A 230,686-nucleotide genomic window follows, 5' to 3' on the forward strand; every position below is an offset into this window, starting at 1 on the left:
CTCACCTTTTTTCTCAAAAATAAAAGAAATTTTAGACGAGGAAAGAATTGGAAGAATGATGTCAATTCAGCATATTGAGGAAGTAGGATATTGGCATCATGCACATAGCTTTGTGAGAGGAAATTGGAGAAATAAAGAAGAATCAAGTCCAATGATATTGCAGAAATGCTGTCATGATATGGATATTATGTTATGGTTAGCTGATAGTAAGTGTAAAAAAATCAGTTCTTTTGGAGAACTTACATATTTTACAGAAGAAAATGCACCTGTAAATGCACCGAGATATTGCATGGACGGATGTGAACATAGAGATAAATGTCCGTTTTATGCACCACGTTTTTACTTAGAACATCCGAAAGCTGTGGAAGACGGACTTGTATATGCAGTAACTGATCAGGCAGATTCAGAACATGTCCTAAAGGAGTTAAAGAAAGGACCTTATGGAAGATGCGTGTTCCATTCTGATAATACAGTTGTGGATCATCAGACAGTAGATATCGAATTTGAAAACCAAGTTACAGCTTCATTTTTGATGACAGCGTTTACAAACCAGTGCGCAAGAAGAATTCGAATTATGGGAACTAAAGGCGAATTAAAAGGTGATATGGAGGCAGGAACAATAGAAATCATAGATTTTGTAAGTGGAACAAATGATTTGATTCAACTTCATACACCTTCAAAGGGACATAGCGGAAGTGATATGAGTATGATGCGCGAGTTTGTTCGTATGGTTGGAGAAGGAAAAACAGGAAAAACAGATGCGTCAGTTTCTGTGGCAAGTCATTTGATGGCTCTTGCAGCTGAAGAAGCCAGAATTAGAAAAACTGTGATTGATTTTGAAGAATACAGCGCCTACGAGACAAAATAGAAATTGAAAACCATAAAATGATGAAGGGATTTATCCTCAGCATTTATGGGAAGGGAGTAAGTGATGAATAGAGTATCAGAAGAACAGTTGAAAGAAGCAATTAATGGATTTCAGTTTGAAGGTAATCTTATTAGTATCAAGCCCTATGGAAGTGGACATATCAATGACACTTATTTGTTGACGTATGAGATTGGAAAAATGGGATCAATAAGAGTGATTTTGCAAAGAGTGAATCAGGAGATTTTTACTAACCCAGTTGAATTAATGCAGAATATTGAAGGCGTCACAACATACTTAAAGAAAATAATAAAGAAAAATGGAGGAGATCCAGAGCGAGAAACATTAAATTTGATTCCGGCAAAAGATGAAAAATATTATTTTGTGGATTCCAAAGGAGAGTACTGGAGATCTTATAAGTATATCACAGATGCAACAAGCTATGATCTTGTAGAAAATCCGAAAGATTTTTATGAAAGCGCAGTAGCATTTGGACATTTTCAAAAATTATTGTCAAATTATCCAGCAGAAACACTGAATGAAACAATTAAGGGATTTCATGATACAGAATCTAGATTGATTGCATTTAAGGAGGCTGTTGAAAAAGATAGCTTTGGCCGTGCAGCAAAAGTACAAAAGGAGATTCGGTTTGTCCTTGAGCGTGAAGAAATATCAAGTGTTTTTGGAAAACTATTGGCAAAAGGTGAGATCCCATTACGAGTAACACATAATGATACAAAGTTAAATAATATTATGATAGATTACGCTACAGGAAAAGGACTCTGTGTAATAGATTTAGATACGATTATGCCAGGACTGGCGATGAATGATTTTGGCGATTCTATTCGCTTTGGTGCGAGTACAGCAGCAGAGGATGAAAAAGATTTAGAGAAGGTTACTTGTAGTATGGAGTTATTTGAACTTTATACGAAAGGTTTTCTTGAAGAATGTAGAGAACAATTGACAACAAAAGAAATAGAACTTTTGCCAATGGGAGCTAAGGTGATGACTTTTGAATGCGGAATACGATTCCTGACGGATTATCTGGAAGGAGATCATTATTTTAAGATTCATAGAGAAGACCATAATCTTGATAGATGTCGAACACAATTTAAGCTTGTTGCAGACATGGAAAAGAAATGGGATTTAATGCAGAAGATTGTTGCAAAATACCAATAACAAGGGAAAATATATATGAGAAATATTGTATTTCATAAAGAGACAAAGACATTTCATTTATATAATGATCAGATAAGCTATATTATGTGCGTATTAGAAAACGGACATATGGGACAAATTTATTACGGAAAGAAAATCCATGATAAGAAGAATTTTTCTTATCTGGTGGAGAAAATAGAACGTCCGATGACCTCCTATGTATATGAAGGGGACAAAAGTTTTTCATTGGAGCATATTCGACAGGAATATCCGGTATATGGGACAACGGACTATCGTCATTCTGCAATTGAAATATTACAGAAAAATGGAAGCAGAATCTCAGAATTTGAATATGACGGATATCAGATTTTACCAGGAAAGCCAAAACTTCAGGGGCTTCCGGCTACCTATGCAGAGTCTGAAGAAGAAGCGATGACGCTTAAGATCTTTTTGAAAGATTCTCTTACGGGAGTTGTAGTGGAATTGCTGTATACGATCTTTTCTGAATACAGTGCGATCGCCAGGAGTGTCTGCATAAAAAACACAGGGAAAATGCCGGTACATTTGCTTACAGCAATGAGTTTGAATCTGGATCTTCCGGATAAAGATTATGTTTGGATGCAACTGTCTGGTGCATGGGCAAGAGAGCGTCATGTGAAGATGAGGACTTTGGAACAGGGCATTACGGCAATTGATAGTATGCGTGGGAATTCCTCGCATGAACAGAATCCGTTCATGGTTCTTAAAAGAAAAAATACAGATGAATCTATGGGAGAAGCAATCGGATTTAGTTTCATCTATAGCGGCAATTTTAGAATTCAGGCAGAAGTAGATACACATGATGTGACACGAGTTACAGTAGGAATTAATCCAAATGGATTTGACTGGAAATTGGAATCAGGAGAAAGTTTTCAGACGCCAGAAGCAGTCATGCTTTATTCTGATAATGGACTTAATGAGATGAGTCAGAATTTTCATAAATTATACGCAAAACGCCTTGCACGAGGATATTGGCGTGATCGTGTCAGACCAATATTGAATAATAACTGGGAAGCAACGTATTTTGATTTTACAGAAGAACGTTTGGTGAAAATTGCAGAGAAAGCAAAGGAATGCGGCATTGAATTATTTGTTCTTGATGATGGATGGTTTGGTAAACGTAGAAATGATCGTGCTGGATTGGGAGATTGGATAGTCAATAAAGAATTGCTTCCGAATGGGATTGAAGGTCTGGCAGATCGCATAGAAAACCTTGGTATGCAATTTGGTTTATGGATTGAGCCAGAGATGGTAAATAAGGATTCAGACCTATATCGTCAACATCCGGATTGGATCTTACAAACACCGGGAAGAACAAATTCACATGGACGTAATCAATATGTATTAGATTTTTCAAGAAAAGAGATTGTTGATTACATTTATACAATGATTTCAAAGATTCTTTCAAAAGCAAAAATCTCATACATAAAATGGGATATGAACAGAAGCATTACAGAGTGTTATAGCATTGCCTATCCAGCAGAACGACAGGGAGAAATATTCCATCGTTATATACTTGGAGTGTATGATTTGTATGAAAGATTGACATCTGAATTTCCAAAAATCTTATTTGAGTCTTGCGCAAGCGGAGGAGGACGCTTTGATCCGGGAATGCTTTATTATGCACCACAAGGATGGACAAGCGATGATTCTGATGCAATTGAAAGGTTGAAAATTCAGTATGGAACATCAATGTGTTATCCGATCAGCAGTATGGGAAGTCATGTGTCTGTAATACCAAATCATCAGGTTTTTCGAAATACACCGTTACATACAAGAGCAAATGTGGCCTATTTTGGAACGTTTGGTTACGAGTTGGACTTGAATAAATTATCCGATTCTGAAATTGAAGAGGTAAAGGCACAAAGCCTATTTATGAAAAAGTATCGTCAGTTGATACAGTTTGGAACATTTTACAGATTGAAAAGTCCATTTGAGGGAAATGAAACTATTTGGATGGTAGTTAATGAAGAGAAAACAACAGCACTTGTAGGATATTATCGTGTATTAAATGGTGTAAATATGCCATACAGCAGAATAAAGCTGCAGGGACTTGATCCAGATAAACTTTATAAGAATTTATCAGCAAATACAGAGAATTATGGAGATGAGTTGATGAATTGGGGACTGATCACGACAGATGTAACAGCAGGGCAAGTTCCGGGAAATGTAACGCCATGCACTGATTTTGAATCAAGAATTTATATATTACAAGAAAAAGTTGAATAGTTAGTTTTCTTTCATCCCTTCTTTTAGAAATTGCCTCTCGGTTGAAATAGCCGGGAGGCGTTTTTTTGAAATTATACTTTTAGCGTAGAATTAATTTCACGTAGGCAGATGCGTTCCATCTATATTTTCAAAATTCCCTAATTTTTGGAATAATCTATTTGGGTATATGTTAGATGGCGTAAACATCACTTATGTTTAACAGTTATATACAGATTCGAGGGAATGGGGAGCGAAATCCCCATCAAGATTGCCAGGTAGCCTGATTTCCAAAAGGAAATTAGAGTTACTCAAGGGCGCATCTTGCCCTAAAAGTTATCGTTGTATTTTCTAATCAAAGAATTATCATAGTATCACCGTCAGATTCTTATCACCTATTTTTTTGAAACTTCAGTATCGATGGTTGTATAAGCCCCTTGAAACGTTTCTATATATGAAGGCCTTAAAATCTTGCCTTTGAGAATCAGCCATCGGTAAAACTGACAGAAAAAAATTAAAAAGGGGTGATGCAAGCTTTGGGATATGACGAAATGGATGTGAAAGAGTTATTGTCTGAAGCAATCGGTAATGGTATTATAACATTAGATGATGTGCGGAAGAAAATGGCTATGATGAGAAGAAGAGATATTTTAAAAGCGCACAAATATAAAATATGGCAAGGAAAGGATGGAAAGTGGTATACACATTTTTATGATGAGACGAAAGCAGATCATAGGCGATTAGTCAAAAGAAGTACACAAAAGGAACTGGAAAATCTGATCGTAAATACTAACTGTGAAGAGAATGCAGAGGATGAGATTACACTTACGACAGTCTATCCGATGTGGTTACAATATTTTCAGCTTCATACTTTGAAGTCGGCATCGGTAAAACGTTATTCTACAGAATGGTCGAGATTTTACGAAGGAACTAAAATTGCAACAATACCCTTGAAGAAATTCAATAAGTTGATGTTGGATGAGTGGGCTCATGGAATGATAAAAACAAATCACATGACTAAAAAACAGTATTATACAATGTCATTTATCATGAGGCATTGCATGGAGTATGCGATTGACAGAGGTTTTATCAATTCCAATCCATTTGCACAGGTCAAGATTAATGCAAAGATGTTTCGTAAGGAAAAGAAGAAATCAGATGAGACGCAAGTTTATTTGGAAAACGAACAGCTGCTAATCATAGAAGAGGCATGGAAAGAGTATGAAGAAAATCCGGATAACACAACATCGTTAGCAGTGATCCTTCAGTTTTATCTAGGGGTTCGTCCGGGAGAACTGGTTGCACTGAAAGAGAGTGACGTGAGCCGGGATCATATTCATATCCAACATATGGAAACAAGCTGCTATACAGAGGGACCGGATGGGAAATTTAGAAAAACATCTAGAGAAGTTGTGGAACATACAAAGACAGATGCCGGTGACAGGGAAATTCCTTTGATTGAAAAAGCGAAGCTGGTCATTAAACTTGCAATGGCTGCGAATGAGAGAAATGGCTGCTCAGGTTCTTATTTATTTATGAATCAGGGAAAGAGAATTACGGAAAATGCAATCGCATGTCGTTTGAGAAAATACTGTAAGTATCTTGATATTCCATACAGAAGTCCTCATAAAGTGAGAAAGACGGTGATCTCATCGATGATTGACGAAGGAATCAATATTAATACAGTCAGAAAGATCATTGGACATGAGGATGAAAGAACAACTTATAACAATTATTGTTATGACAGAAAACGTCCTGAAGAGATTGTCAGTCAGCTGGATCGTGCATTGGATAAGAATTATAACCGTAAAAATGTGATTGATTTCCCGAATGGGAGAGAAAAAATAACAGAGGTAACCAAAGAGGTAACCAGAGGTAACCAAAAATGGGCAAATTTCAGATAACAAAAAAAGACGAGAAATCCTTATAAAATAAGGCTTTCTCGTACTTTTCAACCATGCGGAAGAGGAGACTTGAACTCCCACAGGATAAAACTCCCACTAGAACCTGAATCTAGCGCGTCTGCCATTCCGCCACTTCCGCTCGACACAAACTATCTTACCATAGAGCCTGCGTTTTGTAAAGTCTAAAAATTAAATTCTATATATTGTTTGAATAATTCAGATTTATCAGAAAATTTTAATAAAGTTTTTATTGACTCCGAGATGGATTTGTATTATAGTTTCTCGTTGATCTTTTGAAGAAAAAATAACAGTGGGAGGAAGAGATATATGACATTTTATCAGGAGTTACAGCTCAGTTCAGTTGCATCTAAGCAGCTGATCAAAGCGACAGAAGACAAGAAGGAAAGGTATCGCCACATTCTTATTTATAATTTTAAAGTCTATCTTGTAATGGCATTTTGTGTGGCGGTAGTTTCTTTATACAGTCATTTCACAGGGAATAACAACAGTGTAGTAGGCGTTACAGTGCTTCTTGCGGTGCTTGTTCTTCGACAGGCAGATTTTGGAATTCGTACAACGCACGGATTGGCCTCCATCGTCGGAATCTTTGGAATATTGATTGCAGGACCGAAGCTTTCGAATATGGTGTCACCGGTTCCGGCATTCTTTATTAATATAGTATGTATTTTGCTTCTTATGATTCTGGGATGTCACAATGTAATCATGTACAATCATTCTACATTTGTTCTTGGATATCTTCTTCTTCAAGGATATGATGTGACCGGACAGGAGTATTTGTATCGCGTGGCTGGCCTTTTGGTTGGAATGGTATTGTGTATGGCAATCTTCTATAAGAATCAGAAGAACAGACCGTATAGAAGATCATTTCTTGATTTGTTCCGCGAGTTCAATATCAGCTCTGCAAGAAACAGATGGTACATTCGTCTTTCATTAGTTGTTTCCAGTGCAATGTTATTCATGTCATTGCTTGGACTTCCGAGAGCAATGTGGGCAGGGATCGCAAGCATGTTCGTTTGTCTTCCATTCCCGGATGACTGCAAAGAGCGGGCAGGTAAGAGAGCTGCATTTAATATAGTAGGTTGTCTGTTATTCGTTGTCCTGTACCTGGTACTTCCGGAGTCAATGTATCCGTACATCGGAATGATCGGAGGAATTGGAGTTGGGTATTCTGCAGGGTATGCATGGCAGACAGCATTTAATACATTTGGTGCATTGTCGATTGCATCCGGCTTGTTTGGGATGCCGTATGCGGTAGCGCTTCGTATTGGGGCAAATGTATTTGGCGCGGCATATACGATGGCATGCAATAAGATTCTGCCGAGACTGGCAGCAGTGTTTGAGCAGAGAAGAGCGCAGGTTAGCGAATAATCTAAGTTGTTTGAAATAGTAATTTATTCGAATAAAAATGGAGTGAGAACTGAGGCAATATAATTCACCTCAGTATCTCACTCCATTTTTCATACAAACGATCCAGTGACCAGGCGGCATTGGCCGGGCTGGTGGAAGGGAGTACGAGGATGTCTCTTTCGGTCAGCGGCTGCTGATATTTCTTATAAAGAGCTCCGGCTTTATTTCCATTTGCATAGATTTGTCGAATCTGACAATGATCTAAGATTTGTTTCAGATCAGTTGGTATCACATTCTTGATACTGCTGTCACTGGAGCCTTTGATGTCACAGCTTTGAATAACATCCCAGATAGCGATATGGTGGCGGAGTAACATGGCCGTTTTCTCTTCAACTGTCTGCGGAGTTTCCTCCTCACAAAGTTTCGCCAACAATTTCCAGAATCGATTTTGTTTATGTCCGTAGTAGAAATTATTTTCCCGTGATTTTACAGAAGGAAGAGTTCCAAGAATCAGAATCTCGGAGTCTTCATTATATATTGGTTCAAAGGAGTGGGTAATGTGTTCATATTCCATGGTTGTGTTCACTTTCTGATGGTTTGGAGTAAGTTTTATAACAAGTATAGTGTCTTGAGGAGATTGTGTCAATGATACTGTTTGCGTTGCTGGTCGCACACCGTGTGAACAGTAACTGCTACAAAGCGCAACGCCGCGTTTACACAAAGGTTGCTTTTACCTGCGTAATGGATTATACTAGTCTGACAGGGAATTTTGAAACGGAGGATTTTACAATGAAAATTGCAGTAACTTATGACAACGGAAATATTTTCCAGCATTTTGGAAAGACAGAGACTTTCAAAGTGTACGAAGTGGAAGATGATAAGGTGGTTTCCAGTGAAGTAATCGGTTCTAATGGGGAAGGACACGGAGCACTGGCAGGACTGCTTGCAGGACAGAACGTAGATGTTCTGATCTGTGGTGGAATCGGTGTCGGAGCTCAGACAGCACTTGCAGAGGCTGGTGTTGAATTGTGTTCAGGTGCTCAGGGAGATGCAGATCAGGCAGTAGAGGCATACCTGAAAGGTGAGCTTGTATCCAGAGGAGCTACATGTGATCATCATCATCATGAGGAAGGACATTCCTGTGGAGATCATGAAGAGGGACATTCTTGTGGAAGTAGCTGCGGTGGCGGATGCGGATCACACACTACAATGGAAGGGAAGAATGTTGGAAAGAAATGCCGTACACATTACAAAGGAACATTCAATGACGGAACTCAGTTTGATTCTTCTTATGACCGTGGAGAGCCGCTTGAGTTTGTATGCGGTGCAGGACAGATGATCAAAGGATTTGATGCAGCAGTAGCTGATATGGAAGTTGGTCAGGTAGTGGACATCCATCTGATGCCGGAAGAAGCTTATGGAATGCCGAATCCGGAAGCTATCTTCACAGTAGAAATCGCAGAGCTTCCGGGATCTGAAGACCTTGAAGTGGGACAGCAGGTTTACCTGTCCAATCAGTATGGACAGCCATTTCCGGTAAAGGTAACAGCTAAGGAAGAGACAACAATCACTTTCGATGCAAACCATGAGATGGCAGGAAAAGAACTGAACTTCAAGATTGAGCTTGTATCAGTAGAATAAAAAGTGAATAGAAGTAATTAGAAATTCTACTAAGAAATATCTAATAAGAAACATAAAGAGAGGGCAGTGCTTCAACGATTGAGAAATCGTAAAGTACTGCCCTTTCTCTTTAAGTGCGGGTAACCATTTAAATTGTTACTGATTTACACTATCACTCACAATCTTTCCATCCATAATGCGGACAACGCGGTCTACCTGATTGGCAATTTCATCATCATGTGTAATGATAATAACTGTTCTTCCAGACTTATGAAGGTCTTTCAGAATATTCATGATCTCGATAGTCGACTTACTGTCCAGGTTACCGGTCGGCTCATCGGCAAGGATGATCGGCGGCTGTGCGGCAATTGCTCTGGCTACAGCGACACGCTGCTGCTGTCCACCGGAAAGCTGGTTCGGTCTGTGATCCATACGATTTTCCAGTCCAACTTTCGACAGTGCTTCCCCGGCAATCTCTTTTCTCTGCTGCTTTCCAAGTCCGCGGTAAATCAGTGGAAGTTCTACATTTCCAAGTGCATCCAGGTTTGGGATCAGATTAAATCCCTGAAAGATGAAGCCGATCTTGTGATTGCGGATATCAGACAGTTCATTGTCTGAGAGATTGGCAACATCTTTTCCGTCCAGAAAATATTCCCCGGAATCAGGTGTGTCAAGACAGCCGAGCATATTCATAAATGTAGATTTACCAGAACCGGAATGTCCGACAATGGCAATAAATTCCCCCTGGTTGATCTCAAGAGAAACATCATCCAGAGCGCGGACTTCATTTTCTCCAGGGTTGTAAATCTTGTACATGTTTTTAACACGAATGAGTGGCTCCATAAAACTCCTCCTTAAAAAATAAAATAAATATCACAATAAGAATTCTAATTTCCAAAATAAGCATTGACTCCGGCAGTTAGACCATCAGCCAGACTATTTAGTGTGGAATCACTGTGGTCAGAGCTTGCATTTCCAAGTTCCATATCAACAGACGGAATCGTACTATAAGAAGTCTGCGTCAGGTCGATATTCATAGAACCATTTTGATAAATGGTCATTCCCTCCGTACGAAGTCCTTCTACAAGAGATGCTCCAAGTGCATCATGTTCCTGCCAGTGGGAAGCGACAGGTTCCATACTTTTCAGGCCATCCGGTACAGAAATGTAGAAACAGCCTTTGTCATATCCCAATCCATCTCCATCCCAGTGGAGTGAGATGTGACAGTCAGCTACATTGTTACAGAGTACGGTGCGGGCAACATTATCAAGCTGGACATCGTCGCTATTTCTCACCATAAGGACATCATATCCTTGAGCAAGCAGCTTATCTTTCAGAATCTGAGCCATCTGAAGTGTAACAGTGCTTTCAGCAGTTCCATCGTTAAATGTCATTCCCCCGGAAACTGCAGTCGCATAAGTTGCACCCTGAGCAGTGCTTCCGCCGGTTGTCTTTGGAGAACCATCCGGGTGACACTGTGTCTTTACAGAAGCACCACCGGAAGTTCCATGTCCGGCATTCACGCCAACGACGATATCCTTGCGGTCAGAATCTGCAAGATAAATAGTAGCTGTTCCAGAATTGATTGCAGAAAAGTTTGCGTATTGCCAGGAAGGGTCAAAGCTGATCTCCTGTCCATTGCTGTAAAGAACTGCTGCGCCGGTCAGCAGTTCCTGCTGAGTTACGGATTCAGATTCAGAAGCAGATGGGGTGGCGGCATCAGCAGAAGAAGTTTCATCTACAGTTTCATTTTCAGAATCTGATGAGATAGAAAAATCATCCGCTGTCTTGGGTGGTGCCTTAGTACCCTGCGCCTGCGCCGTGTCCGTACTGGATTTGTGCTGTATGCTACCGCATCCGGTCAGGCAACAACACAGGAGAACGGCATAAGATAATCGAAAAAAAGGGTTTTTCAATTTCAATCTCCTTTATGATAAATATTACTGTTCTCATTGTATCATAATCATTTTCCAAATAGGGAAAATTCAGATAAAATTAAGGTTTCAAAAAGGAAAATATAATGTAAAAAATTCAAGGCGATTGCATAATCATTTTGATTGCGATAGACTACAAGAGAAAGAATATCATAGTTAGGGAATTTTGCCTGTCAATAGCATATAGTGTGGCGGGAGTTCTAGTGCTACGCAATTCGCATAATCATAATATACGAGGACAATATATGGAAGAACAACAAGAAAAAACGCAAGGGAAAAAACAAGATAAAAAATTGTGGAAGATTTTCTGGTCAACCTTTTACTTAAGCGCGTTCACATTTGGTGGAGGTTATGTGATCGTCAGCCTGATGAAGAAAAAGTTCGTAGATGAATATCATTGGATCGAAGAAGAGGAGATGCTGGATCTTGTGGCGATCGCGCAGTCGGCACCGGGAGCAATCGCAGTGAACGGAGCAATCGTGATCGGATATAAACTGGCTGGAATTGCGGGGATTCTGACAGCAATTGCCGGGACAGTAATCCCACCATTTCTTATTATATCGATACTTTCTGCCGGTTATCAGGCATTTCGAAGTAACCAGATCATCAGCTTAATGCTCGAAGGAATGCAGGCCGGAGTGGGTGCCGTGATCGCATCTGTGACATATGACATGGGTGCCGGAATCGTGAAGAAGAAAGATGCTTTGTCATACGTACTTATGGTTGGGGCATTTATAGCTTCCTGCATATTTGAGGTAAATGTAGTCTATGTGATTCTGATCTGTGGAATTGTCGGAGTACTCCGCGCATTAATTGAGAAAAAGATCACGAAGAAAGGAAGTGAAGAGAAATGATTTATTTGAAATTGTTTTTAAGCTTTCTTCAGATTGGAATGTTCAGCTTTGGCGGCGGTTATGCGGCGATGCCTCTGATTCAAGAACAGGTAGTGTCGCAGCACGACTGGCTTACGATGACAGAATTCACAGATTTGATCACGATTTCCCAGATGACACCTGGGCCGATTGCGATCAATGCGGCAACATTTGTCGGCAGCAAGATTGCGGGAATTCCGGGATCTGTTGCGGCGACTTGTGGGTGCATTCTGCCGTCTTGTATTATCGTAACTTTGATCGCATGGTTTTATTTAAGATATAAGAAAATGAAAATGTTCCAGAGCGTGCTGGAATCCCTAAGACCGGCAGTTGTTGCACTGATCGCATCCGCAGGTATCGCAATTCTGCACACTGCATTTTGGACAGATGGAATTGTGCAGTTTGCGGCGACAAAATGGTCTATGGTGGTGATCTTCGGAATCTGTCTGTTACTGCTTCGTAAGACAAAACTGAATCCGGTGGTTGTGATGATGCTTGCGGGAGTGATGAACGTGGCAGTAAGATATGCAGCTGGATAAAATAGCGAATCCATGCAGGTTCCGGTAAAGAAATGTGAATAGGTGAAAAATATGAAGACTTATGTGGAAAACATTTCAAAGTTCATGGTATATTGTGAATAACTTTCATGGTATACTGTACATACGTTGTAAAAATAAGAACAGGAGAGCGAAATGAGCGAACAGAACAGTCAGAACATACAAGAATCACAGACACCGCACAAGCGTCGTGTGAGATACAAAGGAAAATACCCGAAGAAATTCGAGGAAAAATATAAAGAGTTACAGCCGGAGAAATACAAGGATACAATCGCGCATGTAATCCAGAAGGGAAATACTCCTGCCGGAATGCACATTTCTATCATGGTAAATGAGATCCTGGATTTCCTGAAAATCCAGCCGGGTGAGACTGGATTCGATGCGACACTCGGATACGGTGGACATACGAAAGCAATGCTGGAATGTTTGAAAGGTGAGGGGCACATCTATGCAACAGATGTTGACCCGGAAGAGTCTGCGAAGACAAGAAAACGTCTGGCAGATCAGGGATTCGGAGAAGACATTTTAAGTATCCGTCTGCAGAACTTCTGTACAATTGATGAGATTGCAAAAGAAGTGGGAGGATTTGATTTTATCCTTGCGGATCTTGGAGTTTCCTCCATGCAGATTGATAATCCGAAGAGAGGATTTTCCTTTAAAGTTGACGGACCGCTGGATCTGCGACTGAACCAGGAGAAAGGCATCAGCGCAGCAGAGCGCCTTGATAACATTTCCGAGGAAGAGCTCGCAGGAATGCTTTACGAAAATTCAGATGAGCCATACTGCGAAGAACTGGCGAAAGCAATTACAAATGAGATTCGCAGAGGCAATCGCATTGATACAACAACGAAGCTTAGAAATGTGATCGAGAAGACTTTGGATTTTCTTCCAAATAATAAAGAAAAGAAGGATATTATCAAGAAGACTTGCCAGAGAACATTCCAGGCACTTCGTATTGATGTCAATAATGAGTTCGAAGTGCTGTATGAATTCATGGAGAAGCTTCCGGGAGCATTGAAACCGGGCGGAAGAGTAGCAATTCTTACCTTCCATTCCGGAGAGGACAAGCTTGTAAAGAAAGCGCTCAAGGCAGGATATAAAGAAGGAATCTATTCCGAATATGCGAGAGATGTTGTGCGTCCGTCAGCGCAGGAATGTGCACAGAACGGAAGAGCAAGATCTACGAAGATGCGCTGGGCTGTGAAGGCGGAATAGTTGACTTCAATATAATGAAATGTTATAGTTAGTCAGAAATAATAGCGTTCGGTGCTGTTTGATCAGGGAATGTTTATCCACATCCCTGATCGAAACAGGTAAAAGGGAAACAGGTGCAAGACCTGTACGAACTCGTCACTGTGAGCAGAGATGCGGTCTTCTTAGAAATTAGATTTCAGAAGACCGCTCCTATACAGACAAGTGTGGAGAGTCCACACATCCACTGGGAGACCGGGAAGGTGTTCTGTATAGAAGATCTGTAAGTCAGGAAACCTGCCGGTCGCTGGTGCGGGGAATATACGAATTCCAGATCACGAGTAATTGATTGTACCGAAAAAATCATTCATTCGATTCAGGATAATTCTATCCATTTTCCGTGTTTTATAATTCACAATTTAAGAGGAGACAAAAAAGAAATGAAAAATAAGAGCAGATGGCTTGCGCTTATGCTGACCGGTTCTATGATGATTTCACCATTGTCTTATACAAGAACATATGCGGCAGAAAATGAGCAGCAGTGTGAGACAAATTTACAGGAAACTGTTGAGGTGGAAGAAGCTGATCCAGATAAGAAACAAGATGAGAGTCAGACAGAAGACGCAGGAAATGACGATTTAACAAAAGAAGATCAGACAGAGGAATCTGATAAAGTTGATAATTCTTCGGATAAATCAGATAATCAGAATTCAATCGAAGCAGAAACAAAACCAAATTTAGAGAATAACTCAGAAAATAATTCAGAAGAGAAAGATACAGAAACCACCGGGAAAAATCCAGGCACAACTGTCTCAGATCAGGTTGCGGACGAAAAAACTGATAACAAGGATACACAGATAAAAGATGAAACAGGCAAGTCAGAACCTTTTACAGATTCTAATGATTCTACGAATACTCCGGAACCGGAACTTCCGCCACTGCAGGAAGCTCCTTCTGTAACAGGAGAATCTGTGAAGGTAGTAAAAGAAAACGCCGAAGAGTTCGCAATGTTCAAGGTCAGTGAATCAACAGTTGTTGAAAAGGATGGCGAACTTGATATTACGATCAAGACAAACAACACAGGATTTGATGCGCTATATCTTGGTTCAAAAGATGACTTGTTGAAAGCATCTGTTATAGAAGGAACAAAGGATGAAGAAGGTGCATGGACATTTCATTTCAATGTGCCGAAAGAAAAAGCAGGTCAGACAATTCCGGTATCTTTGAGAAAGTCAAAAGATCAGACCTGGTATGACAAACAGTACTTATGGATGTACATTCCGAATCCGGGAGAAACCTCAACACCAGATCCGGCGCCAACTCCAACTCCGACACCGGAAGCAACAGTAGCCAACGGAATCTACAGCATGGACGTAGTTTCCAGTTCTTCTATGTTTAAAGTAGTGGATTGTATCTTGACAGCGAAAGACGGAAAAATGAGTGCCGTGCTTACATTAAGCGGAACCGGTTACGGCTATCTGTATATGGGAACAAAGGAAGAGGCTGCAAGCGCAGATCAGTCATCCTGGATTCCCTATCAGGTAAATGAAGAAGGAAAATATACTTATACTGTTCCGGTAGAAGCATTGGATAAGGAAATTGCAGTAGCAGCCTATTCCATTAAAAAAGGAATCTGGTATGACAGAACGCTAACTTTCCAGTCAGAGACAATGAAGAAGATTGCCGATCTTAATTCCACAGATTCTAATAATAAAGGCGATTCCGGAAATACAGGAAACAACGGAAACATAGGAAATTCCGGAACTACTGGTGGTTCTAACAATACAGGTAATACAGGAACAAACAATTCTGCTTTTCCAGGCGGTTCTGTACCTGGAACTAATTCAGGAAAAACAGATGGAAACGACGGAAAAGCGGATAATGTATCAAAATACGAATCCGATACAAGTGGCTCTACTTCTCATGTAGATAGTGGAACAACACTGAAAGACGGTGTATATACTCCGGACCGTTTTACCTGGTCCGGTGGAACAGGTAAGGTTCAGATTACTTGTAATAAAGTGACAATCCAGAATGGACAGGCTTATGCAACGCTTGTGTTCAGCAGTGATCATTATCAGTATGTGAAAGCGAACGGAAATAAGTATTACACAACAAAAGGCGGCGGATCAGCGACAGCTGTTATCCCGGTTGCGTTGAATCAGAACAATAAGATTATTGGAATGACGGACAAAATGTCTGTCGCACATGAGATAGAATATACGATTTTCATTTATCTTGCAGCGGCTAACGGAGGAACATCTGCAAACGGAACAGTTGCTTCAACAAATAGTAACCAGAAGTTGGACGAAAAAGCACCTGAAATCATAGGCTTGGAATATCAGTCAGAGACAAAGCTTGACTATGCAGAATATTTCAAGATTTATCATTATGATCAGGGGATTGTACTTCTTGAAATCGATATGACGAAGGACACAGCAAGAGACCCGGAAAAAGCAGAGGATAAGAAACCAGAAGCGGATGATTCGGACTCAGAAAAATCTTCTAAGAAAAAAGTGGCATCCGTCACAATTAACAGATCTGAGGATGCAAAGTCAGCAGACACAAAGAAATCTGATACCGACAGCAAGTTAGATTCTTCTGCAGAAGAATCCGCAACTCAGGATAATAACGGCACAAGCGAACAGGATCTGGCAGCAGAGCTTTACAAAGGAAATGTTGTGAAATATCTGATCGTTCCGGAGGATGTGGAAGTTCCGGTTGGCCTTGAGCAGGATATGATCATTGTGAAAAAACCGACAGATCATACTTATGCAGAGTCTGATGAGATTCTGAATATGATGAAAGATCTCGATCTTCTTGACAATGTTGCGGCAGTTGGAATGAAGAGCAAAGACTGTACAGTATCCGAGATTGCTGATAAGATGAAAGCAAAAGACGGAGAGAAGAATGCTGAAGTTGCATATGCAGGAACAGCGGACAAACTGAAGTTGAAGAACCTTGTGAAGAGTGAAGTGAATCTTGCATTGTTTACAGGAGATATCCTTCCAAGAGAAGATTCAGAAGAAAATGCAAATGCAGCGAAAGATACTGACAAGAAAGAAGATAAAGACAGCAAAGATGCGAAAGAGACTCTGACAGTAGAAGAACAGGCTGAGCAGTTTGAGAAGCTGACAGAGAAACTTGCGACACTTGGTATTCCGGTACTCGTTGATCGTTCTTCCGAGGAAAAGACGGAGCTTGGAAAACAGGAGTGGATCAAGGTTTACGGTGTTCTCTACGGATGTGAAGAGCTGACGAACGAGAAGTTTGATGCGGCAGTAGCAGCGGCAGAGAAATAGGAGAGAAAAATAGAATGAAGATAAGAAGATGCAGAATCACAGCGTTAATGCTTTCAGCTGCACTTCTGCTCGGAGGCTGCGGTTCTACCGCAGCCTCCGGTGGAAACAGCGGTAATAATTCAGCAGGTACAGATGTAACAAAGGATAAGACCAAAGATGCAGCCGACAAGACAAAAAAAGCACCGGAGATCGAAGGGCTTACCTATGAATCTACAATGGATCTGACTTACGCGACAGAATTCGATGTATACTATTATAAGGATGGATATAAGTTGATCGATGTCCATGAAGATAAGCAATATCTGATCGTTCCGGAAGGTGAAGAAGAACCGGAAAATCTGGCGGATGATATTGTTGTGATCCGGCAGCCGACAGAGAATATTTATATGGCGGCGACAGCATCCATGTCTCTGTTTGATGCAATCGGCGGAATTGACAAGGTAAAATTCTCCGGACTTGAGGCCTTTGGCTGGTATGTAGAGAGTGCAAAGGAAGCAATGGAATCCGGAGCGATGACATTTGCGGGAAAATACAGCGAACCGGATTATGAGACTCTCGTTGACGGAGACTGTGATCTGGCAATCGAATCAACGATGATCCTTCATACACCGAAGGTACAGGAAATGATCGAAGATCTTGGTATTCCGGTATTTGTAGACTACTCAAGTTATGAGTCACATCCGCTTGGAAGAACCGAGTGGATCAAGCTTTATGGGGCGCTTCTGAATAAAGAGGAAGAAGCGGATACATTTTTTGACCAGCAGGCTCATGTGATCGAGGAACTGAAAGGCTTCGAGAACACGGAAAAGACGGTTGCTTATTTCTATGTGAGTACAGATGGTTCAATCGTTGTGAGAAAATCTGACGATTATATTCCGTCAATGATTGAAATCGCAGGTGGAAGATATGCGTTCAAAGATCTGAAGAATCCGGACAGCAACGCACCATCTGTTAAACTGACGATGGAAGAATTCTATGCGACTGCTGTAGATGCAGATTATCTGATCTACAACGGGACGATCGACGGACAGATAAATAGTATCAGTGAGTTGGAAGCAAAGAATGAATTGTTCTCTGAATTCAAGGCGGTGAAAGACGGAAATGTCTGGTATACCGGAAAGAACTTATATCAGGCAACAGATACGGTCGGAGAGCTGATCAAAGATATGCATCTGATGCTGACAGACGGTGATGCATCTCAGATGACATTTCTTGAAAAAATGGAGTAGAAGAATGGAGCAGACAAGTTTTCATCAGGAAAATTTCAGACGGCGCACAAGATACACAGCGGTATTTCTGATTCTTGCAGCAGTATTTTGTGTTGTGACAGTGCTAAATATCAATACTGGAAATGTTTATATTCCGGTGCCGAAGATTCTGCGTATTCTCTTTCTGAAAGAAGGAGCAGCGACAGAGTACAATATTATATGGAAGATCCGTCTTCCGAGAATTCTGATGGCGGCACTGCTTGGTGGTGCATTGTCTCTTTCAGGCTTTTTGCTGCAGACATTTTTTTCTAATCCTATTGCTGGACCTTTCGTTCTCGGAATTTCTTCCGGAGCGAAAATGGTCGTGGCACTTACAATGATCGTGTATTTGAAATATATCGGAAGATTTTCTTCGTATACACTGATTCTTGCAGCATTTATCGGGTCGCTGATCTCGACGGGATTTATCCTTCTGATGTCGAAAAAAGTGCAGCATATGGCGTCTCTTCTTGTCGGGGGGATCATGATCGGATATATCTGTTCGGCTATCACGGATTTTGTTGTGACATTTGCGGATGATTCTGATATTGTGAATCTGCATGGATGGTCACAGGGAAGTTTTTCCGGAATGAGCTGGAGCAATATTCGTGTGGCAGCAGTGGTTGTCGGACTTGCGGTGCTGTTTACATTTTTCCTGTCCAAACCAATCAGTGCATATCAATTGGGAGAAGCATATGCGCAGAGCATGGGAGTCAACATCAAGACATTTCGCGTGATTTTGATCTTGCTTTCCAGTATTCTGTCAGCGTGTGTGACTGCGTTTGCCGGACCGATTTCCTTCGTGGGAATCGCAGTTCCGTTTCTTGCAAGGAAAGCATTTGGAACATCAAAACCGATCGTGGTCATACCGGGAACGTTCTTTATGGGAGCTGTGTTCTGTATGATCTGTGACTTGATCGCACGAATGGCACTGGCACCGGTGGAATTGAATATCAGTACGGTAACTTCTATTCTGGGTGCACCGATTGTTATCTATATGATGATACCGAAGGGAGGAAGAAAATAAGATGGCAGATTATTATTTTCAAATGAAAGACCTGTCGGTAGGTTATAATGGAAACTCCCTGATCCGTGATATTAATATCGGGATCAACAAGGGGGAGATCGTGACTTTGATCGGGCCGAATGGTTCAGGAAAGTCAACGATTTTGAAAAGTATTACAAGACAGCTGAAAGTCGTTGGAGGAAATGTATTTTTTGACGATACTTCTCTTCTGAAACTGCCGTACAAAGAGCTTGCGTCTAAGATGGCGGTCGTGTTGACGGATCGGATCAAGACAGAGTTGATGACATGTCATGATATTGTGGCGACCGGACGTTATCCTTACACAGGACGGCTTGGGATTCTGACGCAGGAAGATGAATGTCTGGTGGAAGAGGCGATGCAGGCGGTGCATGCGCAGGAGCTTGGCAACCGTGATTTTAATGCGATCAGTGACGGTCAGAAGCAACGTGTTCTGTTGGCGAGAGCGATCTGTCAGGATCCGGATGTGATCGTTTTAGATGAGCCAACTTCATTTCTGGATGTGAAATATAAGCTTGAACTGTTGTCTATTCTTGAGAGGATGGCACGTCAGAAGAAGATTACGGTGATCATGTCTCTTCATGAAATCGATCTGGCACAGAAGATTTCGGACAAGATCATCTGTGTCAAAGGCGAGACGATTTCACATTACGGAAGTCCGGAGAAAGTGTTCACAGAAGAAATCATTCGGGAATTGTATGGAATCAATAATGGATATTTTGACCCACTTTTTGGAAGTATTGAACTTCCTGCGCCGGAGGGGGAGCCGGAAGTGTTCGTGATCTCTTCCGGTGGAACTGGAATCCCGGTTTATCGTCGGCTTCAGAAGGAACACATTCCGTTTGCAGCAGGTATTTTATATGAAAATGATATGGATTACCGGCTGGCCAGATTACTTGCGGCAGAAGTGATCACGGAAGAACCGTTTGAGGAGATTCGGGAAGAAACGCTTCAGAAAGCATTTGTGACAATGGGAAAATGTAAGCGCGTGATCAATGCCGGAGTAAAGATCGGTGCGTGGAACAAAGGGATTGAGAAGCTGCTTGAAAAAGCGGAAAAAGAAGGGAAATTATAAGAAAGAGTCACGTTAATGCTTAAAATTAATGTTTTAAAGCATTAACGTGACTCTTTTTGTTGCTATTCACTGTGTCGAATGGTAGAATAGAAACAATGACGACCTGTGAAAGGAAGTTATGTATAAAGAAAACAAGAGAAACTAACAGCGGAGGCTGTTAAATGAGTGGAGGAATTCTATGAGCAACAAAGGACAATCAGGAAAGCGAGCAAGCTTCTCGGGTAAGATCGGGTATGTGCTTGCAGTTGCGGGCTCAGCAGTCGGCCTGGGAAATATCTGGAGATTCCCGTATTTGGCTGCGAAGTACGGTGGAGGAATCTTTCTTCTCGTGTATTTGATTTTGACAGTAACTTTTGGATATGTTTTGATCATGTCAGAGACAGCACTTGGACGAATGACAAGAAAAAGTCCTGTCGGAGCATATCAGACTTTCGGTAAGACGAAATCATTCAAGATCGGTGGATGGCTCAACGCAGTGATCCCGATGTTGATCGTACCTTATTATAGTTCAATTGGTGGGTGGGTTATTAAGTATCTGGTAGAGTATCTGAGAGGAAATGTGCAGACCGTTGCACAGGATGGATATTTTACAGAATTTATTTCAGATTCTTTCCAGGTAGAAGCATGGTTTATCGTATTTGCCGTTCTTGTATTCTGCGTTATCCTTGCAGGAGTTGAGAATGGAGTAGAACGTGTTTCTAAGATCATGATGCCGATTCTGGTTATCCTTGCGATAATCGTTGCAATTTATTCTGTGACAAGACCGGGTGCGATCGAAGGTGTGAAATACTTCCTGATCCCAAATCCGAAGCATTTCTCTGCAATGACAGTTGTTGCAGCGATGGGACAGATGTTCTATTCTCTGTCAATCGCAATGGGAATTTTGTATACATATGGTTCTTACATCGGTAAAGATGTTGACCTTGAGAAGACTACAACACAGGTTGAGATTTTCGATACAGCGATCGCAATGCTTGCAGGACTTATGATCATTCCGGCTGTATTTGCATTCTCCGGTGGTAATCCGGATGACCTGCAGGCAGGACCGTCTCTGATGTTCATCACACTTCCGAAAGTATTTGCAAGTATGGGAGTTGGAAGAGTGGCAGGAATCCTGTTCTTCGTATTAGTACTTCTTGCAGCAGCAACAAGTGCAATCTCACTTCTGGAGACAAGCGTATCTACCTTCCAGGATGAGCTTCATTGGAGCAGACCGAGATGTTGTATCTTGATGGCTGTTGTTATGATCGTTATTGGAACATTATCATCCATGGGTTACGGATTACTGGATTTCATTCAGTTCTTTGGTATGGCAAGTCTGGACTTCTTCGACTTCCTGACAAACTCCGTGATGATGCCGCTTGCAGCACTTGCAACATGTTTCTTGATTATTCGTACAGTTGGATTTGACAAGATCGCAAGGGAGATCGAGCAGTCATCTGCATTTAAGAGAAAGAAATTATACATGTTCTTTTTGAAATATCTGGCACCAATCTTCCTGATTATTATATTATTAAGTTCTATTGCAAATGTATTGGGAATTATTTCTATGTAACAGGAAAAATGCTTGTTAAAATAGACGTGGAATGTTGCTGTAAATGTACCTGCATGGTATAATATGACTAGACTTGTAAAGTTTAGAAACAGTTCAGCCATACAACGAAGTGGTCATAAACTGACGGTCTTACGTTGTATGGCTGAATTGCAATAATTTTACATTTTAAGAAAATAATAGGAGTGATTAAGATGTATCAGGAAGAGTATAAGCGCTGGATGACAGCAGACCTGGAAGACGCAGATCTGGTGCCGGAATTAGCAAAAATCGAAGGAAATGATGACGAGATCAAGGAGCGTTTTGCAGTTGCGCTGAAGTTTGGAACAGCCGGACTTCGTGGAGTGCTTGGAGCAGGAACAAACAGAATGAATATCTACGTTGTTCGTCAGGCTACACAGGGACTTGCCAACTGGGTGAAAACACAGGGTGGTACACAGACAGTAGCAATCAGCTACGACAGCCGTCTCAAGAGCGATGTGTTTGCGAAGACAGCAGCAGGAGTTCTTGCAGCGAACGGAATTAAAGTAAGAATTTACGATGCTCTGATGCCTGTACCGGCACTTTCCTTTGCAACACGTTATTATAACTGTAACGCAGGTGTTATGGTAACAGCATCCCACAACCCGGCGAAGTATAACGGATATAAGGCATACGGACCGGATGGATGCCAGATGACAGATGATGCAGCAGCAATCGTATACGAAGAGATCCAGAAGACAGATGTACTTACAGGTGCGAAGTATATGTCTTTCGCTCAGGGAGTTGAAGAAGGTCTGATCCGTTTCGTAGGAGATGACTGTAAGGATGCACTGTATGAGGCAATCGAGTCCCGTCAGGTTCGTCCGGGTCTGTGTAAGAGTGCAGGACTTAAGCTTGTATACAGCCCACTGAATGGATCTGGATTAGTACCGGTAACACGTGTACTTAAAGACATCGGAATCACAGATGTAACAATCGTACCGGAGCAGGAGTACCCGAATGGATATTTCACAACATGCAGCTACCCGAACCCAGAGATCTTTGCAGCACTTGAGCTGGGACTGAATCTTGCGAAAGAGACAGGCGCAGACCTCATGCTTGCAACAAACCCAGATGCAGACCGTGTCGGAATCGCTATGAAGTGCCCAGACGGATCCTATGAGCTTGTTTCAGGAAATGAAGTCGGAGTTCTTCTTCTTGACTACATCGCAGCAGGACGTATCGAGAAAGGCACAATGCCTGAGAAGCCGGTAGCAGTGAAATCTCTCGTATCTACACCACTTGCAGATGCAGTTGCAGAGCATTACGGAGTAGAACTTCGCAACGTACTGACAGGATTCAAATGGATCGGAGATCAGATTGCGAACCTCGAGGCAGCAGGAGAAGTTGACCGTTTTATCTTCGGATTTGAAGAGAGCTACGGATACCTTGCAGGACCTTATGTACGTGACAAAGATGCGATCATCGGATCTATGCTGATCTGTGAGATGGCTGCTTACTATAGAAGCATCGGAAGCTCACTGAAACAGAGACTGGAAGAGATCTACGCACAGTACGGACGTTATCTCAACAAGATCGACAGCTTTGAATTCCCGGGACTTAGCGGAATGGATAAGATGTCAGGAATCATGGAAGATCTTCGTAAGAATCCTCTGGAAGAGATCGCAGGATACAAAGTAGCCAGCGTGATCGACTACGAGAAGACAGAAGAGACAGGACTTCCGAAGGCTAACGTACTTGTTTACAAACTGGAGAACAATGAGACAGTAATCGTTCGTCCATCCGGAACAGAGCCGAAGATCAAGATCTACTACACAACACTTGGTAAAGATCTTGCAGAGGCAGAGGCTGAGAAAGAGAAGCTTGCAGAAGCACTGAAACCTATTATGGAATAATAGAAGATGGGAAAGGGGATCAGATATCTGGTCTCCTTTTTTAGGTGCGTACAGCGTTGTTGATTTCACGTAGTATGAACAATAACGAAGAGGAATGCCGAGGCATTCTTGAAAATGTTTTTCGATACCGCTATTAATGAAAATGCATCTAGTAAATATACAGCATATGTGTTAAAATCAATACATTACAGTAAAGTAATAAAGCGAATAGAGAACGAAACAGATGGAGGAATATTACGATGTATATAACATGTCTTGATGTAGAAGGAGTATTAGTACCAGAGATTTGGATTGCATTTGCAGAGGCAAGCGGAATCCCGGAGCTTAAGAAGACGACAAGAGATGAACCAGATTATGATAAGCTGATGAACTGGAGACTTGGAATTCTGAAAGAGCATGGTCTTGGACTGAAGGAGATTCAGGAGACGATCGCAAAGATCGATCCGCTTCCGGGAGCGAGAGAGTTCTTAGATGAGCTCCGTACATTCAGCCAGGTGATCCTGATCAGTGATACATTTACACAGTTTGCTACACCACTGATGGAGAAACTCGGATGGCCGACACTGTTCTGCAACAGTCTGGAAGTAGCTGAGAACGGTGAGATCACAGGATTTAAGATGCGTGTAGAGCAGTCTAAGTTAAGTACTGTGAAAGCACTGCAGTCTATCGGATTTGACACAATTGCAAGTGGAGATTCCTACAATGACCTTGGCATGATCCAGGCAAGTAAGGCAGGATTCTTATTCCGCAGTACAGAGCAGATCAAGGCAGATCATCCGGAACTTCCGGCATATGAAACTTATGGGGAATTGCTTGCAGCGATAAAAGATGCGATGAACATGTGAAATAAAAAATAAAAAGTGGATTGCTATAATCGGTGAGTCCATGTTATACTGACTTCACGGGAAGTCAGAACACCCTTAAGGCGGCCTACCCTCTTCGGAGGGGCACCACCCTCCAGACGAAAGAAAGGAGGGATGCCAATGTACGTTACATATTCGGATTTGATCCAGATAGGTATCTTCATTGTCACTCTCATAGGATTGTGTTACACAATCTTTGGGAGAAAGAAATAGCCGCCACTACTGCCAATAGTGAACGGCTGATGCTAAAAAGCATATAAGTTTTCATTGTCGGAAGGTAGGCCGTGTGTTCTAACTTCCCCATCTTTATGTTCAATATATCACATCTGACAACATGAGGCAAGTAAAATTCGATAAGTAATATCGACATTTTACTTGCCTTGTGAAGAATTAAGCCTTCTCTTTTGATTCTTTTACTGCGCGATATATTTTCGAAACGATAACGCAGACAGAGAAAACAATACCAAGATAAGAAACAAATTTCATAACGAAATTCATTAATACTCCGAAAGAGCCAAAGTTGGAGAATATAAATGCTCCAATACAGATAACTGCAACGACAACTTTATACCATTTGCTTGATTCAGGCTGGATATTTGATGCGGCAACCCAGGCCATACCTGTAGCAGTTGTGTAGGTGGCAAGAACAACAATGATTCCATAAAATGCGTAGAATACATTACCAAGTCTCTGCGCAAGCATAAGGAGAGGAATATCTGCTCCGGCTACGATGGATGCATTTAAAATAAATGCGATAAAAATGAAAACCTGAGATAATACAGTGATCGTCTGTCCAAGAACATTTCCGAATACCAGTTCTTTCTGATGGTCGGCACGGGTTGAAACATTTGCGCTGTAAGCACTCATATTTAATACAACGTATGTGAAGTTTAAAATTGCGCTGAAAATTAGGCTGCTTGACATGGTAAGCCCACTTTTTGCTTTGATTAATTCATTCCCTGCAGCAAATCCGTTTGTTCCGTGCATGTAGCTGTAGATGCAAATGACAAGAACAGAAAGAATAATGATTGGTGCGATATTTCCAAGAATATCAGTCAGTTTTTTCATTCCAAGAAGACTTGTGCCAAGAACAGCAGCAAGCATAATAATGGTTCCTACAGAAACAGGAATATTGAATGCCTGATGTAGAGAAGAGGCACCACCGGCAATCATACTTCCAACCATGAGGAAGAAGGTAAGAGTATTAAACCATTGAATTCCGGTTCCGATATATTTTCCGCAATAGTGTTTGTACATCATTTCCATGTTAACCAGTTTATATTTACGGCAATCTCTTGAGACAACCGCAATGCACAGAAGAATTAATGCAGCAGAAATAATAAGACCTAAGATGGCTGCAATTCCGTGAGCTGCCCAGAACTGTAATAGCTCAGCACCTGTGGCAAATCCGGCTCCAATTCCAAAAGATACGTAGGAACCGGCAAGAATCAGCATTGTTTTAACAGAAAATTGTGTGTTCTTTTTTTCGTCCATAGTTTTCCCTTTCTCATTTCCCAGAATCCTTACATTTGTATAGAACAGGTATAAGAAATGTTCTATAAGTAAGAACAGTTATATTGTTTAGCTGATTAATAGTTAATATGCTTAAAAAGATAATAAGTCGAATTAATCTTTTTGTCAATATGAATAATGAAAAAAGAAATAAAAATATATTTTTATAAAATTATATTGATTTTTTGAAAAGAATCATATATATTTTATTTAATTAATAGTTAATGTGCTTAATAAAAAAGGAGGAGATTTAGCGTAATGAAGCAATATAATGTAGGAGATATTTTTCCGAATCTTCTTATTAGCACGGCGTATAAAGAAGACCGATATGTTTACGATGTCCTTCAAGGTAAGACGATTTTCTGGGTTTTACGTTATATAGGATGTCCAGTGTGCAGATATGATGTGGCACAGATTGCGGCAAACTATAACGAATTTCGTGCCCGTAATGCGCAAGTATTTGTAGTAATGCAGAGTGATAAAACCCATATCAGAGAGACAATTGGAGCGGATGAGTTACCGTTTGATATTATTTGTGATAATGATATGAGATTTTATCAGACGCTGATGATTCATCCGGCAGAATCAATGGATGCACTGGCAGGAGCAAGGAAGGATAAACTGCAGAAAAAGGGTGCATTGGCAGATGAAAATGGATTCATTCACGGAGATTATGAAGGAAATGAGCTACAGCTTCCGGCTATGTTTATCGTGGATGAAGACAGGAAAATCAGTTATGCACATTATGCAAAGGAACTTGCAGACATGCCAGAAATTGATGAAGTACTAAATTCGTTATCGTAATTTATGTGATTAAAAGCGTAGGAGGTAATTTGTATGAACCCATATTTTCCACATTTATTTAGTCCTTTAAAAGTAAAGAAAACAGTATTTAAAAACAGAATTTTTGCAGGTCCTACGGGACTGAAGGAATTGACAGATCATTGGCATCTAGTAACAAAGAATATTGACTATCTGAAAAGAAGAGCCCAGGGTGGAGCTGCATCGGTATGCCTGGGAGACGTTCAGGTAGATGTGACGGGTGACATTTCATGGAATCCAAAGGTGAGAGCGTGGGATAAGGAGAATGAACCTGGGTTTTATGATATGGCAGGGGCAATCCGCTCACAGGGAGCACATGCATCTATGGAATTGGTACATGCAGGAATGCACTTTCATGAGGCGGACAGAATCAATTATGGACCAAGTGATATGATTGATGAATTTGATCAGGGAGACGGATACGGAATCCGCAGACATAAGATTATTGCAATGCCTCGGGAAATTATCGATCAGGTAGTAGATTCCTACGGAAAAGCTGCATTACGTGCAAAACATTGTGGTTTTACATCTGTTTTATTGCATGCAGGGCATGGATGGCTTCCAGCGCAGTTCTTGTCTCCAGTCTTGAATCACAGAGAGGATGAGTTTGGCGGAAGTTTGGAAAACAGAGCAAGATTTACGATGATGGTAGTAGATAAGATTCGTGAATACTGCGGTCCGAACTTTATCATTGAAGCAAGAATCTCGTGGAAAGAAGGAATGTATGACGGATATCAGTTAGAGGATAGCATCAGATTCTGTGAGATGCTGGAAGAGCACGGTGTAGATATGATACAGGTATCCTGTGGTTCTCTTCATTTTCATGATTCCACGATTCTGTCTTGTCCAAGCTGGTTTGATGTAGAAGAAGGTCATAATTTGAAAGCAGCAGAAGAGATTAAGAAACATGTGAAGATTCCAGTTGGAACAGTCGGAGCCGTTACAGATCCGGGACTGGCGGATAAGTGGATTGAAGAAGGAAAAGTAGATTACATTATAATGGCGCGTGCATTGCTGGCTGATCCAGACTTCCCGAAAAAAGCAATGCATGGAAACGTGGAAGACATTCGACCATGTTTGCGTTGTCTATCCTGTATGACAGGAGGTTATTTTAATCTGCCAATTCATTGTTCCGTTAATCCGCAGATTGGAAGAGACAGTGATTATAAGTTTGCACCACTTCCTACAGAAAAGAAACGCGTGTTGATCGCAGGCGGTGGACCGGCTGGAATGGAAGCAGCAATTACAGCATCCAGAAGAGGACATGAGGTGATTCTCTGTGAGAAAGATTCTGCATTGGGGGGATTACTTCAGGTTGTAGAAAAGGAATCCTTTAAAAAGCGAATCGGTATGTATAAAGAATATTTAGAGTATGAACTTGGAAAGAGTGCGGTGGATATCAGATTAAATACGGTTGTTACACCGGAACTTGTAAAAGAGCTTCGCCCGGATGTATTGATCGCTGCAGTAGGAGGACATCCGATTATTCCGCCAATCAAAGGCATCGAGAAGGCAGTTCAGATTGTAGATTACTATAGAGATGAGTCTGAAGTGGGTGAAAACGTATTAGTACTTGGAGGCGGATTTGCCGGAGTAGAGTGTGCAATTGGTTTAGCACTGGCTGGTAAGAAATCAACAATCATTGAAATGTCTGATGCGCTCGCATCAGGTCCGAATACGCCGTACCCTGGAACAGGAGCAATGCAGATTGATGCTCTTTGGACGAACGTAAAGAAAAATAACGTTCAGGTAATGTTAAACACAAAATGTGTTGAAATTACAGATGAGGGAATGATTTGTGAAGATAAGGATGGAAATCGCATTGAATTGAAAGCAGACAAGGTGATTGCAGCCACAGGGATTGCTCCAAATGAAGCAACGGTAGATGAACTGCGCGAAACAGTGATTGATTTCGAATGGATTGGAGATTGCAATCAGCCAGGATTGATCCGTACTGCGGTCAGAGACGGATATGATGCAGCATTAAATCTATAAGACAGTGAGGAATAGACTTTATGAAGTATGATTTTGATAAAGTGATTGATCGAAAGGGAACGCTGAGTTATAAATGGGAAACCGGTAATATCAGTTATCCGAAAAATCCGGATGCGTTACCTTTTTGGATTGCGGACATGGATTTTCCATGCCCGCAGCCTATAGTGGATGCCATTCAAAAGAGGGCTGCGCATCCGGTTTATGGTTATAGCAAAGTTGCTGACGATGCGGCAGAACTGATTGCAGCATGGGAGAAGAAAAGAAATGGCTGGGATGCAAAGCCGGAATGGGTTGAATTTACAAATGGAATCGTTCCTGCATTGAGTGTTATGGCAGAAGCTTTCACAGAGCCGGGAGATGGAATTATCATTCAGCCACCGGTTTATTATCCTTTTAGAGAGACAATTATAAATAATGGAAGAAAAGTTGTGGAGAACAAACTGGTCTATGACGGGGAATGTTGGAAAATTAACTTTGAAGAACTGGAAGAGCTGGCAAAAATGCCGGAGAATAAAGTGCTGTTTCTCTGTCATCCTCTGAATCCGGTTTCAAGAGTTTTAAGTAGAGCGGAACTGGAAAGAATCGCAGATATCTGTCTAAGAAATAATGTTCTCATCGTTGTGGATGAAATTCATTCAGATCTGATTTATAAACATTGTAAGTTTACATCGATCGCAGGGCTTAATAAAGAGGTAGAACAGATCTGCGCAGTTGCAACTTCTCCGTCGAAGACTTTTAATGTTGCCGGTTTGCAAATGTCAGCGATTTTTATACCGAATGAAGATTTGAGAAGAAAAGTCGGTGAAGTAATCGATAAACGTGTTCTCTATATTGCGCCACTTTTTGGTGCAGTAGGGTTCGAAGCAGCTTATAAGTATAAAGAATGCGAGGATTATCTGGAGCAATTGATTGATTATTTATGGGACAATTACCTGTTTCTGGATGATTATTTGAAGAAATATATGCCAAAGATAAAATGTCAGAAACCGGATGCAACCTATCTCCTTTGGTTGGATTGCAAAGAACTAGGTCTTTCTGAGCAGGAATTGGAAGAATTCTTCCTGGAAGAAGCCGGAATCGCATTAGATGTTGGGAAAGATTTTGGCGGAGAAGGGGCAGGATATATGAGAATTAATATCGGATGCCCAAGAGTAACGCTGGAAAAAGGTCTGAAACTTTTGAAGAGAGCCTATGATAAGAAAGGTTATTAAACATCATAATTAAGTATCATAATAGTTAAACTGGTTTACAAATGAAAAACAGAGATGTTATAATAAAAAGGTTCTATTGAAATCAATGTAAACTGGAGAAATGTTATGAATAAAAGAAGTGAAAGACTAGACGAATTATTGGATGTGTTTGATAAAGGCTATAGCTTATGTGCACAATATGATGAAATACCGCATCAATATGGAGAAGAGGTACTCTATCAGTCAGAAATGCATTTCCTGCAGGCGGTTGGAAATACAGGAGACATAACAATAACCACAATCTCGCAGCAGTTAGGGAAAACCACAAGCGCATGTTCTCAGATGGTACGAAAATTAAAAAAGAAAAACCTGATTGAACAACGGAGAAATGAGAAGAATAACAGAGAATATTATTTGAATTTAACGCCGAAGGGAAAAGAAATTTATCTTGCGCATGAAAAGCTGGATCACAAATGTATTCAGAGAACAAAAGAAGTGCTGGACGAATTTAATGATGAAGAACTTGAAATTTATATCAGAATACAAAAGCAATTAAATGAAACATTTCAAAAAGATGTACAGGAGAATGGAGCACTGGTAACACTGAAAGCTGTAAATTAAATTGTGAATAAAAGGAAAGCGGAACGCGATTGGCAAGATCACGTTTCGCTTTCTTTTATTTATGGACTCACAGACTAAAGTCCATAAATGATGAAAATCGAGAGTGTATTGAAAAATACATTCTCGATTTTCGTATATAGATTAATGTAGAAAATCATGATAAGATAGAAAGACAAAGAAGTATTAGCAGAATCAGCAGCATAGAAAAATGGAGGTGTTGGAAGTATGGGTAGCTATCTGAATCCAGGAAGTGATCTTTTCGAAATGGCTTTGAGATCACAGATATTTGTTGATAAAAGCGGACTGATAGAGAAAACAAATCGCTGTGTACGAACATTACAGAGATATATTTGCGTGAGCAGACCAAGAAGATATGGAAAATCTATGGGTGTTGATATGCTTGCAGCTTATTATGATAGAAGTGTAGATACAAAGAATCTATTTCAAGAACTAAAAATCAGCAGCACAGAAGAATATGAAAAACATTTAAACCAGTACGATGTTTTGAAAATAAATATGCAGGAATTTCTCAGTGCAACAGAAAATATAGATCAGATGTTTCGTATGTTGAATGAGTATCTAATATTTGATTTGAAAGAACAGTATGGTCAGGTACGATTCCGTGACGAAAGCAATCTGGTTCAGGTAATGAAAGATATTTATAGTTATACAAGACATCCTTTTGTAATATTAATTGATGAGTGGGACTGTCTGTTTCGAGAATATCAGCAAGACCAGGAAGCACAAAAGAAATATTTGGATTTTTTGAGATTCTGGCTGAAGGATAAAGAATATGTAGCGTTGGCTTATATGACGGGAATTCTTCCGATAAAAAAATACGGTTCTCATTCAGCACTCAATATGTTCACAGAATATTCTATGACCGATCCGGGAGAACTGGCAGAGTATTTTGGATTTACAGAATCAGAAGTTGAAAATTTATGTGAAGAATATGAAATGAACTTTGAAGAAGCAAGTGCGTGGTACAATGGATATCATTTGATTTCACATGAAGAGGGAGTACGAAGAGTACATTCTATGTATAGTCCGAAATCTGTAGTAGAAGCAATGCAAAAGCGAAAATTCGGAACATATTGGAATCAGACAGAGACATACGAAGCTCTCAAAGTTTACATTCAGATGAATATGGACGGGCTAAAAGATACCATTATTGAAATGCTTGCAGGAGAAAGCGCACGCATCAATACAGGAACATTCAGTAATGATATGACAACATTTGCAACAAAAGATGATGTATTGACATTGTTGGTACACTTGGGATATCTGACCTATGATAATGAGAAAGAAACCGTTGAAATTCCAAATAGAGAAGTGTCTCAGGAATACGTAAATGCAATCAGTACAATGGATTGGACAGAAGTAATTCAGTCAATAAATGCTTCTAGAAAATTGTTGGAAGCATTGTGGAATATGGATAGTGAAAAGGTTGCAAATGGAATTGAACAGGCTCATAAAGAGATTTCAATATTGGAGTACAATGATGAGAACTCATTAAGCTGTGCAGTTAATCTGGCATTTTACTTTGCAAGAGAATATTATACCATTATTAGAGAAATGCCAGGCGGTAGAGGATTTGCGGATATTTGTATGATACCAAGAAAAATTCATCTCGATAAACCAGCTGTTATGATTGAATTGAAGTGGGATAAAAGTGCAGAAGGTGCGATACAGCAGATGAAAAATAAAGAATATATAGATGCACTGAAAGACTACCAGGGAGATTTACTTTTGGTGGGTATCAATTACGATAAAAAGACAAAAAAACATAGCTGTATTATCGAAAAATGGAATCTTTAATACGGTGATTTACTAGAAAGGCGGAAAGGACAACAACCAACATGTTATACGATGAAATCATAAAGATAGTGACACTGGCAGGGGAACTGATGCTTCAGGCACAGGACGAGGAACTGACAGTTTTTGATAAAGAAGGAACTGCAAACTTTGTGACAAAGCATGACAAGGAGATTCAGTTTTATCTGATTCAGAACCTGCGTCAGCTTATACCGGAAGCGACATTCCTTGCAGAGGAAGACGGGATGCAGCAGGAACTTGGAGATGGCTATTGTTTCATCATAGATCCGATTGACGGAACAACGAACTTCATCTTTGATTACAAGCACAGTTGTATTTCAGTCGGATTGACAAAGTATGGAAGAATGCTGTTTGGATGTGTTTACAACCCTTACACAAGAGAAATGTATTCCGCTGTGAAAGGCGAAGGAGCGAAGCTGAACGGAAAAGAGATTCACTGTTCGGATAAAGGACTTGCAGACAATCTGGTTGCATTCGGAACTGCACGCTATCAGACAGAAGATACTGACAGAATCTTTGAACACGCGAAGAAACTGTATCTGAACAGTCTCGGGATTCGTGCAGGTGGTTCAGCAGCACTTGATATCTGCCGCGTGGCGTCCGGCACAAATGGAGTCTATCTTGAACTGATGCTGTATCCATGGGATTATGCGGCAGCGTCTTTGATTGTGATGGAAGCAGGAGGATTTATCTCAACGGCAGAGGGCGGAATGATCACGTTGGATCAGCCGTGTTCCATCCTGGCAGCAGGACGGCAGTGCTGGAAGGAAGCAAGTCAGCTGTTGAGTGAATGATCAGAAGAATGGAATAGAGAAAAAATAGAAGGGGACTGAATTCATATGTTTACGCATGAGATGATAAAATCTTTTAATCAGTTGGAGATGGATGTATATAATTACATTGTCAGCAATGAAGAGAAAGTAGTATATATGAAAGTACGTGAACTGGCAGAGGAGGTTCATGTTTCGACAACAACGATCCTTCGCTTTTGTAAAAAGGTAGGATGCGAGGGATATTCTGAATTCCGTTTGAAATTAAAACAGGAAGTCAACAGCAAAGAACAGAAGAAAATCAATATGGATCTTACTGCGGTTAAAGATTTCTTTGAGAGGGTGCAGACACAGGCATTTGCTGAGAATATCCAGGAAGCTGTGAAGTTGCTTACAAAGGCATCGTCAATTATATTTGTAGGTGTGGGGAATTCTTCTATTATAGGAAAGTATGGGGCAAGATATTTTAATAATGTAGGTTGGTTTTCTTTTGCAATTGATGATCCATTTACTCCGGTATTTCGCGGAAAAGGTGAGAGGACAGCTACAATCGCATTGTCTGTATCAGGAGAGACGGAACAGACACTGATGTTGGCAGAAAAGTTGAAAAGAAGAGGGAGCAGCCTGATATCTATTACAAATAAGGCAAACTGTTCTTTGGCGAAGATGAGTGACTGCAATATAAATTATTATGTTTCAGAGTATAAAAAAGACGAAAATTATGATCTGACATCCCAAATGGCAGTCGTTTTTATTTTGGAATTAATCGGAAGAGAATTGGAGGGCGTCCATAATGATACAGATGATCTGTTTCAAAATGATATGGAAGACTTATTTCATTAAGGTTGTAGAATGTAATGGTACGAATAGTAACCAGATAAGTAACAAAAAAAACAGGATACACGAAAAAGTATCATAATATACAAAAAAGGAAAATGAAAACAGTGCATTTTACACAATAAAGTAGAATGCCCTGTTTTTTTTATGTAACAAATTCCGTCTATATGGAACGGAAACCAGAAACAGGAAAAAGTACTGACAAAATGGAAAATGCCTGTTATACTAGCACCATCAAAACAAACGAGAAAAAATTAGGGAGGAAACAATCATGGTAATTCGATTATTTTGTGCAGCAGGAATGTCAACAAGTCTTCTGGTAAAGAAGATGGAAGAGGCAGCAAAGGAAAAAGGAAAAGATGCTGATATCGCAGCATATCCATTTACAGATATGGAACGCATGATTGAAGGCGTGGATGTAGCACTGCTCGGACCACAGGTAGGATATCAGCTTGCCAGAGCAAAAGAGATCTGTGATCCAAAAGGGGTTCCGGTAGATGTGATCCCAATGCAGGATTATGGAATGTGCAATGGAATGAATGTTTTGAAATTTGCATATAAGCTTGCGAAAAATAAATAAGAGAAAACAAAGATACACAATTTAAAGTAAAGGGTAGTAGCAAATGAAAGAGAAATTTAACGAAAAAGTAATCCCTGTGCTCCTTAAGTTTATTAATACAAAGGGAATACAGTCAATAAAAAATGGTATGGTGACTTCCATGTCTCCTCTGATCATCGGATCAATCTTCCTGATCCTGTCAAACTTTCCGGTAAAGGCAGTTGTCGATGTATTAGAGTCTACAGGAATCAAAGCAGTATTAGATCAGGCATGTGGTGCAACATTCTCCATCAGTGCGATGATCGCAGTTATCGGTATCAGCTATAGCTATGCGAAACTGGAAAATCAGGAACCACTCAACTGTGCAATTATTTCATTGGCATCATTCTTGATTCTGATGCCTTCGTCCAAAACAACAGAAAGTGGAGAAGTTGTTGGTGGAATCATTGATAAGACATGGACAGCAGGACAGGGAATGATTGGAGCAATCATTGTCGGATTGATCGTACCGCTTGTTTACTGTTGGTTTTTGAAGAAAAATATACGTATTAAAATGCCGGCCGGAGTTCCGGAAGGTGTAACAAATGCATTCTCAGCATTAATCCCGGCATTCGTAATCCTGACAGGGACTGCAGTAATTCACGGTATCTGTTCTATTGGATTCAACACAACAGGTATGGAAATTATTTACAAAGTTGTTCAGACACCACTTCAGAAAATGACAGACTCCCTTGGTGGAGCAGTTCTGATGTGCTTTACAGGACCATTCCTGTGGTTCTTCGGAGTTCATGGTTCAACAGTAGTTGGTGGAATCATGACAGGACTTTTACAGGCAAACAGTCTTGCAAACCAGGCTATTATTGACAGTGGTGTAGAACTTACAATAGCAAACGGAGGCCATATTGTAACACAGCAGTTTTATGATCAGTTTATCAATATAACAGGTGCAGGTATCACAATCGGACTTGTAATGTATATGTTCTTCTTTGCAAAATCAAAACAGTTGAAAGCACTTGGTAAAGTGGGAATTATTCCGGCATTATTTGGAATCAATGAGCCAGTTCTGTTTGGTGTTCCGATCGTTATGAACCCAATGCTTGCAATTCCGTTTATTGGAATGCCTGTGATCGCATGTTTAATCCAGTATTTTGCACTGTATACAGGAATCTGCCCATTATATGGAGCAACACAGATCCCATGGACTTGTCCACCGATTATCTCAGGATTCCTTTTAGCAGGATGGAAAAGTGCTTTGCTTCAGTTAGTAATCCTTTGTGTTTCATTCTTTGTTTATCTGCCATTCATTAAGAAGGTTGACAAGATGAATCTGGTTCAGGAGAAGAATCAGCCAGTAGAAGATGAGGATGAAGATTGGTAAAATCAGAATTTAAAAATAATAAAAGCAGGACAGGAGACAAAAATGGACGAAAAATTTGAATTGGCATGTTTTCAGATTATTACATATGTAGGTACAGCAAGAACACATTTTATCAATGCAATCCATTGTGCGAAAGAAGGAAAATATGATGAGGCAGCAGAGCTGATTAAACAAGGAGATGAAGCCTTTTCACTTGGGCATAACGCTCATGCAGACCTTCTGACAATGGATGCAAACGGAGAGATTTCTAATGGATACATGCTTCTGATGCATGCAGAAGATCAGCTTATGAGTGCAGAGAGTTTCCGTATTCTCGCAGATGAATTCATTGCACTGTATAAGAGAATTGATGAGAAATAATCATCAAGATGTAATTGGATATAGAAACAGAAAAGTTGGGGGCAAAAGCCCCCAACACTATTATACAAAGCAATTAAGACAACAGGAAGGAAATAACAATGGGATTTCGAAAAGATTTTCTCTGGGGCGGCGCAGTTGCTGCTCATCAGCTGGAGGGTGCCTATGATCGAGATGGAAAAGGCTTGAGCATTATGGACGTTGTAACCAGCGGAGATGTAAATACAAGAAGAAGAATAACAGGTGAAATACTAAAAGGCGAGAATTATCCGAATCATGAAGCAATCGATTTTTATGATTACTATAAAGAAGATATCCGCTTATTTGCGGAAATGGGATTCAAGTGTTTCCGTACAAGTATTGCATGGACACGTATCTTCCCAAATGGTGATGAAGAACAGCCGAATGAAGCCGGATTAAAATTCTATGATGACATGTTTGATGAATGTCTGAAATATGGGATCGAACCAGTGATCACACTGAGTCATTTTGAGATGCCTCTGCATCTCGTACAAGAGTACGGTGGATGGAGAAACAGAAAACTGATTGATTTCTTCGTGAAATTTGCAGTAACATGCTTTGAGCGATACAAAGACAAAGTAAAATACTGGATGACATTTAATGAGATTAATAATCAGGCAGATATCGGTGACGGATTCATGCTTTACGCTAATTCCGGGATTGTAGTTAAACCAGAAGAAAATGTAGAAGAATTGATGTATCAGGCATCTCACTACGAACTGGTTGCCAGTGCCGAAGCGATAAAAGCAGGACATAAGATCAATCCGGAATTTCAGATTGGCTGCATGATCGCAATGTGCCCGATTTATCCGGCTACCTGCCGTCCGGAAGATATACTGCAGGCTGAAAAAGCCATGCAGAAAAGATATTATTATACAGATGTGCATGTAAAAGGAGAATACCCTGTAAATATTTTGAAATACTGGGAAAGAAAAGACCTTAAGATTGACGTAACAGAAGAAGATCTTGCAGTGTTAAAACAGGGCTGTGTCGATTACATTGGTTTCAGTTATTATATGTCTTTCTGTACAAAAGCAGAACCAGACAATCCGGAATATGATTACCGTGGAGAAAAGGATCGTGTAAAGAACCAGTATGTAAAGGCGAGTGAATGGGGATGGCAGATTGATCCGATTGGACTGCGCTATTCATTGAACTGGTTTACAGATCGCTACAAAGTACCATTGTTTATTGTAGAAAATGGATTTGGAGCATATGATACTTTAGAAGAGGATGGAAGCATCCACGATCCATACCGTGTAGAATATCTGCAACACCACATTTCAGAAATGAAAAAGGCGGTAGAGGAAGATGGTGTAGATCTGATGGGTTATACACCATGGGGATGCATCGACCTTGTCAGTGCAGGAAGCGGTGAGATGGATAAGAGATATGGATTCATCTATGTGGATAAACATAACGATGGAACAGGAGACTTGTCCAGAAGAAAGAAAGATTCTTTCGAGTGGTATAAAGAAGTTATTTCAACAAACGGCGAAAATATCAATTAGTTAATAGAATGACTATTAAAAAAAGTGTCTATATCAAGAAACGATAAAAGGTTCTGATATAGACACTTTTTGCACGTGGATTCAAAAAAGAAGAGATTCGACATTACGGATTTGCATTTGAAGGAAAGAAAATTCTGATCGGGACGCGAGAATAATGTTACAAAACATGGTGAAAAAGTGCGGAAAAATGTTACAAGAACAGGCGGAAAACACGGAAAAAAGTATCTATAAGGTGAATCTGACGGGATTGTAAAAAGTTATCCACATTTTATAAACAAAAAAATTGAGTTATGAACAATAAACACATTGCAATTTGATATCACATCACGTATTCTAGAACTACTCCTGTTAAGGGGCGAGAGATATTGTTGCCAATAGGATATGAATTTAGATGGCGACAAGTTGGAGCAGATTTTACTTTGTTTATGACATCGCTTTAGTAGTAACAATGATAACAGAGGCTGTTTTTCAGACTTATGGGGAAGTCTGTAAGGATAGTGGATCGTTAGAAGAATACGAAAGAGAGATGATGTGAAGATGAAAAACAAATTACAACAATATTTTCCGATGATTCGCACGGAAGGTGAGGTGCTGAAAGAACTACGGAAAAATAAGCAGCTATGGGAAACATTTTGCGGATGGGAAGAAAAATATCAGAAAGAATACCTTGACATCTGTACAGGTGTAAAAGGAGTGAAATTACTGTATGATACTTACTTTAAGGCAATTATGAATCCTGATACAAGACCAGAACGGTTAAATGATTTCCTGTCGGAAATACTTGGAAAGAAAATTAAGATTTTAAAAGTTCTGCCAAATGAATCAGCAAAAATAGCAGCGGAAAGTTCACTTCTTATTATGGATATTGTTGTTCAGTTTGAGGATGGCAGTATTGCAAATGTAGAAGTTCAGAAGGTAGGATACTTGTTTTCGGGACAGAGAAGTGCCTGCTACTCTTCGGATCTGTTGCTCAGGCAGTATAAAAGAGTCCGATTAGAATTAGGAAAATCATTTACTTATAAAGAAATTAAAAAAGTATATACAATAGTTCTGTTTGAGAAAAGCAATGCAGCTTTTACTAAGTTTTCAAAAGAACAATACATCCATCGCTTTGAACAAAAAAGTGATACTGGTGTGGAGATGGATTTGTTGCAGGAATATACTTTTATTTGCCTTGACATTTTTAATAACACCATTCATAATAAAGGCAGAAAGATAGAGAGCAGACTGGAAGAGTGGCTCGTATTTTTAAGTCAGGACGATCCAGACATGATTATCAATCTGTTAAATTGCAATCCGGAATTTAAAAGGATATACGAGGAAGTCTATACCATCTGCCTGAATATGGAGAGGATGATGAGTATGTTTTCAAAAGAACTTGAGATTTTAGACCGAAACACAGTAAAATTGATGGTTGATGAGATGATAGAAGAATACACTAAAATGACGGAAGAACATGCAAAAAGGATGGAAGCGTTAGATGAAGTAGGCAGACAGATGGAAGCTAAACAGGAGAAGCTGAAAGCTGATGAAGAGAAACTGAAAGCTGACGAAGAAAAACTGAAAGCCGACGAAGAAAAACTGAAAGCCGACGAAGAAAAACTGAAAGCCAATGAAGCGAAATTAAAAGCAAGGAAAGAGAAGTTAGAAATAGATGTAGCTAAACAGAAAGAGCGTGCAGAGACAGCAGAAGCAGAGGTTGAGTATCTGCGAAAGCAATTAGCGGAGCTGCAAAAATCAGATAAATAATAACGGAGAAGAGCCAATATTCGAGTTTGTCAAGAAATACAGGAATATTGCCTCTTCTTTTTTGAACTTAGGAAGAGGTAAAATAAAGGGTGTAAGTTTTTCACCTATCCCCTATATTCCCCCGGCTGGCAGTGGTACTTCTCCTGAAATTTCTTATAGAAGAAGGTTACATTCTGATTACCGTATAGAATATTTGAAAGCACACATTTTAGCTATGATGGACGCCGTAGAGATTGACGGTGTGGAAATTATGGGTTATACTTCATGGGGATGCATTGATTTAGTTAGTGCTTCAACCGGTGAAATGAAAAAACGTTATGGCTTTATCTATGTTGACAAAGATGATAATGGAAAAGGCACGCTGAGACGTACAAAGAAGAAATCATTTGACTGGTATAAGAACGTAATTGAAACCAATGGACAATGTTTAAAAGAAAGAGGCGAGAAGTAGGTATGTTTTCATTTTTTAAGAAAAAACAGGCTCCTGTAGAAGAGAATAAGCCATTCGTTGTAAAGGCTTATCTGTCAGGAAAAGTAGTACCAATCGAGGAAGTAAAAGACGAGGTGTTCTCATCTAAAGCATTAGGTGACGGACTTGCAATCGAGCCGGAAGAGAATGTGATCGTGGCACCATGTGATGCAACAGTATCTGTACTGATGGAAGGCTCCAGACATGCAGTTGGACTTACACTTGCGAACGGAGTAGAGATTCTGATCCACGAAGGAATCGACACTGTGAACATGGAAGGTGACGGATTCGAGTACTTCGTAAAAGAAGGAGATAAGGTAAGCGCAGGAGACAAGCTGCTTTCATTTGATCCGGAGAAGATCAAAGCACACGGATATGAGAAAACATGTATTCTCGTTGTTACAAACGGAGATGATTATCCGGATATGAAGCTACACACAGGAATGGATGCAGTACAGGGCGAGACAGTGATCGCTGAATTTTAATGATTAATTACGGCTGATGATAAGCCGCCGGAGACAGAACTTTGAGAGAATCTTAAAAACTGTCTCCGACGGCTTTTTTTTGGGTTGAAAGCGAAACGTTTCGCACTAATCAAGTGCCAAAAAAGTGCAAGAAAACGGAGAGGTTCGACATATTGTTGAAAAATAACAAAGAATAGAAAATGAAGAAAAGAAAAAAAGTAAAATAACACAAAGGATATAAGCTGCTTTTGAAATAAAAAAAGAAAAGATATATTTTGTGAAAAAAAAGAACAAATTATGTAAAAAGAATGTATAAAAAATGAACAAAATTAATTGACAAGATCAGGTGTGCATACTATAATTTGTTTAATACTAAATGACATATGTCTTGGTTTTGAACGAACCGTTTTACTATAAGAATCGTAAATCAGGACAAAGGAGTCGAGGATCTAATATGAAGAACGATTTGAAGCATCTAAGAAGAAGCGAATTGATCGATCTGATCTATGAGATGAAGAAGCGGGAGATAGAGCTTCAGACCAGGCTAGATGAGGCAGAGGCAAAGCTTCAGGCCAGAGAGATCACGATGGAGAAAGCAGGAACGATCGCTGATGCGGCAGTGGAGCTAAGTGGCGTATTCCAGGCGGCACAGGAAGCTGCTGACACCTATCTTAAATCGATAAAAGCAAAGGAAAAAGAATTGGCACGCCTGACAAAGCAGGCCAAGAAGAACATGCGAGATTAGAGTAGTGAAGAAGAAGGAAAAACTTTCAGTTGATATCCCTACAATAGAAGAAATTGAGAACGAACAGAAGAGGCTGAGACACCGGGCGGTATATCAAAGAACACTCCGCGGTACGATCGCAGTGCTGCTTGTAGTTGCGGCAATTTCTGTTCTTGTGGCTACCCTGTGGATGCCGGTTCTGCAGATTTACGGTTCTTCCATGTCACCGACATTGGAAGCCGGGCAGATCGTAGTATCGGTGAAGACCAATCAGTTAAAAACCGGAGAGGTGGTTGCATTCTGGCAGGGGAATAAACTCCTTGTAAAGCGTGTGATCGCAGGTCCGGGACAGTGGGTTGATATTGATATGGACGGAAATGTGACGGTTGACGGAAAAGAACTGACAGAAGACTATTTAGATGTGAAAGCACTGGGAAATTGTGATGTAGATCTTCCACATCAGGTAGAGGAATCACGTTGGTTTCTTATGGGAGATAACCGAGACGTATCCGTAGATTCAAGAAGTGCTGCGATTGGTGATGTTTCAAAAGATCAGATTGAAGGAAAGATTGTATTTCGAATCTGGCCGTTGAATAAAATAGGAAGCATACAGTGAAATAATAGTAACTGTTCAGAGCCAACCTCCAAAATGCTACGCATTTCGGAGGTGTGGCGTATCCGCCAAATAAAATTTCAAAAACGGTCTAAAAAATGCAAGCATTTTAAACCTTTTTTGAAATTTTGCTTGGCTCTGAACAGTTACAAATAATTAGTTTAGTATATAAGGTATCGAAGGGAAGACTAACACAGGAAGGCAGCAGATACACACCAGAAAAAAGAAGGTGGATTTGTGCAGAATAAAGGAACGGATTATATCAGAAGATTATTAAAAGACAAAACCCGGTTAAAACGGTGGAGAAAGATGATTTTGTGTCTGTCCTGTGTAGTTGTTTTCTGTACGGTCTATGCGCTGATTCTCCCGGCAATCACGCTGGAGAGAAAGACAGTCTGTGGTCAGGAAGAGCATAGCCATACAGAAGAATGCTATTCAAGTGACGGACAGCTGGCTTGCGGAAAAACAGAACATACACATACCGAATCGTGTTATGCAGATGATAAGACATCGGAAGATCAATCAGGGGAAGATTCACAGCAGACACTGGGGCAGAACCAGACAGAAGGACAGGAACAGAATGAGAGTCAAAGTCAGAATCAGGTTCAGACATCGGATGATGGAAATGTAGCTCAGAATGGAGAAAATGGAGATACAGCAGGAACCACAGCGGATGAGACATCTGGGGTGACAAGTAGGTATCTGCTGAATGATCATGCGAATAATATTCAGTATGTTAAATTGACATACAAAGAGAATGGTACTGAAAAAGAAGTTCCAAGTGGAGGAACTGCTATTCGACCAGACGATTCGAGCATGATGATTAAAGTTGGTTTTGAAGGAATTCCAGTAACAGATTTGAAGAATTCCGGTGGATCATTTACTTATCAGCTTCCGGATGTTTTCCGCATTAAGAATAAAACTATAAGTGATATGAAAAATAATTCGGATAAAGTGATTGGAACTATTACTGTTTCTACAGATGGAAAAGTAGTCGTTAAATATAACGCAGAAGCTTTAGAATCTCTGGGTGAAAATCAAACGATTGATGGAGAATTTTTTGTGTCTGCTCAACTTAAATTAAGTTCAGTAAATTCAGAAACTAATCAAACAACAGTTCATACACCAAAAAGTGACATTACAGTAAAATTAGAGCCTGATTATTATGAACGTTACGGAAATGTTACAGTAGACAAGCAGTTCAGTGAAAAAGATAAGAATAGTGAATACATTAAATATACAATCACAGTTACAGCAGGTGATGATGGATGTAAGAACGTCTATGTAGTGGATCAATTTACACAGAATAAAAATCTGGTAAATTATGTTGGTATTGATAAAAATGAAACACCACTTACCACTACTGAGAATGCTCAAAACCCATATGAAACAATTACTGGTAATTCCAGTCCGGTAGCCGGAAAGATTTATTTGACGAATGCATTGACAGAGCAAGCGATTCCGGCTCCAATTACAGATTCTACTGCTATTAGTGAACCAGGCAGTTTTGTCTGGAATATTGCTAAAATGGAAGCAGGAGAGAATCGTACATTAACTTATTATGTAAAGTTAAAAGAGAATGCTACATTTAGCAATAAAGATCTTACTAATGAAGCGAAAGCATATACAAGAAAAGATACAGAATCTACAACGTATTTAAAAGGCAAAGACGAGGCTACATTTAACGTGCGTATGGGTTATGACATGCTTCCGAAAGCAATAACCGCGCAAAATAAAAAGGATGACGGAAGTTATGAGATAGAATATAAAATAAAGTTTGACGTGAAGTCGGATAGTAATTATCCTATACAAAAATTTGAATTTAGGGATTATTTAGATTATCCAGATAAATTTAATACAGATTCGAAGATGCGCCCATATATTTCTTATGATCGTACTTCTGTACAACTTCATGTGAAAAAAGCGGGTGAAGCAGAGACAGTTTATGACTACACCAAACTAACAATATCATGGGCAAATGGTAATGATGATTATCAGGAGAATTGGACGGATACAAATAGCAATCCTACACGATTCAAAGTAAGCAAACTGAGTGGAAGGCCGATCACAATCTATCCGGGAGATTCTTATTATGTAACATACAAGATAACGGTTAAACCGGAAGTGTATGCAGCAATGCAGTCGGATAAGGTGACTATTACGAATCGTTATTTAGCATATGTTGATAATGGACAAGGTGGACAAAAGATAAACCAGGTTTATAGTCAACTTGAGCTAAAGGACTATACATGGGTTCAGAAGACACAGCCTGACGTTACGAAACAATCCAAAACGATTTCAATGGAGAATCAAGAGGGTGCTTCGAATATATATGTCTATGATTCTTCAGGAACAATAAAGCTAGATTCCACAGAAACTGCATTTACAGTTCCAGAAGGCTGCTATCAGTATATGGTTAAAGTCAATCAGACTCAGGGACAGTTTGATGTAACCGGAGCTACTTTAACTGATAGTTTAGATAAAGATGCTATGAAATATGTTGGGTATGTGAAGATAACAGCATATGATACTTCAAATAATGAAGTTGGAACGAAGTGGGTTAAAATTGATGACCAAACATCATTTAGTTTAAAACTGTCTCAACTAGAATGGAAAAATAACAACTATTCGTATCAATTTGAATATTATGCAAAGCCTGTAGATTTAAGTACAATTGGTGAAACAAAGGTTACTAATACATTCAAATTAACGGATGAAGTTAAAAAAAATGGGTCAAATGAGAAATTTACATTCGACAATGTGAATTCTTCTGTAGAAGTTACATTGCAAGGAAATTATCATTTGAATGTTGCAAAAAAAGCCTGGTATTATGAAGAACCGAAAGAAAATGCAACAACGTGGAAGAATGGTAAGCTTTATTGGATTATTGAAGTAAATGGTTCTGCAATTAAAAAAGATACTAAAATAAAAGATGCAATCTCATGGGATAAGGGATTGACAGATTCTTTTATACATAAGAATGAAGCATCAATTGCTGGTATTTACAAAGGAAATTTAGGTGAGATAAAAGAATATAGCAGCTTTGAAGAATTTGAAACTCAGAATAGAGGTTCTGATAAGCAGGATATAGATTCTTTATTTGAACTAAGCTATGAACAAGATAAAGATGGTTTCAATAATGATAATTATAATAATTTGATTTTCAAGGCAAAAGAAGATATTACACTCGAAGAGGGTCAAACACTTTATATTATTGTCAGAACAGAACCTCAGAGCTTACCAGATCAATATCGTAAACCGTACACTTATAGAAATGAGATATATAAAACAGAGCCGGGAGAAAATCAAACGAAAATAGGTTCTGCTGATCAGAAGCTGTATCATGGTGGAGAGATTTTAAAAGAGTTAGGCCAGGTATTCACTTATGATGGACTGAACGTGACGACGGATTCATCAATAGATGGGGCAGATAAAGGGGATTCTGGTAAAATTTGTAGTGATTTATTGAAGGATACCGGCAGTGGAATATATGCAGCATGGGCGTTTAAAGTGAATCATGGCGGTGAACTAAATAGTAATTATCGCGTTTTGGAAGAAATCCCGGAGGGGATGGAACTTGCATATATCCGCATAAAATGGAAAGGTGCAAATGCTACCAATGTTGAATCATCAGAGATTGCAGATCTTGGAAGCGAGTGGACAAAAGTAGAGAATAAAACGACGAATGATGATAATCAACAACAGTACACAATCTATTATGTAAATAAGGATAAAAAACAGGCGCTGATTCAATTGGGAAGATTTCAAGCAGATCATATAGAAGACCAAGGATCTGTTGATGTTCAGGTTGTCTGTAGAGTGACGGATCCGAAGGTTTTACTTGGTGGTGCAGAAAAGACATTTACAAATAAAGTTGTTCTTCAAAGTGCAAATGGAGAAGATTTGGCGACAGCTACGGCAGATGCAAAGATAAAAGATACGAACCTGACGAAAGAAAATGGTTATTCAACTACATCATCAAACGAAAGCCAGAAAGTAACTTATACAATTGTTGCAAATTCAAGAGGCCAAAAGCTATTAACGGCAGAAGGAGAGAAACTAACATTAGTTGATGCGTTGGGTGAATATTTAAGTTTCGACGGTGAATCTTTGAAAGCAAAAAATATAAAAACCGGAGAGCAAGTTGAAATCCAATCGTCATATAATCCAAAAGATAAGACAATTGAAATTGTGATTCCGGATGAAACACCTGTTGAGATTACGTATTCTGTAACCGTGAATATTGCTCCGAATCAAAAAGTAGCATTACAGAATTCTGTTCATTGGAAGTCTTATAGTACAAATGGTGGAACAACTAATAAAATTGAAGAATTTTCCTATAAGTTAAGTGCAGGTGGAAGTAGCGGAACGACATCACATCCGAACTTGACAATTAAAAAGATTGATCAAGATAATACAAGCAATAAATTGGACGGAGTTGAATTTGAAGTTTCTGAATGTGAATTAAAAGATAATCAGATTCAACCTAAAAGCGAAACCAAAAAGGTGAAGGCTACAATAACAAACGGTACTTGTGAAATTACTACAAGCCAATTCCCAATGGATTTTAATACAATCTATGAGGTGAAAGAAACAAAGGCAGCAGATGGATATAAATTGGATGAGACGCCACATTATATTATGTGCGTTAAGCAAGAAGAAGGAGGATATCCAGATGAGGCAAATGCATATATTGAGTATTGTAAACAAATGAAAGATGATACGAGATATAAAGTTGCATACGAAATCAAGAATTTCTTCTTAGAAATTTACAATGAACAACAAGGTATCGTTGTAGAAAAAGCTTTTATCAATGACGCAGCCGGAAAATCTCGCAATCCGGTAAGTGGAACGTATTGGTTTGGTCTTTATGATGATGCAGAAGGAAGCGGCTCACTGCTGGATACCGTTTCTATTACTTATAATCCGGGTGACCAGGACGGAAAGAAAGCGAAGTTTAAGAATCTGGATTCGAAAAAAACATATTATGTATTCGAGTTGGATGACAACAAACAACCGATTAAAGCTTCACAAGAAGCAACAATAAACAAACAGCAGTATATAGTAACATATTCTAATAATGCTGCTAAGTGTGGTGAAACAGTAACGGTGACAAATCAAAGCCATACAAAAATGCTGCCGACAACCGGCAGTTGTGGAACTCTTCTTTACAGATTAGCAGGAATAATATTAATGCTCTTAGCAAGCCTGCGTATGCTGTTAAGATATACAAAAAAATAATAAAAGAGAGTGTCCCTGCCCTAAAAAATCAGGGGGGGGGGTAACGAAAAAACGAGGAGGAAGAAAAATGAAGGTTATTAAGAAGATTACTGCCATAATGCTCTCGATTATGATGGTATTAGGAATGTGTAGCGTGGTAGGAGCTGCGGGAGCAACTGAAACTGAAAAAGGAACGATTACAATCAATAAAGCGATTAGTGGTCAGACTTATAAGATTTATAAGATGTTAGACTTGGAGAGTTATAATAAAGATGTAAATCCTGGACTATATTCTTATAAACCGGCAAATGATCAATGGAAAGCTTTCTTTGAAACAGGCGACGGTAAGGACTATGTAACTATTAATAAGGATGGATATGTTGAGTGGAAAGCTGCAGTAGAAACAACTGAAGCAGCAGAATTAGCACAAAAAGCATTGGCATATGCTGCTAAAGCGGGTATTACAGCGACAGGTACTGAGGTTGCAAAAACAACTACAGTAACATTTGGCAATCTTGATCTTGGTTACTACTTGGTAGATTCAAGCCTCGGTGCACTTTGTGGACTTACAACAACAGATAATGAAGTGACTATTGAAGAAAAGAATGAAGCTCCTACAATTGTAAAGAATGTCTATAATGAAAATGATGAACAAGCTAAAAGCAATACGGCGTATATAGGGTCTAGAATACAATTCGAAATACTTATAAATGTAAAAAAGGGTGCTGAAAATTATGTTTTGCATGATGAGTTGGAAAATGGATTAAAACTTGATGAAACAACAACTCAGTTCCAACCAACACCAGTCTTTTTGTATGACGATATTTCAAATAACATGGAATCTGGGGTAGATTATATTTATGAAAAAACAACCAACGGTTTCAATGTTACACTTACAGAACAATATCTTAAGAAAAATAAGGATAAGGAACCATATACAGTACACGTTGGTTATTATGCGATTTTGACAGAAAATGCAACTATAGGTCCAGCGGGAAATAAAAACAAAGCATGGTTATCATATGGTACTTCTCAAGAGACAAAACCAGAAGAGACAATAACACGTACTTATGCATTTGCAGTATTAAAATTTTATCAAAATGCAGACGGTACAGAAAAGGGTCTTGCTAATGCCAAATTTAAACTGTATACAGATGCTACTTGTTCAGATGATAAAATTGTAAAATTGAAAGGAAATGGAAATAATCGTTATATAGTAGATAAAAGCAGTACAGATAATATTTTGACATCTCCGGAAAATGGTGAATTTGTGATTCAGGGATTGAAAGCTGGTACATATTATCTTAAAGAAATTGAAGCTCCAAAAGGATATAATTTATTAGCTAAGCCAATTGCAGTTAATCTTTCAATAGACACAAAGGGTAGTGGTAAGATTACTATATACCAAGACAATAAAGAAGTTAATAAAATTAAAGTAGAAAACAAATCCGGCACCATCCTCCCATCCACAGGTGGTATTGGTACAACTATATTCTACATCGCAGGCGCTTTATTAGTACTTATTTCTGGTGTTGTACTGATTGCAAAGAAGAGAACAGACTCTAAATAAAGAAGGTACAGTTACTAATCGCACGTAGTGTGAACGGTAACGGGATTAAATTTGTTGTAAGGGGAATGGGAAGCATTCCCTTTACAACAGTAAGGAGAGGGTTGTAAGAGCAAGATGAAAAAACATATATCAACGATTATTACCGTGATTGTTTTTGTTACAGGCCTGTCCTTACTGTTGTATCCAACGGTGAGTAATTATTGGAATTCATTACATCAGACGAAAGCGGTTGCGAATTATTCGGATGCGATGGAGAAGATGGATAAGCAGAAGAAGCAGGACGCAATTGATGCGGCGAAGGCATATAACGAAGCCCTGTTATCGAATGCCGGGCGTTTTACACCGACGGAAGAAGAACTGAATACTTACAAAAGTTTATTGAATGCGGATAGTACAGGAATGATGGGGTACATTGAGATTCCTGAGATTCGATGTGAGCTTGCTATTTACCATACAGTGGATGAATCCGTTTTACAGGTCGGGATAGGACATTTGGAAGGCTCAAGTTTACCGGTAGGCGGAAGTGGAACGCATTGTGTTTTATCCGGGCACAGAGGTCTTCCGAGTGCGCAGCTTTTTACAAAGCTGGATCGATTGAAGAAGGGAGACATTTTCACGCTTCATGTATATGATCAGGTACTGACATATGAGGTGGATCAGATTGCGATTGTAGAGCCGGAGGATTATGGACTTCTTCAGATTGAGGAAGGACAGGATTTATGTACTTTATTTACTTGTACGCCTTATGGTATTAATACGCATCGTTTGTTGGTACGTGGGCACAGGATCGATAATCGTGCAGGAAGTGATGTGAGAGTTACATCAGATGCGGCGAAGGTAAGTAGTGTACTGGTTGCGGTATGTATTGCCATTCCGCTTCTAATCATCAGTTTCCTTGTAGCGGATCGGTCCGCTAGTCGTTCGAAGAAAAAGAATAAGAAATAAATCAATCAGTGGGAGGGAGAACATGCATAGTCAAAAGAAAAGAATCCGCCACAGAGATAGGAATTATATGATATACGTGCTGGCGTTTCTCATTATGCTGACCGGGATGCTTGGAATCTTAAAGGGCAGTCCGGTTCTGGCAGCAGAAGAGAGTACGCAGAAGGGTAGCATCTCGCTCGTCTGCCCGGTTGAGGGGATGGAGTTGTCTCTGTACCGTGTGGCAGAGTATGAGGAGTCAGGCAGTTTTACATTGACGGAACGATTCCGGAAGTATCCGGTCTCACTGGAGCAGAAGAACCAGGAGGGCTGGCAGGGGACAGCGGATGCACTGGCGGACTATATCAGACGTGACGGAATCACAGCAGATGCAGTGCTGGCATCAGGTTCGGACAGGAAAGTATGTTTTACAGATCTTAACCGAGGTCTTTATCTTGTGCTGGGACAGACAACAGAGCTGCAGGAAGACGGTAAGACACAGATCTACGATCCTCAGACAGCATTGATCGCATTGCCGGATGATTCACAGGGAACTTCAGAAGGGACAGATCCGTATCAGGTGACAGCGGTTCTGAAGTTCGAGAAGAACGATAAACCGGGAAAGCCAGAGGAGCCGGAAGAACCAGAAGAGGAAGAAGAGATGAAGATTCATGTATTGAAAGTGTGGAAGCAGGATCAGGAGAAAGAACGCCCGGATTCTATCGTGGTAGAGCTGCTGCAGACAGATGCGGAAGGGAATACAACAGTCGCTGACCGCCAGACACTTACGAAAGAAAACCAGTGGTCCTATACATGGAAGAATCTTTCTACACTGATGTGCTGGAGTGTATCAGAGGCAGAGGTGCCGAATGGGTATACCGTTGCTGTTGCGCGTGAAGGAAATACAGTTGTCTTGACAAATACAGCAAAGAAGCCGGGAAATCCTGACGGAGAAGTGAATCCACCATCGAAGAAGCCGACGGATAAAACAACAGATAAAACAGTAAATAAAACAACAGACAAAACATCAGACAAGCTTCCACAGACAGGACAGCTCTGGTGGCCGGTACTTGTGCTTTTGTTTGCAGGTGCGATCTGTCTGCTGGTGGGAAGAGTTTTACGGGATAGAAAAGAAGAGAAGAATCGATGAGCAAGAAGAAAAAGAATTGGATAGGAAAGATATTTACAATCACAGGGTTGCTGCTTTTCGCAGCAGCCCTTGCTCTTTCTGCATACAATCTTTGGGACGGTTATCGGGCAGAGCAAAGCAGAGAAAAGCTGTTGGAAGAATATAGAGACAAGAATCAGAACATTTCTGATGAGGGAGAGCGGGCGGAGGAATCTGACGGACAGATACCGGATTATCAGCTAAACCCGGAGATGGAGATGCCGGAGGTTATATTGGAAGAGCTGGGCGGTGTGGCATGTATAGGAATTCTTGAGATTCCGGCGATCGATCTGAAGCTTCCGGTGCTGAGTGAGTGGAGCTACCCACTTCTGAAGAAGGCACCTTGTCGCTATTCGGGCAGTGCTTATCTGGATAATCTCGTGATTGCGGCACATAATTACAGAACACATTTCGGGAAGCTGAAGGAACTGGAAGTTGGAACTGAGGTGATCTTCACAGATGTAGCCGGAAACCGGTTCGAATACAAAGTGGCGGTGGTAGAGGCATTGACTCCACAAAGCGTGGAAGATATGACAAGCGGAGAGTGGGCGTTAAGTTTGTTTACATGCACACTGGATGGAAAGAACAGAGTGACGGTGCGGTGTGACTTCAATGTTTTACCATAGTGAATTTTGTTATAGAATGGCGCTTAATCAGCTATAATTTGTATAAGATTAGTCTATTCTAATCTGAAAGGAAAAATGTTATACTAAAGGAAATGAATGATATGAGGCTATCATCTTATGAAATTATTAGTAACTGGAAACATCGGATATATCACAACTGAATTTATTAAGGAAGCCTTCCCGGAGTGTCAGATTCTTTTGCTTGGAGAGACTGCATTAAAGTCAGATCGTCGCAAGGGAATATCGGTACATCCAATGCCACACGCAGAGAAGGAATTTGAAGATATCTTTAAGACTTATGAATTTGAGGGTGTGATTTATTTTTCTAATTATCTCACCTTTCATGGGAAGAAAGACGGTGAGCTTGAGACTTTACGTAAAGTATTACATTATTATAAAGGAAATACGAATTCACGACTGCTGTATATTACCGGTCCGGAGGGTTTGTATGAAGAAACGACCGGAAAGACATTGATGGTTCGTACCGTAGAGGAGTTCTGCAGGCAGTATTGCGAACTTCATCAGATTTCTGTTAAGATTCTGCGTGCGCCGTACCTTTATTCCGGCACTTACGAGGAGGATTATTTCTTTCATTTATTTTCGAATGCACTCCATCAAAAGTCGATCCTCTTTGAAGAAGCACCATCTCAGGAAATGTATTTTCTTGCTCTGAGTGATCTTGCGGACCTGTTATATAAGATTTTTGATAACTGGAATGAGGAGAGTACTTATCTTCAGATTCCGCAAGTGTTTCATTTTACCTTTGAACAGCTCGGAGAAAAGCTTAAGCAGATATTTCCATTCGCACACATTACATATCTTGCAGATGCGATGATTCAGGAGAGAATAGTCAATGACAAGATGTTGAGGAATGAGTATAGCTGGTTTCCGAAGATTTCTCTTTTGGAAGATCTCTCGGAAATATATGCACAGTATTGTCAGAAGACAAATTATAAGATCCGAAAGATAGATGCTTTGAAGAGCTTTTTCAACAGTCATGTGACAGTTGTAAGAATCATCGAGCTGTTGCTCACATTTTTTGTGTTCGAGGTACTGAACCGAGTGGCAGGGAATCAGGTGCAGTTTGAGATGATCGATCTGCGGCTGGTATATATCGTGCTGTTCAGCAGTTTATACGGTATTAATTATGGACTTGCATCAGCAGGACTGGAATCTCTTTCGCTGTTGGTGGCATATGCAAAGACTGGAATCGGATGGACAACACTTTTTTATGAACCGTCGAACTGGATTCCATTTATCTTTTATTTCGCTGTCAGCGCAATCTGTGGATATGTACGATTGAAGAATACTGAGAATGTTCGGTTTATGAAAGCGGAAAATAAGCTTATTTTGGATAAATTTTTATTTGCGCGGGAAATGTATCAGGAGACGCTTCGGGATAAGCGTCAATACAAGAAGCAGATTCTGGGAAGTCGAGACAGTTTTGGTAAGATTTTTGACATTACGAAAAAACTTGATGTCTTTCTTCCGCAGGATCTTTTTATCGAAACGCTTCATGTGATGGAATCTGTTCTTGAGAATCATACGATTGCAATCTATTCAGTGGGAAAGAAAAAGCAATTCGGACGACTTACGATCGCATCACAAGGAATGAAAGATGTGTTTGCTAATTCTATTTGTATGAAGGATTATCTGGAGGCAAATGAGGCAGTAGAGTCCGGAAATGTATGGGTAAACCGGGAGTTTCTGAAAGGATATCCAATGTGTATGAAAGGAATTCAAAAAGACGGAGAGCTCGTGATGCTGATTTTTATTCAGGATGTAAAGGGCGAGCAGCTTTCTCTTTATTATCTGAATTTGTTCCAGGTTCTCAGTGGTCTGGTGGAGACCGCTCTTTTGCGTGCGCTGGAATACCAGGAAGCGGTTAAGAGCAGGCAGTATGTGACAGGTACAAGTACATTGAAACCAGAGTATTTTGAAGAACGATTGTATTCATTTCACGCTATGAGAGAAGAACAGCTGGCATCCTATACGCTTCTAAAACTGGATTATCCGCAGATGTCACTTGCAGAGGCGGATGCAGTGCTGCAGAAGTCTGTCCGTGAAAATGATGTCTGGGGAATTTCTGAAAAAGAAGAGCTGTTTCTCATTCTTTCGCAGACGGACAGGAAAGTATTGCCGATCATTCTCGCAAGACTGGAGAAGGGCGGATTTATATGTCATGAAGTCGATGCTGTCGAGAGTGCGGATTAAGTGAGAAAAGAAAGAGAAGCGAAGAATTATTGCCGGTCGCAACAGATTGTGACCGGCATATTTGTGGGAGAGATATTATGATTCAAACAGTGCTTGGGATACTTCTGATCCTATTACATATTGTTTGTTGCGTGTTGGTCTGGATGGGGATAAAGACACATTTTCTGAAAGTGAAAAAATATCTGATCGGACTTGTAGTTTTTGTTCCTTTCTGGGGGACGATATGTGTGCTGCTTTTGCATTTGCAGAGGCTGACGAAAAGAGACAATAGAATAGAGCCGGGAGTGGAAAAGCTTCGTGTGAATGAAGAAATTTATAAAAATATTTTTCAGGCAGCTTCGGATATGGATGAGAAGATTGTTCCGCTGGAGGAAGCACTTCTGATCAATAAGCCGGGGATACGACGTGAGCTGATCATGGATGTGCTAAACGACGATCCGGAAGAATACATGGACATTCTGAAACAGGCTCGTATGAACGAAGATGTAGAGGTGGTTCATTATGCGATCACAGCTATGGTTGAGCTCTCTAAGGAGTATGACTTCCGGTTGCAGAAACTGGAAAAACTGTATGCGGCATCTCCGAATGATCCCGAAGTTCTGGATCAGTATTGTAATTTTATGGAAGAATATCTGAATCAGGGGATTCTGGAAGCACAGATGGAGAAAGAACAGCGAGTTCGTTATATCCGGCTTTTGAATCAAAAGCTGAAGATAAAAGCAACGCTCCATACATGTGTGTGCCTGTTTAAAAATCTGATGAAAAACGGAGATTATGTTCAGGCGGGAGAAATTCTGGAACTTATGGATCAGAAATGGCATCACAGAGAAGAATTCTGGACTTTGAAGATACAGTATCTGGCGGAACGTAAAATGGCATCCGAGTTGCAGAAGTGTTTAAGACAGATGCAGGAGGAACACATTTATCTGTCTTCCAAGAGTAAGGAGGCATTGGATTTTTGGTTAGATTAAAATCATTGAAAACATTTCCGTTTAAAAGCATGTTAGTAATCCTGTGCGTCTTTATGATGATGGCAGTTGTTCTTTTTGCTGAACGAAGTGGTATTCAATATACAGAAAAGAATAGAAAAGTTGCGTATCTCGATCGAGAAGAGGTAGTCACCGAACAGACGGCTGTGAAGTCATTGCCGAAGACCTGTCTGGTCCTTCGTAACAGTGCGGATGAAGCAAGTGAACAGGCCTGGACACAGTTTCAGCAAATATTTAAAGATATGAAGGTTGGGACGGATGTAGTCGATCTGAAGAGTGATTCTGTGATCCCTGACTATGATGAGTATGAAACAGTGGTTGTATTATTAAGTGATATCAGTCCATTGAAAGAGAAACTTTTGGAACTGTGTGACTGGGTTTCGGAAGGTGGAAATGCACTCTTTGCGATGACTCTTCAGAAAACGGCATATACATCGATAATAGAGCAGAAGCTTGGAATTATTTCTTCAGGTTATGAAAATACGGTTGTAGACAGTATTTATTTTGAACCGGATTTTATGCTTGGCGGCGGGCAGGCTTATGAAATCACAGATCCCTATGATTCTGCCTGGTCAGTGCAGCTGAGTGAGCAGGCGAAGGTTCATGCGCAGGTAGAGGATGAAAACGGTCAGCCGGTTATCTGGGAAAATCAATATGGAAAAGGAAAGTTTGTAGTAGATAATTTTGGATTGTATGAGAAGGCCGTCCGTGGATTTTATGCAGCGTCTTACAGTCTTCTTACGGATGTCGGTATCTATCCGGTGATCAATGGATCAGCATTTTATCTGGATGACTTCCCGTCACCGGTTCCAAATGGAGACGGTACTTATGTGAAACGTGATTATGAGATGAGCATCAGCAATTTTTATATGAACGTATGGTGGCCGGACATGCTGGAACTTGCCTCTGATCATGGCATCCATTATACAGGTGTGATGATTGAGAACTATGGGGATGCGACAGACGGGACGATCGAGAAGCAGAAAGATACCAAACGCTTCGAATATTTTGGAAATATGTTGCTCCATCAGGGCGGGGAGCTTGGATATCATGGATACAATCATCAGCCGTTAAGCCTCCCAAATACGGACTATGGCGATGTGCTTCCATATGACACCTGGAAAAATCAGTCGGCGATGAAAAAGGCTGTAAAGGAACTGGTACGATTTGGCGATAAAATATTTCCAAGCACATCGATGTCGGTTTATGTACCACCGTCCAATGTATTGTCGGCAGAAGGTAGGAGAATGCTTGCAGAGGATTTTCCGCAGATCAGGACGATCGCCAGTAACTATTTCACCGGTGAGTTTGCTTATGTGCAGGAATTTGAAGTGGCGGAGGACGGTATTGTGGAACAGCCTCGTATCATTTCAGGTGCGATCATTGATAGCTATATGAAGATGGCAGCATTGTTCTGAATTGAACATGCATTTTGTGAACAGCCATTTTATACATCCGGATGATCTTCTGGACGAAGATCGTGGTGCGGCACTTGGCTGGGAAAAATTGAAAGGGAACTTAAGTGATTATATGGACTGGCTGGATGATTCAGCACCGTCCTTGAGACAGCTTACAGGTTCGGAACTGTCCGGCGCGATCCAGCGCTACGGAGCGGTCACATTTACAAAGACAGTGACAGATCAGGAGATCAGACTGGAACTCGACAATTTTTATGATGAAGTGTATTTTATGGTGCGGATCAACGAAGGAACACCGGGAGATGTTTCGGGAGGAAAACTTACGCATTTGACCGGAAACCTCTATTTGCTCAAGGCAAAGGAGCCGACTGTAACCATCGAGAAAACAGAATAAAATACGAAGCAGTAAAATGCGGCAGATAAGGAGTTAGTTGTGAGAATCTGTCTTATATTAGAGGGATGTTATCCCTATGTGTTTGGCGGTGTATCCACATGGATGCATCAGTATATCAATGAAATGAAAGAGCATGAGTTTGTTCTGTGGGTGATCGGAGCAAATGCGAAGGATCGAGGGAAATTTGTCTACGAACTTCCTGAAAATGTCGTCGAGGTCCATGAGGTTTTCCTGGATGATGCCCTGAGACTGAAGGATTCAGGGAAAATGCTTCATGCTTTTACGAAGGAAGAAAAGAACAGCTTAAAGGAGCTGATGCTGTGCAAACGTCCGGACTGGGAGGTTTTGTTTCACCTCTATTATGACCAGAAACTGAACCCGATGTCCTTTTTGAAAAGTGAAGAGTTTTTGAATATATTGACAGAGTGCTGTATAAAAGATTATCCATATACTCCGTTTGCGGATGCATTTCACACGATGCGCTCTATGCTGCTTCCGGTTCTTTATCTGATGGGAAGTGAAGTGCCTAAGGCAGATGTTTATCACGCGATCTGTACGGGGTACGGAGGACTTCTTGCGTGTCTCGGCGGATATGTCTATAAGAAGAAAGTGCTTTTGACGGAGCATGGAATTTATACAAGAGAGCGTGAAGAAGAGATCATCCGTGCAAAATGGGTACAGCCGGCATTTAAAAAGCAGTGGATCGCCTTCTTTTATATGTTGTCGGATATTATTTATACGAGAGCCTTTTCTGTCTCAGCGTTGTTTACCAATGCTATGCTTGCACAGATTCAGATGGGATGTGACAAGGAAAAATGTCGTGTAGTTGAGAATGGAATCAATTACGAACGACTCTCTTCTATTCCGTTAAAAGAAGAAGACGGATGGGTTGATATTGGTGCGGTTGTGCGTCTGGCGCCGATCAAGGATATCAAGACAATGATTTATGCGTTTTATGAGCTGTGTACGAAAAGAGATCATGTGCGGCTCCATATTATGGGTGGCGTTGATGATGAGGAGTATGCTCAGGAATGCTATGCGCTGGTCGATCAGTTACATTTGGAAAATGTGATCTTTACAGGTCGTGTGGATATTATTTCCTATATGGAAAAGCTGGATTTTACAATTTTGACGAGTATATCAGAAGGACAGCCGTTGTCTGTCCTGGAATCATTTGCCGCAAGGCGTCCTTGTGTGACTACGGATGTGGGCTGTTGCAGGGAACTTTTGAATGGAAACGAGGAGGACTGTTATGGATCCGTAGGATATTGTGTTCCGCCAATGTATCGTGAGGGACTTGCGCAGGCAATGGATCAGATGTGTGCTTCCAGAACGCGAAGACTTCGTATGGGCGCAAATGCACAGAAACGGGTAAAGGCGTATTATCGAAAAGAAGAAATGATTGAAAAGTATCGGAAAATGTATCGGGAGGTGGAAGAAGCAGATGGCCGGAATCGGATTTGAGTTAAAGAAATTATTCCAGAAAAGTGGACTTGCATCGACTGTAAAAGCATATGGATATGCCGGAATTATCTGTACAGGTCCGATGCTGCTCGGCATTGTATTGCTGGTTGGGATTACCTTTATCTGTGATCATACCGGTGCGACAAGGCATAACCGGGAGCTTTTAAACTGTATGATTACTTATACACTTCTCGCTTCGCTGACTGTGACAAGCTTCTTTTCTATGGTTGTAACGAGATATATTGCGGATATGTTGTATGAAGAACGACATGAAACAGTGCTCCCTTCCTTCTGGGGATCGACAACGATTCTGCTTGTTGTCGGTGGAATCATGTACGGAATCTTTCTTTTGTTTTCCGGAATCAATCTGATTGACCAGTTTTTGTGTCTGGAGTTTTTCGGAGAATTAATCGTCACATGGAATGCGATGAGTTATCTGACCGCGATAAAGGATTATAAAGGGATACTTCTATCGTTTGTGTCGGCAGTGGCAGTGTCGCTTTTGATTGGAGTTCTACTAGTTTTGATTAGAATTCCACATGTAGAGGCAATGATGATTGCTGTAACGATCGGATATGGGATCATGCTTCTGTGGGATGTGACACTGCTATACCGTTATTTTCCACAGAGTGAGAGCAGTGCGTTTTTCTTTCTGCGCTGGGTGGATCAATTCCTTCCGCTTGCGTTCATAGGCTTGTTTACGAATATCGGACTCTTTGCACATTTGGTTATTATGTGGTGTAGTCCGATCCATGTACATGTACAGGGGTTGTTCTATGGTGCTCCGTATCACGATGTCCCTGCAATGATCGCATATCTGACGATTCTTATAACGACAGTTAATTTCGTTGTGTCGGTGGAAGTGAATTTCTATCCGAAATACAGGAATTACTACAGTCTGTTTAATGACAGAGGAGAAATTAAAGATATTTTACGGGCAGGAAACGAGATGAAAGAAGTTTTGAATATGGAGCTGAAGTATACGGCACTGAAGCAGCTCCTTACAACGGCGTTGGCGCTTTCTGTAGGACAGCTTCTCCTGACATATCTTCCGCTTGGATTTAATGATCTTATGGAAGGCTATTTCAGGACACTGTGTGTCGGTTATGGACTTTATGCGGTTGCTAATACAATGATGCTGATCCTACTGTATTTTACAGATTATAAAGGAGCATTATATGCAACAGGAATGTTTGCGGCGTGTACGACAGGATTTACCTGTATATCTCTATTTTTCCCGCAAGTATACTATGGCTTTGGATTTTTACTTGGAAGTGCAGTATTCTTTCTGATCTGTACGCTGCGGCTTGGATATTTTATTAAAAAACTTCCGTATTATATTTTGAGTGTACAACCAATCGTGGCGGAAGATAAAACAGGATTCTTCACACGGTTAGGATGTTTTCTGGAAGAGAAAATAGAAAGGGGAGACGAGCTTGAAAAATTATAAATCAATTGCACTGGGATGTGCCCTTTTATTAGGAATGTCCTGTTGCCTGACGGGATGTACAGCTTCGGGGAAAACAGGGAATGCATCAAAAACAAAGACAGAGCAACAAGAAACAATAGAAAAGGCCGAGACACAGGATATCAATGACGTTCATCTTCGAGATAAGGACAGCCTCTATGAAAATGATGACGAGACGAGTGTTGTGACAATGTATCTTACGGTTTCTCAAGGAAATTCTTCAGAGGGGACAAATCATACCTGGAAGGAAATCAACAGTTATTCGGCTTATGATTATGACAAAATGGGAGTAGACCGTTACCAGACAGCGGCGCTCCTCCAGGTTGGAGATGAGTCCGGTCCACAGAGTGGAGAGGTTGGTTACGGTGAAAATGTGCCGAATGCGACGGTGCAGATCAGAGGGCAGACTTCAAGCAGTAATGCACAGAAAAATTATAAGATAGAGCTGAAAAAGAATAAAGGAACCTGGCGAGGACAACGTACGATCAATCTGAATAAACACCAGACAGAGGGAATGCGTTTCCGTAATAAGCTCTCCTATGATCTTTTGAAAGGGATTCCGCAGTTGATGTCTCTCAGGACCCAGTTTGTGCATTTATACGTGAGAGATCTTACGGAAGGAAACAGCGCAGAGTTTCAGGATTATGGATTATACACACAGGTGGAACAGCTGAACAAGACAGGAATGAAGAACCATGGAATGGATTCGAAAGGACAGTTGTACAAAATTAATTCGTTTGAGTTTTTTCGCTATGAAGATGTAATAAAAAAAGAAGACGATCCGACCTATGACCAGAAAGCCTTTGAAAAGCTCCTGGAGATCAAAGGAGATTCAGATCATACGAAACTGATCCAGATGCTTACGGATCTGAATGATAATTCAAAATCGATTGGTAATATCCTGGATCAATATTTTGACAGAGAAAATCTGACGTATTGGATGGCATATCAGATCCTGACCGGAAATGTAGATACACAGAATCGTAATACATATTTATATAGTCCACAGAATTCGGACACATGGTATCTGATTGCGTGGGATAATGACGGCTCTTTCATGAGAACCGAATATAACATTCAGAATCGTTCCGATCAGGGAAGTTGGGAATGTGGAATCAGTAATTACTGGGGAAATGTTCTTTTTCAGAGATGTCTGCAGTCCGAGGAGTTTCGTGAGGAACTTGATGCGGCAATTCAGGATCTGAGATCCTATCTCAGCGTAGAGCGGATCAGCGGTATGATAGAGAAATATCGTACAGTGACGCAGAAGTATTTGTATCAGATGCCGGACCGGATGAATGCACCGCTGACCGAAGCGAAATATGACACAGTTGCATCGGCAATCCCTTCCGAGGTGGAACAAAATTATGAGCTCTATAAGGAGAGTCTGGAAAAACCAATGCCATTTTATATTGGAGTACCGGTGATCGAGGGGAATACCTTGAAGCTGAATTGGGATGCGTCCTATGATTTTGATGCAGAGACGATCACTTATACAGTTGAACTGGCAAAAGATTATAAGTTTAATGAGATCGTATTTCGTCAGGATAATATTCAAATTCCGGAAGCGGAGACTACAGTTCCGGCAGACGGCCAGTATTTTGTGCGTGTCCGTGCGACAAATGCATCAGGACAGACGCAGGATGCTTTTGATTATTATGTAACAGATGATGGAAAGAATTATGGTATGAAATGTTTCTACATTACAGGCGGACAAAATGTTGAGGAAGATATTTATGAAGAATGATTTATCAAAAGAACGCTTCCGTAATGAATGGAAATATCTGATCAGTACCAGTGAGAAAGAACTGCTGGAGCTGAGGATGAAGCATTTGTTGAAAAAAGATCCAAATGCAAAGGGAAACGGTTATATGATCCGCAGTCTTTATTTTGAAGATTATTTCAACAGCGCTTATGCGGAAAAGGAATCTGGTGTTCTGATGCGAAAAAAATATAGGATCCGTATTTATGATTGTAGTGACCGTTCAATCAAACTGGAGCGGAAGAAGAAATTCGGAAGTTATATTTATAAAGAAAGCGCTCCGCTGACAAAAGAAGAATTCTACAGGATTCTTGATGGGGATTATCAATTTTTATTAAAGAGTCCCTATCCATTGTGCAGAGAATTTTATGTGGAATGTGTCAGTAATCTTATGCGTCCGCGCACGATTGTTGACTATGATCGTGTACCGTGGATCATGGACGAGGGGACAGTCAGGATCACATTTGACAGTGATGTGCGTGCGGCGGTCGGAAGTTATGACATCTTTGATCCGTCCCTTCCGACACTTCCGGTGCTTGAACCGGGGAAACTGGTTATGGAAGTGAAATTCACAGAGATGCTTCCACAGATCGTGCGTGACTTGCTTCCACCAAATGCACAAGAATTCACAGCAGTATCAAAATATGTACTCTGTTATGAAAAATCGCAGTATTTGCATGGATTTGAATATTGGAATGAAACACAGGAGAGAAAACGATTATGAGTGTACAAGATATGATTAAAAAGTCGGTGCTGGAATCCGGCGCGTTTGACAGCTTTAATGCACCGAAGATGGCAATTTCGCTGATCATTGCATTGCTTCTTGGAGCGGTGATCTATATGGTTTACAGCAAATTTTATGTAGGGGTGATCTTTTCCAGAAGCTTTGCGGTTACTTTGGTCGGAATGACGCTTCTTACCTGTATGGTTACTCTGGCGATCAGTACGAACATCGTGATCTCACTTGGTATGGTCGGAGCGTTGTCTATCGTGCGTTTCCGTACAGCGGTGAAAGATCCGATGGATCTGCTCTATCTTTTCTGGGCGATCACTACAGGAATCACAACCGGAGCAGGAATGTATGTGCTGGCTCTGATCGCGGCAGTTGTGATGATCGCGATGATCTTTCTGTTCTATCATAAGCAGCAGAAGGGCAGGATCTATATCGCAGTGATTCATTATCAGGGAGATGAGGCGGGTGATGAAATTATCCGCAGCTTTGGAAAAATGAAATATTTCATAAAGTCAAAGACGATGCGTGGAGAGAAAACAGAGATGGCGGTTGAGGTGTTCTGCCGGCAGAATGAGCTTGATTTCACAGAGAAGATCCGGAAGATCACGAATGTGGAAGATATTACATTGATCCAGTATAATGGAGAGTATCACGGATAAAATGAATTTTGTTGGAAACTTATTGCAGTAAAAGCCATTATTTATCTGATTTATGCAACAAATTGCAGGAGACGGTTATTTTGTTGACCGTCTCTTTTTTGTGTGATATAACCTAATCATAGCAAACAACAAACGTTTGCATAGAAAGAAATGAACAATGCGCATTGTTAGGAAACATTAAAAATCATGTTATCTCATACAAGAAAAAGGAGACAATAAAAATGGCAAAAGTAAAAACATTCAAGACAATCTTCCCAGCAGTATCTGTACCACTTAACGACGACTACTCAATCAACGAGCCAGAATTCAGAGCATATTTAAGATGGATCAAAACATTCTACGGAAAAGGAATGGACGGACTTGTATGTAACGGACATACAGGAGAGATCACAGGACTTACAAGAGCAGAGAGAAAACGTGTTGTAGAGATCTGTGCAGAAGAGTGTGGAGACGTTATGACAATCATCTCCGGTGTTAACTGTGAGAACACAGCAGAGTCTATCGAGATGGCAAAAGAAGCGAAGGAAGCAGGAGCCGACGGAATCCTTCTTATGCCACCACATATGTGGCTGAGATTCGGTATGAACCCGGATGCACCGTTCGAGTATGTAAAAGACGTTGCAGAGGGAGCTGACATCGACATCATCATCCACCTGTACCCGGCAACAAGCAAAGCTTTCTACCCGGTAGAGACACTGATCAAAATGTGCAAAGAGATCGATCATGTAAAATGTATCAAGATGGGAACACGTGTTACATCTATCTACGAGCATGATGTACGTCTTCTTCGTCAGGAGTGCCCAGACATTTCTCTTATCACATGCCACGACGAGACACTGTGCGTAAGCTGGTTCCCAGGAATGGACGGAGCTCTGATCGGATTCGCAGGATGCGTACCGGAGATCATCTGCCCGGCAAGAGAAGTATTTGCTAACCCAGACAAACATACATTAAAAGAAGCTCAGGACTGGTCAGATCGTATCTACCACATTTCCCAGGCAATTTATGGAGGCGGACAGCCATCAGGTGAAGCTCATGCAAGACTGAAAGAAGCTCTGAAACAGAGAGGAATCTTCAAGTCAGCACTTATGAGAAAACCAGTTCTTCCGCTGAACGATGAAGAGAAAGCATGGGTAGCTCTCGGCCTTGAGAGAAGCCAGCTTCCGGAAGTAGACATGACACAGTTCGAAGACTAAGAAACATACTGCAATAATTCTGCCATGTTATTATAAGATAAAATATGCCTTTTAGAGGAGGCTGCCGCTTTAACAATAAAATTGCGAAGCGGCAGCTTCCTTTTTGCCTTTTCGTTAAACTTATCTTTTTAAACTAATTTTTCAGTCTTTATGCGGTTTGTTGTGCAAATACACAATAAATTGCATGAAAATGGCAGATGAATTGGATTTATGCAACAAATTGCAGGAGAGGCCTGATTCGTTGACCAGGTGTTGCATTGTGTGATATAACCTAAACATAGCAAACAACAAACGTTTGTAATATGAAAAATGAACAATGCGCAAAGTTCTGGAAATTGATAATAATGAAATTCGGAAGAAAAAGGAGACAATAAAAATGGCAAAAGTAAAAACATTCAAGACAATTTTCCCAGCAGTATCTGTACCGCTTAATGACGATTATTCTATCAACGAACCAGAATTCAGAGCATACTTAAGATGGATCAAAACATTCTATGGAAAAGGAATGGACGGACTTGTATGTAACGGACATACAGGAGAGATCACAGGACTTACAAGAGCAGAGAGAAAACGTGTTGTAGAGATCTGTGCAGAAGAGTGTGGAGACGTTATGACAATCATCTCCGGTGTTAACTGCGAGAACACAGCAGAGTCAATCGAGATGGCAAAAGAAGCGAAGGAAGCGGGAGCTGACGGAATCCTTCTTATGCCACCACATATGTGGCTGAGATTCGGTATGAACCCGGATGCACCGTTCGAGTATGTAAAAGATGTTGCAGAGGGAGCTGACATCGACATCATCATCCACCTGTACCCGGCAACAAGCAAAGCTTTCTACCCGGTAGAGACACTGATCAAGATGTGCAAAGAGATCGATCATGTTAAATGTATCAAGATGGGAACACGAGTTACATCTATCTACGAGCATGATGTACGTCTTCTTCGTCAGGAGTGCCCAGACATATCTCTTATCACATGCCATGACGAGACACTGTGCGTAAGCTGGTTCCCGGGAATGGACGGAGCTCTGATTGGATTCGCAGGATGCGTACCGGAGATCATCTGCCCGGCAAGAGAAGTATTTGCTAACCCAGACAAACATACATTAAAAGAAGCTCAGGATTGGTCAGATCGTATCTACCACATTTCCCAGGCAATCTACGGAGGCGGACAGCCATCAGGTGAAGCACATGCAAGATTGAAAGAAGCTCTGAAACAGAGAGGAATCTTCTCTTCAGCACTTATGAGAAAACCGGTTCTTCCGCTGAATCAGGAAGAAAAAGACTGGGTAGCTCTTGGACTTGAGAGAAGCCAGCTTCCGGAAGTTGATATGACTCAGTTCGAAGATAAATAAGACGAAAATTATGATATAACTATAGATGTGGTGTCTGAAATATATACGAAAAAATCATGTTTCAGACATCACTCTTAGAACGGAGGAGCCATGACAGAAAATAACAAAAATCTGGGGATAGATGGATTTGATCCATCAAAAGTCAACAAGCTTTCTGCAAAAGAAATTTTAAAACGTGTAGGTCCTGGAATTGTCCTTACCGGAGTAGTAATCGGACCTGGTAATATTACAACATCTGCAATGATTGGTGCGAATTATGGATACAGCCTGATCTGGCTGATTATACCGATCCTGATCATGGGTGTTACATTCATGCTGACATCCTACCGTATTTCTATGTTGACAGGAATGCCAATCTTACATGCGATCAGACATTATTATGGAAAAGTTGCATCTGGATTCTGTGGTGTTGCATTATTCTTATCCTGCCTGTTCTTTACACTTGGAAATATTTCCGGAACAGGTGCAGGTATGAACCTTGTATTTGGAATCAACTGGAAATTAGGAGCACTGATCATGTTGGCAGTACTTACAGTGCTTTACTTTTCAAAAGGTGTTTATTCAAAAGTAGAAAAAGGAATTTTAGTTTGTATCATTGCTATGATATTTGCTTTCTATGCAACACTGGTTGCAACCGGCGGACCTGACTGGGGTGCAATGGGACATGGATTAACACACTGGAGTGTACCGGAAGGAAGTCTTACAACAGCACTTGCTTATATCAGTACAAATGCAGCTGTGACAGCAGGAATCTATGGAACATATCTCGGTGCTGAGAAAAAGTGGAAAAAAGAGGATTTATTTAACGGAGCAATGAAATGGGATGCAATCGCACATATTGTATCAGTTATCCTGATTTCCGGAGCAATCATGCTGGTTGGAGCAATCGTTCTGAATCCACAGGGAATTCAGATTAAAGCACCGGCACAGTTGGCAGCGCTTCTTGTTCCTTTCCTTGGAAAAGCTTCTAACATTGTAATGGGAGTTGCACTTCTCGGAGCAGGATTCTCTTCACTTCTCGGTAATACGCAGAGAGGTATGGTACTTTTAAGTGCAGGATTCGACAAAGACGTTGCACTTGAGTCCAAGCTGATCCGCTGGGGATGTATGATCACACTTGCATTTGCATGTGTAGTCTGCTTCATCTACGACGGTTCTCCGACACAGCTGATCTTCATTGCTAACATCGCAACATCAATCGCAACTCCGGTTGCAGGTCTTTTCATCACATTGATGTTCTGGAAGAAAGAAGTTCAGGCTGGATTGAAGGCACCAAGAGTACTGCAGGTTCTTATGACAGTCAGTTATCTCTTTACATTAGCAATGACAGTCTCTGCACTTGCAAATTATATTCCGAAGCTGATTGCTTCATTTTCATAAAGATCAGGAAGTATGTGTCCGCTTCTACGGTCTTATAGATAAGAATGAAAAGTCTGGTGATTATCATGATGAGATGGTTGCCAGGCTTTTGTGGCATGTTATAATAGAAAGAGCGTAAATTAATTGCACGAACAGAACAGATGCACAGGAGGAAGAGATGTTATGGCTACATTAAAGGATGTTGCAAAGCTTGCGAACGTAGATGTGAGTACGGTATCCAGAGCATTGAACAACACGTCGTATGTTCATCCGGATACGAAAAAGAAAATATTTAAAGCGGTAGAGCAGTTAAGCTATCGCCCAAATCTGCTGGCGAAAGGTTTGAAACAGGGGAAGAGACGGACGCTTGGAGTAGTTGTACCATCTGTAAATCTTTCAATTTTTGGTGAGATCGTCCAGGGGATCGAGATGCAGGCAGGCAATAGAGGTTACAGTCTGATGATCTGTTTGACGAAGGATGATCCGGATATTGAAGCAGAATGTCTGAACCGTCTTCGTAATGGACTGGTAGACGGAATCCTGATCGCATCGACCGGACAGAACACAAGACTGATCCGTGATATCAAGGCAAATGGAGTGGCAGTTGTCCAACTTGTTAGAAATCAGGACAGGAAATTCAGTTCGGTAGAAGCCGACTGTTTCTCTTGCGGATATGAAGCGGCAAAGTATCTTTATAAGAAGGGGTGTACAAAGATTGGTTTTATCAATGGATCAACAGAGTTTACCCCGTATGCGGAACGTTACAGAGGATACCACAAGGCAATGAAAGAACTTGGCCTGAAGGAATATCAGGTAGAGTCCGGATTGCCGCGCGGAAATTATTTCAAAGATGGTTATAAAGGTGTGGAGCGGCTCAAAGAGGCATTTGATGAAGTAGATGGAATCATGGTTGCTGCGGATATGCAGGGAATCGGAGTACTCCGGGCACTGAAAGAGAGCGGAAAGAAAGTGCCGAAGGAAGTCAAGGTCATCAGCCTTACCGGTCATGCAATCGGAGGAATGCTTGAGACAGCGATGACTTCCATGGAGCTGCCGGGTCGTGAGATGGGACAGAGGGCAGCGGATATGATATTAGAAGATATTGAAGCGGCGGATGATGAGAAACCAAGCGTGCAGCATATGGTGTTTGGAACGAAGTTGATTGAGCGAGAGACGACATAGAAAAAGATTCCCAAATAGGAATCTTTTTTTGAGAATAAAAAAATAAACTCCGAAATGGGAATATTTTTTGAAAAAGAGCATATAGTATGCTATACTTGGAAAAAGGGAGGGACGCTGTATGGTCGAACGTAAGGAATATTTACAAAAGCTATGGTCATGGAAAGACGAGCAGGTGATCAAGGTTGTAACTGGAATCAGGCGCTGTGGAAAATCAACATTATTAAAACAATATCAGAATAAACTAAAATCAGCTGGGGTTACAGAAGAACAAATTATATCAATTAATTTTGAAGAATTAGAAAATGAGCCATTGTTGGACTACAAGTCATTATATCAATATATTAAAGAACGACTTTGCGAAGACAAGATGACTTATATTTTTCTGGATGAGATTCAGAAGGTAACATCCTTTGAAAAAGTGGTAGATAGTCTTCATGTAAAAGAAAATATTGATATTTATATTACAGGTTCTAATGCATATATGCTTTCAGGGGATTTGGCTACACTATTAACAGGAAGATATGTTGAAATTTCTATGTTACCGCTCTCCTTTAAAGAATATGTTGAAATTACAGGAATTCTAAAAGAACAGGCATTTTCAGAATATATGAAAACCGGTGGATTTCCCTACATTGCAGTGATGGACAGAACAGATGAAAAAGTGGAGATCTATCTGGAAGGTATTTATAATACGGTGATTGTAAGAGATATTGAAGATCGTCAGTCAAGAAAAGAGATGAATTGTGGCAAGCGAAAAATCACAGACATTACATTGTTGAAGACAATTGCGCGATATCTGGCAAGTGTGATCGGAAGCCCAATTTCTATAAAAAGTATTACAAATTATTTGATTTCATCAGGTAGAAAAGTATCTGCGAATACGGTGAGTGATTATGTAGATGCGTTGACAGAATCATTTATATTTTATTCAGTAGATAGATTTGATATAGTAGGAAAACAGCTGTTAAAAGTTAATAAGAAGTTGTATATGGTTGATTTGGGGCTTCGCAATCACATTTTGCCAAGAAAGCGTTATGATCTTGGATTTTCTATTGAAAATATTGTTTTTTTTGAATTATTGCGCCGTGGGAATAAGGTGAATATAGGTAAATATGGCGCTACAGAAGTAGATTTTGTTGCTCAAAAACAAGGGGTAATCGTTTATTATCAGGTGACGGCAGATATGACAGCAGAAGAAACTTTTGAAAGAGAAATGAGACCATTACAGGAGATTAAAGACAATTATGAAAAAATTGTTTTAACACTGGATCAATTTTCGCTTGGAAATTATGATGGTATAAAAGTAATTAATGTAATAGATTGGCTTTTGGAAAATTGAAGAAAAAGTCAGGTATTCTGAATTCAGGATTCAAATTCAGAGTACCTGACTTTCTTTTGTGTAAAATCATGATTTTATCAATGAATAGCAGAAAAAAGTGAATAAATTTCATAAATAGATATGAAAATAAGAGAGTTTGTGAAAATTATTTTCTATCCTTTTCTGACAGGTTGTGTATCACAGAAGAGTGCTTTAAGATGAGTGTATTCCAAAAGAGACAAGGAAAGGAGAAGAGAAGTGTTTGATCATTTATTTAAACCGATTTCTGTGAATGGAATGATTCTGAAGAACAGGATCATAGCAACACCGACAGGTGATGATTTCGAAGAAAAGGCAATGGGTGGGGCGGCACTTGTGATTGCAGGACATGCAATCGTGGAACCTGGAAGATCCAGTTTCGCAAGTCCGGAAGAGCCATACCCGTTTGCTAAATACGAAAGAGAAGAGACAAGGAAAAAAGTGCTTAAGATTCACAGAGGTGGGGCAAAGGCCTCCGTTGAAATATTTCATGCAGGTCAGGATGCCAGAACTGTGGATTATGCAAAGGGACCATCTGCACTGATCCGTCCGGATGGGGTTGAAGTAAAAGAGATGGATGAAGAAATGATGGAGGAGACGCTCCGCTGGTATGCAGAAACAGCAGCAAGTGCGAAGAAGATAGGATTTGATTCGATTTTTCTTCATTTTGGACATGGATGGCTGCCGGCACAGTTTCTTTCCCCACATTATAATCATCGCACAGATATTTATGGGGGGAGTATTGAAAACAGAAGTCGTTTCCCACTTCGGATTCTGGAGACAGTGAGAAAAGCAGTAGGGAACAATTATCCAATCGATATCAGAATCAGTGCATATGAATGGATTGAAGATTCTATAAGCTTTGAGGATGTAATGTACTTTTTAAAGAAAGCGGAACCTTATATTGATACGGTTCAGATTTCTTCTGGTATTGACAAGATTTTTGAGGCAAATGTCCATTGTATTACAACAAATCTTGAAGAAGAAATGCCGAATCTGAAATGGGCAAAACAGGCAAAGGCTGAGTTACAGATTCCGGTGTCTGTTGTCAGTGCGGTGATGACACCTGCCATGGCAGATGAAATCATTTCCAAAGGTTATGTAGATATGGTGGCTTTTGGAAGAACGCTTCTTGCGGATCCATACTGGCCGAAGAAAGCAATGGAAGGACATCCGGAAGATATTGTTCCGTGTCTCAGATGCTCGAACTGTTATCATATTTCTTCGGATCACTGGAATGTAGGCTGTTCTGTAAATCCGCGGTATCACCATCAGGAATTTGTTCCGTCTGAAATCAATCTTCCAAAGGCGGAGACAAAAAAACATGTTGTAATTCTTGGAGGTGGTCCGGCGGGAATGAAAGCTGCAATTACAGCAAGTGACCGGGGACATAAAGTAACAATCATTGAGAAACAGAAAGAATTGGGAGGAATGCTCCGGTTTATTTCAAAAGAAGCACATAAAGAGGAAGTTCAGAGACTGTTAGATTATTATCTGACACAGATTTTCAAAAGAGAAATAGAAGTCCTTCTGAATACGGAAGCAGATCCGGAACTGGTAAAAGAATTGCAGCCGGATTCACTTCTTATTGCATTTGGGGCAGTGGAGAGAATTCTTCCAATCCCAGGTGTGGAAGGTGAAAAAGTACAGCTTGCGACAAAAGCAATCGCACATCCGGAGCAGCTTGGTCAGAATATTGTAATTCTGGGCGGTGGAAGTATTGGATGTGAAATCGGACTTGAACTTGCAGAAAATGGGAAGAATGTTACAATTCTTGAATTAACAGATACGCTTGCTGCGAATGCAAATTCTCTGTACAGAGAAGCGTTGAGACAGAAATTTTTACTGCATGAAAATCTTCACAGTCTGTTAAAATGTGGATGCAGCAGGATTGAAGAGGATGTTGTCATCTATAAAAATGAATCTGGGGAAGAAAAGCAGCTTCCATATGACCAGTTGATCCTCTCAACAGGACTTGTGGCACAGAGACAGCTTGTAGAATCCTTTTATGGAATCTGCAGGGATACAGTAGCAATTGGGGACTGTGTCAGCCCGTCTAATATTATGAATGCTAATTTTGAGGGATATACAGCAGCATTAAATATTTAGAAGAAGGAAAAGAGAAAAAGAAAGGGGAACACAAATGAAAGATTATTCAGAATTAATCCAGTCAGTGATCGCCGGAGTTGGTGGGGCAGAAAACATTGAAAACTGCATCCACTGTGCAACAAGACTTCGTTTTACATTGAAAGACGGAACAAAGTTTGATCAGAAAGCATTGAAAGAAACCCAAGGGGTACTTGGAGCGCTTGTAAGTTCCGGTTATTATCAGGTTCTGATCGGACCACAGGTAAATGATGTTTACGCGCAGCTTATGGAGACACCGGAACTGAAGAACATAGCAAAAGAGACAAAGCAGGATGCAGGAAATGAATCTGAAAAGAAGGCAGGGCTGCTGGACAGATTTTCCAAAATGATGTCTGACGTTTATGCACCATATATTCCAATCCTTGCAACAGGTGGTATTGCATCCGGTCTGATCGGACTGCTTGCCAATCTTGGAGTAGTGGACAGTGCAAGTCTTACTTACCAGACATTTTATGCAATTTTTTACTCACTGATCTATTTCTTCCCGATTCTGCTTGCATTTACAGCAGGAAAGCATTTTAAATGTAATCCTTATGTAGCGGTGACACTTGGAGCATCCATCATGTACCCGGGAGTTGCAGATCTTCTTGTAACAGGTGAAAAAGCATCACTGCTTGGTATTAAGTTTACAGCATATAATTTCAGTGGATCATTTATCCCGATCCTGCTTGCAGTATTCTGCATGAGTTATTTTGAAAAATGGTTGAAAAAGATTCTGCCACAGGTGACACAGTTTATTCTTGTTCCGTTCCTGTGCCTGATCGTATTCGTTCCACTCAGCATTCTTGTGTTTGGACCGGCAGGCGGATTTATTGCAAATGGCATCAATGCTGTTTATGGTGTCATAAGTGCAAATAGAATTCTTGTAGGCATTGTGTTTGGTGGCTTATTCTCACTGGTAATTCTTCTTGGTATGCACTGGGCAGTAACACCAATCCTTCTTGGAGTTATGGCAGAGCAGGGATTTGAACCGGCACTGGCAGCAGGTGGACTGGGCGGTTACGCTGCACTTGGAATCTGCCTTGCAGTTGCAGTATTTGCCAAGAACAGTGGAGATAAAGCAACAGCAGGATCTGCTGCATTTACAAATGCTCTTTGTGGTATTACAGAGCCGGGACTTTATGGAATTATTCTGCGAAGTAAATGGCTTCTTGGAACAATGGTCTTTTCTGGTGCAGCAGCGGGACTCGTGTTTGGAATCGGTGGTGTGGCAGCAACGAACTTTGCCTTTACCGGAATTCTGGCATTCAGTGGCTGGCTTGGATGTGTCAACTTCCCGATGTATTGTGTGGGAATTGTTGTAGCAATCGCACTTGGATTTGGAATCACAGCGTTCCTCTTAAAGAGCGGTAAAGTAAAAGAATATAATTAGTTAGTATGGCAATGCATCTCCCCTTTTTTTCTGAGATCTTCTTTGTTAAAATAAATGTAGGTTTTATTTTCGGAAGAAATCAGGAGAAGGGGAGTTATTATGATTATAGAAAAACTGATGAAACAGACAGACTTCACAAAGGTTGAGAAGAGCATAGCAGATTATCTGATGAAGAACGGATTTGATGTAAAGAACATGTCAATTCAGACATTAGCACATGAGACATTTACTTCGCCGTCAACAATCACCAGATTCTGTAAGAAACTTGGATTAGACGGATATAAAAAGTTTCAGATTCTGTTTTATTCAGAGTATGAGGTATATGCAAGTCAGGGGGCAGTAGATGCGAATTACCCATTCTCAGGAAGCGATTCTTTTGAGCAGATTGCAAGAAAGCTCGCGAAGCTGAATCATGACACGATCAATAAAGCAATGTCGGGATTTGATTATAATCAGTTTCAGAGAATTGTCCGTCGGATGAGCCGTGCAGATATGATCAATATTTTCAGTGTTGGAACATCTGCTACGGTGGCGATGGAATTTCAGCAGAAAATGTTACGTTTTGGAAAAATCGTAAATCTGACAATGAGTTCCTGTTTTCTTCCGGGATATGCACTGGCAGGGTCAGAACATACTGTAAATCTGATAATTTCGCAATCTGGCGAGAACAGGGATGTGGTAGAAAGTCTGAAGCTTCTGAAAAAGAAGAAGAGGTATTGCGTTGGTATTACAGTGACACCGGAAAGTACAGTGGCGAGGATGTGTCAGGAAGTGATTCTGGTGGATGTCCAGGAACAGGGATCTTATGAAGAGAAGATTGATACCTTTGCGGTATACAGCGCATTTCACTTTATTCTGGATTGTATGTTCTCATTTCTATATCAGCTTGATTTTGAAAGTAATAAAAAAGAGACACAAGAAAAAGCATATTCAATTAAAGAAAGTAAAAAGCAAGAATAAATAAGGAGCAGATATGGCATTTAGAAAAGATTTTTTGTGGGGAGGAGCATGTGCAGCAAACCAGTTTGAAGGAGCTTGGAACGTGGATGGAAAGGGAATATCAGTTCCGGATCTGTGTACGAATGGAACAAAGCGGAATCCAAAATGTATTACGACAGAGATAAGAGAAAACAGATTTTATCCAAGTCATGAGGCAATTGATTTTTATCATCATTACAAAGAGGATATTGCCCTTTTTGCGGAGATGGGATTCAGAGTTTTCAGAACATCGATCAACTGGACGCGGATTTATCCAACAGGAATGGAAGAAGAGCCGAACGAAAAGGGGCTTGTCTTCTATGAAAATGTTTTTAAAGAATGTAAGAAATACGGGATTGAACCACTGGTAACTTTGAGCCATTATGAGATGCCATATGCACTGGTAGAGAAATATAACGGATGGGCTGACCGGAATGTCATTGCGTTGTTTGAAAAATATTGTTATACAGTTTTTGACCGCTATCAGAATCTGGTGAAATACTGGCTTACCTTTAATGAGATCAATGGAGGTGTAACTCCTCTTGGTACAACCCTGTCTCTTAGTACGGTGAGAGGATATGAAGGACCGGTTGCAGACGCACCGGTAAGTCCACAGGTTCGGTTTGAGGCACTGCATCACCAGTTATTGGCTTCCGCAAAGGTAGTTGCATATGCACATGAGCATTATCCGCAATTTCAAATGGGGGATATGAATGTATTTCTGACGGCGTATCCGCTGACTTGTGATCCGGAAGATGTGCTGGCTGCGCAGAAACACAATCATGTGATTAACTGGTTCTGTTCAGATGTGCAGATCCGGGGAGAGTATCCGTCTTATATGAAACGTTATTTTAAAGAGCAGGGAATCTGTCTGGAAATCAGTGAAGAAGAGAAAGAAATATTAAAAAGAGGAACTGTGGATTTTTATACTTGCTCTTATTATATGTCTTCCTGTATTACAACGCATGAGGGAGAAGCAACAGTGGAAGGCAATCTGGCAGGTGGAGCGAAGAATCCGTATCTGCAGGCCTCCGACTGGGGCTGGCAGATTGATCCGGATGGACTAAGGTATTCTTTGAATGAGATTTATGAACGTTATAGAATACCAATCATGGTTGTGGAAAATGGACTTGGTGCAAGAGATGAAAAGGCAGAGGATGGACAGATTCATGACAGTTACCGAATTGACTATCTGAGAAGACATATTGAAGCTATGTATGAGGCAACAGAAGATGGGGTGGATCTGATGGGTTATACGCCGTGGGGATGCATTGATCTGGTCTCTGCATCAACCGGCGAAATGGCAAAAAGATATGGATTTATCTACGTCAATAAATTTGATGATGGAACCGGGGACCTCTCAAGAGAAAAGAAAGATTCCTTCGATTGGTATAAGAACGTAATCGCAACGAATGGACAATGTTTATGAAAAAGAAAGGTAGAAAGTAAGTATGTTTTCATTTTTTAAGAAGAAAGAAGCACCGGTAGAAGAGAATAAGACACCAGTTCTGACAGCTTATCTGTCAGGAAAGGTAATCCCAATCGATGAAGTAAAGGATGAGGTATTCTCTTCCAAGGCGTTAGGTGACGGACTTGGAATCGAGCCGGAAGGCAATGTGATCGTAGCTCCATGTGCAGGAACAGTTTCAGCACTGATGGAAGGATCCAAACACGCAGTAGGTCTTACACTTTCCAACGGAGCAGAGATTCTGATCCACGAGGGAATCGACACGGTAAATATGGAAGGAGAAGGCTTCAAGTACTTCGTAAAAGAAGGACAGAAGGTCAATGCAGGAGATAAGCTCCTTCAGTTCGATTCGGAGAAGATCAAAGCACACGGATATGAGACAACCTGTATTTTTGTTGTCACAAACGGAGATGAATATCCGGATATGAAGTTACATACAGGAATGGATGCAGTACAGGGTGAGACTGTGATTGCGGAGTTCTAGGAATAAAATCCGACAGAAGATATAAGGATTAGAAGAAAAGACCGATGGGTTCGTCTGAGAGGGCGGGGCATCGGTCTTTTTAACACATTTACGCATACAGGACACCTCTCTTTTCGGGGCAGTGAAAATGAAACAGTATATGTTATTAGTAGCGGATTTTTTTTGCATTTTTTGATCATTTACATCTCCGATCGATATTGTATAATAAAAAATGAAGAAAAATATAAAAACATAGTTGACAGATGGGTTTTATAAGTATATAATACAAACCATCAAAAACACACCAACTAAGTAGGTTAATAAAGAAAGTGAGGATATAGACTATGGCGGCAATTTATAAAGGCACACTTGGACTGATTGGAAACACACCACTTGTTGAACCTGTGAATCTGGAAAAAGAGCTTGGACTTGAAGCAACGATTCTTGTAAAGCTTGAGTATCTTAATCCGGCAGGAAGTGTGAAAGATCGTGTTGCGAAGGCAATGATCGAAGATGCAGAAGAGAAAGGAATCCTGAAAGAAGGTTCTGTTATCATCGAACCTACTTCCGGAAACACAGGAATCGGACTTGCATCAATCGCAGCAGCAAAGGGGTACAGAGCAATTCTTACCATGCCAGAGACCATGAGTGTTGAGCGAAGAAATATCCTCAAAGCATATGGAGCAGAGATCGTACTTACAGAAGGTACAAAGGGAATGAAGGGAGCAATTGCAAAAGCTGAAGAGCTTGCAAAGGAAATCCCGAACAGCTTTATCCCGGGACAGTTCGTTAATCCGGCGAACTCAAAAGCACACAGAGAGACAACAGGCCCGGAGATCTGGAAAGACACAGATGGAAATGTTGATATCTTTATCGCCGGTGTCGGTACAGGTGGAACACTGACAGGTGTTGGTGAATATCTGAAGTCCCAGAAACCGGATGTGAAGGTTGTAGCACTTGAGCCTGCAGCATCCCCGGTACTTTCAGAAGGAAAGGGCGGACCGCACAAGATTCAGGGAATCGGAGCAGGATTCGTACCGGATGTCCTTAATACAAAGATCTATGATGAGATATACAAAGCAGACAATGACGAAGGATTCGCAGCCGCGAAGCTTCTTGCAAAGACAGAAGGAATCCTGGTAGGTATTTCTTCAGGAGCAGCACTTTCCGGAGCAATTGCATATGCAAAGAAACCGGAGAACAAGGGCAAGACAATCGTAGCACTTCTTCCGGACAGCGGAGACAGATACTACTCTACACCACTCTTTACAGAGTAGGCACGAATATCAAGACAACCGCAAGGCATTAATTAAGTAAGATTTTAACTTCCAAGCAGCTCTGGCTGCGGAATAAGAATACAAAACAGGAATTAGAAAAAGGAGAATAAACCCATGGCAAAATTAGAGAGAAAAGACAGAAAATTTAAATTTGAGACATTACAGCTTCACGTAGGCCAGGAGCAGCCGGATCCGGTGACAGATGCAAGAGCAGTACCGATCTACCAGACTTCTTCTTATGTGTTCCGCAACAGCCAGCATGCAGCAGACCGTTTTGGACTGAAAGACGCAGGAAATATTTACGGACGTCTGACAAACCCGACAGAGGATGTGTTTGAGAAGAGAATTGCAGCGCTTGAAGGAGGTACAGCAGCACTTGCAGTAGCATCCGGAGCAGCAGCAATCACATATACAATTGAGAATTTGGCTCAGCAGGGAGATCACATCGTATCTGCAAAGAATATTTATGGAGGATCTTTCAACCTTCTTGAGCATACACTTCCGAATTATGGAATTACAACAACATTTGTTGACATTTTCAATCTGGAAGAAGTTGAGAATGCAATCCAGGAGAATACAAAAGCTGTTTACATCGAGACACTTGGTAATCCGAACTCAGATGTAGTTGATATTGAAGCAATCGCAAATATCGCACATAAGCATAAAATCCCGCTTGTTGTAGATAATACATTTGCAACACCTTATCTCGTAAGACCAATCGAGTACGGTGCTGACATTGTTGTTCACTCTGCTACAAAGTTCATCGGTGGACATGGAACAACAATCGGTGGAGTTATCATCGAGGGCGGTAAGTTCGACTGGGAGGCTTCAGGAAAATTCCCGTCACTGACAGATCCGAACCCAAGCTATCACGGCATCAGCTTTACAAAGGCTTGCGGACCGGCTGCATTTGTTACAAAGATCAGAGCAATCCTTTTGAGAGATACAGGAGCAACAATTTCTCCGATCAGTTCCTTTATCTTCCTGCAGGGACTTGAGACACTTTCCCTTCGTGTAGAGCGTCATGTGGAAAATGCACTGAAGGTTGTTGAGTATCTGAACAATCATCCACAGGTTGAGAGAGTACATCATCCATCTGTAGATCCGGATCCGAAGCAGCAGGAACTTTATAAGAAATATTTCCCGAACGGCGGTGGTTCTATCTTCACATTTGAGATCAAAGGTGATTCTAAGAAAGCTCAGGATTTCATTGATAACCTGGAACTGTTTTCATTGCTTGCAAATGTAGCGGATGTGAAATCACTTGTTATCCACCCGGCAACAACAACACACAGCCAGTGCACGGAGGAAGAGCTTCTCGATCAGGGAATCAAGCCAAACACAATCCGTCTGTCCATCGGTACAGAGAATATTGATGATATCATCCAGGATCTGGATGAGGCATTCAAAGCAATTCAGTAAATAAGAATCAGAGAAAACAGAAAAATCTGTAAGAAGTAGGAGCAGTAAAAGCTGCTCCTATAGTGTTTAGAAGAAAGGAGTAGAAGCGTTTGAAATTATCAAAGAAAAGTAGATATGGACTGCGTGCTCTTATTGATCTGGCGGTGAATTCACGGACAGAGCTGGTCTCATTAGGAAGTATCGCACAGAGAAATGACATTTCCGCTCAGTACCTTGAACATGTATTTTCAGCCCTTCGCAAGGCTCATATTGTAAAAAGTATGAAAGGTTCCCAGGGAGGATATTTTCTGGAGAGAGATCCGAAAGAGATCACGGTTGCGCAGATTGTAGAAGCATTGGAAGGAACTTATGATCTGGAAGATGAAGTTGATCGAAACAACGTGGGACGTGGAGATCAGGAAGCAATTCAGCATCTGATCATTGATCGAATCAATGATTGTGTTCAGGAGATTCTGGAAGATGTGACGCTTAAGGATCTTGTGGATGCATACGAAGGGTATCAGGATTCTGTTGAGGGAATGTACTATATTTAATAGAGTGGAACGTAAGGAGCAGAGACAGACAGCATGGCAGAAAATTATCAATTTGAAACACGATGTATTCACGGGGACGGAGGATTTGTAGAGGAACATCCATACGGAGCAGTCTCCGTTCCCATTTTTCAGACAGCAACCTTCGCACACCCGGGAATCGGGAAAAGTACAGGATATGATTATTCTCGTGAGAGCAATCCGACACGGTATGAATTAGAAAGCGTAATGTCCTCTTTAGAAGGAGCGGATGACAGTATTGCGTGCGCGACAGGAATGGCGGCAATTGGAATCTGCCTGGAGCTTTTCGGAGAAGGCAGTCATATTTTATGTACAGAAGATCTGTACGGCGGAACTGTGCGAATGTTTGAAAGCATTGGCGAAAAGCGAGGATTAAAGTTTTCTTATGTAGATACTTCAGATATTGATCTTGTAAGAAAGAATATCAGAAAAGAGACGAAGGCACTTTATATTGAGACACCAAGCAATCCAACGATGAGAATCACAGATTTTGCAGAGATGAGAAAGCTTGCGGATGAATTCGGGTTACTGATTCTTGCGGATAATACATTCCTTTCTCCTTATTTCCAGAAACCGCTACAGTTGGGTGCTGATATTGTAGTACATAGCGGAACAAAATTTCTTGGAGGACACAATGATGTTCTCGCAGGATTTGTTTGTGTCAAAGGGAAAGAGCTGTCGGAAAAATTGCGTTATACATATAAGACGGTTGGCTGTAGTCTGTCTCCGTTTGACAGTTTCCTTGTACTTCGCGGAATCAAAACTTTATCAGTGCGTCTGGAGCGCCAGCAGGAGAATGCGAAGAAGATCGCACTTTGGCTGAAAAACAGACCGGAAGTGACAGAAGTTTATTATCCGGGTCTGGAAGATCATCCGGGTTACGAGGTGAACCGGAAGCAGGCAACAGGAGCAGGAAGTATGCTTTCTTTCCGTGTAGATACGGTGGAACGTACAAGAAAGATTCTTGAAAGTGTGAAATTGATTTCTTATGCGGAGAGCCTTGGCGGTGTAGAATCATTGATCACATATCCAATGCTTCAGACACACGGTGATGTACCGGTGGAGATAAGAGAACATCTTGGAATCACGGAAGATTTCCTTAGAATGTCTGTTGGAATTGAAAATGCTGAAGATCTGATCAAAGATCTGGAACAGGCTTTTCAATAAAAGGAGTAAAAATGAGTGAGAAGAATTTGAATTTTGACCAGCCTGTAGAGAGAAGAGGAACCCACAGTCTGAAGTATGATTTTGCAGAAGAAAGAGGGAGAAAGAAAGATATTCTTCCGTTGTGGGTCGCTGATATGGATTTTAAGACGTCATCTTTCGTCCAGGAAGCATTGATCCGTCAGGCAGAGCATGGAATTTATGGATATACAGAGTCAGATCAGGAGTATTATGATGCGGTCAGCTCCTGGATGGAACGCCGTCACGGATGGAAAATTGACAAAGAGTGGATCACAAAGACTCCGGGAATCGTCTTTGCGCTGGCAATGGCGGTGAAGGCTTATACAGAACCGGGGGATTATGTCCTGATCCAGGATCCGGTCTATTATCCATTCCGGGAAGTGATTGAAAGCAATGACCGTAAAGTGGCCGCCAATATCCTTATCCGTAAGGAAGATGGATCTTATGCGATTGATTTCGAAGATTTTGAACGCCAGATCGTGGAAAAGGGTGTGAAATTATTCTTATTCTGCAGCCCACACAACCCGGTCAGCCGGGTATGGACAAGGGAGGAAGTGGAGCGTCTGGGAGACATTTGCTTAAAGCATCAGGTGATCATTGTAAGTGATGAGATTCATGCAGACTTCGTATTTGAAGGGAAGCATCAGGTGCTTGTAGATCTTAAGGACGAGTATAAAGACATTACAGTGACATGTACTTCCCCGGGGAAGACATTCAATCTTGCTGGACTTCAGATTTCCAATATTATCATTCCAAATGCAAGCCTTCGCAAGGAATTTCAGCATCAGGTAACTGCAGCCGGGTATAGTCAGGTCGGCGCACCCGGAATCTTTGCGCTGATCGCTGCGTATACTCAGGGCGAAGAATGGTATCAGGCGATGAAACAGTATGTGAAGTCGAATATTGATTTCCTTCATACATGGATGGCAGAACATTTACCACAGATTAAGGTGACAAAGACAGAAGGGACCTATCTCGTCTGGATGGATTTCCGGGCATTAGGGCTTTCTGACAAGGAACTAAAAGAACTGATAGAAGATAAGGCAGAGGTTTGGCTGGATGGAGGAGCGATCTTCGGAGAGCCTGGAAGTGGTTTTGAGCGGATCAACGTGGCTTGCCAGAGAGCGACGCTTGTGGAAGCGTTGGATCGGATTGAAAAAGCAGTGAAAGAAAACGTTCACGGATGATTAGATAAAATAGAAACAGAAAAAGATGGATAAGCAATAAAAGCATTACTTATCCATCTTTTTCTATGTAGATCTGATTTTCCATTGTATTGAAACAACTGTTATTTCGTTCCCACTGAAATAATGCTATTTCTCAATCTTGCATGGAATGGCCGGTTCATGAAAGTCAGCAAGTGTGATACTTCCAAGATAATCCTCGATAAGGTTATCCAGTTTTTCCCAAATCGGACGTGTCGGACACTGACCCGCACGTGCACATTCCGGTGCATGATCCTCCAGACATGCTACTGCCGCAAGACTTCCTTCTGTCGCATGAAGAATGGAAGCGAGAGTGTATTCTTCCGGAGATTTTGTCAGGCGGTAGCCGCCGCCCTTTCCGCGAAGTCCAAGGATAAATCCTTGTGTGACAAGAGATTTTAAAATATTTTCCAAATACTTTTCAGAAATCTCCTGACGTGCTGCGATCTCTTTCAGCGGTGTGTAAGAGTCCGGATCCTGCTGAGACAGATCAATCATGACTCGGAGAGCATAACGCCCTCTTGTAGAGATAATCATAACCTATTTCCTCCCAAGTTACCTATAATTTTACATTGTGAATAGTGTATCATATGTTAAGAAAATAAACAAGTTGTCGAGGTAAAGTGAAACAGTGCAAAAGCATTAAAGTTTGTTGAAAACAAACGAAAACGAGTGTGTCTAAAAATGAAATAACCGTGAAATTGTATTAACTTTACTGGAATTTACAGTGCGTTTGTGATACTCTAAAGACTGTAAGTCCTGATCGGAATGCTATCTTTCTGATCAGACAGAAAAGACTGGGTTACTGTTCACTCCGTGTCAATCACTTCGCTGATTGACACGGAGTGAACAGTAACAAGACTGGAGAGAGAATATGAAAAGATTAGTAGTAGCATTACTTCTGGCAAGCACATTGTGTATGACAGGATGCGGCGATACGAAGAAAACAGAACCGGCTGCATCTACGACAGAAGAGGTGGACAAAGCAAGCAGTACGATGAAAGAACAGATGGGAGACAACGCGGTTCTTCCAAGTGATTCTGTTAAGAGAGTTATGGCAAAGCAGTGGAAGGTGATTGGAACAGATACTGTGTATGATCTGAAAGAAGATGGAACAGGAACTAAGGATGACGCCGGACTGACATTTGAGTGTGGATTTGATGAGGATAACAACATTACAATCAAGATCACAATGGACGGCGAAGAAGAAGGTAAACTGTATGCGGTTACGACAGATGATACAGGCTATGGCGTAGTGCTGGAGTCCCTGGATGGTGGTAAGGATATAAAATTACTCCAGGCGGATACAGAACTTCTGGATCTGACGGATGACCGTGCGAAGGGGCTGATCGGAAAGTGGACAGACAACAGTGGAAATGAATATAAATTAAAGAAGGATGGAAAGCTTGTGATCAAGAGTTCCTCCGGTGAAACAAAGGGAACATATTGTGTTGCAGAGAATGCAGACGGTACATTGAGGCTGAATCTGGTTATCTCTGGTGGAACACTGGAATATGTCTATACACTGTCAGATGATGGATCTACAGTGGAATTATGTAGTCCGGGAACAGATACGGTACATAAGTGGACGAAAGCCTAAAGTGTGGTGAATAAAAGAGATGCAGTTTGCGCATGAATTGATCGTTCCGGAAGTTGGATTTCCTTTTAAACTATTCTTATTTGAAGGCAGAGAAGGACATTACCATAGAGAAAAACATTGGCACAGATCGATTGAGATTTTTGCAGTGTGCGACGGAGAACTGGAATTTAAGATCGATGAGAAGACCTGGCATCTGACAGCGGGAGAATTTATGATTGTGAATTCGAATGAGGTTCATGAAGTAGATTCTCCGTTGCCAAACGAGACGATCGTTCTTCAGATTCCGTTGAAAGTTTTTGAAAAATATTATACAGGAGAGCAATTTATCTGGTTTACGCATGAACCGGGACGTAAGGACGCGCGTTTTATGGAATTGTTGGAAGAACTGTATAAGACGTATTGCGAAAAGCAGTGTGGATATGACATGAAGATGAACAGTATTTTTTATCATCTTTTATATCTCCTTGTGAAAGAATACCGTCTGACGGAAGTTGAGGATGCTTTTGTAAGGAAGAATAAGAATCTGAACAAGCTTTCAGCAATCACATCTTATATGAAAGAGAATTATGCACAGGAGCTCAGTCTGGAAGAAGTGGCAAGAATTTTTGGCTACTCACCAACGTACTTGTCGAGGATGTTTCAGAAGTATGCAGGAATCACATATAAGAGCTATCTGCAGAATATCCGTCTGGAATATGCAATGAAAGACCTGAAGGGCGGAAAATATAATATCACTGAGACAGCACTTCGCAGCGGCTTCTCCGGAAGCAAGGCGCTGGCAAGAGCATTTCGGAAAAAATACGGAATTCTTCCAAGTGAATATAGAGAAAATGCGTAGCATTTTGGAGGCTGGCTCTGAACAGTTACGAAAATGGAATATAAATAAAAAGAAAAAAATGACTAACAGTACAAAATATATTGACTGTTAGTCATTTTTATTGTATAGTTCAATAAGAGATTAAAATGACCAATGGTCATAAACGAGATATAAGGAAGGGAGCGAAAGGGATATGATGGTAAAGTTTGGAAAAAAGATAGTAAAATTCAGAGTGCCGATTCTGATCCTCAGTATTTTATTGTTGATTCCGTCTGCATTGGGGTATCTGCATACGAGAATTAATTATGATGTATTGACTTACCTGCCGGATAACATTGAGACGATGAAAGGCCAGGATATTTTGGTAAATGATTTCGGTACAGGTGCATTCTCGATGTTTATAGTCGATGGAATGGAAGACAAGGATGTATCGAAGCTAAAAGAGAAGATTGAGAAGGTAGATCATGTAAAAGAGGTTATCTGGTATGATTCTATCGCAGATATCAGTATGCCGAAGAGTATGCTGCCGACAAAAGTCTATGATGCATTTAATTCCGAGACCGGAACGATGATGGCAATCTTCTTTGATGAAGGAACCTCTTCAGACGGAACAATGGAAGCAATCTCCGAGATCCGTTCTCTGGCGGGCGAGCAGTGCTTTTTAAGTGGTATGTCAGCTGTTGTTACAGATACGAAGGAGCTGGCGGAGAAAGAGACACCGTTGTATGTATTGATCGCGGTTGTGCTGGCGATGATCGTACTTGGTCTTACAATGGAATCGTTCTTTGTACCGATCCTCTTCATGCTCAGTATTGGAATTGCAATTGTCTATAACCTGGGAAGTAACTACTTTATGGGAGAGATCTCCTATATTACAAAGGCACTGGCAGCAGTTCTGCAGCTGGGGGTAACATTGGATTACTCCATTTTCCTGATGCACAGTTATGAAGAACAGCAGATCCGTTACAATGGAGATAAACATCGTGCAATGGCACATGCGATCTCACAGACATTTTCCTCTGTAATCGGAAGCTCCGTTACAACAATCGCCGGATTTATCGCACTGTGCTTTATGTCATTTACACTTGGTATGGATATCGGAATTGTCATGGTTAAGGGTGTTATCCTTGGCGTACTTGCCTGCGTAACAATTCTTCCATCTATGATCCTGTGCTGTGACAAGATTATTGAGAAGACAAAACATAAACCATTCCTTCCGGATATCGGAAAGATTTCAGATAAGGTTACTAAGAGATATCTCATCTATGTGGCACTGTTCGTAGTTCTGCTATTCCCGGCTATTTACGGAAATAACCATACAGGCGTTTATTACAACCTGGATGAGACACTTCCAAAAGATCTTCCGAGCATCATTGCAAATGAGAAATTGAAGGAAGATTACGACATGAATACGACGCACATGATTCTTGTAGACAGCTCTACAGATTCAGCGGACGTAGGCAAGATGCTGAATGAGATGGATAAGGTGGACGGAATCAAATGGGCACTTGGACTTGACTCCCTGATTGGGCCATCCGTACCGGCAAGCATGATCCCGGATTCAGTGACAAGATCATTAAAGAATGATAAGTACCAGCTTGTACTGGCGAACTCAGAATATAAGGTAGCTACAGATGAATTGAATGACCAGATCAAAGAGTTGAATACGATTCTTCATAAATATGATGAAGGTGGAATGCTGATCGGAGAAGGTCCTCTGACAGCAGATCTGATCGACATTACAGATAAAGATTTCAAGACAGTAAGTGCAGTATCAATCGGAATTATTTTCGTAATCATCATGCTTCTGTTCAAGTCAATCTCACTGCCGATCATCCTGGTAGGCGTTATTGAGTTCGCGATTTTCGTCAATATGGGTATTCCATACTACATGGGAACTAAGTTGCCATTCGTGGCATCCATCGTAATCGGAACCATTCAGCTTGGATCTACCGTAGACTATGCAATTCTTATGACAACTCGTTATAAGAGAGAGCGTAACCATGGCGCAAATAAATACGATTCTATCACAACTGCGCACCGCGTATCCGCACAGTCTATCATGGTAAGTGCGTTGAGCTTCTTCGCAGCAACGATCGGTGTAGGACTTTACTCCAACATTGATATGATCAGTTCCCTGTGTATCCTGATGGCGAGAGGAGCACTGATCAGTATGGTAGTCGTAATCTTCGTACTGCCGTCCATGTTCATGGTATTTGATAAAGTGATCGTGAAGACAAGTAAGGGATTCCTGCCACCGAAGGAATAATGGGGCGTGGAATAGAATGAGAGAGGTATGCCGAATTAGGATGCTAAGGCATATTTCACTTTTAAAAAGAAAAGATAAGAAATGGGCATTATTTGGTTAATTATTTGGTCGATAATGCCTTTTTAAGTTGGTAAAATGACCATAGAAACAAACGAAACAGGAAACAGACTTCTTGCAGCGATGAATAAATGGCTGATCGCGTATGAGGATGCACAGATTGAAGGTGCGTTCTGTGGATTAAAAGGTGAGAACGTCGAAGTCTGATTGAAAATGGATGCCGGGGTTTCCCCGAATCAGGATCGTGTTATTCACAAGGTTTCTGCATGATGTGTGGAAAACCAAATGAAATTACAGGAAAAGTGTGGATAACGTAACATAAGAAAGATAGAAATAATAACAAGTATAAAGAAAGCGAGGATTTTATTATGAGTAATATGCCAGAATTAAAAATCGGTGTTGTAGCAGTGAGCAGAGATTGTTTCCCGGAGAGTCTTTCCGTGAACAGAAGAAAAGCATTGATCGATGCCTACACAAAGAAATACGGTGAAGGAACTGTTTATGAATGTCCGATCTGTATTGTAGAGAGTGAGATCCACATGGTACAGGCTCTGGAAGATGTAAAGAAAGCAGGATGTAACGCACTGGTTGTTTATCTTGGAAACTTCGGACCGGAGATTTCTGAGACACTGCTTGCAAAACATTTTGACGGACCGAAGATGTTTGTCGCAGCTGCAGAGGAGACACAGGATAATCTGACACAGGGACGTGGAGATGCTTATTGCGGAATGCTTAACGCAAGCTACAATCTGAAACTCAGAGGAGTAAAAGCTTACATTCCGGAGTATCCGGTAGGAACAGCAGAGGAATGTGCTGACATGATCCATGAGTTCGAACCAATCGCGAGAGCAGTTGTCGGATTAAGTGACTTAAAGATTATCAGCTTTGGACCACGTCCGCTGAATTTCCTTGCATGTAATGCACCGATCCAGCAGCTTTACAATATCGGAGTTGAGATTGAGGAAAATTCTGAACTTGACCTTTTCGAGGCTTATAACAAACATGAAGGTGATGAGAGAATTCCGGCCGTTGTAAAAGAGATGAAAGAAGAGCTCGGAGCAGGAAATAAGAAACCGGAGATCCTTCCGAAACTGGCTCAGTATGAGATTACTTTAAAAGACTGGATCGAGGAGCACAGAGGATATAGAAAATACGTTGCAATCGCAGGAAAATGCTGGCCGGCATTCCAGACACAGTTCGGATTTGTTCCATGTTATGTAAACAGCCGTCTGACAGCTCAGGGAATCCCGGTATCCTGTGAGGTTGATATTTACGGAGCACTCAGCGAGTTCATCGGAACTGCTGTCAGCCAGGATGCAGTAACACTTCTTGATATCAACAATACAGTACCGGCAGATATGTACAAAGAGAGTATCGAAGGAAAATTCCCATATACACAGAAAGATACATTTATGGGATTCCATTGTGGAAATACAGCTTCCGGTAAACTTGCTTTCTGCGAAATGAAATATCAGATGATCATGGCAAGATCTCTTCCAATCGAGGTTACACAGGGAACACTTGAGGGAGATATCAAACCTGGAGATATCACATTCTACAGACTGCAGAGTACATCTGACAATGTACTTCGTGCTTATGTTGCACAGGGAGAAGTACTTCCGGTTGCTACAAAATCCTTCGGATCTATCGGAGTGTTCGCAATTCCGGAGATGGGAAGATTCTACCGTCACGTACTGATCGAAAAGAATTATCCACATCACGGAGCAGTTGCTTTCGGACACTTTGGAAAAGCATTGTTCGAAGTATTTAAATACATTGGTGTGCCGGTTGAAGAGATCGGATACAACCAGCCGAAGGGTGTAAGATATCCAACAGAGAATCCGTGGGGTTAATTACATAGAAAGTTATAAGCATAGAAAACGGGCAGAGAGCCGTGCCGGAAACGGCAAGGCTCTCTGTTTTTATACAGGAGGAACGACATGTTATTTGTAGGAGTAGATCTTGGAACATCCGCAGTAAAACTTCTTCTGATGGATGAGAATGGAAAGATCAAGAATATCGTATCAAAAGAATATCCGTTATATTTCCCACATCCGGGATGGTCAGAGCAGAAACCGGAAGACTGGTTTGCACAGAGTATGGAAGGGCTGAAAGAGCTTCTTGAAGGCTTTGATAAGGATCAAGTAAAGGGAATCAGTTTTGGAGGTCAGATGCACGGTCTTGTTGCTCTTGATAAGGAAGACAAGGTGATTCGCCCGGCAATTCTGTGGAACGACGGACGTACTGCAAAACAGACCGATTACCTGAATCAGGTGATTGGAAAAGAGAAGCTTTCAGAGTATACAGCAAATATTGCATTTGCCGGATTTACAGCACCGAAGATTCTCTGGATGAAGGAAAATGAACCGGAGAATTTTGCAAAGATTGCGAAGATTATGCTTCCAAAGGATTACCTTGCATACCGTCTGTCAGGGTCTTTTTGCACAGAGTATTCAGATGCTTCCGGAATGCTGCTTTTGGATGTGGAGCATAAGTGCTGGTCTGCGGAAATGCTTGAGATCTGTGGTATTACAGAGGCACAGCTTCCAAAGCTGTATGAAAGCTGGGAAGTAGTTGGAACTTTGAAAGCAGAGATCGCAGCAGAACTTGGCGTATCAGAGGATGTAAAAGTAATTGCAGGAGCCGGGGACAATGCGGCGGCAGCAGTTGGAACGGCAACGGTCGGAGACGGCGGCTGCAATATTTCTCTCGGAACATCAGGAACACTCTTTATTTCCAGTAAGAAATTCGGAGTAGATAAGAACAATGCACTGCATTCCTTTGACCATGCAGACGGCAATTATCATCTGATGGGATGCATGCTCAGTGCTGCTTCCTGTAATAAATGGTGGATGGATGAAATCCTTAAGACCAAAGATTATCCGGCAGAACAGGCAGGAATCACAAGGCTCGGCGAGAACCATGTGTTCTATCTTCCATATCTGATGGGAGAGCGTTCTCCTCATAATGACCCTTCCGCAAGAGCAGCATTTATCGGAATGTCTATGGACAGCACAAGAGAGGATATGACACAGGCTGTGCTGGAAGGTGTTGCATTCGGACTGCGTGATTCCCTGGAAGTTGCAAGAAGTATTGGTGTGAATCCAGAGAGAACAAAGATCTGCGGCGGTGGAGCAAAGAGTCCGCTGTGGAGAAAGATCATTGCAAATGTGATGAATATGAAAGTAGATTTGATCGAAAGCGAGGAAGGTCCGGGATATGGAGCGGCAATCCTGGCAGCAGTTGGATGCGGCGTATTTGATTCGGTGGAAGAGGCTGCGAAGAAACTTGTGAAAGTAACAGGAACAGAAGAACCGGATTCGGAACTGGTGCAGAAGTACGAGGAAAGATATCAGGAATTTAAGAAATTGTATCCGGCATTGAAAGGAATTTATCAGGGGAAACAAGCATAATTGAACTCCAATAAAAAACTCCCAATAGAAAATCATGCTTCAGAAAGCATCTGAGCTGAAATTCTATTGGGAGTTTTTGATATTAGGAAATCTTACGCTAAAAACAACGCATACAGTATCACAAGAATACCAAGCACGATTCTGTAATATCCAAATACTTTGAAATCATGTTTCTTAATATATCCCATCAGGAATTGAATAACGATAATAGAAGAAACAAATGCTGTTACCATACCAATCAGAAGAATTATTGTTTCTGTTCCGGTAAAGTTCAGGCCAAACTTCACAAGCTTCAGAAGACTTGCACCGAACATAACCGGAATCGCAAGTACGAAAGTGAATTCAGCAGCAACGGTTCTGGATACTCCAAGGATCAAAGCACCGACAATTGTTGCACCGGATCTGGATGTTCCAGGGAAGATTGCAGCGATCAGCTGGAAAAGTCCAATCAAAAATGCAGTCTTATAAGTAAGTTCATCCATACTGTTGATCTTCGCAGGTTTGCCCTTGTGATTATTCTCAACAATGATAAAGGCGATACCGAAGACAATCAGAGCAATCGCAACGCAAGGGTAATTGTAAAACCATTTCTCAAACAGATCATTGAACGGCATTCCGATCACAATCGCAGGGATACATGCAACAAGGACTTTCAGCCAGAGGATAATGATATCCATCTTCACATAACTTAAAATTCCATTTCCGGATTTCTTTTTTCTATGTGCATGTTTTGCCTGACGGCGTCTGACCGTGTGACTTCCTTCCGGCGCACCAAACGGGAAGATCTGGTTCCAGAATAAGATGACAACGGCAAGAATCGCACCTAACTGGATCACAACTTCAAACATGCTGTAGAATTCTTCAGAAACATCTAATTTCACAAACTGATTCAAAAGAATCAGATGTCCCGTGCTGCTGATCGGCAGCCATTCTGTGATTCCTTCCACAATTCCAAAGAGGAAGGATTTTAAAAATTCAATCATTCTTAATTTATACTCCTTTTTATTGATGGATTGCAGCTATACTAAGAGATTCTAGCACTAAATGCAATCATTTTTGTGCAGCTACACTTATGTTCTAAAGTGGCTCACGGTTTCTTATTATAAAACGTTGGCAAAAGATGTGCAAGAAATAGAAAGTATTTAAATTGTTAAATCGTCGATTTAAGAAATTCCTAATATTTTTCCAATCTATCTCTTAAAAACCATCAAGTATCATGTATACTATAATTAGAACTTGATCATGTGATAATTATGTTGCTGCGCTGTTATCGGTGTCAGCAATTATCGAGGGGTATGTAAAATGTATAAAATATTAGTATGTGATGACGATAGAGAAATCGTAGAAGCAATCGAAATTTATCTTTCTCAGGAGGGATATCAGATTTTAAAAGCATATGACGGAATCGAAGCACTGGAGATTTTGGAGAAAGAGGAAGTGAATCTTCTGATCATCGATGTCATGATGCCGAGACTTGACGGAATCCGTGCAACATTGAAGATCCGCGAGAAGAACAGTCTGCCAATCATTATCTTGTCTGCGAAGTCAGAAGATACCGATAAGATTCTTGGACTCAATATCGGTGCGGATGATTATGTAACAAAGCCGTTCAATCCGCTGGAACTTGTGGCACGAGTGAAATCACAGCTGAGACGATTTAACGAGCTTGGCGGAACAGCACAGGAGCCAAAAGAGACGATTTATAAGGTAGGTGGCCTTCAGATCAATGATGATCTCAAGCAGGTAACAGTAGACGGAGAATTTGTGAAACTGACACCGATTGAATACAATATCCTTTTGCTTCTGATGAAGAATCAGGGAAAAGTATTTTCAATCAATCAGATTTATGAATCCATCTGGAATGAAGAGGCAATTGGTGCGGATAACACAGTTGCAGTTCACATTCGTCATATCAGAGAAAAAATAGAGATCAATCCGAAAGATCCACGTTACCTGAAAGTAGTCTGGGGTGTCGGATATAAAATCGAAAAAGCATAGTGCGAACAGTAACAAAAGCACATGTAAAAATGGATAGAAAAAGCATATAAGAGAACATAGAAAAATGCATAAGAAGGCATATAAGAAAGGGTTAACAATGAAGAAATGGTACAGGAAGACCGTGACAAGGACAATTGTTCTTGTTGTGGCGATTCTTAGCGGAGCATTGCTTGTGACAAATTTGCTTTCTCTCCTGACACTGGCGGGTGGAATGAGTTTGTCACAGATTCAAAAGATGAATACACAGTCTTTTGAAGAATCCGAAGAATTCAGCAAGATGGTCGAAAGTTACATGTACGATGTACAGGAGAAGCTTTATCTGCAGAATCTTTTTGAAAGTGACGGCGCCTACAATCCCAAAAAATTGGTGGATGTAATGGAACTGTCAAAGAAGGGCAAGATTTCAGAAACAAATTTGTCAGGTGTCACGTATACCATGGAAGAACTGGTGAACTGGGGCGAGACTTACAGTGGGACAGATAACGACAATCTTTACAAACAGAATGGCGTGATCGTCTGTCAGAAACCGGACGGAAATTATTATTACTATTATATGAATGATTTCTTTTCTCTTGTAAATGCAGGAAAACTTCAGTTTCAGATGGGCGAGCAGGACAGAGATCAGTTTCTGGCAGGATTGCAGGCGGGCGAATTTACGACTTCCGGTTATTATACATTTCAGATTACAGATGAAAACGGTGAGCTGCTTTATACAGACTGCTGGAACTTTGGTCAGTCAATGATTGAAAAATATGCACCGGTCGGAGCGGATAATCTACTCCAGGTTGTAAATAATAATCCGCAGTTAAATGGAAGACTGACATTGGTTTATGATAATATTGCCACAGCATTGCAGACAATCTATGAAGACTGGCAGGATTATGAAGGCGGTTGGAATTATCTGGAAGAAGGGAATACCAATTTTACCTATCTGTATGCAGATGAATCGACAAAGAAGGTTACTACAAATAAAGCAGAATATGCAAATTATGCAGATGTAAAGAAAAGCATAGAAGACATGATAGAATCAGCGTCAAAGAACCCTGTGAAATATATGGTAATCTATCCTGAATTGAAAGATTTTAAGACGAATATGAATGTTTCTTATTCGGATCAATGGCTCAATACACGTTCTTATGGTTACTATTCCGGCGGAACAAAGTGGAAAGATGTTTTTGCAGTTGCGGTTGACACAAAATATCCGATTCAGGATCAGTTCTATCAGAGCAGTATTGATTATCAGAATAATATTCCACAGATGAAAGCAGCATTGCATTTTATGATTTTCAGCGGAGTATTCTTTTTGGTCACAGTAGTATGGTTGACATTGGGGGCAGGGAGAAAACCGCAGGATGAAGAACTGCATTTGTTAAAGTTCGATTCCTGGAAGACAGAGATTGCTGCTGCAGTTGTTATTTTTGTTTGGGTGATTGGAAGTTATTTCTTTTTTGTGGCAGGAATAGATGGAATTCATATCTTATTTGATGGGATTACAGGGTTATGTGGTTCGTACGGTGCTGTGGAAAGTGATACATTTGTTCCATCATCCTATGTTCCGAATGTATATATGCAGACTTTAAGTCTCGGAGAATCAGTGGGTGCGTTTGCATATGGAGCATTTACATTTACCTGCTTTTTTGCCGGCTATCTTAGTCTGGTAAGAAGAATTAAGGCAAAGAGTCTGTGGGAGAACAGTCTGCTTCGAAGCTTCGGTATATTTATCGGGAAAATATTACGAGACATGAAGCTTACAAAGAAAACAGCAGGACTTTTGATTCTTTATTTCCTGTTTCAGCTTTTCGTGCTCTGGGGTGGAAATTTCTTCCTGGTGATTCTGCTGCTGATTGCTGATGCAGTGCTATTCTATTACATGGTTGCAAATGTGATGGAGAAGAATCGATTGAGAAAAGGAATTCAGGAGATCGCTGCCGGAAATATGAGTTATCAGATTCCAATCGACGGACTGCATGGGGAGAACAAGAAATTTGCATTGCTGATCAACGGGATCGGAACCGGACTTAACAAAGCAGTTGCCGAGGCAATGAAAAACGAACGTCTTAAGACAGATTTGATCACAAATGTTTCTCATGATATTAAGACACCACTGACTTCTATTTTGAATTATGTCGGCATCTTAAGACAAACAGATCCGGCGGATCCGAAAGTTCAGGATTATCTGAATATTCTGGAAGCGAAAGCACAGAGACTGAAGACATTGACAGAAGATGTAGTAGAAGCATCGAAAGTCAGCAGCGGGAATATTTCCCTGGAATATATGGATCTTGATCTGTCAGAAATGATCCAGCAGACGCAGGGTGAACTCGAAGAAAAATTCGAGGCGAGAAATCTGGCAATCGTCACAGATCTTCCGGCAGAACCGGCTGTTGTGCATGTCGATGGAAGAAGAATGTGGCGTGTTCTGGAAAATATTTACGGAAATGCAGCCAAGTACGCAATGCCTGGAACCAGAGTTTACGCGACTCTGAAAACAGATGATACAAAGGTAAGATTTTCATTGAAAAATGTTTCCGAGCATCAGTTGAATATTCAGGCTGACGAACTGACAGAACGTTTTATCCGCGGAGATATTTCCAGAAGTACGGAGGGAAGTGGATTAGGACTTTCTATAGCGAAGAGCCTTACAACAATGCAGGGCGGCACATTTGACTTGTATCTGGACGGAGATTTGTTCCGGGTAGATATTACATTTCCAAGAGTGAAAGTAAAAGGAAATGCTGCCGGAGTAACAGAGGAATTAGCAGAGAAATCATCAAGCGGTGTATCTTGACATTCTATTCGCGTTATGCTAACCTTTTTAAGGAATGAAAAGCAGTGATAAGCGAAACGCGATGAGGAAGAGAGTAGTCTGTAACAGATTCTACAGAAAAGTCCTGAAGGCTGTCAGGCCGGATGCTGAGAGGGATGGATGGAAGACAGATGAAGATGGCTTCTGAGCAGCGCAGATGAGCCTGAACAGAGTGATCAAGTGAGTTGTTTAAGCAGCAATCTTGAATAAAAAAATCCGGGTTAGTCTGTGAAGGGATTCGCCCTTTATAGCGAAGAGTATCAACAGTGAGAAATGCCGTAGTATTCAAAGCAGTTTTTACTAACGAAAGTGCAGATACTCATAGAGGTTTCTTTCCGCGAGGAAGGAACGAAGAGAAGTGGTAACACGAAAGTAGGATTCGTCTTCTCAGGGATGCAAGTCTCTGGGAGGGCGTTTTTTAATATATTAGGTTCTTTCCTAATATATTAAAAACGCTCCGCTAGGGATGTTACGGAAAATCCAGAAAAAATCGTATTAGTAATCACTGAAAGTTGAGAAAAAATCCCACATTGTGGGAAAAGGAGGCAGAAAAATGTCAGAAAAACCAAAATATTATATAACAACAGCGATTGCCTATACATCAGGTAAACCGCATATCGGAAACACATACGAGATCGTGCTTGCAGATGCAATTGCACGTTACAAGAGAAGCCAGGGATATGATGTATTCTTCCAGACAGGAACAGATGAGCACGGACAGAAGATCGAGCTCAAAGCCGAGGAGGCTGGAATCACACCAAAGGAATTCGTAGATAATGTATCAACAGAAATCAAAAGAATCTGGGATCTGATGGATACATCTTATGACAAATTCATCCGTACAACAGATGAAGATCATGAGAAACAGGTTAAGAAGATTTTCAAGAAACTTTACGACAAGGGAGATATTTACAAGGGACATTATGAAGGAATGTACTGTACACCATGCGAGTCTTTCTTCACAGAGTCTCAGCTTGTAGATGGAAAATGTCCTGACTGTGGACGCCCGGTTCAGCCGGCAAAGGAAGAGGCATATTTCTTCAAAATGAGCAAATATGCAGATCGTCTGATCGAGCATATCAATACACATCCGGAATTTATTCAGCCTGTAGCACGTAAGAACGAGATGATGAACAACTTCCTCCTTCCGGGACTTCAGGATCTGTGTGTATCCAGAACATCCTTCAAGTGGGGAATTCCGGTAGATTTCGATCCAAAGCACGTTGTATATGTATGGCTTGATGCTCTTACAAACTATATCACAGGAATCGGATATGACGCAGACGGAAACAGCACAGAGCAGTTCAACAAACTGTGGCCGGCAGACCTTCATCTGATCGGAAAAGATATCATCCGTTTCCATACAATTTACTGGCCAATCTTCCTTATGGCACTTGATCTTCCACTTCCGAAACAGGTGTTTGGACATCCGTGGCTGCTTCAGGGAGACGGTAAGATGAGTAAGTCTAAAGGAAATGTTCTCTATGCAGATGAACTTGTTGATTTCTTTGGTGTAGATGCAGTTCGCTACTTCGTACTTCATGAGATGCCATTCGAGAATGACGGTGTTATTTCCTGGGAGCTGATGGTAGAGCGTCTGAACTCTGATCTTGCAAATACACTTGGAAACCTTGTAAACAGAACTGTTTCTATGACAAACAAATACTTCGGCGGAACAGTAGAAGATAAGGGGGTTGTAGAAGATGTAGATGCAGAACTGAAAGCAGTTGTAGAGAATGCTTCTAAAGCAGTTGATGCTAAGATGGCAGACCTCCGCGTTGCCGATGCGATTACAGAAATCTTCAATCTGTTCAAACGCTGCAATAAATACATTGATGAGACAACTCCTTGGGTACTCGGAAAAGATGAATCCAAGAAGGATCGCCTTTCTACAGTACTTTGGAATCTGATCCAGAGCATTTCTGAAGGTGCAAGACTTCTTGAATCTTTTATGCCTTCTACAAGTAAGAAGATCCTTGAGCAGCTTGGTAACGGACATGTAACAGAGAAACCGGAGATCCTGTTCCAGCGAATGGATCTCGAAGAGGTTATGAAGAAAGTTGAAGAACTTCATCCGAAGGTAGAAGAAAAGAAAGAGGAAGAAGCTGTTATCGACATTGAGCCGAAAGATGAGATCACATTTGAGCAGTTCGGAGCAATGCAGTTCCAGGTTGGAGAGATCATTGCATGTGAGGCTGTAAAGAAATCCAAAAAGCTTCTCTGCTCTCAGGTAAAAGTTGGAAGCCAGGTAAAACAGATCGTATCCGGAATCAAAGCACATTACACACCGGAAGAAATGGTTGGTAAGAAAGTTATGGTTCTTGTAAACCTGAAACCTGCGAAGCTGGCAGGCGTACTTTCAGAGGGAATGTTGCTTTGTGCAGAAGATGCAGAAGGTAACCTTGCACTGATGACACCGGAAAAAGAAATGCCGGCTGGAGCAGAAATCTGTTAATTGAAATGTTTGAAAATTCAGACAATTATAGCCAAAACAGATAATAAATAAAAAATATAAAAAAATCAAATGAATATATTGACAAATTAGACGCCGAATGTTATTATATAACCATCAAAGAGAGAAAGAAATCTCCCAAAGATATTTAACTAAGAAGGCAAAAGTAACAGATGCCTGATTAGATTAAAAATACAAGTTCAACAGGAGGTCAGTCCCATGGACAGTATAGTTTCAGATTTTTATCAATATGTCAGTGGTATGATGAGTGAAGGTTCCTGTGAAGAAAGAGACCTTTGCCAAGCGTAAAAGTCCAGTAGAAAGAAAAGAAGATCAAAGATCGGAGAGTACGGAAACTGGAAGCAAAGAGAAAAAGATGAATCACTCATAGATGTATTGAATAAAAATACCGCATATAACATAGAATGAAAAATGTGTAAAGAAACATTGAAAGGATATGTTATAATCTTAGATTTGTTATAAAAGCAGGAATGACTTGACAGAAGATTTAATACATAAAGTATTGAATGGATATGAAAATCATTCAAGTGATAAAATAACAGACGACAAAGGTCTCACAGGAACGTAGAATCGCGAATAATCTCCGATACAAAATATAAAATTATAATAATAATACAATTAAATAACACTAAAAATGCACTTTCAAAAGGAATTGAAGGTGCATTTTTTTGACATTACAGACCTCATATGGTAGAATAATGAAAGAGTATCGGCTAGTGCCTAATGGACACATTCAGACCAAAACTAATATTTCAATGACAATGAGGTGAGTACAGTGGATAAGTATGAATATAAGTTAAAGACAGAAGAGATGCTGGAACTTATGGAAGATGGAGAATACAGAAAAGCAGCGGCAGCAGCAGATCTGATTGACTGGAAGCGTGTCCGTAACGCAGGGATGCTGATGAATGTCAGTGATATTTATGAAAAAACAAAAGAGTATCAGAAGAGCTATGATGTGATGAATCTTGCATATCGCCGTTCTGAAGGAAGCCGCAAGGTGATCTATAAGTTATGTTCTCTTGCAATTAAGACAAAGAATATAGATGAAGCAATCGACTATTATGACGAATTTATCCAGATTGCACCGAAAGATCCGAACAGGCATATCCTTAGATATCAGATCTTAAGAGCGCAGAGAGCGCCGATCGAACAGCAGATTGAGGCTCTGGAGGAATTTAAGAAGGCAGAATATATTGAAGAGTGGGCTTATGAACTGGCGAAGCTTTATCGCGAAGCAGGTATGATGACAGAATGTCTGGAAGAGTGTGATGATCTGATCCTCTGGTTCAGCGAGGGTAAGTATGTTTATAAGGCAATGGAACTGAAGATGCAGTATAAGCCATTGTCACCATCGCAGCAGCAGAAATATGATCACAGATATGAGAAGCTTTCTTCAGAGACAGAAGAAATACCGGATCTGGCTTCCTATTTAGGAGAAGACGAGGAAAAAGATTCTGCGTCAGAAGGAGCTGAAGCACTTGGAGATACAAGATCAATCGGGCTGACAGAACAGCCGGTGATGGAGAACGACAGTACTTCCGATGTGATTGACACGGATGCGGTTACTTTGGAAGCGACAGAAGAGCCGGATACCGAAGTAGAAAATCCGGAAGAAGCAGGAGTAGAAACAGCAGAAGTTATAGAAGCTTCCGAGGATGAGTCAGAAGTTCAGCCGGCAACGGTAGAGACAAGTGGAGATAAGAGAACACTTAGCAAAGATACTGCTTCCATACCGATTGTCGGTAAGAATCCGGTAAAACCAGTCAAGAAGAAACTTGGAGATACGATGCGGTTAGATGAAGCTCTGCAGCAATTACTCAATCCGAAACCGGAAGTTCAGGCAGAACCGGGAGAAGAAGTCGAACCGGATATGACAGATCTGGAAGAGGATATTGCAGCAATTGAGGATGTAGAAGATCTTGAGATCGTGAATCAACTGACAGAAGAGAAGAAAGCTGAGGAAGCCAATAAAGAACGAGTAGTTCCATCAGGGATGAAAGAACTGATACCGGAACCGGAGACAGAAGAAGAACTTATAGAACAGGCAGTGGAGAAGACTTCAGAAGATGTCCCAGAAGATGCAGTTACTATAGAAGCAGGAGAAGCAGAACCGGAAGAAGTTCTTGAAGTAGAAGAGGCAGAACCGGAAGAGGAAGAAATCCTTGAAGCAGGAGAAGCAGAACCGGAGGAGGAAGAAATCCTTGAAGCAGAAGAAGCAGAACCGGAAGAGGAAGAAATCCTTGAAGCAGGGGAAGCAGAACCGGAGGAGGAAGAAATCCTTGAAGCAGGGGAAGCAGAACCGGAAGAGGAAGAAATTCTTGAAATAGATGCAGCTGAGTCAGAAGATCTGACAGATGAATCAGAAGATTTGTCTGAGGTGGAGGAACTGATCTCAGAAACTGAAGTTGTCAATGATGAAGATGATTCAGAAGGAGCAGCAGTAAGAGAGACTATGGACAATAAAAATAATGAAGAACCAATTTTATCACCAGAGATACAGAAACTGATTGATGAGATTGAAGGTGTTATTCCGGAAGAGGAAGAAGTAGATGCAACAGTAAGTTCAGAAGAAGTTCTTGAGGTAGAAGAAGAACCACATGAAAATATGGGAGAGCTTGCGGATGATCTCAGACTCGGTGAGGATGAGTACGAAGATTATGATGCGTATGACTGGGATGATGCAGAAGAGTTTGACGAAGACGATATTTTAGATGATTATGAAGAGTCTGATGACGATTTGTTGGATGATTATGAAGACGCTGATGATGATCTGTTCGGTGAGGAAGAAGGATATGATGATCTGGATGCCTATGGTTATGAAGAAGACGATGAGGATGATGAAGTAATTAATCCAAGAGATCTTTTCACAGCAGAAGATAAGATTTCAGATGATGATCTTCTTGGTCTGAATTCTTATGAAGAAGTGCCAAATTTTGAAGATGAATTCAGCGTGAATCCAGCGCATAGTGAGGAACCGGATGACAGAGAGATTCCGGATGAAGATGATGGAATTGATATCATGTCTGCGACAACACCATTGAGCCGTAAAGAGACTGCAAAATTGATCGCAACAGGTAAGACATCACCATTACCGTTAGATGAGATTGCAGATGCAATGTCTGATACAGGATTTATCGTGCATGGTCGTTATGATCTTGAAACACAGAGCGGAATTGGTACAAGAGCAGGACTTACAGAGGAACAGAAGAAACTCTTCTCTTATTTTGTACCTGTACGTGGTATGAGTGAGCAGCTGGTAGATGTACTTGAGCAGGATAAGAACTGTACAAACCGCAAAGGAACTTCCAGAACAGGAAACCTTCTGATTATTGGAAATAAAGGAAATGGAAAGACAGTCCTTGCTGTTGATGTTGTAAAGGCAATTCAGAAGCAGCGTGACATCCGTCAGGGCAAGGTTGCGATTGTAACAGGAGAGTCACTGAATAAGAAGAGAATCGGAGACATTTTCCGTAAACTGTACGGCGGTGCACTGATCATTGAAAAAGCCGGACAGATGAACGAAAAAACACTCGCCAAGCTGAATAAAGCAATGGAGCAGGATACAGGAGAACTTTTGGTAGTTCTTGAAGAGCAGAGAAAACCACTGGACAGACTTCTTTCTTCCAACAGAGAATTCAGAAGAAAATTTACTTCCAGACTTGAAGTGCCGATCTTTATTAATGATGAGCTTGTAACATTTGGCCAGACTTATGCTCAGGAGAATGGTTACAGAATCGATGAGATGGGAATCCTTGCACTGTACAGTAAGATTGATTCTTTACAGAGAGAAGATCATGCAGTAACAGTAGCAGAAGTGAAAGAAGTGATGGATGATGCGATCGCTCATTCACAGAAAGCTTCCGCAAAGAAGCTTGTGAAGAGAGTATTTGGAAAGAATACAGATTCTTCCGACAGAATTCTGCTTTCAGAGAAAGATTTCAACATTTAATGACATATATTTGTTAAGAATTAATAGACAGTCAGTAAAACGACTGTCTATTTTTGTGCAATAATACATTTTCTCTTTCTTTTTTATACAGTATCAAGTATAATAAAACTATAGTGTTCAAGGGGAGAATGAAACTTTGTTACCAATTGAAAGATTCGGTAATGTGCCTTGATCTATAAGAAATTGTATGGTTTTTAAATCATTACAATCAGGAATATATTTGAGCAGTGAGGTGGCTTTATGGTTAAGAAAAACAGCACGAAGACGAAAGTGCAGCCTTATGAGATCGGAGAACTTGACCATTATCTTTTTGGGCAGGGAAATCATTATGAGATTTATAAAAAGATGGGTGCCCATGAGGTGACAAAGAACGGAAAAAGAGGAGTATATTTTGCGGTATGGGCTCCTCATGCAGTAAACGTTTCTGTAATCGGAGAGTTTAATGACTGGGATGAGACGAAAGATAAGATGAAGAGAGGAGAGCCTCTCGGAATATACACATGCTTCGTTCCGGAGGCGAAGAAAGGGGATTTGTATAAGTTCTGTATAGAGACACAGGCGGGTGAGAAGATCTATAAAGCAGATCCATTTGCTAATTATGCAGAGCTCCGACCGGGAACAGCATCCAGAATTACAGACATTTCTAATCTGAACTGGTCAGACAGTAAGTGGATGACAGCTCGTGAGAAGTGGGATAACAAAGAAGAACCAGTGTCTATTTATGAAGTGCATATGGGTTCCTGGATGAGACATCCTGGAAGGGAAGATGAAGGATTCTATACATATCGTGAGTTTGCAGAAGCAATTACAAAGTATGTAAAAGAGATGGGATATACTCATGTTGAGTTGATGGGAATCGCAGAGCATCCGTTTGATGGTTCCTGGGGATATCAGGTGACTGGATATTATGCACCAACTGCACGCTATGGAACACCGGAAGATTTTGCATACATGGTGAATTATCTTCATAAGAATAATATCGGTGTTATTCTTGATTGGGTACCGGCGCATTTCCCGAAAGATGCACATGGTCTGGCAGATTTTGATGGAACACCGACATTCGAATATCCAGATCCGAGAAAAGGTGAGCATCCTGATTGGGGAACGAAGGTTTTCAATTATGAAAAACCGGAAGTTTCCAACTTCCTTCTGGCGAATGCATTGTTCTGGGTTGAACATTATCATGTAGACGGACTTCGTGTAGATGCAGTGGCATCTATGCTGTATCTGGACTACGGAAGAGAAGATGGACAGTGGATTCCGAATAAATTTGGCGGAAATGAGAATCTTGAGGCAATTGCATTCTTTAAACATCTGAACTCTGTAGTTTGCGGAAGAAATAAAGGCGTTATGATGATTGCAGAAGAGTCCACAGCATGGCCGAAGGTGACAGGATCTCCTGAGGATGATGGACTTGGATTTACTTTGAAGTGGAATATGGGATGGATGCATGACTTTACAGAATATATGAAACTGGATCCTTATTTCAGAAAAAATGCACATCATATGATGACATTTTCTATGGAATATGCATATTCAGAGAACTATATTCTTGTACTTTCTCATGATGAGGTTGTTCATCTGAAATGCTCCATGTTGAATAAGATGCCGGGAGAAGGATTGGATAAGTTCCGCAACTTGAAGGTGGCATATGCATTTATGATGGGACATCCTGGAAAGAAGCTTCTCTTTATGGGACAGGAGTTCGCACAGCTTCGTGAGTGGAGTGAAGAGAGAGAACTGGATTGGTTCCTTCTTGCAGAAGAACCGCATCAGCAGATTCAGAACTGGTATAAAGATCTGCTTCATCTTTATAAGAAGAATAAGGCATTGTATGAGTTGGATAATGATCCGAAGGGATTTGACTGGATCAATAAGGATGATATCTTCCGGAGTATTTTCAGTTTCACAAGACATTCAAAGGATGGGAAGAAGAATCTGCTTTTTGTATGCAACTTTACACCGGTAGACAGACCGGATTACCGTGTTGGTGTTCCGAGAAGAAAGCAGTTTAAGCTTGTTCTTAACAGTGATGAGACAAAATACGGCGGATCGGGAGAGGAACGCCCATTGGTTTACAAACCAGAGAAGCAGGAATGTGATGGTCAGAAATATTCCTTTGCATATCCTCTTCCGGGATATGGTGTGGCAGTATTTGAGTATTAAGTTGTATAGTATAATGTTTTCCACGAATAGATGGAACAGGAATTAGACATACATTAATTTGCCCCTGCATAGATTGTAAAAAACAAACTATGCAGGGGCTTTTCTATGAGAGAATATATTGAGGAGCGTGCAGTGGAAATTGCAAATTATATTATAGAAAATAATGCGACAGTGAGACAGACAGCAAAACAGTTTCGGATTAGTAAGAGTACGGTGCATAAGGATGTTACAGAACGTCTGCTTCAGATCAATCCATCATTGGCTCATGAAACGCGTAAGGTTTTAGACACTAACAAATCAGAACGTCACATCCGGGGAGGGCTCGCTACCAGAGAAAAATATTTACACTTGCATGCTTCCAATTATTGAAGTTAATGTTACAATAAAAGAGGATATTCAATCAGAAACACGGACATTGAGAGGAGACTGTTCAAATGCGGGTGGCAATTGTTGAAAGGGATGAAAAAGTATTAGAAGAACTGAAAAAAGGTTTAAAACGCGTAGATCCGAATTACGAGTTGGCGGGGATTGCAGGGAATGGACAGTCTGCATATGAAATGATAACAGTTATGCAGCCAAATCTTGTTATCATGGACATTGGGCTTCCGCGGATGAATGGGTTAAATCTTTTGAGAAAATTACGCACGGAAGGACGTGAGTTCCGTGTGATTATTATAACAAAGGATGAAGATTTTCAACAGGCAAAGCAGGCAATCGATCTGGGTGTGGACGGATATTTAGTACAGCCGTTCCGGCCGATGGAGCTTAAGAAGGCATTAAGCCGTATTCATGAAAAAATCAGGAATGAATATTGGATGCAGGCTTCTTTTACTGTTGAAAATGTTTTGTTAAGCTGTAGATATGGAGAAATTATATCGAATCAGAAGTTAAATGAAATGACTATCCGAAAATATGGTTTTACAGTGGATGATCCGGGATATTTATTTACGGTTTCAATGGCAGACGAATACGAGGAGCAGAAGGAAAATATACGTGGATTTCTCGAAGAAATCTGTAGACGTGAGTGTGGATTTTCGGCATCTGTTATATGTTTGGATCGATGGAAACAGGTGTATCTGATCATTTACCGGGTACGTGAAGCAAGGAACTGGAAAGAATATTTTAAAAAAAATGTGGTTACTGGGTTATGTAGGAATTTTCCGGGGACAATTATTTGTGTATGGATAGAGACAAAACAGCTGACAAAGCTGGTAGATGCAATGATTCAGGCAGGAAGTCTCATGGAATGGAATCTTCTTCAGCCGCGAGGAGTTTTAATCTGTCAGCAGACAGTTGAGAAATTTGAAGCTGTTCCGGTGCGTTATCCGGTAGAATTAGAACAACGAATGCGAGAAATGATTTTCGATGAAAACAAGAAAGGAATTGCCAGACAATTTCAACTTGTTTGTGAGGAAATGAAAAGAGAAAAATATTTTCCAAAAGAAATAAAATACAGTATCATTCGTTTTTGCATGGCAGCTGGATTGAATTATAGAAATTATGGCGGGGAGATTGACGAAACAAAAATCCTGAGTCTTATGCAGCAGATTACCTATGCCATCAGCTGGAAACAGATAGAGAAAGCGATTCAAGGCTTGGAACGGATGATATCATATGAGCATAAATTTGAGCAGTACAGTACGCTTATCCAAAAAGCAATGAAAATTATAAGAAAAGAATATGACAGTGGTATTACATTGGAAGAAGCAGCGAGCCAACTTTATGTATCGGAAGAATACCTGAGTTCTCAGTTTAAGAAGGAGACAGGATATAATTTTACAGAAACTGTGAGGAAATACAGGATAGAAAAAATAAAGGAGCTTCTCAGGACAACAAAATATAAGATGAATCAGATTGCGGGGCTTGTCGGTTACTCTGATCCCAAATATATGAGTAAGGTGTTTAAAGAGGAGGAAGGAATTTTACCGACGGAATACAGACGTAACTCCAATGGGATTTCATAATCAGGAGTAATTTCATGTTGCTTATAGAAAAAAGTAGAGAATAAGAGGCATATTTAATTAAAAAAATACACTTTTATAAAAAATTTCACCCTTTTAAATATAGAAAATGTGCTATGATATATGTGAAAAGTGAAAAGGATTTCATAGCCGTTAAGGCAGAAAGAGGTGAAAAGAATGAGCACAATGAACATTACTTTCAAACACCCGGATGAGATCATTGATTTCTTGAAAACAGTATGTAAATTTGACTTTAACATGGACATGAGAAGAGGACGGGCAGTAGTAGATGCGAAGTCATTACTTGGAATCATGAATCTGGGATTGAATAACGTGATTGAACTGCAGATGTATGCAGACGATTGCACAGAACTTGAAAGACAGCTAGAAAGATTTGCAGCATAAAATGGAACATAAAAATGGGATGTCGGGCATTTGTTCGGCATCTTTTTTGATATATTATACCCATAACAGTGGATACATAGAATGCGCACTGCGGTGTACGATGTAGGTGTCGCAAGCGACCACCGCAGGCGTAAGAGGGTGCCGAGGCACATTCTTTGTTCTGGATAGATCAGAAGGGGAATAATTACCGTGTATAGTAATAGAAATTGTGGATAAGATTTTATTTTACATAAACAAATACTTGTAAATCAATGCTTCCTCTACTATAATGAAAAACAGAAAAAGATATATAAATAAAGTAAATAGTTTTGATTGGATTTTACAGGAGGAAAGATTTGAAGAAAGAATTAGTGATTGTCCTTGACTTTGGTGGACAGTATAACCAGCTGGTCGCAAGACGTGTCAGGGAGTGTAATGTATATTGTGAAATTTATTCATATAAGACGGATATTGAAAAAATCAAAGAGATGAATCCAAAAGGAATCATTCTCACAGGCGGACCGAACAGCTGTTATGAGCCGGATTCACCGACTTATTCAGAAGAACTGTTCAAGCTTGGAATTCCGGTTCTCGGACTTTGCTATGGCGCACAGCTGATGTCTCATGTACTTGGTGGAAAAGTTGAGCGTGCAGATGTAAGAGAATATGGTAAGACAGAAGTTATTATTGATAAAAAAGACTCCAAAGTATTTGAGGGTGTTTCAGAGACAACAACATGTTGGATGAGCCATTTTGATTATATTTCAAAGATTGCTCCGGGATTTGAAATTACAGCACACACTGCTGACTGTCCGGTTGCAGCAGCTGAGAACGCAGCTGAGAAACTGTATGCAATCCAGTTCCATCCAGAAGTACTTCATACAGTAGAAGGAACAAAGATGATCAACAACTTTGTAAAAAATGTATGTGAATGTGCGGGTGACTGGAAGATGGATGCTTTTGTTGAGAATACAATTGCAGAGATCCGCGAGAAGGTTGGAAACGGAAGAGTATTGCTCGCATTGTCAGGTGGGGTTGACTCTTCAGTGGCAGCAGGACTTCTTTCCAAAGCCATTGGAAAACAGCTTACTTGTGTATTCGTAGATCACGGACTTCTTCGCAAAAATGAAGGAGATGAAGTTGAGGCAATCTTCGGACCAGAAGGACAGTTTGATCTGAACTTTATCCGCGTAAATGCGCAGGAAAGATATTATAACAAACTTGCAGGCGTTACAGAGCCAGAAGCAAAACGTAAGATTATCGGTGAAGAATTCATCCGTATCTTCGAAGAAGAAGCAAAGAAGATCGGTACCGTTGAATTCCTTGCACAGGGAACAATTTATCCGGATGTGGTAGAAAGTGGTCTTGGCGGAGAATCCGCTGTGATCAAATCTCACCACAATGTAGGAGGACTTCCGGATTTTGTAGATTTCAAAGAAATCATTGAGCCGCTTCGTGATCTTTTCAAAGATGAAGTTCGTAAAGCAGGACTTGAGCTTGGACTTCCTGAAAGACTCGTATTCCGTCAGCCATTCCCAGGACCGGGACTTGGAGTACGTATCATCGGCGAAGTAACAGCTGAGAAAGTTCGTATCGTTCAGGATGCAGATGCTATTTATCGTGAAGAGATTGAAAATGCCGGACTTGATAAGACAATTGGTCAGTATTTTGCAGCACTTACGAATATGAGAAGCGTTGGTGTTATGGGTGATGAGAGAACTTATGATTATGCTGTAGCTCTTAGAGCCGTTAATACGATTGATTTCATGACTGCAGAGGCGGCGGAGATTCCGTATGAAGTTCTGAATAAAGTAATGAGCAGAGTTATAAATGAAGTTCGTGGGGTGAATAGAATATTCTATGATCTGACGAGTAAGCCACCGGGAACGATTGAGTTTGAATAGTTGACGCTGGGCTACAAAGCCCGTAACCACGGGGCTTTGCGGCTTTGGGTGTTTGAAATTGCATTATCATTGCATTTTTATATTTCTTTGTGATACATTGCAGTATGCTGATTACTGGTATAATTAGCAATACTTTGAGAAGCTGACTGGTAGCTGAGAACCCCGGTCAGCTTCTTTGCAATCTCAATATTGGTGTTTGGATACAGATGACCATAAGTTCCTAGTGTCGTCTGTATTTTTTCATGTCCAAGACGCTCTTTAATCAGCAGTGGATTTTCGCCCATGCTGATAAGCAGGGAAGCATGCGAATGTCTCAGGGCATGAATTTTGATTCTGTGAACACCAGCTAAATTTGCCAATTTCTCCAATGCTCTTGGAAGTGTTGTTTTGCTGGTGGGTGTACTGTTATAACTCAGGACGAATCCACAATTTGGTAAAACCTTTGCCTGAACCGCCTTCCATTCTTGTAATTCCTTGATGGTATCAGCATCAATATAAATGGTACGGTTGCTTGCCTGCGTCTTAGGTTCAACGAATTTGTAGTCATTCATTGTTTTATAGTACAGTGTTTTACTAATAATCAGCATACCTGTTTCAAAATCAATATCATCCCACTGTAAGGCGGCAGCCTCTCCAATACGCATTCCAGTCATAAATAAAAGCCAGAACGAGATGAAGAGATAGTGCTCGTAGTAGTCACCTTTGTACAGCAGGGATATTACCTTCTGAAACTCCTCCAAAGTCCAGAAGTCGATCTTTACTTTTTTAGATTTGATATTGCCGATCATGCGGGCAGGATTCTTCTTTGCAAGTCCGAGGATAATCGCCCGGTCAAAAGCTAAACATAACATTCCCTGAACAATGCGTACATAGTTTGGACTGAATTGTTTTGCCAACTTGAGCTGCCAGGTCTGTACATTTATCGCTTCTATTTCGGACACTTTCTTCTTGTAGAAATAGGCAAAGTGTTTTTGAATGGTCGAGTAACGATTCTTGTAGGTACTTTCTTTCACCTGAGTTTTGTACCACGGAAGATAGATTTCTTCAATAAACTTTTTGAAGGTAATGTCTTCCTTCTTATCAGCTAATTCTTCCGTTGATGCAAGAATCAATTTGGAATACTCGGCACGGGCTTCTTTTTTTGTTGAGAATCCGCTGCGGTATTTTTGAATCTGTTTTCCGGTTACAGGATGATATCCGAGATTGGCTCGAAAATAATAAGTGCCGTTTTCTGCTTTTTTAATTGGATCTTTTGCCATGATTTCACTCCTTACTAAAATGCAAAAAGCACGATCATTCTTGCTTATCGGGCAAAGTAATCCCTAATAATTCTTCAACGGCTTCTTTTGGAACCCTGTCTAATTTTCTGGATTGATAATAGGTATGCCCCTTTTCTACCATAAGTTCCTTTGCTTTTTTTATAATATCAGCAGCAAAGGAAGGACCGTAGCCTAATTCAATCAAATCCCTTTTTGTTACAGTTATCATGAATCTCCTTTCCACAGACAGGGAATCAACTTGATACCTGTCTATTATTATATCAAATTTTGAGTAAAAGTTCTCTAATAAAAGCGCTATAAGCTAAAATCCCAAAAGTCTATGTTATTCTTTCAGAAGCCAGTTCCTATGCCCGTTCCGGCCACGTAAAACGGTGTTACTTTGTAACTATTAAGCTGCAGGCGTGCGAAGATGCAAACTATCTGCAGTCACCTATATCAATCTCCCGAAAGATTTCTTTTGTTTTCAAGGTACGGCGAATGGATATATTACCCATTCAATTAAGGAATAGGGGACTTTTCTTTAAGATTGAAAAATTTTGAGAAAAAATGATAAAAATAAAAGCTGCCTTGATTTGGCAGCTACGGAAATCTATTTGCGTTTTAGAGCCAGACGATTCAGCATGGAAATGAGCGCAAGCATATCCTCGTCATCGAGTTGTTTCATCAGATCAGTTGCTTTGTCAATCAGAGGAAGATTGTGCAGCTCTGAATCGAAGAACTGTTGAGGAGTGACTTCCAGATAGTCACAGATATCCAGAAAGCTCTGCATGGTAGGCAGAGAACGTCCGGAAGTGAGGGACTGGATGTAGCTTTTATTTTTGCCAAGATCCAGACTCATCTGATATTCAGATACATTTTTCTTTAAACGCAGTTCGCTGATGCGTTCTCCAATAAAGTTTTTATCCATACATTTACACCTCTCTTCCACATTTTAAACTATTTACTTACAGCAAATTACGGAATAAAATAGAGATATATTTGAAATATAGTGATTATTCCGTAATATAACCGTAATTTACTAAAATGATACAAAAAAAGAAATTATGGATGATAGAAAATGGATTTTGGGGTATGATGATAGCAAAGGAAGTGGATGTCTGTGCGGATTATAGGAAATGAGCAGGAAATTGAATGGGCGAAGGAAGCACTGCGGAATCAATGTAACGATTGTCCCTACTTGGACTGCTGTAATGAAAAGGCGAAAGAGGAGTCAAAGCAGTGTGGAACGGTTCGGTTTGGCTGCCGGGAGTATCTGAAAGAGAAGATTGAATTCGTAGTAGAAAAATAGATGTAGTATTTTGAACAAATATAAACACCATATATAGTATAAGCCTGAATTGACATGAGGAATATCTTGTGCTAGTATACTGATATAGTTTATTTTATGCACACCCTTTTTGGGGAGTTTCGGGATTCATAAGAATCTCCAAACTTACAGGAAACAGCAGGAGCTGATTCCTGGCATAAGTAGTTTATGTTTGTAGTGAGTGTCACGGTATGCCTTTTTTGGCTGCGTGGCACTTTTGTTTTTTCAGGAAGAAACCAGACTTTTAAGAATGAACAGAGAAAAGACTCTCTTTTCATTCTTTTTTTGTGCTTACATTTAGGTTTCGGCATAGTTGCATGCCACAACCAGCTTCGGCTGTTGATGGATAAATATTATTTTAAGAAAGGTGGAATAAGAACATGAATGAAGCAAGAGTGTATGCAGATGGATTTGAGAGATCCTTTGCAGAAGTAAAAGATCTGCTGGAGTTTCTGGCAGAGAGAGGAAGAAATGCCAAATGGATCAGAAAGCCAACGAATACGTTACGGCTGGCACCACTGGAAAAGGAGGCTCAAAATCTGGATGCGGCAGATGCATCCATGGAAGAAATTTTGGAGGATACAGAGAAGAATACGCAGCTTGTACTGAAAATGAGAGGAGAATCCTATCCGGTACGTGACTGTGCCATCCGCACCATTTTAAGCCGCGCAGGTGTCAATGGAGACGGGCTTCGCAAGCTGGATAAGGCAACATATGCGAAGGTAGTCAATTACTGCCTGCGGGTTGCAAAAGGGGATGCCCTGATTAAGATTGCGGACGGAAAGGTTTCCGCAGTACATGGCGGGGATAAACATGATTATTGCATCCTTGATATGAAAGCCATGTTTGAGACAACCTGCGAATATCTGAATCTGAATTTCAAAGGCAGTGTTTACATGGAGGGCTCTGGTATCTATGACCATTCCATTGTATCTGCCATGTGGAAGCTCGGAGGAAGTCAGGAACTTCTGGATACTTACCGAAAAGCACTGGATGCACACGGAATGGATGAGAAGATCCTGTCACCGGCACTTCGTTTTACCACATCTGACGTGGCAGCGAGCGGTGCAAATCTGTATCCGATGCTTTTGACAGACGGACCAAACGGCGTTATCAGTCTGGGAAGTCCAATCAAGCTGGCTCACGATAAAGGGGCAACGATTCTGGACTTCCGGAAAAATCTGGAGCAGGTATGCGCCCGCTATGTGGATGCGATGAAGAATCTTACTCAGCTTATGGACATTGAGATCCGTAATCCGGTGAACTGCCTGAAGCTGCTGATGAAGGAACTTGGCATTAAACAGAAGATCCGGAATGAGGTGGTGGAGCTATTTGTATCCCAGAACGGGGAAGGTGCCTGTACGGCACATGATCTTTATTATGCCATGAATGAAGCCTCCTTTTTTGCAGCCTGTGAAGGAATGTCCGGACAGGGCATCCTGAAGCTGGAGGAGGATATTACGAAGGCGCTTATAAAAGACTGGAAAAAATATGACGTTTATGGAGCAGTCAAATGTTAGGAGGAATTGGAATGAATAACAAAGCAGAGTATACACCGGAAAAGGTTGTGGATATCAGTAACCTGTCAAGAGAAGACTGGTTGGAATACCGCAAAAAAGGAATCGGCGGCAGTGATGTAGCGGCAATCATGGGGATCTCTCCATTTGCCACTATCCGGGATCTGTTTTACAACAAAACAGGTGTGCAGCCGGTCATTCAGGAGGAAGAGGAAAGCAACTGGGTTGCCAAGGAAGTCGGACACCGGCTGGAAGATCTGGTGGCAGAAATCTTTTCCAAAAAGACCGGACTGGAAGTATTTCCGGTACGTGTCATGTTCCGGCATCCATTATATCCGTTCATGCTTGCAGATGTGGATTTTTTTGTTCGTATGCCGGATGGGACATTTGCGATTCTGGAATGTAAAACCTGCAATTATAATGCGAAAGATAAGTGGGCTGATGAGGGTATTCCAGCTCATTATGTGCTGCAGGTAAGGCATTATCTGTCTGTGATGAATATGCAGAAAGCCTTTATCGCATGCCTGTATGGAAATAACGAGAATGAGTTTGTGTATCGCACCATTGAGCGTGATCTGATTGAGGAAGAAGACATCATTGATCAGGAAACGTATTTCTGGCAGGAACATGTATTGAAAAATGTAGTACCGCCGCATAACGGGAATTCCGATCTGGTTCTGGCAAATATCCGTAATTATGGTGGTTTTGCAGACAAATCTATTCCGGAAATTGTGCTTTCCGGTCTGGAATCAAAAAATCTTGAGAAGTATCTTACCCTTTCGGAGGAAAAGTCACAGTTGGAAAAACGGAAAAAGGAAATCGAAGCAGAACAGCGGGCAATCAGTGTTCCTTTTGTGGAACAGCTGGGGCAGGGCTGCAAGGCAGTGCTGGAGGACGGTACGAACCGTTACCGTATTACCTATAATCCGACCAGACGTACTTCGGTTGGGAAAGACCAGATGGAGAAGCTGAAAAACCAGCATCCGGATATCTATGAGGAATATACAAAAACAACGGAGAGCCGTACTTTCCGAATTAAGAAGGAGGCGGCGTAATGAGAAAACCAAATGAACGGATGCGGATAAAAAGCTGGAGGGATATAAACAATGAGGTGCAGATTTAAACATAAGATTTTCCAGAATGAGGAGAATGGGTATACGATTGCCATATTCACCACACAGGATACGTCTGTCCCCCTGTCAGCCAGAGACAAATATCTGGCATCCCGGAATATCATCGGCTTCTCAGCGATTGGATTCGGTCTTCCGCTTACAGACGAGATTGAGCTTGAGATGGAAGGCAGATGGGAGAGCGGAGAGCATGGAACTCAGTATCAGGTGGAAAATTTCATGGAGGTTGTACCACGGACAAAGGAGGGTATCTTAGGATACCTTTCTTCCGGTGCAATCAAAGGTATCGGTCCCAAGATGGCAGATACTATTTTCCGGAAGTTTGGGCTTCAGACACTGGAAATCATGGAAAACAACCCGCAGGAACTCTTGAAGATCCGTGGAATTTCCGAGAAGAAGCTGGCTGCTATTGTGGAGTCCTATGGAAAAAACCAGGTGTTCCGGGAACTGATGACGTTTCTGGCGCCTTTTAAGGTAACACCCAAAAAAGTGAATATGATTCTGAAGAAATTCGGAAATGAATCGGTGGATATTATCCGGCACCGCCCTTACATGCTGAGTGCAGTCAAAGGCTTCGGGTTTCTGACTGTGGATGCGATCGGAAGACAGTGCTGCTGTGCACTCAATGATCCCATGCGGATATCCGGGTGCATCGGACATATCATGAATCAGGCAATGAAAGAAGGACATCTGTTTAAGCAGCGTCAGGAGGTTATCAGGGAAGCACTGGAAATGCTGAACCGGGATCTGCAGGTCATGGCAGTATCGGAGCAGGATGTCAGTCAGGTGCTTTACCGGCTGGTGCTGCAAAAAAGCATTGTTGTGGAGGAAGAACGGATCTATTCTATCCGGCAGTATGAAGAAGAAACACAGACCGCTTCCATGATAGCCAGACGGCTTTTGGAGAAGCCGGTTTTGCTGTCCATTGAACCGGAGCTGGAAAAGGCACAGAAGACACTGGGGATCACGCTGTCAGAAACACAGAAACAGGCAGTGCGGATGGTGTTTGCACATCCCATCAGTATTATTACCGGAGGTCCCGGAACCGGAAAGACAACGGTTCTCAAGGTGATTCTCTATATCCATCAGGCGTTATGCAGGTCAGAGGTACAGCTTATGGCTCCGACCGGACGTGCGGCAAGACGTATGGTGGAGAGTACCGGCTGTGAAAATGCATCCACGATGCATCTGGCCCTGGGGCTTTTGGGAGATGATACGGATTTTGAACCGGATTTTGAGTACCTGTCTGCCGGATTTCTAAATGTAGATGAGGTGTCCATGGTGGACATGCATCTTGCCTATGAATTTTTCCGGCGGGTTAGCAGACATGCCAGAGTCCTTTTAGTCGGGGATAAGAACCAGCTTCCATCCGTAGGAGCCGGGGATGTGTTCCGGCAACTGATTGCCTGCGGGCTGATTCCGGTCACGGTACTGGATCTGGTTTACCGGCAGGGCGCTTTGAGCAGCATACCTTATAATGCAAAACTGATGCAGGAGAATAAGACTAATCTGAGCTTTGGGGAGGATTTTCAGTTCATTGCCTGTAAAGGAGCAGATGAAGCGGCAGAGATTGTCCGGAGGATTTATCTGGACGAGATTGCAAAAAACGGCATGGATCAGGTACAGATCCTGACTCCGTATCGGAAACGCAGTGCTGCCGGAGTGGATGAATTGAACAAATCTCTGGAGGATTTTGTAAATCCGCCAATCGCAGGGAAGAAGGAACTGCATATCGGCAGTCAGGTGTTCCGGGTTGGCGATAAGATTTTACAGAATAAAAATACCGAGATGGCGAGTAACGGCGATCTGGGCAGGATACTGGACTGTATCACGGATGAGGATGGAAATGCCAGGGCAGTGATCGGATTCCCGGATGGGCGGCAGGTGCAATATGAAGCTGACCAGATGGAAATGATCGAACATGCTAACGCAACAACCATCCATAAGGCACAGGGTTCCGAATGTCCGGTTGTCATCATCCCTTGGGTAAAAGCCTTTTATATGATGCTGAAGCGCAATATTCTCTATACCGGAGTGACCAGAGCGAAAAGCAAGGTTTATCTGGTAGGGGAATGGGCTGCAGTCTGTCAGGCAATCCATACGGATGACAGCGGGACAAGGAACACCATTCTGAGTGAGCGGATCGTACAGTATTACGATCAGTATCAGAGTGAACAGAAACCGGAAATGGAGCAGTTAAAACTTGTTGTTTAAAAATATTTTTCAATTTTTGAAATAAGCGGACTATTACTCTTATATAGGGGAACGTCTGCTTTTCTAAATGAAAGGAGCAGAGAATGAAAGAATTATTGTATAAGAAATCAGAGGCAGTTGCCGCTTTGAACCGTGTGGATGGCTTCCATCCGATGGAACTGGCAAGAAAGATTGGAGAAGAAGGGCAGGAGGAGCAGCTTTATCTGGATGTGAAATACCGGAAGCTATGGTTTCGTCTGGTCAATCCGGCAGGAAAGATCATCAGCCGGATTATCACTTTCACAGAGAACATGGCAGTTGTGGAAGCACGTATCTATCTGGATAAATGTGATCAGGAAGACAATTATGTAGCCAATTCCTTTTCGCAGAAATTCCGGAGCGATGACCCGAAGTTTGGAGACAAATTTCTGGAAATGGCAGAAACAGCAGCCGTAGGAAGGGCATTATCGGATGCCGGATATGGTGTGCAGTTTGCGGATGTGGGAGAGGAAAATGATCCTGCACAGGTAGATGCCGGAATTCCATATCAGAATCCACAGATGCCGGATTCAGGTGCCATGGAAAATGCAGCCATGCCGGATTCGGGTGTCATGCCAAATGCCCCTATGCCAACTTATGGAGAGATGCCAGGTCAGCCGGAATATGCAGGCCAGCAGATGATGAATCAGTTCTATCAGCAGGCACAGGCGGCGGGAAGCACCATTTACCATGGCAGTGGACAAATGCCTGGCTACGGTTCCGCTCCGGCTGCCTCTACGCCGCCAAAGACCGGACAGATGCTGCAGGGAGCATTACAGAATCTGGATACGTCCCTTCCGGTAGAAGAACTGATGAAACACATGAACTATGAAATGGCAGTCGGGACTGTGATTCCGGGAAAGGGAAAATACGGCGGAAAGACCATGGGACAGGTGGCAGTTGAAAGCCCGTCAACGATCCAGTGGTTTGCCGAGCAATATTCCGGACCGAACAATCTGGTTCCGGCGGCAGCAAAGGTAATTTTACAAAAAGCAATGCCGATGGCTGGTTAAGGAAGAACCCCGCAGAGAGCTTTTTTCTGCGGGGGAAAGGAGGAAGAGACCGGGATGTATTATGATATGTCTGGGTTTGATTATGGAATACTGGATGTGGTGCAGGTGCTGCATCTCAGAAAGCGGCGGGGAAACTATTATGACTGCCCGTTTTGTGGAGAGACGCATGGAAAACTGAATATCAATGTGGAAAAGAATGTATTCCGGTGCAACCGCTGTGATGCGTCCGGGGGGATGCTGAAGCTTTATGCGGATTTGCACAATGTTACACTCTCCGAAGCAAATCAGCAGATCCGGGAAGCATTAGGAAAAGGAGAATACCGGACGGATTATATCAAAGCAACGCCGGTACAGGAAGAAAAGGCAACGGCAGAGCTTGCACCCATAGAGGAAATCCACCGGACGTATCAGAGAATGCTGTCCATGCTCACGCTTAACAGGAAGCATCAGGAGGATCTGCAAAGACGAGGATTAAAACCGGAACAGATCGAAGCACAGCGTTACCGGAGTGTCCCGCTGTTTGGAATGAAGAAGCTGGTCAAAAGGCTGGCAGAAGAAGGATATATGGTGAAAGGCGTGCCGGGATTCTACCGGGATACAGACGGAAACTGGACGATTAACTTCAAAGCAGAAAACTCAGGAATCCTGATTCCCATAGTTTCTTTGGACGGGTTCATCCAGGGTTTTCAGATCCGGGTAGATCATGTGACTGACACGAAAAAATATATCTGGCTGTCCAGTGTCAATTATGACCAGGGAGTTTCCTCCGGAAGTCCGGTACATGTGATCGGTGATCTTGCCGCAGAACGTGTCTATCTGACCGAAGGAGCCTTAAAAGGGACCATAGCCCATTATCTGTCCGGCGCTACCTTTGTGTGCGTTGCCGGAGTGAACCAGTACCGGAATCTGAAACCGGTGCTGGAGCGGATGAAAGGATATGGGATGAAACAGCTTTTGGAGGCGTATGACATGGATAAGAAGATGAAAGTAGCCTGCAATAAGCATGACAGTAAGTGTGCGGTCTGTTTTGAGCGTTCCCCTGTTATCTGCCAGCATAAGGCGGAGAAACGGAGGATTATCCAGAACGGCTGCAATAAGGTCTATGAAATCTGCCGGGAGCTTTCCCTGCCGATGAACCGGATGGTCTGGGATATGGACGAGAGCGGGGAGTGGAACGGGAAACACAAGGGGATTGATGACTATTTAGCCGCCATCAAACAGAAGGAAGGAACCGGGGCACAGACTTCGGCTCTTCCGAAAGGAGAACAATCATGAGAAAAAAAGGAAATACGGTTCTTGCAGGACTCATTATCTGCCTGTTGCTTGTTTTTCTCGCAGCGGCAGGAAAACTCTTTGGTGCTTATCTGAAGTATCAGAAAGGGGACGTAAGTTACGAGAAACTGCAGGAATATGTTCAGGAACCAGAGGAAGAAGAATCACCGGAGTCTGAGAAAGAAAAGGAGGAACCTAAGAATAGGTATCTAGAAATTGATTTTGCAGGTTTAAAAGCGGTTAATCCGGATGTCATAGCGTGGATTCAGATTCCGGCACTGGATATTAGTTATCCGGTGGTACAGGGGAAAGATAATGCATATTATCTTCATCACCTTTTTTCGGGAGAATCCAATATCAACGGGAGCATCTTTGTGGACTGCCATAATCAGCCGGACTTTACGGATCAGAATACGATCGTGTACGGGCATAATATGAAAAACGGGAGCATGTTCGGAACTCTGGATAAGTACCAAGACAAAGAGCTATTTGAACAACATCCGGAGTTTTATCTCTATTTGCCGGACAAGATCCTCAAGTATCGTATCTTTTCCTGCTATGCGGGAAGAACCGGAAGTGAGGGATATAGGTATCATTTCCCGGAAGCGGAAGATTTTCAGACGTTTCTGGATACGGTGTCTTCTTATAGGGATTATGATACCGGCACCGAGCTGTCGGCAACGGATCGGATAGTTACGCTGTCTACCTGTGTCAATTCCAGACGGAATTATCGCTATCTGGTACATGGAAAATTAAGCAGTGAGATCATCACAGAGGAATAAAAGAATCGTGCTGGTGTGAGAAGAAATTTCTTATGCCAGCTTTTATTATGGGAGGAAATGTAATGGGAACAGCATTGGTTATGGAACATGCAAACGCACTGGCACAGATGATAGTCAGTGAAAAGGACAAGTTATTTGATGAAAGAGTGGAGGCTCTTGTAAAACTTTATAGAAGGGCGGAATTTTATCTGAAGCAGGGATTTCTGGAGAGCATCGTCTGCGAGTTCCATCGGAAGAAAGTGGAAATGATTATGCAGGCGGAAACAAAAGGAGAGATTACGGAAATACTGAAGTTATCAAAACCGCATTTTGACGGGAAAAAATTTGTCTATACCTCTCCGTATGCTGTGGAAGAGGAAGAGCTTCTCCTTTGGTCTCTGACATCACTGCAAGGTCCACTCCGGGATGAAGGGTATCGAAGATATCGGGAATTATTTGAGAAGTGCCTGCCGGAATTGGTGGAAAAGCTTTCAGCATAGGACAATGACAGAACAAAAGAAAAAAGATACTAAGCATTTTTGAGAATGGTTGGTATCTTTTTTTCTTAGACAAACTGTTATTTGTTACTTAGGAACCGACCGTTAATATCCCCAAGTCATTAATTTCCACGTTCCGCCTTCGCTACGCGCCAACCACCATGACCATGTGTATTCTTCATTAGCGTTCCACGCTCCACCTCCATTTTTAGGTGACCTGAAACTACTATCAAACGAAATACATTGTGTGAAACTCTCTTTATTGTCATTTGCTTCCTCCAATTCATTCATCCAGGCAATATTATCCTCATTATTGCACGCATCATCAGATGTATAAGATAGGCTGTGCAATTCACACCCCTCAAAAGAACTAAATTGTTTCTTTATAACATCAATAGCTTCATCCATGTCATCTTTTGTGTATATAGATGATGTCCCATAATCAATAACTAAATTTTTTGTATTTCCTTTTCCACAACCAGCTAAAGATATAACAAATAAAAGACAAAGAACCATTGCTATCAATCTTTTCATAATCACTACCTCTTCAAATTCATATTTTTTTGCTCTGTCATTCATCCTGAACAACTGGAACTGTTAGTCGTTATCTTTCGTTCTGCGTTCCATTACAAACTGCTCTAAATTTATTCTGTGATTATACTTTATGGATGCATCCTTATCCTTAGAGAGTATAATATCATTCATATCAATTCCATTTAATGCAGCAATCGCAATAGTGTAGTGTACCACATCGGCTAATTCGTTACCTAATTGGGTTTGTAAATCCTCTTGACCAACAGATTTTCTACCTGCCTTTTTATTTAGTACTTCTGCCACTTCACCTATTTCTTCTACGAGTTTCATAAACAGGCTTTGGTCAATCCCACCATTTTTATAATGGTCGAATAAGTATTCTTGCAGTTCCTCTATTGTAATTTTCACAGTATCTTTTCCTCCGCAAATTCATATTTGATAATATGTTCATTATACTGTGTTTTACCAATGATATCAACGATATGGAAGTATACAGGAAGAAAAATTATGGAAATAGTTTTTAAAAAGTTGCACTTTAAGTATCTCCTACGTACAGAATAAGTATCAAGTACAAAGGAGTGAATGTAGCATGATAAAAAAATTAAGAGTAGCCGTGGATCACGGGAACCGGAACATGAAAACCTGTAATTTTGTATTTACCACTGGACTGACAGAACAGGACAAAAAGCCTGCCAGGGGAGAGAAGTATCTGAAATATCAGGGAAAGTATTATACCCTTAGTGAGAAGCGGATTCCGTACCAGAGAGACAAGACGCAGGACAGCCGGAACCGATTCTGGATTCTGACCTTATTTGCCATTGCAATGGAGCTGGAGCAGAAAAGCCAGATCCAGCCGGAGGATGTCATTCAGGTGGAACTTCCGATTGGGCTTCCGCCGAAGCATTTTGCAGAGCTTTGTGAGAGATATGAACGCTATTTCAAAGGGGACGGGAAGGTGCAGGAACTGTGCTTCAACGATAAAGTCTATCACCTCTGTATACAGAATGTAATGGCGTTTCCGCAGGATTATGCAGCCATGATGACGAGGATGATGGAAATCCGTGAGATTCCGAAAGTCGTAGGGATTGATATTGGCGGATTTACTTCTGATTATCTTCTGATGAGAAGTGGCAGACCGGATATGGATTATTGTGATTCTCTGGAAAAAGGTGTGATTACCATGTATAACGATATCATTTCCAGTATTAACAGTGAATATGACATGCTTCTGGAGGAGGCAGATATCGACAGTATCATCAAGGGAAAAACGCAGTATTATGAGGAAGCTGTTGTACAGGCAGTAGAAACCATGGTTCAGAATTTTGTTACCGATCTTCTGAACAGCATCCGAGAGCGGGGCATTGATACAAAATCTACTTATACGGTGTTTATCGGCGGCGGAGCAGTGCTTCTGGAACGATTTCTGGAGCAGGCAGACCGGTTGGGAAAACATACCTTTATCCGGGATATGAAAGCAAATGCCGATGGATATGATCTTTTGTATCGCATGACACAGGCTGGAGTGTGATTTTATGGGAAAGAAAAATCCGTTTGTATTCACTATTGGTTTTGATAAGTCGGATCCAGATCACGTGTATGTGACAGAACTTCTGAATACGACAGAGAAAAAAGCAAAACTGATCGTTGCGGCAATTCTGGCATATACGGGAAGAACGGATGAGACAGGTAATGGCAGTATAAGCATGGAACCGGATATGCTCCGGCCAATGATGCAGCAAATCATCCGGGAAGAAGTAAGAAAGGTATTGGAAGGGCAGGACGTTTCTAAGATAAATAGAGAAATGCCCACAGAAGTTGATTTGATGGAAGAAGAACCGCTGCGGATGGATCAGACTATGAGACAGAATGTAGTGGATGCTATCAGTGCATTTCGCAGGGCATAAAAAAGCAGGAGAGATACACATGCTTATGGCAGTGTACTCTCCTGTTCTTTGTATCAGAATGGGAATAGACAGAAAACTCACAGACTATTCACAGATTGTCTTTGTATAATGTGTAGATGATGAAGGATACGGGAGAGCCTTAACTTAGGTTCTTGAATCCATCCAGAAGTCCACGCAGTGTAGAAAGGGCAAGCTGTTTCTGCTCCTCCGGGCAGGAATTTAGTTCTGCCATGATTTGCTGCATGGTAGAATCCGGGTTCGTTTTCTGGTTAGAAAATATAGCATCTATGGAAATATGTAAGTAAGTTGCCAAGGCATAAAGTGTTTCCAACTGTGGATTGCCAATATAGTTTTCAATATCAGAGACAGTCCGTAAAGAAATCTTTGCCTGTTCCGCAAGGCTGTTTTGCGAAAGATTGCGGCGGAGACGTTCTTCCCTGACTGCATCTCCCAATAATTTTTTCACCATCTATATCACCTCACTTAATGCATATATTTTATCGTAGATTAACACTATACGAAATGCGTTAAAGTGCGTTATGATAAGCAGGATAACACATGCACAAATAGAGAAACATGGAAGTAAGTACGACAGACATGAATGGACAGCATAAGATAAAAGCCAAAGAGGAACTGAATCTGTTAAAAAAATCTTATCCATACAATGTGTCGGAGAGAAGTTAGAATATGCAGTATATGAGATACTATCATCGCATATCCTACACAATTACATAGAAAGAGAAGTATCGGCTGGACTACGAATAGAGTGGTCCAGCCTTTCTTTTTTTCGAAAAAATGAAGGCAGTGTCACGTTTTGTTGCCGCTCACCGCCATCCTCGGAATTTTTTGGAACGTGATAAAAAATTTCGGAGGATAAAACAAATGAACAAAAAAACATATACAGGATCAAAGATACAAAATCACTTTACAGCATATCTGATACAGTTTGTCCGTGGAAAACGACATGATTATCTGGAGAAGAAAATCCAGATGGCTGATGCAGAAGAACTGTTGGAGGATATTGGACAGATGGAGGCAAGAATTGTAATCGAAGAATTGCTGGAGAACCAAACGAGGGAGCAGCTTTTATTGCAGGAGGCACAGGGGAAATATCCAGAATGGAATAAGATGTCAGATGAAAGACTGATGAAAGCGCTTCATACGCTGCGGGATGAAGAACGGAAGCTGATTTACCAGCATGTGTTTGAAGAACGTACTTTTGAGGAAATGAGCAGGCTAAACGGGTTATCAGAGGAGCGATGCAAGGGTATTTATTATTATGCAATCCGGAAGATCCGCAAGGTGATGGGAGGTGAAAACTAATGAATTTTGAACGATTACTTTTAAAGGCAAAAGAAGGAAATGCAGATGCGGTACTGAAGATTTTAGAGATATATAAGCCGCTTTTAATTAAGAATGCGATTGTGAATGGCAGATTTGATGAAGATCTGTATCAGGAACTGGTAAGTACATTGCTTCAGTGTATCCAGAGATTCCAGATAATTGAGTAAGTTATCTTAAACAAAGGCTGCAATCACTCTCAGGGGAGTAACATCCTCTGGGAGTGATTGTTTTTTGAAGGGTGATATTGCCTCAGTTCGAAGCGGCAGACGGTGTTGATCTATTATGTTGCCTGATGCTTTAATGCTCTTTTGTTGTTGCCAGTTCTTTATGAAGATGTAGAGCCATAAACACAGTAACAATAGCAGAAATTACATCGGCAATCGGTTGTGCATATAGTATTCCATTTATGCCCCAGAATGATGGGAGCAACAGAATGATCGGAACAAAGCAAATACCTTGTCGGCAAGCCCCAAGAACGAATCCGGCGGTGCCTTTTCCAAGTGCAAGAAACAGAGAAGAATACACTGTGTAAAATCCAAATACGAAGAAGGAAAATCCATTTGCCATTAGCGATTTTTGACCTACAGAAATCATCTCTGTATTGCCTTCTGTAAATTGCGAAATAATCTGTGTGGAAAATAGGGCTATTGTCAATCCCACAACTACACAAAATATTGTTGACCATAAGATAGAAGTTTTAATTGCTTCCCTGAGCCGATCAAACTTTTTGGCACCATAGCTAAAGCCGGCAATTGGTTGGAAACCTTTTAAGAAGCCGAACACAACCAGAGTTCCCATTGAAGTGATTCTTGTAACAGCGCCCATTCCGGCGATAACAGCATCTCCATAGATATTAGCTTCCCGGTTTATGAATGCGATAGAAAGGCTTGTAAGAAGCTGGAAAGTCAATGTGGGTATACCGATTTTCAGAATTTCAGTTATGATCTGCTTAGAAGGACAAAATTCCTTAATGGAAAATGTAAAAGCGCTTTTTTTCTGTAATGCATAAATTAAATATACAAGAGTAGAAGCCATTTGAGAAATTGCTGTAGCGATTGCCGCACCAGCAACCCCCATGTCGAGAGTATAGATGAAAATAGGATCTAAACCAATATTCAATACAGCTCCTAATAATAATGCACACATAGTTGTTTTTGCGGCGCCTTCACTTGCAACGATATTGTTCATCGTTACATTAAATACATTGAAAATACATGAAATAACATAGATTCTTCCATAAGAAAGGGCGTATGGCATAATCGTGTCTGTTGCACCTAACATGGTTAAAATAGGTTTCAAAAAAATTGCAGTTCCGATAATAATAACTGCGCCAATACAAACACTGCTGTATAATGCAGTACTGGCGACTTTACTTGCAGCTTCCCTATCTCCTCGCCCTAAAAGTCTTGATAAGTAGGAGGCGGCACCATTGCCAAACATCAGACCTAAACCAACAACTACTTGTCCTAAAGGAAACGCAATGGAAATTGCACCCATTTGACTCTCGCCAAGTCCTCCTATGAAATAAGCATCCACCAAATTGTAGAGAGCGTTAATAAGCATACCAATCATTATCGGTATACCAAGAGCCATTAGTGCTTGGGGAACAGGTGCATTTCCTAATAAATCCATTTTGTTGTTATTCTTGTTCATTTCAAATACTCCTTTCAATTAAGAATATAAATTATAGTAGTATAAATTATAGTATACTATGTGAGAGAATACTACTATAATTTATAGTAGTTGTCAAGCGTGTATCCTGCAATTTCCTTGACAAGAGGTATAAAATCAAATACTATAAATTACAGTATATATAACCGTAAGTATTTTATAGCTTTCGTGGATATAGAAAGTGGGTGAACTATGGCTACAATAGATTTAATTGTGTTAGGAATATTGAAAAAGGAACCGATGGGAGCCTATGATATTCAAAAATTAGTGGAATATCGTAATATATCAAAATGGGTAAAAATCAGTACACCATCCATTTACAAAAAAGCAATTCAGTTGGAGGAAAAAGGCTTCATTAAAGGAGAAATTGTGAAAGAAGGTAAGATGCCTGAAAAAGCAGTTTATTCATTAACAGATGAAGGCGAAAAAGAATTTGTAAAGCTTATGATGGAAACAGCCTCTAAACCCATTCACTTTTTTTTAGATTTTAATGCAGTAATTGTAAATTTGGATAAGTTACCGCCTGAAAGTCAACAATCATGTATTGCCAGTATTGAGGAAAATATTGAAATATTAAAAACTTATCTGGAGGAAAATCTTCGAGAGAAAGAGAATGATCCGGAAATCCCTAAGACTGGTATGGCAGTATTGCAACAGCAGATAGTTTTGGCGGATGCTATTGAAAAATGGATTATTTCTCTAAAAAAAGACTTTTGATGAAGAAGTCACTAGCTGATTTCTTATTAGGTCTGCAGGATTGGGAAGAAACAGGGATGGATGCCGACCTATGTTCCGGCTTTGTAGCCAGAACATAGAAATTTTCTTAGTGGGGAATCTCCCTCAAACCCGGTGCTCCTTATATCCTGCAGATTAAACTTCAAATTTATACCCATATCCAACTACTGTTTTTATGTAATTCTTGTCGCTGGAATACTTTTTTATCTTCTTGCGTATTTGAAAAATAGTGTTTTCCACGGCGTGGAAATAACCATTTGCTTTTTCATGCCAAACTGCTTCATAAATCTGTTGTTTAGTAAAAGCCATCCCTGGATTAGAATATAGCATATAAAGTACATCAAATTCTTTTACAGAAAAGTTAATGTCTTTTCGTACTATTAAGCCGTAGGTCGTAAAGGTCTGCGACTTTAACTTTACCCGGAAAGGAGCTGCCACATATATAGGCAGTGCTGTAATTTTAACAGTAACGGTCACCAATCTATGGGGATGGCTTGTATATCCGGCTGAAATGCTAAAAAATCAGTGGTTCTTATTTATCACTTCACTCTGCCCCGGTAATTATGTGTTTGCCGTTTCTGGCTCTTGCAGCTATTGCGATTCTACTGGTCTATTACCAGACTATTTGCAGGTAAAGCATTGCTCTGGTTTTGAATTTGAGTTTTGGCAGTCTAATAATAGCATTTTAGATTAGCTGTGATAAGGTGAAACAGATTAGGAGGAAAGTAAATTGCATTACAAAGACAAAAACCTACAGATAGATATTCGCTGTCATACTGTTTTTATGAATGATCAAAAGATTGAATTGAGTCTGAAAGAATTTACGGTACTAAAATATCTAACAGAACATCCTGGCTGGGTATTCTCTCACGAGGAGATTTATCGTAATGTCTGGAAGGAAGAACCGATTGACTGTGCTAATGCGGTTATGTGCTGCATTAGCCAGCTTCGTAAAAAGTTAAAAGTAGATTCACGGAACTGGAATTACATCCGCACCGTCCGAGGTGTGGGCTATAAGTTTCAACCACTCTCAGGGGAGTAACATCCTCTGGGAGTTTTTTGTCATATTTGTTGCACTTTTCGGCTCTGGTACGTACAGAAATAGAAAAGAAACATATCCCAAAATGTATACATTTTAGAAGTACGTTCCGGAAAGAGGGATTATATTTCAAAAAGGTTACACACACAGTTTTGAAATATACCAATAAAAGTGTGGATATTTTGGGACATGGAAAGGAGAAATGTGGATGCAGATATATGGATATCACCGTACCAGTACAAAGGAGCAGCATCTTGACCGTGGCATACAGGAAATTGAGCGGTACTGTAACGAGCATGAGATGGCACTTACGAATATTTTTACGGATCAGGAGACAGGGAAGAATTTTAATCGTCCGAGATATACCGTTTTAGTGGAGGATGTCCTGCGGCCGGGAGATATTTTGATTGTTACAGAATTGGACAGACTGGGAAGAAACAAGTATGACACCATGCAACAGATCCAGCGGATTAAGAACATGGGAGTGCGGCTTATGGTTCTGGAACTGCCGACTACGCTTATGGATTTATCTGTGATGGATAATGCGATGGCAAGGATGATGCTGGAAACAATCAATAACATGATGCTGGAGCTTTATGCTTCTATGGCGCAGGCAGAGCTGGAGAAAAAGGAGAAGCGACAGCGGGAAGGGATAGAAGCGAAGAAATTGCGGGGCGAATGGGATGATTATGGAAGACCAAGTGTGATGAAGCAGGAAACTTTTGATGAGAACTTTCAAAGCGTAGTTTCTGGAGAAACGACACCTACACAGCTTCGTAAAAATTTGGGAATGACGCACTCAACTTTTTATCGCTATCGAAAAACTTTTTATGAAAAATACCCGGAACTTTCAAATTCTGCAAATTAAAGTCCTATTACTTATATAGACCAAAGAATTTCAGGAGGAAAGAAATATGAGTGAAAAGAGAATAGGTACTTTAATTTATGATCCATCAATGGGAAGATTTGATATCCGGTTTGGGATTGAATCTTATTATGGAGGTCTTCATTGCGGAGGATGTTTTGATGTGAAGGTAAAGGATGCATGGATTCCGGTTCGGATTGAAATGGATGAAGACTGGTATCTGGTAGGGCTTCCTAAGACGAGTCTCAGTGGACTGACGGTTCGAATGTAGGAGGAGCATATGATGGAAGCTAAAAAGAAATATGAAAAGCCGGCATTCCGATTGGTGACAGATTTGGGGAGTATTTTGGAATGTCTGTATGAGGTATATGGAACGGATGGAACGATGTTGATTGCTGGGAACAAGTTATCGGATACGGTAATCTATCCGTTTATCCGCATGATTAAAAAGAAATGCAAAGCAGTGGATGCGGAAAAGCTGAATCTGATGCTCTGGAAGATTTATATGGTAAGTTCGAGAAAAGAAGAATTTGTGACGGCTGCTAAGAAAGAGCTGCAGCCTTATTTGACCAAGAAAGATGAAAAACAGATTGACACCACATATGACACCACATATACTATAGATAGGAGGCATTAAAGATGTCGAAATGGGATAAACTATTGACAAGAATTTGCTCATTATCGAAAGACCTTCGTTTTGATGAACTAAGAAAAGTATTAGAAAGTTATGGATATGAGATAAATGCTCCGAGAAGTGGGAGCAGCCATTATACATTCCGTAAAGCGGGATGCCAGCCGATAACAATACCGAAACACGAACCAATCAAGAAAATTTATGTTGAAATGGTAAAGCAGATTGTAGAAAGTGAGGCGAAAAACGATGAAGACACTGAATGATTATTTGGCAATGTCCTATCGCATGGAAATTGTGGAAGATAAGGATGAAGGTGGATTTGTGGTTTCTTATCCGGAACTGCCGGGATGCATCACCTGTGGAGAGACGATAGAAAGGGCAGTTGAAAATGCAGCGGATGCAAAAAAAGCATGGTTAGAAGCTGCACTGGAAGAAGGGATTGAGATTCACGAACCGGGAAGCCTGGAAGAGTATTCGGGACAGTTTAAAATAAGGATGCCACGCAGCTTACACCGGGATCTGGCGGAACACTCAAAAAAAGAAGGCATCAGTATGAATCAATACTGTATATATCTTCTTTCAAAGAATGATGCGCTGTTAGTAAAATAAATATACAAGAATATAGATGAAAAGAGCCGTCCGGATGGGCGGCTCGAAGTATTCTTTCTTTGATTAAAAATGATATTGTTCTAGCAGATAGATAGGAAGTGTTTGTACGTTTCCAACGGTTCCGCCTTTGGTATCACCTTTCAGATATAGTAGTTTATTGGCCTTCCCCTGTTCCAATGCCTTCAAGGCAGTAGATGCAGTTCCCTTACCGGCTTTAACTTCAATCAGATAGCGGATGTGAGTTTTCAATGTCTGAGCTACAAAATCAATTTCACCACCTTTATAAGTAGCAAAAGCCGGTGTCTCAAAGATAATTTCTTCCGGGAATTCCTGGCGTTTGGACAAGTTAATGTAAACATAGTTTTCGTTCAATGAGCCATCCATAGTTGATACAGTAGCACCAGTTCTGGAGAGATAATAATATGCAACTCCAAGATCCATGAAGAAGCAGCGGCTTCCCGGTTTGAAATTCAAGATGTCCAGTTCTGTGATTTTGCCACAGAAACCGATGATTCCAGAATGGTAAAGCCAGTTGATAGCACGATAGCAGGTTGCTTTAGAAAGATTACTGGAGTAATTCTTTGTAACGAGCTTTTGCAGTTCTTCACTTATACTGTCCTCATCTAATCCTTTCTTTTCACGAAGCAGAATACGGCAGATGCTTAAAAAGATGTTGGTAAAAACACTAATATCTGTGATGTCATCAAAGTACCGCATAGATTCGTTTAAGAAAATGCGGATGATTCTAACAAGCTCTTTTTGAGCTGCTTCCACGTCTTTTGTGTTAAGGTATGTTTCCACAACCTTTGGATAGCCGCCAATCTGTCTATAGATGTCGTAAACATTCTTTAATTCGTCATATAGTTCCGGTACGGTGTCATCTGCATGATCCAGTGGAAGTGATAGATACTTCTGAAAAAGCTGGTCATCCAATGCTTCCAAAAACTCTTTAAAGGAAAGGGTATAAATACGGATACTGGTAATATCTCCACTGGAGAATTTGAATTCCGGTTCCAGTACACGTCCCAGATAACTTCCAGTTACAATGAAATGCGCTTGAAAATAGCGGGTAAATTCTCGGATACGGTTGAATATCTCTGAGGATTCCTGAATTTCATCAATAATGATGACTGTATCGTTGGTATCTTCAAAATCCGGATCGAAGAGTTTAAAAGCATCGTGAAGCGGCTGCTCCGGTCGTTTTGTACCGGGAGTCCAGTCTGTGGCTTTTTTGTAACATTCCATAAATTGTTTGCCGGACAGATCAAACAGGTTAATGTAGATCTTGTGCCTGAAGTTCTCATCCGCAAATTTATTGATAATATATGTTTTTCCGACCTGTCTGGCACCATTCACTTCCAAGGTGCTGTGGGCGGTATCGTTTTTCCAATCCAGAAGCTGATCGTAAACTTTTCTTTTCAGATACATGGGAAATGCTCCTTTCTTTCAACTGTTCCTATTATATCAAAATATGAATGGATAATATAGAGGGTAATTTCTGATAAATGATGAATTGTCTAGTCTGAGCAGTTCTTCACGGGTATTCCGGTTTCTGTCATTACTTTTTCGTACTGAAGAAGCTGTTCCCAGGTCAGCCATTCCGGTTTCTGATCTGTGAGAAAACCATTCCATAATTCTTTCATACGGGCAATATGGTTTTGAACGCTATGATTGCATAGAATAGACGGACTGCGATTTCCGTAGCCCAGATAGTATTCACAGTCAGACTGTAATTTACTTAACATCCGGTACTCGAATTCATAGGAACTTCTTTGATACGGAGCCGGATGAAATGTGTACTCCTGCTGTATGGGATGGGAAGGTTCTCCATCAATATGGTTAAAAGATAAAGAATAAAGATTCGGTTTAGCCCCTTTGCCAAGGTCAATATCCTTCCACAACTTTCCGAATTGGTCCTTATATACCGGACAGGAAAAATCATCCATGCCAGTATACTCAAGCACTAATTTTGTTTTTGCATTTTCATTCATTCTATTAGACCATCCTTTCCTTTATTGCAGACATTGAGGTATATTATTGGGCGCTGTTTCTGCATTCCACTGCAGCTTCGCACGTACATCCATCAGGATGATTCCTAACTGGTTTTCTCCGCAGTTATTGACTTTGCCCCAGAAATAGTCACCCCAGTTGTTTCCTTCAACAAGTGTGGACTCTCCGGTTGCAAGAAGTTTGTCCCGGAGTTCCGGGTTCTGCATGAATTTGCACATGCAGATTTCATACATGAGTCGGACTTTCACTTTTTCCCAGTCCGGGCGTAATGTAAGATCTCTGCCGAGTTTCTTTGCATCAGAAGGATTATGCATCCGAAAAATACAGAATTTGCGTTGCTCTCTCGCAGAGAGTGTTTTCTGCGCCTGAAAAGCAGCTTCATTGTTTGCATAGGTTTGTCCCATGTAAGAGACCGGTGCCGGATAGAAATTGCTTAGAAAAGCATAATCTCCCCGAAATTCATTGATCTGTGTAGGTATGCGCTTGCTTGTATTTGTTTGATTCATTATAAATTCCTCCTTTGTAAAAGAGGTGCGGCCTTTCAGCCACACCTCAAAATAATTCTCATCTATTGCAGAGATGGTTATGCAATCATCTCCAAAAATTCAGCTTCTGTAAGAATTGGAATACCAAGGCTCTGGGCTTTTGCCAGTTTGCTGCCGGCTTTTTCCCCGCAGATCAGGTAATCGGTTTTCTTTGTTACAGAGCTGCCAGGTTTGGCACCAAGCTCCAGAATCTTATCGTTGATACCGTCTCTGGTAAAATGCTCCAGTTTCCCTGTTGCTACGATGGTACATCCTGTAAATTTGTTTTCTTTTGTCATAATGGTCTCTTCCTTTCTTTGTTCAAATGTGAATTCGTTCTGTAAGTTTTTCCATAAATCAAGATTTGCTTCATCTGCAAACCAGGAATGGATGTTGTGATTTAAGATTTCGCCAAAATCCTCTAACTGAGTGAAGTCGTAATCTCCGACAGCCGCCTGTTCAAATGCAGTTAAATTTCCGGAAAATACGGTGTCCAGAATCCGGCTTTTGGTTCTGCCGATCATAGGAATATCCATGGAAACCAGATAGCGGACAAAGCTGGTCCTCCGGCTGGCGTTGATGGATTCCCACAAGCGGTCGAAAGATTTCTCACCATATCCGTCCAGTGCCACAATATCTTCCCGGTGTTCCTCCAGATGATAGATGTCCTGAAAAGAGTGCAGATAGCCCAGATTCAGGAATTTTTCTAAAGTGGCTTCTGACAGTCCTTCGATGTTCATTGCCTTCTTGCTGGCAAAATGGACAAACCTTCTTGTGATCTGGCTGTCGCACTGCGGATTATCACAATGCAGAGTTTCTACGGTGCGACCGTCGCTGGTCTTACGGCTGTAGGTTCTGGTTTTGGAACCACAGCAAGGGCAGACCGGAGGCGTGATGTCGGTATACCTTCCACGATCCAGATTATCCTCTATATGTGGGATGATCATGTTTCGTTTGGAAACAAGAATCCGGCATCCGGGTACAAGCTCCAGATTTTTGATAAAGGTCAGATTATGAAGGGAAGCTCTGGAAACATCACAGCCGTCAATCTCCACGGTATCGAAGATGCCGACCGGAGCAATCTCTCCGAATCTGGTCGGTGTCCATTCAATTTCACGCAAGAAAGTTTCGTAGGTATCATCCTCAAACTTATAGGCGAGGCCGTCCTTATAGTGGTGTCCGGTTTTTCCGCAGCTTTTGGAGTAGCTGAGACTGTCAAAAATCATGACAATGCCATCGATAGGAAGATGTAAATTTGCTGCTGTGGATACCAATTCCTGAATGAATTTCTCCGCATATTCTTTTGAAAGTCCGGTTCCTGAAATTGAGAAAAACGGGCAGTAACCAAAGCCCAGGTGTGTTAAACCTTCTAATTTGCAGGCTCTGCTGTCCGGGAAGGGAACATCCTCCATTCCTTCTAATACATTGAACGGAAGAAAGCGAACACAACGTCCGATACAGTTCTTCGGATCAAGACTTCGTACTGATCCGGAAGCAAAATTACGTCCGTTTTTATAAGGTTTTCCATTTCCATCACGCAGAGTATCTTTCAGACGTTCAAAATCATTGGTTGGTATAAAAGACTCACCGGTAATGACCAGACGTTCTTTGTGTGGAATGGTAAGCGGTACATTTAAAAATGCCGGGATATTGTGTGTAATATCTTCCCCCACTTCACCATCTCCACGGGTAGAAGCCTGAATCAGTCTGCCATCTTCGTAAATGAGTTTGGTAGTCAAACCGTCCAGTTTCAGCATAAAGAGAACTTCCTGTCCTTTCATGAAATCTAAAAGCTCTGAAATCAGTTTTGTTTTCTCAAGCGAGAGCAGTGGAATCGGATGGGTGACTTTGGCAAGTTCACTGACCGGATAATATCCAACCGTCTGTGTCGGAGAATTTGACAGGATGAAACCAGTCTGTTCCTCCAGTTCCTTCAGTTCGTCAAAGAGTCGGTCATACTCGGCATCAGATACCAGAGGGGCATCCTGATTGTAGTAGGCATGACGGTATTCATTGAGTTGTTTTACAAGATTCTTAATTCTTTTGACTGACATAGAGTCTCCTTTCTTTTGTGGCGTGCCAGTTCCGGAATCATTTGTTTCCGTAATCCTCCTTTCCCTGCGTTCAGGCATAAAAAAAGAGAATGACGCTTATGTTCATTCTCAAAATAGATGCAGTTTCCTGCAAAATAAAAAAAGCCAGAAGTCCCTGCTGCTTGTTGGGCATAGGAAAACTCCTGACTACGTTTCAAACCTAAACTGCGTGTGATAAATCCTTTCCGGATTGACACAAATAATTGATATAAGAACAGTATAACACTAGATGTAGTATATGTCAAATGAAATAGATTCCTCAATGAAGCTTTTGCCTTATGTTGATGACAAATTTGTCGGCTACAGGAATAAAAGCGTTCAGGATTTCAGATTTGCCCTAAGCGAAGGAATTCGTAGCCAGGTATTTTTTGCCACTTTCGTGGAGAAAGTCGAAAACCAGATAAAATCAATCTCTGTCATAAATGCCTCTAAACTGTTTTTACATCGTAGTGGTTATGCAAGTTCTAAATTTAAAAATAATTTTCACGAATAACTAACTTTTCTATATGCTGAATTGTCATAAAATATAGATTATTAAATTTGAAAGCAGATTGAAGGTGATAAACATGAGAAGTTATAAACGGTATACCAGGCGAAAGAGACTTTTGAAGCAAATCGCTGTGGTTGCTTTATCTCCTAATCGGGTATTCACGAAAGAACAGATCTATCAGCATATCTATGAGGAAGCGGAGTCAGAAGTGAATAACCGAATTTACGGTCTGATTAAGAACTTGAGAAAGAAAATAGAAGAAAATCCGGAAACACCGCACTACATAGAAACGATACGTGGTGTTGGTTATCGCTTTCGGGCATAAAAGGAGCCGTCCGGCAATGGGCGGCTCGAAGTGTTTCTCTTGTTGTTTATTTATTGTTTTTTTCGTTGTATACTGATAAAACGAGGTGATAAAAGTGGCATATAGAATTTTGATCGTGGATGATGACATCGAATTATTAAAGATGTTAAAGAACTATTTTGAAATCAAACGATATGATGTAATGATGGCAGAAGATGGCACAGATGCTTTGGAAAAAATCCATAAGAAACCGGATATTATCTTGCTGGACATCAATATGCCTAAAATAGACGGATTAGAAGTATGCAGACGTATCCGGGGCAAAGTAACTTGTCCCATTATCTTCCTGACGGCAAAAGTGGAGGAGCAGGACAGGGTAAACGGGCTTTTATCCGGTGGGGATGACTATATACTGAAGCCGTTTAGTCTGAAAGAACTGGATGCTCGTATTATTGCACATTTGAAGCGTGAGGAGCGTCATAAAGGGAAGTCTGAATACAGATTCCACGGAGACCTCAGTATTGATTATGGAGCAAAGAGGGTTCAGATCGGTGAAAATGATTTGGAGCTTACGAAGCTGGAATATGCAATCATTGAGTTTTTGTCCATGAATCCAGGACAGGTTTTTGACAGGGAGCGGATATACGAAAAGGTGTGTGGTTATGATGCGGAAGGTGACAGCCGTGTTGTTACGGAACTGATCCGGAGAGTGAGAAAGAAACTGGCGGAATATACGCAGACAGAATACATTGAGACAGTATGGGGGATGGGGTATCGATGGAAAAGATAAGAAATTTATCCTTGAAAAAGACAATGGTTTTATATACGATACTCAGCTTGATTGTCACTTTTTTTCTTTCTGTGTCAATTATTGAGATTGCCGGGCAGATACAGGAGGAGGTCTGGTGGAAGTACGTGGATCAGGACGAGTATTATCAGGCAATGAATGACCGCAATGAAAATTTTGAGGTAGTGGTACCGAGACCGAATCAGAGTAAAATGAGCAGAATGGACTGGCATATTTCAGAAACCTGTGATTTCCTTCGGACGTACGGAGTATTGCTTTTTTCTTTTGCCGGATGTGGAATTGCGGTCAGCCTGTTTTACAAAAATAAATTAAAGAGACCGATTCAGGAACTGAAGATGGCATCACAGATGATTGCGGAGGAAGATCTGGATTTTCATATGGCTTATGAGAACGAGGACGAGATGGGGATGCTGTGCAGGGAATTTGAAAGGATGCGTGGGCAGTTGGAAGAAAATAACCGTAGACTTTGGCAGATGATCGAAGATGAGCGGGTACTGCGTGCAGCGATTGCCCATGATATCCGCTCGCCGCTTGCAATCATGCGGGGATATCAGGAAATGCTTTTGGAATTTGTTCCGGAAGATATGCTTGATCAAGAGAAAATGATGGAGATGTTAAGGGGCGGTATGCTTCAGATTGAACGGATGAACCATTTTATTGATAGTATGAGGAAGATGACGAAATTGGAAGAACGGGAATTAAACTGTTCCGTGGTAGATATCCGGCAGTTGATAAACCAGATAGAAGCTCTGGCAGAAGTCGTGGTGGAAAAATCAGAAAAGAATTTTACAGTGACGACAGTGAGAGAATCTGAAATACTGACTGCGGATGAGGAAATCATCATGGAAGTAGCGGATAATCTGTTGGCTAACGCATTCCGCTATGCCAATCAGGAAGTTAGGCTGAAGCTGACAGTGACACCCCAATATCTGAAAATGAGTATCAGGGATGACGGAATTGGATTTCAGGAAAATATCGACAGGGTGACACAGGCGTTTTATCATGAGAATCCACAGGATGACTTAAAGCATTTTGGAATGGGTATGTATATCAGCCGTATCTACTGCGAACGGCATGGTGGGAAACTGCTGATAAAAAATGTAGCAGATGGCGGTGCGGAAGTTGAGGCAGTGTTTAAAAATTATGTATTAGAAGAACAACAGCAGAAATAAATGGCTGTTGTTTTTTTGTTGTGATTTGTAGGCTATGCTGTTTGTAGAAAAAAGAAAGGCGGGATGACTTATGAAAGCAATCATAAAAAGGAATCTGAAAAATTATCTTAAAAATCCGATATTCTGGATCGGTTTGATTGTTGTTTTAATCAGTATGTACCAGACACTTGCACCCTATCTGTCCATTCATTACGTGAAGTCGGATGAAACCTTCAGGAAGGTAAAAATGGCCTCCGATGGGGATGTTATGGAGGGATGTATTCCGGCAACACCGGATAAGGAGAGAGAACTGTGGGAGAAAGAGATTGTAAAGATACTTCAGGACACAGAGAATGGGTTTGGCATGTCGGAAGTAGAGGCGGAGGCAGTGATATCTGAGATGAAACAGATGAAGATTACGGAGGCGTGTCAGTATCTGAAAACGGAATACCACTTTAATGGTGCCAATTATGTGTATGAGGACGTTTCATGGTATCAGGGAAGCCCGGAGGAAGTCAACCGGTATATCAGAGAAAATCTTGAGAAACATCCATTCTCCTATTATTTCGGAAGAAAATTTACAGATTTTGCAAGCCTGCATATGGCATTCTTTGCAACGGTTCTGCTGGCGTTTTTATTTTTCCAGGATATGAGGAAAAATACTTATGAATTGCTGCACACCAAACCGATGACGGCTTTTCAATATATTGCCGGGAAAATAAGCAGTGGATTTCTCATTATGACGGCGGCACTGGTCATTATGAATATCGTATTTATCATTTTGTGTTACGCCACGGCAGTAAAATCAGGATTTGCTATGAACATACTGGATTTTGTTCAGAATTCGATCCTGTATGTCCTGCCGAACATCCTGATGATCTGCTGTGTGTATGCGGTTACAGCGCTGCTGTTTAAGAATCCGCTTCCAGCGGTTCCGGCGCTGGTTCTTTATATCATTTATTCTAATATGCTGACATGGGATAGCAAAGGACAGTGTCATGCAAGACCATTCTCTATTATGGTTCGATTTCCGGGGAATTTTTTTGAAACGGAATTGCCACATCAGGTATATCTCAATCAACTGCTTCTTGTGGCAGCATCCATACTGCTCATGTTTATAGCGGTGTGGATGTGGAAAAGGAGGAGAGTATATTGAAGAAAGAAGTAAAAATATGTATGCCATATTATAAAATTGCATATTCAATCGCTTTTGTTGTGATATTGAGTGCAATCCAGCCTGTTGTATATGCGAATGAAATCGGGCAGGCAGTAGAAAGAGCTGTTTCGCTTCTGGCAGTCGTTTTCTGTGCAGATACTTATCTGGTGGAAGTGCAGAGCAAACGCTCGGAAGTATTCTGCCTTTATAATCTAAAAAAGCAGGCAGGGGTAGTTTATAAAAGACTATTTGTGCAGGTAGCTTATCTGATTGGAATCAGTTTGTTGGCATATGGACTCTTTTATTGGCAGAAACCGGTGAATCTGACAGAAGAATTAGATGGCGGTGCCTTGTTTGGAATTTATTGTATTGCGATTCCCGGAACTGTTTTGTTTTGGAGTGTGCTTTCCGTAACTGTCAGCAATCTGGTTCGAAACAGATGGATTGGTATGGGTGTCGTGCTGCTTTTCTGGTTTTTCTCTATTTCCGGAAAGGCAACTCAGTTTTTGAAAAACTGGGGACCATTTTCCTACGGAACTTGTGATTTCGGTAAGCTGACAGAGTGGAGATGGCTTGGCGGGAAGGTGCTGTGCGTGGTATTTGCGGGGATGATGCTTGCATTTGTTCCTAAGATATTAAAGAAGAGAGGGTAAGATTATGAGTATAAGAATAGACGATTTAACAGTAACATTTAAAAATGGAGTGACAGCGGTAGATCATGTGGATCTGGAAATCCCACATGGGATATTTGGTCTGTTAGGTGAAAATGGTGCAGGAAAAACAACGTTGATGCGGGTGCTTACAACGGTGCTTGCACCCACAAGTGGAAAAGTTCTGTTAGATGGTACGCTATATTGCGAAGCAAATTACGAAAAGATACAGAAAAAGATTGGGTATCTGCCACAGGAAATTGATCTGTATCCGTCTTTGACTGTTCGAGAATGTCTGGAGTATATGGGAGATCTGGCTGGAATTGAGAAAAGAGAAAGCAAGAAAAGGATTGATTACTATCTGGAGAAGACCAGTCTTGCAGACCATCAGAAAAAGAAAATGCGGCAGCTTTCAGGTGGAATGAAGCGAAGAGTTGGATTAGTGCAGGCATTACTCCATGAGCCGGATTTTTTAATTGTGGATGAACCAACAACAGGGCTCGATCCGGAGGAACGCATCCGTATCCGTAATTTACTGGTAGATTTTGCAGAAGAACGCACCGTATTATTTTCAACGCATGTGGTGGAGGATCTGATGGCAACCTGTAATCAGCTTGCGGTTATGAAAAAAGGTAGATTCCTTTATACAGGAACAATGAGGGAATTATTGAATAAGGCAAGAGGGCATGTATGGGAATGCTGTACAGAGGACGAAAGCCTTGCAAGAGAATTAGAAAGAAAATATCATATTTCCAGTAAGCAGTATACGGAGGAAGGAATTAGATTAAGACTGTTAGGGGAGAATATGCCGTCAGAAAGTGGATGTATAGCTTGTGACGTAACTTTGGAAGATGCATATATCTATGTAACCAATCGATAAACATTGTTAATGAGGAGTGAAAGCTAAATGCTAAGAAAAGCAGGTGATGTTATGGGAAAGTGATGATTCTTACCATTTCTGATTCCGAAGAGGGAATCCTGAATAAAATTAAATCAGTTCTAGCCTGCGAAAGTACGTTAGAAGTTATGGAGATTACAAATTCTGAAAAGTTGACATTCCAAGGTTTGGAAATAGACCAGCTTCAGCGGAGCGTAATCAAAGATGGTAAGGTTGTGGAACTTACCAGACATGAATATGACCTGCTTTTTTATCTGGCCTTATCCCCCAATCGGGTATTTACAAAAGAACAGATTTACCAGCATATTTATGAGGATGTGGAGTCAGAAGTGGATAACCGTGTCTATGGGTTAGTCAAGAATCTGAGAAAGAAAATAGAAGAAAATCCGGAAGAACCGCACTACATAGAAACGATACGTGGTGTAGGCTACCGTTTTCGGGCATAAAAAGAGCCGTCCGATTGGGCGGCTCGAAGTATTTAAACAGCAGTTTTCTTCACTGCCTGTTTATAGTTACCGGTAGCATCGTAATCTCCAGAGAGGAGCAGATTCTGGCGAAATTGCTCCAGTTTGATCTTGAAGCGTTTCCCATCCTCAACAGTCGTAAGCATGGTAAGAGCTTCTAGCATTCCCTGAATATATCCGGTTAGCAGGTAATATCTGCAGGGTTCTTCCGATGGTGAGATATTGGACAGGGTTTCTTCCAGATGTTCCTGACGTTCCCTGAGCCATGCATCCCAGACATCCAGTTCCAAATCAGTCATGGTGTTCCTCCTTTAAATCTGATGATAATCGTCTTTGGTGTGGAGGGGAGAAGTTTCATGCACAAGCATTTTTCTGCTCCAGATCCAAATATGGATTTGTAAATTCAAAAATAATAAGTTCATCCGCATCGAACATGAGCTCCAACTCTTTTAGTGTAGCTGCTGGATATCCGCAATCTCTGAATCGTTCTAATACGTCTGTTTCCGTTTCAAATGGTTCACCGTCTTCCAGCTTTTCTCCGATTATTAAGCCACATGGAGTCAATAGGCTTTCTTCATATAAGCGGACACAATATCGGTCAGGGAAAAATAGGTGTGCTTCATCCGTGTTATAATAAATTCGTTCTCCAGGTTCTATGCTTTGCATCACAAAGGGAACATGATATGCAGCGGCTATCGCCTGATATGCTTCATAAAGTGGAGTCCATGCTGTCTCTAAAGAAAGTAGAATATACGTATCATTCCATTCCATGTAGCTGACATTTCCACGAAGAGATATTCCGGTGGAATCTATTTTCTTGTGGGAAAATAAATTGCCAATCCAGCATAAATCAGGATTCTGGTTCAGAATGATGTAGGTTTCCAGGTCCTCCCACAAGTCATATAGTCCTTCCGGATTTCCTTCTGTATAAAAGATCACATCATCACAGCAGATATTTGCCATTACACATCCACCTCCGTTCCAAAAGTTTCACCCATATTCTGGTTGGAAACCGTAAGGTTTACAGGGGATAAGGTGCCAGAGGCAAGCCATTGTTCGATTGCATCAATTACCTGCTCCAGCGTGTCGTTATAAGCCACATTGCAGTCTTCCAGTCGGAGAAACTGCAGGTATGCTTCATGAAGAAGGCTTGGATCATCACGCAGCGTTTCATATGGAAGGTTGCAGAGTCCGATTCTTTCCTCCAGACGTTCCATGGAGCGGCGGATGAAGTCGCAGGAAATAAATTGTTCCCGGTAGATGTTATAAGCAGCTTCAAGCTGGTCATAGGTCAAAATAAATGAGACTTTCTCGCAAGGATTAGATGGTTGTTCTTTCATGGTAAATTCCTCCATTCATACTATGATTGGCTGGTGGTACGGATTCTCTTTGTTCGGGAGTAAGATGTACCAGTAGTTTCCAGCGCAGGTCGATTTCTCGGTGAATCCAGGTATCATTTTCATAAACTTCATGTGTCAAAAAATTGTAAATTGTCGGTTCTTTTTCTATATCATCCAGATCTGCGACCAGACAAGTTGCCTGATTCACATAGGGCCAGAGTGCCTGTTCGACCATATGGCGTAGTTCCAGTATCAGAGGATATATCTGTCCTACATCATAGGTTTTGGACATGCAGGAGCTGATTTTCTTCAGCATCCCGGAAGTTTGTATCATCTGGTTGATGACGGTACATTGTTCCTCCACATCTGCATCCGGATTCAGGACCAGCCGGTGGAGCAGCACAGATTTTGCATAGGCAGAAGCGGTCAGGTTGATGTTTCTGACCAGTTCTTCATACGGCTGCTTATACTGTGTCTTCAGCACTTCCAGAGGCACATGTTCCCGGTTCTTCTTTAAGGTGGAGAGGAGCCCCGAAAGGCAGCTCTCCAGTTCTTCCATTCTTGTCAAGCACACATCGCCTCCAGCTCCATCGGAACACGGGTGTAGCTGAGACGGTAAATACTGTTGCAGGTCTCAAATACCACACCGTTTTCGGATACTTCCAGAATACTCTGCACCGGACTGGTAGCAAAGGTCTGGTTATAACTATAGATCCACGCCCGTTCTCCCAGATGGAGGGGCAGGGACAGGATTCCGGTGAGGACATATTCTTTCTTTTGGGTGGTGTGTAAGGTTATATTTGTATTCTTCATTGATTTCACGCTCCTTTCCTTACTTAATTTTGTTTGCAATTACGGCAGCGACCAGTTTAGCGCATCCCAATTCCATCTCGGATAAATGCTGTCCGGTTCTGGAACAGAGAAGAAGTGCCAGCGGCTCTCTGTCTTCCCTTAAAATCGGGAAAAAAGCACAAACCGGTTGACGGGTGTTGGATACCGGGTAGACAGGGCAGTTCTCAGCAGAGATCAGTTCCTGGCCGTCCGCAACCAATTCGGCGAGTTCTTCTGTAACGGGAGTGCCTTCCGGAAGATAGATGCCCGCAGATACGAGTATGTGAGCCTCACTGCAAATTGCGATACCACAGTGGATGACACTGTAGAGGACGGAAAGATAGGAAGCCATTTCCTCTTTTCCGTTTAAGTGGGTAGGGCATTTGCGTAAAAGCAGCTCCATTCCCACATTTTCCAGTTCCAGTGCATCTCCGTCTGAGAGCTTCATTTGTTTCCGGATTTCTGCAGGGATGACGATACGCCCCTGAGAGTCCATGGTCCGGATGAGTGCAATATTCATAACTAAAGTCTCCTTTCTTAAAAAGAGGAGAAGCAGTAAAGTACCGCTTCTCTTCTGAAAATTTAGGCAGCGTAAGGCGGAGCCTGTGCTGTCTGTTGCATTTGACTGTTCTGCTGGTCTGCCAGCATCCGTTTTCCGTTATTGATCAGTGATGCAGCAATCACCGTTTCCCAGTTGGAAATATAGGAATCCGTCCGCTTCAGAAGCGTGAACAGATCCATGTCGGTAAGCTGGATGGCTGTCGTCTTTTCGGACTGGAAGCTGCGTGGCTGCATGTAGGAACCACCGTTCTTATTCTGTGCTTTGATGCCTTTCCCATTTACAATCTGGATTTTCCATGGGCTTTTCATAGGCTGCCCTTTGGAATCATAGGGATGTCTGGAGATATAAAACATCTGGGCTGTGGAATAACCGTTCTGATCGGGATTGCCGTAGATCTTGCTCTGGCTCCATTCAAATTCCTGAAAACCGGAAGTGATCCGGGTTAAGAGGAACTGGATCTGTTCCGGTGCCAGGTTGAAACGGGTGATGATATTCCGGTCTCCGGTACCGTTGGAATAATCCTGAATGGTGATGCAGATTAAAGAATGTACTTTATGCCCGTTTTCCTGATATTCCCCTTTGGCATGTAGCTGTGCATAGTTGCCGAGTGGTGCGTAGCGGAGCCGGTCATAAAAGGCAATGAGTGCCCGGTCATTCTGGATCTTGCAGATCTGGTCGGTAATCCGGTTTTGATAAGTTTCATTCATGAGTATTCACCTTCCTTTATTTGAGATGCTGTTTGACAAGCTGTGCCATATTCTTTGGAAGCTCTTCCAGTTTCGTGATATCCAGGAATCCGTCCTTGTAAATCCTGCGGATATTTTCCTTATCGTCACCAATGGCAGCCGCAAACAGGATGACATCCCGTTTTTCGTATTCTTTCTTGATGCCCCGCAGATCTGCCTCTGCTTCCGTTCCGCTGTAGCCGTAATCGGCTGGTTGACCGTCAGAAATCAGGATCAGCAGCTTCTGAAGCTCCGGGCGTGTGCACAAATGCTCTGCTACGAAGCGGAGAGCTGCGCCGTCCCGGTTCCCGTTGCGGTCGCACATATCCATCAGCCGGTAACAGTCCTCATTGTCCACAGAATCAAATTCTGCATAGGAGTAAAGAGCAACGCCGCCTGCATCCGTGGAATGCCCGTAAATGGTGATAGGGATACCGAGGCTTTTACAGAAATCATAAAGGACAATGGCAGTCTTTCTTGCATGTGTCATCCGGTCACCCCAACCCATCGAACCACTCTCGTCAATCAGGAGGGCAACAGCCAGACGTTTTTCCTCTCCTGGAAGTCTGGTTCTGGTAAAGATGGTTCCGTCTGTCTTATAGAGAGCATGGGAGTCCAGACGTTTTCCAAACAGGAGATTCTTCTGCTTTCCGCCTTGCTGTTCTTCTTTCAAAAGCGGCAGGATGGTGCTTTGCAGCTTTTTGGAAGCCCGCAGGAGCGGGGGAGCAACTGTCTGGTATTCATTCTTCAGGTAATCGGAAACACTGGTCAGGCGATGGATGGTAACATGGATGCCTGCATGGGCATTGCCGTAATGAATATCATTGGCTGTTTTCTGCAGTTCCTCGGTCAGTTCCGTCTGACAGTCTTCCTGCACCTTTTCTGCAGCCACATCGTTCAAGATCCGGAACAGATCCTCTGCAGCATGCTCATAGCCGCTGCCCTGATACTGACTGACATAAGTGACGCCGGGGTTGTTTTCATCCAGAATGGTATTGGTCTTTGTAAGAGCGATGCGCCCGCCTTCTTCCGAAAGCACCTGTTTGGCTTCCTCTATAGCATCCTCTTTGGTACGTGGACCGGAAGGAGCATTGCCCTCATCATTCCCGCTTCCTTTTGGGGAAGCTGGTTTGATATTCTTTGGAATGGCACCGCTTTTTCCGGTCGGAAGAGGAGCGCCGCTGCTGACTTCATCCCCTAGAAGATCTTCCAGAGCATCGGCAGCGGAATCCTCGCCATGCATTTCCAATTCCTCCCGTGTTTTTTCGATGAGCGGCTGGATATAGTTCCAGGTCAGGGCTAAGAGCGCATTGGAAACCAGCATCCGGTCAGTGCCTTTTTCCGATTCCATTGCCGTATCCAGAAGATCGGTACAATCGGAAATGGTATCCAGATAATCCCCCTGATAGCCGGTGGGATTGTTGATGTTTCCGGTCCGGCAATAGGAAAGGATCAGGTTGGCAATGATGGAAAATGGCTGGTATTCTTTGTCAATTTGTTCCTGTATGGAAGGAATCTGTTCGGACATACGCAGGTTATTGAGTTCAATCCCCTGTCGGAAGGTGCCGTGGAATTCCTCACACATACGGTCTTCAATATGGATGTCTTCCAGAATGTTTTGAAAAGTTGCGGCGCATCGTGCCAGTGTCAGGCATCCGGCTTTGTCCTTTTCTTCTAACACTTCTTTGATCTCCTCCAGTGCTGTCTGATAAGCTGGAAGGGATAGCTCCGGCTCCTTCGGATAGAAGGAACCGTTTTCCAGACTCCTCAGATGAACAGCGTGGGCTGTGAAATCAGAATAGAGTAAGTGCCCCACTTCATGCCCGGTGAGCCCTGTCAGGCTCTGGGAACGTAAGAAACGGGTGGGGAAAGACTGGGTGATCGGGTTCGCTGCGTTGAGATGTACCTTATAATTGTCGGTATATGCAACGCCTGCCTGTTCGGAAATGTCCCAGTCCAGCAGTACCTGCAGTCCATACCGGTAACGTCCGGTAACGGCTCTGGCAAGGGAGGTCTGGTACTTCTGATAGGCAGCGGAGAGGAATAACTCCTCATCCGCAATGGAATCCTCTTTTGCCCGGATTAGTTTCTTTAAATTTCTTTGGCTGTGATTCACGTGATATTCTTCCTTTCTTTTCTTAGATTTTTTGTCAGCAGTTCCTCCATCGTGCAGCCGTAATACACAGCAAGGCGAAGGACGGCATAAGCCATCGGGGAGGAGTTTGCATTTTCATAATTCATAATGGTTTTCGGGGGAAGATTTAAGATTCTGGCAACTGCCTTTTGTGATAACTTCGGTGTTTTGGCTTGCCGGAGATAAGACAGATTATCTGCCAGATGCTTTCGGATCTGGGCTTCTGTGAGTGCTGCTTTTCTCATAGGCGTGTCCTACGCAGCAAGCACAGTATCCAGACAGCTTTCTTCCACTTCCGTACGGTTCTCAGCATCGGCAGAGGCAGAGGCAAGCACCGTGTAACGGGCCGCTTCCCGGATATCCCCGCAGACCATGTAGGACTGCACCCAGGAAATCAGCTCCCTCATGCCACAGCAGCCATCTGTAATGAGATTTTCCCGGCAGTAGACAGCCATGGATTTGACAATGCGTGTCATCAGACGTACCGTTTTTGCATCCTTGCATCCGGTAACAGCCATGGCACGTTCTACCTGTGTATCCTCATCCGGTTCATCCAGATCAATCACAAGGTTCATTCGGGAAATGACAGACTGGTTCATCTGTTTACAGCCTGCATAGTCATTGTTTGTGGTGATTACGATGGTCGTATCCGGATGACGGTGGATGGTTTCTCCGTTTGGAAGATATACGCTGTTACAGCGGTCTAAAAGGGAGTTAAGTCCAACCAGTACACCGGGATTGGCAATGACCGTAGGCTCCTGTATCTCAAGAATATACCCATAGCGGATGGCTTCGACTAGAGGCGTATCCACATACTGGAAGTTCTGTCCGGAGGTGTGTTCCTTATAATAGCTGTGCATTTCATCAAAAATCGTATCGATCAGCTTCTGGTAGGTGTCCTCGGCAGAAATTTCTTCATCATAGTTTCCGGTCAGCTTCTGATAGGCACCGGAGGGATCTAACTGGATTTCCTGAAAAGACGGGTACTGCCGCTGAAGCCGGGTGCGTTTTCCGTCCACATCCGGAAGAATCTGACCTAAAAGGTCGAATACCTCTGTATTTGCGGAACAGGTAATGCAGCGGTAAGGAAGGTGAAGTGCGGAAGCAATGGCTTTGGCTCCTTCGGTCTTTCCGGTACCTGCCGGTCCCCGTAAAAGAAAATTCCGCATCGGCTGTGTGGTATCCGTTGTCAGTTTTGCGTGTTCGCAGATCCGTTTGATTTCCGGAGGGATGATGTACCACTCTGCCAATGTCGGAACAGATACCTCCTCTTCCGGAGACAGCCTTCGGGATGCGGTCAGGATAAATTTCCCAACAAAATCATCTCTGGAAATGGCTGCCTGTGCTTTCTTAAATCCACTTCCTGGACGTAACACCTGAAAGTCTCCATGGAGCACTTCGGTTGGTGCATAGACCCCCTTCTGGATATTTAACGGTTTGATCAGCGACAATACGCCGTTTGCCGGAAGGTCAATCTTAACACCACCGGTCGGGAGACCTGATGCATAGCGGGTTCTCCGGTAAATGTTGTCGCAGAGAACGGCTGCTGTTTCCGCAGCGGCGTCCAGATCGGGATAACCGTTGTCCCGGTGCGCTTTTAATTCCTGATACTTTTCATTACACTCTTCATCTGCCAGAAAAACCGGCATCAGTGCGAACAGCAGAGCCGCACCGGACTGTTTGGAGTCTTTAAATTCGTATTTTTCCGGTGTGCTTTCCACATCCGGCGGAGGAGTATAGCAGCCTCCGTAAAACTTTCCGTTTAGCTGGTTGTAGACAACCACCTGAAGATCACCGGTTTTGCTCGGATATTCCGCCACAACAAAATTGTTGGATTGGGTACCGACCGCCCCAAGCTTTTCCGGCGGGGTACTGCCAACCGGGTTTTCCAGCTCCAGATAAGCAAGGACTGCCCGCAGGGTAGCTGCATGAAGCGTGGATTTTTTCCGTGGCTGAGTACAGTATTTGGATGCAATGTCATCAAAGATTGCATGGTCCGTATAATCCTCAAATGGTTCCGGGAGTTTGCGTTTGAACCCCCAGGTTGCTACGATGTTATTTGCCATGATTCGTTCCTCCTTCTTATGAGATCCAGGACAGTTCCAGTGCCTGCTCGGTCTCTTCTGTGGTCAATTCATCTTCAGTAAAAATCTCCGTCAATTCGCCCCAGTAATCTTTGGGCGGGAAATGTTCCAGCTTTCCCCGGACTTCCGGTTCAGTGCCGTTCAGAATATAGACATCTCCCTGCTCGTTGATAAACAGCTTTTCATAGCCCCTTGCCTGTAAGTCACCGACCAATTCCATCAGTAGCGGTTTCCCAATCAGGGAATACCATGATTTGGGATTAACGGCTGGTCTGGAATCCGGATTTCCTTCTGACGGTTCCTTTTTATGTAAGGATTCAATGGTCATCATCTGAAGCGTCAGACTGCCACGGGCATCCATGAGAATTTCCGCAAAATTATAACTTCCGGTATTCCGTGTGCGAATCCGTAATGGTTCCCCATCCAGTATCTGGGAGAGCGGTGGTTCTTTCACAAAATCCCATGTGGCATCCGGGAAGGCTTCCTTGAGCTTTCCGGTAATCTGGAATTTGATCTGTCTCCAGAGAATGGTTTCCAGATCAGGTGTTCCTTCCAGATGACGAGTTCTTTCTGGGCGTTTTCGTAGCTTATGCTCCCTGTTTTTCAGGCGTTCCGTGAAAAGCGGGAGAAGATAACTGAACAGCGTGACTCCGATACCGATCAGGGCAATGCCTGCAATCAGAAGCCGGTTGGCATCCTGTGGTACGAAAAGTGCTGCAAGAAACAGTACAAGCACGACAAACTGTAAGAATTTTTTTCGATTTGATTTTTTCATGAGCTGATTCCTTTCTGATTCATGATTCTTAGACAAGCCCGGAAGCTGGATGGGAAATCGCCGCTTCCGGACATGAAAAAGAGGAACTGCATCATCACAAAGATGATAAATGCAATTCCTCAACATAGGGTTCCTTGAGAGTTAATAGGGCAACTGGGATGCCATCTGTTCCGGCACATTTTGAAAGCCGTCAGTTGGCTGACTGCCCGGCATACCTCCGTAATTTGGCATTCCGGTATAACTGCCCTGCGGCGGGTAGCTGCTCTGTGGCTGACCGGTTCCGTTTGGCGGAGCCTGATACTGTCCGCCATTTGCAGGAGGCGTGTAGGCACCGTTAGCAGGAGCCATTCCCTGCTGTGGATAGCCGCCAGGCATTGCCTGATTCTGGTAGCTGCCATTGGGATTTCCCTGCATTGGGTAGCTGCCATTGCCGGCTGCACCGGGCGTTGCCGCACCACCATTCGGCTGGCTGTTCTGGTTTGCACCCGGATGTCCGGTATTGCTGTCAGAACGGTTGGATGGTACAAAGTGCCAGTCCTTGACATTGATCCTCGGACCGGCATTTGCCTGCCCCGCATTCTTTCCTTTCTGATAAATGAACGGATGAAGCTCCAGATCACCATAGATCATCAGCCCGGTTCCTTTCTTTACGCCTGCTTTTGCTAAGCGTTCTGCAAGGAACTTGTTAAAATAGCACTGATAGTAAATGGTTTCTTCCTTTCCATCCTGGCCTCGCTGTGAAACTGCAATGTCCAGAGAAACATATTCCGTACCGGAATTTTTTCCTTGCTGCATCTCAGGATCTCTTGTGGCCCTCCCTAAAATTGTTAAAATTGCTGACATAAAAATTCTCCTTTCTGCCTCTTTGGGCGTTAAAATAGATTAAAATAAAAAAAGTGCCATTATAGCACCGTATAAAACGGCAGTATAATGACACGATTTTCCAAACTTAAACTGCATATGCTTCTGGATGAATGGTCCAGACTCCCATGACGGGACAGCACAAAAACTTAAATACAAGATTATATTAACACAAGATATAGCATATGTCAAAAGAATTAGAACTATATATAGCATATGTAGACGAGGTGGAAGGATAATATCAAAAGAATTTTGGACATAGTTATAAAAGTGCAATATAATATTGTTTAAATCGGAAAATGGAAGGATGAGAAAAATGGAGCAGAAAAACAGAATTCTGATTGTAGAAGACGATACGGATATCAATAATCTTTTATATACGGCATTACAGAAAGCAGGGTATGAGACGGTACAGGCTTTTTCCGGGACGGAAGCGAGGATGCTGTTCCAGATGGATAAGGCGGGCTTTTCTTTGATTCTATTGGATCTGATGCTTCCGGGAATTTCAGGAGAAGAGGTGCTTGCCCAGATTCGGAAACAGGGCAATACGCCGGTTATTGTCCTGACAGCCAAAGACGGATTGGATGAAAAAATCGGGCTTCTTACCAGTGGGGCAGATGATTACATTACAAAACCGTTTGAGATACAGGAGGTGCTTGCCCGGATTCAGGTTCAGCTCCGCCATATGCAGCAGGAGCCGGAACATAAAAGCGTGTCATATAAAAACCTGGAACTGGACCGTGAGCGCTTTGAAGTCCGGATTGCCGGAGTGCTGCTTCCCAAAATTACAAAGCAGGAATTTGCAATTCTGGAGCTTTTACTGGAGCATCCGAAACAGGTCTTCAGCAAAGAAGAGATTTTTGAATATGCGTGGGATGAACACTATATGGGAGAGACAAAGACACTGGATGTACATATCAGCAATATCCGGAAAAAGATAAAAGCAGTAACGCAGGAGGAATATATTGATACCGTATGGGGAATCGGCTACCGTCTGCATTCTTAATCTTTACTCTTTTTTTACTATTTATTTGCGTTTGATTAGGATTTATCCGATATGATAACAGCAGATAAGAAAAGGAGATGAAAGCATTGAGTGAATTGTTATTAAGTACAAATGGATTGACGAAGCAGTATGGTCATCATAAGGCAGTGGATAAAGTAAACCTTCACATAAAAAAGGGTGCTATCTATGGATTTATCGGACGGAACGGTGCGGGAAAGACGACTTGCCTGAAGATGATCAGTGGACTTGCAAGACCGACAGCCGGAGAGATTGAGATGTTCGGGTGTAAAGGAAAAGAACTGGAGAGGATTCGTTCTCGTGTGGGGTGTCTGATTGAAGCACCGGGGCTGTATGGCAACATGAATGCATATACAAACCTGAAAATAAAATGTGAATTGTTTGGTATTCGGAAAAAGGGATACATCGAAGATATCTTAGAGACGGTCGGACTGGAAGGTGTCGGAAAGAAAAAAACGAAACATTTTTCCCTTGGAATGAAGCAGCGTCTCGGAATCGGGCTGGCACTGGTCGGGGAGCCGGATCTCCTGGTCCTTGATGAACCGATCAATGGGCTTGATCCCCAGGGAATTGCAGAGGTGCGTGATACCATACAGAGACTGCGAGATGAACGGAATATGACGATTTTGATATCCAGTCATATTTTAGAGGAATTATCTAAGATTGCAACGGATTATGGAATTATCCATAATGGAAGTCTTCTGCAGGAGCTGACAAGCGAAGAACTGATGAAACGCTGCAGTGAACGGATTGAAATAGAGTTAATCCATCCGGAGCAGGCAGTCCCGATTCTGGACAGAATGGGATTTACCAACTATCAGGTTACAGATAAGAGCCATATCCATATATTTGAACGATTGAATGAAAGCGCCAATGTCAATATGGAACTGGCAAAAGCAGGAATTTTGGTCAATGGAATTTCCATTACCAGTGAAGAACTGGAAACCTATTTCTTGAATCTGACAGGAGGGAATCAAAATGCTTAATATGATAAAAATGGATCTGTACCGGATGGTCCGGACAAAAAGTATGTATGTGGTATGGATTGTGATGGCGGCAGCTATATTCTTCTCCACATCCATGTCGAAACTGGATATTGATACGATGAACAAGGAAGCGGAACAACAGCAGACAGAAAGCATTGCAGAAACAGTGAAACCAGAAACCATCAATATGGGAATGTCCGTATTCCTGCCGACACAGCCGGGAGAAAAAGTAACGGTCTTTGATCAGGTATATGCAAACCTGCAGGCGAAGTTTGTGGCGTTGTTTCTGGTGATTTTTACAGTGCTGTTTTCCAGTGCAGATATAGGAAGCGGTTATATTAAAAATATCGGCGGGCAGGTAAGGAGCCGGAGAAACCTGATCTTTTCCAAAGCTTCCGTGTTGTTTGTGTATACGACTGTTACCATGCTGCTTTATTTCATCATTCAGATTATTGCACAGCAGATGTACTTCGGATATCTGGAGTGGGGGAATGGAAGCGAGTTGCTGAGATACTTTGGTATTCAGATTTTGCTTCATTATGCACTGGTACTAATCAGTATGGCGATTGCGGTGGTTTTGAACAGCAACGTGTTCAGCATGACGATTGTTATCTGCCTGTGCATGAATACCATGATTGTCTTATACGGAGTGATCAATCATTTGATCCAGAAGGCAGGTGTGGAGAATTTCCAGATTTTGAAATATACAGTGACAGGAAAGATTGCACTTTTATCCATGTCACCGACCAATAAGGAATGCCTGACAGCAGTTGTGATTGCGGCGGCGTTCGGAATCGTGGTTACATTACTGACAGCATGGGTATTCAGAAAGAGAGATATCTAAATGATAAAACTAGGGTTCGTGCTATTGATAGCAGTGATACTGGTACAAGGAATGTTATTTTGGAAATACCAGCGGCAGGTGAAAGACATCTGCCGCCAGTTGTCGTTTCTGATGAAGCACGACAGCAACATGCTGATTACCAGAGAAATGGATTTTGGAGGCATTGGTGAGTTGGCAGATGTTTTAAACGAATGGCTGGAACTGAAGCGAAGGGAAAAGAAGGAATACTTGAAGAAAGAGGAGATGATTTCGGATACATATACAAATCTCTCACATGATATCCGTACTCCTTTGACATCCCTTGACGGATATTTTCAGTTAATGGAAACCTGTGAAGACCAGGAAGAGCAGAGACGGTATATGAAGATCATACAGGAGAGAATCGGCAGCCTGAAAGAAATGCTGGAAGAATTATTTACTTTTACAAAACTTAAAAACGATTCTTTTCATCTGGAAATGTCATCCTGCTGTATCAACAAGATTTTGAAAGATACCATATTTTCCTACTACGATGAATGGACGGGCAGAGGAATTGAACCGGAGATACAGATTACAGATAAACTGCTGTTTATGAACGGAAATGAACAGGGAATCCAGAGAATTTTTCAGAATATCATAAAAAACGGACTGGATCACGGGGAGAAGAAAATCAGTATTTCACTGGAAGAAGTTGAAAACAACATCCGGATACAGATAAAAAATCAAGTATGTCATGTGGAAAAAATAAATGTAGATCAGGTGTTTGAACGGTTTTATAAAGCGGATGAAGCACGCAGTAAGACTTCCAGCGGTCTCGGCTTATCAATTGCGAAAGAGCTGGTACTTCGTATGGATGGGAAAATCAGCGCCCGGATAGAAGGGAATGAGTTCTGTGTGGAGATTGTGTTTCCAAAATAAAAGGAAAAATTTATATTAAAGCAAGTGAAAATGGGGAATGACTTTATATAGGTTTCATGGTAGAATTACAGTAGAAAGAGAAGAGTCACTCAGTCATTTGTTGTATGAAAGGATGAGTATAATGTATAAAGTAGAACTTAAATTTGATACAAGCAAGCTCGCTCCGGAAACGGTAAATCAGATGTGTGAACAGGCAGATCAGATTTTTGAGCAGGAGGATTTAAGCTGTGCAGTCAAAGCCCTTGGAAGCAGGATTTATCTTGACCGGGGACGCAAGCAGGACTATGGAAGATTCTGGGCAGCAATCTTTCAGTTGAAAAACTCCGTAGGAATTGCAGAGAATTTGTTAGAGTGTTTCTGGTATAACGGAACAGAAAAGGAGAACCTGATTACAGACTTTATAAGGAACTAACAGATGGACAGCTTACAGAGGAAAGGCATCAATTTTGACCTGAATACACAAGCACTAAAGGAATATTATCCGAAAGGTGACTGGCATAATGCATATGCGGATGTAAGGGACTTTTTTGAAGCAAACGGATTTGAGCATATTCAGGGATCGGGATATCATTCGGTGGAAGCAATGTCAGAAGCAAAAGCCATGGCAGTTATTTATCAGATGACAAAAGAATTTCCATGGCTCAATTATTGTGTGAATGTGTGTACCATATCAGATGTACCGGAACTGTTTGATATCTCGCATGTATTTGCCAGAGAAGCGGAACGGTTGGAAAAGAAAAATGCATGATTTGACAAATTATTTCCAATATGTTATATTCATCTCAAGCAAAAAAGGGAGTAGCTGAACGCCTTGAAAGAGGTGGTTTTGTAACCGACAACCGGTATCGAGAGATACCCGTAGCAAATGAGATAGCAAGACTTTTATTGTGGCAGAGGTCATGATAGGAGTCTTTTTTTATTATGAAATATAGAAAATCTGCCGCAATAGTCTGCTAAAAAGAAAGAGAGGATAAACGATGAGTAACGAAATGATGAAACGGGAAATGCAGGAAGCAGTACAGGCAGGGGAGCGGGCGCTTCAGAGCCTTTACGCAGCAAGGGATAAGTTGGGAAGTGCGAGAAACTGGGGCATTTTTGATATGCTTGGAGGAGGCTTTATCAGTGACTTTGTGAAGCATTCTAAAATGAATGACGCAGCTGCGTTGATGGAACAGGCGAAAAGCGATATTCAGCGTTTTCAGAGAGAATTAAGAGATGTGCAGGTTTCCTTGGATCTGCGCATGGAAATCGGCAGCTTCCTTTCCTTTGCGGATTTCTTTCTGGACGGGCTGGTGGCAGATTATATGGTGCAGAGCAAGATTGCAGATGCAAGAGAACAGGTGGATGATGCCATCAACCGGATAGAAAAGATACTTGCTGATGTGAAAAATCGGATGAATGGGGAGGTGTAGCATATGGGATGCCTGGGAAATGTGTTGTGGTTTGTGTTTGGCGGCGCAGTCAGTGGGCTGAGCTGGTGTCTGGCAGGTTGTCTCTGGTGTATTACCGTTGTGGGGATTCCGGTGGGGATGCAGTGTTTTAAATTTGCGGCGCTTAGTTTTTTCCCCTTTGGAAAAGAGGTGCAGTATGGTGGCGGAGCTGGTTCGTTCCTTTTGAATATCATCTGGCTGATTGTATCCGGTCTGCCTCTTGCACTGGAGCATCTGGCGTTGGGTACAGCTTTATGTGTGACGATTATCGGAATCCCGTTTGGTTTGCAGCAGTTTAAACTGGCGAAACTGGCATTGATGCCGTTTGGTGCGGAGGTGTATTAAGATGCGATTATTTGATAAAAGGACACCGCTTCAGAAGGAGTGGGAAAAGCTGGAAGTACAGGAGCAGAGATTCCTTCAGAAGCGTTCAGAGAAAAGGGAGAGCATTCTGAATCAGAAACTGGAGGAAAAGATACCGCCGAAACTTCAGAAAACATTGGATACCGCTTTTGCGAAGGCATTTGCTCTGATTTTCGAGAAAGGAACCGGGGTTATTGAAAAGACGTATCAGCGGACAAAACTGGAGCAGGATTATCAGGTGCGGCAGTATATGGCGGATGTAAAGCAGAATTCCAAATCCCTCCGCTCTTTTTCTAAAAAGGCAAGAGATACGGGAACAAAGAATTTACTGCTATCCGGTGTGTCTGGAATCGGGATGGGCGTATTGGGAATCGGTCTGCCGGATATTCCGGTATTTACAGGGATGATTTTAAAGAATATTTATGAGACTGCTCTGCAGTATGGATACAGCTATGAAAGCAGGGAAGAAAAATATTTTATTGCCTGATACCGAAATAACCCGGCAAAAGGCGGCGGGACTTCTCATAGGAAGGCCCCGCAAACCCGCATGAAATGGGCATTTTCTCAATTCCCCGAAATATCGTGTCAAGGCTCCTAATAACGTGTTTTTGTAAGGTTGGGCACCATTTGGGCACCACGGGCAACACGGAAAAGGAGGCAAACAAACATGCAAGAATTGATAGACAAGGGGGTACTGCGCCCTTCGGGGGAGATCGTCAAGGACAAGATCAACCTGATTTCCGGGGCGCATACCCCGCCGTTTGTGGAAATGCTGTGGACGGTGACAAACGGCGACACGGACACCACCAACCGCCTGTATAACATCTTGACCGGCCTTTACCAAGATGGCCGGGAAAGCGAAATGCTGGAAGTGCTGCGGACGCTGTACGGCGTGCTGGGCCTGCCGTTCCCGGAAGATGTGGAACAGCTAGCCGGACACCCGGAGGCGCGGGGCTACTTCCTTTTTTCGTTCCTGTTGGACTATGACGACGCCCTAGAGGACTACAAGGCCGAGCAGGACGGCGCTTAAAACCGATAGTTTCATTATAGGGGGAAGTGCGCCCATTTGCAAGCAGACGGGGGAAAGTCTGTGTTTCCCCCCCCTGCACCCCCTCTTTCTACCAGCTGGTAAGACTTTACCGGCTGGAAAAAGGTATGTTAATACGCTGTACGTTATGGGACGACCGAGAAAAAGGCCGTCCCTTTTTTGCGCGATAAAAACGGCTGGACAGGAGCGCCCCGCTTTCTTTTCCAGCCGGTAAAAGGAGGTTTTCGGATTTTACAGGAACTAACGCTATTCGGGGAGATCGACCGCGTACAGACGGCCATAGACCGGCTGCGTATGCTTGCCCCGAACGCGGAGGCCAACCACCCCGGCGGCCTCATGGTCTGTGACAGCGGCGGGAAGGACAGCGACGTAATCAAGGAGCTTGCCCGTCTTGCCGGTGTGCGGTTTGAAATCGCGCATAGTCACACCACCGCCGACCACCCGCTGACCGTGCGCTATGTGCGGGAGGAACAAGCCCGCTGGCGGGCGCTGGGCGTATCGTACACCATCATCTACCCCACGTTCAAGGGAAAAAGCACGTCCATGTGGGCGCTGATTCCCATTAAAGGCGCTCCCATGCGTCAAAGGCGCTGGTGCTGCGACCTGCTCAAAGAAACGGCGGGGGCTGGGCGGTACACGGTGACGGGGGTACGCTGGGCCGAGAGCGCCAACCGCAAGCAGCGGCGGGCCACCTACGAGCTGCCCAGCGGCAAGCGGGAGCGTATCAAGCTGAACAACGACAACGACCTGAAACGGCGCATGACCGAGTTTTGCATGAAGCGGGGCAAAGTGGTTGTCAATCCGATCATCGACTGGCAGGACGCCGACGTGTGGGAGTTTCACGATCTGTACCATCTTCCGCACAATCCCCTGTATGACTTGGGATATAAGCGCGTGGGCTGTATCGGCTGCCCTATGGCGTTAAACCTGCGGGAGCTGGACGACCTGCCGGAGTACAAGGCGCTGTATATCCGTTCTTTCCAGCGATATTTAGACCTGCACCCGGAGATCGCCGCCCGGTTTCACTGGCAGACGGGGGCCGATATGTTCCGCTGGTGGATAACCCGCAAGGGCTGGGAGGATTCGGAGAGCGGACAACTGGACATTGAGGAATACCTAACGGGCCTTGTTGACGGTGACGACGACGAGGCCCTATTTTAATGCGACAAAGGAGGTGTTGCCCATGCCCGGAGTGACAAGGGAACAGATAGACCGGGCGAAAGAGTGGGATTTGCTGTCGTATCTGCAAACCTACGAGCCGGGAGAACTTACTAAAAAGCGCCCCACGGATAAGGAGTACCGGACAAAGACCCATGACAGCCTTGTTATCAGTAACGGAAGATGGAACTGGACGACGCGGGGCTTTGGCGGCAAGACGGCGCTGGACTATCTAATCAAGGTGCGCGGCATGGAGTTTGTTGAGGCCGTGCGGACACTCAACGACGGACGGGCGGCCCCTTCTCTTTCCCAGCCGGTAACGAGGCCCCCGGAACAACCGAGGGCCTTTGCGCTGCCGGAGGGGAACCGCTGCGCCACCGCCGCCGTGTCGTATTTGCAGCGCCGGGGGATAGATTCGGAGATCATCAGCCGGTGCATACGGGCCGGTATCTTCTTTGAGAGCCGGAAATACCACAACTGCGTGTTTGTGGGCAGGGACAAGGCCGGGAAAGCCCGGTTTGCCTGCCTGCGTGGGACAATGGGCGACTTCAAGGGCGACGTACCGGGGAGCGATAAGCGGTTTAACTTCTGCTTCCCGGCTGGCGGGCCGAGCCGCACCGTGGCCGTGTTTGAAAGCCCCATAGACGCCCTGTCGCTGGCGACGCTGTTTAAGGCGCGGGGGGTTGCCACATGGGATAGGGGGCATTACCTGTCGCTGGGCGGCACGTCGCCGCTGGCGCTGCTGCAATTCCTCTACGACCGCCCGGAGATCGACCGGATATATTTGTGTCTGGACAACGACAAGGCGGGGCTGGACGGTATGGGCCGGATTGAGGCGGCCCTACGGGACGACAAGGAGTTGCAAGGCCGCGCCCTGACCGTGGAGCGCAAGCCGCCCCCCGTTGAGCATGGAAAAGACTACAACGAACTGCTGCGGGCGACGCTGGCCGAACGACCGGCCCCGGCCCGTGGCCCCAAAGAAAGGAGCATATGACAATGATTAAAAAGCCTTTGGCATACATCAGCGCCGCGTGGAGCGGCACGGAAACCGAGAACATGGAGGCGGCCCGGCGCTACTGCCGGGCGGTGTACGAGGCGGGCTTTTCCCCGATCTGCCCGCGCCTGTACCTGCCGCTGTTCATTGACGACGCTATCCCCCGCGAACACAAGGACGGTATCGACATGGCCCGCGATATGCTGCGGCGCTCCCACGTCCTGATTATCTGCGGCGGCGTGGTGGACGGGGCCGTGAAAAACGAGATTGCCGTTGCCCAGCGGCTTAATATCACGGCGACGACGCTTGACGGGATTCTGACCGTCAAGGGGCAGGGCGAACAGGAGGAACACGGCGGCCCGGAGAACTGACCGGGCCGCATTTCTTCCCCACCTGTGAGAAAGGAGGGTGATTCATGCAGGAGGAAGTCAACAACGGCGCTGCGCAAGTGGTGGTGAAAGTGGGCAAGCTGTCCGGGCGATTGCTGAAAGCGGCTGTCGCAAAGGTGCTGAAAGCGTGGCAGGAAAAGAGCGACCCGCAAAAGCTCCACCGGGGCAAGCAGACCGTGAAGCAGCTGGCGGCCCAAAACAAGGGCATGTCAAGTATCGACGTGGACAAGGCGGGGATTCGCTCATTTGAGCGCGTGGCCCGCAAGTACGGCGTGGACTTCGCACCCAAGAAGGGGCGGGACGGCAAATATTACGTCTTTTTCAAGGGCAAGGACGCCGACGCCCTGACCGCCGCCTTTACGGAGTACACGCAAAAGCGCGTCAAGCAGCATAGCAAGCCGTCCCTGCTGGCCCAGCTCGCCAAGTTCAAGGAGCTGTCCAAGGCCACTATCGGCAAGGAAAAACATCTGGACAAGGGGGAACGGGCGCTATGAACGACAAAGTAAAAAAGTACGTCCTGCCCAATCTCCCCTATCTGTTCATCTTCTGGCTGGCCGATAAGCTGGGGCAGGCGTTCCGGCTGTCTGCCGGGGAGAACATGGGCAAGCGGTTCATGGACACGGTGAACGGGCTGGCGCTCTTAGGCAGCGACCCGCTGCCAAGCCTGCACCCCCGCGACCTGCTGGCCGGGATAGCCGGGGCCGCCGTGATCTGGATAGTCGTCTACTTCAAGAAAAAAAACGCGAAAAAATGGCGCAAAAACATTGAATACGGTTCGGCCCGATGGGGCGGCCCGGACGATATAAAGCCGTTCGTAGACCCCAAGCCGGAAAACAACGTGATTTTGACGCAAACGGAGTTTTTAACCATGAACAGCCGCCCCAAGAATCCGGCGACGGCCCGGAATAAAAATTGCCTGATTGTGGGCGGTTCCGGTTCCGGCAAAACAAGGTTTTGGCTAAAGCCCAACCTGTTACAGCTGCATAGCTCATACGTCGTCGTAGACCCGAAAGGAGGGGTATTGAGCGAATGTGGAAACGCCCTGAAACGGGCAAAATATCGGATTCGCGTGTTTAACACCATCAATTTCAAAAAGAGCTTTCACTATAACCCCTTCGCGTATATCCATAGCGAAAAGGACATTTTGAAGCTGGTAAACTGTCTGATCGCCAACACCAAGGGCGACCAGAAGGGCGGGGACGCCTTTTGGGAAAAGGCTGAAACGCTCCTGTACTGCGCCCTGATTGGCTACATTCACTACGAGGCCCCGGAGGACGAGCAAAACATGAATACCCTTGTGGAGCTAATCAACGCTATGGACGTGCGGGAGGACGACGAGGATTATAAAAACCCCGTCGATTTGATGTTTGACGCGCTGGAAGCCGTGGAGCCGCAACACTTCGCCGTGAGGCAGTACAAAAAGTACAAGCTGGCGGCGGGTGTTGTATGCTCTAAAAGACTTCTTAATCAAGCAGTTGGGAAGTCTCTTAGAACACACAACCTAAAACCGAAGAAAGGAGCGCAAGTTATGAGAAAAAATGAGAAAATCACAGCTCTGTACGAACGACTGAGCCGTGATGACTTTGGCAAAGATGATGACCAACAGCGTGAGAGCAATTCCATTTCCAATCAAAAGGCTATGTTGGAGGAGTTCGCCGCACGGCAGGGCTTTACAAACATTGTCCATTTCACGGACGATGGTATTAGTGGTACTTGCTTTGACCGTCCCGGATTTTTAGCAATGATGAAAGAAGTGGAAGCCGGGAATGTGGAGTACCTGTGTATCAAGGACATGAGCCGCATGGGTCGTGACTATCTGAAAGTCGGTCAGATTATGGAAATCTTGCGTCAGCGTGGCGTTCGCCTTATCGCCATCAATGACGGCGTGGACAGTGCCAGAGGGGACGATGATTTTACCCCTTTCCGCAACATTATGAACGAGTATTACGCCAGAGACACCAGCCGTAAAATCCGTTCCACTTTCCAGTCAAAAGGCAAGTCCGGCAAGCACCTCACAGGCACGGTCATTTACGGCTATCTCTGGAACGGAGCCAGAGACCAATGGTTGGTTGACCCCGAAGCCGCTGATGTGGTCAAGCGCATCTTTGCCATGACGATTGACGGCTACGGTCCGTATCAGATCGCCAGCAAACTGAAAGAAGAAAAAATCCTCATTCCGTCCGCTTACCTTGCCCAGCACGGCGAGGGTGTGAATAAAAACAAGACTTTCAAAGATGTGTACGGCTGGGGTTCTTCCACCATCTGCAACATTCTTGAAAAGCGTGAATATCTGGGACACACCATCAACTTCAAGACTCGAAAGCACTTCAAGGACAAGAAAAGCCATTATGTCCCGGAGGACGAATGGACGATTTTCGAGAATACCCATGAAGCTATCATTGACCAGCAGACCTTTGACCTTGTGCAGAAAATCCGTGGGAATGTCAGACGCTACCCGGACGGCTGGGGCGAAGCAGCTCCCCTCACAGGCTTGCTTTATTGTGCCGATTGCGGCGGCAAGATGTATGTCCACCGTACCAACAACGGCAAGCGTATTTCTCAATATACCTGTTCCCAATACAGCAAAGTCCCAGTTGGAAAGCTCTGCACGACACAGCACCGTATCAATGAAGATGTGGTACTGTCCCTTGTTTCCGAAATGCTCAAAGCCATTGCAGAATATGCCAAGTATGACAGAGCCGAGTTTGTCCGTGTGGTGCAGGAAGCACAGTCCAGCCAGCAGACGGCAGAGGTCAGGAAACAGCGGACACGCCTTGCCACAGCAAAGCAGAGAGTTTCCGAGCTGGAAGTCCTGCTCTGCAAAATCTATGAGGACAACATTTTGGGAAAGCTGTCCGACAGCAGATACGCCACTCTGGACGCTCAATACGAAAAGGAACAGTCCGAGCTTACCGCTGAAATCTCTGCTCTGGAAAAGGCTATCAGGAGCTATGAAACGCACGAAAAGAACGCTGACCGTTTTATCGCTCTGATTGATAAGTATGAGAACTTCGACAAGCTGACCATTGCCATGCTCAACGAGTTTATTGAGAAAATTCTTGTGCATGAGCGTGACCGCAAGGGCAGTATACAGACCACGCAGGAGGTAGAGATTTACTTCAATTTTGTTGGGCGTTTCGTTCCCCCGGCGTTTGGAGAAGTGGAGCTGACCCCGGAGGAATTGGAGGAAATCCGCAGGCGTGAGGAACGCAAGGACAGGCTTCATCAGAACTACTTGAAACGGAAAGCCAGCGGAGTGCAGAAGCGATACGAGGACAAAATCAAGGGGAGAAAAAAAGCAGAAATCGAAGCCAAGAAAGCCGCCATTCGTGCGGAGGATATTGCAAAGGGCGTATTCGTCCCTGTCAGCAGTTTACCGCAGAGAGAGCCAATGAAAGGAGTACAAACAGCATGAATATCACTTACACACAGAACGGAGATTATCTTATCCCGAACATTGTTATCCGCAAGAGCAAGCCCCTCGGACACTACGGCAGACTTCGCAAGGCGTATTTGGAAATGCACCGCCCGATACTGTTCAATGAACTGGTGCTATCCGACAAGCTCTTTGAACATTGCGCCGAGATTGACGAAGCGGCACGAAACCGCATGGAACTGATCGTGCCGGAGCTGGCAAAACAGTACGGTGTGACCGAGCAACTGAAAGCTGAAAACCAAATGGAATGGGTGCGGCAGATGAACGCTTGCAAGGCACAGGCAGAGGAAGTTGTGAAAGCAGAATTGATTTATGATTGAGTGAGGAAGTCCGGGCAGAAAACTGTTCGGACTTTTCTCATATATTCCAAAGTTGCGGTAGAATTGTTCACGAGTTTTATGGTACAATTTATGCGAATAAAGAAAACGGAAAATTAGAATCTAACAAGAGAATGTGGTTGTATGAAAAAATCCATATTAGTATTTTGGGCAATCGTGTGTCTGTTACCTATTCAAAGGAGGTTTAAGAATTTCAAATGAAACATATAAGAAATATATTGCTGTTGATTACGATTATTTTTGCTTTTGTTATGCAAGCTGAAGTATATCAAAATATGCTCTGGAACTTTAATGGTGCTTATTATTTATCGTCCAGATACACAACTACTAATGACGATATGGATTCATTTTTAGCCAATGCAGAAGATACAGCTGAGAAGCATGGTGTTCATATTTTTTCGACTTTTAATCAGAGAGTTTCTAATTATCAGACAAGACTTTATATTTATGGTGATGATACCGTTGTTCGGGATAGTCTTAAAAGCACAATGGATATTGAGGAAAAAACATATACGGCTTTGATAGGTGGAATCACCGTAATAGAATTTGAAGATTTTAGAGAAGCAAAAAACACAGGCAATGGACAGGAAATAATGGTCAGCTATATCGGTGATGATGATGACATTATTGCCACATATCAAGATTTGGCAAAAGAATATTCTATATCGCAGCCAGAGTTTTGGCAATCAACCGAAACTGATATGATGTTCATTGTTTGGGGCCTGGTTGCCATATTGATGATTGTACTTAATATGATTGAGGTGATACGCAGGCAAAAGGAAGTAGTTGTACGAGCTTCTCTGGGCGAAAATGCTGCTGTGATTGCTCTAAAAGCTGTAGTGGCTGATATGATTTCATATGCTGCATTATTCGTCTTAGCAAAGTTGCTTGTTTCTCAATTTATATCGGGAGCGTATGAAGATCATCTCATTTTGGCAGTGTATTGTGCCGGAGCAGTTCTTTCCGTAATTCCTTATGCTGCTTTTGTCCGCTTTGATGTAAAAAAAGCCTTTGCCAATGCTTCAGATAAAAAAGGTATGTTTTATCTTCTGAACGGTCTTAAAGTATTTGCTACTGCCATGACAATTTTTACAATAACTACAAATCTCAGTAGCATTCAAGGTAATTTACTTACAAACACTACTCTTTTAGAAAATCATTATAATGATTATTATTTTGGAGTTATGCAGATTGAACCTCCTTTTGAAGAAAATGAGGAGGAATCCAAAGAGAGCAAATTTTGGAATGACCTTTACGAAAATGAATACAACACGATAAATCCGGTGGTCTGCATAGGCAGCCGGATAAGCGATACGGATAATTATATTTTTGTAAATCATAATGCCAGAGATATGCTACAAGGGTTTTCTGATATGCTTACTGAAGATGATGAAAAAGAGGATATCGTGGTCTTCGTGCCAAAGGGAAGAAATGCGGAATCATACAAAGATATCGCAAAAGAGGAAATTGGCTCTCTTACCCAAAATGCAGAAGAACTGCGTGTTGTTTATAAAGAATATTCTGGCAGAGAACAATTTTATTATCTCAATTCGAACAGAGAAGAGGCTATTGACGGATTGTCAAGAGTAACAAATCCGATTGTGATTTATCAGGCAAATGAGGCTGTTGCTTTAAATGGAAGTTATATCGAAACAGGAACATATAATGGTGAGGTAATCTACGGATGCGATGAAAGCACAATTCGCAGTGTTGCGAAAAAATATTCAGAACAGCTTGGTTCACACTATTTTATGCTGACGAATGTCGGAGAGGATTACATTTATAGTCATAGTTTCCTCGTGAAACTGATTGGCTTTATAAGCTCTCTTTGCGTATTAGTATTGCTGTTAGATATCGCTATCATCATATCTGAAGTGAAAATGGAATTTAGACTTAATGCGATGGAAATCTCCCTCAAAAAGGTTTTGGGCTATCGCTTTTATGAAAGGCACAAAAGATTTATTTCCGTTAATCTCTTAGAAAATATAGCCGTTGTGATATTGATTTGCATTGTTTCGATTTTTATATCTAACGCAAGTGTCGGGATTGCTTTACTGATTGGAGCGTTGCTCACCATTATTGAAATGGCAATCATTTTCACAAATATTATGTGGGTTGAAAAAACAAATATCTCAAAGTCATTGAAGGGAGGATGTTTATGATTATAATTCGTGGCTTAAATAAAGCATTTGGAGAGAAAATAATTTTCTCTAACTTTAATTTAGAAATTCCGGATGGAAGTTTTGTAGTAATCAGCGGCGATAGCGGCAGTGGAAAAAGCACTTTACTCAATATGATTGGTGGTATCGAAAAACCGGATAGCGGCAGTATCATAATCGAAGGGCTGAATATTACCCGGCTTAAAAATAAAAACAGTTTTTTTGCGGATACAGTGGGGTTTCTTTTTCAGAATTTTGCACTGCTTGAAAATAAGACAGTTAAAGAAAATTTAAGTTTGATTAAAAAATCAAGCCGAACTAAAGTATCACTTAAAGAAGCTCTTAATCGTGTGGGGTTATCAAAGGAAGTTAACAAAAAAGTTTATCAGCTTTCCGGTGGTGAACAACAGAGAGTTGCTTTAGCTCGTCTTATGATGAAAAAATGTTCTGTTGTTTTGGCAGATGAACCTACTGGCTCACTTGACAAGAAAAATAGAGATATTGTTATGAGGTTATTGCACGAACTCAATGAAGAAGGTAAAACGGTTATCATTGTTACCCACGATCAGGGTATTATTGAAGATGAACCTTATGTTGTGAAAATCTGAGAGTACCTCTTAGAAATGTCTTGATCTACATTTTATATAATTTGGGTCAGAAGAAAATCCCTTTAGGAACTAAAGGGCGCACTTCTATACTCTCCTATCGGGAGTATGTGCGTCCTGCGGAGCTTCATTCTCTGTCAGCAGAAGAAAACTGCCCGACCGAGAAAGTTGCGTCACTTCGTTCCGTCAAGGTGGCTACACCCCCTTGCGCCGCTAATGCGGCTATCCCCTGTGGACTTGCCGTCCGCAAACAGCATAAAATGCTGTTCGCCGCCAGCAAGTTTGGAAAAATAAATACCGAAAATCAGACCGTTGACTGGTCGCACTATGCGAAAAGTTGACGGTCTTTTTTTATCCCCAAAATCAAAAAAGGAGGTCAATCACAATGACAAAACCGAAAACCCTTGACCAGCTCCGAGCCGAAAAGGAACGAGCTGAGACGCAGCTTGCACAGGAACAACACAAGCTGGAGCGTCTGGAGAATAGAAAGAAGTATCTGGAGAAAGGCGAACGCACCAAGCGCACCCACCGCCTTTGCAATCTGGGCGGCACGATTGAGAGCCTTGCCCCGGAGGTCAAAGATCTCACACGCACCGAAATGACAGAGCTGATGGAACACATCTTTTCCCTGTCCGAAGTCCAGCGAGCCGTCCGTCACATGGCGATTACTCATATCAGCCAAGCAAACAGAGAAAAGGAGTTGAAAGCCGATGGCACTATTTCATCTGAGCGTCACGCAGACTAAGCGAAGCGCAGGACAGTCCGCTATCGCTTCTGCCGCCTACCGAGCCGGGGAGCGATTGTATAGCGAGTATTACGGCGAATACAGCGACTACACCCGCAAGGGCGGCGTGATCTGCTCTGACATTCTCCTGCCGTCCCATGCACCGCCCGAATACGCAGACCGCCAGACCCTATGGAACGCCGTGGAAAAAGCCGAGCGTGGAAAGAACGCCCAGCTTGCATACAGCTTTGACATTGCCTTGCAGAATGAATTTTCCCTTGAGGAAAACATCGCTCTTGCAAGGCAATTTTTATTGGAGAACTTTGTGAGCCGGGGCATGGTGGTTGACTTCGCCGTACACCAGCCAGACCGGGAGGACGGTGGCATACCAAATCCACATTTTCATGTGCTTTGCCCTATCCGCCCCATCGAGCAGAACGGCAAATGGGGGCTAAAGCAACGCCGGGTGTATGAGCTGGACGAGGACGGCAACCGTATCCGGGACCAGAACGGCGAGTTTGTTTTCAACGCCGTTCCCACTACCGACTGGGGCAGTCCCGAAACGCTGGAATACTGGCGGCAGACATGGGCAGAGTTATGCAACGCCAAGTTTGCGGAAAAGGGGCTTGACGTTCGTATCGACCACCGAAGCTATGAGCGTCAGGGCGTAGAGCTTCTTCCCACCGTCCATGAGGGCGCAACCGTCCGGGCAATGGAGAAGAAAGGCATACGCACCGAGAAAGGCGAGTTCAATCGCTGGATCAGAGCGACCAATGCCGTTATCCGGGACATTAAGAAGAAAATCGCTCTCCTGTTTGATTGGATTGCCGAAGCAAAAGCGGAGCTTGCCAAGCCGCAGGCACCCGACCTTGTTTCTCTGCTGAACGCCTATTACACCCAGCGCAGAGCCGGGGCTTATTCGCAGAAAGGCAAGGTCAGCAATCTAAAGGAGATGAACGAGACTTTCAATTATCTCCGGGCAAACGGCATTTACTCCCTTGGAGATTTGGAACACCGTGTCAGCGAACACAGTGCTGCCACAGAGAGCTTGAAGAAAACGCTGGACGAACAGACCGCCCGAATGAAAGCAATTAAGCAGCTCTATGACAGCTCCGCTGCTTTCCAGAGCTTGAAGCCTGTCTATGACGGCTTGCAGAAAATCAAGTTTGAGAAGCCCAGAGCCAAGTACAAGGCAGAGCATGAAGCAGAACTGAAACAGTTCTACGCCGCCAGACGCAAGCTGACCGGAGAGTTCCCGGATGGCAAGGTGGATATGAAAAAGCTGACCGAAGAGTATGACGAGCTGGAACAGGCGCACAACACCACCTATGGCGAGTTTAAGACCGTCAGAGACGATTTACACCGCCTTTGGAAGGTCAAGTCATGCGTAGATACTGCCGCCCGTTTTAACGAACGCACAGAGGAACAAATGCACCAAAATCGACCCCAAACACGACAGAAAAAGGAGGATATATCCCGATGAAAAAATACGACTGGAAGAACGAATACAATCCCATCCGCAGAACGGCAAAACGCCTTTTGAGCGGAGAACCTTTGAGCGATGGCAGACCGCTTTCCGACCTAATTGAGCTGGACGAACACGCCCGGAAATGCCTTGCCTTTGAAGCTACCCTCACCGACCGCCAGATTGATATGTTGCAGGAGTTGGGATATCTGCCTGTTATCACAAGGCAGTACGGCAAGGAATGTGCGAACTGCCCCTACACGCTGGACGAGCGTGAGCATGGCGTTTGCAGACGATGCGCTGTTTTCAAGAAGTAAGGAGGACGCCCATGCAGTACACCCAAGCACAGATTGACCGGGCAAACGCCGTCAGTCTGGAAGATTTTCTCCGCACACAGGGAGAGACACTTATCAAAAGCGGACGGGAATACCGCTGGAAAGAACATGACAGCCTGACCGTCCGGGGAAACAAGTGGTTTCGCCACAGCCAGAGCAAGGGCGGTTATCCCATTGATTTTGTCATGGAGTTTTACGGAAAGTCCTTTCCCGAAGCCGTCCAGCTCCTGACCGGCGAAAGCGGCGAGGGGCAGAGCGAAGCCAGCACAGCACCGCCCACAGCGTTTCACTTGCCCTTGCACAACAGAACAGCCGACAGAGCAATCCAATATCTCACAGAAAGCCGAGGTCTCAACAAAACGCTTGTTGAGACTTTTCTTCTTTCCGGGGATATTTACGAGGACGCAAAGCGGCACAATGTTGTGTTTGTCGGCAGAGACCGAAGCGGTACGCCGAGATACGCCCATGTGCGAGGAACGGCAGACCCATTCAGACAGGACATTGCCGGGTCTGACAAATCCTATCCGTTCCGCTATGAGGGAAACGGCAACCAGCTCTTTGTCTTTGAAGCACCGATAGACCTTTTATCCTTTATCTGCCTATATCCGCAAGACTGGCAGACAAGGAGCTATCTTGCCCTGGGCGGCGTTTCTGGCAAAGCACTTGACCGTTTCCTTTCTGAACGCAAGGACACCCGAAAAGTGTTCCTCTGCCTTGACAGCGACACCGCAGGAAGCGAAGCCTGTACCCGACTGGCACAGTCCATTCCCGGCGAGATCGCCGTCATTCGCCTTGTCCCGGCAAGGAAAGACTGGAACGATGTTCTCCGTCAGCAAGGGGACATTCCCAGCCGCAAATTCATAGCCGAGACAATCACGCTGCGAGAGCTGCCCACCGCCCAGCCTGTCCCCATGCTCCGCATGGCAGATGTGGAGCTGACGAGCGTGGATTGGCTATGGTTTCCGTATATCCCCTTTGGAAAGCTGACCATCATACAGGGCAACCCCGGCGAGGGCAAGACCTACTTTGCCATGCGTCTTGCGGCGGCTTGCACCAACCGAAAGCCTTTACCCGGTATGGAGACCCTTGAGCCTTTCAACATCATCTACCAGACCGCAGAGGACGGTCTGGGCGATACCGTCAAGCCCCGACTGATGGAAGCGGAAGCAGACCTTGAAAGAGTGCTTGTCATTGACGATAGGGACACACCGCTGACCCTTGCCGATGAGCGCATAGCAAGGGCAATCAGGGAAAACAACGCAAGGCTTGTTATCATTGACCCGGTACAGGCGTTTCTGGGCGCAGATGTGGACATGAACAGAGCAAACGAGGTGCGCCCGATATTCCGCAGTCTGGGAGACATTGCACAGGCTACCGGGTGCGCTATCGTGCTGATCGGACACCTGAACAAAGCCGTAGGAACGCAAAGCACCTACCGGGGATTGGGGTCTATCGACATTACGGCGGCAGTCCGCAGTCTGCTTTTTATCGGCAAGCTGAAGGACAGCCCCACAACGAGGGTGCTTATCCATGAGAAAAGCTCCCTTGCGCCGCCCGGACAGTCCCTTGCCTTTTCTCTGGGAGACGAGAAAGGCTTTGAATGGATAGGAGCTTATGACATTACCGCTGACGAGCTTCTTGCCGGGACAGACACCGCCAAGACCGAGAGCAAGACCGCACAGGCGCAAATGCTCATTCTGGAACTGCTGGCAGATGGAAAGCGTATGCCAAGTGCAGAGCTGGAAAAGACGGTCAATGAGCGTGGGATTTCCTCACGCACCATGAGAACGGCAAAGAGCCGTATCGGGGACAGACTTGTGACCGAGAAAGACGGCACAGCATGGGTCTGCTATCTCCGAGACTGACAACAGGAACACGGCAAGCGTGGCAAAGACGGCAAGGTTTTTATAGATACCTTAATGTTGCCGCCTTGCCTTGTTCCCTCATACCGACATCGCCCGATAATGAACAGTCACCGGGCATTTTTCATTTACAGGAGGACTTTGAATGAACAATACCGCAACCAACACCGCCACTTGCCCTACTGTCAGAAAGCAGATTGGCAAGACCACCTATATCGTCCGTGTGCATTTCAGCCAGACCGCAAAAGAGACGATGGAGGACAAAATCAAGCGTCTGCTTCGTGAAGAAGTCCGCAAAATGTGACTTCTTTGTGAATTTGATGAAAAAGTCCTTGACTTTTCGTCTCTGGCAAGACCGCCAAGAGCATACTTATTAGCTGCGGCGCAAGGTTAGCCCCGTTCGATATTGCGGAGGTACGGGAGATCATGGCCTACGACGAGCTGGGGCTTGACACGCTGGGCGACCGGAAATCGGCGCTGTTCTTCATCATCAGCGACACGGACAGCACCTTTAATTTCCTAATCGCTATGGCCTTTACCCAGCTTTTCAATCTGCTGTGTGAAAAGGCCGACGACGTTTACGGCGGGCGGCTGCCGGTACATGTGCGCTGCCTGTGGGACGAGTGCGCCAACACGGGGCAGGTTCCCCAGCTGGAAAAGCTGTGCGCCGTCGTCCGTTCGCGGGAAATCTCCCTGTGCCTGTTTTTGCAGGCGCAATCCCAGCTAAAGGCGCTTTACAAGGACAACGCCGAAACCATCATAGGCAACATGGATTCGGTCATTTTCTTAGGGGGCCGGGAGAAAACCACCCTGAAAGACATGGTGGAGCTGTTGGGCAAGGAAAGCATAGACACCTACACCACCAGCGACACCAGAGGGACGCAACGGAGCTATGGCACCAACTACCAAAAGCTGGGCCGGGAGCTAATGACAATGGACGAACTGGCAACCATGCCGGGCGACAAGTGCATTTTGCAGCTGCGGGGCGTCCGTCCCTTCTTCTCCCGCAAGTACGATCTGACAAAGCACCCTAATTATAAATACACCGCCGACGCGGACAAGAAACTGACCTTTGACGTGGAGGCGCTTTTAAGTACCCAGCTGAAAATCAAGCCGGGGGACGTATTCGACGTGTACGAGATCGACGACAACGCCCCCGGCACCACCAGCCCCGCCGTTTAGCAAGACCCCGAAACGGCGGGGCTTTTTTCATGCCCTGCGGGGCTTTCCCGTCCAATCCGGGGCCGTCCGGCCCCGTTGGAAATACACCTATCAACCTATTTTTATCGCCGCATAAGCGGCAGAAAGTGAGGAAACACTATGGCATTTTTCGGTCAAGCTATCTCTACCCTGTCCACTCTCGTAATCGCGTTGGGCGCTGGCCTCGGCGTGTGGGACGTCGTAAACCTTCTGGAAGGCTACGGGCAGGATAACCCCGGAGCCAATGCTCATGGCATTGAAGCGGATACAAACACTATTGTTTGATAGAAATAAGAGAGGTTATTTATAATAAAATGAGCCGCCAGAACTGTAGGGGTGATGCAGTACGGGCGGCTCATTTTCTATCTAAACGGATGTATCCGGAAGTTCCGGCAGTTGATCGGTGAGTTCTTCATATCCGAGAATATCTCCGGCACATGGCATCGATTGCCCTGTTCCCTGCTGTGGTTTCCGGAAGTACAGCCGATACCGATGTCCCTCTAGGAGTTTGATATTCTTTTCCAGTGAGAAGGCGTATTCCTTTCCGTTATCACTGGCAAACCAATATTGCTGGTTTTTCCCGAAGAGTGTCTGTTCCCGTTTCGTGCAGCTTACGTCCAGTGACAGATAAGCATGTGTATGGATCAGGTGGTAGAAACTGAGTGCACGCAAGATGCTGCAGATTCCGATGAGGAGGCTCATGAGGATAAAGAGCCGGTCATGGGTGGCGATCCCGAAGATGCACCCAAAAAGTACACAGAAAAAGCCGATTGCACTGATGGCAACCAGCTTTGTGAAAAATGGTTTTGGCATAAGGTTCCTTCCTTTAACATGTATGAAATGTGATTTGTTTATTCAGGTACAAATTAGCAATAGCCTGCAGCACTGGATACTGGGTATGGTGAATCTGGACATCATCCACAAGTGTTTGGTAAGTTGTCTCCGGTTCTGTGTATAACTCATCCATAATATCCGATTCGTTGTGGATTACTTTTTCCTGCTCCATACTTGTGACAAGCTCAGCGGTCGTGAGGGATACCTTATCAGCCAGCTTCAGAATGGTATCTTCCATCGGTGAAGAGGGTTTCTTCTTTAAATATCTGCCAAACTCTTTTGCACCAATAGTTCCTTCCAGATAAAGCTGAACGCAGCCAAAGAGCCGGATGGGAAAGGTATCCTTCAAGGGAATAATGGTCAGACTGCCGAGAAGGCGATATAAGGCATCCACCCCTGTCAGTCCAATTCCGCTTACAACCAGACCGCGTAAGGAAAGTCGGTTCAGATAGTGTTGGAAGGATAAGCCTTTCGGACCTTCTTTCTGTATCTGGCGCAGGGTATAGGCATCCTGGAGTTCATGGAGCGTCAGAATCTGGAAGGCAAGACAGCTCCAGAGCAGCAGCTCGTCATCCGATAGTCCATATTCTTGTCCATCGTTGATTACAAGAGGAATGGATTTTCCGCCTGTCGTTTTTTGAAATTTTAAGGTTCCGACAGCAGTATAAAGTGTCAGCATAAAAGTTCCCTCCTTCAAGGTTAAGTCAGAAGTGCATAGAGTGCATCATCCTGCTGTAATAGTTTCCGTGCTTTGCTCTGCCATGCCCGTACACGATTGGCTGGTACTTGGTAGTGTTTTGCCAAGTCAAAGCTGGTATATCCCTGCTGTTGCAGATAGAGGGCTACAATTCCCTTCTGAATAGTTGAGGACTGTCCGGTGCCAAGCTGGGTTAAATGCTCAAGAAGCAAGGTCTGGTTTGTGTCCTTTTCCGGGTGAGTTGTTTGTGTATCCTCGTAGGAAAACAAATCACGATAATGGAGATGTTCATCTTCAGATGATGCTTCGTCCAGAGAACAGAGCATGGAGCGGTCACGGGCAATTTTCCGCCAGTAGTCAAAGATGGCATGACGGATGATAGTTTTGGCATAAGGCTGGAATGATCTTCCTTCCTCAAATCCGACAGCCGACCGGCACAAAGCCAGATATCCAATCTGACATAATTCCTGTTGTTCTTCCTCAGTTACATAGGCAGCGGTGCGGGTCATGGAACGAATCATGATCGGAACCAGATCCATGGATTTTTCCACCAGTTGTTTTTGCTTTTTATTTAGTGGTAAGGTCATCATCAATCACCGCCTTTCAGCTGGCTGCCCGGAGGCGGAAGGGAATATGGTTGTTCTTTAAAACATCTGCGGATTCCCGAATGAGCTGGTCGCACATATAGTTGCTGAACTGTCCGATGTGAGCCTGCTTATCTGTCAGACAGAACTTATCTGCCACCCAGCGATATGCTTCCGGTTTGGAAAGGATGCCCTGTTGCCAGATCTGATCGAAAATTCGATGTGCCTGAATCCGCTTTTGACGAAGCTCCCGGTTGGCGAGCGTTCCTTTTGGTATCTTGGTTCCCGGATGTACCCCGACATAGGAATTGCAGGATGGATAGTGGGAGCAGACATAAACCTGTCCGCCATGAGAATGCGTTCCATATACAAAGGATGCATCTCTTAATATTGCTGTTCCGCCGCAGTAAGGGCAGCGGATGATTTTTGGTTTCTTCATCTGTTTTCACCTCGCTTGTACATACACGATACGTAACGTGTACGTGGATAACCAGTACGTACTGTATACTTATATTGTAAGTAAGCAGGTGATGAATTCCCATAGGACGCAAGCGGATACTGATCCCAGATTCGGACTAAATGGCACGAATCCCCATTTTTCAGATGCCAGGATAGAAAATTGCTCGGATGAGCGGGAATAAGCCGCTGTCTGTGAAACGTGGATAATTAACCGGTGTAAAGATGAACTTCTCACAGAAAATCCGTAGCAGGAATAAGCTGATCAGTACCAGACAGAGCAGGTAAGTGTTCCTGCGCCTTCTGGTCCATGGCTTTTTCGGACGGAATTTCACATACAGGACAAAAATCATGGGAATAAATATCAGGTTCGTAAAGACCTGATCGATACATTGGATGATTGAAATTACGTTTAACATAGGCAGTGCCTCCTTTCTTTACATATCCTGTACGTATAAGAGCCTGAAAGTGCAACTTTTTGTTACCAGTCATATTGCTGGTTCTCCTGAAGCCGGAGCAGTGCCGGAATGGGACATGGCTTTAAAGGCAGCTTCTGAGCGGCCAGATAGGGCAGATAAAGCTCTGTAAAAGCAGCAATGCTCATGCTTCCGGTACATTCGGTTGGCTCCGGTATCCGGGGAAACAAAAGCGCTGCATCTGAAAGAGGGAGGATGCAGGGGCTTCCCGTTTCATCCGGATGGAATAAAAAGCCAGAGTTCTCACAGCTTTCCTGTGCGTTACAAGTGCGGCACCAGACGTAGATACAGGAGTGCCAGTTCCCTTCACAGAGGTTCAGAAAATGACGGATGTGCTTGGCATCTGTCTTGCAGTGGGGGTGTTTCATATTCATCACCTACTAAAGAAGCAGGCAGTTCCATGTGGGAGCTGCCTGCAGGAGTCTTCGTTATGAGTTACTGATGTTTCTTTTTGCGTTTGAAGTAAACGATGCCCAGGACACTTGCACCTGCAAGTGCAGCTATGGCGATTCCGGCATACAGGAGAAGCGGCGTCTCATCGCCGGTCTTTACAGGCGGAGCTACCGGAGGCGTCTCCGGTTCTTTCGGAAGCTCCGTCATGTGTACGGTCTGACCTTCATCCTTCAGATCCTCATGGGAAGCAATCTCATGCTCGGTTTTTCCGTCTGTATAGTAGAGCTTTTCAAAGACAACCACATCCTGTCCGGCAAGAGCAGAAGCGTCGAAGGTAAAGGTAACTTCCACAGAGCCGCCAGCTTTTTCTGCTTTAAATTCTGCCTGAGCGGTAACTGGTTTTCCGTCTTTTAACAAAGCCTCTCCGGTTTCCTTATTCATCAGGGTTCCGATGACTTTGTACTCAGATCCAGGCATCAGACCATGATAAGTGACCGTATCTACGATAGTCGCTTCCTTGGAAGCAGAGACATCCTGATCCCCGTCACTGCCGTCTTTGGCTGTGGTTTTGATTTCCGGGAAGTAGATGGTCTGGTTGGCATCTTTGATGTCCGCATGTACCGCTACTTCGTGATCTTCAAAAGTCATTGTTTCAAATGCCACGAGCGTTTTTCCGGAAAGTGCAGAGGCATCAAAGGTAAAGGAAAGCTCTACGCTGCCGTTAGCTTCTTCCGGAGTGAAACTTGTTTCTGCAGTCACAGCTTTGCCATCCACATCGAAAGGTTTTTCGGTTTCCGCATCCATGAGTGTTCCTGTCAGCTTGTACTCTTTGCCTGGGATCAGGTTTTTGTATTCCACAAGGTCTGTAAGCGTCAGTTCTTTTTCCGGTTTTGCATAGTGTGTGCCGGAAGCAGCATCTGTTGCAGTGGTTTTGATTTCCGGGAAGTAAATAGTCTGTCCTTCATCCGCAATGTCTGTGTGTACGGCAACTTCCTTGTCTTTGTAAGCCAGGGATTCAAAGACAACTACTGTTTTCCCTTTTAAGGAGCTGGCATCAAAGGTAAAGGTAACATCTACCGTACCAGCGGATTCTTTTGGCTTGAAGGATGCTTTTGCTGTCACCGGTTTTCCGTCTGCTTCGACTGGTTTCTTTGTTTCTTTATCTATCAGAGTTCCAGTCACTTCATATTTCTGGTTAGGAACCAGCCCCTTAAAGGAAACCGTATCCACCAGCGTGATTTCTTCCTTTGCACAGGAAATATTGGAGTTCGTGTCCGCATCTTTCGCAGTAGTCTTGATTTCCGGGAAATAGATGGTCTGGTCTTCATCGTTGATGTCGGTATGGACTGCAAGCTGCATCTCATCCTGATATAATTCCTCGAAGACAACGGTTGTTTTTCCCTTTAAGGAAGTTGCATCAAAGGTAAAGGTTACTTTGACGGAGCCGGAGGATTTCTTTGCAGTAAATTCAGTTTCAGAAATCACCGGTTTTTCATCCACAAGGATTGGTTCCCCGGTTTTTTTATCCATTAAGGTTCCAGTCAGTTTGTATTTCTGGCCCTTTTTCAGTCCTTCGTATTCCACAACGTCTTCAATGGTCACTTCTTTTGCCGGCTGGCTCATGTGTGTACCGGTCTCGGCATCCAGAGCAGTCGTGCCGATCTCAATGGCATCATCGGTCAGAGTTCCAACCTGTATCAGAACAGAATCCTTATAAACCTTGACTTCAAAGGTTAAAAGATCCATGCCTTTGTTGGAATCACAACGCTGTTCCGCCAGAGTGTAAGTATCGTAAATGAGAGCGCCTTTGGAATCATCCGGTTTGGAGGTGCCGAACCAGATGCCGTCTTCCGAAGACTCACCCCGGTTGGTATTTGCGGTATGTTTGTTCCATTTGGAGGAAGTGCTGGCATAACCGTTGGCATCTGTCACAATCACATGGCTTTCGCCTGTTGTTTTGGAAGTGATCTTAAATGGCACATTTGCCAGACGGTTCTGGCTGCCGTCAGCAATCTTGACAAATTCCAGATCCCCGCGGATGACCTGATTGGAGATGGAATTGTCTTTTGCAGTCAGTTCCACGATTTTTCCCTGTTCTGTGATGTCAAATTCTACAGAGATCTTTCCGCTGTTCAGATAACCGGAAGGTGCAGTTGTTTCATCCACACGGTAATGTCCGAATGGGAGAGCATCTTTTGCAGTTGCAGCAATACCGGATTTATCTGTAGTAAGGGTAAGGACCACCTGATCTTTGGTATAGGATTTCCCGTCTACCAGTACAGGATTGTCATTTAAAGTAGTAATTGTAAAGACCGCACCTTCCAATGTTCCGGAACCCTGTGGTTTTGCTTTTCCGGTTTCGATGTCACGTTTCTGGATTTTGACTCCGCCACGGATGACGGATTCTTCTGCGGTTGAAGACTGGTATACGGAAATGGTTTCCTGATTGCCCTCCGCTTCAATCTTTTGTACAAAAATAGTTGGATTGAGCTGATAACCCGCAGGGGCTTTGCTTTCCTGTACAGTTACAGTACCAAGTGGAAGGCAGACCGTTTTGCCGTCACTTGTATAATAGAAGGCATCGCCGCTTACAAAATAATCTTTCGTAAAATGCATCTTTCCGGAAGCGTCTGTTTTTAATACCCAGGTACGTGCAGGTTTCTTTCCAGCTTCTGCAGGATCGCTGTCAGACTGCTCGGTATAGAACTTGACTGTAAATTCTGTGTTTGCAAGGGAAGCTGCTCCCTGTGGGGAGGCTTTCTTTGTTTCAGCATCCAGCTTTTCAAGCACCAGATCCATGGGATTATTCTGCGGAATCTCTGTTACGTTTGCAGCAGAAGTCTGTTCTGCTTTTACAGTGACTTTGTGAGCTTTGGTGTCTACAATGTAGCCTTTGGAAGCAGAGAGCTCTTTTACGGTATAATCGCCTTCCTCCAGTTCGCCGGATCTGGCATACCCGTTTTCATCGGTGGTCAGTTTCTGGATGAGCTTCTCACCCTGATAGATCCCATACACAGCACCCTTTAAGCTGTAATTCGGATTCCCGTCCGATACGCTTCCGTTGGCAGAAGATTTTTTCAGTTCGATCCAGCCGTTTGGAACCTGATACCAGCTTCCGGCAATGGTCTGGCTGCCCTGTCCCGGAACGATGAATGCCCGAAAGCCTTCCGGCGGGTTCGGAAGTCCCTGGATGGCACTGGCTACTTCCAGTGCTTTATCAATATAGGACTGCGGAGCGCCATGGAAGGCTCCGGTGTCAGCAGAATTGCCGGCATAGATGTAAGCGACAACCAGATGTCCGATGACATAGCTGTTGTCATCACTCCAGCCGCTGAAATATTTATCCTTGACGACTTTATCGTAGCCGTAGCCGCCGTTTAAGTAGTAGAGAGCTTTTCTGAGCGGGGAGTTCTGGCTTAAAAGGTCATAGGAATAGGAACCAGAGGAAGGTGTTTTCCTCAGTGGTTCCACGCAGTAAGCAGTATTGCTCCCGTCAAAACTCATGCGGGAGGTAAAATAGCTGCCGTAAGGGATATTGGCACCTGCCTTATAGCTGATGGTGCCGTCGGCTGCATGAACCGGAAAACTGCCGGAAAACAATGCGCCGATTGCGACAAGGACTGCCAGCAGCATAGCCAGCGTCCGTCTGGTATAGGATTTGTATGTCTGTAACATAAGTCTCCTCCTTCTTGAAGTTCAAATGAAAAGGGCAGCGTCAGTGCCGCCCAAAGTTACACGGCCTGTTTCTTCTGCTTCGCAAGGATTTCCAGAAGCTCCTGCCGATCTGTGGTAATCAGCTCCTTTTCCAGATTGGAAGCCTTAAATTCCACAGTGATGTTATTGTTGTTGGTTGAGATCAGACCGTTTCCTCGTTGGAAATGGGTGATGTTCATAACTTCCGTTTCCGACAGGTGCAGGATGGTCTTCACTCGCTGCGCCTCTTCATCTTCCATATTGAGAATGATCTTGGTCTTGCAGTTGTTGATGATGCCTTTGCCGTATTTTCCGTCATCCAGAGCAAAGAAGTCGTTTAAATCCTGCGTGGCAAAGATGCCGGCTCCAGAGTAAGCCCGGATGATCTTGGCAATCTCCAGTACGAATTCCGCTGCAAGTCGGTTGCTGGATGCACCGATGAGCTGCCAGACCTCATCGACAAAGATGGCTTTCTCTTCGGTACGGTTTTCCTTCGCTTTATCCCAGACATAATCCAGGGCAACGAACATGCCGACCGTTAAAAGATCGCTGGAACCGGTCAGTTCGGAGATATCCAGTACCGTATATTTATTGGTCAGGTCCACATTGGTCTGCTGGTTAAAGGAAGAAGCAGAACCGTGAACCAGGCGGTTCAGGATATGAGCCAGACGTTTGGTATCCTCGCTTTCCAGCAGGACATTGTAGACATCCTCCAGAATGGGCATCTTTTTGTACTGCTCCGGATGCTGCGGATCTGTCAGGGATTCATTTTTATGTGTAATCCCTTTTAAGGCATAGGTTTTGATCAGGGCTTCATCCAGAAGCTGCTTCTCCTCATGGGACATATCCGGGATCAGCAGGCTGAAAAAGATATGAAGCCGCTGAATCTTGCCAGCCAGTGCGGAGGCATCGAGGGTCGGTCCGTCTAAAAGTTCATTTACAGAATTATCCACCTTTCGGATTTCCATGATGTTGATACAGTTTTTGCTGGCAGGGGAGATCTGGATAAATTCTCCGCCGACATTCCTTGCAGCCCGGTAAAATTCGTGTCCCTTTAGGGGAGCGATGATGAACACCTGGATGCCTTTTCTTCGCATCCTTAGTGCCATGGTCTGCATGGTGAAGGTCTTTCCTGCTCCCGAACAGCCTAAGATACAGATGTTGCTGTTCTTGTACTGCCTGGAATCAAAGATATCCGCAATGACCAGGGAATTGTTATGCTTGTTTACCCCAAAGAGGATTCCGTTATCATCGCAGATACTGTAGCTGACGAAGGGATAGCAGCTTGCCGCCCCGGAAGTCAGTACGTTCCGCTTGGACAGCTTAAAAAGCTTCTTGTCCAGATTTGCCAGCGGCAGGGAGGAGAGAAAGCCCTGTTCCTGTAAAAAGTAGCAGGAGTGTAAGTTCATATCCTGCGAGATCAGGAGCTTTTTCATTTCCTGAATCCGCCATTGCAGTTCTTCCAGAGTAGTGGCGGTGATGGTAATGAGAAGATTCATGTAATAGAAATCTTCGTTATTGGCAAGCCCTTGTTTTAAGAAGTAACCGGAGCGGATCGCAGAGTCCAGATCGTCATAGTCAGTGTTGGTATCGGACGCATCCTTTAATTTGGAACGGTTGATACGGATCTGCTGACCGAGACGCTGCTGAATCTTGTCCTTTGGCTGTTTCTGGAGAAAGAAATCAATATCAATCCCTTCCCCGGCATTGACAAGGAGTGACAGCCATCCGGGAGTTACCCGGTTTTTGTAGCCGTCAGACGGCACAAGCAGGTAGGAATGGTAAAGCCCATTGATCTGCACATAATGGGAGTGCCTGAAATCCACACTTTCCGGTGCGAGAAACTCGTTGATCCGGATGTGATCCAGTTCCTCCATGCGATTTTCCTTTGTATAGGCGGACAGTACAGTGCTGATCCGGTCCGGAAGCGGAACCTCCGTACAAAGGGTACGGTTTAACAGTGTGTACAGGACATCTGTGGTAAATTCATCCTCATTGTCATGGGTGACCACTTCATTCCCGCACTGGTACAGAAAGGTTTTGGCAGTCTGGGATGCCGTCTCAAGGGCGGCAAGGATTTCCCGTTCCTCCTCCTTCCGGTTGGCGTTGAAGGGTTCATACTCAAAAATCAGAAAGAACCGTCTGGATACTGCTTCTCTGGAACTTAAGTTCTGGACAAACTGGATGTAGTCACGCTGCAGTTCCTGACAATGAGGATCGGTTTCCCGCTCCAGCTCCAGCCGGGACTGCTCCAAATGCTTATTGATGTCTGCTTTTTTGGAGATCATCTTGATCTGGAGTTTGACCGGGCTGATCTTTAAGTAGCTGATAAAGCTGTAAATGATGCCCTGCTGTTCTCTGGCACTTCGAAGCAGGAAGTTGATTGGTTCAATCTCCAGGATCTTCACGTACCGTCCGTCTGTGGTATAGACGATCCCGTTTTCGATTTTTTCCACCGGAAGATAATCCTCCAAGGTCTGGTCTTTCTTTCGCTTTTTCCGGGAAACGGGGTTTGCCGTGGCAGATGAGGCGTCCTTCTTGGAAACCACCTTCTTTTTCTGCTCTTTTTTTGCCGCCCGCTTTTCGGAAACTGCCCGTTTTTCTTCCTCCTTTCGTCTCCGGGCTTCCGTTTTTTTCTGGATTTTTATCTGTTTCGCCGCCTCTTTTTTCTGTCGGCTGGCTTCTTTCTGCTCCCACTTCAGATAACGGATATCTTCCTTTGCCTGTTTTTTGATGCCCCGCTTGGTGGAGGTATCAAACTGCCGGTGTTCTTTTTTTTTACTTTTTGGCGGGGCTGGTGCGTCCGGTTCAGACTGCGGGGGAGCCGATGCCATTACTTTGGAAGGCTCTGCCATTTTTTCTGCTTTCCGGTGTTTCTTTGTCTTTGGCTCTTTGAAACGTGGTTTCCTGCGTGGCTTTCCTTCCGGAAGACTGTCGGACCTCCAGATTACCCTGCGGTTCACTACAAAACGCAGGGCATTCATCAGAAAGGCAGTGATGCTCTCTCCGCCGATTCCAATCAGGGCTACCATTGCCGCCGGAAGTGCGGTCATGCAGAGAATGATGATGCGGGCAGTCAGGGACAGCGGCAGGTGGAAAACAGGGATACCGATTGCCAGGGAAAGAACAATGCTTTCTATGGCATTGCGGATGTCAAAGGTTCCGTTTAGAATCTTGCCTTTCTCAATGAAGTTGGGCGGGATAAAGGAAACCGGTGTTTCTTCTGGCTGTGTCATGGCTGCACCTCCTTTTTCGTATCTTTCGCATCTTCGGAAGGCACAGAGGCACTGCCGGATTCTGTGTCCGGAGCTTCCGGGCTGTCAGAAGTATCCGGATACCCGCCTTCCTGCAAGTGTTCGATGTCCTGCGAAGTCAGTGATGGCAGGGAATCATCGGTCTGCTTTTCGTAAACAGTCGTATCTGCAGAGACCTGTACCCCGTCTTCTCCAAATAAAAACACACCTGTCGGGGTGTGGTAGGTAACCGGAAGCGTATCCTGATCGGAAAGTGAAAACATCAGGCAGACGGTTGTTTCGGTAGGGTAGCTGGTTTTTCCCGGCAGGAAGGTGATGCTTGTCTGTTCTTTTTTGACATATTCTTTTAGGTAGACAGGAAACTGCTCTTTGAGAGAAGCAATCTGGCTGTCGGAGAAAAATGCTTTTAAAGCATCAAAATCCAGATATTCCGGCATGGGGGTATCGGAATTTGTTTCTGCTGTTTCTTTTGCCGGTTCCCTGCCTTTGTTTCCGGAAACTTCTTTTTTCTGGCTTTTCCAGAAACTGGGGAGAACCAGTCCGGCAAGCAGCAGAAACAGCATCAGAAAAATGGAAAGAATCACTTTTGTTCTGTTCATAAAGGCTCCTTTATTTTTTGTCGAAGATCCAGTAGGCATTTGCCGTGGCATGGATTTCCGACATCATATCAAATTCACGGTTAATATAGTTCTTTGCGTCACTGTCATTGGGATCATTGACCAGTACCTTGCCGTTTGCCGTAACACCCCGGAGCACGATGAAGTGCCCGCCGCTGGTGAAAAGTCCTGCCCGCTGAGAGGAGATGACCGGACGGCCTTCGGAGAGTGCCTGAAGTACCGTATTGGCATTGCTGGTCTGTGTGACGCTGCCACAGCCGAAATGACTGGCTGCAGCCTGAAAGTAGCTCCAGTAGGTTCCAACTCCCGGCTTATAATAGGAATTCCCGCACCATGCCACTGCATCCGGAGGGGTAATAGTGTTCCCGGTCAGATAGCTGGCGATCATGGCAAAGCTGGTAGGTCCACATCCGGAAGATGCGATGGAGCCGCCGCCATAAGGGATGTTCCCGTAATCGGTCTGGAGATAGTGGGGAATCTGCATTCCGTTTGCCGGATAGCTTCCGCCGGTATTGGTAATCTGATAATACCGGAGAACATGCTCCACATATTCCTTGTCCCCATACCGGTCATAATGCCAGTTCGGACGGGCACACATCATATCCGAATAAGCAATGGCGTTTTCTTTGGTATAGCCGCCGTCACGTTCCATTGCCCAGTCGATATAGCCGGAGCCGTAATTGTAACCCTGAAGCGCCAGCTTGATGCGGTCCAGGTCGGTAGGTCCGGTACATCCTGCTTTATCCAGTGCATACTTTAATTCCTGAATCCCACATTCGATGGAATAAGCAGGATCGGTGATGCCGTTGGGGACATGGGGGTATTTCTTATTAAAGCCGCCTTCTGCCGCCTGCATGGGATCGCTTCCACGCCCGCCGCTTTCCTGCATCATGACTGCCATGAGGAGTTCCACATAAGCTTCCATGCCGTATTTCTGTGCGACCTGCTGGATGGTAGCCCGGTAAGCCAGCACCTCATCGCTGACACCTACCGCCATGGCAAGACCGGAAGCGGAGCCGCCAAAGAACATGGTCAGGTTTTCCACATAACTGTCTGCCGTTTTTTTCTGCTTATCGGTCAGATGAAAGACGTGATCTGCAAAGTAGGCATCTCCGGCATAGCTGACCGTGTAGGTATGGCGGGTAAAAGTAACCTTTCTGGGTGGTGCATTTTCCTCTTCCGCCGGAACTTCCACCGTGACCGTTTCTGAAGTAACGTCATAAGAAAAAAGCCCGTCCTCGTTTTCCCGGATCAGGCTTTTGAGTTTGCTGATATTTATATTTTTATAGTCATCCTGGCTGGCACAAAACTGTGCGATGAGCTGGTTCGCATTTACGATGATACTGGAAGCGTAAGGATCGCTGATAGAGGCAGTATCTCCTTCCGGGAGTCTGGAAATTTCCGCATTGATCTTAGCAAGCAGTGCATCATGGCTTTCTTGAAGCACCTCCACGATTGCCTGATTGGAAGCCCGGATATTTTTACTGATTACCGTGTTGCTGGTCAGTGCTCCGGTATTTTCAGAGAGGTCTCCGAAGACGAGTCCCGGAAGCATGACAAGGAACAGCATGGGAAGCATCAGTACACCGCCGACGGCTGCTCCGGTTTTCGCAAGGGTGCGCCTGTGCCGGAATACTGTACCGATGACAGCAAGAGGACTGCCCATCAAGGCTGTTTTTGGCATGTTACATACGCTCCTTTCGCTGTGGGGCTGGCGGCAGTTTCTGGACAATGGATTCATTGTAGGATACTTTGCCGTTGCCGGAAGTATATGGTGCTTTTTCTACCGTATCCTGTGCATACTGCTTGTACCAGGTGGAACCGTCCACGGACTGCACCGTAGAGTAGGCGCCCTGAGTCGGAGCTGCATACTGGTCGGCATGGTACAGGGCAAAATCCCGGTTCCCGGAACTTCCGGTTTCGGTACCGGTGATCCGTCCGCCGCCGATTTCTACATTATCATAGGAAGAACCGCCGCCCGGCTTGATGCCCATATAGGAAGTAAAGGCTTTCTGTGCGTCTGCTCCCTTGATGGAACCCACCTGACCGTAATTTCCCTGTGCAATGTTGCTGATGACCTGATTGGCAAAGTCTCCGCCTTTGTTCAGGGATGATTGGTAAAGCATGTTCCCGATACTGCTGTGTTCGGTATAACCGGTTGCGGAATTGACCGCTTCCCTTTGTACCTGTCTTCCCACTGCTCCGGCAAGCCCGCCGGATAGGAAGCTTCCTGCGACAGCCGCACTTCCGGGAGAAGAGGCTTTGCGGTAGCCGCCACCACCATGGGAACGCATGGAACCGGTCAGGCTCCGTCCTGCAATCAGAAGTTCAGCCATCATGTTTCCTCCGGTATTGCCGACATTGATGCCAAGCGATGCCAGAAAAGAATCAATTTTCTGGGATACCTTTAAAAAGGCAATGGCACACAGGAACCAGACGAAGACATTTCCGGTTACCGCCTCCTTTCCCTGACTGGCAACTGCCGCTTCCACATCTGCTTCCGTAAGCTCCGCTGCAAAGACCGGCATGGAGCAAAACAGTACCAGACAGGCAGTTAATACCAGGAATGGTATGAGTTTCTTTCTAAGTTTCATTTTGGTCCTCCTTTCTTATAGGGATAACGGATTGGCAAGGAAGGTGCCGACCATAGAAGTAAACAGCCGCAGGCACCACGCATTCATCAGCAGCAAAAAGAACTGGCCGCCAAGCATCCGGCACCAGCTTTTGAAGATATTTCCAGTTGACTGGCTGGCACCCATGGAAAAAGCTGCCGGGGCTGTGTAGACCAGTACCCCCAGAAGAATATAACGTTCTGCCGCTTCAAAGAGCAGCTTGATGTAGTTCCACGCCAGAATCAGTACCAGAATCAGTGCAATGATGGCTACCGCCCCATTTGCACAGACTCCTAGGATGACTGTGACTACGGAGTTAAAATCCGCAAATTTTAAAGGCGGCAGGTCTTCCGTCAAAATCCAGTTGTACGGTGTTCCTGAAATCTTCAGGAGCAGATCCACAATATCTTTCGCATAGAAGGTGAGAAAGATAAAGAGGAAGGAACGGATGGACAGCTTAATGGGATCTTCCGCTTCGATACCGGCTCCCATAAAGTAATTTTTAAAGAGCTGCCATACCCAGTTTAAGAGGATCAGCCCGATGCCCAGTGCCAGAAAGACCTGATACATGGTCTCGGCTGCAGGAAAGTAGCGAAGAAACGTATCCATGGAACAGCCCAGAGCACCGAGGACTGAAGTGGTGATCAGATCCAGAATGTTCATGACCTGTTCGGCAATCCATTCCACGATTCCGTCAAGTATTCCCATAGTGGCATCTCCTTTCGTCTATCCGTTCCATTTTCCGCCTGCAAAGAACGGGGTGATGTAAGCCATGATAAAGCCAAGCCCGTTTAAGATCGCCCAGGTAATGACGATACGCTTGAGCCATGCACGTGATTCGTCCACGGTTTTTCCGCTTTTGGAAAAATTCATCATCAGAAGGGCAACCGATGCCGTTACGACTGCAGCAATGGTGGAAATGAGGATAATCTGGTTATAGACATCCTTCATGATCTCATTGGCTTTGGTCCAGATGGTAGCGGCAAAAACCGGCTGTGTATATCCGCAGAGGACTGTGACAGCCAGAAATGCAGCATACAGGCATCTGCCATAATTGACATGCCGTTTTGTGTCTGGCGGAGCGTTTTTCAGTTTGTGTTTCACGTAAAGATACCTCCTTTTTATAAGAGCGGCAGGAGAATTACCTCCCCTGCCTTTGCTTATGGTTTTCCTGCCTCAAGAAAGGACGCAGCCCGGTCAATGCAGGCTGCGTCCTAAATCAAAGTATGAAATTGTAAAGATCCTCCTATCTTACAGAAAAAACGCAGCTTATTTGCCGCAGGAGAGGCTTCCCATAAGGCAGTGCTGCGTTTCCTTCTGCATATAATTTTGACAATATCAATTTTAACATGGGTAAATTACCGCTACAATCGCAGGAATGTGCCAGTTACAGACGATGGAGTGCCAAAAACGTGACCAACGCTAAAAGCGTTGTAAATGCAATCCTTATGGATACTGTAAGCGTGATTTGCAACCAATTATACTGGATTTACATGACTAATGCTTTAAGCGTTAGTGAATACTGGAAGGAGGAGGTGTGCGTGTGAAAGGAATGGGAAAGGCAATCCGCAGGTACAGGGAAGAGGCAGGAATTACGCAGGAGAAACTGGCTGAACTGGTGGATATCAGTACCAACCATCTGGGTGCGATTGAGCGGGAAGTGAAAACACCTACGATGGAAACATTTGTAAAGCTGTTGAATGTATTAGGTGCGGAACCGAATGAAGTGCTGAAGGAAGTGATTCCTCTTACCAGAATGGAACATACTTCTGTAGTGGAAGGAAAGCTGGAAGGGCTCACACCGAAGAAGCAGGAAAGCGTGCTTCGGATGCTGGATGTGATAATTGAAGAGATGATGAAATAGAAGCTGTCTGCGAAATTGCCGCAGGCAGTTTTTTTGAAAGTTGTATATGCAATAAAACACATAAAAATATGCGATTTATGATGAAAGTGATTGCAAGATTTGATATAGTAATCCTAAAAGCATTATAAAACTAATTCTTAAAGGATGACTATGATATGAAAAAGGGATATGTGGGATTATTGGCATGTGCGGCAGGAATTCTGATCGGACTGGGAATCAGCCGGCTGGATCTGACAGGTTATCTTGAAAAAACACAGGAGCAGGAATATCACCCGGTAGAAAGAAAGGTGCCTGAATTAGTAGAAAGCAAGCTGAAAGATCCCAAGCAGTGCTGGCTGTGTGGGAGTCATGAACGGAGCATGATGGGATATTTTCGGAAGTTTGATGATCTTGGAGTCATCTGTACCAATCAATGGTATGTGATGGATATGCATATACGGAATCACGATGAAGACGGGAATCTTACCGGCCCGCAGGGAAACGGGCATATGGGTTATACCGGGACAGGAGAAGGCGGCTGCTTTTTCCATACGGAGCAGATGTCGGATTACGGGATTTCCGAAGTATCGGTGGATTACGGGGAAGATAGTATCTTCGATGTGAAAAAAGTACAGAACCATCTGTGTCAGGAATGTCTGGATAAGCTGGTGGAAAGCATGGAAGTATTCTGTGAGGAAACACAAAAACCAAAGCCACGTGATCTGGTACTGGTGGATTTTCAGACATTGGAGCTGTACGCCATTCAGGAGCATAATGCGGGATACTTTATCCGGGATTATTATGTGGAAATTGAGTCGGAGGAAGATGGGGTGGAAGTAAAGGCATTTTACTGCCCGAAGCTTAATAACGGGAAAAAGGATGGAGAATAAATTGAGGTTTGCATTGGTGAGGAGTATAATGTAAGTACGTGTTATGTATTGGAAAAACTTGAATTTAGCAGAAAGAAGGATTGTTATGAAATTTATCAATACTAGAAAATTCACATGGATAATTTGTATAATAGGATTTTTGCTTGCTCTTGTAAGTATATTTTTCTTACCGAGTATTATTCCAGTACATTTTGCAAATGGGATTGCGGATGATTATGGAAGAAAAATACAAATATTTTTATTTCCTATATTACAAGTGCTTATCACTTTTTTGACTGGACGAGAAAAAGTAAAATATTGCCTGACACATTCAAAAACTTTCTTAACGGACATTCAGTTTAATTGGATGATAGATGGTGTACTTTTATTGGTAATGTTTGCAGAAATATGGGTTATCTATGCTTCATTTGCATAGAAATACTTGCATAACAATTTACATTTGATTGAGCAGATAAAAATGATTTGAGGTGGTAGCAATGAAAAAGCGATTGGGAATCATAGCCGGAATTTTAGGAATTGTATTGGCAGTCATTGGCATTGTACTGAAGCAGAAAGAAAACACAGCCGTTTCTGTTATTGGTGGTGCGGATGGCCCGACTTCTATTTTCATAGCAGGGAAGTTAAATGGTGATAATTTTATTTTTATGATTGTAGTTGGAATTATTTTATTGATTTTGGCAGGAGTTATTTTTTACAAACGTAAGCATTAAGTTACAGTTTTTTAGACTGTGTATGGCGGAAGAACCGGGAAAGTGTAGATATATCATGGGGATTTTGGAAAAAAATAAAAAAAGTAAGGGTACAGCGTTTGTCTATGATGAGAATAATGATTACTATAAGATGGAAATAAACGGGATTGAATTTGTCTGTGACAGTATACATTCCGATTATGAGAAGCATGCAGTTGAACTGGCACAGGCGTATGAGAAAAGGCTGCCGGATATCGTGGATTATCTTATGCCGGATATAAAGGAGATGTTTGGAATTACAAATCCAGATGTAATAGCAAACTCACTAGGAAAGCCGAGTATAGATTTGGATAGAGGAACACTGACTTATCTGGAGCACACAATGGACAGCCTACATATTATTGAAATGGAATTTGACGGTATCTTCACGGCATTCTATAACTCCTGTATTGATGGATAGGACTTTAGTAACATAGAGCTGCAGTTGTCTACAGCTTTTATCCAGACTTCGGATGTTACAGAGAAGCAATCAGAAATGGATTGATCGATTTCTGAAGCAGTATCCGGTGAAATCCTTGAACATATGAAGGAAAAGTATGTATGTTAATTTTATTTTTATTGTAGACAAAAGATAGGACTGATATGATAAAAGAACAGGTTATTACAAATAGAGGTGGAGTATTTGATGCAGAAAATATTATTACTGGAGGATGACTTGAATCTAAATCGGGGAATTGCCCTGTTACTTTCACGGGAAGGGTATGAGGTTCGTCAGGTTTATACAATAAAGGAAGCAAAAGAAGCATTTCAAAAAGGAGATTATGCTCTTGTTATCAGCGATATTACATTGCCGGATGGTACAGGACTGGATTTTGGAAGGATGGTACGTGCAGGTGGAGATACATATCTTATCTATCTTACGGCTTTGGATCAGGAAATAGATATTGTAAATGGTTATGATACAGGGGCAGATGATTATATTACCAAACCATTTTCACTGATGGCTTTGGTGTCGAAGGTGAACGCATTGATGAGACGGCTTTCTAAGGTACAGGCACAGATTATGTCTTCCGGAGAGATTACGGTGCATATGAAAACGATGCAGGTGTATAAAGGGGATGAACCAGTTACTTTAAGTAAGAAAGAATTCTCTCTGTTGCTGTATCTCTGGGAGAATGCAGGACAGATTGTTTCAAAAGAAAGTATCCTGGAGCATGTATGGGATATAGACGGTCAATTTGTCGATGATAATACGGTTACTGTCAATATAAGCAGACTGAAGAATAAACTTGGAACAGAAGAGATAGCGAATGTGAGAGGACTGGGATATATATGGACCGGAAAGGTAAACAAAAATTAAAACGGTATTTTATCGTATATGTAATCTTTGCAGTATTTTTTACAGTAGGAATGTATCTGATAACAAAGTATGAGGAAAATGCGAAAGCAACGCAGATAGCACTGCTCCTTGCAGAACATCCTGAACTGGAAGGGGAAATAGTTGCAATCTGGGAAAAGTCAGGAACAGTAGATTTTATAAGAGACCGGGACGATCAGAAGATAGAAAGAGTCGTACAGATGCTGGAAGAAACTTATGGTTATCACTCAGGGAGTGGATCTTCAGATGTGGTTATAAGGATTATCTGGGGAATTGGATTACTAGTGGGAGTCATAGTATGTAGCCTGTTCTTGTACCTGGACCGAAGAAAAAACTGGAGCAGATACGGTGATGAGGAACAATTACAGCAATTATATGAATGTCTGCAGGAATTCAGAAAAGGAAAATTCCAAACATATCCTGAAGAAACATCAGAATCGGAACAATGGTTAAAGGTGTGGGAATCTGTAAAGGAGCTGGGGCAATATTTCGAAGATTTGAAGGAACGTCTGGAGCAGGAAGAAAATGGTACGAAGAGTCTGATTACAGATATTTCCCATCAGTTGAAGACTCCGCTTGCATCACTCCGGATGAGTCATGAGCTGGTGGCAGAAAATCGGGTTACAGGAGAAGAACAGAGGGAGTTTCTGGAGCAGGAATCACAGGAACTTACCAAACTGGAACAGCTCTTGAATGAACTGGTAAATCTTTCAAGGCTGGAAACACATATGATCCAGATACATTCGCTTCATGAAAGCCTGAAGAAAACGCTAACAGAGGCTGTCAGTCAGATTTATATGAAGGCAAGAGGAAAAGATATTTCCATTCAGGTGGAGATGGATGATGATATAGTTGTGAACCATGATTCAAAATGGACGGTAGAAGCATTAACGAATATCCTTGAGAATGCAGTCAAATATTCACCGGAACATACAACGATTACAGTGAGGACGCAGGAGCTAGCAAGCAATGTGCTTATTGAAGTAGAAGATGAAGGAATGGGCATTCCTGCGGAGGAACTGCATAAGATCTATCAGAGATTTTACCGGGGAAGGAAAGCAAAGGAACAGGTAAAAGACGGAGCGGGTGTCGGTCTGTATCTTGCCAGAAAGATCATAGAAGAACAGGGGGGGACAATAGCAGCCAAAAGAAAGGCTGAGAAAGGTATGATATTTAAAGTGACACTGCCGCTCATAATAGGAGAATAGTCGGAACCCTTACAAAACTGTTATGGTTGTTGTAAGGGTTTTGTAATGCAGGAATGTTATAGTAGGGGTATGAAATGGAAAGGGGACTTGAAGATATGAGTAGTATTTTAAAAGTAGAAGATCTAGTAAAGTATTATGGAGAAGGCGAGAATCAGGTGAGAGCCGTGGATCATACAAGTTTACAGATAGAGAGAGGCAAGTTTACAGCTATCGTAGGACGTTCCGGCTCCGGAAAATCTACACTTCTGCATCTGATTGGAGGGCTTGACAGACCGGATTCCGGCAAAGTATGGATTGATGGAACCGATATCTATTCTCGAAAAGATGATAAACTGGCACAGTTTCGAAGAAAGAAGATAGGATTTATCTTTCAGGATTTTAATCTGATTCCATCGCTGAATGTGTGGGAGAATATCGTTCTTCCGCTGGGACTTGATAATCGCAAGGTAAAGCCGCGGGAAGTGGAAGATATTCTCAAAAAAATCGGACTGCAGGATAAGAAAGATGCGATGCCGTCTGCTTTGTCTGGTGGACAGAAACAGAGAACTGCGATAGCCAGGGCATTGGTGACAAGACCGGCGATAATTTTGGCGGATGAGCCGACGGGAAACCTTGATTCCCAGACTGAGCTAGAGGTTATGAGCCTATTGAAAAGCTGCGTGTCGGATTTCGGGCAGACGCTTATCATGATTACCCATGATGAAACGATTGCCCAGATGGCGGATGAAATGATTATCATTGAAGATGGCAAGGCGGTGAGAAGATAATGAAGATGACGACCAGAGTTGCATATTGCAATATGCGGCATTATAAGAGCAAAAACATACTGATTGGAATTGCCATTATCCTGACAACATTACTGCTGTTCGTAATCCCATCAATCGGAAAAGATATGGTGGAAGTGAACTTTGCGGTAATCAATAAGATTTATCCAACATGGCATGCCCTTTATCGGAACGTGGACGAGAGTACAGTTATGAAACTGGCGGCACATCATGATGTGAAAACTTACGGACTCCGCAGCGATGCGGGGTACATGAATCTGGAAGATGCGACGGTTTCCATGATGTATATGGACAGAACAGGGATGGAACTTTATAAAGTGAAGCTGAAAGAGGGGCAACTTCCGCAGAAAGAAAATGATATTGTGGTTTCAAAAGGAATACTGGAAGCATTAGGACAGAATGGGAAAATCGGTGACACTATCACAGTACCTTATCAGATTCTGAAAGATGACGGACTGGATTATACGAAGGAGAAAGACTTTCGAATCTGTGGTTTTTTAGCAGATAATGAGAGCAGCAAAGAACAAAAACAATATACATCATTGGTTTCAGAGGCCTTTCTGAAAGCGGAGATACCGGTAGAACAGGTGAAATATCGGTTTTTACTTCAGGTGAATGGACAGAAAGGAAATACGACTGCAGATTATACAGAGACGATACAGAATATTGCCAGACAGTTCGGGATTTCCGAGGATGACATGAATATTAATAAAGAGTATCTTGCAGCAAATTATGTGGATCCGGCTACAATTCCGGTGATTGTAGGAATCATGCTTATTGTTGTATTGGCGGGCATTATCACAATTTATAGTGTTTATTATGTATCTATGAACCAGAGGGTTCGGGAATTTGGAAAGTTAAAGGCAATCGGGGCTACGAAACGGCAGCTTAGACAAATCGTACTAAGAGAGGGAATGGGAGTGGCGTTGTTTGCCATTCCGATAGGACTTTTGATCGGAACAGTTGCTGTGAAAGTTGTACTTCTCCAGTTTGTAGAACATGCAAAGGATTCAAACGTACTTATAACAGAGGCATACAAGGTTGTAGCTAAAGGAGAAGTCCAACTTTATTATTGGTGGATTTATCTGTTGGCAATTGCAGTGACTCTGTGTACAGTGTATCTGTCACTGATGAAGCCTATGCGTATGGCGGCGAAGGTATCAGAAATAGAAGCTATGCGTTACCAGGGAGGCAGTAAGCGACAGAAAAGCAGCAGGAAGGGATATCAATTTCTGAATATCGGACGACTGACCAAGAGAAATCTTGCAGAGAATAAAAAGAAGAGTACTATCACGATTGTATCTATGGCCGTTACCGGAATATTTGTCATGATGGTAGCAACGGTGCTGTCTTGTGCAAATCCGATGGAAAGTGCAAAGAGTTCGATTGTGGGGCAATATGAGATTTCTCCAATTGTGGAATCCGGGAATAAAGAGCATCCTGAATATGAATGGGCGGAGGTTCAAAAGAATAATCCATTAAATGAAGGACTAAAGCAGCAGATAGAGGAGCTTGACGGTGTTGAGCGGGTAGATGTGTTTACCGCGTTGAAGGTATCAGGAGGACCTTTTGAAGAAAAAATTGGAACCGAATTTATCAATGGAGTGCCGGAAGAATACGCAGAAGAGCTGAAAAAAGGAATCACTGAAGGCAATGTCACATACGAGGAATTGAAATCCGGGGATAAAGTGATTCTGGACCGCGCGCTACTTCACTGGTATCCAGATATTAAAGTGGGAGATAAGCTGAAACTCAATATTCATGATGGAGATAATACCTTTCAAAAAGAGATTGAAGTGGCAGCAATTGGTGAATATGGAACAGGTCTGACAAACTATAACTGTCTTATCATGGCAAAAGAAGGGGCAGAGAAACTTACCATAAATAATTCTTCCAGCTATTTTCAGGTGATTGCAGATAAGGATTATGATGAGGCACTGGAAGCATCTCTACAGGCTATTGTGGATGGATCAGGCAGACTGCAGATGCGTACCTGGAAGAATGAGTACGATACATGGGAAAATGCCATACAGATGACTAGAGGTGCATGTTATGCATTTATCATCATTCTGGCAGCAATCAGCATTATGAACTTGATTAACACAATGATCAATAGTGTCCATGTGCGAAAAAAGGAGCTTGGCATGATGCAGGCAATCGGAATGTCGGACCGTCAGTTGATGAAGATGCTCCAGTTGGAAGGTATATTCTATACAGTAGGCACTCTTATTATCAGTATCGGAGTGGGAAGTCTTGCAGGATATCCGTTGTTTTTATATGCAAAGCGTACAGGAATGTTTGATATCAGCACATACCATTATCCGGTAACAGCAGCTATTATTATAATTTTAACATTGTTTGTGATACAGATGTTATTGGCAATATTCATTGCAAAGTCAGTAAGGAAAGATTCATTGATAGAGAGAATTCGTTTCAGTGAGTAAGAATATAAATTTCTGATGTTTAATGCAGATACTAATCAATGTCATAATAAAAAGGGGGACTTGATTTCTCAAATCCCCCAGTGTATAATGAACTCAAGAAAGGTATTCAGATGCAAAATCTGATGCCCTCAGTTAAATTTTATATTCTATGTATAAGTCATAGCATCCAAAACTTTCCTAGGGTCGTGGATGCTATTTCTTATTATGTCGATCTATATAAGTCAAAGCCGCAAAAATTACCAATAGTAAAGTCAATACTTCCATTGTATTCATGGGCATCACCCTCCTTGGATACTAGAGGGCAAAATCGAAATGCATCCGTCTTTCCGGTTCAGTAATACCGAATCAGTATAACACGTTACCGTTTTCAGTACAATAAGGTAATGGTCTGAAAAATACTTTATTCTGTCACCTTATGTAGCTGTATCGTGAGTATTTGCTGGACTAATTGGTGCTGTATATGAAAAAAAGCTATTTAAAAATAAGGTGGAAGCCTTATATGGTCTGCTTGATGATGCGGGTGATGATGCCGAGGGCAACATTACGCTCTTCATCAATATGCGTCACCACAAAGGATACCTGATCCTTTTTCCCGACTGTCCGGCTGTCATAGCAGGAGTGGGCAATGGCATTGACACCGATGGAGAGCCGGACAAAGACGGTGCCTTTATGGATGTCTTCCACAGTTCCGGCGTATTTTCCCTGAATCTTACATTTTTTCATGTTTTCCTTGCTGGTGTTGCCTTCCACACTTTTGACATCTGCGTGGACAATGACCTGCTCCGGTGAGTCTGCCCGCACATCCAGGATGCGTACCAGGATGTGATCGCCTACCTGGAAGCGTTCTCTGGCATCACCCATCCAGTCGAAGGACAGGTCTCTGGCAAGAATGGAGGTTTCCACACCGAAAATTTCTGCCCGGACTACCTTTTCCGCAACAGCAATGACTCTTGCCTGCACGATACGGTCTTCATAAACTTTCGGCATTCCGGAAGCATCTTTATCCAGATAGAAGATCTGGCGTTTCTTCAGCATCGCTTCTTTCCGGCTGGCGACAATGCTGCGTGTCTTCGGATCTAATCCCTTAATCAGAAAATCAATCTCACATCCAAGCATATTGTTGAGGATTTTGTTCTGCCGCAGAGCAAGCTCCCCATAATCGTGTGCTTCATCCTGCATGAGATGGATCATCATCTCAGTTACTGGGATGACAGTACGGAAATCCTTGTAGTAAACCACGGCAATGAGGCTGCCGTTTTCTGTTTTCTCGATACCGCCAAGCATTCCGGTTAAGATCCGGCGGGTACGGTAGGCATTCTGGATCTCATGCCAGGTAAGGTCTGAAATGGACTGGGCTGTTTCCAGCTTCGCATCGGAATCCAGAGTTAAAATAGGTGTGTTGGTTGTTTCGTTTGGCATCATAGTGTCTCCTTTCAAATTATGACATGATAGAATCTTTATCTAAAGGAACCATGTCTGTGTGATCCGAATAGTTATCTGCTGAGAAGTCATCCGGGAAATCGTGATAGCCAGGTTCCTGATAAACGCTTTGCTGGTCAAAGTGCGGTTCAGCTTTTTTCTTTTTCTGCTTTCCATAAGAAGCGGTTTTTTTCGGGTGGGAAGCAGGAATAGTTGGAGTGTACGTATATTCTTCACTACATGCTCCTTTTCTCCATTCCGGAATATGTTCGGAAGCCTTCCGGGGAATGAGTTTTTGGGCATCCGGGTGCAGGGTGTAATCGTATTTTTCTACCTGCAGTACCTTCTGACCACGCAGGATAATCAGTGCAGTATCCAGCGGGAGCCGCAGGATCTCATCCGGAGTTAAGAGCTTTCGTTTCCCGATGGATCTGGTCTGGCGGTATTCCGGTGTATAATCGGATACCCTCCAGCTATTTAATTGTTTGGCTTCGCTGCTGACACCAACGGTCACATCACCGGAGCGGTTAGAGATAAATGTAGCAGTTACCTCATCCGTACAGCCTAAAAATAGCTGAGTGTCGCAGTTCCCGATGATTTCCTGCCATTGGTTTAAGGGATACCGGTTCTGCATCTGAGGCAGGTTTTGGAAAATGCAGGAAATACTGAGGTTTCGACTTCGGATCACGGAAATCTTTTTGTTGAGCGATAGGATTGCTCCCGTATTCGCCAGCTCATCAGCCAGGATATGTACCGGAACCGGCAGTTTTCCATCTTCCCCATAGGTGTCTGCATAACGGACCAGTTTGATAAATACGAAGGTCATAAACAGGGAAGAAAGAAAATCAAAAGTGCTGTCTTGATCCGAAGTGATGCAGAAGTATGCACATTTTTCTTTTCCCGGCAGCGTCAGGTTGATCTCATCATAGGAAGTGATCTGGCGGATCAGCTTGTTCTGGAATACCTGAAGTCTGGAACCGAGTCCGATGATGACGCCGGAACGTACCGTGTCACTTGCCTGCTTATAGATGCAGTAGGGGACTTTTGCCGGATGGGAGACCGGAAGCAGGTCAAAGAGGCTGTTCAGTTCTTTTTCCGAACTCATGGTCAGGAGTTTGTATACCTGTCCGATATTCTTTGCCTCCGGTGGGAATCCCTGATCCACATAGAGAATCAGAGCTTTTAATAAGTTCATCTCGGCATTGTCCCAGAAGTGATCGCCTTTGGCAGAACCGGTATTCTGGATGATGACATCAGCAAATACCTGTGCCATGGTTTCCTGTCCGCCAATTTCACCCAGACAATTCCAACTATCCGAGTTTTCCGGGTTTACAAGATTAAAGGATTTCACGATATATCCGGCATTCTCAAGGTAAGTGGCTGTACTTTCGTACAATTCCGATTTTGGATCGGTGATGATGAGGCTTTCCCCGCGGGCAACACACTGGAAGATCATGTTGCGTGCAAAGGCCCGGCTTTTCATGGAACCGCTGGCACCGTAAACGGCAATATTCCGGTTCATGCGGGTATCCTTCGGGAGACAAACGGCTTTTCCGTTCAGTTTTCCAAGAATGGTTCCCTTGTGTTTCTTGACATCATTCGTAAGCTCCAGTACCTGATGCATTTCCTCCAAAGTCATAAAACCGGAAGTCCCATAGGTTCCCTTTGTGGAATAATTCAGGTTCCGGCCCCGGTCTGTTATTTCCCCGTTTCGGTCAAATCCCATACGCATGAGAAGGAAGGTCAGGAGTCCAAAAGCTGCCAGACATAGAAAAATCCCATACAGATTGTACGGGAAAGCAGTCAGGGCATCCAGACAGGCGAGCGGGTGCGGGGAGGGGATCTGCGGGGCAGTTCCGTTTCCGGCAAAATTGCCGGCAGATTCCCAGGTCTGATAGTTGCGGATAAATTGAGCAACATAGCCTCCTGCATAGAGGGTGCAGAAGGTGATCGGAAGCATATAAATGAGCTTCCACCATTTACGGTTCATGTAAAAACCCCCTTTTGAATTTGCAAAGGTCAATACTGGAGAAATGGATTGTGGCAGTTAAGTATTTTTTCAGGACCGGAATCTGAAAATCGAAACAGATCAGGTTCCCGGATCTGCCGTATACATTTAAGCCGGTATTGAACCGGTTGATTCGCTGCATGTCAAAATCATAAGCAAGAAGGATGGGGTTCCCGGAAGCATCCGTGGCATCATGTTCCAGTGGAATTGAATCGCTGCGGCAGCCCAGATCGGACAGCAGGAGGTTGTCCAGCTTTTCCATGATCTCAGGGTGAACCAGCAGTTTTAAAAGCACTTCCCCTTCCGGAGTATTGGGAAGGTAATGGAAATGCTCGAAGGAGGTGTCCAGCATAAACAGGCTCTTTTTGTAGCCTCCGGTACTGGTAAACAGCCGGAAAGCCATTTCCATGTCGGTTCCGGTCATGATTGCCCGGATCTGTGGATGTCCGTTGTAAGGGTAGCCTTGCAGGTAATGCTGCAGGAAGGCGTTTAAGCGGACTTCCGTTCGATATTCCCATTTCAGGACTCCGTTTCCCGTGTTATAAAGGACATAGACACATTGCGGTGCCATCAGGATGCCCATGCTGCGGGAGTTCCTAATCTTCGTGGTCTCCGGGCCCAATTCCTTAATTTCTCTGGAAGCGTAAAAAAGAGGAAGGCTTCGCATACCGATGGAACCAGCTTCGCGGTGATTACAGAAGATGTCAGGTTTTACATCCGGATAAAAGGGAATCCCGGCATGAAGGAGTGTCAGATACGTTTCGGCTTTCTGATGTAAGCGGATACGTCGGGATACTTCACTTCGGATGAGGTTCGTCTCGGTATTGCCGGTCAGATAGCACTGGAAGCGTAGCGGCGAGACAGATAACAGCATCTCTTTCGCAGCTTTTGTAAGACGGTAGCCTCTGAGAGCATCCCGGTAGTGGGTACGGATGAGGTGTTCCGCCTTCAAATCCGTAATGAGTTTTTCCGCATAGGAGGCACTTGGGATGAGTCTGTTTAGCTGGTCTGCGGGAAATTCCCCGCACATCCCTATCATTTCCAGTAAGCGGTATTTCGTAGTGTCAGGTCTTATCAAATAAGCATCACCTCAATTCAGTTCTTACCCATGCAAGCCTATACTTGGGTAAATCTCCGGTGGTTTGGAGATAAAAAAAGCAAGAAAACAAAGTTCCCTGCGGTGGTTCTTACCGATGTCGGATTTCTGCCTGAGAAGTCAGGAGATTTTCCGACATGCTTTCGTGATGATTTTTCTGGTTCTGCAGCCATTTCGGAAAGTCAGCTTTTTCCATAACCGATACCAGTGTACAGTCCTTTAAGCCAAGCTGTGTCGTGTAGTAGGAATCACAGAAAAAGCCGCTGTCATCTGTCAGAACATAAGTACAAAGTGTATCCAGAATCTGTTTAAACTCCAGATTGTCATAATCCCGGATACGTCTTTGAGGAAGTTCCCTGTCATATATTTGACTGAAACATATCACGCAGTCACGATAGAGGGGCAGGGCATTTTGTTTTACATACTCCCGAAGCATATAATTAAGCGGTTCATGGAGAAATGCAGTGTTTGTGTGGACTCTTCGTTTCGGAAGCAGTCCGGGAAGCGTAATGGTGAGAATCCCCTGCTGTTCTGCAATCCGCATTCCCTGTGCATCTGCCGCTTTGGGAAGATAAGCTGCTTGATTTGGGGAGAGAGCCGGACAGACAAGGTTACGCATCTGGCAGGCAATCCGCTCCGCCCGAAGAGCAGCACTGACGCTCAGTTCCTCAAAATTTTTATCATAATTCTGGATATCAGTGACCTTCAGAGCGTAAACGGTATTCGTCAGTTTTTGCAGCTCCCCTTCCAGTTTTTCAAGCCGCTGGTAAATGGTTGGTGTATTTTGCGTCATAATAACCTACTTTCTCATGTAGTAACTGACAGCACCGGATTCATTTACAAGGCAGTAAGCGGCTACATCATCAATGGTGATTTTGGCAGCCTGGCTTTCGGATTCTAAGACAATCAGGCGTTTGGAACCATGTGATGGGATACTTTCCATCACATGATTGATCAGAGCCTCCTGTTCTTCACCGATATAGATGATTTCGTATTGTTCATCTTGCGAAAAGAAATTGAGCTTGATTGGAAATTCGCCACTGGTGTGGTATACAACACCTTTCTTAAAATCCAGCAGTACCCAGAAGCATGTAATTATAGCATAGTCAGGATTCTCAGCAGACTGCTGGCTGTCACAAAGAAGGTCATGCTCTTTATCGTAAATGATGCGCCCTTGTTTGATGAGGCTGGTAATCAATGACTTGATAGACTGCTCATGTCGGGAGAAAAGTTGTAAAACCTGGTCATACCTCAGAGTATGGTAAGTGGTAATGAACCGTAAGAGCTTGGCTCCCTCTCCTTGATAGATTTCGTTCCTTGTTTTCATGATTGACTCCCTTCTATATATAATAGGAAACTTTATACATATGGCTGTACGTACAGGATACGTTTGGTATTGTAAGTATAGTGTACGTACAAAGTACATAGAACCTGCTGTCAGCGATTGAATTTACAGGTACAAAAAAAGCACCATCTATGGGTGCTGGAAATAAGGAAAACTATAAGCAATACCTATTGTAGCATGGGTAATTTTACGCTTCAATCGCAGAAGCAGGTCATTTCTGTGCCATTTTCACTGGTTGGCATAAAAAAAGCAGGAAACCATTTTGATTCCCTGCATGGTGTATTGTTGTGCTTTTGTGTAGTTCTAATGATTACTTGTCTTTATAAAATGCTTCGAAAGCTTGTGCGAAGAATTCGGCTGTACCATTGCCGTATTTTTCATCTATCATAGGTTTGATTTTTTCATTACGGTAATATTGAGCCTGTGCAACCATCAGACCGTGTTCTTTCTTTATCTGTGAAAGTTGTTTCATAAGAAAACCGTATTCGGAAACAAGTTCTCTTACTTCAGAAGAATCTGGTGAACATACTTTTTTAGCTGCTAATTTGTATAAAAGATTGTCAAATTGTTGGTTGTAACTTTCTGCAGCCTCTTTGCTAATAGGATTGTTGGCAACAGACAGGAATTGCTCTTTTCCTCCATACCACTCAACAACTTTAGCATAGCCTTTCTGCATTTCTTCTGATGAAACTGTCTTAATATAATGCTTTTTCCATTCTTCAATGCTTCCAAACTCTTTTACAGCAAGTTCTTTCATATTGTCAGGCATATGTTCAAACATAGTTTGGAACATTTCTTCAACTTCCGTTTTACTAAAAATCGCAAAATCCATTTTATTCTCTCCTTTCAGGATATCATCAATGCTGGCAATCAGATGTTCCATACGTTCTTTCTTTGCTACCAACATTTTTCTCTGCATTTGCAAGATCTGGTTCCTTTCAAGAGCAGGATTCTCCAGAACAGCTTTGATTTCTTTCAAAGGAATGTCAAACTCACGGAAAAACAGAATCTGCTGTAATATTTCCAATGCCCTATCGTCATAAAGCCGGTATCCCGCATCACTTTTTTGTGTTGGTTTTAAAAGCCCGATTTCATCGTAATAGTGAAGCGTGCGAACGCTGATACCTGTAAGTTCTGATATTTCTTTGACTGTCCTCATAGTTGCTGACCTCCTGTTCCTGATAAGATAACTGTACGCTATGACGTTCCGTGAGAGTCAATATATATTTTGCATTTTTTAGTATAACATTTTTATGATATTACGAAAAGCCGAGGAGATAGGCGATATGTATTACTCTGGAAAGAACTTGTTGAGCGTATCCAATGTCTCTTTTGCAGTAAATCCCCAAAGGATGGTACTGAGTGCTTCAATCGCAGCCCTGCGTTTCCGGTAATAGGTGCGGTAGGAAATATTGGTGATGTGGTGAGCCAGCTTATCCAATATCTCATCTGTATTTTTCATTTCCTGTGGAGAGAGAAAAGCGTAGTAGAGAATCCAGTAATACTGTTCCCCATGCTTGTGATTGTTCCGGAGGAGATCGATGGATGATTCCAAAAGCTTCAGCATCTGGTTGCTTCTGGCAATACTTTTTGCCCGTTGTTCGATGTCGCTTCCGGTAAGATCAGCCCCGGCAGCATAGATGGAGTCCAGAAATTTGTCGATGTCATTGTCGTATTGGAGCTTAAACTGGTGCTCCATCTGGTGTACGACTACCTTCAGGCTGTAGGTTGCATCCCGGTATCTGCGTAAAAACTGATAGGTGTCGTGAAAACGTGGATCTTCTTCGGGTGAAGGAAATCCCTGTGTATTGCGGTTTGCCATGTCTATTCCCCCCCTTTCAGTGCAGAAGGCTCTGCCACGGCAGGCATCTTTTGGGCAGACTCATCCCCTGGACTTACGGACAACTCAAACCGATAAGCGGCATTTCCGTAGGGACAGATAATATTTAGAGTAAATGTATTAAATATATCTTTGCAGGCTGATAATGGAGATAATATATAGCGGGTTTTGGAGCAGTGGCAACATGGAATCCCTTGTGAATCCAATAGTTCTGCGACTTTTTGCACGATAAATTTCATGTGTGAATCTGGAACGCAGGAATCATTTTTTGTAACGGTGATTTGTGAGTCTGTGACAGTTTCTGAAACGCTAACAGAAGCAGAATCCTCAATAGTGATTTCTTCAGGTACATGGATTGGTAATTGCATCTTCATAGCGATCTCCTCCTTGTCAATCATAACGTCGCTGATATTAAACATCACGGACAGGTAATTGTTGAGATAAATTACGCTTCCGTGTTTTCCTGTAAATGAGATAAGTGTAATGTATTCTTTTTCCTCCAGTTTCTTCAAGAGTCGTGATACCGATGCCTTTGACAGACTCCACCTTTCACCCAGTTCATTAAAGCTGGTAAGGGGATTTCCGGTATTATCCCGGTAATAGACAATGGGACCGGAATCAGATCCCAGGACAGAGGAATCGTTGTAAACTGCATGAATCCACAGATCCAGAATAACATCCATTTCCGAGCATTTTCCAATGCCAATTAGTTCGTGAACTTTGGCAATCGGGAAAAAGAAAAACCCTGTATCTTTTTTACAGGGATAGTTGTATTCCAATACGGTATTGTCTTTGGGCCAGTCTGATATTTTGAATTTGACCAGGCGGTTTTTGCCGAGAAGAGAGTAGGTAATGTAATTCTGCTCTTCAAAAAATCGAAGGATGGACAACGCTTGATGTTGGAAACGGCAGCGAAACCATTCCTGAAGATCTGTGACTGTGCAGATCCACTCTCCTGGACCAATGGTATAGGTAATGTGTTCCATCCGGCGGTAGGATGTGCGGTAATTTGCATAGGAGCATAATACCAGATAATAAAAAAGAAAAGAGCCCCCGGTAGTTCGGATGCTCTTGGTAGTGATTAAAGTTTGTATGAAGTCACGGTAAATGCGACAGCGTGGAAATTCCACGATTTGTTTGAGTTCTAATTTGTAATTCATGGTGATCTTCCTTTCAAAGTATATTTAATTGTAATCGGACTTTTCATAGTGTTGGTATCAAGAAGAAGCCGATGGAAGTATAGCAAGTAGTCGTGTCACTCATTGCATTTTTATTGCATTTTTAAAATTTAGATTATGTGGCTATGTTGCTCTTAACTGGTTAAAAAGCCTTTAAAATCGTCTATATGCGTTAATACTCCGTACTGTCTGTCTGGAGTTTGAATAAATCGAGTTGCTTAAAAAAGCCAGTGTTTATGCGGGTTTCAGCGATTTCGATTAGTCTTTTGATAACAAATTGATAACAGTCATAGCAAGTGCCATTATTCTTGTTATCCAGTGGTTTATGGGTAACGGAACAATTAACAGGTGGCTTGCAGACTAAAGTTCGGAGCTTGGCTCTGAACAAATTCCATATTATAAACTAAGCCCTTAGCTGTGGTTAATAACCATAGTTAAGGGCTTTTTTGTCGTTGCCAAAGCATCTGTAGGGAGCTGCCAGTGGCAGGTCCTGTAGGTGCTTATTTATCTTTCAAGTGGTCTTTGAATGCTTCCACGAGAGCGTCACTTAATTCCTGTGATGGAACTTTTGCCCAACGCTGTGTGGTGTCGAACTCTGGATAATGGTAACGCCAGTTATCGTATTCTTCTCTGTTGATTTCTTCGGAAGATAGCTTGTCTGCCTGTTCTTTCCAAGCATACAGCATTTTGAGGAGTTCATATGCTTCTCTGCCTTTGTCCTTGTTGACCTTTAAGCATACCTCTCCGTCTGCTTCACTGACAGTAAGACCGTAAATATCTTCAAGGGTAAACAGAGTGTGCATAAGACCGATATAGCTGTCTATGTCAGGAACATCAAGAGCCTGTGGAGAAACATCAAGCACCTGTGCCAATGCATTTGTAAGGTCTGCTTTCGGTTTGCGTGTACCAGTTTCGTACTGTGCCAAACGCACATCAGCACTCTTTTCTGGAAAACCGATTGCTGTACCGAGATACTTTTGTGTCATACCACGCATTAGTCTGAAAAAATGTATTCTTTCGCTGATAGCCATAATGATACGCTCCTTTTATATTTAGTGAAATAAGTATAGCAGAAATGTTTAGTGGAAGTCAAGAAAAACCGAAACAAAAATGTTTAATATTTTCTTTGCAACCACTTGACAATAGCAAATATGTTTAGTAAAATAAATTACGAATTAAACAAATATGCTTAATGCGACAACTGAATGACCGTCCGAAAAGCCAAACCGCCAAGACCTCGTCGGAGCAAGTTCCGTATCGTTCGCTTGTGTGCAAGCACAAAAGCTCATTCGCTGCACTGCTCCTCCTCTTCCCCAAAAGTCTCCGACTTTTCGGGAACCCCTATACGAGCGAGCGCCTGATGTACTGCGGTGCATTGGGACAGCACAGCGCCTGCCGACAAGCAGGAGTGCCTGTTGGAACTTTAACACGGAGAAAGCGGCAAGCAAAAAATTATTTTAAGAAAGGAAGAAAAAGGATATGGAAAACAGATTTATCCGAGCCGAAGATGTGGCTCAGGAACTAAACGTATCAAAACCTTATGCATATAAACTCATCAGACAATTAAATGAGGAATTGAAAGCAAAGGGCTTTATTACGATTGCAGGGCGTGTAAATCGCCAGTATTTTTACGAAAGGCTCTACGGAGCAGGAAAGGGGGAAATGTAAATGCCGGTATTTAAGAATGAAGATAACGGTACTTGGTATGTGATGGCAAGGTATGTGAACTGGAAAGGGGAACGCAAGCAGAAATGCAAGCGTGGCTTTGCTACCAAACGAGAAGCACAGGAATGGGAAAGAATGTTCAAATTGCAGACTTCTTCAGACCTTGATATGAGTTTTGAAGCCTTTACGGAGCTTTATATCAATGATGTGAAGAACCGTTTGAAGGAAAACACGTGGCTTACCAAAGAGCATATCATACGCACAAAGATACTTCCGTATTTCGGGAAACTGAAAATCAGCGAGATTTCCACAAAGGAGATTATTACTTGGCAGAATGAAATGCTTGCCTATCGTGATGAGAAGAAAAAGCCTTATTCACAGACGTATCTGAAAACGCTGCACAATCAGTTGTCCGCCATTTTCAATCACGCTGTCCGCTACTATGAACTGCGTTCCAATCCTGCGGCAAAGGTGGGAAATATGGGACGTGAGGAACACAAGGAAATGCTGTTCTGGACAAAGGAAGAATACAAGAAATTCTCTTTTGAGATGATGGACAAGCCTGTTTCCTTTTATGCGTTTGAAATGCTTTACTGGTGCGGTATCCGAGAGGGCGAGCTGTTAGCTTTGACTCCGGCAGATTTCAACTTTGATAAGGAAACAGTCACAATCAATAAATCCTATCAGCGTTTGAAAGGGCAGGATGTGATTACTTCTCCGAAAACGAAAAAGAGCAACCGCACGATTAAAATGCCGAAGTTTCTGTGTGAGGAAATGAAAGAATATCTCGGTATGCTTTACGGATTGAAGAAGAAAGACCGTATCTTTACGGTGACGAAAAGCTATCTTCATCACGAGATGGACAGAGGGGCAAAGGCGGCAGGCGTGAAGCGTATCCGCATTCACGATCTCCGTCACAGCCACATTTCACTCTTGATTGATATGGGCTTTTCTGCGGTGGCGATTGCTGACCGAGTTGGTCACGAAAGTATTGATATTACTTATCAGTACGCACACCTCTTTCCGTCAAAGCAGATTGAGATGGCAGAAAAATTAGATGATTTAGGGAAAGGAGATTTTGAAAATGTCAGCTAAGAACAGAGATAACAAAAATCGTTGGAGGAATATCACAGTAGGGTTTCGAGTATCGCCCGAAGAAAACGAACTCATTAACAGAGCTGTAGCTCTATCAGGATTGCCAAAACAGGAGTATTGTTACCGCCGTTGCTTAAATCAGGATGTGGTGGTACAGGGCAATCCGAGAGTGTATAAGGCGTTGAAAACGGAATTTGCCACAGTCCTTGCGGAACTGAAAAGGATTGAAGCAGGAAAAGGTGTGGATGATGAACTGCTGAGTGTAATAGAACTGATTTCCATTATTCTCGGCGGTTTGAAAGGAGAGGATGCGAATGGAGAATAAAAAAGAAATGACTATTCCAAATGTATCTGCGGCAACAGATGCGGAACAGTCACTTTCCAAATGTACTGACAATAGTATAGTCAATCAGGATACGGATTTCAAGGGGTACGAGCAATCTTTTGAAGAAATGCAAAGGGAAATACTCAGACAGTTAGACCCTTCCTATCTGAAAACAGTATCAATGACAACGCTGTATGATACGGTGTTTGAGGTTCAGACACCACTTATCGACGGTCTGCTCCAAAGGGGAACTTACCTTTTCGTAGGTTCCCCGAAAGTGGGAAAGAGCTTTATGATGGCACAGCTTGCCTATCATATCAGCACAGGCACACCGCTTTGGGAGTATAAGGTGCGTAAGGCAACGGTGCTTTATTTTGCCCTTGAAGATGATTACCCACGTTTGCAGAAGCGATTGTTTCAGATGTTCGGTGCAAAGGAGACAGGCAATCTGTATTTCGCAACGGAATGTAAAACGGTCAATGGCGGACTGGAAGAACAGATAAGAGGGTTTATGAGGGAACACCCAGACACAGGCTTGATTATCATAGACACCTTAAAGCGTGTGCGTGAAGCAGGCGGAGCAGATTACAGCTACGCAAGTGATTATGATGTTGTGGCAAGGCTGAAAGCGTTGGCAGACAGTTACAAGGTTTCAATGCTTATTGTTCATCATACACGCAAACAAAAATCGGAAGATATATTCGATATGATTTCAGGCACGAATGGTCTGATGGGTGCGGCAGACGGTGCATTTGTTCTCAGTAAGGACAAGCGTACTTCCAACAATGCCACACTTGATGTTGCTGGCAGAGACCAGCAGGATATGAAAATCCATCTTGTAAGGGACAGCGAGCGATTGGTGTGGAACTTTGCAAAATCGGAAACGGAGATGTGGAAAGAACCGCCCGAACCTCTGCTTGAGAAGATAGCGGATACGCTCTTTTCGGAAAGTGACAGATGGGAAGGAACTGCTTCGGAACTTTGCGAAAGGCTTGCGGTGGATATAAAGCCGAATGTACTTTCTTTAAGGCTCAGTATCAACGCAAGCAGGCTGTTTCGTGATTACGGTATCCGTTATCAGAACAGCCGCACACACGACGGAAGAAAGGTTTCACTTTGGAAAGAAACCGAGCAGACGGCGTGACAAACGGTGTCAAAGGTGTCAATGTTTTTGAGAGCAGCACGCTGTGAAAAACATTGTCACCATCGTCACACTTTGACACCGGATAAAGTTTAGGGGAGTGTGCAGAGAGTGCCTTTTCAAAGGCGGCTCTTTGGTCTCGCCTGCTGGCTCGGTCGGTTCGCAGGCGTGTGTGCCACCGGCACACGCTCACCCCTCGGAGAGCCTTCGGAGAACGCAAAACCTGTTTACAGGTCGCATTTTTGATGGGTGTACCCGTCAAAAGTGCTTTTGCGTTACTTTTGACAAAAGTAACAAAACCTGAGAATGTTGAAATTTACAGATGGGAGATGAAAAAATGCAGAGAACGATAAGTGCAATGGTCGGTAAAGGCTCGGTCAATCACAATAGCCGAAAGTTCCGAGCAGAAAATGTAGACGGAACTCGTACTCATCTCAATATCGACTACTGCAATGAAAATATAAAGACAGTTTATCACGAATTGTTTGATGAAGCATTGGAAAGATACAATGCCAAGCAGATAAGGTCAGACCGAAAGATAAAAGATTATTATGAAAAAATCCGAAGTTCCAAGCAGGAAAAACCGTTCCACGAAATCATTTTACAGGTGGGCGGTAAGGGAAATATGAACGCCGATACGGAAAACGGAGAACTGGCAAAGCAGATTTTAGATGAATACTATCAGGGTTTTCAGGAGCGAAATCCACAGCTTCGGGTGTTCTCGGCTCATCTGCATATGGATGAAGCTACACCACATCTGCACATAGATTTTGTACCTTTTACCACAGGCAGCAAGCGTGGACTTGATACAAGAGTGTCACTAAAGCAGGCTCTTGCAACGCAAGGTTTTAAGGGCGGCAGTCGTGGCGATACGGAGTGGTCGCAATGGATACAGTCCGAAAAAGAACAGCTTGCGGCGGTGATGGAACGTTATGGGATTGAGTGGGAACATTTAGGCACACACGAAAAACATCTTTCTGTTTTGGATTATAAAAAGCAGGAAAGAGAAAAAGAAGTGGCGGCATTAGGTGCGAAAATCGAGCAGAAACAGATTGAATTTGATGTGTTGTCGGAACGAGTATTGAACTATGATAAGGCAAAAGACGAGCTGTCAAATCTTGAAATAGAGCTTGATACTGCACCGAAATATCAGTTGCCAGAACCAGAGAAATTTATGACTGCAAAGGCATATAAAACCAAAATGGCAGAGCCGGTTGTAAGGAAATTGAAGCAACTTGTCAAAACGGTGCTTGCCCGCTGCTTTGAGGGGTGGGACAACTATCATAGGCTGAATACAGCGAATGCACAGTTATACCGCACCAATCAGCGTTTGGAGAAAGTCAATGAAAGATTGACCGAAGAAAACAAAATCCTAAAAGCAGAAAATAAAGATTACAGCCTGCTCCGTAAGGTTTTTGGTCGCAAACAGATAGATGATTTGTTGGAGCAGGCAAGAACAGTTAAAGGTCGCAAGCGTGATAATACACGATCACGATAGACAAAAATCACAGGAGGAAAAGGAAAATGACAAAGACAATTTTTGAAGAAATGGGCGGAACTTATAGACAGGTGGGTGATTATTTATTGCCGAACATCACAGTACCAGCCGAAGAAGAAATAGAGCCGATTGGTTTATGGGGGAAACGACATGCAAGGCATTTAAAGGAACACTATAAAGTGTTATATATGAACCTGCTGACAAGCGGAAAGCTGCATAGTTATCTTGCAGAAGTCGATAAGCAAGCAGAGGATATGTTTCTTCGACTGGTAAAGGAATATGCCGACAGACAAGATGTGACGGAACAATTAAAGAAAGATAATCCCTACGAATGGATTGGAAGAATGAATAATATTCAGGCTTGTGTGAGGGAAGTTGTAGGAACGGAGTTGATTTACACATAAGCGTTTTACGGTATGGTGCTCCTGCGTTTGCTGGAGTGCTGTGGTTGTGGTTGTAAAGAGGTTGTGAAAGATTGAATTTCGTAATGGTTGGATGTATAATTAGGAAGTGAAAATTTTAATTTGCACTTCCATAAGGTGAAATGTATTGACACAAAAAATACAGTATGATAGTATTGCCATTAGAAGAAAGAAAGGCACATTTTGTGTAAGGTGAGGAAATGATTAATAGATAATTTGATTTAAGTAAGACACATATAGTTATTGAGCCTGTAGAGAATAGGTTTGTTTTGTGTACGCTTAAGTTGGATTATCGCAAGAGGCATTTCCTTTGTTTTCCTTTTGGAAAAGAAATAAGGGTCTATTTAGCGAGTCTATTTTTGCGTATGCAAAAAAGACTCGTTTTTGTGTGTTCAAAATAATAATTGGCTCAGACTTCGAAAAGGAGAAACTTTAATGTTGCAGATAAAAAAATTAAATTTAACACATAAAAAAGACCTGAGAATAATTCTTAATGATTTCAACCTTGTGCTAAATGATGGAGATAAGGCAGTTATTATTGGAGAAGAGGGAAATGGGAAATCGACATTAATGAAGTGGATATACAATCCGTCGCTTGTAGAAAACTATATAGAAGCAGATGGGGAAAGGATAATGGGACACGAACGTCTTGGTTATCTTCCGCAGGAGATGCTCGATGAAGATAAGGAAAAAACAATATACGAATATTTTTCTGAAGAGGAAATATTCTGGGAGAAAACGCCTAAAGAATTGTCTGTTATTGTGGGAAAATTTGGAATGAAAAATGATTTTTTCTACAGTAACCAGACAATGGGTAGTCTTTCAGGAGGCGAAAAAGTCAAGACACAACTTATGAGGCTTTTCATTCGCGATGTTTCTGTGCTGTTGTTGGACGAACCTTCCAATGACATCGACATTGCGACGCTTACATTACTGGAAAAAATCATAAATGACTGGAAGCACATTGTGCTTTTTATTTCACACGATGAAACGCTGATAGAGCGTACTGCCAACATGGTGATACATATCGAGCAGATTATACGAAAAACAAAGGCGAGATATACCGTGGCAAAGCTTCCCTATAGACGCTATGTGGAAGAACGGCTTCATAAATTTGAAATCCAAAAACAGCGGGCACTGAGTGACCGTAGGGAGAAAAAGATTCGCGATGAAAAATATCAAAGAGTTATGCAGAGTGTACAAGGTGCATTAAGAAGTTGTACCAGACAAGCACCGTCTGTTGCCAAAAACTTAAAGGACAAAATGCATACGGTTAAGGCAATGGAACGAAGATTTGAAAAAGAAGATGAAAATATGACTCAGATGCCGGAACAGGAAGAAGCAATCTTTGTCAAATTAGGGGATGAAAACTCACACATTCCCGCAGGAAAAACGGTCATAGAATATGAACTTTCAAAGCTTGTGACTCCGGATGGCAAAAGAATTTTAGCAGAAGGAATTCATTTAAAAATAAAAGGTTCAGAAAAAATCTGTATGATAGGAGCCAACGGGGCAGGAAAAACGACTCTTCTAAAAAAGATAGCGGAAGAACTCCTAAATCGGAATGACATTAAAGCAGAATATATGCCTCAAACTTATGAAGACCTGCTGGATTTGGATGTTACACCGGTTGATTACCTTGATAAAACAGGAGATAAAGAAGAGCGTACAAGAATTAGAACATACCTTGGTTCACTTAAATACACACCAGATGAAATGGAGCATCCGATTCGGGAGTTATCAGGCGGACAAAAGGCGAAAGTGCTTCTCTTGAGGATGAGCTTAAGTGGTGCAAATGTTCTTATTCTGGATGAACCGACAAGAAATTTTTCACCATTGTCCGGTCCGGTAATAAGAAAAATGCTCCGAGAATTTCCGGGGGCTGTCATTAGCATTTCTCACGATAGAAAGTATATTGAAGAGGTGTGCGATAAAATATATCAGCTAAATCCTAATGGATTACAGCTAATTGGTGATTGATAACAAAAAGGATGAAAGACTGACAAATTTCAGGCTTTTAGTGAGTTGGAAAGCATACAAAGATTTGAATTTGGAGGATAGATTATGGTACGTACAGAAGATGCATGTGAAATTATAAAATATGCTTTGCAAAACGAAATTAAAGTATATTTAGATGGCGGATGGGGTGTTGATGCACTTCTTAAAAGAGAATCAAGAATACACAATGATATTGATTTGTTTGTTGAACTGAAACATTATCATGATTATATTTATGTGATTAAGCAGCATGGATTTGAGGAAGTAAATACTGATTATACAACGGATGGTCATACTGTCTGGAAAGATGATAAACAAAGAATCATTGATTTACATTGTTTTGAATTTACAGATGACGGAATTGTTTATGAGGGAGATATATTTCCATCAAAAACTTTTTCCGGTATTGGAAAAGTTGGAGATATAACTGTTTCTTGTATTGAACCATTGAGTCAGGTAATGCTTCATTTGGGATATGAACACGATAAAAATGATGTGCATGATGTGATGCTGTTGTGTGAAACATTTCAAATAGCAATACCAGATGAATATAAGGAAAAGTAAAATTTCAGTTTTGTGTTGAATCTCTAAGCAAAATAGCTTATAATTTGACATGCTACATATAGTTATTATCCACAGTTATCGAGTAGGTGTTATCAATGCCGATAACAAAATGATAACATTAGCTCGTATAGGCAGGATAATATGGATATATCAAATAATCAAAAGAACGAGAAACATTACAGAGAATAATTCCTAAACAAAAAGCGTTAGTCTTTGTAGAGTTCGAATAGGATTTTGCAAAAATAGACCCAGTATTTATGCGGGTTCCAAGCAAATTCCGTTATTTTTTGGCAACGGACTGGCAACACTTTTTGCAATATTCCTTGAATAAAATTATATTTCTATAACATAAAAACCTTACTGATGAACTGTTTCCCAAATTGGAAAGAGCAGTCAGTAAGGTTTTTTTCTTTTTGTAGTAGCAACGAGCCAAAGTCCAAGCTTGCTTGAGACCTTGGCGACCGCTTACAATCTCAGAACGTGCCCTTGGGCACTTCTGATGATTGCATTTCTTTATTGATTCTCTTTTTTCAGAGCCTTGATGAGTTCGTCAGAGAGTTCCTGAGACGGAATCTTTGCCCGAATCTCAGAGGTGTCCAATTCCGGATAGTTATATCGCCAGTTATCGTATTCTTCCTGGCTGATCTCTCCGGCTTCCAGTTTTGCAGCCATTTGCTGCCATGCATGAAAAGGTTCAAACAGATGCTGATATTCTTTTTGTTCCCGGTCAAGTCGGAGGCAGAGTTCTCCGTCAATTTCTCCGATCTTAATGCCATACATATCTTCCAGTGCAAAGAGGGTGTGCATGAGACCGAGATAGGAGTCAATGTTCGGGACATTGATGGCTCTGGTGCTTACACCGAAGATCTGTGCCATTTCTTTGACCAGATCAGCTTTAGGGGTTCTGGCTTCTGTCTCGTACTGCGCCACACGAACATCCGAAGTCTTTCCAAGGAATCCAAGAAGTTCGCCAAGCTCCTTCTGTTTCATACCTTTTCTGTTTCTGAAAAATTTAATACGTTTTCCAAATGCCATAGGGATATCTCCTTTTCCTGAAATCTTTTATTCGATTTTGAATATAAGCTCCTACCGTTATGCAATGAATAGGAACTGGTGGTTAACGATATTTGTTTAAATCAGTATAGCATATGGAAAAATAAGACGCAAGAAAAACTTAAACAAAAAAATTTAATAACCGACAGATTAACAACTTGACTTAACTGAAAAAAGTTAATATAATACGATCAAACCTAACTGAATAACGTTAAGCTGAAGAAAATTTGAAAATGGGATTGTATAAGATGCCTTGAAAATTTGGATAAGTAGAGAGGGTTTTCCTCGAAGATGATGCGGGAGGAGGTGAATGGAATGTCTGAATTAAAGAATGGGTTTCTGACTGCAGAAGAAGTAATGGATGTTTTACAGGTCAAGCAGTCAAAGGCATGAGTCCTGTTCAATACAGGCTTAGCCTCTTGGCTGCATAAAAAATGCGTAACAGACAAAATCTGTTACGCAATAAAAGTCTAACTTTTTGGGGTCACCTCACAGTTTGCGAGGCTGGGGCGGTTATTTTTTTGTGTGATTGCATCCTATTGCGTAACCAAGTCCAAAGGCTGTTAAGCATAAGCTGATAACAGCAATCAGACCTTCGAGAGTCAACATTAGCATTCCCTCCTTTAGCAAGATTTCCGCAGATAGTCTGGGGATTTCTATGTAAACAGAGGGTCACAGTCCCTCTGGAGAAGGACTAACCGCCTACCGTGCATGGTAGCACTATGGGATGATTATAACAGAGTGTATATTAAGATACAATAATATTTGAGAATGTATGGTTGTCATATCTGTATTATTATATTACTATCACAAAACGAGGTTCAAATGATACATTGAAATGTACAAAATGTACTTTACAATATACATGAATGGACGTATAATATATACAGGTAAATGAAAAGAGGGGGACAGTGGAGTGGAAAGAGTCATATTTTGGAATAATAAAGGTGGAACAGGAAAAACAACATTAGCATTTCAATTATTGACTGAGTATGCAAATCAAAATAAAGAGAAAAAAATACTAGTTATTGATGTTTGTCCACAAGCAAATTTATCGGAATTGTTACTGGGAGGGCTAAATCAAGGTGGCAGCGCTATTTTACTAATGAGACAGGGGGCGACTCCGAGAGCTACAATTGGAGGATATTTCCAAATGCGTTTGCCATCTCCGTATAGTGCGCCAACCTTTAATCCCAAAGATTATTTAACAAAACCACATCAATATAATGAATACATTGATGAAAATATTGATTTGCTATGTGGTGATGCTATGTTAGAATTACAGTCTAATGCTATTTCTACATTAGCTAATAATCAGATTCCGGGAACGAATACTTGGGTGGCAATTATCAATTGGCTGAATGATTTTATTCAACCAATTGAAAACGAGTATGATGTGGTGTTTTTAGATGCAAATCCAAGCTTTTCGATGTACACGCAGATTGCAATTGCTACATCAACAAAAGTAATATTACCTGTAATGGCTGATGATTCATCTCGACGGGCAATCCAGAATGCATTTTCTTTGATATATGGATTGAAGTTGCCATCAGAAATTTATAGCAAATATGCTTTTGCCGAAAAATTGAAAGAAGTAAATATGCCTTTGCCAAAAGTCTATATGGTACTAAAAAATAGATTAACGCAATATATGGGGGCTGCTTCAGCATATGCGACAGTTTTAAATGAAATTGACAAAGATATTGTGTCATTGTTGGAAACATATCCTAGTATTTTTGAATTTGACTGTATAACAGACGGAATTATTGATGTAAGAGATTTTCAGACAACAGGTGTTGTTGCTGCTGCACGAGGTTGCCCTTTTCAAAAGTTGAAAGCTGGGCGCTTAGAAGTAATGGGAAAACGGGTTGCAGTGAGAGAAGAATACAGACAAAATTATATAAAAAATATTAATTTAATTGTAAGAAGAATGAATAAGGATTTATAATTCTAGAGAGATGAGAAACTGAAATGAGAAAAACAAGAAGTGATTGTACCGTTGGAACATTTGAAAAGAAACATGGACTTCCGCCAGGAACAATTAGGAATAAGGATGGACGAGATACGCGGAGTGACAAAAAAATAGGAACAATAAGGAAAGAGGCGGAGCGAGGAAAGTGATTTGATAGTAACATAATGGCAACGCTATCAGAAAAAAGAGTATATTAGACTTAGAGAGATTTGAGGATATGTACCAACCATGGAATGAAGCATGATGAGAGATAAGGAAAAAAATTGATTTATGAATTTATTAAAGGCTAGAGTATTTTTGCAAAAACATAAAAAAATCATAATTGTTTCAGAATTAGGAATCTTGTTTGTAATATTGTTTTTGCTTTGTAAAAGTATTAATAAGGAGCTTGTTATAAATAATCCGACAATGTTTGGCGTTTTAGGAACACTTCTAGGTGCAATAATAGGTGGCGTTTTCTCTTTGATGGGATCCGTATGGGTAAATTCAAAGCAGCAACGTGCAGTGCAAAATATAAAACGGAAAAATGTAATTTATAGTCCATTATATGATGAATTGGTCGATATTCAAAATAGTATTCTGGAACAGAATCCATATCCCAATTATATAGTATTTAAAAAAGATAGGCAAACAATATTACCTCATCCGCAATTTTCAGCATGGAGTAGAATAAAGGCAGATACTCGATACTTAGAGGTCCCTGATTTATTGAGGAAACAAATGGATAAATTGGAAAATTCAATACATGAATATCAAGAGATAAGAGGGATTGTGAATGATGAAATAAAAGATATTTTAAATTCTGTGCTAGTTGATAATGGTTTGAGTCCATGTACTATCATAAACATTGGAGAAGTTATATCACGGGATATTTTGAGCAATAGACATATAGATATTTATCATGAAGCAATGGAAATAGGAAGTGATAAGTCTTTAAATGATACTCTTAGAAATACTATTAATGCGCAAATATTTCAAAAGGCGGAATGTACTCAAAGTATTATTGAGGTAAGGAAACGATATGATAATTGGATTAATGTTCAGAAACAAACAATAGAGATGCTTTCTTTGTTAATCAAACAAGTCATATTGCTGTATGAGGGCTAAGATATGAATAAGGGAATAGATAAATTTAGGGTTCAAAGAATTTTACAAGAAAAAATTGAAACGGATCCAGATTTGAAATATTATATTGATAATGTCTATATTACAAAGTTAGTTGATTTGTTAATTGAAGGTATAGGCGAAGTGGTAGAAACAAATAATAAAAAATTAGTTGAAGATATATTTCGCAGACGTTAAATAGTATAAAGCTTTTATATTGTGTTCATGGCAACATTCTGGCAACAGTTCATCAGAAAGCCAGTGGAAATTATGTAATAGAAATAAAAATTTGGTATATTGTGCGCAAAACCTTAATAAATTCCGTTAAGCCTTGACGCAACAGAGCCGAGTTTGAATAACGGATTAGAATGCCGAAAGCCTGTATTTATGCGGGTTTCCGGCATTTGTTTTATCGAATGGCTCTAGTTTGGCTCTATTTGTGGGCGGGATAAGGGTTGCGAAAGCACTGATGGAGAAATGAAGGCATAATGGTAAGGAAAAAGTGATATATGCATCTTGGAAGCACAGCAATACTGAAAATTATAAGTTCAGCTGGAACAAAAAGTATGTTATGTACTGGAGAATTCCGGGGATCTGTGGGGAGTAATTGCGGGAAAAAAGGGAAAAGCGTATAATGCAAGAAAATAATGTTTTCACAGTGTAAAATAGAGGAGAGAACTATCATGCAGAAAATACTGATTGTAGAAGATGATACAAATATCAATAATCTGCTTCAGGAAGCTTTATCCAAAGCGGGCTATTCCTGTGAGCAGGCGTTTTCCGGAACTGAGGCAAAGCTACTTTTCAGGCCAGCATTGGTGGAAAAATACTTCCTAAGATAACAAGACAGGAGTTTGCGATTTTAGAATTACTGCTCAGAAATCCGAAGCAGGTTTTCAGTAAAGAGGACATTTTTGAATATGCGTGGGACGAACCATATATGGGTGAAACAAAAACTCTGGATGTACATATAAGCAATATTCGTAAAAAGATAAAAACAGTTACATCTGAGGAATATATTGAAACAGTCTGGGGAATCGGTTATCGTCTTCATCTATAATCTTTACTCTTTTTTTACTATTTATTTGCGTTTGATTAGGATTATTCCTTTATGATAAATGCAGATAAGAAAAAGGAGATGAAAAACTTGAGCGAAATGTTATTGGAAACAAGAAATTTGACTAAGAAATATGGACACCATAAAGCTGTGGACAGTGTCAATATGCATATAAAAAAAGGTGCTATTTATGGTTTTATCGGTCGGAATGGAGCTGGGAAGACAACTTGTCTGAAGATGATCAGTGGACTTTCCAAGCCAACTTGTGGAGAAATCGAGATGTTCGGACACAAGGGAAAGGATTTGCAAAAAGTTCGATCACGGATAGGATGTCTGATTGAGGCACCGGGACTTTATGGAAATATGACTGCATATGAAAATCTGAATATCAAATGCAAGCTGTTTGGAATAAAGAAAAAAAGTTATATTGAAGAAATATTGAGAATTATCGGTCTGGAGGATGTGGGAAAGAAAAAAACAAAACAATTTTCACTTGGAATGAAACAGCGTTTGGGAATTGGTCTTGCTTTGGTTGGAGAACCAGATTTATTAGTTCTTGATGAGCCAATCAATGGATTGGATCCACAGGGTATTGCAGAGATCCGGGATACGATTCAGAGACTTCAGAAAGAGAAGAATATGACAATATGCATTTCCAGTCATATTCTTGAGGAATTATCGAAGATTGCTACTGATTATGGAATTATTCATAATGGAAGTTTATTACAGGAAATTACAAGAGAAGAATTAATGAGGAGATGCAGTGAACGTATGGAGTTGACATTGGATCATCCGAAACTGGCGATTCCTGTGCTGGATTCCATGGGATTTACCAACTTTCAAGTAACAGATAAAGAACATATTCATATTTTTGAACGATTGAATGAAAGTGCAGTTTTGAATATGGAACTTGCAAAGTCAGGAATTCCGGTAAAAGGGATTTCCATAACCAGTGAAGAACTGGAAACTTATTTTCTGAATCTGACGGGAGGTGCGGATCATGCTTAATATAATAAAAATGGATTTATACCGGATGCTTAAAACCAAAAGTATGTATGTAATCTGGATCGTACTGGCAGCAATATTATTGATTACAACATTTTTATGCAAGACAGATTATGAGCTTTTGACTGAAAAGGATGCCATGAAACAGGAGCAGGTTACTGAACCTACTGTGGATAATATTAATGTGGGAATGATGGTAACGCTGCCTACGGAGCCGGGAGAAAAGGTGACGGTATATGATATCTTTTTTGCCAATTCCCAAGGGAAATTGTATGCACTGCTTTTGGTGATTTTTACTGTTCTGTTTTCAACAGCGGATATCAGCAGCGGCTATATTAAAAATATTGGAGGTCAGGTTGGAAATAGGGGATCTTTGATTTTTTCCAGATCAATTACATTGTCTGTCTTTACGGTACTGACAATGACCGGGGCATTCTTATTTCAGGCAGCGGCGAACTGTATTGTTTTCGGGAAATTGGAATGGGGAAATACAAAAGCGATTTTATCTTATTTTGTGGCGGAGCTGGCTCTTCATTATGCACTTGTGCTGATTTGTATGGCGATTGCAATTATTTTGAAAAATAATGTAATCAGCATGGTCATTGCTGTCTGTCTTACTATGAATGTAATGACCATTGTGTATGGAGTGGTCAACAGTGCTATTCAAAAAATAGGAATTCAGAATTTTCAGATTTATAAGTATACGATAACTGGAAAATTATCACTGCTTCCTATGAATCCAAGTGGAAATGAGTGCTTGGCAGCATTCGGTGTAGCAATGGTGTTCATTGTTATAATGATATCTGTTAGTAGCGTTGTTTTTCAAAAGAGGGATATTTAACGGATGTATATCGTAATTGGGATATTAGCAGGAATTATTATTTTACAATTTATTATTATGTGGAAATACCAGCGGCAGGTGAAAGACATCTGCCGCCAATTGGCGTTTTTGATGAAACATGACAGTAACATGTTGATTAATCGTGAATTTGATATGGGAGGAATAGGAACGCTTTCAGACAGGTTGAATGAACTTCTGGAACTGCGGAGAAAAGAGAAGCAGCAGTATCAAGAGAAAGAAACTCTGATTGCGGATACTTATACAAATCTTTCTCATGATATTCGAACCCCATTGACATCTCTGGATGGATATTTCCAGCTTATGGAAGAATGTGAAAATGTGGAGGATCAGAAACGTTATCTAGGCATTATCCACGAAAGAATACATAGTCTGAATGAAATGCTGGAAGAACTTTTTACATTTACAAAGTTAAAAAACGAATCTTATAATTTGGAATTGACGCCTTGCTGTATTAACCGGATAATGAAAGAAACTGTTTTTTCATACTATGATGACTGGGTAAGAATGGAAATTCAGCCTGATATTCAGATTACGGAAGAACAGTTGTATATACATGGAAACAGGCAAGGGCTTCGCCGTGTTATCCAAAATGTAATAAAAAATGGGCTGGATCATGGAGAAAAGAAGATTAGTATTGAGTTGGAGCGTAATCAAAATCAGGCAGTGCTTAGAATTAGCAATCAGGTTACATATCCGGAACAGATTAATATAGATCATGTGTTTGAGAGATTTTACAAAGCAGATGTTGCCAGAAGTAAAACATCTACTGGATTGGGACTATCTATTGCAAAGGAGTTGGTTAGTCGGATGGATGGAGAGATTGAAGCAAAGATAGAGAAAGAAGAATTTATTGTTGAAATGAGATTTCTGATTGTAACAGATGGAATGGGGAGACAATAGGGAAGTTGTTCAAAAGGCTCAAAAAGATAGAATTATGCATAGATATGTGCTATAATTAATTAAGTTGTAAAGTAGATTTATGTTCAATATTTCAAGGAGGTGTAACGATGAAAAGTGTTTACATAAAGAATATGCTTGGCACATTGGGATATAGTAATGAACATTTTTCTGAAAACTATTCAGTGCAAATTGATGGTACCTCCGCTATTAGGTTTGATTATGTTGCATTTAGTGATAGATATCTTAAGGATGTTTCAACTTCATGTATAGCTGTACAAGAGGTGATAGATGATAATGAGGAAACTAAATATTTAGATGGTGCTAAATATTTAGCGACACCGATTGTTATTATTTCAAAAAATAGGCATGTGCGAGTTTGGAATATAGCACCGCAGAAAATAACGCTTTTAAATGACAATGAAGAAAATATTATTCACTTATATTTTGAAAAAAATAGATTTGAATTTATGTCAGATAATCTGATAGATGCTAAAATGGGATATAGGCAGATTAATATTTTTGAAGCATCAGGATTAATTGATTTTTCAAGAAAGGCAACTTGTAAGATATTAAGCGAAGAATTTGAAAAGGGGTTAATTGCAGCAAAAAAGTATTTGAAAAAGAGAAAAAATATTAATGGTCAAGACTTAAATAATATAACAAGTATTACAATGCATGTAATTTCTGCTTTAATTATTAATAGTAAGATAAAGCCAGATGAAAAAGTACCAGATTTGTTTGAGTTACTTACTGACTTATCACAAACATACAAAGATTATTTTAGTGATAAGTTGATGTTCAAGTATGGAAAGGGATTGCTTATTGAAATATACAATGATTTAAATCGAAGTATAAATTATCAAAGTGTTGATCATGAATTATTGGGATATTTTTATGAATCCACTTTATTGCAACTTAGTGAAACAAAAGCTGAAACTATTAGAAAAGAATTTGGAATTTATTATACTCCAAGAATATTAAGTCAAGAGATAGTTTGGAGTATTCCCTTTGAAAGTATCCCTGTTGATGAACGATATGTATTGGATGGAACATGTGGATCTGGCAGTTTGCTTTTGAGTGCATGTAAAAGACTAGAGGAATTGGTAAGTTATGAAAAGACAGAGATCGATAGGCATAATTATTTGAAAAGGATGATAGAGGGATATGATATAGATAAATTTGCATCAGAAGTGGCAAGGCTATCTTTACTTCTATATAGTTTACCATATGGAAATAAATGGAATATTCATGCGGGAGATTTACTTCGCATAAACAAATCTAAAATACAAGTTCCGTTTGTTATATTAGGTAATCCACCGTATGAAGAAGTTAGGGGAAATAGTCAGAAAAAACAGAAGGCAGCTGCGTTTTTGGATAAATATTTAGAGTGGCTACATGATGACGGATTTATAGGTATTATTTTGCCTGAAAGTTTTCTGCAAAATGATAGTTCTGTATCTCAAAGAGAAAAGTTACTGAATGAATTTGATATTATAGAACTTTGGATGTTGCCAGGGCAGATTTTTGAAAACAATTGTTCGACAATAGTTATAATTGCTCAGAAAAAGAAGGTGGAAGATGAAAAATTAACAAAAATAAAGGTATTAGTAAGAAATAAAGAATCTATTAGAAGTTATTTTAAACAACGTAAATGGGATTTTGAATTCTTTGTTAATATACAAAAACGTTGGAAGAATGAACCAAAATATAAAATTAGTGTATCTCCTGTAGAAGATATACTCCAAAAAATTATAAAAGGAAAGAAAACTATTGGAGATATCACGCAAAATGTTATGGGAATTATGTTTCCATCAAACTATAATTTTTCACGAATGCAATTTGATGGATGGATTCCTTATATTGCTAATGCAAATAATTTTAGAAAATATGTAATATCACCTCAAATGCGAGATAATGTGTGTTTCTTTGATTATCATATGTCTGAGGAGGAAGAAAAGAAAATAAAAAAAGATTATAAAGGATTGAGGTTACGTAGAGATTACGAGAGTATATATGCGGCTTCTAATAAGATTTTGGTAAAAATGTCTTCGACTCCAGGAGAAATAAATTGTATTAATGCCCTAGTAGATGAAGATGGATATTATCCTAGTCATTCCTTTTTTGTGTTAATTTCTGAGGACAAGAAAGTATCTAACTATGTCCTCTGTGCATTGATAAATAGCAAACTAATTAATGCATATGTGCGTAGGGAGTGTGTGAAAAGAACCCTTACAACTAATGTAGTGCGTAGCATACCCGTACCGGAATTTAGTGATGTGCAGATTAGCAAGATAGAGCAATGTTATATGAGTATAAAGGAGGCTTGTACATCGGAGGATAAGGAAAAAGTTGAGAAAATTCAAAAAACAATTGATGACATAATTTTTGAAGCTTTTAATTTAGAACAGGGCGAGAAAGAGAAAATAGAAAAATTGTTTGAAGTTTATACAAGAGATGGAGATAATTTGACCTCAGCAAATGTTGAACTTAAGGAGTATCATAATGTTTCAGGAGAGGTAGAAGAAATTGATATCGAAAAGATGTATTGTACTGTTTATCTGGCAGAATTTGGAGAACAGGAGATAAAGATTGAAAAATCAATGCCAGGATGGTTTTTGCGAAGGGGAACAGAATTTTCAGCCAAATATCATGAGGGAAAGCTTTTTGATATTAAACCATTAATGTATTCGTACCTTGATGATGAAGAAATTATTGAGTTATTGAGTAAAAAAATTTCTGAGTAACAGGAGGATAATAATGGAAAGCGAGAATCAAAGAGTCAAGTTTCTAGATGTTGGGCATGGCGATAGCTCTATAATATATTTAAATAGTGGTCATTCAGAGAATGAAAATGTTGTTATTGTAGATATTGTAGATTCTGATAAGTTATTAACGGAATTAACAAGTCACAAGATTAAGGTTGTTGATTTGATAATTATTTCTCATTCAGATGCAGATCACTGCAGAGGTGTAAATGATTTTTTGGAAAAATATATGGCGGTAGGTATTGTTAAAAACATATGTTTTAATCTAGATAAAAGACAACCAACTAAGACCATGAAACTAATATTAAAAAAATTTATAGAAATTTATCAGAAGCAGCGAATAACATTGCTGATGGGACAGAATGATACTTCAGTTCAAAAAAGGGAATTGATTTCAAACGATAAATCGAAATTATTTTTGATATATCCTAATGTGGCTGAATCTACAGAAGCATATTTAAAAAATGATACAAATAATACTTCAATTGTATGCTTGTTAGAAAATGATGTTTGTAATGTTCTTTTTTCTGGGGATTTAGAAGAAAGTGGGTGGCAAAAGTTAATAGACAGAATACCGGAATTGAGATGTGACGTATTAAAAATGCCACATCATGGAGCTTTTTATGATGAAAAAAATGGAATGGGATTAAAAAGAATACTAACCGTGTTAAATCCAAAAGATGCTATAATATCATCTGGAGACAATCAGAAATATAAACATCCTGAAGAGCAAACAATTGAGCTTTTAAAAGACAAACAGATAAATATTTACTGTACAGAGTTTACAAGTCTTTGTCATTGTAATTTGAATGAATTTAAGAGAAAATGTTATGGAGATATTGAGATTGTAATAACTGATACTACGTATGAAATTAGAACAGAAACAGATAATACATCATTATTAAATCATATTGCATGTCATGGATAATAATAGTGTGCTTTAGTTAGTTGCTCTTAGTAGTATAATGTTTATTGGCAACATTCTGGTAACAGTTCATCAGAAAGCCAATGGAAATTATGTAATAGAAATAAAAATAAGGCTTATTGTAAGCGAAAACTTAATTAATTCCGTTAAGTTTTGCTGCGACGGAGCCGAGTTTGAATAAAAAATTTGGCACATTTAGAGACTGGAAAGCCTTGAAAACAGGGCATTTCCGGTCTCTTTGCTTTTGTTCTGGTTCTATTCTGGTTCTGTTATCAGATGGAATAATGAGGTTCATTAGATATGGCATGTGGAAGAACTGGACGAGTTGAAGCGGGAAAAAGGGAGATTAAGAGGCAGTTGCAACTTGCTGATGGCATTATGAAAGAAGATTTGTATACAGCTTATCATGCGGTGTCGGAGAATGAGGAGATTGTTGCTGACAGGGATGTTGATATAAGTGGCGGTATGAGGGAGTTCTCGGATGTGATGAAAAGATAGGGGATAAAGTAGGATGGAGATGAGCTTTATGAAGAGTTTCAGAGGATTTACGAGGAAAATCTTAGTAGAGATGCTGATAAGGAAAAGGTGGAAGACAGAATGTAGAATAGTGGTAGAGGAAGATGAATCTTTTGTTCGACTTTTTCCAGGGATGATTATATGTATGATTTCAAGGGATTTCGAGAACTCAAAAAATATAATTGTGTAAGCGAAAATTTAATGATATAATAAAAATAAAAGGACTATTTGACGTGATAATCGGAGGAAATAACATGTCAGAAAATCAAGTAAAAATAACTTATAAACCTTTATGGAAATTGTTAATTGATAGGGATATGACGAAAACTGAATTGAGAAAGAAAACACAGATAGCACCAAGTACATTTACAAAAATGAACAACGACCAACAAGTATCGTTAGATATTTTGGCAAGGATCTGTGTTGAATTGAAATGTGGCTTTGATGATATTGTGGAAATAGAACGATAGTGATATTGCAAAATGAAAAAGCATGTGCAGATAAATATAGCAAGTTACTAATAGAAAGGAATTTATAAATGGCAGTTCAAAATAACGCTAACATTGGTTTTGAAAAACAAATATGGGATGCGGCTTGTGTTCTTTGGGGACACATTCCGGCAGCAGAATACAGAAAGGTTATCGTAGGACTTATTTTTTTGCGTTACATATCAAGTGCATTTGAAAAACGCTATCAACAGCTTGTTGAAGAGGGGGATGGCTTTGAAGATGATAAGGATGCATATGCGGAAGATAATATTTTCTTTGTACCAGAGGATGCCCGTTGGAGCAAAATTGCTTCTGCAGCACATACTCCAGAAATCGGCACTGTTATAGACGATGCAATGAGAACTATTGAAAAGGAAAATACAACTCTTAAAAATGTGCTTCCAAAGAATTATGCAAGTCCAGATTTGGATAAGCGAGTATTAGGCGAGGTTGTTGATCTTTTTACCAATGTGGATATGGGCGATACAGAAGAAAGCAAAGACCTTCTTGGCAGAACATATGAGTATTGTATTCAACAGTTTGCGGCATACGAAGGTGTTAAGGGTGGCGAGTTCTATACTCCTGCAAGTATTGTTAAAACAATCGTTGCTATTTTGAAACCATTCAAAAATTGTCGTGTATATGACCCATGTTGTGGTTCAGGTGGTATGTTTGTTCAGAGCGCAAAGTTTATTCAGGCACACAGCGGCAAGCGTGGAGAAATCGCTGTTTATGGTCAGGAGTCTAATGCTGATACTTGGAAGATGGCAAAAATGAATATGGCTATTCGTGGCATTGATGCGGACTTTGGACCTTATCAGGCAGATACTTTTTTCAATGATTTACATAAAACGCTTAAAGCTGATTTTATTATGGCAAATCCACCATTCAATCTTTCTAACTGGGGACAAGATAAGCTAAAAGACGATGTTAGATGGAAATACGGAACTCCGCCAGCAGGAAATGCTAACTATGCGTGGATTCAGCATATGATACACCACCTTGCACCGAACGGGAAAATCGGTCTTGTACTTGCTAACGGTGCGTTGTCCTCTCAGTCCAGCGGCGAGGGAGAAATCAGAAAGAACATTATTCAGGCTGATCTTGTGGAAGGTATCGTCGCTCTGCCGACTCAGCTCTTTTACAGCGTTACCATTCCTGTTACGCTTTGGTTTATTACCAAAAACAAAAAGCAAAAAGGTAAAACCCTGTTTATTGATGCCCGCAAGATGGGGTATATGGTTGACCGTAAGCACAGGGATTTTACTGATGAGGATATTCAAAAGCTGGCAGATACATTTACGGCATTCCAAGAAGGTACGCTTGAAGATGTCAAAGGCTTCTGTGCTGCCTGCGACCTTCAGGAAATCGAAAAGCAGGACTTCATTCTGACACCGGGCAGATATGTTGGTATTGAAGAAGTCGAGGACGACGGAGAACCATTTGAAGAAAAGATGACACGCCTTACATCAGAGCTTTCAGATATGTTTGCAAAGTCTCATGAATTGGAAGAAGAAATTCGTAAGAAACTGGGGGCGATTGGGTATGAAATGTAAGTTGTCGGATATTTGCGTTTTTCGTAAGGGGAAAGTTGATGTGTCAAAACTTACCTTGAAAACATATATATCTACTGAAAATATGTTGCCAAATAAAGGAGGGGTTACGGAGGCAAGCTCTCTTCCCACAGTTCAGTTAACTCAGGAATATAAAAAAGGAGATATCCTTGTATCTAACATCAGACCATATTTTAAAAAAATATGGCAAGCGAAATGTGATGGTGGTTGTTCAAATGATGTTTTAGTATTTCAAGGAAATTCAAACATAGATGGAGATTTCCTCTACTATATACTTGCTAATGATGATTTTTTTGCCTATTCAATGGCGACTTCAAAAGGCACAAAAATGCCAAGAGGCGATAAGACTTCAATAATGCAATATGAAGTGCCGATATTTGATATAGATACTCAAAGAAAAATAGCAAGTGTTTTGAGGAGCTTAGATGAAAAAATAGAACTGAATTCTACGATAAACAATAATTTAGAGCAGCAAGCTCAGACAATCTATCAGCAAATGTTTATAGATAATGCTCGTTCTGATTGGGCAGAAGGCACTTTAAGTGATATTGCTGATATTACAATGGGTCAGTCGCCAAGTGGCAGTAGCTATAACGAGGACGGAACTGGCACAATTTTCTTTCAAGGTCGTGCGGAATTTGGATTTAGATTTCCGTCAGTTCGTCTATACACCACTGAACCTAAACGAATGGCACGGTCAAATGATACTTTGATGAGCGTTCGAGCACCGGTAGGCGACTTAAATGTCGCTCATATGGATTGCTGCATTGGTCGTGGACTTGCTGCCATTCATTCTAAATCCCACCATCAATCCTTTGTTCTTTACACGATGTTTTCTCTCAAAAAACAGTTAGATGTTTTCAATGGCGAGGGAACGGTTTTTGGTTCTATCAATCGTAATTCGTTGAATGATATGCCAATTTTTATACCGCCTGATGATATTTTGGACGAATTTGAAAGGATTGTAGCACCGATGGATTTAACCATTCGCAATAATTACGATGAAAATTGCCGTTTGCAGGATATTCGTGATACCTTGCTTCCTCGTTTAATGTCTGGCGAGCTTGATGTTTCCGACATCGACCTTTAATCCGCTAAATTATTGTTTACCATACTTGAAGTGTTTTGGCTTGCAGTGCAAGGGGTAGTTGCACCAATTGCTATTTCATCGCTTGTAGTCTTATTTACTGTATCTGTTGTCAAGATAGTGATAAAAGCGAAGGGAGGTGACGCAATGGGAAGTAAAGTGAAAGAATTCGTATGTGTAAATTTTGATATTTTATATACTATGAGCGCTAATTTGGCAGGTGGTGCGCTGCTAGCCAAAACACTTCAAGGGATAATCGTTTAGTTTGCAAAGGAGTAGATAAAGTGGCATATAAAGAAATTGATGAATCTAATATAACATTGATTGATTCAGTTAGTTCTTTTATTGAAATGATAAGACAGGTAAAAGAGACTAAGGAAGCTCAAGACGGAACTTCTACTGAATTATATTTCAGAGGTCAGGAGACTGAATTTTGGGATATTGAGCCGAGCATATTTAGAGATGATATGTTAAGCATTGAACATAAATTGATGCAGATACCATTGCAGAAGTCACCAACAGAATTTAGGGACTTGAATTCGATGTTTGATATTATGACGAAGTACCAGCATTATGGGATGTGTACTCGTCTTTTGGATTTGACTACGAATCCGTTGGTTGCCCTCTACTTCGCATGTAAAAAACATGGTGCAGTAAAATACGTTACAGAAGATGGAGAAGTGGAAAAAGAACCATATGGAGTGATTTATTACACGGACAAATACTACTCATCTCAATCCACAGATATTGAAATTCAAATCGTGTCTGCCTTGGCGAGTTATGATTTGGAAAAAGAAAATACTTTGTCTGATGTTCTTGAAAGACTATATCATGACCGGATTATAGACGAAAGAACAAAGGATAATTGGTTAGTAAATTACGGAGAGTTTGTAAAAATAATACAAAATAACTACATGGTAATGCCAACTTATACAAATGAAAGATTGAGAAAGCAAAGTGGAGTATTTTTACTGACAAGCCTATTTTCTTTTAATAAAGAGAATGAAGTCAAGAATTCTGTTATATCAAAAGCAAAGGGAAAACTAAAAGAAGAATTTAGCGATACATGTTTTTATATTTCAGGAGAAGATAAAGAAAATATTTTAAAGGAACTAGATCTGTATAACATAAATGAGGCTACTTTGTTTCCTGAATTAGAGCATCAATTAAGTTACATAAAATATGCAAATCGTAATCTGGTTAATCCTGTTACAGATTTTACAAAATATGAAGAAGAGTCTGCAAGCAATAAGCAGGATATAGGTGTAAAACAACCGGAACTTGAACAATACATTCTTGATAATTTCGATGATCAATTTAAAGATATTATAGGTGAAGAAGATGTTAGGGAAGTATTAAACATAATAAAAGAGCATTTTACTGTTGATTGGTATAAGCGTAATCCAATACTCAGTAAAATAAATATGTCTATTACAGGATATTATTTTACAAAATGTCAACCTAGGAATGTTGCGAAGCAAAAGGCAGAACAGATTGTGGCATTATTAAAACAAATGGTTGAAGATTTTATTACAGCAACGGATGAGAGAGGTGAATAAAGTGTCAGCTAATTATACGGAAGCTAATTATGAAAATTCTGTTATAGAGCTATTTAGAAATGATTTAGGCTATGAATATGTTTATGGTCCGGATATAGAAAGAGATTTTTACAATCCGCTATATGAGGATGTTTTGCTTGATTCTCTGTATCGTCTTAACAGAGATCTTCCTGATGATGCCATTCAGGATGCTTTATTTAAGCTTAAAAATTTTGAAAATGGAGAACTTGTGCAGAAAAATGCTGCATTTATGGACTATCTGCAAAATGGCATTCCAGTTAGATTTTTTGTAGATGGTGAGGAGCGTTCCTCTATCGTTTATCTTGTTGACTACAAAAATCCTGACAATAATTCATTTATCATAGCGAATCAGTGGACTTTCATTGAAAATAGTAATAAGCGTCCGGATGTAATTCTCTTTTTAAATGGCTTACCGGTTGTATTGGTTGAGTTGAAGTCCCCTTCGCGTGAAGAAACGGATGCTTCAGAAGCATATAGGCAGCTTCGTAATTATATGCAAGAAATTCCATCTATGTTTATTTATAATGCTATCTGCGTTATGAGCGACCAACTGACATCTAAAGCAGGTACAATCACTTCAGGCGAAGACCGTTTTATGGAATGGAAAACTAAAGATGGAGATTATGAGAATACACAGTTTGCACAGTTTGATACTTTTTTTGAGGGGATGTTCAACAAAGAGCGACTTCTTGATATTATAAAGAACTTCATTTGTTTTTCAAATGAGGGTATTAACTCATTCAAAATTCTTGCCGGATATCACCAGTATTTTGCAGTCAGAAAAGCAATTGAATCCACCAAACGTGCTACTGTTACGGATGGTAAGGGCGGTGTGTTCTGGCATACACAAGGAAGTGGTAAGTCACTTTCTATGGTATTTTATGCACATTTGTTGCAAGAAGCATTGGATAGTCCAACGATAGTTGTTATCACCGATAGAAATGATCTTGATGATCAGCTTTATGGGCAATTTGCAAAGTGTAAAGAATTCTTAAGACAAGAGCCGATACATGCTGAAAGTAGAGAAAACTTAAAGTCTTTGCTTGCTGGCAGACAGGCAAATGGTATTATCTTTACTACAATGCAGAAGTTTGAAGAATCTCATGAAGCATTGTCGGAGCGAAACAACATTATCGTTATGGCGGATGAAGCACACAGGGGACAATATGGATTGGCTGAAACTGTTGATGCCAAAACTGGTAAGATAAAAATTGGAACAGCACGAATTATCAGAAATACGTTGCCTAATGCTACATATATAGGATTTACAGGTACTCCTATTTCATCAAAAGACCGCAGTACTCGTGAAGTATTTGGTGATTATATTGATATTTATGATATGACACAGGCAGTTGAGGATGGAGTAACAAGACCTGTTTATTACGAGAGCCGGGTTATCAAGCTTAACCTTGATGAAGATACTCTTAGGTTGATTGATAGTGAATATGACATTATGGCTGAAAATGCTGATGGAGAAGTAGTTGAGAAAAGCAAGCGTGAACTTGGTAAGATGGAAGCTGTTCTTGGCAATGATAATACTATCAATTCACTTGTCTGTGATATTCTTGACCATTATGAGAATAACAGAGAGAATCTTTTAACAGGAAAGGCAATGATTGTTGCTTATTCTCGTCCTATTGCAATGAAGATATACAAGCGTATCTTAGAACTTCGTCCTGCATGGACTGAGAAGGTTGGAGTTGTTATGACTTCTGGTAATAATGATCCGGAAGAATGGAGAAAAATTATTGGCAATAAACATCATAAGGATGAACTTGCTAAGAAATTCAAAGATAATAACAGCCCTATGAAGATAGCAATTGTTGTTGATATGTGGCTGACAGGCTTTGATGTTCCTTCACTTGCAACTATGTATGTCTATAAGCCAATGTCTGGACATAATCTCATGCAGGCTATCGCTCGTGTAAATCGTGTGTTTCGTGATAAGGAAGGCGGACTTGTTGTAGATTATGTTGGAATTGCGTCTGCATTGAAACAGGCAATGAATGATTATACTTCTCGTGATAAAAAGAATTATGGTGATACTGATGTTGCAAAGGTAGCATATCCGAAGTTATTGGAAAAGCTTTCAGTCTGTCGGGATATGTTCCACGGATATGATTACTCGAAGTTTACAGGTGGAACAGACCTTGAAAGAGCAAAAACTATCAGTGGTGCAGTCAACTTTATTATGGACAGAGAGAAAGTGGATGATAAGGACTCATTTGTAAAAGAAGCACTTATGTTGCATCAAGCATTGTCGCTTTGTTCTTCACTTGTTGATGAAGGAAGTCGATTTGAAGCAGCGTTCTTTGAATCGGTGCGTGTTCTTGTCCTTAGACTTACAAATACGGGAGTTGGCAAGAAGATTTCTCTTCCAGAAATGAATGCAAGGATAAATGAGCTTTTAAAGCAGAGTATTAAGAGTGACGGTGTTATCAATCTTTTCTCAGATATAAAAGAGGAATTTTCACTGTTTGATCCGAAGTTTCTTGAAGAAGTTGCTAATATGAAAGAGAAGAATCTTGCGGTTGAACTTCTGAAAAAATTAATTGCAGAACAGGTTTCAGTATATCGCAGAACTAATGTAGTTAAATCTGAGAAGTTTAGTGAAATCATGCAGCGTTCGCTTAATGCGTATCTTAATGGTATGTTGACAAATGAAGAAGTTATTGAGGAAATGCTAAATCTTGCAAAACAGATTGTAGCAGCCAAAAAGGAAGGCGACAAGCTTGGGCTTACTGCTGATGAGCTTGCCTTCTATGATGCATTAACGAAGCCACAGGCAATAAAAGATTTCTATGAAAATGAAGAATTGATAGCAATTACAAAAGAACTTGCAGACACTCTTCGAAGAAACAAAACAATTGACTGGCAGAAACGAGAATCAGCAAGAGCAAAAATGCGTATGCTTATAAAGAAACTGCTGAAAAAGCATAAGTATCCGCCAGAAGGTATGGAAGATGCAGTCCAGACTGTTATGACTCAGTGCGAACTTTGGACGGATAATAATGATATGGGAGAAGAAAAGGTTGTAAACTTTCGAGACAAATCAATATCATATGCTGAATTAAATTATGCGCCCATGATGGTTGCTGAAAGCACAGCAACATATGGAGAGAAGAAATAACCACGGTACAGAGTATAAAGATATATTAGACAAACTGACTAAAATTTTTAGCTATGGAACACCAAAAGATGATAGCTGAGTGATATCTAATATGATAAAAAGATTTATGGGAAAATCATCAGCACTGGAATTAGTCAATGAAATTTTAATGCTTACTAAAATGAATTGGAATAGTGGTGATGGATTATATAAAATATTACCTGTAACATTGGATTTTGCTAAAGCATTGTCACGCGTTGCTAAGCAAGATTTAGTGGTTTATGACAGACCTTATAATTTTAGATATTTTATGTAAGTATTATCAATAATCAAGAATGAAATTTGTTTAAAGGAGTGATACTGCATGATTAATATATATACAGAAAAAAGTAATTCAAAAGACTGGATATTTCACAATGACTTGTACTTCAACCTGAATACAGGCAATGAAGAGATGTCACAAAAAGAAATTGATTTGATTCAACAAGTGGATGAAGCTAAGCTGACACCAGACAAGCACATAGAAACAAAATATGGTTTGGGCACAATCCGAAATTTATCATCAGGCTGCAAGACATTACTTAATATTGTGAAGCATCCCGATAAAGTGGTAAATGTTGAGGAATGTGGTCCGAATGTTCTTAGAATCATTTTTACTATGGATAATATTAAGATTTATATGTCAAGACCAACGCTTTTTGATATTCCGGATGATGCCAAAATCAGATTTAATGATTCTGATATAGTTACCGGTGGCAGAGGATATAATGCTTGGTGGAGTAAGGAGTATCAAAGGAGAGAAGCAGATGATTTATAAGAATATAACATTTAAAGCAGCTCCATTTTCATATGATTTGACATTTGATGACAGGATTACTCTTGTTGGTGGAGATAGCGGTACAGGTAAAACAGTACTTTATGAAATGCTGGAAGATATAAGATTGACAGACGAATACAAAGCAATCAAGCTATTTAACTACAAATCAGATGATTTTTTAGAAGCAATCAAACAGTGTAGAGATAGTTTTATTGTGATAGATAATGCAGATTGTCTGATTAATGATGATGTCAGGAGATTCATTAATTTTGAATTGTCTAATCAGTATATGCTCTTTTTACGAAATTGTGACGGACTCAATGTATCTGATAAGAGCTTTAAGGTGCTGAAGTTTGATAATAACAGGATAACGCTGGAAGAGGAGTTGTGATATGAGATATTTATGGACAGAGGATACCGGTGCAGGGCTTCACTTCTGGAAATTAGTTAATCAGCTTTTCTTTGACAATGAGCTTGTAGTTGAGAGTAAATGGAGCAATCAGGGTTTACTGGATGCATTAATAGACTTGGAGACTGAAGATGGAGATGAATACTTCGTTGCGTTTGATTATGTGGTTGATAATCAGGACATTCGCAACAAGTATCGTATGTTGAAATCAATAACAGATAAGTCAGAAGGAAAGATTGTAATTCTGGATATGATTTGTTTTGAGTACCTGATTCTTGCATTTGATAAGCTGGTAGAATGGACAGGAACTGGAAAGACCGATAAAATAAAAATCCGTGATAAAGTTTTGGCGGCAGTTGAGAGTCACAGAATCGATTTATCAAAGATTGATGATGAGAAAACATTACAGTATATAGCAGGTTTTAAGAGATATTCTACAGAACGTGTGATGAAGTCATTGGTTGGTGAATTTACACAAAATGAAAAGTGGTCTGTTAAAGGGACTCTTATGGGTGAATGCTGGTATAAAGA

At 42.1% G+C, this 230,686-nt stretch carries 217 protein-coding genes, 1 tRNA gene, 3 pseudogenes and 1 riboswitch (2 of these 222 running past the window's edge); of the genes and pseudogenes, 167 read left to right on the forward strand and 54 right to left on the reverse strand.

The features are described 5' to 3' along the window. The 4 genes from ACZ47Z_RS01225 to ACZ47Z_RS01240 form a co-directional block, all read left to right on the forward strand. Window positions 1–868, forward strand: partial view of a Gfo/Idh/MocA family protein gene (locus ACZ47Z_RS01225; protein WP_117860621.1) — the 3' portion only. 395 nt of this gene lie to the left of the window's left edge; only the last 868 of its 1,263 coding nucleotides appear in the window; the start codon falls outside the window, past its left edge; the stop codon is at window positions 866–868. Window positions 869–931: 63 nt separating this feature from the next. Then, window positions 932–2,044, forward strand: coding sequence for a phosphotransferase enzyme family protein (locus ACZ47Z_RS01230; protein ID WP_054751891.1), 1,113 nt, complete (start codon window positions 932–934; stop codon window positions 2,042–2,044). A gap of 15 nt (window positions 2,045–2,059) precedes the next feature. Next, complete coding sequence (locus ACZ47Z_RS01235; RefSeq protein ID WP_117890847.1) at window positions 2,060–4,291, forward strand: alpha-galactosidase; 2,232 nt, start codon at window positions 2,060–2,062, stop codon at window positions 4,289–4,291. Between the two features lie 512 nt (window positions 4,292–4,803). Continuing rightward, window positions 4,804–6,171, forward strand: coding sequence for a tyrosine-type recombinase/integrase (locus ACZ47Z_RS01240; protein ID WP_464525784.1), 1,368 nt, complete (start codon window positions 4,804–4,806; stop codon window positions 6,169–6,171). 54 nt (window positions 6,172–6,225) lie between these two features. Here ACZ47Z_RS01240 and ACZ47Z_RS01245 read toward each other — a convergent pair. Then, window positions 6,226–6,310, reverse strand: a tRNA-Leu gene (locus ACZ47Z_RS01245). Between the two features lie 188 nt (window positions 6,311–6,498). On the opposite strand from ACZ47Z_RS01245, the gene ACZ47Z_RS01250 reads away from it, so the two are divergent. Beyond that, window positions 6,499–7,560 (forward strand): FUSC family protein, encoded by a 1,062-nt coding sequence (locus tag ACZ47Z_RS01250; protein ID WP_464525785.1) that lies wholly within the window; start codon window positions 6,499–6,501, stop codon window positions 7,558–7,560. A 64-nt stretch (window positions 7,561–7,624) separates the two neighbouring features. Here the strand turns inward: ACZ47Z_RS01250 and ACZ47Z_RS01255 are convergent, their stop codons facing one another. Continuing rightward, window positions 7,625–8,113: a DNA-deoxyinosine glycosylase gene (locus ACZ47Z_RS01255; protein ID WP_054751900.1), complete on the reverse strand. Its 489-nt coding sequence runs from the start codon at window positions 8,111–8,113 to the stop codon at window positions 7,625–7,627. A gap of 215 nt (window positions 8,114–8,328) precedes the next feature. On the opposite strand from ACZ47Z_RS01255, the gene ACZ47Z_RS01260 reads away from it, so the two are divergent. Beyond that, window positions 8,329–9,180, forward strand: coding sequence for an FKBP-type peptidyl-prolyl cis-trans isomerase (locus tag ACZ47Z_RS01260; protein WP_464526038.1), 852 nt, complete (start codon window positions 8,329–8,331; stop codon window positions 9,178–9,180). 135 nt (window positions 9,181–9,315) lie between these two features. On the opposite strand, the gene ACZ47Z_RS01265 is transcribed toward ACZ47Z_RS01260, so the two are convergent. Together ACZ47Z_RS01265 and ACZ47Z_RS01270 are read right to left on the reverse strand one after the other, a co-directional pair. Further along, on the reverse strand, window positions 9,316–10,002 hold the full coding sequence (locus ACZ47Z_RS01265; RefSeq protein WP_227189124.1) for an ABC transporter ATP-binding protein: 687 nt from the start codon (window positions 10,000–10,002) through the stop codon (window positions 9,316–9,318). A 44-nt stretch (window positions 10,003–10,046) separates the two neighbouring features. Next, window positions 10,047–11,075, reverse strand: a complete 1,029-nt coding sequence (locus ACZ47Z_RS01270; RefSeq protein ID WP_464525786.1) for an N-acetylmuramoyl-L-alanine amidase family protein — start codon at window positions 11,073–11,075, stop codon at window positions 10,047–10,049. A 263-nt stretch (window positions 11,076–11,338) separates the two neighbouring features. Here ACZ47Z_RS01270 and ACZ47Z_RS01275 point away from each other — a divergent pair, with 263 nt between their 5' ends. The 10 genes from ACZ47Z_RS01275 to thrH all read left to right on the forward strand — a co-directional run bounded on the left by ACZ47Z_RS01275 (window position 11,339) and on the right by thrH (window position 24,656). Then, window positions 11,339–11,947: a chromate transporter gene (locus ACZ47Z_RS01275; protein ID WP_020437092.1), complete on the forward strand. Its 609-nt coding sequence runs from the start codon at window positions 11,339–11,341 to the stop codon at window positions 11,945–11,947. After that, on the forward strand, window positions 11,944–12,504 hold the full coding sequence (locus tag ACZ47Z_RS01280) for a chromate transporter (protein ID WP_054751906.1): 561 nt from the start codon (window positions 11,944–11,946) through the stop codon (window positions 12,502–12,504). The genes ACZ47Z_RS01275 and ACZ47Z_RS01280 overlap by 4 nt, the downstream gene beginning before the upstream one ends. A 153-nt stretch (window positions 12,505–12,657) precedes the next feature. Continuing rightward, complete coding sequence (rsmH, locus tag ACZ47Z_RS01285) at window positions 12,658–13,737, forward strand: 16S rRNA (cytosine(1402)-N(4))-methyltransferase RsmH (RefSeq protein ID WP_464525787.1); 1,080 nt, start codon at window positions 12,658–12,660, stop codon at window positions 13,735–13,737. A 32-nt stretch (window positions 13,738–13,769) separates the two neighbouring features. Beyond that, a riboswitch (cobalamin riboswitch) is annotated at window positions 13,770–14,032 on the forward strand. A 121-nt stretch (window positions 14,033–14,153) separates the two neighbouring features. After that, window positions 14,154–17,015 carry a hypothetical protein gene (locus ACZ47Z_RS01290; protein WP_464525788.1) on the forward strand — a complete coding sequence of 954 codons (2,862 nt, stop codon included), beginning with the start codon at window positions 14,154–14,156 and terminating at the stop codon, window positions 17,013–17,015. Window positions 17,016–17,029: 14 nt separating this feature from the next. Next, window positions 17,030–18,244, forward strand: coding sequence for an ABC transporter substrate-binding protein (locus ACZ47Z_RS01295; protein ID WP_054751912.1), 1,215 nt, complete (start codon window positions 17,030–17,032; stop codon window positions 18,242–18,244). 4 nt (window positions 18,245–18,248) lie between these two features. After that, a complete protein-coding gene (locus ACZ47Z_RS01300; protein WP_054751914.1) occupies window positions 18,249–19,289 on the forward strand; it encodes a FecCD family ABC transporter permease in 1,041 nt (346 codons plus the stop codon). 1 nt (window position 19,290) lies between these two features. Beyond that, window positions 19,291–20,382, forward strand: a complete 1,092-nt coding sequence (locus tag ACZ47Z_RS01305) for an ABC transporter ATP-binding protein (protein WP_464525789.1) — start codon at window positions 19,291–19,293, stop codon at window positions 20,380–20,382. A gap of 178 nt (window positions 20,383–20,560) precedes the next feature. Continuing rightward, window positions 20,561–21,937: a sodium-dependent transporter gene (locus tag ACZ47Z_RS01310; protein ID WP_054751916.1), complete on the forward strand. Its 1,377-nt coding sequence runs from the start codon at window positions 20,561–20,563 to the stop codon at window positions 21,935–21,937. Between the two features lie 191 nt (window positions 21,938–22,128). Further along, entirely contained in the window at window positions 22,129–23,811 is a 1,683-nt protein-coding gene (locus ACZ47Z_RS01315; protein ID WP_464525790.1) for a phospho-sugar mutase, read from the forward strand. 239 nt (window positions 23,812–24,050) lie between these two features. Beyond that, window positions 24,051–24,656, forward strand: coding sequence for a bifunctional phosphoserine phosphatase/homoserine phosphotransferase ThrH (thrH, locus tag ACZ47Z_RS01320; RefSeq protein ID WP_054751921.1), 606 nt, complete (start codon window positions 24,051–24,053; stop codon window positions 24,654–24,656). 408 nt (window positions 24,657–25,064) lie between these two features. On the opposite strand, the gene ACZ47Z_RS01325 is transcribed toward thrH, so the two are convergent. Continuing rightward, window positions 25,065–26,168: a YkvI family membrane protein gene (locus ACZ47Z_RS01325; protein WP_464525791.1), complete on the reverse strand. Its 1,104-nt coding sequence runs from the start codon at window positions 26,166–26,168 to the stop codon at window positions 25,065–25,067. Between the two features lie 276 nt (window positions 26,169–26,444). On the opposite strand from ACZ47Z_RS01325, the gene ACZ47Z_RS01330 reads away from it, so the two are divergent. From ACZ47Z_RS01330 to ACZ47Z_RS01555, 46 genes are all read left to right on the forward strand, one after another. Further along, window positions 26,445–26,990 (forward strand): redoxin domain-containing protein, encoded by a 546-nt coding sequence (locus tag ACZ47Z_RS01330; protein ID WP_054751925.1) that lies wholly within the window; start codon window positions 26,445–26,447, stop codon window positions 26,988–26,990. A gap of 33 nt (window positions 26,991–27,023) precedes the next feature. Continuing rightward, the gene (locus ACZ47Z_RS01335; protein ID WP_226871116.1) at window positions 27,024–29,003 is read left to right on the forward strand and encodes an oxidoreductase; all 1,980 of its coding nucleotides are present in this window, start codon (window positions 27,024–27,026) and stop codon (window positions 29,001–29,003) included. Window positions 29,004–29,023: 20 nt separating this feature from the next. Further along, a complete protein-coding gene (locus ACZ47Z_RS01340; protein ID WP_464525792.1) occupies window positions 29,024–30,214 on the forward strand; it encodes a MalY/PatB family protein in 1,191 nt (396 codons plus the stop codon). A 105-nt stretch (window positions 30,215–30,319) separates the two neighbouring features. Then, a complete protein-coding gene (locus ACZ47Z_RS01345; RefSeq protein ID WP_054751933.1) occupies window positions 30,320–30,814 on the forward strand; it encodes a MarR family winged helix-turn-helix transcriptional regulator in 495 nt (164 codons plus the stop codon). A gap of 225 nt (window positions 30,815–31,039) precedes the next feature. After that, window positions 31,040–32,632, forward strand: a complete 1,593-nt coding sequence (locus ACZ47Z_RS01350; RefSeq protein ID WP_226871114.1) for an AAA family ATPase — start codon at window positions 31,040–31,042, stop codon at window positions 32,630–32,632. A gap of 41 nt (window positions 32,633–32,673) precedes the next feature. Next, window positions 32,674–33,444, forward strand: a complete 771-nt coding sequence (locus tag ACZ47Z_RS01355; RefSeq protein ID WP_464525793.1) for an inositol monophosphatase family protein — start codon at window positions 32,674–32,676, stop codon at window positions 33,442–33,444. Window positions 33,445–33,489: 45 nt separating this feature from the next. Then, window positions 33,490–34,263, forward strand: a complete 774-nt coding sequence (locus ACZ47Z_RS01360) for a MurR/RpiR family transcriptional regulator (RefSeq protein WP_464525794.1) — start codon at window positions 33,490–33,492, stop codon at window positions 34,261–34,263. Window positions 34,264–34,528: 265 nt separating this feature from the next. Continuing rightward, window positions 34,529–34,837 (forward strand): PTS sugar transporter subunit IIB, encoded by a 309-nt coding sequence (locus ACZ47Z_RS01365; protein ID WP_117498965.1) that lies wholly within the window; start codon window positions 34,529–34,531, stop codon window positions 34,835–34,837. 43 nt (window positions 34,838–34,880) lie between these two features. Continuing rightward, window positions 34,881–36,194 (forward strand): PTS sugar transporter subunit IIC, encoded by a 1,314-nt coding sequence (locus ACZ47Z_RS01370; protein ID WP_054751939.1) that lies wholly within the window; start codon window positions 34,881–34,883, stop codon window positions 36,192–36,194. A gap of 42 nt (window positions 36,195–36,236) precedes the next feature. Then, window positions 36,237–36,554: a PTS sugar transporter subunit IIA gene (locus ACZ47Z_RS01375; RefSeq protein ID WP_020436744.1), complete on the forward strand. Its 318-nt coding sequence runs from the start codon at window positions 36,237–36,239 to the stop codon at window positions 36,552–36,554. Between the two features lie 98 nt (window positions 36,555–36,652). Then, window positions 36,653–38,083: a 6-phospho-beta-glucosidase gene (locus ACZ47Z_RS01380; RefSeq protein ID WP_226871110.1), complete on the forward strand. Its 1,431-nt coding sequence runs from the start codon at window positions 36,653–36,655 to the stop codon at window positions 38,081–38,083. A 391-nt stretch (window positions 38,084–38,474) separates the two neighbouring features. After that, on the forward strand, window positions 38,475–38,618 hold the full coding sequence (locus tag ACZ47Z_RS01385) for a hypothetical protein (RefSeq protein WP_181982361.1): 144 nt from the start codon (window positions 38,475–38,477) through the stop codon (window positions 38,616–38,618). A 2-nt stretch (window positions 38,619–38,620) separates the two neighbouring features. Then, window positions 38,621–39,832 carry a PD-(D/E)XK nuclease family transposase gene (locus tag ACZ47Z_RS01390; RefSeq protein WP_083475068.1) on the forward strand — a complete coding sequence of 404 codons (1,212 nt, stop codon included), beginning with the start codon at window positions 38,621–38,623 and terminating at the stop codon, window positions 39,830–39,832. A 61-nt stretch (window positions 39,833–39,893) separates the two neighbouring features. Next, entirely contained in the window at window positions 39,894–40,283 is a 390-nt protein-coding gene (locus tag ACZ47Z_RS01395; protein ID WP_464525795.1) for a family 1 glycosylhydrolase, read from the forward strand. A gap of 2 nt (window positions 40,284–40,285) precedes the next feature. Continuing rightward, complete coding sequence (locus ACZ47Z_RS01400; RefSeq protein WP_054751943.1) at window positions 40,286–40,786, forward strand: PTS sugar transporter subunit IIA; 501 nt, start codon at window positions 40,286–40,288, stop codon at window positions 40,784–40,786. A gap of 433 nt (window positions 40,787–41,219) precedes the next feature. Then, window positions 41,220–41,510, forward strand: coding sequence for a hypothetical protein (locus tag ACZ47Z_RS01405; RefSeq protein WP_054751945.1), 291 nt, complete (start codon window positions 41,220–41,222; stop codon window positions 41,508–41,510). A 4-nt stretch (window positions 41,511–41,514) separates the two neighbouring features. Next, window positions 41,515–42,105 carry a signal peptidase I gene (gene lepB / locus ACZ47Z_RS01410; RefSeq protein WP_207660766.1) on the forward strand — a complete coding sequence of 197 codons (591 nt, stop codon included), beginning with the start codon at window positions 41,515–41,517 and terminating at the stop codon, window positions 42,103–42,105. A gap of 684 nt (window positions 42,106–42,789) precedes the next feature. Then, on the forward strand, window positions 42,790–47,343 hold the full coding sequence (locus ACZ47Z_RS01415; protein ID WP_464525796.1) for a SpaA isopeptide-forming pilin-related protein: 4,554 nt from the start codon (window positions 42,790–42,792) through the stop codon (window positions 47,341–47,343). Window positions 47,344–47,410: 67 nt separating this feature from the next. Next, a complete protein-coding gene (locus ACZ47Z_RS01420) occupies window positions 47,411–48,892 on the forward strand; it encodes a SpaH/EbpB family LPXTG-anchored major pilin (protein ID WP_464525797.1) in 1,482 nt (493 codons plus the stop codon). 114 nt (window positions 48,893–49,006) lie between these two features. Continuing rightward, window positions 49,007–49,837 carry a class C sortase gene (locus ACZ47Z_RS01425; protein ID WP_464525798.1) on the forward strand — a complete coding sequence of 277 codons (831 nt, stop codon included), beginning with the start codon at window positions 49,007–49,009 and terminating at the stop codon, window positions 49,835–49,837. A gap of 22 nt (window positions 49,838–49,859) precedes the next feature. Further along, window positions 49,860–50,963: a Cna B-type domain-containing protein gene (locus ACZ47Z_RS01430; RefSeq protein WP_464525799.1), complete on the forward strand. Its 1,104-nt coding sequence runs from the start codon at window positions 49,860–49,862 to the stop codon at window positions 50,961–50,963. Beyond that, the gene (locus tag ACZ47Z_RS01435) at window positions 50,960–51,607 is read left to right on the forward strand and encodes a sortase (protein WP_054751958.1); all 648 of its coding nucleotides are present in this window, start codon (window positions 50,960–50,962) and stop codon (window positions 51,605–51,607) included. Before ACZ47Z_RS01430 ends, ACZ47Z_RS01435 begins: the two co-directional genes overlap by 4 nt. 117 nt (window positions 51,608–51,724) lie before the next feature. Continuing rightward, on the forward strand, window positions 51,725–53,821 hold the full coding sequence (locus ACZ47Z_RS01440; RefSeq protein ID WP_054751960.1) for an NAD-dependent epimerase/dehydratase family protein: 2,097 nt from the start codon (window positions 51,725–51,727) through the stop codon (window positions 53,819–53,821). A 77-nt stretch (window positions 53,822–53,898) separates the two neighbouring features. Beyond that, window positions 53,899–54,792 carry a hypothetical protein gene (locus tag ACZ47Z_RS01445; protein ID WP_117825892.1) on the forward strand — a complete coding sequence of 298 codons (894 nt, stop codon included), beginning with the start codon at window positions 53,899–53,901 and terminating at the stop codon, window positions 54,790–54,792. Continuing rightward, window positions 54,780–56,228: a DUF2194 domain-containing protein gene (locus ACZ47Z_RS01450; RefSeq protein WP_464525800.1), complete on the forward strand. Its 1,449-nt coding sequence runs from the start codon at window positions 54,780–54,782 to the stop codon at window positions 56,226–56,228. The genes ACZ47Z_RS01445 and ACZ47Z_RS01450 overlap by 13 nt, the downstream gene beginning before the upstream one ends. Window positions 56,229–56,244: 16 nt before the next feature. Next, the gene (locus ACZ47Z_RS01455; RefSeq protein ID WP_464525801.1) at window positions 56,245–56,622 is read left to right on the forward strand and encodes a DUF2194 domain-containing protein; all 378 of its coding nucleotides are present in this window, start codon (window positions 56,245–56,247) and stop codon (window positions 56,620–56,622) included. A 39-nt stretch (window positions 56,623–56,661) separates the two neighbouring features. Then, entirely contained in the window at window positions 56,662–58,086 is a 1,425-nt protein-coding gene (pelF, locus tag ACZ47Z_RS01460) for a GT4 family glycosyltransferase PelF (protein WP_117825895.1), read from the forward strand. After that, window positions 58,067–59,536, forward strand: a complete 1,470-nt coding sequence (pelG, locus tag ACZ47Z_RS01465) for an exopolysaccharide Pel transporter PelG (protein ID WP_464525802.1) — start codon at window positions 58,067–58,069, stop codon at window positions 59,534–59,536. The genes pelF and pelG overlap by 20 nt, the downstream gene beginning before the upstream one ends. Beyond that, window positions 59,523–61,301, forward strand: coding sequence for a CotH kinase family protein (locus ACZ47Z_RS01470; RefSeq protein WP_464525803.1), 1,779 nt, complete (start codon window positions 59,523–59,525; stop codon window positions 61,299–61,301). The genes pelG and ACZ47Z_RS01470 overlap by 14 nt, the downstream gene beginning before the upstream one ends. Further along, entirely contained in the window at window positions 61,291–62,040 is a 750-nt protein-coding gene (locus tag ACZ47Z_RS01475; RefSeq protein ID WP_157050396.1) for a polyphosphate polymerase domain-containing protein, read from the forward strand. The genes ACZ47Z_RS01470 and ACZ47Z_RS01475 overlap by 11 nt, the downstream gene beginning before the upstream one ends. Next, on the forward strand, window positions 62,037–62,708 hold the full coding sequence (locus ACZ47Z_RS01480) for a DUF4956 domain-containing protein (RefSeq protein WP_464525804.1): 672 nt from the start codon (window positions 62,037–62,039) through the stop codon (window positions 62,706–62,708). The genes ACZ47Z_RS01475 and ACZ47Z_RS01480 overlap by 4 nt, the downstream gene beginning before the upstream one ends. 221 nt (window positions 62,709–62,929) lie before the next feature. Beyond that, window positions 62,930–63,904 (forward strand): dihydrodipicolinate synthase family protein, encoded by a 975-nt coding sequence (locus ACZ47Z_RS01485; protein WP_155204712.1) that lies wholly within the window; start codon window positions 62,930–62,932, stop codon window positions 63,902–63,904. A gap of 376 nt (window positions 63,905–64,280) precedes the next feature. Further along, the gene (locus ACZ47Z_RS01490) at window positions 64,281–65,258 is read left to right on the forward strand and encodes a dihydrodipicolinate synthase family protein (RefSeq protein WP_055158181.1); all 978 of its coding nucleotides are present in this window, start codon (window positions 64,281–64,283) and stop codon (window positions 65,256–65,258) included. A 90-nt stretch (window positions 65,259–65,348) separates the two neighbouring features. After that, on the forward strand, window positions 65,349–66,638 hold the full coding sequence (locus ACZ47Z_RS01495) for an Nramp family divalent metal transporter (RefSeq protein WP_020437120.1): 1,290 nt from the start codon (window positions 65,349–65,351) through the stop codon (window positions 66,636–66,638). 162 nt (window positions 66,639–66,800) lie between these two features. After that, window positions 66,801–67,799, forward strand: a complete 999-nt coding sequence (locus tag ACZ47Z_RS01500; protein WP_020437119.1) for a LacI family DNA-binding transcriptional regulator — start codon at window positions 66,801–66,803, stop codon at window positions 67,797–67,799. A gap of 118 nt (window positions 67,800–67,917) precedes the next feature. Further along, window positions 67,918–69,138: an ATP-binding protein gene (locus ACZ47Z_RS01505; RefSeq protein ID WP_020437118.1), complete on the forward strand. Its 1,221-nt coding sequence runs from the start codon at window positions 67,918–67,920 to the stop codon at window positions 69,136–69,138. Window positions 69,139–69,375: 237 nt separating this feature from the next. After that, window positions 69,376–71,265 (forward strand): oxidoreductase, encoded by a 1,890-nt coding sequence (locus tag ACZ47Z_RS01510; RefSeq protein WP_020437117.1) that lies wholly within the window; start codon window positions 69,376–69,378, stop codon window positions 71,263–71,265. 34 nt (window positions 71,266–71,299) lie between these two features. Continuing rightward, window positions 71,300–72,676 (forward strand): PTS transporter subunit EIIC, encoded by a 1,377-nt coding sequence (locus ACZ47Z_RS01515; RefSeq protein ID WP_020437116.1) that lies wholly within the window; start codon window positions 71,300–71,302, stop codon window positions 72,674–72,676. 99 nt (window positions 72,677–72,775) lie between these two features. Then, window positions 72,776–73,636, forward strand: a complete 861-nt coding sequence (locus ACZ47Z_RS01520; RefSeq protein WP_020437115.1) for a MurR/RpiR family transcriptional regulator — start codon at window positions 72,776–72,778, stop codon at window positions 73,634–73,636. A 13-nt stretch (window positions 73,637–73,649) separates the two neighbouring features. After that, window positions 73,650–75,083 carry a glycoside hydrolase family 1 protein gene (locus ACZ47Z_RS01525; RefSeq protein ID WP_020437114.1) on the forward strand — a complete coding sequence of 478 codons (1,434 nt, stop codon included), beginning with the start codon at window positions 73,650–73,652 and terminating at the stop codon, window positions 75,081–75,083. Window positions 75,084–75,105: 22 nt separating this feature from the next. Further along, entirely contained in the window at window positions 75,106–75,606 is a 501-nt protein-coding gene (locus ACZ47Z_RS01530; protein ID WP_020437113.1) for a PTS sugar transporter subunit IIA, read from the forward strand. Between the two features lie 323 nt (window positions 75,607–75,929). Then, a complete protein-coding gene (gene cysK, locus ACZ47Z_RS01535; protein WP_015530088.1) occupies window positions 75,930–76,862 on the forward strand; it encodes a cysteine synthase A in 933 nt (310 codons plus the stop codon). A gap of 114 nt (window positions 76,863–76,976) precedes the next feature. Beyond that, window positions 76,977–78,284, forward strand: coding sequence for an O-acetylhomoserine aminocarboxypropyltransferase/cysteine synthase family protein (locus tag ACZ47Z_RS01540; protein WP_015530089.1), 1,308 nt, complete (start codon window positions 76,977–76,979; stop codon window positions 78,282–78,284). 89 nt (window positions 78,285–78,373) lie between these two features. Next, window positions 78,374–78,817 carry an RrF2 family transcriptional regulator gene (locus tag ACZ47Z_RS01545; protein WP_020437112.1) on the forward strand — a complete coding sequence of 148 codons (444 nt, stop codon included), beginning with the start codon at window positions 78,374–78,376 and terminating at the stop codon, window positions 78,815–78,817. A gap of 33 nt (window positions 78,818–78,850) precedes the next feature. Further along, window positions 78,851–80,002 carry a trans-sulfuration enzyme family protein gene (locus ACZ47Z_RS01550; RefSeq protein ID WP_181966591.1) on the forward strand — a complete coding sequence of 384 codons (1,152 nt, stop codon included), beginning with the start codon at window positions 78,851–78,853 and terminating at the stop codon, window positions 80,000–80,002. A gap of 11 nt (window positions 80,003–80,013) precedes the next feature. Next, window positions 80,014–81,207, forward strand: coding sequence for a MalY/PatB family protein (locus ACZ47Z_RS01555; RefSeq protein WP_464525805.1), 1,194 nt, complete (start codon window positions 80,014–80,016; stop codon window positions 81,205–81,207). A gap of 126 nt (window positions 81,208–81,333) precedes the next feature. Here the strand turns inward: ACZ47Z_RS01555 and ACZ47Z_RS01560 are convergent, their stop codons facing one another. Further along, the gene (locus ACZ47Z_RS01560; RefSeq protein ID WP_054751986.1) at window positions 81,334–81,762 is read right to left on the reverse strand and encodes an RrF2 family transcriptional regulator; all 429 of its coding nucleotides are present in this window, start codon (window positions 81,760–81,762) and stop codon (window positions 81,334–81,336) included. 337 nt (window positions 81,763–82,099) lie between these two features. Between ACZ47Z_RS01560 and ACZ47Z_RS01565 the strand changes: the two genes are divergently transcribed. The 6 genes and pseudogenes from ACZ47Z_RS01565 (at window position 82,100) to xylB (ending at window position 89,381) form a co-directional block, all read left to right on the forward strand. Then, complete coding sequence (locus ACZ47Z_RS01565) at window positions 82,100–82,825, forward strand: hypothetical protein (protein ID WP_055146579.1); 726 nt, start codon at window positions 82,100–82,102, stop codon at window positions 82,823–82,825. Between the two features lie 19 nt (window positions 82,826–82,844). Then, on the forward strand, window positions 82,845–83,663 hold the full coding sequence (locus ACZ47Z_RS01570; protein ID WP_054751988.1) for an AraC family transcriptional regulator: 819 nt from the start codon (window positions 82,845–82,847) through the stop codon (window positions 83,661–83,663). A 175-nt stretch (window positions 83,664–83,838) separates the two neighbouring features. Continuing rightward, window positions 83,839–85,911: an efflux RND transporter permease subunit gene (locus tag ACZ47Z_RS01575; RefSeq protein WP_464526039.1), complete on the forward strand. Its 2,073-nt coding sequence runs from the start codon at window positions 83,839–83,841 to the stop codon at window positions 85,909–85,911. A gap of 162 nt (window positions 85,912–86,073) precedes the next feature. Next, window positions 86,074–86,175 (forward strand): annotated as a pseudogene (locus tag ACZ47Z_RS01580) (DUF4867 family protein); the annotation flags it as partial. Between the two features lie 161 nt (window positions 86,176–86,336). Continuing rightward, window positions 86,337–87,821, forward strand: coding sequence for an L-fucose/L-arabinose isomerase family protein (locus ACZ47Z_RS01585; RefSeq protein ID WP_054751990.1), 1,485 nt, complete (start codon window positions 86,337–86,339; stop codon window positions 87,819–87,821). A gap of 87 nt (window positions 87,822–87,908) precedes the next feature. Then, window positions 87,909–89,381, forward strand: coding sequence for a xylulokinase (xylB, locus tag ACZ47Z_RS01590; protein ID WP_464525806.1), 1,473 nt, complete (start codon window positions 87,909–87,911; stop codon window positions 89,379–89,381). Between the two features lie 92 nt (window positions 89,382–89,473). Here the strand turns inward: xylB and ACZ47Z_RS01595 are convergent, their stop codons facing one another. Next, the gene (locus ACZ47Z_RS01595; protein ID WP_054751995.1) at window positions 89,474–90,364 is read right to left on the reverse strand and encodes an undecaprenyl-diphosphate phosphatase; all 891 of its coding nucleotides are present in this window, start codon (window positions 90,362–90,364) and stop codon (window positions 89,474–89,476) included. 319 nt (window positions 90,365–90,683) lie between these two features. Here ACZ47Z_RS01595 and ACZ47Z_RS01600 point away from each other — a divergent pair, with 319 nt between their 5' ends. The 9 genes from ACZ47Z_RS01600 to guaA all read left to right on the forward strand — a co-directional run bounded on the left by ACZ47Z_RS01600 (window position 90,684) and on the right by guaA (window position 107,025). Next, window positions 90,684–91,379, forward strand: a complete 696-nt coding sequence (locus tag ACZ47Z_RS01600; RefSeq protein ID WP_015530100.1) for a response regulator transcription factor — start codon at window positions 90,684–90,686, stop codon at window positions 91,377–91,379. Between the two features lie 64 nt (window positions 91,380–91,443). Beyond that, window positions 91,444–94,167, forward strand: coding sequence for a histidine kinase dimerization/phospho-acceptor domain-containing protein (locus tag ACZ47Z_RS01605; RefSeq protein ID WP_464525807.1), 2,724 nt, complete (start codon window positions 91,444–91,446; stop codon window positions 94,165–94,167). Window positions 94,168–94,738: 571 nt separating this feature from the next. Beyond that, the gene (gene metG / locus ACZ47Z_RS01610) at window positions 94,739–96,640 is read left to right on the forward strand and encodes a methionine--tRNA ligase (RefSeq protein ID WP_117499502.1); all 1,902 of its coding nucleotides are present in this window, start codon (window positions 94,739–94,741) and stop codon (window positions 96,638–96,640) included. 793 nt (window positions 96,641–97,433) lie between these two features. Then, window positions 97,434–100,610, forward strand: coding sequence for a hypothetical protein (locus ACZ47Z_RS01615; RefSeq protein WP_464525808.1), 3,177 nt, complete (start codon window positions 97,434–97,436; stop codon window positions 100,608–100,610). Window positions 100,611–100,850: 240 nt separating this feature from the next. Next, the gene (gene glgB, locus ACZ47Z_RS01620; protein WP_464525809.1) at window positions 100,851–102,776 is read left to right on the forward strand and encodes a 1,4-alpha-glucan branching protein GlgB; all 1,926 of its coding nucleotides are present in this window, start codon (window positions 100,851–100,853) and stop codon (window positions 102,774–102,776) included. Window positions 102,777–102,881: 105 nt separating this feature from the next. Continuing rightward, on the forward strand, window positions 102,882–103,145 hold the full coding sequence (spoIIID, locus tag ACZ47Z_RS01625; RefSeq protein ID WP_015530105.1) for a sporulation transcriptional regulator SpoIIID: 264 nt from the start codon (window positions 102,882–102,884) through the stop codon (window positions 103,143–103,145). 65 nt (window positions 103,146–103,210) lie between these two features. Next, window positions 103,211–104,740: a response regulator gene (locus tag ACZ47Z_RS01630; protein ID WP_464525810.1), complete on the forward strand. Its 1,530-nt coding sequence runs from the start codon at window positions 103,211–103,213 to the stop codon at window positions 104,738–104,740. 174 nt (window positions 104,741–104,914) lie between these two features. After that, on the forward strand, window positions 104,915–105,142 hold the full coding sequence (locus ACZ47Z_RS01635; protein ID WP_015530108.1) for an HPr family phosphocarrier protein: 228 nt from the start codon (window positions 104,915–104,917) through the stop codon (window positions 105,140–105,142). A gap of 335 nt (window positions 105,143–105,477) precedes the next feature. After that, entirely contained in the window at window positions 105,478–107,025 is a 1,548-nt protein-coding gene (guaA, locus tag ACZ47Z_RS01640; protein ID WP_055146606.1) for a glutamine-hydrolyzing GMP synthase, read from the forward strand. Window positions 107,026–107,102: 77 nt separating this feature from the next. Here the strand turns inward: guaA and ACZ47Z_RS01645 are convergent, their stop codons facing one another. The 3 genes from ACZ47Z_RS01645 to ACZ47Z_RS01655 all read right to left on the reverse strand — a co-directional run bounded on the left by ACZ47Z_RS01645 (window position 107,103) and on the right by ACZ47Z_RS01655 (window position 109,212). Beyond that, complete coding sequence (locus tag ACZ47Z_RS01645; RefSeq protein WP_005333347.1) at window positions 107,103–108,284, reverse strand: site-specific integrase; 1,182 nt, start codon at window positions 108,282–108,284, stop codon at window positions 107,103–107,105. A gap of 34 nt (window positions 108,285–108,318) precedes the next feature. Next, window positions 108,319–108,513 carry a DUF3173 domain-containing protein gene (locus tag ACZ47Z_RS01650; RefSeq protein WP_005333349.1) on the reverse strand — a complete coding sequence of 65 codons (195 nt, stop codon included), beginning with the start codon at window positions 108,511–108,513 and terminating at the stop codon, window positions 108,319–108,321. A gap of 381 nt (window positions 108,514–108,894) precedes the next feature. Beyond that, window positions 108,895–109,212, reverse strand: a complete 318-nt coding sequence (locus tag ACZ47Z_RS01655) for a helix-turn-helix domain-containing protein (protein ID WP_005333350.1) — start codon at window positions 109,210–109,212, stop codon at window positions 108,895–108,897. 192 nt (window positions 109,213–109,404) lie between these two features. On the opposite strand from ACZ47Z_RS01655, the gene ACZ47Z_RS01660 reads away from it, so the two are divergent. The 8 genes from ACZ47Z_RS01660 (at window position 109,405) to ACZ47Z_RS01695 (ending at window position 118,036) form a co-directional block, all read left to right on the forward strand. After that, complete coding sequence (locus ACZ47Z_RS01660; protein WP_425458801.1) at window positions 109,405–109,593, forward strand: 2-ketoisovalerate ferredoxin oxidoreductase; 189 nt, start codon at window positions 109,405–109,407, stop codon at window positions 109,591–109,593. A gap of 398 nt (window positions 109,594–109,991) precedes the next feature. After that, a complete protein-coding gene (locus ACZ47Z_RS01665; RefSeq protein ID WP_005333353.1) occupies window positions 109,992–111,131 on the forward strand; it encodes a hypothetical protein in 1,140 nt (379 codons plus the stop codon). Next, a complete protein-coding gene (locus ACZ47Z_RS01670; protein ID WP_005333354.1) occupies window positions 111,125–112,183 on the forward strand; it encodes a YqaJ viral recombinase family nuclease in 1,059 nt (352 codons plus the stop codon). Before ACZ47Z_RS01665 ends, ACZ47Z_RS01670 begins: the two co-directional genes overlap by 7 nt. A gap of 51 nt (window positions 112,184–112,234) precedes the next feature. Then, on the forward strand, window positions 112,235–114,472 hold the full coding sequence (gene recD2 / locus ACZ47Z_RS01675; protein WP_005333356.1) for an SF1B family DNA helicase RecD2: 2,238 nt from the start codon (window positions 112,235–112,237) through the stop codon (window positions 114,470–114,472). 83 nt (window positions 114,473–114,555) lie between these two features. Then, window positions 114,556–115,503, forward strand: a complete 948-nt coding sequence (locus ACZ47Z_RS01680) for a hypothetical protein (protein ID WP_005333375.1) — start codon at window positions 114,556–114,558, stop codon at window positions 115,501–115,503. Between the two features lie 54 nt (window positions 115,504–115,557). After that, window positions 115,558–116,778 (forward strand): CHC2 zinc finger domain-containing protein, encoded by a 1,221-nt coding sequence (locus ACZ47Z_RS01685; protein WP_005333381.1) that lies wholly within the window; start codon window positions 115,558–115,560, stop codon window positions 116,776–116,778. Next, the gene (gene srtB / locus ACZ47Z_RS01690) at window positions 116,775–117,557 is read left to right on the forward strand and encodes a class B sortase (protein ID WP_005333383.1); all 783 of its coding nucleotides are present in this window, start codon (window positions 116,775–116,777) and stop codon (window positions 117,555–117,557) included. Before ACZ47Z_RS01685 ends, srtB begins: the two co-directional genes overlap by 4 nt. 32 nt (window positions 117,558–117,589) lie before the next feature. Next, on the forward strand, window positions 117,590–118,036 hold the full coding sequence (locus ACZ47Z_RS01695) for a hypothetical protein (RefSeq protein WP_008373995.1): 447 nt from the start codon (window positions 117,590–117,592) through the stop codon (window positions 118,034–118,036). Between the two features lie 102 nt (window positions 118,037–118,138). On the opposite strand, the gene ACZ47Z_RS01700 is transcribed toward ACZ47Z_RS01695, so the two are convergent. Next, complete coding sequence (locus tag ACZ47Z_RS01700) at window positions 118,139–118,567, reverse strand: hypothetical protein (RefSeq protein ID WP_021865125.1); 429 nt, start codon at window positions 118,565–118,567, stop codon at window positions 118,139–118,141. A gap of 63 nt (window positions 118,568–118,630) precedes the next feature. After that, window positions 118,631–118,975: a MazG nucleotide pyrophosphohydrolase domain-containing protein gene (locus ACZ47Z_RS01705; protein ID WP_008373991.1), complete on the reverse strand. Its 345-nt coding sequence runs from the start codon at window positions 118,973–118,975 to the stop codon at window positions 118,631–118,633. Between the two features lie 181 nt (window positions 118,976–119,156). Between ACZ47Z_RS01705 and ACZ47Z_RS01710 the strand changes: the two genes are divergently transcribed. After that, window positions 119,157–120,095, forward strand: coding sequence for a ParM/StbA family protein (locus ACZ47Z_RS01710; RefSeq protein WP_070097296.1), 939 nt, complete (start codon window positions 119,157–119,159; stop codon window positions 120,093–120,095). A gap of 4 nt (window positions 120,096–120,099) precedes the next feature. Next, on the forward strand, window positions 120,100–120,471 hold the full coding sequence (locus ACZ47Z_RS01715; protein WP_005333400.1) for a hypothetical protein: 372 nt from the start codon (window positions 120,100–120,102) through the stop codon (window positions 120,469–120,471). 139 nt (window positions 120,472–120,610) lie between these two features. Here the strand turns inward: ACZ47Z_RS01715 and ACZ47Z_RS01720 are convergent, their stop codons facing one another. Next, the gene (locus ACZ47Z_RS01720) at window positions 120,611–120,940 is read right to left on the reverse strand and encodes a helix-turn-helix transcriptional regulator (protein WP_005333402.1); all 330 of its coding nucleotides are present in this window, start codon (window positions 120,938–120,940) and stop codon (window positions 120,611–120,613) included. 413 nt (window positions 120,941–121,353) lie between these two features. Between ACZ47Z_RS01720 and ACZ47Z_RS01725 the strand changes: the two genes are divergently transcribed. After that, window positions 121,354–121,794 (forward strand): sigma factor-like helix-turn-helix DNA-binding protein, encoded by a 441-nt coding sequence (locus ACZ47Z_RS01725; protein ID WP_023921559.1) that lies wholly within the window; start codon window positions 121,354–121,356, stop codon window positions 121,792–121,794. Next, window positions 121,794–121,982 carry a helix-turn-helix domain-containing protein gene (locus tag ACZ47Z_RS01730; protein ID WP_005333406.1) on the forward strand — a complete coding sequence of 63 codons (189 nt, stop codon included), beginning with the start codon at window positions 121,794–121,796 and terminating at the stop codon, window positions 121,980–121,982. Before ACZ47Z_RS01725 ends, ACZ47Z_RS01730 begins: the two co-directional genes overlap by 1 nt. 130 nt (window positions 121,983–122,112) lie before the next feature. On the opposite strand, the gene ACZ47Z_RS01735 is transcribed toward ACZ47Z_RS01730, so the two are convergent. Then, window positions 122,113–123,468: an MATE family efflux transporter gene (locus ACZ47Z_RS01735; protein ID WP_005333407.1), complete on the reverse strand. Its 1,356-nt coding sequence runs from the start codon at window positions 123,466–123,468 to the stop codon at window positions 122,113–122,115. Window positions 123,469–123,678: 210 nt separating this feature from the next. On the opposite strand from ACZ47Z_RS01735, the gene ACZ47Z_RS01740 reads away from it, so the two are divergent. Further along, the gene (locus tag ACZ47Z_RS01740) at window positions 123,679–124,203 is read left to right on the forward strand and encodes a PadR family transcriptional regulator (RefSeq protein ID WP_005333410.1); all 525 of its coding nucleotides are present in this window, start codon (window positions 123,679–123,681) and stop codon (window positions 124,201–124,203) included. A 153-nt stretch (window positions 124,204–124,356) separates the two neighbouring features. On the opposite strand, the gene ACZ47Z_RS01745 is transcribed toward ACZ47Z_RS01740, so the two are convergent. Continuing rightward, entirely contained in the window at window positions 124,357–124,698 is a 342-nt protein-coding gene (locus ACZ47Z_RS01745; protein ID WP_005333412.1) for a winged helix-turn-helix domain-containing protein, read from the reverse strand. A gap of 253 nt (window positions 124,699–124,951) precedes the next feature. On the opposite strand from ACZ47Z_RS01745, the gene ACZ47Z_RS01750 reads away from it, so the two are divergent. From ACZ47Z_RS01750 to ACZ47Z_RS01775, 6 genes are all read left to right on the forward strand, one after another. Continuing rightward, a complete protein-coding gene (locus ACZ47Z_RS01750; protein ID WP_023921561.1) occupies window positions 124,952–125,263 on the forward strand; it encodes a winged helix-turn-helix domain-containing protein in 312 nt (103 codons plus the stop codon). A 205-nt stretch (window positions 125,264–125,468) separates the two neighbouring features. Further along, complete coding sequence (locus ACZ47Z_RS01755) at window positions 125,469–126,128, forward strand: recombinase family protein (protein ID WP_040015506.1); 660 nt, start codon at window positions 125,469–125,471, stop codon at window positions 126,126–126,128. Between the two features lie 46 nt (window positions 126,129–126,174). Next, window positions 126,175–126,396, forward strand: a complete 222-nt coding sequence (locus tag ACZ47Z_RS01760; RefSeq protein ID WP_054752017.1) for a DUF5348 domain-containing protein — start codon at window positions 126,175–126,177, stop codon at window positions 126,394–126,396. A gap of 9 nt (window positions 126,397–126,405) precedes the next feature. Beyond that, window positions 126,406–126,762, forward strand: coding sequence for a hypothetical protein (locus ACZ47Z_RS01765; RefSeq protein WP_005333420.1), 357 nt, complete (start codon window positions 126,406–126,408; stop codon window positions 126,760–126,762). Window positions 126,763–126,764: 2 nt separating this feature from the next. Continuing rightward, window positions 126,765–127,022, forward strand: a complete 258-nt coding sequence (locus tag ACZ47Z_RS01770; RefSeq protein WP_005333422.1) for a type II toxin-antitoxin system HicA family toxin — start codon at window positions 126,765–126,767, stop codon at window positions 127,020–127,022. After that, a complete protein-coding gene (locus ACZ47Z_RS01775; protein WP_005333424.1) occupies window positions 127,006–127,368 on the forward strand; it encodes a type II toxin-antitoxin system HicB family antitoxin in 363 nt (120 codons plus the stop codon). Before ACZ47Z_RS01770 ends, ACZ47Z_RS01775 begins: the two co-directional genes overlap by 17 nt. A gap of 63 nt (window positions 127,369–127,431) precedes the next feature. Here ACZ47Z_RS01775 and ACZ47Z_RS01780 read toward each other — a convergent pair whose 3' ends face one another. The 4 genes from ACZ47Z_RS01780 to ligA form a co-directional block, all read right to left on the reverse strand. Further along, window positions 127,432–128,796, reverse strand: coding sequence for an ATP-binding protein (locus tag ACZ47Z_RS01780; protein ID WP_055248502.1), 1,365 nt, complete (start codon window positions 128,794–128,796; stop codon window positions 127,432–127,434). Between the two features lie 89 nt (window positions 128,797–128,885). Continuing rightward, a complete protein-coding gene (locus ACZ47Z_RS01785; RefSeq protein WP_237998129.1) occupies window positions 128,886–129,359 on the reverse strand; it encodes an LPD11 domain-containing protein in 474 nt (157 codons plus the stop codon). A 21-nt stretch (window positions 129,360–129,380) separates the two neighbouring features. Next, window positions 129,381–129,884 carry an NADAR family protein gene (locus ACZ47Z_RS01790; protein ID WP_268805384.1) on the reverse strand — a complete coding sequence of 168 codons (504 nt, stop codon included), beginning with the start codon at window positions 129,882–129,884 and terminating at the stop codon, window positions 129,381–129,383. Between the two features lie 77 nt (window positions 129,885–129,961). Beyond that, the gene (gene ligA, locus ACZ47Z_RS01795) at window positions 129,962–131,956 is read right to left on the reverse strand and encodes an NAD-dependent DNA ligase LigA (RefSeq protein WP_040015507.1); all 1,995 of its coding nucleotides are present in this window, start codon (window positions 131,954–131,956) and stop codon (window positions 129,962–129,964) included. A 277-nt stretch (window positions 131,957–132,233) separates the two neighbouring features. Here ligA and ACZ47Z_RS01800 point away from each other — a divergent pair, with 277 nt between their 5' ends. From ACZ47Z_RS01800 to ACZ47Z_RS01835, 8 genes are all read left to right on the forward strand, one after another. After that, window positions 132,234–132,488: a hypothetical protein gene (locus ACZ47Z_RS01800; RefSeq protein ID WP_005333435.1), complete on the forward strand. Its 255-nt coding sequence runs from the start codon at window positions 132,234–132,236 to the stop codon at window positions 132,486–132,488. Between the two features lie 73 nt (window positions 132,489–132,561). Further along, complete coding sequence (locus ACZ47Z_RS01805; RefSeq protein WP_005333437.1) at window positions 132,562–132,810, forward strand: winged helix-turn-helix domain-containing protein; 249 nt, start codon at window positions 132,562–132,564, stop codon at window positions 132,808–132,810. 94 nt (window positions 132,811–132,904) lie between these two features. Next, window positions 132,905–133,579, forward strand: coding sequence for a response regulator transcription factor (locus ACZ47Z_RS01810; protein WP_023921570.1), 675 nt, complete (start codon window positions 132,905–132,907; stop codon window positions 133,577–133,579). After that, on the forward strand, window positions 133,567–134,769 hold the full coding sequence (locus ACZ47Z_RS01815) for a HAMP domain-containing sensor histidine kinase (protein WP_005333442.1): 1,203 nt from the start codon (window positions 133,567–133,569) through the stop codon (window positions 134,767–134,769). Before ACZ47Z_RS01810 ends, ACZ47Z_RS01815 begins: the two co-directional genes overlap by 13 nt. Before the next feature lie 70 nt (window positions 134,770–134,839). After that, window positions 134,840–135,904, forward strand: a complete 1,065-nt coding sequence (locus tag ACZ47Z_RS01820; RefSeq protein WP_005333443.1) for an ABC transporter permease — start codon at window positions 134,840–134,842, stop codon at window positions 135,902–135,904. After that, window positions 135,901–136,557 carry a hypothetical protein gene (locus ACZ47Z_RS01825; protein ID WP_022415113.1) on the forward strand — a complete coding sequence of 219 codons (657 nt, stop codon included), beginning with the start codon at window positions 135,901–135,903 and terminating at the stop codon, window positions 136,555–136,557. Before ACZ47Z_RS01820 ends, ACZ47Z_RS01825 begins: the two co-directional genes overlap by 4 nt. Window positions 136,558–136,561: 4 nt before the next feature. Continuing rightward, entirely contained in the window at window positions 136,562–137,434 is an 873-nt protein-coding gene (locus ACZ47Z_RS01830) for an ABC transporter ATP-binding protein (protein WP_005333452.1), read from the forward strand. 62 nt (window positions 137,435–137,496) lie between these two features. Continuing rightward, the gene (locus tag ACZ47Z_RS01835) at window positions 137,497–137,898 is read left to right on the forward strand and encodes a winged helix-turn-helix domain-containing protein (RefSeq protein ID WP_005333454.1); all 402 of its coding nucleotides are present in this window, start codon (window positions 137,497–137,499) and stop codon (window positions 137,896–137,898) included. Between the two features lie 32 nt (window positions 137,899–137,930). Here ACZ47Z_RS01835 and ACZ47Z_RS01840 read toward each other — a convergent pair whose 3' ends face one another. The 12 genes from ACZ47Z_RS01840 to ACZ47Z_RS01895 form a co-directional block, all read right to left on the reverse strand. Further along, a complete protein-coding gene (locus ACZ47Z_RS01840; RefSeq protein WP_005333456.1) occupies window positions 137,931–138,215 on the reverse strand; it encodes a hypothetical protein in 285 nt (94 codons plus the stop codon). 55 nt (window positions 138,216–138,270) lie between these two features. Further along, complete coding sequence (locus tag ACZ47Z_RS01845; RefSeq protein ID WP_005333458.1) at window positions 138,271–138,879, reverse strand: hypothetical protein; 609 nt, start codon at window positions 138,877–138,879, stop codon at window positions 138,271–138,273. After that, window positions 138,879–139,256, reverse strand: a complete 378-nt coding sequence (locus tag ACZ47Z_RS01850) for a hypothetical protein (RefSeq protein ID WP_005333460.1) — start codon at window positions 139,254–139,256, stop codon at window positions 138,879–138,881. Before ACZ47Z_RS01850 ends, ACZ47Z_RS01845 begins: the two co-directional genes overlap by 1 nt. After that, a complete protein-coding gene (locus ACZ47Z_RS01855) occupies window positions 139,237–139,815 on the reverse strand; it encodes a hypothetical protein (RefSeq protein WP_005333462.1) in 579 nt (192 codons plus the stop codon). Before ACZ47Z_RS01855 ends, ACZ47Z_RS01850 begins: the two co-directional genes overlap by 20 nt. A gap of 5 nt (window positions 139,816–139,820) precedes the next feature. Further along, entirely contained in the window at window positions 139,821–140,069 is a 249-nt protein-coding gene (locus tag ACZ47Z_RS01860; RefSeq protein ID WP_005333464.1) for a hypothetical protein, read from the reverse strand. 19 nt (window positions 140,070–140,088) lie between these two features. Next, a complete protein-coding gene (locus ACZ47Z_RS01865; protein WP_005333466.1) occupies window positions 140,089–140,607 on the reverse strand; it encodes an AbrB/MazE/SpoVT family DNA-binding domain-containing protein in 519 nt (172 codons plus the stop codon). 62 nt (window positions 140,608–140,669) lie between these two features. After that, window positions 140,670–141,356 carry a hypothetical protein gene (locus ACZ47Z_RS01870; RefSeq protein WP_005333468.1) on the reverse strand — a complete coding sequence of 229 codons (687 nt, stop codon included), beginning with the start codon at window positions 141,354–141,356 and terminating at the stop codon, window positions 140,670–140,672. A 16-nt stretch (window positions 141,357–141,372) separates the two neighbouring features. Then, window positions 141,373–143,490, reverse strand: a complete 2,118-nt coding sequence (locus tag ACZ47Z_RS01875; RefSeq protein ID WP_005333469.1) for a vWA domain-containing protein — start codon at window positions 143,488–143,490, stop codon at window positions 141,373–141,375. Beyond that, window positions 143,487–143,753: a helix-turn-helix domain-containing protein gene (locus ACZ47Z_RS01880; RefSeq protein ID WP_005333471.1), complete on the reverse strand. Its 267-nt coding sequence runs from the start codon at window positions 143,751–143,753 to the stop codon at window positions 143,487–143,489. Before ACZ47Z_RS01880 ends, ACZ47Z_RS01875 begins: the two co-directional genes overlap by 4 nt. A gap of 9 nt (window positions 143,754–143,762) precedes the next feature. After that, window positions 143,763–145,574 carry an AAA family ATPase gene (locus ACZ47Z_RS01885; RefSeq protein WP_005333473.1) on the reverse strand — a complete coding sequence of 604 codons (1,812 nt, stop codon included), beginning with the start codon at window positions 145,572–145,574 and terminating at the stop codon, window positions 143,763–143,765. A gap of 16 nt (window positions 145,575–145,590) precedes the next feature. Further along, window positions 145,591–146,367 carry a hypothetical protein gene (locus tag ACZ47Z_RS01890; protein WP_022415111.1) on the reverse strand — a complete coding sequence of 259 codons (777 nt, stop codon included), beginning with the start codon at window positions 146,365–146,367 and terminating at the stop codon, window positions 145,591–145,593. Window positions 146,368–146,508: 141 nt separating this feature from the next. Beyond that, on the reverse strand, window positions 146,509–147,210 hold the full coding sequence (locus ACZ47Z_RS01895) for a single-stranded DNA-binding protein (RefSeq protein ID WP_005333477.1): 702 nt from the start codon (window positions 147,208–147,210) through the stop codon (window positions 146,509–146,511). A gap of 325 nt (window positions 147,211–147,535) precedes the next feature. Here ACZ47Z_RS01895 and ACZ47Z_RS01900 point away from each other — a divergent pair, with 325 nt between their 5' ends. From ACZ47Z_RS01900 to ACZ47Z_RS02020, 25 genes and pseudogenes are all read left to right on the forward strand, one after another. Next, a complete protein-coding gene (locus ACZ47Z_RS01900; protein ID WP_005333481.1) occupies window positions 147,536–148,234 on the forward strand; it encodes a response regulator transcription factor in 699 nt (232 codons plus the stop codon). A gap of 77 nt (window positions 148,235–148,311) precedes the next feature. Continuing rightward, a complete protein-coding gene (locus tag ACZ47Z_RS01905; RefSeq protein WP_008373911.1) occupies window positions 148,312–149,238 on the forward strand; it encodes an ABC transporter ATP-binding protein in 927 nt (308 codons plus the stop codon). After that, on the forward strand, window positions 149,231–150,082 hold the full coding sequence (locus ACZ47Z_RS01910; RefSeq protein ID WP_008373910.1) for an ABC transporter permease: 852 nt from the start codon (window positions 149,231–149,233) through the stop codon (window positions 150,080–150,082). Before ACZ47Z_RS01905 ends, ACZ47Z_RS01910 begins: the two co-directional genes overlap by 8 nt. Continuing rightward, a complete protein-coding gene (locus tag ACZ47Z_RS01915; protein ID WP_005333486.1) occupies window positions 150,083–150,979 on the forward strand; it encodes a sensor histidine kinase in 897 nt (298 codons plus the stop codon). It begins immediately after the preceding gene. Window positions 150,980–151,100: 121 nt separating this feature from the next. Continuing rightward, complete coding sequence (locus ACZ47Z_RS01920; protein WP_022415108.1) at window positions 151,101–151,391, forward strand: hypothetical protein; 291 nt, start codon at window positions 151,101–151,103, stop codon at window positions 151,389–151,391. 3 nt (window positions 151,392–151,394) lie between these two features. Beyond that, complete coding sequence (locus ACZ47Z_RS01925) at window positions 151,395–151,727, forward strand: hypothetical protein (RefSeq protein ID WP_005333489.1); 333 nt, start codon at window positions 151,395–151,397, stop codon at window positions 151,725–151,727. A gap of 229 nt (window positions 151,728–151,956) precedes the next feature. After that, entirely contained in the window at window positions 151,957–152,391 is a 435-nt protein-coding gene (locus ACZ47Z_RS01930) for a hypothetical protein (RefSeq protein ID WP_005333491.1), read from the forward strand. Between the two features lie 3 nt (window positions 152,392–152,394). Further along, a complete protein-coding gene (locus tag ACZ47Z_RS01935) occupies window positions 152,395–152,754 on the forward strand; it encodes a YccF domain-containing protein (RefSeq protein WP_005333494.1) in 360 nt (119 codons plus the stop codon). 1 nt (window position 152,755) lies between these two features. Next, complete coding sequence (locus ACZ47Z_RS01940) at window positions 152,756–153,259, forward strand: EcsC family protein (RefSeq protein ID WP_226972097.1); 504 nt, start codon at window positions 152,756–152,758, stop codon at window positions 153,257–153,259. A gap of 180 nt (window positions 153,260–153,439) precedes the next feature. Next, window positions 153,440–153,802 (forward strand): hypothetical protein, encoded by a 363-nt coding sequence (locus tag ACZ47Z_RS01945; protein WP_117502809.1) that lies wholly within the window; start codon window positions 153,440–153,442, stop codon window positions 153,800–153,802. Window positions 153,803–153,979: 177 nt separating this feature from the next. Further along, entirely contained in the window at window positions 153,980–154,981 is a 1,002-nt protein-coding gene (locus ACZ47Z_RS01950) for a phosphoadenosine phosphosulfate reductase family protein (RefSeq protein WP_117502810.1), read from the forward strand. A gap of 22 nt (window positions 154,982–155,003) precedes the next feature. After that, a complete protein-coding gene (locus tag ACZ47Z_RS01955; RefSeq protein ID WP_117502811.1) occupies window positions 155,004–155,972 on the forward strand; it encodes a DUF3991 and toprim domain-containing protein in 969 nt (322 codons plus the stop codon). 5 nt (window positions 155,973–155,977) lie between these two features. Next, window positions 155,978–156,343 (forward strand): DUF7768 domain-containing protein, encoded by a 366-nt coding sequence (locus ACZ47Z_RS01960; RefSeq protein WP_117502814.1) that lies wholly within the window; start codon window positions 155,978–155,980, stop codon window positions 156,341–156,343. Between the two features lie 44 nt (window positions 156,344–156,387). Continuing rightward, window positions 156,388–156,855 carry a PcfB family protein gene (locus ACZ47Z_RS01965; protein WP_117502812.1) on the forward strand — a complete coding sequence of 156 codons (468 nt, stop codon included), beginning with the start codon at window positions 156,388–156,390 and terminating at the stop codon, window positions 156,853–156,855. Further along, a complete protein-coding gene (locus ACZ47Z_RS01970) occupies window positions 156,852–159,776 on the forward strand; it encodes a DUF4368 domain-containing protein (protein ID WP_464525811.1) in 2,925 nt (974 codons plus the stop codon). The genes ACZ47Z_RS01965 and ACZ47Z_RS01970 overlap by 4 nt, the downstream gene beginning before the upstream one ends. Then, a complete protein-coding gene (locus ACZ47Z_RS01975) occupies window positions 159,773–160,117 on the forward strand; it encodes a TnpV protein (protein ID WP_464525812.1) in 345 nt (114 codons plus the stop codon). The genes ACZ47Z_RS01970 and ACZ47Z_RS01975 overlap by 4 nt, the downstream gene beginning before the upstream one ends. 215 nt (window positions 160,118–160,332) lie before the next feature. Then, window positions 160,333–162,297, forward strand: a complete 1,965-nt coding sequence (locus tag ACZ47Z_RS01980; RefSeq protein ID WP_004845300.1) for a bacteriocin-associated integral membrane family protein — start codon at window positions 160,333–160,335, stop codon at window positions 162,295–162,297. Further along, a complete protein-coding gene (locus tag ACZ47Z_RS01985; RefSeq protein ID WP_002593328.1) occupies window positions 162,294–162,902 on the forward strand; it encodes an ATP-binding cassette domain-containing protein in 609 nt (202 codons plus the stop codon). Before ACZ47Z_RS01980 ends, ACZ47Z_RS01985 begins: the two co-directional genes overlap by 4 nt. A 382-nt stretch (window positions 162,903–163,284) precedes the next feature. Further along, entirely contained in the window at window positions 163,285–163,644 is a 360-nt protein-coding gene (locus ACZ47Z_RS01990) for a DUF3847 domain-containing protein (protein ID WP_003500140.1), read from the forward strand. Then, the gene (gene mobQ, locus ACZ47Z_RS01995; protein WP_464525813.1) at window positions 163,610–165,106 is read left to right on the forward strand and encodes a MobQ family relaxase; all 1,497 of its coding nucleotides are present in this window, start codon (window positions 163,610–163,612) and stop codon (window positions 165,104–165,106) included. Before ACZ47Z_RS01990 ends, mobQ begins: the two co-directional genes overlap by 35 nt. After that, window positions 165,103–165,405 (forward strand): hypothetical protein, encoded by a 303-nt coding sequence (locus ACZ47Z_RS02000; RefSeq protein ID WP_054752062.1) that lies wholly within the window; start codon window positions 165,103–165,105, stop codon window positions 165,403–165,405. The genes mobQ and ACZ47Z_RS02000 overlap by 4 nt, the downstream gene beginning before the upstream one ends. A gap of 11 nt (window positions 165,406–165,416) precedes the next feature. Next, window positions 165,417–167,288: an AAA family ATPase gene (locus ACZ47Z_RS02005; protein ID WP_464525814.1), complete on the forward strand. Its 1,872-nt coding sequence runs from the start codon at window positions 165,417–165,419 to the stop codon at window positions 167,286–167,288. Window positions 167,289–167,430: 142 nt separating this feature from the next. Then, a complete protein-coding gene (locus ACZ47Z_RS02010; protein ID WP_006428300.1) occupies window positions 167,431–167,589 on the forward strand; it encodes a transposon-encoded TnpW family protein in 159 nt (52 codons plus the stop codon). A 41-nt stretch (window positions 167,590–167,630) separates the two neighbouring features. Next, window positions 167,631–168,467 (forward strand): annotated as a pseudogene (locus ACZ47Z_RS02015) (VirD4-like conjugal transfer protein, CD1115 family); the annotation flags it as partial. 138 nt (window positions 168,468–168,605) lie between these two features. Then, the gene (locus ACZ47Z_RS02020; protein WP_083475061.1) at window positions 168,606–168,770 is read left to right on the forward strand and encodes a Maff2 family mobile element protein; all 165 of its coding nucleotides are present in this window, start codon (window positions 168,606–168,608) and stop codon (window positions 168,768–168,770) included. Between the two features lie 81 nt (window positions 168,771–168,851). Here ACZ47Z_RS02020 and ACZ47Z_RS02025 read toward each other — a convergent pair whose 3' ends face one another. The 13 genes from ACZ47Z_RS02025 to ACZ47Z_RS02085 all read right to left on the reverse strand — a co-directional run bounded on the left by ACZ47Z_RS02025 (window position 168,852) and on the right by ACZ47Z_RS02085 (window position 183,205). Then, complete coding sequence (locus ACZ47Z_RS02025; RefSeq protein ID WP_005333500.1) at window positions 168,852–169,298, reverse strand: hypothetical protein; 447 nt, start codon at window positions 169,296–169,298, stop codon at window positions 168,852–168,854. 13 nt (window positions 169,299–169,311) lie between these two features. Beyond that, on the reverse strand, window positions 169,312–169,998 hold the full coding sequence (locus tag ACZ47Z_RS02030; protein ID WP_005333502.1) for a hypothetical protein: 687 nt from the start codon (window positions 169,996–169,998) through the stop codon (window positions 169,312–169,314). 20 nt (window positions 169,999–170,018) lie between these two features. Continuing rightward, window positions 170,019–170,606: a sigma-70 family RNA polymerase sigma factor gene (locus tag ACZ47Z_RS02035; protein WP_005333504.1), complete on the reverse strand. Its 588-nt coding sequence runs from the start codon at window positions 170,604–170,606 to the stop codon at window positions 170,019–170,021. 13 nt (window positions 170,607–170,619) lie between these two features. Further along, entirely contained in the window at window positions 170,620–171,039 is a 420-nt protein-coding gene (locus ACZ47Z_RS02040) for a DUF3268 family zinc-finger domain-containing protein (protein ID WP_005333505.1), read from the reverse strand. 160 nt (window positions 171,040–171,199) lie between these two features. Further along, a complete protein-coding gene (locus ACZ47Z_RS02045) occupies window positions 171,200–171,475 on the reverse strand; it encodes a hypothetical protein (protein WP_008373818.1) in 276 nt (91 codons plus the stop codon). 62 nt (window positions 171,476–171,537) lie between these two features. Then, complete coding sequence (locus ACZ47Z_RS02050) at window positions 171,538–171,900, reverse strand: hypothetical protein (RefSeq protein WP_040015509.1); 363 nt, start codon at window positions 171,898–171,900, stop codon at window positions 171,538–171,540. 67 nt (window positions 171,901–171,967) lie between these two features. Further along, a complete protein-coding gene (locus ACZ47Z_RS02055) occupies window positions 171,968–175,600 on the reverse strand; it encodes a VaFE repeat-containing surface-anchored protein (RefSeq protein ID WP_464525815.1) in 3,633 nt (1,210 codons plus the stop codon). A 56-nt stretch (window positions 175,601–175,656) separates the two neighbouring features. Beyond that, a complete protein-coding gene (locus tag ACZ47Z_RS02060; protein WP_119209850.1) occupies window positions 175,657–178,854 on the reverse strand; it encodes a TraG/VirB4 family ATPase in 3,198 nt (1,065 codons plus the stop codon). After that, complete coding sequence (locus ACZ47Z_RS02065) at window positions 178,851–179,471, reverse strand: DUF5038 domain-containing protein (protein ID WP_164979575.1); 621 nt, start codon at window positions 179,469–179,471, stop codon at window positions 178,851–178,853. The genes ACZ47Z_RS02060 and ACZ47Z_RS02065 overlap by 4 nt, the downstream gene beginning before the upstream one ends. 10 nt (window positions 179,472–179,481) lie before the next feature. Then, window positions 179,482–181,173, reverse strand: coding sequence for a lysozyme family protein (locus ACZ47Z_RS02070; RefSeq protein WP_464525816.1), 1,692 nt, complete (start codon window positions 181,171–181,173; stop codon window positions 179,482–179,484). A gap of 1 nt (window position 181,174) precedes the next feature. Beyond that, window positions 181,175–182,083: a hypothetical protein gene (locus ACZ47Z_RS02075; protein WP_054752071.1), complete on the reverse strand. Its 909-nt coding sequence runs from the start codon at window positions 182,081–182,083 to the stop codon at window positions 181,175–181,177. Between the two features lie 15 nt (window positions 182,084–182,098). Continuing rightward, window positions 182,099–182,809: a hypothetical protein gene (locus ACZ47Z_RS02080; RefSeq protein ID WP_005333522.1), complete on the reverse strand. Its 711-nt coding sequence runs from the start codon at window positions 182,807–182,809 to the stop codon at window positions 182,099–182,101. A gap of 18 nt (window positions 182,810–182,827) precedes the next feature. Next, the gene (locus tag ACZ47Z_RS02085) at window positions 182,828–183,205 is read right to left on the reverse strand and encodes a hypothetical protein (RefSeq protein WP_005333524.1); all 378 of its coding nucleotides are present in this window, start codon (window positions 183,203–183,205) and stop codon (window positions 182,828–182,830) included. A gap of 448 nt (window positions 183,206–183,653) precedes the next feature. On the opposite strand from ACZ47Z_RS02085, the gene ACZ47Z_RS02090 reads away from it, so the two are divergent. From ACZ47Z_RS02090 to ACZ47Z_RS02130, 9 genes are all read left to right on the forward strand, one after another. Further along, window positions 183,654–183,965 carry a helix-turn-helix domain-containing protein gene (locus tag ACZ47Z_RS02090; protein WP_240577250.1) on the forward strand — a complete coding sequence of 104 codons (312 nt, stop codon included), beginning with the start codon at window positions 183,654–183,656 and terminating at the stop codon, window positions 183,963–183,965. A gap of 155 nt (window positions 183,966–184,120) precedes the next feature. Beyond that, a complete protein-coding gene (locus tag ACZ47Z_RS02095) occupies window positions 184,121–184,834 on the forward strand; it encodes a hypothetical protein (protein ID WP_464525817.1) in 714 nt (237 codons plus the stop codon). An 85-nt stretch (window positions 184,835–184,919) separates the two neighbouring features. After that, the gene (locus ACZ47Z_RS02100) at window positions 184,920–185,249 is read left to right on the forward strand and encodes a DUF1648 domain-containing protein (protein WP_022415592.1); all 330 of its coding nucleotides are present in this window, start codon (window positions 184,920–184,922) and stop codon (window positions 185,247–185,249) included. 61 nt (window positions 185,250–185,310) lie between these two features. After that, window positions 185,311–185,544 (forward strand): LPXTG cell wall anchor domain-containing protein, encoded by a 234-nt coding sequence (locus ACZ47Z_RS02105; RefSeq protein WP_005333531.1) that lies wholly within the window; start codon window positions 185,311–185,313, stop codon window positions 185,542–185,544. Between the two features lie 55 nt (window positions 185,545–185,599). Then, complete coding sequence (locus tag ACZ47Z_RS02110) at window positions 185,600–185,983, forward strand: hypothetical protein (protein WP_226850873.1); 384 nt, start codon at window positions 185,600–185,602, stop codon at window positions 185,981–185,983. A 225-nt stretch (window positions 185,984–186,208) separates the two neighbouring features. Then, window positions 186,209–186,883 carry a response regulator transcription factor gene (locus tag ACZ47Z_RS02115; protein WP_005333533.1) on the forward strand — a complete coding sequence of 225 codons (675 nt, stop codon included), beginning with the start codon at window positions 186,209–186,211 and terminating at the stop codon, window positions 186,881–186,883. Then, window positions 186,856–188,109, forward strand: a complete 1,254-nt coding sequence (locus tag ACZ47Z_RS02120) for a sensor histidine kinase (RefSeq protein ID WP_005333534.1) — start codon at window positions 186,856–186,858, stop codon at window positions 188,107–188,109. Before ACZ47Z_RS02115 ends, ACZ47Z_RS02120 begins: the two co-directional genes overlap by 28 nt. 95 nt (window positions 188,110–188,204) lie before the next feature. Further along, complete coding sequence (locus tag ACZ47Z_RS02125) at window positions 188,205–188,876, forward strand: ABC transporter ATP-binding protein (RefSeq protein ID WP_172676439.1); 672 nt, start codon at window positions 188,205–188,207, stop codon at window positions 188,874–188,876. 5 nt (window positions 188,877–188,881) lie between these two features. Further along, window positions 188,882–191,338, forward strand: a complete 2,457-nt coding sequence (locus tag ACZ47Z_RS02130; protein ID WP_227338367.1) for an ABC transporter permease — start codon at window positions 188,882–188,884, stop codon at window positions 191,336–191,338. 495 nt (window positions 191,339–191,833) lie between these two features. Here ACZ47Z_RS02130 and ACZ47Z_RS02135 read toward each other — a convergent pair whose 3' ends face one another. From ACZ47Z_RS02135 to ACZ47Z_RS02175, 9 genes are all read right to left on the reverse strand, one after another. Further along, a complete protein-coding gene (locus ACZ47Z_RS02135) occupies window positions 191,834–192,757 on the reverse strand; it encodes a S1 RNA-binding domain-containing protein (protein ID WP_023921587.1) in 924 nt (307 codons plus the stop codon). Between the two features lie 19 nt (window positions 192,758–192,776). After that, window positions 192,777–194,747: a VirD4-like conjugal transfer protein, CD1115 family gene (locus tag ACZ47Z_RS02140; protein WP_022415647.1), complete on the reverse strand. Its 1,971-nt coding sequence runs from the start codon at window positions 194,745–194,747 to the stop codon at window positions 192,777–192,779. Then, window positions 194,737–195,843: a hypothetical protein gene (locus tag ACZ47Z_RS02145; RefSeq protein ID WP_022415648.1), complete on the reverse strand. Its 1,107-nt coding sequence runs from the start codon at window positions 195,841–195,843 to the stop codon at window positions 194,737–194,739. Before ACZ47Z_RS02145 ends, ACZ47Z_RS02140 begins: the two co-directional genes overlap by 11 nt. A 109-nt stretch (window positions 195,844–195,952) precedes the next feature. Continuing rightward, entirely contained in the window at window positions 195,953–196,654 is a 702-nt protein-coding gene (locus tag ACZ47Z_RS02150; protein WP_005333541.1) for a DUF6100 family protein, read from the reverse strand. 6 nt (window positions 196,655–196,660) lie between these two features. After that, the gene (locus ACZ47Z_RS02155) at window positions 196,661–197,188 is read right to left on the reverse strand and encodes a DUF5697 family protein (protein WP_005333543.1); all 528 of its coding nucleotides are present in this window, start codon (window positions 197,186–197,188) and stop codon (window positions 196,661–196,663) included. A gap of 328 nt (window positions 197,189–197,516) precedes the next feature. Next, window positions 197,517–198,365: a MerR family transcriptional regulator gene (locus ACZ47Z_RS02160; protein WP_005333545.1), complete on the reverse strand. Its 849-nt coding sequence runs from the start codon at window positions 198,363–198,365 to the stop codon at window positions 197,517–197,519. A 132-nt stretch (window positions 198,366–198,497) separates the two neighbouring features. Then, window positions 198,498–199,028, reverse strand: coding sequence for a hypothetical protein (locus ACZ47Z_RS02165; RefSeq protein ID WP_005333547.1), 531 nt, complete (start codon window positions 199,026–199,028; stop codon window positions 198,498–198,500). A gap of 2 nt (window positions 199,029–199,030) precedes the next feature. Further along, the gene (locus ACZ47Z_RS02170; RefSeq protein WP_023921589.1) at window positions 199,031–200,206 is read right to left on the reverse strand and encodes a MarR family transcriptional regulator; all 1,176 of its coding nucleotides are present in this window, start codon (window positions 200,204–200,206) and stop codon (window positions 199,031–199,033) included. A 518-nt stretch (window positions 200,207–200,724) separates the two neighbouring features. Then, the gene (locus ACZ47Z_RS02175; RefSeq protein WP_009247529.1) at window positions 200,725–201,255 is read right to left on the reverse strand and encodes a helix-turn-helix domain-containing protein; all 531 of its coding nucleotides are present in this window, start codon (window positions 201,253–201,255) and stop codon (window positions 200,725–200,727) included. A gap of 448 nt (window positions 201,256–201,703) precedes the next feature. On the opposite strand from ACZ47Z_RS02175, the gene ACZ47Z_RS02180 reads away from it, so the two are divergent. From ACZ47Z_RS02180 to ACZ47Z_RS02215, 8 genes are all read left to right on the forward strand, one after another. Beyond that, a complete protein-coding gene (locus ACZ47Z_RS02180; RefSeq protein WP_009247528.1) occupies window positions 201,704–201,892 on the forward strand; it encodes a helix-turn-helix domain-containing protein in 189 nt (62 codons plus the stop codon). Next, window positions 201,893–202,984, forward strand: a complete 1,092-nt coding sequence (locus tag ACZ47Z_RS02185) for a site-specific integrase (RefSeq protein WP_009247527.1) — start codon at window positions 201,893–201,895, stop codon at window positions 202,982–202,984. Beyond that, the gene (locus ACZ47Z_RS02190) at window positions 202,974–203,309 is read left to right on the forward strand and encodes a plasmid mobilization protein (protein WP_009247526.1); all 336 of its coding nucleotides are present in this window, start codon (window positions 202,974–202,976) and stop codon (window positions 203,307–203,309) included. The genes ACZ47Z_RS02185 and ACZ47Z_RS02190 overlap by 11 nt, the downstream gene beginning before the upstream one ends. Continuing rightward, window positions 203,299–204,453, forward strand: coding sequence for an AAA family ATPase (locus ACZ47Z_RS02195; protein ID WP_009247525.1), 1,155 nt, complete (start codon window positions 203,299–203,301; stop codon window positions 204,451–204,453). The genes ACZ47Z_RS02190 and ACZ47Z_RS02195 overlap by 11 nt, the downstream gene beginning before the upstream one ends. A gap of 355 nt (window positions 204,454–204,808) precedes the next feature. Beyond that, complete coding sequence (locus ACZ47Z_RS02200) at window positions 204,809–205,948, forward strand: plasmid recombination protein (protein WP_019190307.1); 1,140 nt, start codon at window positions 204,809–204,811, stop codon at window positions 205,946–205,948. A gap of 26 nt (window positions 205,949–205,974) precedes the next feature. Then, window positions 205,975–206,352 (forward strand): TnpV protein, encoded by a 378-nt coding sequence (locus ACZ47Z_RS02205; protein WP_009247523.1) that lies wholly within the window; start codon window positions 205,975–205,977, stop codon window positions 206,350–206,352. Between the two features lie 453 nt (window positions 206,353–206,805). Further along, window positions 206,806–208,350, forward strand: coding sequence for an ATP-binding cassette domain-containing protein (locus ACZ47Z_RS02210; protein WP_117972073.1), 1,545 nt, complete (start codon window positions 206,806–206,808; stop codon window positions 208,348–208,350). Window positions 208,351–208,434: 84 nt separating this feature from the next. Beyond that, a complete protein-coding gene (locus tag ACZ47Z_RS02215; protein WP_009247521.1) occupies window positions 208,435–208,932 on the forward strand; it encodes a nucleotidyltransferase domain-containing protein in 498 nt (165 codons plus the stop codon). Window positions 208,933–209,445: 513 nt separating this feature from the next. Here ACZ47Z_RS02215 and ACZ47Z_RS02220 read toward each other — a convergent pair. Beyond that, window positions 209,446–209,967, reverse strand: coding sequence for a helix-turn-helix domain-containing protein (locus tag ACZ47Z_RS02220; protein ID WP_154432480.1), 522 nt, complete (start codon window positions 209,965–209,967; stop codon window positions 209,446–209,448). A gap of 934 nt (window positions 209,968–210,901) precedes the next feature. Between ACZ47Z_RS02220 and ACZ47Z_RS02225 the strand changes: the two genes are divergently transcribed. The 21 genes and pseudogenes from ACZ47Z_RS02225 to ACZ47Z_RS02325 all read left to right on the forward strand — a co-directional run. After that, window positions 210,902–211,933, forward strand: coding sequence for a ParA family protein (locus tag ACZ47Z_RS02225; protein WP_464525818.1), 1,032 nt, complete (start codon window positions 210,902–210,904; stop codon window positions 211,931–211,933). A 23-nt stretch (window positions 211,934–211,956) separates the two neighbouring features. Continuing rightward, window positions 211,957–212,106 (forward strand): hypothetical protein, encoded by a 150-nt coding sequence (locus ACZ47Z_RS02230; protein WP_167549867.1) that lies wholly within the window; start codon window positions 211,957–211,959, stop codon window positions 212,104–212,106. A gap of 121 nt (window positions 212,107–212,227) precedes the next feature. Continuing rightward, window positions 212,228–213,064 carry a hypothetical protein gene (locus ACZ47Z_RS02235; RefSeq protein ID WP_173790759.1) on the forward strand — a complete coding sequence of 279 codons (837 nt, stop codon included), beginning with the start codon at window positions 212,228–212,230 and terminating at the stop codon, window positions 213,062–213,064. A gap of 3 nt (window positions 213,065–213,067) precedes the next feature. Then, entirely contained in the window at window positions 213,068–213,259 is a 192-nt protein-coding gene (locus ACZ47Z_RS02240) for a hypothetical protein (protein WP_054752085.1), read from the forward strand. A 485-nt stretch (window positions 213,260–213,744) separates the two neighbouring features. Next, window positions 213,745–213,903, forward strand: a complete 159-nt coding sequence (locus ACZ47Z_RS02245) for a hypothetical protein (RefSeq protein ID WP_464525819.1) — start codon at window positions 213,745–213,747, stop codon at window positions 213,901–213,903. Further along, window positions 213,891–214,121: pseudogene (locus tag ACZ47Z_RS02250) on the forward strand (winged helix-turn-helix domain-containing protein); the annotation flags it as partial. The gene ACZ47Z_RS02245 and the pseudogene ACZ47Z_RS02250, both read left to right, overlap by 13 nt. Window positions 214,122–214,172: 51 nt before the next feature. Continuing rightward, window positions 214,173–215,126 (forward strand): ABC transporter ATP-binding protein, encoded by a 954-nt coding sequence (locus ACZ47Z_RS02255; RefSeq protein WP_054752086.1) that lies wholly within the window; start codon window positions 214,173–214,175, stop codon window positions 215,124–215,126. Then, the gene (locus ACZ47Z_RS02260) at window positions 215,119–215,964 is read left to right on the forward strand and encodes an ABC transporter permease (RefSeq protein WP_464525820.1); all 846 of its coding nucleotides are present in this window, start codon (window positions 215,119–215,121) and stop codon (window positions 215,962–215,964) included. The genes ACZ47Z_RS02255 and ACZ47Z_RS02260 overlap by 8 nt, the downstream gene beginning before the upstream one ends. A 3-nt stretch (window positions 215,965–215,967) precedes the next feature. Beyond that, window positions 215,968–216,885 carry a sensor histidine kinase gene (locus tag ACZ47Z_RS02265; protein WP_464525821.1) on the forward strand — a complete coding sequence of 306 codons (918 nt, stop codon included), beginning with the start codon at window positions 215,968–215,970 and terminating at the stop codon, window positions 216,883–216,885. Between the two features lie 107 nt (window positions 216,886–216,992). Continuing rightward, window positions 216,993–219,629 (forward strand): N-6 DNA methylase, encoded by a 2,637-nt coding sequence (locus ACZ47Z_RS02270; RefSeq protein ID WP_464525822.1) that lies wholly within the window; start codon window positions 216,993–216,995, stop codon window positions 219,627–219,629. A gap of 13 nt (window positions 219,630–219,642) precedes the next feature. Continuing rightward, window positions 219,643–220,578: a ComEC/Rec2 family competence protein gene (locus ACZ47Z_RS02275; RefSeq protein ID WP_173692866.1), complete on the forward strand. Its 936-nt coding sequence runs from the start codon at window positions 219,643–219,645 to the stop codon at window positions 220,576–220,578. Between the two features lie 297 nt (window positions 220,579–220,875). After that, window positions 220,876–221,073: a hypothetical protein gene (locus ACZ47Z_RS02280; protein ID WP_054752098.1), complete on the forward strand. Its 198-nt coding sequence runs from the start codon at window positions 220,876–220,878 to the stop codon at window positions 221,071–221,073. Window positions 221,074–221,345: 272 nt separating this feature from the next. Beyond that, window positions 221,346–221,561 (forward strand): helix-turn-helix domain-containing protein, encoded by a 216-nt coding sequence (locus tag ACZ47Z_RS02285; protein ID WP_022360894.1) that lies wholly within the window; start codon window positions 221,346–221,348, stop codon window positions 221,559–221,561. A gap of 68 nt (window positions 221,562–221,629) precedes the next feature. Then, window positions 221,630–223,135, forward strand: a complete 1,506-nt coding sequence (locus tag ACZ47Z_RS02290; RefSeq protein ID WP_464525823.1) for a type I restriction-modification system subunit M — start codon at window positions 221,630–221,632, stop codon at window positions 223,133–223,135. Beyond that, window positions 223,125–224,243: a restriction endonuclease subunit S gene (locus tag ACZ47Z_RS02295; RefSeq protein ID WP_083475064.1), complete on the forward strand. Its 1,119-nt coding sequence runs from the start codon at window positions 223,125–223,127 to the stop codon at window positions 224,241–224,243. Before ACZ47Z_RS02290 ends, ACZ47Z_RS02295 begins: the two co-directional genes overlap by 11 nt. A 281-nt stretch (window positions 224,244–224,524) precedes the next feature. Further along, a complete protein-coding gene (locus tag ACZ47Z_RS02300) occupies window positions 224,525–225,799 on the forward strand; it encodes an FRG domain-containing protein (protein WP_054752102.1) in 1,275 nt (424 codons plus the stop codon). Between the two features lies 1 nt (window position 225,800). Then, on the forward strand, window positions 225,801–228,950 hold the full coding sequence (locus ACZ47Z_RS02305; protein ID WP_464525824.1) for a type I restriction endonuclease subunit R: 3,150 nt from the start codon (window positions 225,801–225,803) through the stop codon (window positions 228,948–228,950). 91 nt (window positions 228,951–229,041) lie between these two features. Beyond that, window positions 229,042–229,245, forward strand: a complete 204-nt coding sequence (locus ACZ47Z_RS02310; RefSeq protein WP_157050412.1) for an argonaute/piwi family protein — start codon at window positions 229,042–229,044, stop codon at window positions 229,243–229,245. 48 nt (window positions 229,246–229,293) lie between these two features. Then, window positions 229,294–229,746: a DUF4869 domain-containing protein gene (locus tag ACZ47Z_RS02315; RefSeq protein ID WP_054752108.1), complete on the forward strand. Its 453-nt coding sequence runs from the start codon at window positions 229,294–229,296 to the stop codon at window positions 229,744–229,746. After that, window positions 229,736–230,137, forward strand: a complete 402-nt coding sequence (locus ACZ47Z_RS02320) for a hypothetical protein (RefSeq protein ID WP_054752109.1) — start codon at window positions 229,736–229,738, stop codon at window positions 230,135–230,137. Before ACZ47Z_RS02315 ends, ACZ47Z_RS02320 begins: the two co-directional genes overlap by 11 nt. Window position 230,138: 1 nt before the next feature. Next, window positions 230,139–230,686, forward strand: partial view of a hypothetical protein gene (locus tag ACZ47Z_RS02325; protein WP_054752112.1) — the 5' portion only. 136 nt of this gene lie beyond the right edge of the window; only the first 548 of its 684 coding nucleotides appear in the window; the start codon lies at window positions 230,139–230,141; its stop codon lies beyond the right edge, outside the window.

The organism is Mediterraneibacter faecis, from assembly GCF_055383675.1.

Excerpts from the sequence above, each read along its gene's own strand:
- ACZ47Z_RS01230 (WP_054751891.1), top strand. The coding sequence starts at position 932 with ATGAATAGAGTATCAGAAGAACAGTTGAAAGAAGCAATTAATGGATTT.
- ACZ47Z_RS01235 (WP_117890847.1), top strand. The coding sequence starts at position 2,060 with ATGAGAAATATTGTATTTCATAAAGAGACAAAGACATTTCATTTATAT.
- ACZ47Z_RS01250 (WP_464525785.1), top strand. The coding sequence starts at position 6,499 with ATGACATTTTATCAGGAGTTACAGCTCAGTTCAGTTGCATCTAAGCAG.
- ACZ47Z_RS01255 (WP_054751900.1), bottom strand. The coding sequence starts at position 8,113 with ATGGAATATGAACACATTACCCACTCCTTTGAACCAATATATAATGAA.
- ACZ47Z_RS01260 (WP_464526038.1), top strand. The coding sequence starts at position 8,329 with ATGAAAATTGCAGTAACTTATGACAACGGAAATATTTTCCAGCATTTT.
- ACZ47Z_RS01265 (WP_227189124.1), bottom strand. The coding sequence starts at position 10,002 with ATGGAGCCACTCATTCGTGTTAAAAACATGTACAAGATTTACAACCCT.
- ACZ47Z_RS01275 (WP_020437092.1), top strand. The coding sequence starts at position 11,339 with ATGGAAGAACAACAAGAAAAAACGCAAGGGAAAAAACAAGATAAAAAA.
- ACZ47Z_RS01280 (WP_054751906.1), top strand. The coding sequence starts at position 11,944 with ATGATTTATTTGAAATTGTTTTTAAGCTTTCTTCAGATTGGAATGTTC.
- rsmH (WP_464525787.1), top strand. The coding sequence starts at position 12,658 with ATGAGCGAACAGAACAGTCAGAACATACAAGAATCACAGACACCGCAC.
- ACZ47Z_RS01290 (WP_464525788.1), top strand. The coding sequence starts at position 14,154 with ATGAAAAATAAGAGCAGATGGCTTGCGCTTATGCTGACCGGTTCTATG.
- ACZ47Z_RS01295 (WP_054751912.1), top strand. The coding sequence starts at position 17,030 with ATGAAGATAAGAAGATGCAGAATCACAGCGTTAATGCTTTCAGCTGCA.
- ACZ47Z_RS01300 (WP_054751914.1), top strand. The coding sequence starts at position 18,249 with ATGGAGCAGACAAGTTTTCATCAGGAAAATTTCAGACGGCGCACAAGA.
- ACZ47Z_RS01305 (WP_464525789.1), top strand. The coding sequence starts at position 19,291 with ATGGCAGATTATTATTTTCAAATGAAAGACCTGTCGGTAGGTTATAAT.
- ACZ47Z_RS01310 (WP_054751916.1), top strand. The coding sequence starts at position 20,561 with ATGAGCAACAAAGGACAATCAGGAAAGCGAGCAAGCTTCTCGGGTAAG.
- ACZ47Z_RS01315 (WP_464525790.1), top strand. The coding sequence starts at position 22,129 with ATGTATCAGGAAGAGTATAAGCGCTGGATGACAGCAGACCTGGAAGAC.
- thrH (WP_054751921.1), top strand. The coding sequence starts at position 24,051 with ATGTATATAACATGTCTTGATGTAGAAGGAGTATTAGTACCAGAGATT.
- ACZ47Z_RS01325 (WP_464525791.1), bottom strand. The coding sequence starts at position 26,168 with ATGGACGAAAAAAAGAACACACAATTTTCTGTTAAAACAATGCTGATT.
- ACZ47Z_RS01330 (WP_054751925.1), top strand. The coding sequence starts at position 26,445 with ATGAAGCAATATAATGTAGGAGATATTTTTCCGAATCTTCTTATTAGC.
- ACZ47Z_RS01335 (WP_226871116.1), top strand. The coding sequence starts at position 27,024 with ATGAACCCATATTTTCCACATTTATTTAGTCCTTTAAAAGTAAAGAAA.
- ACZ47Z_RS01340 (WP_464525792.1), top strand. The coding sequence starts at position 29,024 with ATGAAGTATGATTTTGATAAAGTGATTGATCGAAAGGGAACGCTGAGT.
- ACZ47Z_RS01345 (WP_054751933.1), top strand. The coding sequence starts at position 30,320 with ATGAATAAAAGAAGTGAAAGACTAGACGAATTATTGGATGTGTTTGAT.
- ACZ47Z_RS01350 (WP_226871114.1), top strand. The coding sequence starts at position 31,040 with ATGGGTAGCTATCTGAATCCAGGAAGTGATCTTTTCGAAATGGCTTTG.
- ACZ47Z_RS01355 (WP_464525793.1), top strand. The coding sequence starts at position 32,674 with ATGTTATACGATGAAATCATAAAGATAGTGACACTGGCAGGGGAACTG.
- ACZ47Z_RS01360 (WP_464525794.1), top strand. The coding sequence starts at position 33,490 with ATGTTTACGCATGAGATGATAAAATCTTTTAATCAGTTGGAGATGGAT.
- ACZ47Z_RS01365 (WP_117498965.1), top strand. The coding sequence starts at position 34,529 with ATGGTAATTCGATTATTTTGTGCAGCAGGAATGTCAACAAGTCTTCTG.
- ACZ47Z_RS01370 (WP_054751939.1), top strand. The coding sequence starts at position 34,881 with ATGAAAGAGAAATTTAACGAAAAAGTAATCCCTGTGCTCCTTAAGTTT.
- ACZ47Z_RS01375 (WP_020436744.1), top strand. The coding sequence starts at position 36,237 with ATGGACGAAAAATTTGAATTGGCATGTTTTCAGATTATTACATATGTA.
- ACZ47Z_RS01380 (WP_226871110.1), top strand. The coding sequence starts at position 36,653 with ATGGGATTTCGAAAAGATTTTCTCTGGGGCGGCGCAGTTGCTGCTCAT.
- ACZ47Z_RS01385 (WP_181982361.1), top strand. The coding sequence starts at position 38,475 with ATGGCGACAAGTTGGAGCAGATTTTACTTTGTTTATGACATCGCTTTA.
- ACZ47Z_RS01390 (WP_083475068.1), top strand. The coding sequence starts at position 38,621 with ATGAAAAACAAATTACAACAATATTTTCCGATGATTCGCACGGAAGGT.
- ACZ47Z_RS01400 (WP_054751943.1), top strand. The coding sequence starts at position 40,286 with ATGTTTTCATTTTTTAAGAAAAAACAGGCTCCTGTAGAAGAGAATAAG.
- ACZ47Z_RS01405 (WP_054751945.1), top strand. The coding sequence starts at position 41,220 with ATGAAGAACGATTTGAAGCATCTAAGAAGAAGCGAATTGATCGATCTG.
- ACZ47Z_RS01420 (WP_464525797.1), top strand. The coding sequence starts at position 47,411 with ATGAAGGTTATTAAGAAGATTACTGCCATAATGCTCTCGATTATGATG.
- ACZ47Z_RS01425 (WP_464525798.1), top strand. The coding sequence starts at position 49,007 with ATGAAAAAACATATATCAACGATTATTACCGTGATTGTTTTTGTTACA.
- ACZ47Z_RS01430 (WP_464525799.1), top strand. The coding sequence starts at position 49,860 with ATGCATAGTCAAAAGAAAAGAATCCGCCACAGAGATAGGAATTATATG.
- ACZ47Z_RS01435 (WP_054751958.1), top strand. The coding sequence starts at position 50,960 with ATGAGCAAGAAGAAAAAGAATTGGATAGGAAAGATATTTACAATCACA.
- ACZ47Z_RS01440 (WP_054751960.1), top strand. The coding sequence starts at position 51,725 with ATGAAATTATTAGTAACTGGAAACATCGGATATATCACAACTGAATTT.
- ACZ47Z_RS01445 (WP_117825892.1), top strand. The coding sequence starts at position 53,899 with ATGATTCAAACAGTGCTTGGGATACTTCTGATCCTATTACATATTGTT.
- pelG (WP_464525802.1), top strand. The coding sequence starts at position 58,067 with ATGGCCGGAATCGGATTTGAGTTAAAGAAATTATTCCAGAAAAGTGGA.
- ACZ47Z_RS01475 (WP_157050396.1), top strand. The coding sequence starts at position 61,291 with ATGAAGAATGATTTATCAAAAGAACGCTTCCGTAATGAATGGAAATAT.
- ACZ47Z_RS01480 (WP_464525804.1), top strand. The coding sequence starts at position 62,037 with ATGAGTGTACAAGATATGATTAAAAAGTCGGTGCTGGAATCCGGCGCG.
- ACZ47Z_RS01485 (WP_155204712.1), top strand. The coding sequence starts at position 62,930 with ATGGCAAAAGTAAAAACATTCAAGACAATCTTCCCAGCAGTATCTGTA.
- ACZ47Z_RS01490 (WP_055158181.1), top strand. The coding sequence starts at position 64,281 with ATGGCAAAAGTAAAAACATTCAAGACAATTTTCCCAGCAGTATCTGTA.
- ACZ47Z_RS01495 (WP_020437120.1), top strand. The coding sequence starts at position 65,349 with ATGACAGAAAATAACAAAAATCTGGGGATAGATGGATTTGATCCATCA.
- ACZ47Z_RS01500 (WP_020437119.1), top strand. The coding sequence starts at position 66,801 with ATGGCTACATTAAAGGATGTTGCAAAGCTTGCGAACGTAGATGTGAGT.
- ACZ47Z_RS01505 (WP_020437118.1), top strand. The coding sequence starts at position 67,918 with ATGGTCGAACGTAAGGAATATTTACAAAAGCTATGGTCATGGAAAGAC.
- ACZ47Z_RS01515 (WP_020437116.1), top strand. The coding sequence starts at position 71,300 with ATGAAAGATTATTCAGAATTAATCCAGTCAGTGATCGCCGGAGTTGGT.
- ACZ47Z_RS01520 (WP_020437115.1), top strand. The coding sequence starts at position 72,776 with ATGATTATAGAAAAACTGATGAAACAGACAGACTTCACAAAGGTTGAG.
- ACZ47Z_RS01525 (WP_020437114.1), top strand. The coding sequence starts at position 73,650 with ATGGCATTTAGAAAAGATTTTTTGTGGGGAGGAGCATGTGCAGCAAAC.
- ACZ47Z_RS01530 (WP_020437113.1), top strand. The coding sequence starts at position 75,106 with ATGTTTTCATTTTTTAAGAAGAAAGAAGCACCGGTAGAAGAGAATAAG.
- cysK (WP_015530088.1), top strand. The coding sequence starts at position 75,930 with ATGGCGGCAATTTATAAAGGCACACTTGGACTGATTGGAAACACACCA.
- ACZ47Z_RS01540 (WP_015530089.1), top strand. The coding sequence starts at position 76,977 with ATGGCAAAATTAGAGAGAAAAGACAGAAAATTTAAATTTGAGACATTA.
- ACZ47Z_RS01550 (WP_181966591.1), top strand. The coding sequence starts at position 78,851 with ATGGCAGAAAATTATCAATTTGAAACACGATGTATTCACGGGGACGGA.
- ACZ47Z_RS01555 (WP_464525805.1), top strand. The coding sequence starts at position 80,014 with ATGAGTGAGAAGAATTTGAATTTTGACCAGCCTGTAGAGAGAAGAGGA.
- ACZ47Z_RS01560 (WP_054751986.1), bottom strand. The coding sequence starts at position 81,762 with ATGATTATCTCTACAAGAGGGCGTTATGCTCTCCGAGTCATGATTGAT.
- ACZ47Z_RS01565 (WP_055146579.1), top strand. The coding sequence starts at position 82,100 with ATGAAAAGATTAGTAGTAGCATTACTTCTGGCAAGCACATTGTGTATG.
- ACZ47Z_RS01570 (WP_054751988.1), top strand. The coding sequence starts at position 82,845 with ATGCAGTTTGCGCATGAATTGATCGTTCCGGAAGTTGGATTTCCTTTT.
- ACZ47Z_RS01575 (WP_464526039.1), top strand. The coding sequence starts at position 83,839 with ATGGTAAAGTTTGGAAAAAAGATAGTAAAATTCAGAGTGCCGATTCTG.
- ACZ47Z_RS01585 (WP_054751990.1), top strand. The coding sequence starts at position 86,337 with ATGAGTAATATGCCAGAATTAAAAATCGGTGTTGTAGCAGTGAGCAGA.
- xylB (WP_464525806.1), top strand. The coding sequence starts at position 87,909 with ATGTTATTTGTAGGAGTAGATCTTGGAACATCCGCAGTAAAACTTCTT.
- ACZ47Z_RS01595 (WP_054751995.1), bottom strand. The coding sequence starts at position 90,364 with ATGATTGAATTTTTAAAATCCTTCCTCTTTGGAATTGTGGAAGGAATC.
- ACZ47Z_RS01600 (WP_015530100.1), top strand. The coding sequence starts at position 90,684 with ATGTATAAAATATTAGTATGTGATGACGATAGAGAAATCGTAGAAGCA.
- ACZ47Z_RS01605 (WP_464525807.1), top strand. The coding sequence starts at position 91,444 with ATGCATAAGAAGGCATATAAGAAAGGGTTAACAATGAAGAAATGGTAC.
- metG (WP_117499502.1), top strand. The coding sequence starts at position 94,739 with ATGTCAGAAAAACCAAAATATTATATAACAACAGCGATTGCCTATACA.
- glgB (WP_464525809.1), top strand. The coding sequence starts at position 100,851 with ATGGTTAAGAAAAACAGCACGAAGACGAAAGTGCAGCCTTATGAGATC.
- spoIIID (WP_015530105.1), top strand. The coding sequence starts at position 102,882 with ATGAGAGAATATATTGAGGAGCGTGCAGTGGAAATTGCAAATTATATT.
- ACZ47Z_RS01630 (WP_464525810.1), top strand. The coding sequence starts at position 103,211 with ATGCGGGTGGCAATTGTTGAAAGGGATGAAAAAGTATTAGAAGAACTG.
- ACZ47Z_RS01635 (WP_015530108.1), top strand. The coding sequence starts at position 104,915 with ATGAGCACAATGAACATTACTTTCAAACACCCGGATGAGATCATTGAT.
- ACZ47Z_RS01645 (WP_005333347.1), bottom strand. The coding sequence starts at position 108,284 with ATGGCAAAAGATCCAATTAAAAAAGCAGAAAACGGCACTTATTATTTT.
- ACZ47Z_RS01650 (WP_005333349.1), bottom strand. The coding sequence starts at position 108,513 with ATGATAACTGTAACAAAAAGGGATTTGATTGAATTAGGCTACGGTCCT.
- ACZ47Z_RS01655 (WP_005333350.1), bottom strand. The coding sequence starts at position 109,212 with ATGGATAAAAACTTTATTGGAGAACGCATCAGCGAACTGCGTTTAAAG.
- ACZ47Z_RS01665 (WP_005333353.1), top strand. The coding sequence starts at position 109,992 with ATGAATGAAGCAAGAGTGTATGCAGATGGATTTGAGAGATCCTTTGCA.
- ACZ47Z_RS01670 (WP_005333354.1), top strand. The coding sequence starts at position 111,125 with ATGTTAGGAGGAATTGGAATGAATAACAAAGCAGAGTATACACCGGAA.
- recD2 (WP_005333356.1), top strand. The coding sequence starts at position 112,235 with ATGAGGTGCAGATTTAAACATAAGATTTTCCAGAATGAGGAGAATGGG.
- ACZ47Z_RS01680 (WP_005333375.1), top strand. The coding sequence starts at position 114,556 with ATGAAAGAATTATTGTATAAGAAATCAGAGGCAGTTGCCGCTTTGAAC.
- ACZ47Z_RS01685 (WP_005333381.1), top strand. The coding sequence starts at position 115,558 with ATGTATTATGATATGTCTGGGTTTGATTATGGAATACTGGATGTGGTG.
- srtB (WP_005333383.1), top strand. The coding sequence starts at position 116,775 with ATGAGAAAAAAAGGAAATACGGTTCTTGCAGGACTCATTATCTGCCTG.
- ACZ47Z_RS01695 (WP_008373995.1), top strand. The coding sequence starts at position 117,590 with ATGCCAGCTTTTATTATGGGAGGAAATGTAATGGGAACAGCATTGGTT.
- ACZ47Z_RS01700 (WP_021865125.1), bottom strand. The coding sequence starts at position 118,567 with ATGAAAAGATTGATAGCAATGGTTCTTTGTCTTTTATTTGTTATATCT.
- ACZ47Z_RS01710 (WP_070097296.1), top strand. The coding sequence starts at position 119,157 with ATGATAAAAAAATTAAGAGTAGCCGTGGATCACGGGAACCGGAACATG.
- ACZ47Z_RS01715 (WP_005333400.1), top strand. The coding sequence starts at position 120,100 with ATGGGAAAGAAAAATCCGTTTGTATTCACTATTGGTTTTGATAAGTCG.
- ACZ47Z_RS01720 (WP_005333402.1), bottom strand. The coding sequence starts at position 120,940 with ATGGTGAAAAAATTATTGGGAGATGCAGTCAGGGAAGAACGTCTCCGC.
- ACZ47Z_RS01725 (WP_023921559.1), top strand. The coding sequence starts at position 121,354 with ATGAACAAAAAAACATATACAGGATCAAAGATACAAAATCACTTTACA.
- ACZ47Z_RS01730 (WP_005333406.1), top strand. The coding sequence starts at position 121,794 with ATGAATTTTGAACGATTACTTTTAAAGGCAAAAGAAGGAAATGCAGAT.
- ACZ47Z_RS01735 (WP_005333407.1), bottom strand. The coding sequence starts at position 123,468 with ATGAACAAGAATAACAACAAAATGGATTTATTAGGAAATGCACCTGTT.
- ACZ47Z_RS01740 (WP_005333410.1), top strand. The coding sequence starts at position 123,679 with ATGGCTACAATAGATTTAATTGTGTTAGGAATATTGAAAAAGGAACCG.
- ACZ47Z_RS01755 (WP_040015506.1), top strand. The coding sequence starts at position 125,469 with ATGCAGATATATGGATATCACCGTACCAGTACAAAGGAGCAGCATCTT.
- ACZ47Z_RS01760 (WP_054752017.1), top strand. The coding sequence starts at position 126,175 with ATGAGTGAAAAGAGAATAGGTACTTTAATTTATGATCCATCAATGGGA.
- ACZ47Z_RS01765 (WP_005333420.1), top strand. The coding sequence starts at position 126,406 with ATGATGGAAGCTAAAAAGAAATATGAAAAGCCGGCATTCCGATTGGTG.
- ACZ47Z_RS01770 (WP_005333422.1), top strand. The coding sequence starts at position 126,765 with ATGTCGAAATGGGATAAACTATTGACAAGAATTTGCTCATTATCGAAA.
- ACZ47Z_RS01775 (WP_005333424.1), top strand. The coding sequence starts at position 127,006 with ATGAAGACACTGAATGATTATTTGGCAATGTCCTATCGCATGGAAATT.
- ACZ47Z_RS01780 (WP_055248502.1), bottom strand. The coding sequence starts at position 128,796 with ATGTATCTGAAAAGAAAAGTTTACGATCAGCTTCTGGATTGGAAAAAC.
- ACZ47Z_RS01785 (WP_237998129.1), bottom strand. The coding sequence starts at position 129,359 with ATGAATGAAAATGCAAAAACAAAATTAGTGCTTGAGTATACTGGCATG.
- ACZ47Z_RS01790 (WP_268805384.1), bottom strand. The coding sequence starts at position 129,884 with ATGAATCAAACAAATACAAGCAAGCGCATACCTACACAGATCAATGAA.
- ligA (WP_040015507.1), bottom strand. The coding sequence starts at position 131,956 with ATGTCAGTCAAAAGAATTAAGAATCTTGTAAAACAACTCAATGAATAC.
- ACZ47Z_RS01800 (WP_005333435.1), top strand. The coding sequence starts at position 132,234 with ATGTCAAATGAAATAGATTCCTCAATGAAGCTTTTGCCTTATGTTGAT.
- ACZ47Z_RS01805 (WP_005333437.1), top strand. The coding sequence starts at position 132,562 with ATGAGAAGTTATAAACGGTATACCAGGCGAAAGAGACTTTTGAAGCAA.
- ACZ47Z_RS01815 (WP_005333442.1), top strand. The coding sequence starts at position 133,567 with ATGGAAAAGATAAGAAATTTATCCTTGAAAAAGACAATGGTTTTATAT.
- ACZ47Z_RS01820 (WP_005333443.1), top strand. The coding sequence starts at position 134,840 with ATGAAAGCAATCATAAAAAGGAATCTGAAAAATTATCTTAAAAATCCG.
- ACZ47Z_RS01830 (WP_005333452.1), top strand. The coding sequence starts at position 136,562 with ATGAGTATAAGAATAGACGATTTAACAGTAACATTTAAAAATGGAGTG.
- ACZ47Z_RS01835 (WP_005333454.1), top strand. The coding sequence starts at position 137,497 with ATGATTCTTACCATTTCTGATTCCGAAGAGGGAATCCTGAATAAAATT.
- ACZ47Z_RS01840 (WP_005333456.1), bottom strand. The coding sequence starts at position 138,215 with ATGACTGATTTGGAACTGGATGTCTGGGATGCATGGCTCAGGGAACGT.
- ACZ47Z_RS01845 (WP_005333458.1), bottom strand. The coding sequence starts at position 138,879 with ATGGCAAATATCTGCTGTGATGATGTGATCTTTTATACAGAAGGAAAT.
- ACZ47Z_RS01850 (WP_005333460.1), bottom strand. The coding sequence starts at position 139,256 with ATGAAAGAACAACCATCTAATCCTTGCGAGAAAGTCTCATTTATTTTG.
- ACZ47Z_RS01855 (WP_005333462.1), bottom strand. The coding sequence starts at position 139,815 with ATGGAAGAACTGGAGAGCTGCCTTTCGGGGCTCCTCTCCACCTTAAAG.
- ACZ47Z_RS01860 (WP_005333464.1), bottom strand. The coding sequence starts at position 140,069 with ATGAAGAATACAAATATAACCTTACACACCACCCAAAAGAAAGAATAT.
- ACZ47Z_RS01865 (WP_005333466.1), bottom strand. The coding sequence starts at position 140,607 with ATGAATATTGCACTCATCCGGACCATGGACTCTCAGGGGCGTATCGTC.
- ACZ47Z_RS01870 (WP_005333468.1), bottom strand. The coding sequence starts at position 141,356 with ATGAATGAAACTTATCAAAACCGGATTACCGACCAGATCTGCAAGATC.
- ACZ47Z_RS01880 (WP_005333471.1), bottom strand. The coding sequence starts at position 143,753 with ATGAGAAAAGCAGCACTCACAGAAGCCCAGATCCGAAAGCATCTGGCA.
- ACZ47Z_RS01885 (WP_005333473.1), bottom strand. The coding sequence starts at position 145,574 with ATGGCAAATAACATCGTAGCAACCTGGGGGTTCAAACGCAAACTCCCG.
- ACZ47Z_RS01890 (WP_022415111.1), bottom strand. The coding sequence starts at position 146,367 with ATGAAAAAATCAAATCGAAAAAAATTCTTACAGTTTGTCGTGCTTGTA.
- ACZ47Z_RS01895 (WP_005333477.1), bottom strand. The coding sequence starts at position 147,210 with ATGTCAGCAATTTTAACAATTTTAGGGAGGGCCACAAGAGATCCTGAG.
- ACZ47Z_RS01900 (WP_005333481.1), top strand. The coding sequence starts at position 147,536 with ATGAGAAAAATGGAGCAGAAAAACAGAATTCTGATTGTAGAAGACGAT.
- ACZ47Z_RS01905 (WP_008373911.1), top strand. The coding sequence starts at position 148,312 with ATGAAAGCATTGAGTGAATTGTTATTAAGTACAAATGGATTGACGAAG.
- ACZ47Z_RS01910 (WP_008373910.1), top strand. The coding sequence starts at position 149,231 with ATGCTTAATATGATAAAAATGGATCTGTACCGGATGGTCCGGACAAAA.
- ACZ47Z_RS01915 (WP_005333486.1), top strand. The coding sequence starts at position 150,083 with ATGATAAAACTAGGGTTCGTGCTATTGATAGCAGTGATACTGGTACAA.
- ACZ47Z_RS01920 (WP_022415108.1), top strand. The coding sequence starts at position 151,101 with ATGTATAAAGTAGAACTTAAATTTGATACAAGCAAGCTCGCTCCGGAA.
- ACZ47Z_RS01925 (WP_005333489.1), top strand. The coding sequence starts at position 151,395 with ATGGACAGCTTACAGAGGAAAGGCATCAATTTTGACCTGAATACACAA.
- ACZ47Z_RS01930 (WP_005333491.1), top strand. The coding sequence starts at position 151,957 with ATGAGTAACGAAATGATGAAACGGGAAATGCAGGAAGCAGTACAGGCA.
- ACZ47Z_RS01935 (WP_005333494.1), top strand. The coding sequence starts at position 152,395 with ATGGGATGCCTGGGAAATGTGTTGTGGTTTGTGTTTGGCGGCGCAGTC.
- ACZ47Z_RS01940 (WP_226972097.1), top strand. The coding sequence starts at position 152,756 with ATGCGATTATTTGATAAAAGGACACCGCTTCAGAAGGAGTGGGAAAAG.
- ACZ47Z_RS01945 (WP_117502809.1), top strand. The coding sequence starts at position 153,440 with ATGCAAGAATTGATAGACAAGGGGGTACTGCGCCCTTCGGGGGAGATC.
- ACZ47Z_RS01955 (WP_117502811.1), top strand. The coding sequence starts at position 155,004 with ATGCCCGGAGTGACAAGGGAACAGATAGACCGGGCGAAAGAGTGGGAT.
- ACZ47Z_RS01965 (WP_117502812.1), top strand. The coding sequence starts at position 156,388 with ATGCAGGAGGAAGTCAACAACGGCGCTGCGCAAGTGGTGGTGAAAGTG.
- ACZ47Z_RS01970 (WP_464525811.1), top strand. The coding sequence starts at position 156,852 with ATGAACGACAAAGTAAAAAAGTACGTCCTGCCCAATCTCCCCTATCTG.
- ACZ47Z_RS01975 (WP_464525812.1), top strand. The coding sequence starts at position 159,773 with ATGAATATCACTTACACACAGAACGGAGATTATCTTATCCCGAACATT.
- ACZ47Z_RS01980 (WP_004845300.1), top strand. The coding sequence starts at position 160,333 with ATGAAACATATAAGAAATATATTGCTGTTGATTACGATTATTTTTGCT.
- ACZ47Z_RS01985 (WP_002593328.1), top strand. The coding sequence starts at position 162,294 with ATGATTATAATTCGTGGCTTAAATAAAGCATTTGGAGAGAAAATAATT.
- ACZ47Z_RS01990 (WP_003500140.1), top strand. The coding sequence starts at position 163,285 with ATGACAAAACCGAAAACCCTTGACCAGCTCCGAGCCGAAAAGGAACGA.
- mobQ (WP_464525813.1), top strand. The coding sequence starts at position 163,610 with ATGGCACTATTTCATCTGAGCGTCACGCAGACTAAGCGAAGCGCAGGA.
- ACZ47Z_RS02000 (WP_054752062.1), top strand. The coding sequence starts at position 165,103 with ATGAAAAAATACGACTGGAAGAACGAATACAATCCCATCCGCAGAACG.
- ACZ47Z_RS02005 (WP_464525814.1), top strand. The coding sequence starts at position 165,417 with ATGCAGTACACCCAAGCACAGATTGACCGGGCAAACGCCGTCAGTCTG.
- ACZ47Z_RS02010 (WP_006428300.1), top strand. The coding sequence starts at position 167,431 with ATGAACAATACCGCAACCAACACCGCCACTTGCCCTACTGTCAGAAAG.
- ACZ47Z_RS02020 (WP_083475061.1), top strand. The coding sequence starts at position 168,606 with ATGGCATTTTTCGGTCAAGCTATCTCTACCCTGTCCACTCTCGTAATC.
- ACZ47Z_RS02025 (WP_005333500.1), bottom strand. The coding sequence starts at position 169,298 with ATGCCAAAACCATTTTTCACAAAGCTGGTTGCCATCAGTGCAATCGGC.
- ACZ47Z_RS02030 (WP_005333502.1), bottom strand. The coding sequence starts at position 169,998 with ATGCTGACACTTTATACTGCTGTCGGAACCTTAAAATTTCAAAAAACG.
- ACZ47Z_RS02035 (WP_005333504.1), bottom strand. The coding sequence starts at position 170,606 with ATGATGACCTTACCACTAAATAAAAAGCAAAAACAACTGGTGGAAAAA.
- ACZ47Z_RS02040 (WP_005333505.1), bottom strand. The coding sequence starts at position 171,039 with ATGAAGAAACCAAAAATCATCCGCTGCCCTTACTGCGGCGGAACAGCA.
- ACZ47Z_RS02045 (WP_008373818.1), bottom strand. The coding sequence starts at position 171,475 with ATGTTAAACGTAATTTCAATCATCCAATGTATCGATCAGGTCTTTACG.
- ACZ47Z_RS02050 (WP_040015509.1), bottom strand. The coding sequence starts at position 171,900 with ATGAAACACCCCCACTGCAAGACAGATGCCAAGCACATCCGTCATTTT.
- ACZ47Z_RS02055 (WP_464525815.1), bottom strand. The coding sequence starts at position 175,600 with ATGTTACAGACATACAAATCCTATACCAGACGGACGCTGGCTATGCTG.
- ACZ47Z_RS02060 (WP_119209850.1), bottom strand. The coding sequence starts at position 178,854 with ATGACACAGCCAGAAGAAACACCGGTTTCCTTTATCCCGCCCAACTTC.
- ACZ47Z_RS02065 (WP_164979575.1), bottom strand. The coding sequence starts at position 179,471 with ATGAACAGAACAAAAGTGATTCTTTCCATTTTTCTGATGCTGTTTCTG.
- ACZ47Z_RS02070 (WP_464525816.1), bottom strand. The coding sequence starts at position 181,173 with ATGCCAAAAACAGCCTTGATGGGCAGTCCTCTTGCTGTCATCGGTACA.
- ACZ47Z_RS02075 (WP_054752071.1), bottom strand. The coding sequence starts at position 182,083 with ATGAAACTTAGAAAGAAACTCATACCATTCCTGGTATTAACTGCCTGT.
- ACZ47Z_RS02080 (WP_005333522.1), bottom strand. The coding sequence starts at position 182,809 with ATGGGAATACTTGACGGAATCGTGGAATGGATTGCCGAACAGGTCATG.
- ACZ47Z_RS02090 (WP_240577250.1), top strand. The coding sequence starts at position 183,654 with ATGGGAAAGGCAATCCGCAGGTACAGGGAAGAGGCAGGAATTACGCAG.
- ACZ47Z_RS02095 (WP_464525817.1), top strand. The coding sequence starts at position 184,121 with ATGAAAAAGGGATATGTGGGATTATTGGCATGTGCGGCAGGAATTCTG.
- ACZ47Z_RS02100 (WP_022415592.1), top strand. The coding sequence starts at position 184,920 with ATGAAATTTATCAATACTAGAAAATTCACATGGATAATTTGTATAATA.
- ACZ47Z_RS02105 (WP_005333531.1), top strand. The coding sequence starts at position 185,311 with ATGAAAAAGCGATTGGGAATCATAGCCGGAATTTTAGGAATTGTATTG.
- ACZ47Z_RS02110 (WP_226850873.1), top strand. The coding sequence starts at position 185,600 with ATGGGGATTTTGGAAAAAAATAAAAAAAGTAAGGGTACAGCGTTTGTC.
- ACZ47Z_RS02115 (WP_005333533.1), top strand. The coding sequence starts at position 186,209 with ATGCAGAAAATATTATTACTGGAGGATGACTTGAATCTAAATCGGGGA.
- ACZ47Z_RS02120 (WP_005333534.1), top strand. The coding sequence starts at position 186,856 with ATGGACCGGAAAGGTAAACAAAAATTAAAACGGTATTTTATCGTATAT.
- ACZ47Z_RS02125 (WP_172676439.1), top strand. The coding sequence starts at position 188,205 with ATGAGTAGTATTTTAAAAGTAGAAGATCTAGTAAAGTATTATGGAGAA.
- ACZ47Z_RS02130 (WP_227338367.1), top strand. The coding sequence starts at position 188,882 with ATGACGACCAGAGTTGCATATTGCAATATGCGGCATTATAAGAGCAAA.
- ACZ47Z_RS02135 (WP_023921587.1), bottom strand. The coding sequence starts at position 192,757 with ATGCCAAACGAAACAACCAACACACCTATTTTAACTCTGGATTCCGAT.
- ACZ47Z_RS02140 (WP_022415647.1), bottom strand. The coding sequence starts at position 194,747 with ATGAACCGTAAATGGTGGAAGCTCATTTATATGCTTCCGATCACCTTC.
- ACZ47Z_RS02150 (WP_005333541.1), bottom strand. The coding sequence starts at position 196,654 with ATGACGCAAAATACACCAACCATTTACCAGCGGCTTGAAAAACTGGAA.
- ACZ47Z_RS02155 (WP_005333543.1), bottom strand. The coding sequence starts at position 197,188 with ATGAAAACAAGGAACGAAATCTATCAAGGAGAGGGAGCCAAGCTCTTA.
- ACZ47Z_RS02160 (WP_005333545.1), bottom strand. The coding sequence starts at position 198,365 with ATGAGGACAGTCAAAGAAATATCAGAACTTACAGGTATCAGCGTTCGC.
- ACZ47Z_RS02165 (WP_005333547.1), bottom strand. The coding sequence starts at position 199,028 with ATGGCAAACCGCAATACACAGGGATTTCCTTCACCCGAAGAAGATCCA.
- ACZ47Z_RS02170 (WP_023921589.1), bottom strand. The coding sequence starts at position 200,206 with ATGAATTACAAATTAGAACTCAAACAAATCGTGGAATTTCCACGCTGT.
- ACZ47Z_RS02175 (WP_009247529.1), bottom strand. The coding sequence starts at position 201,255 with ATGGCTATCAGCGAAAGAATACATTTTTTCAGACTAATGCGTGGTATG.
- ACZ47Z_RS02180 (WP_009247528.1), top strand. The coding sequence starts at position 201,704 with ATGGAAAACAGATTTATCCGAGCCGAAGATGTGGCTCAGGAACTAAAC.
- ACZ47Z_RS02185 (WP_009247527.1), top strand. The coding sequence starts at position 201,893 with ATGCCGGTATTTAAGAATGAAGATAACGGTACTTGGTATGTGATGGCA.
- ACZ47Z_RS02190 (WP_009247526.1), top strand. The coding sequence starts at position 202,974 with ATGTCAGCTAAGAACAGAGATAACAAAAATCGTTGGAGGAATATCACA.
- ACZ47Z_RS02195 (WP_009247525.1), top strand. The coding sequence starts at position 203,299 with ATGGAGAATAAAAAAGAAATGACTATTCCAAATGTATCTGCGGCAACA.
- ACZ47Z_RS02200 (WP_019190307.1), top strand. The coding sequence starts at position 204,809 with ATGGTCGGTAAAGGCTCGGTCAATCACAATAGCCGAAAGTTCCGAGCA.
- ACZ47Z_RS02205 (WP_009247523.1), top strand. The coding sequence starts at position 205,975 with ATGACAAAGACAATTTTTGAAGAAATGGGCGGAACTTATAGACAGGTG.
- ACZ47Z_RS02210 (WP_117972073.1), top strand. The coding sequence starts at position 206,806 with ATGTTGCAGATAAAAAAATTAAATTTAACACATAAAAAAGACCTGAGA.
- ACZ47Z_RS02215 (WP_009247521.1), top strand. The coding sequence starts at position 208,435 with ATGGTACGTACAGAAGATGCATGTGAAATTATAAAATATGCTTTGCAA.
- ACZ47Z_RS02220 (WP_154432480.1), bottom strand. The coding sequence starts at position 209,967 with ATGGCATTTGGAAAACGTATTAAATTTTTCAGAAACAGAAAAGGTATG.
- ACZ47Z_RS02230 (WP_167549867.1), top strand. The coding sequence starts at position 211,957 with ATGAGAAAAACAAGAAGTGATTGTACCGTTGGAACATTTGAAAAGAAA.
- ACZ47Z_RS02235 (WP_173790759.1), top strand. The coding sequence starts at position 212,228 with ATGAATTTATTAAAGGCTAGAGTATTTTTGCAAAAACATAAAAAAATC.
- ACZ47Z_RS02240 (WP_054752085.1), top strand. The coding sequence starts at position 213,068 with ATGAATAAGGGAATAGATAAATTTAGGGTTCAAAGAATTTTACAAGAA.
- ACZ47Z_RS02245 (WP_464525819.1), top strand. The coding sequence starts at position 213,745 with ATGCAGAAAATACTGATTGTAGAAGATGATACAAATATCAATAATCTG.
- ACZ47Z_RS02255 (WP_054752086.1), top strand. The coding sequence starts at position 214,173 with ATGATAAATGCAGATAAGAAAAAGGAGATGAAAAACTTGAGCGAAATG.
- ACZ47Z_RS02260 (WP_464525820.1), top strand. The coding sequence starts at position 215,119 with ATGCTTAATATAATAAAAATGGATTTATACCGGATGCTTAAAACCAAA.
- ACZ47Z_RS02265 (WP_464525821.1), top strand. The coding sequence starts at position 215,968 with ATGTATATCGTAATTGGGATATTAGCAGGAATTATTATTTTACAATTT.
- ACZ47Z_RS02270 (WP_464525822.1), top strand. The coding sequence starts at position 216,993 with ATGAAAAGTGTTTACATAAAGAATATGCTTGGCACATTGGGATATAGT.
- ACZ47Z_RS02275 (WP_173692866.1), top strand. The coding sequence starts at position 219,643 with ATGGAAAGCGAGAATCAAAGAGTCAAGTTTCTAGATGTTGGGCATGGC.
- ACZ47Z_RS02280 (WP_054752098.1), top strand. The coding sequence starts at position 220,876 with ATGGCATGTGGAAGAACTGGACGAGTTGAAGCGGGAAAAAGGGAGATT.
- ACZ47Z_RS02285 (WP_022360894.1), top strand. The coding sequence starts at position 221,346 with ATGTCAGAAAATCAAGTAAAAATAACTTATAAACCTTTATGGAAATTG.
- ACZ47Z_RS02290 (WP_464525823.1), top strand. The coding sequence starts at position 221,630 with ATGGCAGTTCAAAATAACGCTAACATTGGTTTTGAAAAACAAATATGG.
- ACZ47Z_RS02295 (WP_083475064.1), top strand. The coding sequence starts at position 223,125 with ATGAAATGTAAGTTGTCGGATATTTGCGTTTTTCGTAAGGGGAAAGTT.
- ACZ47Z_RS02310 (WP_157050412.1), top strand. The coding sequence starts at position 229,042 with ATGATAAAAAGATTTATGGGAAAATCATCAGCACTGGAATTAGTCAAT.
- ACZ47Z_RS02315 (WP_054752108.1), top strand. The coding sequence starts at position 229,294 with ATGATTAATATATATACAGAAAAAAGTAATTCAAAAGACTGGATATTT.
- ACZ47Z_RS02320 (WP_054752109.1), top strand. The coding sequence starts at position 229,736 with ATGATTTATAAGAATATAACATTTAAAGCAGCTCCATTTTCATATGAT.